This window comes from Wolbachia endosymbiont of Ctenocephalides felis wCfeJ (genome assembly GCF_012277315.1).
Lineage (GTDB): Bacteria > Pseudomonadota > Alphaproteobacteria > Rickettsiales > Anaplasmataceae > Wolbachia.
Genome location: NZ_CP051157.1, coordinates 1 through 230,686, shown reverse-complemented (window position 1 = coordinate 230,686; position 230,686 = coordinate 1). Strand labels below are relative to the sequence as shown.

Below are 230,686 nucleotides of genomic sequence, written 5' to 3'. Positions count from 1 at the left end.
CTAATGAAAAAAGGAGTAAACAAGGTATAATTAAGACAAATACTGCTTTTTTTAACACTCTATATTTGTGTTTTTAGGTAATTTTCAACACCTATAAGCTCAATAAGGTTAATCTGCTCTTCAATCCAATGTAAATGCTCTTCCTCATTTTTCAATAATTCTTCTAGTAACATTACACTAACAAAATCCTTTTCTTTTTCAGCAACAGAAATTGCCTCTTTGTAGTCTTTCAAACCTTCTTTTTCTAATTTTAAATTATCTTCTAAAATTTTTCGTATTGTACCTTTTGTAAACTGTCCGTCGTATTTTGAGATTTCATTTGTATCTTGAAAGTTTGGCACACCCTTAAGCAATAAAATCCTTTCTGCTAGCTCATTTGCGTGCCCAAGTTCTTCATTGAGCTCACTTTTCATCTTTTCTGCAAGTTTATTAATCCCATTATCCTTGAGAATTGCGAAATGCAAAAGATACTGGCGCACAGAAGTCAATTCATTGGTTAGTAATGTATTCAAATGCTTTACTATCTCTTTACTCATAACCGTCCTTTAGTTTAATCTATTGGTATAATCTATATGACAATGAGGGTTATAGCAATTCATTTGATAGCTCCTTTCACAACAATCGTACCAAATAGCATATCGTGATATGTTTGTTTCTTCTGAGAGAAGCAAGCCACTAAATACCAGCAAAGAGCGAGCAGCAATGTAATTACTACCAGCATGTTTAAAATGTTTACTAGTATATTTTGTTCTTGGAAAAGCCCGATGAGGATAATTATTACGTTTTTCAATAGGTGAAGAAAGAACTGAGAGATGCTTCTATCAAATGCTAAGCTCAAGTCTATTTTAGAACCGTCTAATCTTATAGTATGTATGTTCATTAACTGCTGACCGGGAGTTGCTTGAGCTGCTGAAGATATAAAATATGTGAAGTAACTGCAATTTACACACATGTACGATAGATGTAAAATTAACGGAAAATTCTTTAACAATAGTATGATTAATAAGTTTGGAATTAATAAAATTGCCACATCTATTAAATATGCACAAAAGCGCCTTTTGATACTAGCAATTTCCATAACAGTAGTTATTACCTATCTTTTAAATATTTTATTATAAAATCTGTAAGTTTATCAAAATGTTGAAAACATAACAAATCTTCATATCCACTTATTGATTGGCCATATACAATCGGTAAACAATTGGCGTTTTGTGCACACAAAATATCTGTGATACTGTCACCAACAAAAAATACATTTTCTTTATTTATAGGCAATATACTCTCCTCTAGTGCAAATAGCAGTGGAGTTGCAGATGGTTTATCTTCTGCAGTATCGGATGAACCAACTACTCTCTCAAAGTAAGAGTCTAGCTTAAAATAGGCAACTTCTTCACGTAAATTAGTATTTTTCTTATTACTTACTATTGCTAGATAGATATTATGGCTTTTCAACGTCTGCAACATTTTCTCTACTCCTTGATTGAGAGTAATGTTTTGCAACAATGCATTATCTAAGTATTGTTGATATATCTGATTTGCTTTTTTCCACCGATCGCCAAACAAACTGACCATGTAGCTCTTTCTCGATTCATGGGAATTCCTGTCAGCGGTTTTATTACTACATCCCATTGAATCTAGGGTATACTTAATGGCATTAGAGATATTGTCTTGGGTATCAACTAAGGTATTATCCCAGTCAAATACTACTGCTAATGAGCTATTTTTCATTTCTACATTGTTACGTATTTTGGGTTAATAAGTAAATAACATTTTGATGAAAAAAATATAAATAAGATGCTCTTTACGCGTACAAGAAACATTATTTATTGCGGGTTGTATTAACCATTTCTACATAATAAGCTAATACACTGGTTTTATGTGCTTTATTAGGAGTAGGTATGACTGAAGCTAAGAATACATCTCAAGAAAATGTTGAAAAAAAATTTAAAGATGTTTTTGGACGTTCTCCAGGCGCATTTCCAGAAGATACTTCGTTAGAAGAGAAGGTTAATTACATCGCAAAAGGAACAAAGGCCCTAAAGGCTGTGAAAAGTGAAGATCTTGAAAACAAAATTAAAAATATTGCAAAATTAGATAAGGAGCTTAAAAAACAACAGAGGCAGAATGAAGAAGAAGTAGATAAACTTAGACGATCAGCACAAGAGCTAAGAAAAGAGTTTGGTACAAGTAAAAAAAGTAGATCAGGTGATAATGATAAATCACCTCAAGAAGCTGGGCGAGTCACACAGACTACTGAAGCTTCTACACAAACAGAAACACAACCACCAAGGGTTGAGGAGTTGCGCAATAATCCAGAGTTTCAAGAGGCAGCTAGCAATCTTAAAGAAACTACTGCAGAAGGTGAAAAGTTTGGACAAAGTGAACAAAAAGAAGCTTTTGAAGCTTATATACAAACAGACACACAACCACCTATAAGTTCTGAGGCTCAAACTTCACCAGAGCTTGAGTCACAGGCTGTTAGTCCTATAGTCAGTAAGAACTCTGCGGAATTAGCTGAAACTCTTGGAAAAACTCCAGCGAAAGATAAGAGTTTTAAACGGAGCGGACACAAGACTTCTGAAGCTTCTGTGCAAATGGATGAAGCCCCATATGAGCACAAAGCTGGTTTCTCATTGGGTAGGGATCTTAAAAGAGAGAAATCGAATAATAAAAAGCTTGGACAAGATGAAAAGGATAATGTACCTCAAGAAAATCAAAAAGAAGAAGGGCTTTTTAGTCTTCTAAAACGCTTTGTTAAAAAGATATTAGAAAAACTTTTGGGTGAAGATAAAAAGGGTATAGAAAATACCAACAATATGAAAGGAGCAGCCCAAAAAAATACATTAAATAATGAAATGCAACAAAAAAGTGTCAACCAGAGCTCCTACATAAATATAAACGGAAAAGAATTCAATTTAGAACCAGGAAAGTCTTTTAATTATCAGGACAAGGCTCTTAACATTAGTATTATATACAATAGTTCTGAAACAGAGCAAAATCTGCAGCAAGATGCAACCTCTCCCAATGTTGCTCATACAATTAACTTAAACATTAATGGTAGGGAATATAATATTCAGCCTGGTGAGTCTTTCAAGCATACAAGTCCTGGCCTAGAAATTAGCGTGGTGAATGGTCATCAACAGGGCAAGCACTTTGATAAAGTTTTAAGTCAAGACCAAAGCATAAGCGAGGGTTTAAAACAGGTAACAGAGCTTAAAAATCCAGCAATAACGCCTGTCAACACTCCTAAAGTCAATGAAGTGAATACGGGTCGTGAAAGATAATCCGCTTGACTCCAGCGATTTGAAAAAGCATTTGACTATGATGTATAGCTACAATTAGACTTATCGCTTAACTTAAACTAAAGGCAATTATTTTTGACATTTTTTTTGTGCTCTTAAATTGCTTTAGCTATAAACATTAAGAAATTTACCAAATGAGAAAAAAAGCAAAAGAAGCCCTGGTCAGTATTTATTTTCAGTATTGGCGTTTTTGTGTCTTAAACGCTGCAATTTAGCTGCTTTTAAACGCAACTAGTCTAAGCTATAATATTTAAGAAATTTACCAGACAGGAAGAAAAGACAATAAAACCCCGAGGTAGCTAGTTATTCCACTCTCTATTTTAAAATCCGGCGTTGGGTGATGTCTTAAACGACTTATAAGCGCGTTTCAGCTTGTATGGGCAAAAACCCGAAGTTTTAAAAAGACATGCAGTGCACATAGTGCGAAAAATTAAACAATAGTACGCCAAATACAAGTTCTCTTGTCATTTTAACCTGTACAGATTGGGAAGTTAAACAAATAGCTTCAGTACTATGATAATTGGAGTCAGCGAAGACTGTCAAGTAGTTTTTTCGCATATGCCAAAGCTGATTTGATATGGTTATGCAAGAAGTTTTATTTTGGTGTGCGTGACCTTGAAAGATCGCGGTACAATACTTAGATTATTAAGTAGTAGGCTAATCATGGAGCTTGAAATGCACGACGTACAAGAAAGTGAAAATTTAAAATTTGATGCTGAAGTAGGCAAAGTACTGAACATAGTAATTCATTCGCTTTATACCAATAAGGATATTTTTCTGCGTGAATTAATATCAAATGCATCAGATGCATGTGACAAATTACGCTATGAATCACAACTAAATCCTAATTTGCTAGATTCAAGTGGCGAGTTAAAAATTACCATTGGTGCCAATAAAGATAAGAATGAGTTGTGTATAACTGACAATGGGATTGGAATGAACAGACAAGATTTAATAGATAATCTCGGTACAATTGCTAGCTCTGGTACACAAAAATTCCTAGAAGCAATTAAAAATAGTAAAGATTCGAGCCAAACTGTAGAGTTAATAGGAAAATTTGGCGTGGGTTTTTACTCAAGCTTCATGGTTGCTTCAGAAGTTATAGTTGAGTCTCGAAAGGCGGGAGAAGAGGAATCTTGGGTCTGGAAATCAAAAGGAGATGGAGAATATTCAATCAGTAAATTAGATGATCAAATCCCTCGTGGTACCAAGATTACCTTGATTATGCGTCCTGAAGAAAGCGAATTTTTAGACAAGTTTCGCATCGAAAACATTGTTACTACTTATTCAGATCACATAAATTTTCCCGTTGAATTTATAGACGAAGAAGGAAAAAGTGAAAAGTTAAACAGCAAGGCTGCAATTTGGACTAAACCGAAAAATGACGTTTCTCAAGAGGAGCACAATGATTTTTTCCGCAGCGTTGCGCATGTTGGCGGGGAACCTTGGATGATATTGCATAACAAAAATGAAGGGGCAATAGAATATACGAATTTGCTTTATGTTCCTTCTATTAAACCTTTTGATTTATTTCATCCAGATAGACGTTGCTCCGTGAAATTGTACGTAAATAAAGTGTTTATCACTGAAGATAATGTACAGGTCATACCGCAATACTTGCGTTTTCTGAAAGGTATTGTTGATTCACCGGATTTGCCTCTCAATATCAGCAGAGAAACGCTGCAGAACAATCGAGTTGTTGAGCAAATTAGGAAATCCCTCACTAAGCGCGTGATATCAGAGCTTGGTAAAAAGGCAAAAGAAAATCTAGAGGAGTACACAAAATTTTGGGCCAATTTTGGTGCGGTACTAAAAGAGGGTCTTTGTGAAGCTATGCCAACTGACGAAAGAGAAGCATTGCTCTCAATTTGTAGATTTCATAGCACTAGTGATGATAAGTTAGTCAGTATTGATGACTATATAAGCAGAATGAAATCCGAGCAGGAGTATATCTATTATCTCACAGGAAATAGCCTCGATTCAGTGAAAAACAGCCCACAACTTGAAGGATTTGTCAGCAAAGGATTGGAGGTTCTTCTGTTTGTTGATCCAGTGGACGATTTCTGGACTAGTGTAATTCATGAATATAAAGATCAAAAATTTAAGTCTGTAACTCGTGCTGATGTTGATTTGGAAAAATTCTCTTCAGAGAAAAAAGATGAAGAAAATAAATCAGATGAAGAACAGAGTGAAGAAAATACGGATTCTATATTAGAGTATTTCACCAAAGTTCTTGGTAATGCAGTAAAAAGTGTAAAAATTTCTAAAAAATTGACCGATAGTCCTGTATGTTTAGCAGTTGATGAAGGTGCTATGGATCTTCGTATGGAGCGTTTTTTACGCGAGCAAAAACAGCTGAATTACCGCACACCAAAGGTGCTCGAAATCAACACTAAACATCCTGTAATAAAAAGTATAATGAAATCTCATGCTGAAGATGGTGAAAACCCGACATTGGAAGACATGGTCCATCTATTGTTCTATCAAGCTTGTATTGTGGAAGGCGAAGAGATGGACGATGCGAGCCTGTTTGCTAAAAAATTAAACAATTTGCTTGGCAAAGTCGTTATTTAGTGCTATACTAAATTAAGCTAACTTGTAGTAAGCGATAAATATGACTTTGAAGGATAGAACTATTGGTGGTGGGGATCAACAGATTAATATTAATGCTTCTGTATACTGTGAAGAGTTAAAAGGTTCTTTTTCCGAGGAAATAGAACAAGGAAGGACACTGAAATTTGATAAAAAAGTTCAAGTCCAAGATATTCCACTTATAGGAAAAAAGGGACGGACAAAACTTTTTAAAGCTGAGAATGAGAAACGGCGTAATACATGCGCAGTAGCAAACATGAATGCTGAAAATAGGGTTAATATTCAGCACGATCCAGGAGTTGTTCAGTCTAACTGCCAAAACTTGAGCGGTGATGAAGATTGGGTTGTTGTAAACGGTGAAGATCAGCCTAATCAAAGTCCTAGCACAACAACTACATTAGAGTTTCAGCTAACGCAATCTTTGCTCAGTCAAGTAAGGGTAAATGAGGATAACAGGAATGCAAATTCTGGCAGGCAAGCACAACTTGACCTAAGCAGAATGAATTTTATAATTAATGGGAAAACAATAGATAAGAAGTGTATTCTCGAATTGTATGACAAGAATAATCACTTGATTCAAAACGGAAACGAAGATTATCGCCCGTTTGCTAAACAAGTTTTCACAGGAATGTTTGAATATGTTAAAGCAGAGATTCCGAATGATCATATACTGGAAGAATTAATTACTAATTGTAATCAAGCGGGGTATGAGTTTACAATGTACGGGCAAATTCAGCCTATACTTGTCCAGTATAATTTAGCACCGACAATTCCTGAAAAAACAATAAGTATTTGTTGTAATAGTGTGGATTCTGCAAGTGTTGAGTATAGTGATGTTATAGTTGTAAAAAATCCAGATCTAGACCAATTTGAACAGTATGAATCTAGCAGTAAGCTAGAATTCACACTTAAATTTCAAAATGGTGAAGTAGAGTATGAAAATGGCAAAGTAACGCTGAACATCCCTGAACAGTTAAAGAATTACAAAGCTGATGGTAAAAGTTTACTAGATAATGTTAAGGAACATTTTACAGATGCTGACAATGCAGTTGTTGAGTCTCTTATTGCAAATATTGGTGACGGTCCGAAGTCGTTTATTATAGACTTGCCAACAGAAGTAGCTTCAAGTGTTGACAATTCATTCGATATTATTCCTGAGAATGTAGTGTTTGATCTGGGTGATATGGCAAAACTAGTGGAAGAAGCAGTGGATAATAAAGATGTTAACGCCTTAAATACTTATATAGAAGTTGTTCAAGCTGGTATTACTCATGTATCACCTAGAGAAGGCTTGTTGATAGTAGAAAAAGTATTAGAAATAGTAAGTCAATTTGTTAAAGAACAAGGTGAAGCATGGAGTACATACTATGCCATGCCAGTTGTAAGGGAAGTATATGCTGCTAAAAAATATGCCGAAGGCTACATTTCTCAAGAAGACTATGGACGTGTTAAAGAGCTTGAGAAAGTTTTGCGCAGGACCAAATCTATTTTGTCTAATAATGAGAATGGAAAAAATAACGACCAATCAAGCAGTCAAAAAAATCCAAAGCCCAAAAGTATTGACAACCAACAGCAACAAAAAAATGTTGTCGACAAAAGAAAAAATATTATGTACAAGGGGGAGGCTTCAAAGCAGGAGCCTATAGGCAGTAATCGCGAGGGAGGGAAAAAGGTAAATGGAAGTTATGGTAGCAGATTGCCTAATACTCAAGAGCAACAAAAAGTTCCTGAGGCTCCAATTCTAAAACAAACGGGTATTACTCAAAGCGAAGGAGCTTCTTCAAGCATGCAGGGACCTCAAAATAAAAGTACTACCGTACCACCAGTTGGTAATGACAAAGAGAAACAAATTCCTATTCAATCGACGGAATCTAAAGGAAATGAAAATCAGGAACTTGCTCCTGATCAACCTACTGAACAAACAATGCTGCAAATGGGTGATGCAGAGCTTAAAAGTAAAGGTGATCAACAAGATTCACCATCATCAAAGAGTTCTGTGGGTGGTAGTAATGGCAGTGCTTCAAGTTTTGTCAAACTGCCTGAAAGTGATACTGAAAATAGCAATGGTGAATATGTTAAAGTTTCTCCACTGCCAGTTTCTGGTAGTGGCTCTTCACTTGAGAATATAGATAATGAAGATGATAACAAAAATCCACAGCCAGCACCAGTACCACTGACACCAGCACCGGGACCAACTCCAGTACCACTGGTGCCAAAAGAACTAGCTCCAGTACTACCAGAGCCAATACCGCTAGTCCCAGAATCAACTCCGGTACCACCGGAGCCAGGACCAGAACCGACATCAGTACCGCCAGCACCAATGCCAGCTCCACCAATGTCTTCATTATCTAACGAAGATGATGTTCAAAGCAATAGCAGACAACCTTGTACTACAGGCAAAAACGATCCTGCTCCACAAGGCACAAAAGCTAGTAAGAGGCCTGTTGTAGCTGCTTCTGCATTAGCAATAGCTGGGATTGCTTTAGGAGTAGCTATTGCAGTTTACTTACAGATGTTAGCGGCAGGAATAGTAGTCGGGGCTTGTTGTTTGGTTGCAGCTACAGTTATATACTACTGTGCGTCTAAAAGCTCAGTTGAAAACAGTAAGGTCGAAGAGCGGTGTAAAGACAAAACTAGTAAGGGAATTGTGATTGGATCCTAATAAGTAAAGCAAATGTCCATGTGAATATTATCCTTGGTGCGGCACTGAGGTCTAATGTTCCTTTATATAGTGTTCTGTGAGCATTGTTCCCCAGTCATTCAAGTCGTTCCCCTTTTCTCATTATATTGCAGTGCTTGATACTACTTGGATGATATCGCCTTTACTTCAACACTTGCACATTAGCCATATCACACCTTTGGATAAATTAATAGTAAAAAATTTTGGAGAGAAATTTTATGTACAACCACTGATGTTTTTCCTTAAGTTGACACCATTGCCTGAATACTTACAGTCCTAAGCATTAATTACCCGCCTCGTAGTGTTTCTCAACCAATTTATTGAGTAATCTTACACCAAAACCTACTGCCCCTCTTGGAGAAATATCAGTGCCTTTTTCATGCCAAGCAGTGCCTGCAATGTCTAAATGTGCCCAGCAAGTTTCATTTACAAAACGCTGTAAAAATTGCGCAGCCATTATGCTATCCCCACCAGAACCTGCAGGAGCGATGTTTTGAACATCGGCAATCGGCGAATCAATAATTTTATCGTAAGTCTCATTCATAGGAAAACGCCACAACTTCTCGTTTACTTCATTTCCTACATCGATAAGACGATTTGCTAATTCATCATTATTGGAAAAAAGACCAGCATACTCGTTATTCCCAAGCGCAACCACTATAGCACCAGTTAAAGTTGCAAGGTCAACCATAAACTTAGGTGAAAACCTGTCTTGCGTGTACCACAAAGCATCTGCAAGTATGAGCCTTCCTTCTGCATCGGTGTTTAATACCTCTATTGTCTGCCCAGACATCGAAGTTACTATGTCGCTTGGTCTTTGAGCATTACCATCTACTGCATTTTCTGCGAGTGCAACTACGCCAATTGCATTTACTTTTGCTTTTCGTCCAGCTAGAGTACGCATTACCCCAACCACAGTAGCAGAACCTGCCATGTCATATTTCATTGACTCCATACCGCGTGAAGGCTTGAGTGATATTCCACCAGTATCAAAGGTTATACCCTTACCCACAAAAGCTATTGGTTTTTGTTCCTTAGAAGTCCCATTCCATTTTATTACTACTAATTTGGGCTCTTTACTGCTTCCTTGTGCTACCCCAAGCAGAGCTCCCATTTTTCTATCTTCCATTTGCTTTTTATCAAGCACTTCGATTTCAAGGCCAAGTTTAGTCAGTTTGTCTTTTATACGATTAGCATAGGATTCGGGATATAAAACGTTAGGTGGCTCAGTGGTAAAAGAACGTGCAAGAAATATACCTTCACCTTCTTGCTTTAAACGCTCAAATGATTCTTCAGCGCTGCTGAATTGCTCATCTTTTGCTAGCACTGTGAGCTCCTCTACTTCTGTAGCTTTTTCATCCTTTTTGGTTTTATACTTATCAAACTTAAAACTACGTAAAAATGCACCATATGCAATATTTGCTGCATTGCCTTCAATTGAAACCGCTGCTTGCTTAATCTTTAATCTACTTAATTCGCAATATATCTTGCCACCAATATTTAATTCCTTGTTTTCATCCCACTCATCTCTCTTACCAAGCCCAGCAACTATGATGTTTTTTTCCTTCGATGAAGTAACAGAGAAAAATTCACCAAAGCCCCCATTGAAGCCACTAAATCTTTTGATGTTATCTATAATTTGCTTATCTTGTAAAACCTTGCCGTTACTTATAAATTCATCATTCTCAAATAAACCTACCACTAGCGTTTCAAAATCAGGTAAGGCCTTAGAAATTGTTATCTTCATTGTTGACATCTCCGTTGCAAATAATTGTAAGCCGCACATAAAACATAGCAAAAACACTAGTAAGATGTTTTTCATATACATTTTAAGTACAACAGCGCTTAAGGCTACTATGAATTCCCACGATATGCAAGGGTTTTCATCTTTTATCGGAAAACTTGTTATACCCACCTAAGGTGATATTAAACGTATATGTTTTGATGGCTCGATCGTTATAAGTGAATGGTGCTATTAAAAGGCTTGCAAGTCCACTATCAATAAAATTTCCAAGGACAGAATCAGCACAATTGTCACAATTATGGTCAGCAAAAAACATTTGTGTTGTGAACTCTGGAAAATCTGGATGTTGAACTAGAAAGTTGATGTGTGGAGCTCTATCACCAGTTTTACCAGGTGCTATTGTAATAAAACTATAATAGCCAAGGTTATTTACTATAAATCTTCCCGATCCAGCAAAATTCGGATCAAGTTTATCATCTTCTGTATTTTCATCATAATGGTTCACGCCGCGTGAATTCGCGTGCCATATAGAAACTACAGCATTTTGTATTGGCAAACAGTTTACATCAGTAACCCTACCCATTATATTTATTAATTTTCCTGCTGCACTAACTGGAGAACCAGGTTTTCTTCTCAAATTGTTTGAAAAGTTAAAATTTTTTGGCTTTGGATCAAGATTATAAATCTCTGGAGTTTCAATACAATTTAGTAAGACAGGATCGGCTGCAAATGATGAGAGCCCAAGCATGGCCTGTATTAAAAGTGCTAATAAGATACCTTTCACTTTCGTCTCGTTGATAATGCTTTTGCTTGAATTATAGCAGTTTTTTTCTTTCATTAAAGATAAGACTTTCTTGCTATTCTGTATCAAGCACAACCATTAGCTCTTTAGGGCTTACATAGCCTAAAGCATTTCTTGCTTGCTCATCAAGTAAATCCAAATCTAAGCTTTTTTCATATAAGCCGAACACTTTATTGCTCAACTTTTCCTTTTCAAAAGAAATATTCTTGAGCAAAAGTTTATTGTACTCTATCTCTTTTTTTAAGTCCATCAATACTAATAAGCCACGCTTACCCGTGATTGTACTGATGTTGAAATATAGTGTAAGAAAAAAAATGAGCAAAGCTGTACCTAAATACAACAACTTTTTCTTTTTTCTAGAGATAACCACCATATTTTCACATACAAGAAACTGAAAATGTATAGCATGAAAAGATGAATAAAAAACTAAGCACTCTATCCACAGCTCAGCCTTCTACGATAGAATAAGTACCAACATTATAATATACAAGATACTATATTGTGGCCGTTATAACTTCTCACCTTATCTTAAAGCAACATGCTTAAGAACCTTGGCGAGCTTTACATCTTGGCTTTACTTTATTTATAATGTAAATCTTACCACCCCTTCTCACAACTTTACAGTTTTTATCTCTGCTGCGATGTGATTTTAGTGAACCTTTAACTTTCATACCTATAGCGAGAACCAAATTATTTTATATTATGGTTACTTATAAAAAGTTAGTCAATTGATAAATTCCTCACGCTTTATTAAAGTATTGTATAATTGTTGCCGATACTTCTTCGATTGACTTTTGTGTTACATCAATAATTGGCCAATTGTTTTGTTTAAAAAGTTCCTCTGCTTTTTTAATTTCCCTTTCTACTTTCTTGGGATCAGCGTATATATTATTATTTTCGTTGTTGATTGAAGTAAGCCTGTTTTTGCGTATTTTCACTAGCCTACTTGCATCTATTGTTAGCCCTATTGTCAGCTTGTTTTCTAATTTTGTTAAATCAACATAAAAAGGTACCTTACTGACAAAAGGAATATTTGCAACCCTATAGCCCCGATAAGCTAAATACATACTGGTAGGAGATTTTGATGTACGTGAAACTCCAATCAAGATTATGTCTGCTTTATTGATATCTTGAATATTTTGTCCGTCATCATGATTAATAGTATAGTTTATTGCTTCAATGCGTTGAAAATATTCATTATTTATCTCAGTATGTAAATCAAGTTTTTCGTCTTTTTCAATTTCAAGGTAGGAAGAAATTTCTCTGATAATATGGGATAATATTGCTCTATAGGGAATTTCCAATTTTATACAGCTATCTTTTAAATATTTTCTTAGCTCATCATCAGTTATAGTACATATAACGAAATGGTGTTCATCATTTTTCTTATTAACTTCCTCCAAAATTTTATCAATTTGTTCTTCTTCTTTCACAAAAGACCAAACATATTCAATTGTTTCTACAGAACGAAAGTGCTTTAGAGCTGATCTTGCAACTGATATAACAGTTTCACCACTTGAATCTGATACTAGGTGTAGGTTAAGCTTTTTAAGGGTCATGTTTTATATAGCATTATAATAGTACGGATTTAGGCAACCTGCTACTTAAATTGTGCTAATTTGTTGATTTATGTAAATATAGAAAAACTACCCTGTTGATAAAGTTTGAGCTAACTGATAAATTCTTAACATATTTATTGTTGAAACAAATGTTTTTATTACAACCTACACATTTCTCTTATTTTTCTAAGAAAGCTTTGCCCTGGCTTGGAGTTATTTGTTTCGCATGTTTTCTAGTTGGAATGTTCTTAGCTTTATTCTTTTCTCCCGAGGATTATAAACAAGGAGAAATTGTACGCATTATGTACCTTCATGTACCTTCTGCATGGCTTTCCCTTGGAATATATGGGCTCATTGCATCTCTCAGTTTCATCTCTTTAGTGTGGAATAACAGCATTGCTAGTGTTTTAGCGCATGCTGCTGCTCCTGCAGGAACGATCTTTTCTGCAATATGCTTAATCACAGGTAGTATCTGGGGGAAAGGTACTTGGGGTACTTGGTGGGTATGGGATGCAAGACTTACTTCAATGCTGATTTTATTTTTTCTGTACGTTGGATACCTTTCATTATGGAGTGCTTTCGATAACGAAGCAAGAGCTAAAAAATCAGCAGCAGTATTCGCTATCTTTAGTGCCGTAAATATCCCTATAGTAAAATTTTCCGTAAACTTGTGGACTACCCTCCATCAGCCAGCAAGTGTTTTTAGAAAAGGTGGAATAGCAATAGAAGGCTCCCTTCTATTGCCATTGATTACGATGTTTATATTTTGTGCGACATTTTTTTTGGTCGTATGGATACTCTATTCACTTTACTTGATTAATTTGTATAAGATAAAGAGAGAAATCAGTGTGCGCTATTAACCCCACTACAAATGTATATATAACTACTTTTCCTATGCAATAAAGCCCGCTGTACCAAAGCTCAGGTAGTATTAAAGATACATTAAAGAGTTAACAAAAAACCGCTTGTAACTAATTATTAATATTGTATAATGTATTGTTTCTAATAAAGTTTAAATAAAAAGGTATGAATAATAATGATCCGGCTGCAAATCTACCAATTAGTATCAAAAAACTGTCATCAAACAGGTTCATAGAAGGGGTATGTCAAGGTCAGTTTGAAGATCAAGATAACATTTTATTTGAAGATTCTTTTATCAATAAAATTAAAGAAGGAGATGTAGTAGAAGGTGTAATTACACGAGTAAATCCCAATGACATCGTAGTTGATGTTGGCCTCAAGTCTGATGGGAGAATTCCAATCAAGGAACTCGGTTGTAATGATGAGATTATTGTTGGTTCCAAAATTAGGGTATATGTCGAAAGAATCGAAGATTATCATGGTAACGTAGTTCTCAGCCGTGAAAAGGCAATCAGAGATGAAAAATGGCATAAGTTGGAAGAAAATGCAGCTACACAAACTGAAGTAAGTGGAGTTATTAAACGTTCAATTAAATGCGGCTTTATTGTTGATCTTGGTGATGGAATAAGCGCTTTTTTACCTCTGAGTCATGTGGATTTGAAACAAGTAAAAGATGCTAAACACCTTATTGACACTGAACAAAAGTTCATTGTGCTTAAAATGGATAAGAAGCAGGGTAACATCGTAGTATCAAGAAAGCTGGTATTGGAAAAGTTGCATGCTGGTGAAAAAATTAAGTTTTTAGAGTCTCTAAGCGAGGGTGATGTAATAGAAGGAAAAATAAAAAGTATTACTCATTATGGCGTATTCGTTGGCATTCATGAATCAGATGCAGTAGGAGTCATAGATGGATTGTTACACATTACGGATATCTCTTGGAGCAGGGTAAGTCATCCATCTGCAGTTTTTGCCTGTGGTCAGATCATAAAAGTCAAAATTATAAAAATAGATAAAGAAAATGCGAAAGTTTCTCTAGGCATAAAACAGTTAGAAGACAACCCTTGGCAAGATGTAGAATCAAAATACCCAGTTGATAGTGTACATAAGGGGCATGTAACAAGCATAGAGGATTATGGAGTATTTGTTGAATTGAAGCCTGGAATTGAAGGTTTAGTACACTCATCGGAAATAGTTTGGGTTAAGAGTAATTTGCCAGTGAGTAGTCTCGTAACCAGGGGGCAAGAAGTATCCGTTAAAATTCTCGGTGTTGATACTGTAAAGAATAGAATGAGTTTGAGTATGAAAAGGTGTTTAGATAACCCTTGGCAAGTATTTATCGACAAATACCCTCCTGGATCTATTGTTTCCGGTAAAATTAAGAATAATACTGGTTCATATTTATCTGTTACCTTTGATGATTGTGAAATAGATGAAAATGTGGAAGGTACAATTTATGCGCAGGATCTAAGTTGGTCTAAAAATGGTTCAGAGGAAATAAAAAAGTACAATGTGGGCGATACAGTAGAAGCAAAAGTAGTAAGGGCTGATGTAAATCGAACAAGAATTTATCTTGGCATAAAGCAAATAGAGTACGACCCTCTCATAGAGCTAATAAAGAAAGTTAAAGTAGGTGACAAAATGCAGGTGATCGTAGGTAAGAGGGAAGATAATGGGTTAGTTGTTGAAGTTGAAAGTGATGTAACTCTCTTAATAGATCAAGAACATCTACCAGAAAATAAAAAATTCTCTATATCAGAGGAAATAGAAGTGGAAGTGTTGGGTGTTGAAGAATATAATATAATACTTTCCGCTAAATGATAATAGTTTTAGCTTTGCATAAATGGCAACAAAATCTGACATAATAGCAAAGGTAGCAAAAAGGCATCCTTCTTTAGATAAGGTAGTTGTTGAAGCTATAGTTAATAGATTTTTTGAAGTACTTTCAGGTGCATTGGGGCGTCATAATAGAATTGAAATTAGGGGATTCGGCGCCTTTTCGATTAGGTATTATAAATTAAAAACAGTAAGTCATTTAATGTTACAGAATTTTGAAAAAGATCAATACTTTAAAACATATTTCCGTGGCAGTAAAAAATTATCTGAGTTATTAAATGGATAAAAACTTACATTGTAAGTTAAAGTGAAAGTGGGGGTAAGTTAGCGCTGAAAATTTTAGCATTATATGCAAGTAGTAGAAATAGTTATACGCAATAGTACATACAAAATATCTTGTGAAAGTGAAAAGAAGGATCACTTACTGTACCTTGCCAGCAGCTTTGATAAGCTAGTTAGCTCCATATCTCAAAAAACTGGAGGTAAGGGCTCGGACGCATTAAATTTTCTACTGGCAGCACTGATTCTTGAGGACAAAGTTCTAGAATTAACGAAAAAGCTGGATGAAATAAATCAAAAATGTGAAAAGCAGAGAGACGAAGAAAAAATAGAATACATCAAAGTATTAGATAGGGTGAATAAGATCATTAAGCACATAAAGGATTAGCTTCAATAAAGCAAGTAATCAAGTTTATTATCTTACTATTTACATTAGCAGGGAGGTTAATTTTACGAGTTATGTAACAATATAATTCATAATCATCAAGATCAACTATTTTTTCATACTCAATTAGCTCATTCAGGGAAAATTTATCAAGGTACTTGAGTGCGAAATACCCTAAAAGTATATCGGTTTCTTTGCACCCTCTATGCCAGCTTCTATACAGCAATTTTCTTTTTAGTAAAGAGATATCTACCATTGTCATTAAACCTTCTTTAATTAAAAGGTTAAATTAAACACTTGTCAAGTGAGGCGCATTTTAATATACTTAATGTTTTATTAATATCTAAAATACAGGTGGAACTAGTTTCTGGTCTTATCCATCAACTTGGTGGTGGAACACATAATTTTTTGTCGTTTGCCTTAATCATCTCTGTCATAGTATTCGTACATGAATACGGGCACTATATTGTTGCTAAAGCATGCAAAGTTAAAGTTGAGTCTTTTTCTATAGGCTTTGGTCCTGAAATCTTTGGTTTCCATGACAAATCTGGAACTAGATGGAAATTAAGTGCCCTTCCACTGGGTGGTTATGTTAAAATGTTAGGAGACAGTAACGCAGCAAGTGTGCCAGCCAATCAACGAGAGCTGACCGAAGAAGAAAAATTGTATTCACTGCATGCAAAACCACGATATAAAAAAGCAGCAATAGTGTTTGCAGGGCCATTTGCAAACATGGTACTGACTGTTATAGCGTTTACGATACTCTTTAGCACAACAGGCTATTACCGTACTCCACCGGTGATCGGAAAGGTAATCGATGGCAGTGCGGCACAGCAAGCTGGTTTACTGCCAGGTGACATTATTACACAGATTGATAAACACAAAATAAAATATTTTGAAGATATTTCGCGCGTGACAATGTCAAGCCTTGAAAAAGAAATGGAAATTAGATATAGCCGCAATAATGAAGAGCATAGGATTTCTCTAACTCCATCAATAATTAAAGACACTTCCGATTCCACAATAGAAAGAAGAGTTATAGGAATTACTTCAGTTAACATGACAGGATTAAAACAGTCATCTTTTCTCGGAGCTGTGAGCCTATCAATAAGTGAAACTTACCACGCTATGTGTCTCACAATTAAAGCTCTCTTTCAAATTGTTGTTGGTAAGAGAAGTATAAGTGAAATAGGTGGACCAATAAAAATTGCAAAATACTCAGGAGAATCAACTAAAAAAGGATTTGCTACGGTTTTATATTTTACAGCGATCCTTTCTGCTACTTTAGCTGCAGTTAATTTACTACCAATTCCACTGCTGGATGGTGGACACTTGTTTAACTATATTATAGAGACAGTTATACGTAGAGATTTGGGTCTGAGATATCACAAATATGCAGCTACTTTTGGTGCTACCATATTGTTTGTGCTAATGGCAATTGCGATCTCAAATGATATAAGACATCTTTTTTAGGGCAAGCATGAAGAAGCTATTTTACATATTAATAGTAATTTCTATTTCTACTCTACTTTTTGCCTCAGAAAATGAGGGAAAAACTCAGATAAAGAGTATTAAATGCGTTGGTAATGAGCGAGTTGGCAGTCAAACAATAGAGTTTTATACAAAGCTAGAACCCGGTAGTTATGTAAATGATGACGATATAGATTCGATTATAAAAAGCCTATATAAAACAAAGTTATTCGCTAGTGTTAACGCTCACATTGACGATGAAAAAAATTTGGTGATAAAGGTTCAGGAAAATCCACTGATTAACAAGATAATATTAAAAGGCAACAAGCTGTTTAAAAGCAAGGAACTGTTAAATAACGTGATTCAGTCAAAACCCCTAACTATTTTTGCTGAAACAAAATTGCAAAGTGACTTATTGAATTTAGTTACAGCTTATAGAAACAATGGTAAGATCGGGGCTAAAGTTGAATATGAGCTAAGTAAGCTTAATGGTAACAGAGTAAACTTAGTCTTTAAAATAAAAGAGGGTAAAACATCCAGAATTGAGGATATAAGATTTATAGGTAATAAGAACTTTTTCGAAACTGAGCTAGAGCAAGCTATTAAGATGCAGAGTAATAACGTATTTAATAAGTTATTCAGAGCAGTTTTTAAGGGTGGTAATCATTATTTACCACAGTATTTGCTGATCAGTGAAGAATTGCTTGATCACTTCTATTCGTCCAAGGGCTATATTGAAAATAGAATCCAACCAATTGTTGAGGTTGATAATAATAATCAAGTGGTGTTAACTTTTTTGATCGATGAAGGGCTGCAGTATTTATTTGGAAGTAATAAAATTGATGTTGAAACTAAAATTCATGACCCAAACCTAAAAGAAAGGATAGCGGATTTGATAACTGAAGAAGATAATAAAGTATTCGATAAGGCTAAAGTTAGTAATGCAATAGAAAAAATAAATAAGTATCTAAACGAGAAGGGATACATATTTGCAAAAGTTAATCCAGAATATGTACAGCATGGTAATGTTGTAGATATAACTTACAGAGTACTGCCAGGCAAAAAGATTTATGTAAATCAAATTACAATTGATGGTAACGATCGTACTTTAGACAAAGTAATCAGAGGCAAACTTAGCATAGCAGAAGGTGATGCGTATAATACATCTGAAATTCAAAAGTCGCGTAGAAAACTAATTAGCAGTGATTTTTTTGAGACAGTAAAAATAAATAGCTATGCGATTAACGATAACACAGTAAATCTTAACTTAGATGTGAAAGAGAAAAACACTACCTCGTTATACTTAGGAGGAGGGATGTCTTTCCCTGGTGGAGCATTTTTTAAAACTGATTTAAAGGACCGTAATTTATTTGGTAGCGGAAAAGAACTGTCTTTTGCCCTCGAGAAAAGCCAGTACGTATTTTCAACTGATCTAGAAGTTATCGAAAATAGCTTCAACGACTCTGATACATCGCTAGGTGTGGGTATATTCTATGAAAAACAGGATAAGCCAAATACTACCTTTGACAGTTGTGACATGGGATTTTTTACAAAATTATCATATAAAGTCACACAAAACTTAACTAACTCTCTTCGCTATTATTATAAGTATAACCATATACACATGGATAATAAGGGTGGAAAAGACAGTGATATTTCTAAAATAATACTAGACCGAAAAGGTGAACACCACATTTCATCGGTGGGATACACATTAGCATATAACAACTTGGATAATCTCTATGCTCCAAAAGAGGGGTATTTATTTCGTCTAAGCCAGGATATCTCAGGACTTGGGGGAAACATTAATTTTCTCAAATCTGAACTTTTATCTTTCTATACACATCCTATATTAAGTAATATCGATGACGATACGATACTGCGCTTTAAAATAGCTGCAGGTCATATTTTTTCTTATACCGGTGAAAATTTAAACATTGGCCAACATTTTTTTAAAGGTGGTAATGAGATTAGAGGATTTGACCTTTCTGGCATTGGACCAAGAGCAATAGACAAGAGCTCGTTAGGAGGCAAAACTTACTTTAACTTAACACAACAAGTGGATTTTCCATTACCCAAATTATATGATCATATTGGTATCAAGGGTTCATTATTTGTTGACTATGCGACACTTTTTGGTTTAGATGATAAAGGTAAGGAATATGAGAAGGGCAAGGACTATAACGATAGTAAGCTTGTGAGAGTATCACCAGGCTTTGGTTTTTCAATGCCTTCTCCTTTTGGCGGTAGATTTAGATTGGATTTTGGCTTTCCTTTAGTTAAGGAACCTTATGATATAATACCATCATCGAATATTAAGTTTTCTATTGAAGCGGGGATTTAAATGAAACATACACAATTACTTATATCAGTTATTGCTTTAGTTATTTCGTTGTTTGCAGGCTACAAGGCTGTAAAGCATCAACCTCAGAGTGCATTTAACGTAAAAGTTGCAATCATCGATAGTGATAAAATTATTAATGAGTCTTTGGCTCTACAAAATATACAACGACAAATAAAAGAGCAAAGCTCTAAGTTGCAGCAAGAGTTCGAAAGTGATCTAGAAAAATTTAAGCCTTCACAAGAAGAATTTGAACTTTTGTCAGAAGAGGCAAAGAAAGAAAAAACGGAGCAATTTAACAAGCACGCTTCAGGTGCTAGAGATGACTATGCTAAAAAAATGTTACAGTTAGAAGAAAGTTATAGAAGTGCATTTGAAGGTATTTTTAATAAGATAAAAGAAGTTGCTAAAGAGACTGCAGAAAAAAACAACATAGATTTGGTGCTCCTTATTCCAAAGAAAAACCAAGTTTTATACTCTATCGATAAAGTTGATTTATCCGATATGTTACTGAAAAATGTGAACAAGAAAATGCCGGAGTTTACTTTGAAAGACGCTAGCTAAGTTTGCTTTCAAGATAGCATGCAATTTAACATTAATGATGTTATAAAAATCTTACCGCATTCTTACCCATTTCTCTTAGTGGATAGGGTAATAGAATGTGATCCTGGTAAGAGTATAAAAGCGATCAAAAATGTAACTTTCAATGAGCCATTTTTTATTGGTCACTTTCCTGGTCATCCAATAATGCCAGGGGTTTTAATAATTGAATCTCTAGCTCAGGCATCTGCAATATGTGTTCTTGGTAAAGAAAGTCAAAATACAATGGAAAGTAAAGTTGTGTACTTTATGTCTATTGAAAATGCAAAGTTCAGAAAGCCAGTTACTCCAGGGGACACATTGATTCTTCAAGCTAACATTAAAAATGCACGTTTGAGTGCATGTAAATTTGAGTGTGTTGCATATGTTGGTGAAGAAAAGGTTGCAGAAGCAACAATTTTAGCTATGTTGCAAAACGTATAAAATTTTCGTCTACAAAAATAGTGTGTGCGCTGTATAATGTAGCAATGCAGCTAAATTTCAACATCTCATTTTCAAGCCTATACACTCACACTGGATTGGTAAAACTAGATGAGATGTTTTTAAATCACGTCAAATCATGTGATAAAAATTTATTTCATTTATTGATTGAGGCAAGAAAAGAAACAGCCTCTTCTGCGACATCGTTCCAGTATCATTCCATGTCATCCCAGTGCTTGACACTGGGATCCGGAAAACAACCAATTTTGGCCACTCAAACGACAGATAGTCAGCTAATTATAGACCTTTCGTATTTACTTGATGAATTCATCGCAAGACTTTTCAACATTGAAAAAGAAATAGAAGAGCTGAAGAAAAAGCACAATGATTTTGCTGTAATATACAAATGCAAAAGGTTATTTGTTCAACGTTATGCATTGAAGAAATATACTGATATAGCAAATATCGATATTGAGTATGTTACCAGCAAATTAAATCTTTTCCTTCCTCTACCGACAACAGAGAAAAACTTTGCCGAGCAGGTAATGTGCTGGCTTCAAGATGGAGAAACCCATAAAGAAGAAATAGAGCTTGCAGCACAATATGCAGCGTGGAGAGTAAAAAATAAGAAGAGTATACTTTTCAGTACTCACAAAAAAACTGACCATGAAAATCTTATACCATTCTCTCAAAAAGAAATAGACAGGATTGAGGTTCTTTATTCAAAGGAAGTAAAAAGACGATATGGTTTTGACCTAACAAGTGAGAAGGTAAGTTTAGATAGAGCATTAGATAATGCTCACTACTGCATATTTTGTCATAAGCAGAATAAAGATAGCTGCTCGAAAGGGTTGGCTATTAATGACAAGACCTTCAAAATGTCCCCACTCAAAGTTGAACTGCACGGCTGCCCACTAGAGCAAAAAATATCAGAAATGAATCTGATAAAAAGTGAAGGATACAGCATAGCCAGCCTTGCAATTGTGATGATAGACAATCCGCTATGCGCGGCCACTGGGCATAGAATATGCAATGACTGCATGAATTCATGCATATATCAAAAACAAGAACCTGTGAACGTGCCCATGGTTGAGACAAAAGTTTTGGATGACGTACTCAGTTTGCCGTATGGATTTGAGATATACTCTCTGCTCAGTCGTTGGAATCCTTTAAATTTTCAGCGACCATTGCCAAAAGACAGCACTGGAAAAAACATCCTAGTTGTAGGTCTTGGTCCTGCAGGATTTAATTTAGCACATCATCTGTTAAACGATGGACATAACGTTATTGCTATCGATGGATTAAAGATCGAACCTTTAACCGATAGTTTTCAGCCAATTAAAGATTTCAAACGTGAAAAATTAAGCAAGCGCCCGGCCGATGGGTTTGGTGGAGTGACAGAATACGGTATTACTTCCCGGTGGGATAAAAATTACTTAAAGATTATAAGACTATTACTGGAAAGACGTAAAAATTTTGCACTTTATGGAGGTATCCGCTTTGGTGGCACAGTAACTGTTGATGATGCGTTCAATTTGGGTTTCGATCACATTGCCTTAGCGCTTGGTTCTGGCAAGCCACGGATGATCAAAGTAAAAAATATATTGGCTCGCGGAGTACGCATGGCATCCGATTTTCTGATGTCACTACAACTTACTGGTGCCCTCAAATTTAATTCCATAGCAAACTTACAAGTTCGTATGCCAATAGTTGTTATAGGTGCAGGACTTACTGCAATCGATACTGCTACTGAAGCTTTAGCGTATTATCCAACTCAAGTAGAAAAATTTCTTTTCCGCTATGAAACATTGGTTGATAAATATGGAAAAGACTATATTGAAAGGGATTGGACAGAAGAAGAGCACACCATTGCAGGTGAGTTTATATCACACGCACAACTGATTCAAAAAGAGCAAGAGTTAGCAAAAAAGGAGAATAGAGAAACAAAAATATTGGAATTAATGCAAAGCCTCGGAGGGGTAAAAGTTGTATATAGAAAACAGTTGAAAGATTCACCAAGTTATCGACTAAATAGTGAAGAGGTGCAAAACGCATTATTAGAGGGGATCTACTTTATTGAGAATCTAGAGCCAGTTGAAATTGTAACGGATAAATATAGTCATGCTGAGTCGGTAAAGCTGAGAGACATTCAATCTGGAGAAATTAAACATATAAAGGCACGTTCTATTCTGATAGCAGCAGGTACTGAGCCAAATACAGTCATTGCAACAGAAGATAAAAAGCATTTTAAATTAAGTAATGGGTATTTCACGCACTTAAACTCATTGGGGGAAGAAGTGGATCCGATATTGTCTCCTAAGATGCAAAATAAAGATAGAATATTAGCATATAAGCAAGGCAATAGAACAATTAGTTTTTTTGGTGATCTTCACCCTTCGTATAGTGGTAGTGTTGTGAAAGCTATGGCAAGTGCTAAGAATGGCTACCCTATTATTTCCAAAATTTTAACAACTAACCAGCCAACATCATGTACTGTAGCCAATGAAGAATTTTTCAACATGATCAAAGAGCAATTCACTGCAAAGGTCATGAAAGTACAATATTTAACTGACAAGGTGGTAGAGATAGTGATTAAAGCACCACTTGCTGCAAAAAACTTTCAGCCTGGACAATTTTTTAGATTGCAAAATTTTGAAACTAACAGCAGAAAAGCTATGGAAGGTGTAGCCGTGACCGGCACTGAAGTAGACAAAAAAAAAGGAATTATCTTCACTATTGTGCTTGAAACTGGTGGCTCCACTAATTTATGTAAGTGCTTTAAAGAAGGTGAACAAATAGTTCTTATGGGTCCAACGGGCTGTCCCACTGAAGTTTATTAAGTACACTCCATATTAATTATACTATAATGTATATTGTTTATTAACTTAAATATGCTATAATGACCATTTTTATTAAGGTAATATTATGACATATTATTTAACATTAAAGTTTCCAAAGGAACAATATTCCATAGATAAAAGCAGTAATGAGTTTTCGACAAAAGATAGCGAAGGCAATAGATTTATCATTATTGCAGATAGTGACCAAGAAGGAAAATTTTCTTTTTGTAAAGATGAAGGTGGTGAGTGTAAGTTTACACAACACTATAACGTTAAAGATCCAAAAATATATAACAATGACACTGATAATGCTGATTATGTAAATGTTATTATGGAAGACTATGGTGAAAAAGATTTCCAAAGCAGAATATTAGGCGAACTAAATAAGTATAACATTCATTATGAAGTAGTAAATGATGGTAAAACGCAAGATGATGTCAATGTGCTACATAGTTCCTCAGTGGATGACTACATGGCACAGGAAGATGCTGATATACTTTATAGTTCTTTAGCAGATCTTGCAATCTAATCTTCATTACAACTATCTTGAAAAACTTCCGTCATTCCAGCACATAGTGCTAGAATGACGACTATCAAACTGCACCTCCTCTGTTGTCTCAATACCTTGCCTGATATGCCAATACACATATATTATTAATAACCTTATGTTATAATAATTATTTTGATGTAGGTAACATGAAGCTAAGATAATTTTACGCTAGCTATAGCTAACGCAAGAAAGATTTACCAAAGGGCTCAAACACGCCTGTTGCCTTGATATTGTAATTGTGCCTCTATACTACTCCAGGTAAATCTTTCTTGTATTAGCTATGAACTTTATTTCAAAAAGTAAATAATTTACTAACGCCCGTGCACAAATTTAAAACATATTGTGCACGAGTGTAGTACTATAATTTGAGCGTGTTATATTGAGGCTTACCTCACTATTAAAGCTATCGGTCAGATTAGATTAAAAACCTAATCTGACCGGTTTTCCTAACCCTCTAACCCTGGTACAATTATAGGGTAATTAGTTTAATTAGTAGTTAAAAAGCAATTACATGTAAATTGATTTTATCTATTTATTCAAGTAAAATAAACCATATTGGCTTAAATCATTGTGCAGTTTTATAAATTTTTACTGTTACTTCTACTGACTATATTAATAGTTACAGCTCTAAAATTACCTGAGAATTTAAATACAATAGTAAATTGGTTTCATCCTGCTCTAAACTTCGGTTTATCCTCTCACATTATGTTAATATCCTTCCTATCGGCTGCATTTTTAATTGTTTTACCGGCAAGAAACTTGAGCTTTTCAGAAATGCTATCTTTTTTTGCTTACACTGTCAGTTCGTTATGTGCAATGTTATCTAAACAGATGATATCGGCCATAATATTTTGTGAATTAATGGCCATCAGCGCGTCTTTTATCATTGCAGCCGGCAGTAAAGATAGCGGACCTGCAATAAGATATGCTTGTGTACACTTTTTTGTCGGAACTATACTAACAGCAGGATCAGCAATTCAAAGCTCTAACTTAATAGCCATAGGTTTATTAATAAATTGCGCTTGTTTTCCTTTCTCGTTTTGGGTTGTGGATGCATATCCTGCTGCATCGTTGCACGGTGCATCATACCTTTCTCTATTTACTACTAAGGTTTCCTTTTTAGTAGCAATCCTGCATACCAATCTTTGGCAAGATCATGCTGAAATATTAGCACTCTTGGGCACTATTACTGCGATCTATGGAATTGTATTCACCTCTCTTGAACAAAACATTCGTAGATTTTTAGCCTACAATGTTGTAGGGCAAATGGGTATGTTAATTATAACGGGAAGTTTACTTAGCCGTTCAGAAAATGCTGCATCACTACTTGCATTCAATATAGTTTTTTCCATTGCTTACCAATTGTTGCTTACTGCTGTTGCTAACTCTACTATCTTACGGACAAAGGCAGTGAATTTCAATAGAGTGGGTAAATTCATGTCAGTGGAAGGAATGTATGCTTTAATCGCAGTACTTACAATGGCTGCATTTCCTGGGACTGCTGGCTTTATTAGCAAATCATACACCTCAGTTGAAATCGAGGCGAGTGGTACTAACTTAGCATTGTACAAAAACTTATACAAAATTCTAAATTTATCGCTTTATTTAAGCGTAGGGCTCAAATTCCTCTATTACATATTTATTGTAGAAAGTAAGTCAAAACTTTTAGCAGAGAAAGGGGGGGGAGTGGCTATGATTGTCTTAGCATTTGCATGCGTAATTGCTGGTAATCCTTACTTGCCCATTTACAATAAATCCTCGATTTTTAATCTTGCGTATACCACAAAAAATATTTGGTCACAATTTAATTTACTGCTATGTGCCACTTTGTTATTTATCCCTCTGCGCAAGTTATTTTTGCCGAGAATAAATTTTAAAATGGATATTGATTGGATTTTTAGAGCTTTCATACCCTATGTTGTGTCAATATCTAATAAGTTAATTCTCAAAACTAGGAAAATGTCTACTGGTATACTGCAAAACTTGACTGATTCACTGGCTGATTTATACTTTAGTAACGCCACTAGACTTAAAGAAGTGTTGAGTTATAATTCAGTGAGTTTTATTTCAGCTTCTTCTCTTTTTTTGATGAGTATTCTATTAGTACTATTATGTTTAAGCCATTAACTGAAAGTTTAAATTCTGTATTTAATAAGCTCAGAGGAAAGTCAATCATTTCCGAAGATGACTTTAGCTTTGCTATGCGTGAAATACGTATAGCCCTCATTGAAGCTGACGTTTCCCTCGAAGTTGCAAAAAAGTTTATTAACGACATTAAAGATAAGGTAATAGGGGAAAAAGTTATCAAAAGTATTTCTCCAGCACAGATGATAATCAAAATTGTGCAAGATAACTTGGTTGCGATTCTTGGGTCAGAAAAAAGTGAATTAAATCTAGCAGTCAAATCTCCTGCTGTAATTATGATGATGGGCTTGCAAGGTGCAGGTAAGACAACTACCTCAGGAAAGCTCGCTTTGAAACTAAAAAAACAAAAGAAAAAAGTAATGCTTGCTTCTTTGGATATTTACAGGCCCGCCGCCCAGAAACAGCTCGAGGTGCTCGGCAAACAAATAGATATACAAACTTTACCTATAGTAACGGATGAGGAACCTATTGCCATTACCAAAAGGGCACTGAAAGCGGCAAATCATTATGATGTATTGATACTAGATACCGCAGGTAGGCTTCATATTGACGACAATATGATGAATGAATTGAAAGTTGTAAAGGAAATCGCTTCGCCTGCAGAAGTTATTTTAGTAGCCGATGCGATGATTGGCCAGGATGCAGTGAATATCGCCAAATCATTCAACGAAGCAATAGGTGTGACAGGTATTATTCTTACCCGTGTTGATGGTGATGCGCGCGGCGGTGCTGCTCTCTCTATGAAAATGACAACTAATTGCCCGATTAAATTCATTGCTTGTGGTGAAAAGTTAAGTGACCTTGATGATTTTTATCCTGACAGAATCGCAAAAAGAATACTTGATATGGGTGACGTTGTCTCATTGGTTGAAAGAGCTGCTGAGATCGTTGGTCAAGAAGAAATTGATAAACTGCAGAAAAAAGTAAAAAAAGGCAAATTTGACCTAAACGACTTAGCAGGAATGTTAAAAACCTTAAAAAAAATGGATGGCATCAGCAATATAATGAAATTCATTCCAAGTTCATTTACAAAAAAGCTAAGCAGTGGCATGCCAGATGATAGTAAAGTGAAAAAATATATAGCGATCATAAATTCGATGACTGAAAAGGAAAGACAAGATCCAGATATTCTAAATGGCAAAAGAAGACTCAGAATTGCGAAAGGTTCTGGAACAGGTGTACCAGATGTTAATCTTTTAATTAAGCAGTATAATCAAATGACCTCAATGGTTAATAAGTTCAGTAAGGTTGATCATAGTAAACTCAAAGAATCTGATTTGATGGATATGCTAAGTAGGAAGTGACGCTGATTTGCTTTATGGATGGTGTCATCCGAGTAGCGGACACTGGGATCCGGTTACAGTGTTGAACAAAATATCTTAGAGTTTAAGAGAACAATTCCTAAGAGACTTTTACATCCAAAAAGAGGCAAATCGTGTTAGTGCTGTTTGAGTAAGCTAACCGTTTTAACCTGAACTATGGATTAGCTTGATGCAAACTTCTGAAATTCTGAGTTTTTTTCTGCATTAATTTTAATAGCATAAAATCATTTTTACTTCGGATATTTGTAAATTGCTGATATTCAATACTTTTCAACCAGCAATTGGTATTAGCAAACTTTCTGTTATGTATGGATTATTGATCGTATAACTTGCTGATTTTCTATTCCTTTTTTTGATATTATACTAAATTTCTAATCCATAGTTGGGGTTTGGAGGATTTGTGAGCAAAATTGACCAGGAAGTTACAGAAGAAACAGAGGAAAATGATTCTTCTTCTAGCACAACAGTAGGAACAGTAATATTAGGGGGAGTAGCAGCAGGAGCAGTCGCACTAGTGTCTGCAATAGGAATAGTTCCGCTGCGGTAGGAATAGGCATAGGAGCAGTGATAGCTTTGGCACATTCTATAATGAATAATGATCCAGAGTCAGTAGAAACTGAACATGAGAGAGAGCAAGAGAGAAAAATGCGAGTGGCAGCAGGATTAACACACCCTGGATCTTATGCATGCACACGTTCAATAGAAAGTGTGAGAAGAGAGTACGAACAAGATCCTGGCTGTTCGGTACAATTTTGTCGAGAACAACAGGAAGCATATTTGCACTTGTCACAATTCGTATCAATAATTTTCATGATGCATCAATTCAACCAGTAAAACAAAGCCTCTATTCGCCTTCTTTTGAGGAACTAGGAATTAAAATGGATGATAAGTGTACTGCTGTTACTCGTGGGTTTTCCCAGGGTTTGTTTTTTAATCAACACAAATTACCCTTGAATAACACCAGCTTTTAGTAAATTATTTGATGGTTTTGAACAACAGTTAGATTTTCGTATGAGCAGTCTACCTTCGAACTTGATTTGCACTAAGGGCTATAAAACGCTTGGCGATCTATCGAATTATATAACTGGAGTTAAGGGTGATTTTGCTATTCACTTAGTAACAAATAATCACGTTGTTGCAATTTATAGAACAGGTGATAATTATGCTTATTTCGATTGTAATACAGCGTTTGTTTCCGGATTAAAAAGCGTTGACCAGCTTATGCAAGTTGTAAAAAAGGGGTAAAGTCTGCTAAACATAAAGTAGGGAAAAATGGCTTTCTTGTTGAGCAATTTGATGTTGATAGAGTTAACAGTCAATTATCCAGTACAGGATATGAACTGACTGCCAGTGATGGTCAGCAAAAAAGTCAATCATTAGAAGCTACTGATAAAGCAAACAATAAGCCTGAGTTTTATTTGAATGGTATCACGATAAGTGATCAACTAGAAAGGTCAATAAACCATTAGTCTGTTTCTTTCTAAGTAACAAATGCTTCGTCTACAGAAAGACTGGTTGTTTTTGAGATAATATCAATAAAAACACCAGTCTTAAGTAGGTTTTATTAGCTTCAATTTTTTCCTTTTAGGATTTATGTTTTTGGGTAAGTATTGCTACCTGATGTGTTTTTTGTATCTGATCGGCCAGTGGCGTCAGCTTAAGAGCCTACGTCATCAAACTCTCCTAAAGACATGGTGGCGTTGGGCTGCTCTACCTTATCATAACTATAGAGAGAAATTTTATACACAATAACTGACATTTTTCCTTAAGTTGACACCATTGTCTGAACGGGTACGTTCGGGTTACCTATATACAAACCTGTATTTTACTAACGTTAGACATAGCGTATACTACAACACTTTTTTCAAAAATATACATATCGCTCCATTAATATACCCCGGACGTACAAAATCACACTTGTACTCAAGTTTTTCATAAAACCCTCTTGCCATCTGAAAGTTCATGGTTGCAACAGTTGCTATTTTACAGTGCACTTCTCGACCATAACCATGGACTTTTTCCATTAACTGCCTTCCCATACCTTTTCTTCTATAATCGGAATGCACCCAAAGCAGATCAGTGTAAATTGAACCATAGATAACAAAACCGCTACAGCCTGCAATAGTTTGTTTACTATCATCACGGATAAAAAAAGCGAATGGGCTAAACGTGCCCTTATCAGCGGTTTCTTCATTAATTTTTTTGTACAGGAATTCAATATCTCTACTGTTTGGAGACGTAGTATGCTCAATTCTTATTTCTAGCTCCTCCATTCAAAGCACTCAAATTGACCAAACGTACGAAACCCCAGGCGTTCATAGATTCGATATCCTGAATCGCTTGACGCAGAAAGAGTTGCATACTTTATACCAATTTTTCTCGCAACATCCATAAGGTGAATCATCATTTGAGTACCATACCCAAGTCCCCTTTTATTTTCTTCTGTTATTAAGCTAAAAATGCCGGCTGTGTCGCAAAAAATGAAAAGAGTAGCAATGACAACAGGTATATCATTTTCATACCCAATAAACAATTTTTCTTGTTGATTGAGCAGTGGTTCTGTAAGTTTTTCGTAAAAGTTACGTGCTGTTTCATCATATATCTCAATCACTCTGATAAAATGTTCAAGTTGATCTCGATTTAACACCTGCCCTATTCTGATAAGTTGGTTATTGCTGCTTTCAAAACTGGTTAGATCACACAACATGGCATGTTCTTCAGTCTCGGTAATAAAGCCGTACTCCAGCAATTTTCTGCTTAATGCTTTTGACTTAGTTGATGGACTAATCCACCATGCAAAAGGCTGACCTCTAAATTCGTCCATAACGCTTTGAACTTTTTCTTCAAGTCCCGTGCGGTAGTCACCACAAACGATGTTAAACATCGAGGATCCAAGCCCACAATTGATTATTGTAAGAGTATGGTCGACTTTTACCCTGAAGCCTGCAGCTTGAGGTAGATATTTGAAGTGACCAAAAGTATTTTGCTTAATTTTCTCTAGCATATTTTTCTATATGGTTGTGAGGCTATATTAGTGTTTAAATTTGCTATAAGCTTCAACGAAGTCTGCTAGGCAGTATGTAATGTCCTTCTGAATCTTTCAATAAAAAAATGAAGGATGACTGTATAGAAATATATTTGAACATTAAAAATTTTACCAAAGGCAAAAAAATCCCGTGTTAGTGCATAAGGTTTGCCGTCTAATGTCAAAAACCATAGGCGCCTTTTGGTTTTTTATGTGTATTAACGCTTAAGCCTATACAAAGCTTAAGCTAACTGTAAGCGTAGTTTAGAATGCTGAACATAATGGTCCTCCTGTAGAGAAGATTCAGGAAAAGTGAAGCGCAGGAATATATGTGCACCTACAAACCTTTTGCTAGAATAGATACACTTTTTACTGAATTTAATTGTTTAGCGTAAAGCCTGCAGACAAAGATAAATTTTTGAACTCTAAAAATATCTCTAACTTATCATTGTAATTAAGTTTAAAGAAAATGGAAGTAATTTTCTCTATAAAGTTAGGAAAAAATTTGTCTGTTTTTATATTAAGAGGGTGTCTACAAACTAGTAAAATTAAAGAAAATGCTTCATTACTATAACCATAGTAATGACAAGTGGACTGGCGAGGGTTATCAAGTGCCTTTTTTCAGCGCCTTGCTATGCAAGATTTTTCTAATATGTAGAATATTTTAAAATGAGGACGAAAATATTCTTTGCTAAATATTTTAAATACGCTACTTTTGTCTATTAGTTGAAAATTTTAAATGTTACTACCTTTTCTGTTGATCCTATCTTTGATCGCCACGTTTATTGAAATTGATATTTCTGTACCTAGCTTTCCAGACATAGTGCGCTATTTCAATGTGTCGGAAGGTACAATTCAGTTAACTATTGCCTATAACTTTCTGGGTTTTTGCATAGGAGGACTATTTTTTGGTCCATTGTCTGAATGCTATGGTAGGAGGAGAATCATGATCATAGGCAACACTTTGCTACTTGTCGGGGCTGTTGGGTGTGTTTTCGCACCGTCAGTTTTTTGGCTTTTCATCTCTCGCTTTGTTCAGGGCATTGGTGTCAGCACATCCGTGGTTGTATTTGCGATTGTTGCAGACAGCTACAAAGGTGACGAAGCGGTAAAATTCATTGGAATCATGAACTCTGTTCTAACAATCGTCATGGCGATCGCGCCAGTGTTAGGTAGTTTCATCAATGAGATCGTCGGTTGGCGTGGCAATTATGCAAGTGTTGCAGTAATTTGTTTGCTTTCTTGGGCTTTGTTGCTTTTAGCTTTGCCAGAAACGAAAAAGGACCGCGATATTTTTAGTGTGAAAAAAATGATAAAAGACTATGGGAAGCTATTATTGAGTTCAAGATTTATGGCGTCATCTTTGATAATGAGCTTTTTCTCTGCTGCTTATATGTCATTTATCACCTGTGGACCTTTTTTGTATATGGAAACTTTTGGTTTATCTAGCACGATTTACTCACTGCATCAAGGTGCAATAGTCGGGTCCTTCTCTTTTGTCAGTCTACTTACCGGTAAAATTTTGCAAAAACTTGGAGCAATAAAGTGTGTAGCTTATGGCACAGGTGTGATTATGATTGGATCTATATTGCTTTTTATATTTAGTATAACCACACCTTATTCTTTCTACTTAGTAACATTATCTATGGTCATTTTTGGTATCGGTTGCGCAGTGTGCCAGGCAGTGCTTTTTAACGCATCATTGAATGTTTTCCCTGAAATCAGAGGTACAGCTTCTTCTGCAGTTTCATTTCTTAGAGCTTTCATCATGGCAGCCTTTATTGGCTTAACAAGCTGTGTTTACAACGGTCAAGTAATCAGTACAGCTATTCTTGTTTTGTCCGCATCAGTGCTAGCATTTATTTTTACTGCCTATTTGCTGCTTTTAAGGCCTGGAAAAGATGTCGGTACACAGATTTTCTAATCTCCAGTTATTGTCACAATACGCGTTGACGTTTTACTGCTGGCTCTATAATTACTTCTTCTAGTTCGTTAAACTTTTCTAATGTTGAGAGTTGAAGGCTATTTGATAGCTGTTCTCCGGTTGTCCAATAAATCAACTCATCCAATGACTGGGACTCTGAAAGTATATCTTGATATTCTTCCGGTGTTACACTCAAATTAACTGTAGGGGGTTCTATCTCGTGTTGATCGGTTGTCTCTTCTGCAGAGTTTGGAAGGAAATTTGCAGAATTATTTAATGGTAAAAGTCTATTCTGAGTAGGCTTTTTTCTTTGCCTTAACAATCTATGATCTGTATTAAAATTCTTTGCATTAGAGTTTTCTGCTTTAGGCTTCCTTTTATCATTTGAATAAAAACGCTCCAAAATGTGCTTAGCACTAACTGTCGATTTTATCTCTAAATATATCTTGTAATCTTCTTTTTGTTGAGAATTCAACTGACTAAATAGAGTTCTAAATAAAAAAATAGATTGATGAGCAATGACATCGAGTGTGTTAAATGCAAATCCTTTCTTTTCCTGAAACAAATCGTAAAGCACACTAAGTGCTTCATCTCTTTTTATTGAACTCAATATGCAGTACATAACTTTAGCATGACATTTTACTATTGTTGTGTGAAGGTAGCACTGCTTATGATGGTAACTGAGGTCATAAAATGTTTCTCTAAATCTATTTATTTGTCCTTTATAGGCTAGTTTATTTAAGTTTTTCACTACCCTATCACTTATATTATTAGCACTGTTACGCATTTCTTTACCATCACTATTAGTTGATATTGTATTAATATCTGTAAAGAAATCAATGAAAGTATAAAAAATAATTATTATATTTCAGCTATAAAGAGGCTAGAATTGTGATGGCTCTGTAAAAAACTTGAAAAACACTACAATAGAATATGCATGTACCTGCACGCTAAGTGAAATATTGTAGTTCAAAAGATAACATTAACTCTCTCCCGCTAACCTTTCTGCTTCGTTACGTGAAATTAATGCTTCAATAAATTCATCTAGCTCACCTTCTTTTATAACTTGTTCTAGTCGATGTGAAGTTAGATTAATCCTATGATCTGTTATCCTTGATTGTGGGAAGTTATAAGTTCTTATGCGTTCAGAACGATCTCCAGAGCCAATCTGACTTCTCCTCATTGTCGATCTTTCCATTTCTTTTTTTTGTCTTTCAATTTCATATAGTCTTGCTCTTAACACTTTGAGTGCTTTAGCTTTATTTTTGTGCTGCGATTTTTCATCTTGCTGTATTACAACTATTCCTGTCGGCAGGTGAGTAACTCTTACTGCGCTGTCGGTTGTGTTAACTGATTGTCCCCCAGGGCCGCTAGATCTGTAAACATCTATTCGTAAGTCTTTTTCTTCTATCTTGAAATCTACTTCTTCAACTTCGGGTAATATGGCAACAGTAGCTGCCGAAGTGTGCAGCCTTCCCGAAGATTCGGTTTCTGGCACTCGCTGTACCCTATGTACTCCTGATTCAAATTTCAGTCTTGCAAAAACTTCTGTTCCATTAACAAGTGCAGAAGCTTCCTTATAACCGCCTATACCTGTGCTAGAAATACTTATTGGTTCAAATTTCCAGTTTCTTCTTTCCGCGTATTTTTGGTACATGCGAAATAGCATTGCTGCGAACAATGCTGCCTCTTCTCCTCCTGTACCTGCTCTAATCTCTAGTATTGCGTTCCTCGAATCATCTTCATCTTTTGGTAGTAGCGCTAATTTTAGCTTGGTTTTTACTTCTGGTAACAATAACTTTTGCTTTTCGAGAAGTTCTTCTTTTGCTAACTCTTTTATATCATATTCGCTATTTTCATCTTTTATTATTTCCTCTAGGTCTGAAATTTCCTTTTTTAGCGTATCGTACTCATTAATTATCTCAATAATTGGTCTAAGTTCGGAATATTCTTTTGAGAGGCTAATAAATTCTTTTTGACTTAAATCGACAGGATTTTCTAATTTTCCTTCTATATCATTAAACTTTTTCTTTAAATCTTGTAAATTGTTTTCTATGTCCATACGGCTCAAGTCTAATATTTTAACTATCTTAGTAAATAACATATACTTGAAATAAAAAATTTTTTACATCAAGCAATAACATTATAATATACATACTACCTTAGATATTTCTATAATAATGGCAAGAAAGATGACATCAAATAGCAATTTTATATTCGGAGCTTCAGACATAAAATCATTGCCAGATGAATCGGTTCCGGAAATTGCGTTTGCCGGTAGATCAAATGTAGGAAAATCCAGCCTAATTAACTTGCTTATAAACAGCAAAAAAGCTGCCAGAGTTTCTTCTAAACCTGGATGCACTAGACAAATAAATTTTTACTCTATGTATGATGATAAGTTTAGACTTGTTGATCTGCCAGGGTATGGTTATTCTTGTGCGAGCAAAGAAGAAACAATACGGTATTTAGATCTGATTGAATATTATTTAGCTCAAAGAAGAAGCCTAAGAAGAGTGTTTGTGCTTGTAGATAGCAAGGTGGGGCTAAAAGAAATAGACAAAGACTTTATTTATTGGTTAACATATAATAATGTTAACTTTGATGTTGTGCTAACAAAAATAGACAAAGTAGGTCAAAAAAATCTCGACACTACTTTAGAAAGTACTCAAAAATGGATTAGTAATGAAAATGTGTCAATTCATCAAATAAGTACCCGTATTAAGTGTAAAACAACCAAGGTAAGAGATGAATTTTTCAAGTTTACAAGATAAAGGAATGAAGAGCAGTGAATTTTCAAGTGGTGAGGTATCATTTAAGCAAAAAGCGGAAATATTACTTGAAGTGCTATCGAATATACCCAACTTTATAGGGGAAACTTTCGTTATCAAATGTGGCGGTGTAGTAATTTCAGATGAGGTTCTGTTCAATGCTTTTGTGCACAATGTTGTCTTGCTGAAACAGCTTGGTATAAATCCAGTCATAGTCCATGACGGCGAGTGTGAAATTAACTCTGTGCTGAAAACCTTAGGTATCAACAGTAAGTTTGTTAATGATATCAGGCTTACAGACAAAGATACTATGAAAATCATTGAGATGGCACTGTGTGGCTCAGTTAACAAAAAAATTGTCCAGCATATAAATTCTGCTGGTGGCTCAGCTATCGGATTATGCGGAAAAGACGGCAACCTAATAAAAGCCGAAAAAATGAGCACTACGCTTAAGGAAAATGGGTCAAACAATATCGAGAGAATATTAGACATGGGGTTCATTGGTACACCAACCGAAATTAATCCTGATGTGTTATTTTTTATTGAGGAATCAGATTTCATACCAGTTATTGCACCTATCGGCCACGGAGGAAATGGAGAAACGTACCACATTGATGCAGACAGTGTTGCAAGTGCAATAGCAGTTGCAGTTTCTGCATCTAAAATGATAATCTTTAGCGATACAGAAGAAATAGATAGAATTGGTAGTAGGAAAATATCTGTTAAAAATTTAAACACATCGATGAATTGTGGCAAAATTAAAGGAGAAAAACTTATTGAAAAGCTTATAGCGTGTATTAAAATGGTAGAAGAATGTGCTGGAATTGCTCATATAGTTGATGGTAAAACACCTAATATTATAGTTGATTTGTTTACTGAGAGTAACTTTAGTGTGTCAATTGTGAATGATTTGTAGCTGAATGTTGATTGCTGTGCTGTATCACTTTTATGAGTACAATTTGCATGTTATAATTTGAGCTTCGGTAGGTAGAGTGCAAAGAAGTAAAATTAAAGTAGAAGTAAAAAAATTATCGCATGGAGAAGATCTGCCTCTTCCATGTTATACAACCGCGCAGAGTGCTGGTATGGATCTTTATGCAGCACTGGATAGTCCTGTGGTTTTAAATCCACTCGAAAGGTTACTTATTCCAACTGGAATTATAATTGCGGTACCAAATGGTTTTGAAGGACAAGTTCGCCCGCGTTCTGGTCTTGCTGCAAAACATGGAATCACTGTCTTAAATTCTCCAGGTACTATAGATTCTGATTATCGAGGTGAGGTTAAAGTTTGCTTGATTAATTTAAGCAATCAACCTTATGAAATAAAAAGGGGAGATAGGATTGCACAAATCCTTATTGCTCCTGCATTTTGGGTAGTTTGGAATAGTACAGAGGAATTTTGTATAGAAGAAACTGACCGAAATGCAGGGGGGTTTGGCTCAAGTGGTAGGTAATGTAGACAGACGCTGCCTATCAGTTGGTTTTTGCGTAAAAAGTTTCTTGACTAAGGTGATTTTTACATATAACTTTAGTATATTAATGATTTATCAAAGAGGTTAATAATGTCAATTTTGAGAACTTTCAAAAGTCATCGTGGTCAACTCCACAAGACAAATACTGCTCTTGTAGTACTTACTTCAATGTATATTGTAGGTGCAGCAGTAGCACTTTCAGCACCGTATTGGGTGTCTGCAACTTCAGCTTTAGCTCCACTTGCAGCTTTTGCAGCTACACCACTTGGAATAGGTATATTAGCAACTGTTTCTGCTGCACTAATTGGTTTAGCAGTTTATAGCATTATCAGAAATAACGAAGTATCTGCTGTAAAAGCTCCGAAGATTATTAAAGGTATTGATGGTAAACCAGTATTACAGTTCAAAAGAGAAGTGTTCAAAGAAATGGAAAGCTATAAGTATAAAGATGGAAAAGGTAAAGAGATAGAGGGTAAATGTTGGGAACGCAGCTTAAGAGGCAAGCATTACCGTTTTATTTTTGGTGATAAGCCTGACGAAGAGCTAGGCGATACTTTACTCTTACCGGTAGTGTCATTAGAAGTGAAAAAAGACGGTAAGTTCGAAAAAATCGAGCCAGGCAAGCAGATGGCAGAATTAGGTTTTAAAGATAATAATGATTATCAAGAGATCAACACTCATTTAGATAAACTTTTTATTTACGAAGTTTCTGCTGCGGAGCAAACAAGAAAATAAGCAAAAAAAGAGGTAGATTAGTCTGCCTCTTTTGTCCTTCTGAAAAAAATTGCAAGCAATATGCACAGTCATGTGAGTGTTGTGATTTGAGTTTACCAGGAGGGCAGTATCTTTTTTATTATTTAAGCACTGCTTTCCTTGCTGTTTAAACAGCTTCTTTTTTCTGTAATACCAGTGCTTAATACTGGTCACCTAGTTGCATTTTGGCATAAAACGCAGCATGTATCAGCAATCTCCATATAAAAATTCCAAGGCTTTCTATGCCTAACATTTCTCTACAAATCAGAGTTTCCAAAATTGCCTTCATATATTAGGTTTATTGCACTAAAACCTAAGTTAGTGTTTATAGAAATGAGATTTACATTCTTTTGAGTTTGTAATTTTCCAAAAAGCCCTATATTCTTTGGTTTTGTCCAACCAAAATGAACATGAAGCAAAAGCATTATCCTGATACAACTAGCAGTCCTGATTTTCCATCGTTGGAAAAGGGAATCATAAAATTTTGGCAGGAAAACAAAATTTTTGAGCGGTCAGTTGAAGAACGTTCCAAGGATAATTGTTTTGTCTTTTACGATGGACCTCCATTTGCAAATGGACTGCCACATTATGGACATTTACTCACTGGTTTCATCAAAGATGCATTTGCAAGATATCAAACCACGCTACAAAAAAGAGTTGAGCGTAGGTTTGGTTGGGATTGCCATGGGTTGCCGGCTGAGATGGGTGCAGAAAAGGAACTTGGAATATCTGGTAGGACTGAGATAGAAAAATTCGGCATCGAAAAATTCAATAATCATTGTCGTACTTCTGTGATGAAATTTTCATCAGAATGGGAGAAATATGTAAATAGACAAGCAAGGTGGGTAGATTTTCATAATGACTATAAAACCATGGATAAGTCATTCATGGAGTCAGTTATGTGGGCATTTAAGCAGCTTTATAACAAGAATCTGGTATATGAATCAGTACGCGTTGTTCCCTATAGCTGGGCATGCGAAACTCCACTGTCTAATTTTGAAACAAGACTTGATAATGCATATAGAGAAAAAACTAGCAAGGCCGTAACTGTAGCATTTGAGCTTTTAGAAAACCCAAAGCAGTTTAAACAAAAATGTAAACTGCTTGCTTGGACTACAACTCCTTGGACGTTGCCGAGTAACCTAGCATTGGCAATAGGGAAAGACATTGAGTATTGTGCAGTGTTAGTTCCCTCCTTGGTGTCATGCCAGCGTGTGACGCTGTCTGGAGAGAAAGAAACCTGGATCCCAGTGTCAAGCACTGGGATGACAGAAAAGAGTGCCGGAATGACAGAAGAGGAGGCTACTTGGATGACAACAGAGGGCAATGAAGAAAATCTAGTGGATAGTGAAATATATATCTTTGCTGAAAGCTACCTAGAGAAATTTATCAGCCACTCTAAGCAAAACAATATTCCATATGAAAATTGCAATATAAAACTTAAAGCAAATGATCTGGCAGGTCTTTCTTATAAACCACTATTTGATTACTTTAAAGATACAAAAAATGCTTTTCGCGTTTTCATTGCTGATTATGTTACAGCAGAAGATGGTACCGGTGTTGTGCACACTGCTCCTGGATTTGGTGAGGAAGATTTTTACCTATGCCAAAGCCATGATATTCCAGCCATTTGTCCAATTGATAACGGTGGAAGATTTACTGCTGAAGTTTCAGATTTAGCTGGAGTTCATGTTTTTGATACTAACGATACAGTAATAAAGAAGCTGAAAGAACAAGGAAATTGGTTCAAAACTGAGCAATATATTCACAATTATCCACACTGCTGGAGAACTGATACTCCTTTGATCTATCGCACTATGCCTTCTTGGTATGTTGCTGTGACAAAATTCAAAAGCAGAATGGTAGAGCTCAATAAGAGAGTTAATTGGATACCAAACCATATAAGAGATGGTCAATTTGGAAAATGGCTTGAAGGAGCGCACGACTGGTCAATTTCACGTAATCGATTCTGGGGTACACCGATTCCTGTATGGGAATCAGATGATGCTCGGTACCCAAGAGTGGATGTGTACGGCTCGGTAGCAGAACTAGAGCGAGATTTTAACGTTAAAGTGAATGATTTGCACAGACCATTTATTGACACTTTAACAAGACCAAATCCTGATGATCCAACCGGAAAGTCAGTTATGCGCCGTGTACCTGACGTATTCGACTGTTGGTTTGAATCTGGTTCAATGCCATTTGCACAAGTCCACTATCCGTTTGAAAATAAAGAATGGTTTGAGAACAATTTTCCTGCAGATTTTATTACCGAGTATATAGCACAAACAAGAGGATGGTTCTATACGCTTTTTGTACTTTCGACTGCTTTATTTGACAGTGAACCATTTAAGAATTGCATATGCCACGGCGTAGTTCTCGATATAAAAGGACAAAAATTATCCAAACGTTTGAATAATTATGCAGATCCAATGGAGGTTTTTGATAAATATGGTTCTGATGCGCTGCGCTTTCTTATGCTTTCTGGATCGATTGTTTGTGGTGGAAATTTGTTGCTTAATAAAGAAGGAAACTCAATCCGAGACGTTCTGAGAAACGTAATAAAACCTGTTTGGAACAGTTATCACTTTTTTACCATGTATGCAAACGCGGATGGAATTAAAGCTGAAATTTGTAAGGATTATCAAAGCACTATTGATTGTTACATGATTGCCAAATGTTTTGAAGTTGTAGGAGGCATTCAAACTTCTATGAACAATTATAATTCCCAAGAGGCTTGCAACATTCTGGTGGATTTTTTCGAAGTGCTAAATAATTGGTATATTCGTCGCAATCGCGAACGCTTTTGGAAAAGTGATTTAGATCAGGATAAGATTGACGCTTATAACGTTCTATATACAGGTTTTTACTACATACTTCGGGCTGCAGCTCCTCTATTGCCACTTATAACGGAGACTATATGGCAAGGGCTTAAATATAAAGAAACGTCTGTTCATTTGGCTGATTTTCCACAACTAGAGGGGTATGATAATAAAATAATTACCAAGATGGATTTGGTAAGAGAGGTGTGCAATGCTGCGCTCTCTATTAGGAACACTTTTAACATACGTATCAGGCAACCGCTTGGTAGTATGATCATTTATCATCAGTCTTCCTGTAGTTTTCTTGAGGATGAGCCGTTTTCTTTCATCCCAGTGCGCGACACTGGGATCCAGTGTGCTGAAGACTCAAATGAGTACCAAGAGATGATAAAAGATGAGGTAAATGTAAAAAAACTAGAGTTAGTGAACAAACTTGAAGGTACTGCATCACTAGAGCTAAAACTGAATTTCCCTATGCTTGGAAAAAGGATTCCTGACAAGATCAAAAAATTAGTTCAATATGTCAAAGAGGGAAAGTGGAAACAAATTGATAATGAGCAAGTGTTCTTGGGAGATGAATCAGAGAACTATATTGTAGAAAAAGGTGAATATGAACTATTACTAAAAGCAAACAGTGAATATTCTGCTGTGTTTGATAACAACAAAGGGATTGTTATCCTAAACACTGAATTAAATGATGAACTAATTTTAGAAGGGCTCGCAAGAGATGTCGTGAGGCTTATTCAGGAGACTAGAAAACAAGCTGATTTTCATATATCAGATAGAATCGGAGTAATAATCAAGACAAAGGATGAAAAGATTAAAGAAGCGGTGAATATTTGGAGTGAGTACATAAAAGAGCAGACACTTGCCTTATCTCTAGGAGTGAATGTAGAAATTGGAACCAACTTCTACTCCAAGGAATATCAAGATTTAATTGTTAGTATTAAAAATCAAGATATTAATTAAGTTGCAAAATTTTTAATACTCGTGTATACTTTAAAGTGAGGTATAATATGAATAATGTTGTTGCAGGTTATGAAGAAATTGTTGGCTCAAGTAACAATGACTTAGGTGAAAAAAGGCTGTTGCTACTTTGGAGGATATGGCTGCTAGTTTTGACATTCCGCTGAATATATTTCATTATAAAGATTACAAATCTGACTTTTTTACCTCCTGGTATAATGTAGCGAGCGGAATACTTGATGTATGGTCCCAGAGAGTGATGGTATGATAAAATATGAGAAAAAAATACCATCGAAGGAGGAGTTATGGGACAAGTATTACATGGGTGCGCCCGAACAACAGAGGCAATTCGTAGAGCAATACAAAATAGTAAAGAGAGCATAGCAAAGCTCTCCAAATATTATAACCTAAATCCTAAAACTATTATAAAATGGAGAAAACGCTCATTTACCCAAGATGCTGATATGGGTCCAAAGCATCCAAGATCAACTATCTTAACTCTGGAAGAGGAAGCTGTAATTGTTGCATTTCGCAAGCATACACTTCTACCATTAGATGATTGCCTTTATACCTTGCAGTCTACAATTCCTCACTTAACTCGTTCTAGCTTGCATCGCTGTTTACAAAGGCATAACATTAGTAGACTACCAGATGTTGATGGTGAAGCTAAAACAAAAAAGAAGTTCAAACAATATCCTATAGGATATTTCCATATTGATATTGCAGAAGTTAGAACAGAGAAGGGAAAACTATATCTATTTGTTGCTATAGATAGAACATCCAAATTTACTTATGTTGAGTTACATAAAAGTGCTACAAAACCCATAGCTGCTCAGTTTTTACGTCATTTGATTAAAATTCTACCGTATAAAATTCACACCGTTTTGACCGACAACGGCATACAATTTACCAATCAGAAGCGTCATCTTTCCAACACATATTTGATAGAGTTTGTCAAGAATATGACATTGAACATCGTCTAACAAAAATCAGCCATCCTTGGACGAATGGGCAAGTTGAACGTATGAACAAAACTTTAAAAAATGCTACTGTAAAGAAATATTATTATCGGTTACATCAACAACTCAAAGATCATCTTTATGACTTTGTTATGGCCTACAATTACGCTAAAAGACTTAAAACTCTCAATGGTCTTACTCCTTTTGAATTTATATGTTCTCAGTGGACAAAATCTCCTGATTTATTTATACTAAACCCATACCATCACTCTCTGGGACCATACATCTCAGGACATTGAATTTACATTGATTAGCAAAGATGAATCAAAAGACGTTAGCAAGAAGTTAAATGAAGTAAACGTAGCACAGCTAGAGCAGGGGGCACTAGCTGCTTAGTTCCTTTACAGCTTTACTACAAATAGCTGTGATGATTTTGTCGTTATCGCAGCCCATTTGAGCAAGTTCAGCGTTTCCACTGCAACCCCTTCCAGTTACGGTAGATACCAGCTCTTTTGCGCTGATCTTATCAGTTAAGTCTTTACTTACTTTGACAATCAGCACTGTTTTGTTTTTTTCCGTTGCTGTGAAAGCTATTACAGTTTGTGGTTTTTGTTGCTGCAGAACAAATTCCCTTATTATGCTCGCTGGAATGTCAATGAAAGCATGGCTTATGAAATTTACCCCATTTATTTCGGTGCTTTTTACGTTCTCTGCACTTGCGAGCTTTTTATAAAGGTTTTTTATTTTAGCTTCAGATTCCTTACGATCTTGGCTTAAAATACTGAGTCGGCTTATTATTTCGTTTACTGGCGCTTTTACGGATTCTGCAACTTTTTTCAAGTTGATTTCATTATCACGCACATAATTAATTGCTTCTTGACCGGTCAAAGCTTCGATCCTTCTTACTCCAGATGCAATAGAACATTCTGTTACTATCTTAAACAAGCCAATTTCTCCAGCGCGCTCCACGTGCGTGCCGCCACATAACTCCTTTGAATCTCCAATGCTTACCACTCTTACTCGGTCGCCATACTTTTCGCCGAACAACGCCATAGCTCCTTCGTCTATCGCCTGATTCATGCTCTGAATTTTTGTAGATGTAGAAAAATTTTCTCTGATTAGGGAGTTTACCATATCTTCTATTGCAAACAGTTGATCCTGAGTAACTTGAGTGCTGTGGCTAAAGTCAAACCTCAGTCTATCCGGTGCAATTAAGGAACCTTTTTGAGTTACGTGATCACCCAAGACTTTTCTCAATGCAAGGTGCAGAAGATGTGTAGCTGAATGATTTCTTCTTAGGTCTTGCCTTCTTTTCTTGTCAATACTGGCTGTAACTGTGTCACCTTTACAAATTGAGCCAGATTTAACTATACACCTGTGCAAATATAGGTCATTAATCTTATTGGTGTTTTCCACTGTGATTACATCTGGGTTTAGAATCTGGATCCCAGTGTCGGAGCACTGGGATGACAATAAGAGAGGCACTGGGATGACAATAAAACATCCAGTGTCCCCCACCTGTCCACCTGATTCGCCATAAAAAGGTGTTTTATCAAGTATAATGGTTGCCTTCTCTCCTTCTTTTGCAGAATCAATTATTTCATTTTTAAGAGAAATTATAGCTATCACTTTTGCATCCTTTACCTCACTAAACTCATAACCGACAAATTCTGTTTTGCCAAATTTATCGATCAAATCGAACCATATTTGCTCAACGGACTTTTCGCCAGATCCAGCCCATTTAGTACGTGCTCTCTCTTTCTGCTCTTTCATTGCGTTATCAAAACCTTTTTGGTCGAAATTTATTTTCCTCTCTTTTAAAATATCAAGTGTAATATCCAGAGGAAATCCATAAGTGTCATATAGCTTAAACGCCGATTCTCCTGGCAGAGTATCACCTGGTTTTAAATCTGTAGTAAATTTTTCCAAGAGACTAATGCCTTTCATCAAAGTATCCTTAAAGTTCTCTTCCTCCAATTTTAACGTTGTCTCTATTGAGCTTTTAGCTCTGATTAGTTCAGGATAAACATCTCCCATATAAGCTGAGCTTGAGCTATCTATCAGCACTGGAAAAATGCGATGGAGTAGAGAGTCATTATGTCCAAGCAGGTGGACATAACGTGCCGCTCTTCTGATTAATCTGCGCAGTACGTAGTTCCTGCCTTCATTTCCAGGGAGTATCCCTTCTGCAATAAGAAATGCAGCTGCACGAAGATGATCCGCGATGATCTTATGAGCTACTTTATTTTCTGTATTTCGACAGAGCTCTTGCGACTTATTTATCAGAGCAGAAAATAGATCAATATCATAATTATCATGAACGTTTTGCATTACGGCAGCTATTCTCTCAAGGCCCATTCCAGTATCGATGCATTTTTTTGGTAATTTTTGTAAATTACCTTCTTCATCTTTATTAAATTCCATGAATACCAGATTCCAAATTTCAACAACTCTGTCGTCATCTTGTAAATTAGGATTTGCATGGTCATAAAAAATTTCAGAACATGGGCCACATGGACCAGTATTGCCCATGCTCCAAAAGTTGTCATCTGTTGCAATTTTGATAATTTTATCATCCGAAAAACCACTTACCTTGCGCCAAATCTCATATGCTTCATCATCAGTGTGATAGACAGTTATGGATAATCTATTTTTGTCAAGAGACAATTCTTCAGTAATGAATTCCCACGCAAGTTCTATCGCAGTTTTTTTAAAGTAATCACCGAAACTAAAATTTCCGAGCATTTCAAAAAATGTATGATGCCGAGTTGTATAACCAACATTTTCAAGATCGTTGTGCTTGCCACCTGCTCTTAAACACTTTTGACTTGAGACAGCACGTTTCATCTCAGTTTTTTGTAAACCGGTGAAGATGTTTTTAAACTGCACCATACCAGCATTTGTAAACATGAGTGTAGGGTCATGCTCTGGGATCAAAGGAGAAGAAGAAACCTGCTCATGGTTGTTACTTACAAAAAACTTTATAAATCTTTCTCTAATTTCATTTAGCTTCATCGTTTTTATTGAGATTATCTATGCATAATAAGTTGTAATGAGAGTAAAATCAATTCATCGCTCTGAGTATTAATATATACATTATTTAATATAATAAAAATAATACTTACATAAAAATTTTAACAAAAAGACATAGACTGAAACTTTCAATGTGCTAGTATAGTGAATATTAATAAATTTAGGAATAGATGTATGACAAAAAGATCAAAAAACGCCTCGCGAAGAGAAGAAATGACACCATTCGAGGGAAGGGCAACAGTTACTATTTTTTCTAGCTTGGAAGACATAGAAAAAGGAAGAAAAATATACTTTTCATTGAAAGGAAAGGGGTTGACGATTGATTATCTTAGTATATCTGACAATTCATTTAGCTTATACTTCACTAATGGAATAACAAAAGAGGTTCCAACTCCTGAAGGATATTGTAGATTGATGATTAACAATATTATTTCAGATCTGAGAAGTGGGAGAATAAAAAGCAAAACAGAGTATGATTTCAGAAAATTCGACGAAAGATATCTAAAAGGTCTAAAAAAGCTTTTGAGTCAAGAGACTACAACAACTAGTTTGCAGGAAGAATCCACTACTGAGGCGGTTGACTATGAGACTAAGGCCATTAGAGCAGCTAGCACCATCGGTAGTACAACAACAGAGCTATTCAATTCTAGCCAATTGAAAGAATCCGCTACTGAAGAGCTTGACTACGAGGTGCAAGAAGATAGCGAATATTTTGCTGTAGAACCAGCTCCGTTAAAACAACAAAAACTTGATCTTGCACCAGATGAGACAACTGAAGAAATCAAACACATAATGGAAGAAATAAAAAGTTCGAATACTAGTCATGGCATTACAACTGAAAATATAGAGTATATTCAAGATATGACAAGAGATGTTACTTTTTCCCCTGGTAAAGTCACATCAAGAAACGTACCAGCATTTTCTGAGTTGAGCAGCACAAATGCGACATTACCTCAATTGCCAAACGAGTCAGGGATTATCGGCACAACAGTAGAAGGATTATCAACACTGAGTGCTTATATTATAGCGCCAGTATTATTAGTAGCTGCTGTTACTGTGGGTGGATGCTGGTTTTTGCATAAAAAGAAGAGAGAAGATAGTTACGATGTTGAAAAAGCTGGTGTAGAAAATGAAGTAGAAGCTCCATTTTCTGAAGAGCAAAATTCTCTGCTTGATGAAATAAATATTAAATCAGGGGTGTATAAGTCTTTTCAACGTAATGTTGATTAGTACGTAGGAGCTACCGCACAAGTTTTGTTATTGTAGTCTAAGTCACCGCGATTCATTCGCGGTATCTTGGATGCTTATACGTAGCAGCTGTAAAGGTTGTATAATTATTAATAAATTAACAATTACCTAGAAATGCTGGCAGTGGAAATAGCAGTAGGAACTTGTTGTCTGATTGTTGCTGCTACGTTCGCATATCATTGCAGTAAGCCTTCAAAGTTACTTGAAAATAGCAATGTCTAAGATTTTGGTGACGGTCAACAATCTATTGTGTAAAATTCACAGGACCTATTAAAATATTTTTTTACATTTCATTATATATTCCTCAACATATTATCTTTAAATACTAATAATTATGGCTTTATTGATAGTTGAGTCGCCTGCGAAGGCAAAAACGATAGGCAAGTATCTAAGTAAAGAGTTCAAGGTAGCTGCATCTTTTGGACATGTAAGAGATCTGCCAGTGAAAAACGGTTCTGTTGATCCAGATAATGATTTTGCCATAAAGTATGAGATTGTTGAGAAAGCAGAGAAGTATGTAAAAGAGTTGGCAAAGGAAGCAAGTAAAACATCAGATATATATCTTGCAACAGATCCAGACAGGGAGGGAGAAGCAATAGCTTGGAATGTAATAGAGGCACTAAAGGAAAGGAAAGCAATTAATGATAAAAGCAACGTCTATAGAGTAGTTTTTAATGAGATAACAAAAAGAGCAGTGCAAGAAGCAATAAAGAATCCACGTGAAATAAATATGGACTTAGTGCGTGCACAACAAGCGCGTAGAGCTTTAGATTATCTGGTTGGGTTTAATTTGTCGCCACTGCTATGGACGAAATTGTCAGGAAGCAAATCTGCAGGGCGAGTGCAATCTGTTGCACTGAAGCTCATATGCGAGCGAGAAGATGAAATTAGTAAATTTATAACACAGGAGTATTGGAACATAAAGGCAGAGATGCAAAATAGCAAAAGCGAAACGTTCTTTGCTATGCTCAGCCACTATGATAATAAAAAGCTAGAAAAATTTGACATTAAGAATGAAGAGGAAGCAAAGAACTTAGTTGGGGAGATTGAGTCAAGGCAATATGCTGTAAGCACAGTAGAACGCAAGCAGGTTAAGAGAAACCCGCTTCCTCCATTTATTACTTCAAGTCTTCAACAAGATGCAGTGAATAAGCTTTACTTTAATGTGAAAAATGTTATGCGCATAGCGCAAAACTTATATGAAGGTATCGATATTGGTGGTGAAACTGTTGGGTTGATAACTTACATGCGTACAGACGGGTTTTATATTGCAGATGAGGCTATAAACTCAATCAGAGAGTCGATTAAGTCGTTATATGGCGATAAATATTTACCCAAGTCTCCTCGTCAATATATAAAAAAGGTCAAAAATGCTCAGGAAGCGCATGAAGCAATTCGTCCAACTGATATAAACAGAACGCCAGGTAGTATCAAAGACTATTTAACGCCAGAACAATTTAAATTGTATGATTTGATTTGGAAGAGAACCATTGCAAGTCAGATGGAATCGGCGATTCTAGATCAAGTAGTAGTTGAAATTAGCTCTACTGATCAGAAGGTAATTCTAAGAGCAAGTGGATCGAGCATATTTTTTGATGGTTTCTATAAAGTTTATAGAGATAACACAGACAGTGAAGACGAAGGCATGCTGCCTGCCTTGCAAGAAGGTGAAGCGTGCAAACTGATCTCTGTTGATCCAAAACAACATTTTACTCAGCCTCCACCGCGTTATAGTGAAGCCAGCATCGTAAAAAAAATGGAAGAAATTGGCATAGGACGTCCATCAACTTATGCAACTATTATTTCAGTTTTGCAGGATCGTGAGTATGTCACATTAGATAATAAAAGATTTATTCCCAGCAGCCGTGGTAAGATTGTTACTATATTTTTAGAAACTTTTTTTCAGCGTTGTGTAGAATATAGCTTTACAGCACAGATGGAAGAAAAGCTTGATTTAATCTCAAATGGACGTGCAGATTGGAAAAAAGAGCTAGGCTATTTTTGGGTACCGTTTTTTAATCTTGTAAACTCTGTCAAGCAAATGACGCATGATGAGATTTTTAGCGGTATTCACAGTTTAGTAGTCGATTGGTTTTGTTCAGAAGAAGGAAAAAAAGAGATAGGTAAAAAATGTCCTGAATGTTCTGATGGTATATTGAAATTGAACTTTGGAAAAGCAGGGGTATTTCTTGGGTGCTCTAACTATCCTGCATGCACCCATACAAAAGAAATTACTGGCAGTAACGACAACTCAGAATACCCAAAAAGTTTGGGTATAGACGATGTGACAGGGCAAGAGGTGATGATCAAAAAAGGCCCTTTTGGGCTTTATCTGGAGTTCAATAACGAGTCAAAAAAGAAAAAAACGGTTTCCATACCAAAAGATATAAATGTTAATGATATTGATCTGAATACCGCTACTCAGTTACTTTCCTTACCGAAAGTGATCGGAGAACACCCAGAAACCGGGAAGGAAGTAAAAATAGGCCTTGGAAGATTTGGGTACTATATTTTCTATGATGGTAGATACTTTTCCCTTAAGAAGAGTTCTAAGGAAGTATTGGAAACACAATTAGATGAAGCTGCGCAAATTATTGCAAGCAGTCCACGTAAAGAGCTAAAGTCCCTCGGTTTTAATGAAAAAGGAAAAGAAGTTTTCATCTGCAACGGTAAGTATGGATTCTATATAAAATGCGGTAAAACAAATGTTGCCTTAGGCAAAAATGCAGATATTGAAAGTATGGATTTGAAAAAAGCTTTAGAGTTAATTAAGAATAAAAAATAAATGCTTAAAACCCCAACTATGGATTAGAAATTTGGTATAATATCAAAAAAAGGAATAGAAAGTCAGCAAGTTATACGATCAATAATCCATACATAACAGAAAGTTTGCTAATATCAATTGCTGGTTGAAAAGTATTGAATATCAGCAACTTACAAATATCCGAAGTAAAAATGATTTTATGCTATTAAAATTAATGCAGAAAAAACTCAGAATTTCAGAAGTTTGCATCAAGTTAATCCATAGTTCAGGTCTTAAAAGATATCTTGCAACTCTTCTGTAAATGCAATATGTTGAGCTTTATAAAAATACTTGTTAATCATTAGTGTATATGGAGGTAAAATTATGTTAAATGGTACCAGAGGTTATGATTTATATAAAATTTTAAGGGAGTACTGTAATGATGAAGTTGAACCAGTAGGCCATGAGCGTCTAATGGGCAAGCATACAGACATTAATGCCAAAGATAATATGGAAAGAACTGCTTTACATTATGCTGCTTATTTCAATGATACTGATATGGTTGAACTTCTTCTCAGAGCAGGAGCAGACATTGATGCCCAAGACAATCTGGGGAGGACTGCATTGCACTATGCTTCTTATTTCAATAATACTGATATGGTTGAACTTCTTCTCGAAGCAGGAGCTCAAACTAATATAAAAGACAATAATGATAAAAAACCGCTTTATTTTGCTAAGAATAAGGAAGTAATTGATTTATTCAAAAGCTTGCCAGCTAGGTGCCTTTCTAGTATTGTGGTCAGTTGTCTTCTAGCTCCTTTCTCAGTTATTTGCGATTGAAATTTTACTATACCTCAGGTTGGTAGTACAAGTAGATGCTTTTTGGAATGTAACTTACCTAGCTTGGAACTTGTTAAGTAGAAGAGATTGTGAAAAATAAGAATATCCTAGCGCATAAACTTTTTTCCAATGCTTCAAGGCTTACAGCCAGAACAAACAACCTGGCCGCGCGGGACTGATTTGAGCTCATCGGTTGAGACTTGATTTGAGCAGAATATACATTCTATTTGATTACTTGGGGCAAGTGAGTTATTGACAGCAATTCTGTCATCGAAAACAAAACACTCACCTTCCCAGTTATTATTTTTATTATGAGTTCTTTCAAGGTAAGAAAGAATACCACCTTTAAGATGGTAGACATTGTTAAATCCAAGGCTTTTCATATATGCTGTAGATTTTTCACATCTAATGCCACCAGTACAATACATAGCTACCTTCAGATTTTTGCTCCCAGAGAAAGACTTTGCCCACTGAGGAAATTCACGAAAGCACTGAGTGTGTGGATTAATTGCATTCTTAAACTTGCCTAATTTCACTTCATACTCATTTCGTGTATCTATTACTAAAACATCAGGTTGAGAGATAAAGTTATCCCAATGCTCTGGATCTACATATTGACCTCTAAGGGAAAGATCAAGGTTGCTTACACCAAGATTTACAATTTCTCTTTTTAACCTAACTTTCATTTTGCTAAATGGTTGATATCCTGCTGCACTCTCTTTCCAGGTAAGATTTTTTAGCCTGCAATCAGAGCGTAGAAAGTCAAATATTTCATCAATTGCGTTTCTTCTGCCAGATATAGTTGCATTAATGCCCTCTTCTGCAAGCAGTATAGTACCCCTTAATTCGACGTTGTCGCATGCAGTTTTAATTGCGTCCTTCATGTCATAGTAATTAGCAAGTTCTACCAAGTGATAGAAAGTTGCGATGACGAAGCTCATAATTATTAACTTATCAACTTAAAATATAGTACATAAAATTATAAAGACATTCAACAGATCAGCTCTAGATATCTTCAGCTTTTGCATATAACATTTTAATATTAAGTGTGGATTTAATTTAATGTTTTTAAGAATATTTAAAAATATATTCTTATTTTTGGTAAGTATATTATTTATCTGTCCCATATTGTCATTAATATCGATCCTGTTTACAGAATCAACGAACTCTGGATGGGTTATCAGTACGCTTTTTCCTGAGTATATACTAAATACATTAATTTTGATGGTCGGAGTTGGGAGTATATCTTTTATATTTGGTGTGGTGCCAGCATGGCTCACCACGTTTTTTTCATTTCCTGGGAGTAGAATTTTTGAGGTTGCTTTATTTTTTCCAATATCAATACCTGGATATATAGTATCGTTTGTTTACGTTAATGCACTGGAGTTTTCAGGTCCAACACAAAGTTTATTGAGGGAAATCTTTCACTGGAGCAAAGGAGATTATTGGTTTCCCGAGATCAAATCTTTAGGTGGTGGAATGTTGGTGATGGGATTTAGTTTATATCCATACGTTTACATATTAGTCCGCTCGAACCTAAAAAATGTTAGCAACTCAGTTACTATTGCGTCTACACTTGGGTTCTCTTCATTGCAAAGTTTGTTTTCTGTCATAATACCTTCTATACGTCCATCAATTATAGCTGGATTATCCTTAGTGCTGATGGAAGTGATTACCGACTTTGGCACACCACAGTTTCTTGCAATTGACACTTTTACAACAGGGATATATCGTACCTGGTTTTTACTGCATGATAAACATTCAGCAACTATTTTGGCAGTCGCGGAATTGGTCTTTATTGTAATGCTAATAACTATTGAAAAAATCCTGCAAAAAAGAGGAATATCCTATTCTGCAATCAATACTAATGCAGATTACCACAACAAGCGAAATATAAGCGGCACTATTCCATTGATCCTTACTTACACCCTGTGTGTATTGCCAATACTAATAGGGTTCATTTTACCAATTATTCCACTGATATATTGGAGCATAGAGAAGGGATTTTTCATATATGAGGCTAGGTTCTATAGCATAATAGCAAATAGTTTTAGTCTGTCATTTATCACTGCACTAATCTCAGTTAGCATTGCGATAACGATTGGATATGCGGCACGTAAAAATAAAGTAATCAATAACATAGCACGTTTCATTTCTTTAGGCTATGCAATTCCAAACGCAATTATTGCAATTAGCATAATAATATTTCTGAGCAAAATATCTTCTTTTGTTACTCAATATATCGTGGAAATGAGCTTAGTAGGAACTGTTGGTGCTTTAATTTATTCATATTTATTTCGTTTTTTTGCTATATCTTTCAAGGCAATAGAGTCTGGGCTTAAGAAAACACCAAATGAAATTGAGTGGACTGCATATACTATGGGTCATGGGCCTATTTCCACGTGCCTGAATGTGCATATTCCTCTCATTAAAAAAAGCATAATATCGGGATTTTTACTTGTGTTTATGGATACGATTAAGGAGCTTACTGCAACACTTATTATAAGACCATTTAATTTTGAAACTATATCAACTAGAATATATGAGCTTGTAAGTGATGAGCGTTATAGAGAAGCTGCTCCATTTTCCTTGATGATAATTGTAATCGGTTTAGTCTCTACAATGGTTCTGTTTAAACTTGATGATGAGAACAAAAAATAAATTTTAACTGCTAAGCCTAATGCGGCCTAACGTTTACGTATGGGCTATCCAAAGAGAAGGGCGGTATCATAACCTCAAAAGTTTTTGTGCTTTCTTCATTTAGAAATTCGTACTTACCTCGCATTATTCCAGATGGTGAATTCAAGTATGTTCCGCTTGTATACTTAAATACTTCTCCGGGTTTAATCACAGGTTGCTCTCCGATAACACCAACACCAGCAATTTCATTCACCTCCCCTTTATAATCTATTATTTGCCAATGGCGGCTTAGCAATTGAATGGTAGATGAGCCTTTATTTTTTATCTTAACATTATATATCCATACGTAGCAATTTTCATAGGGGATAGATTGTTCCTCGATATAAATTGGCAGAACTGTAACTTCAACAGAGTTAGTAGTAAGTGCGTATTCTAAAGTCATATCATGATAGGAAAACAACACCTTAATTATACACTATTTCCTTGGATTTTTCAAGCGTATTATCGTATTCTAATTAGCAGCAATAATCATAAAACAATGCTTAGCAAAAAAGTAATAGGAATAATAGGTAGTGGACAATTAGGTAAAATGACTGCTATTGCTGCAACAAAGCTTGGGAAAAATACACACATTTTTGCTAGTGCTGAGGGTGATCCAGCTTGCTCTGTTGCTGACGATTTAACAATAGCAGATTTGTCTGATAAAAAAGCGCTTGAATCTTTTGCACGGAGCGTGGATTTAGTTACCATTGAATCTGAAAATATCCCTTGTGATGCAGTTGATATTGTATCACGGCATGTAGACTTTTATCCAGGTAAAAGAGCATTATACATCGCGCAAAATAGGCTTAGGGAAAAAGACTTTATTAGAAGTTTAGGTATAAAAACCGCTGATTATAAAAATATACAAAATTATGATGAGCTATTAGAAAGCAATAGAACTTTTGGCTATCCCACAAGACTAAAAACAACAGAGATGGGTTATGACGGAAAAGGGCAATATGTGATCAATAACGATTCTGAGGCGAAGCAATTTGTTTCTTTTGACTGGAATACACAATATATTCTCGAAGCAAGTATTGATTTAATGAAAGAGATTTCGATAGTCGTTGCAAGGGATAGAAATGGTAAGATGGCTTTTTTTCCTATAGCGGAGAATCATCATGTTGATGGGATACTCGACACTTCAACTGTACCAGTTAAAATAGACAGTAAGCTAACTCAAGAGGTACAACAAGTTGCGAGGAAAATAGCAGATGTGCTTGATGTAGTAGGAATTATGGCTATTGAATTTTTTATTACTGAAGATAATGAGTTACTAGTCAACGAACTTGCTCCAAGACCTCACAATTCTTGTCACTGGAGCTTGGACGCATGTAACATTAGTCAATTTGAACAGCTAGTCAGAGTAATATGTGGGTTACCTATGCAAGAAGTAATGCTACGCTTTCCTTGTATGACAAAAAACATAATAGGTAGTAATATATACGATTCTCATGGGTACTTGAGCGATAAAAAAGCTAGTTTAACCATATATGGCAAAAAAGAGATCAGGGATAAGCGTAAAATGGGACATGTCAATATAGATTTGAGTTGTTGATTTACAAGTGCTCTCTCACCAAAATCTCTAGAATCTGTACTATATTGAGTGCTGCACCTTTGCGCAAATTGTCAGCTACTATCCACATATTTAATCCGTGCTCAACAGTATTGTCTTGTCTAATGCGCGATACGTATACTGCATCTTCCTGCACAACATCAATTTGAGTTGTGTATTCACCGTCTTCACGTCTATCGTACATCAAAATTCCATTATCCTCAGCTTCTCTTAGCACTTCCCGAGCTTGCTCTTCGATTATAGGCTGATCAAATTCTACATTTGCTGCAATGGCATGGCCAATGAAAACGGGTACCCTGACGCAAGTTGCAGTTACTTTTATCTCTTCCCCTAAGATTTTTTTTGTTTCCTCTTGCATTTTCCATTCCTCTTTTGTAGATCCATCTTCCATGAATTCTCCTATATGAGGAATGCAATTGAATGCTATTTGCTTAGGGAATATTTCAGGTTTTTTAGTTTCATTCATGAAGATTTTTTTTGTCTGATTATAGAGCTCATCCATTGCTGCTTTGCCTGCGCCAGAAGTGGATTGATAAGTTGAAGCAACAATTCTCTTTATTTTTGCTCTTTGGTGTAATAGATGTAGTACTAACAGCATCTGTATTATAGTACAATTTGGATTAGATATTATGTTGTGGTTTTTGTACTCTGAAATTTTTTCTTTATTAACCTCTGGAATGATTAGTGGTACGTTTTCTTTCATCCTAAAATGGGAGCTGTTGTCTATCACGATGCATCCAACTTTTGTTGCAACCGGTACGTACTTTTCAGAGACACTATATCCAGCACAAAAAATTGCTATATCAATTCCAATAAAATTATAACCTTCAAGGCATGAGACGGTTAATTCTTCATCACCAAAACTTACTTTTTTCCCCTTTGATTTTTTAGATGCAAATGCAGTAACAAAATCTATCGAAATTTTTTTTTCATCTTGAAACTCAGCGAGTATACCTAGCACCTCACGTCCTACTCTCCCGGTTGCTCCAACAACAGCAATTCTATACCCCATATAGATACCTCTAATTTTAAAATTATATTATATTTTTACTGACAAAGTTTACAATTACTTTAATATTTTTACCTTGAAATTAATTGTAATTTAGTTATTATTATGCAATATTAATTATATTACATAATAAAGCGAGAGATGAGTAAGGAATATAATGAAACTAAGTTAAAACCTGCACCATCCATATCTCAGGAGTCTGAGAAAATTAATGGGTCAAGGGTTCAAAACATTCTCTCACAAAAAAAGTATAAAATAAATTTTGATGATAAAAAGTATGCTGTGAAAGTCATTAAGACACAGTTTGCAAAAGCAGAACAGCGACCTTCCAAACTAAGGGATTTCCTAAAATCAATACCGATGATAGGAGGGCTTCTAGCAAGAATTTTCGCACCTGAAGAAGAAACATATAAAAAACTAAGATTGCAAGCAGGTCACCCTAGTGAAGCAAAAAGTAAGACCTGCATAGACAATAAACATACAGAGGAAGTGGGAAGCAGGCTTAAGAAGAGTAATGTTGAGCAAGTAGACAAAGAAGAGAAGAACCTTGGCCCATAAGCATCGATCATTTAGATCTAGCTACTCAGTGCGTTGTACCGAGGCTCTGCGATACCAAAATAAATAAAGAGGTATGCCACTTGCGGTGAATAAGCTCGAAATTAGCAAGGTGTTTACAGGAGTTTCAAGTATCACCCAGCAGCAAAAGATTGTTGCTATACTACCAATTAAAAGCTTGTAATAATTTCTCTCCTTTACAACAACCTTTAGAAAAGCAAGGCTGCATGCAAGGTAGACAAATAAAAATGAAACTACAGAAAAGTCGATAATCGAAGTGATCTGCTGAGCAAAATTGTTACTTGAAGTAAGAATTAGCAAAACTGCAGTTCCAACTGAGCTGGTTATTATTCCCCAAAAAGGAGAACCATGTTTGTTCCTTTTGGCAAAAAATTGTGGCATAAGTCTATCTCCAGCAAGACCAAAAGCAACTTGTCCACTAGATAATACCCAAGCATTTAAACTACCAACACAAAAAATGGATGCAATTACAGAAATAATCAAATGCCAATTACCAGAAAGCATAATTTTTATTGCGTCAACATATGGTGCTCTTGAATTTGCTAAATCATTCCCATTTATTAACCCCATAATCGCGAAATTATTGATAAAATATATAACAGCAACACAGATTGTGCCAAGTACCACAGCCCTTGGTATAGTTTTGGTTGGGTTATCGACCGACCCTGCAGGTGCTGTTGCCAGTTCAACTCCAACGAAACACCATAAAGTCAAAAGTGTAGAACGGGCAAGAATCTGCGATGCTGTAAGACTTGAGATTTCTTCACTTATGATAAAGTTGTTTCTATCGAAGAAAAACAACGCTGCTACAGGTATTGCAAGCAATACAGAAATTTTTATAACCGTAAGTAGGAACTCAATGCGCCCAGCAGTAGCTATTCCTCTTAAATTTACTAACGTAATAACTGTAAATAGTAGCAACTCTAAAAGCAAACGCATGCTTTGGATATCTTCATGGAAAAATGGTGTAAGATAACCAACACCCACAACTATTAGAGCTGTTGTGCTCACCCAGGAGATTATCCAATATGTCCAACCAACAAAAAAAGCTGCTGTAGGACCAAAGGCATGTTTTGCATAAACGTGGGGACCTCCAGTCTCTGGAAACTTTGCACATAGCGTAGCAAACACTAATGCAAGAGACACAGCACCAGCTCCTGATATTACCCAACTTATGAGGCTATAAGCTCCGTATGGCGCAAGGCTGATTGGAAGCATAAAAACCCCAGAACCAATTTGACTACTGATTACTAAAGCAAAAACAGTTAAAAAGCCTATTTTATTTGACACAATACCTCTTGATTCTATCAACACAGGCAGTAGTATAACTTAACCCCAAGAGTTTTAACAAATGAAAAATTATGTCTTTAGGTTAAGCTTTTAGGAAGGTTGCTTTGTGGTACCAGAGTAAATAAATAAGTGTGCTGCTCAGGGGGAACAGACTTGACATGAGCAGTGTGCTTATAGGAGTCTCATATATTATCCAGCAACAAAAAAGCACAGCCACACTTCCGATCAAGAATTTGCAATAGGTTTTCTCTTGCACAGTAATCTTGAGAAAGGCAAAACTACACGCTAAATAGACAAATAAATATGAAACTACAGAAACATCAATTATTGAAGTTACTTGCTCAGCAAAATTTTTGTTTGATGTTAGAACAAGTAAAACTAATATCCCTAATGTATTGATTATCATTCCACAAAAAGGGGCATCATGCTTGTTTCTTTTAGCAAAAAGTTGTGGCATTAACTTATCTTTTGCAAGACCTAAAGCAACTTGTCCATCAGCCAAGAACCAAGCGTTTAGACTGCTTGTGGAAACGATAAAAGCAATAATGGAAACTATTAAATACCAACTACCAGGTAAAACTATTTTTATCGCATCAACATATGGTGCTTTTGAATTAGCTAGATGATTGCCATTTATCAATCCCATAATTGCAAGGTTATTAATAAAATATATGATAGCAACAGAGAACGTGCCAAGTACTATTGCTCTTGGTACTGTTTTGCTCGGATTCTCGACTGATCCTGCAGATGCTGTTACTGTTTCAAGCCCGATAAAGCACCATAAAGTGAGCAATGAAGAGCGAGCAAAAATTTGAGATATTGTGAGATTCGAAACTTCCTCGCTTACAATAAAGTTATTTCTATCGAAAAAAAATAGTGCTGCTATTGGTATTGCAAACAATATGGTGATTTTGATAATCATCAGTATAAGCTCAACGTGTCCTACGGTAGTTATCCCTCTTAAGTTTATTAGCATGATAGCTAAAATTAGTGTTATCTCTAAAAACAAACGTATATTTTGCATATCATTGTGAAAAAGTGGAGCTAAATAACCAATACTTGCAACTGTTACAGCTGTTGAACCAACCCATGAGCTTGCCCAATATGTCCAACCAACAAAAAAAGCTCCTGTAGAGCCAAAAGTATGCTTCACATAAACGTGAGGACCACCTGTTTCTGGAAATTTTGCACAGAGTAAGGCAAAAACCAAAGCGAGAGATATAGCACCGAATCCTGATATCACCCAGCTTATAAGGCTATAAGCGCCGTATGGTGCAAGGCTGATTGGAAGCATAAAAATTCCAGAACCAATCTGGCTACTAATCACTAAGGCAAGAACAGCCAAAAAACCTATTTTATTTGACACAATAACTTTTAATTCTATCTGAATAGGTTAACAATTTCTAACATCCATACAAGGGTTTCCGCTGTCTAGTAGTGGGCTTATGTCATGGGAGAAAATTTTTTCACTCTAACGAAAAAAATTACTTGCATATACTAAAAATCTCATTACACTAGTGCCAGAGATATTTATAGAGCTCGAAATCTATCTCCGTTTGCAGGCTTTTCTATTAAATAATTAAATTCGGTAAAAAATATATTCGCAAATAGTGTACAAATACAACTTAATTTCTGTCGTATGTGCGTTGCATTTTTTCTAAGTCTTTTTCATGCAGGAGGTTTTATGTCTAGAATTCCTGATACTTGACTTTTGCTCCTAAGCTAAAAATCATCTGGCGCCAATGGTTTTTTGCACCTTCCATTCATTTCAAGCTTGGTTGTATTTTAAACTAAATTAGGTACTTTAAACTGGACGTTTTCAGTAATGCCACCTAGCATAACTGAGACTTTTACGTTCATATCTGCTTTTAGGTAGTTTATTAATTCATCAACCAATATATCAGGAGCAGAAGCACCTGCAGTAATTCCTATTTTCTTTACGCCCTGCAACCAGCTTTTGCTTATACATCCATAATGATCAATCAAGTATGCTTTTTTTCCTCTTGCAGTACACAGATCTAATAAGCGGTTTGAATTCGAACTATTTTTGCTTCCCACAATTAATACTATGTCTACAATTTCAGTTAGTTTTTTGACAGCGTTCTGCCTGTTCTGCGTTGCATAACATATATCTTTTAAATCAGGACCTGTAATGCTTGGAAATCTGCGCTTCAGGGCAGCAATAATTTCGCGAGTATCATCAACGCTTAATGTGGTTTGCGTGACGTAAGATAAATTTTCTGGATCTTTAACTTTTAAATCGTGTACATCCTCTAAGGTTTGCACTAAAGTAATAGGATTGTCCACTCTTCCTCTAATTCCCTTAATTTCTGGATGATTTTCATGTCCAATCAGAATTAATTCTTTACCATTATTCTCATACCTTTTTGCTTCTTTGTGCACTTTGCTAACTAGAGGACATGTTGCATCAATTACTTGAATACCCTTTCTTTTTGCCTTTTCTTCTATGCTTTTTGACACTCCGTGCGCACTAAAAATCAGTATTCCCTCATCATCTTTAATATCTTCAATACTGTTTACAAAAACCACTCCTTGTTTCTTAAAGTCCTCTACTATATATTTATTGTGGACGATTTCATGCAACACATAGACTTTGCGCTTATTTTTGTATTTTTCTAAAGTAATGGCTAATATGTCTACAGCTCTTTTAACTCCTGCGCAAAAACCACGTGGTTCAGCTAAGATAATTTCCATTTTTTTTAAATCAGATAAATATGCAAGCATTGCTTAAAAATAAGCTCCGCTCACTATATTTTATAGTACCATTGTTTATATTTTATATAATAATTATTTTTCGCATATTCTCCCTGACATTTGATCAGTCTAGTGCGCTAGAAGATTTAAAAAAGAGTACTAAAGCGTGTAGGCAACCTGACATTTTGGATAGGAATGGAGTGGTAATAGCAACAAATGTACCAACAACGTCATTATACATAGATTCAACCAAAGTAAAGAATCCGGAGAGTATAGCAGTACAACTCAGTTCTACTTTGGATGATCTTGAGTACGAAGATTTATATAAAATACTCACTTCGAAAAGGAAATTTGCCTGGATAAAAAGACATCTGACCCCAAAGGAGCTGCTGACAATAAAAAACGCTGGTGTGCCTGGAGTAAATTTTCATAACGACGTAAAGCGTATATATCCCCACAGCAATTTGTTTTCACATGTGCTTGGCTACACTGACATAGATGGCAACGGCATTGCAGGCATTGAAACTTATGTAAGTAGAAACAGACAGCCTTCTATCACTCAAATAACTAACACGCATCTACATGAAAGTTGCAACTTGAAAACATTTCCTGCACAACAATCTCCTATACAACAGACAATGTCATCCCAGTGCTTGACACTGGGATCCAGGTATGGAAACACTAATGAATTATGTGGTAAACAACAGACTCCAGAAACATATGTTAAAAATAATACTCACAATGAAATCGCACATAAAGCTGGATTTCAGTGTCACAGCACTGGAATGATACCAGATGGATGCGTTCAACTATCTTTAGACCTACGGGTACAAAGTGTGGTACATGAAGAACTAGCTAACGCTGTAAGCAAATTCCAGGCACTCGGTGGAGTGGGAATTGTGTTGAATGTGAAAAATAGTGAAATTATTGCAATGGTCAGTCTACCTGACTTCAATCCCAATCTACAGAATAAGGCGAAAGATACACAAAAGTTTAATCGCGCCAGTCTTGGGGTATACGAGATGGGATCAATATTTAAATTCTTTACAATCGCTGCAGCACTTGATGCAAACGTAGTAAAAACCAGTGATTTATATGACGTGTCAAAGCCAATCACTATTGGGGAATATAAAATCCGGGACCTTCACAAGTTCAAAACTCCTAAAATTACTGTACGAGACATATTTGTGCAATCATCGAACATTGGTGCAGCAAAAGTTGCGGCAAAACTAGGTATTGAGAAACAAGTAGAATACTTTAAAACTATGAAATTGTTTTCTCCTTTAAAAATAGAAATACCGGAAAAATCTGCACCGATAATTCCAAATAGATGGAGTGAAAGCACTTTAATAACAGCATCTTACGGTTATGGCATAGCTGTAACTCCTATGCACATTGCACAAACTGCTGCCGCACTGATCAACAATGGGATATTTCACAACGCAACTTTAGTGTTAAATAAAAGAAGTATCGGAGAGCAGATTGTTACCAGAAGCACTTCTAGAGAGATAAAAAAATTATTGCGTGCAACAGTAACAGATGGAACAGGTAGAAAGGCAAATATAAAAGCGTATTCGATAGGAGGTAAAACTGGATCAGCAGAAAAAGTTGTGAATGGTAAGTATAGCAAAGATTTAAACATAGCATCATTCATAGGGGTGCTAACTATACTTGATCCAAGATATATAGTACTAATTATTATTGATGAACCTCAGGGCATGTATCATACCGGGGGGATGATCGCTACACCTGTAGCCAGAAATATCATGAATAAAATAGCACCTATACTGAGTGTTACACCCGAGATGTAGAAATTAGTATTTCTTTATTAAGAGTCTAAGTTTATGATCTTGATTATTTCCATCAACACACAGAAGTCCATCTTTTGTTACGTTACAATTTTCAGGAGAAATATCAAAATCAACTTTTTTATCACTGTCATCCACGCTAAGGCAGATTCTCGGCTCGAAAAGATCCGTCACCCTCGCCTCAAATTTTTTTGCTGGCTTACCGTCCGAGGAAATCAAGTCAAACTTCCAGATATCCTTTGGTTCAATATTTCCTGTGTAATGATTACACCCATCACCTGTGCAATATGAACTGTCAATTGTATAACCCCCACTAGGAATATCCATGAGAAAACCCCACAAATCATCTGACATATAGAGTACCTTTACATTTGCTATTTAAAAATATGTACATTTTAAAGTATACTTAACTAGTATATACTCAAAAATACAAAGTTCAACAGTTAGTTGCGTGAGAAGTCTAAGTGATTGTCTAATTCTTCTTGTTGATTTTTTTTACCATGCCGTCAATCATGTGTTTTATTCCTTGATATACAGAGTACGTATTCTCGTCACTGCGCATATAGGCAGAACAGGAAAATACACTATGTTCTTCGTCTTCTATTGATAACCCTGTATCGCACTTTATGTGCTCACCACCGAGTTTTTCTATCAATTTTTCTCTGTCATCCCCTATCGTTACCTTGATTCTATTCTTTTCCTTACCAATTTTGTTACTTAAAATAAAAACAATTATTGCTGGAGATATACATATTGCTCCTATTGGCTTTTTTGCAACAAAAAATTCTGAAACTAGTCTTTCAAATTCAGGTATTACTGTTACCACATCTTTACCTTCGGCAAGGTCGGATAAATTTCTTGCAACTCCATATCCACCAGGTACAACTAGCATATTAAAATCTTCAGCTTTAGCTTCTTTTAGGTCATATATTTCACCCCTTGCAATTCTTGCTGCTTCTACAAGTACATTCCTTTTTTCTTCTACTGCTTCTTTTTTTGTTTTATGATTAATAACTTGCGTAACATTGATATCAGGCGCAAAGCATGTGACTTCAACTTCCTGCTGGTCAAGCACAAGCAGACTTAATACAGCCTCTCTTACTTCTGCACCGTCAAGATGACCACATCCTGATAAAACCACAGCAGCTTTTAAATTTTTCCCACCCATAAAATACCTTGATTTCATATAATCTAGGTATTGTAATACAAATTCTATGTTTGGGAAGGGATAATTATATTAATTGTTTTATATTAGTTATAACATAATTAACAATTAGTATGTATAATTAGGAATATTTATAATTGATGAAGTTGAATATGGCATCTACAAACAGTACGTTTTTTGACACTGACTACCCAGAACTAAGAAAAGCTATTTCAGATATAATAGAAAGCATTGCACAGTTCCCACAGGAAGAAAAAGGGAAGTTGTTTGAAGCCCTATCAGAACAAGTTAGAGAGATGAACCTCAAAGATTTAGGTTTAGCAATTAATGACCAAGGCTTGCAAAAGGAGGTAAATAAAGAATTATTTATAAAACTCATTGAAGAAGCACTTAAAGGGTTAACTTCTGAAAACGTTGACTCAAAAATAATAGAAGAGGCATTAAAATCTGTTAATCAGCAAGCAATAAGTAATGTTATAAATAATAATAAAGGTCCGCTGGACAATCTAGTCAATTATTTTAAATCAGCATCTGCAAATAAAAAAATTGGAATAGCTTCTACCGGAATAGTATTGGGAGTAGCATTTTCTCCGCTTATTGTGCTTGCTACATTAATAGCGCTTGTAGCTATTGGAGCGCGTTATGTAGGAATAGGTATAGGAAAGGCAGGGGAAAAAATAAAAGAAGGAGCGATTGAAGCAGGAAAAGCAGTAAAAAGTTCATATAAGGATTTAATAGATAAATTACCTGAGGTTCAAAGAAGAGAAAATAATTTTGAAAAGTTAATAAGTAATTTAATGGAAAAGAATCTTGAAGCTGATGAAGGAGAAAGAACAATGCTTAGTAATGAAATAAAAATAATAAAAATGCTTCAGAATCAAAAGCAACTAGCAGCCATAGGACAGTTAATAAGGGAAGATAAGGCTGGTCTTTTGCACAATCTTATGAGCAAGGGTACTAGTACTCATGAGGAAGACATGGAGAAACTTGTAGATTTTATGAGCGAAGTTCAACCTGCAATTATGGCCATTGGCGAAAATGACATAAAAGAGGTAGAGCGGAAAATTAATGAAAAAGCTCAGGAAATGAAGCCTAAATTTAAGTTAGATGATCCAAATTCTGAAAAAGCAGCAGACCCAGAAGAACACCTCAGCCCCTAACGGCTTGTTTGCCTTATTACAGCTATAGGGAAAACACAATTACTGACATTTTCCCTTAAGTTGACGCTATTGGGTGAACATAAGAAACCTCTTATTTTCGATTTTGCGTAAAAATGAAAATAAAGCTTTATCTATTTGTATAGATGAATATAAGAGACCTCTTATTTTCGATTCTGTATCAAAATGAAAATAAGACTTATCTTAATGGTGATAGACTTCTTGCATTATGGTCAAAGCTGTACAAACATTCTACTGAATAATGTCATCCGAGTAGCGGACATAGGGATCCATTCTTTTTTTTTACTGGATTAGGCGTCACGCGCTGGAATGACACCACTTTTACTTCAATATGCCTCTGGATGGATACAAATTTACTAAATGAAAAAAAGCAAAAAAACTCCGTGTTAGTGCGTAAAATTTGCTACCTAATATTAAAAACCGTAGACGCCTTTTGGTTTTCTATGTGTATTAACGCTTAAGCCTATAAAAGCTTAAGCTAACTGTAAGCGTAGTTTAGAACGTTGGACATAATAACCCTAATGTAAAGAAAGATTCAGAAAAAGTGCAAGGGCGTATGTGCACCTACACACCTTTGCTGGAATAAATACACTTTTTACTGAATTTAGTTATTTAATGAAAAGCCTGCAGACAAAGATAAATTTTTGAGCTCTAAAAATATCTCTGGCTATAATTATAATCAAGTTTTAAAAAATTTGTCCGTTTTTATATAAGGTCTAGTTTGAACATTCTTTAATTTTATAGTACTGATGAAAACTAACTACTGTAGCTTCAGAGATGTGAGCTCACTATCAGAAAACAGACTATGTGAAGAGCTTAATATGTTTTCTTTTTACTAGGTGGAATAGATATGTTGATACAAGTAAGCAGAGGCTTAGTGTTGATGCGTAAGAAAACTTAAAAGCTAAGTCTCTGATATATATTGACAAGCATTTGCCTGCGGAGAACTTATGTAGTAGTCCAACGTATACAATGGAACTATCAACAACTGATGCTATGATTAAGGTAATAAAATTTGTTATATGAAAGTCAAATTTAAATTTTAGTTTTTCAAAAACAATTGTACTTAAGGGAAGGGATACTAAAATTGCAGTGTACGAAGTCAATATCATCAAGCTGAAATTTTGCCATTTAAGAATACAACATAACATTACGCATATTACTAAACTGCATATGGTTTCCCTCTTACCGTAAAATTTAGTCATTAAATTTACAATTAAAGCAGCTCCCATAAATAAGGCAGCACATATCACTGACTTATTTGAAGTGTTGAGTAAAGAAATGCTAACAAACAGAAGAATTGATAAAATAGACATACACTACCTACCTAAAAGCAATAACATACATCTATTCTAAATAGACATTGCATGTAATAAAAGAATTATTTTACGTAATAAAAACATTTTATATTAGTGTGCCGTGATAACTTGTCCCTAAATCTTTCAGGTCTACTTTTAAGATATCCTTTATGTTTAGAGCTTTTTCCTCTGTCACTTTACCGAGATATGAGAAAACTATACCTTCAAACAATTCTTCAAACCTCTGCTGATTTTGTGGTGCAATAGTCACTAAAATTCTACTTTGTGATTCGGAAAACATTATTATCTTGTTTATCATATTTCTATTTTGTATTTTTCCTATCGACACCAGCGAAAGATCAATTTCAGCGCCGAGATCTCCTGCAATTAGTGATTTTGCTAGAGCAACAGCCAATCCTCCCAGATTTGGTGCAATTGCAGAGGCAATTATGCCATCTTTTATTGCAAGGCCGTAGCGCTCATACAACTTCTTGGCACTCTTTGCATCAACTTTTGGTACGTTGTTATTATCTATTCCACTGTATAATTGATATTCAGATCTACCAAGCTCGTTGTAGGTTGTACCGAGTACGTATATTAAATCCCCCGGCATTTTTACATCGAGCGATACTGCATTTTCAATATTTCCTATAATCCCAATTGCTGAGATAAGTAATGATGGCGGTGCAGAGATCATTACTTTCTCGCCATTTTCATCATATCCTTTGAAGTCATTAAACATACTGTCTTTTCCCGATATGAAAGGGGTTTTAAATGCAGTTGCAAAGTCATAACAAGCCTCTGCAGCTCTTTTTAGTTGCCACAGTCTTTCTGGATTGTATGCATCACACCAGCAAAAGTTGTCGAGCAACGCTAAGTGGTTTATATCTCCTCCTACAGCTACATAATTGCGTATTGCAATGTCGATTGCACATGCTGCCATATGGTAAGTGTCAATTTCTCCATAGCTTGAGCCAAACCCATGCGATTTTACAACCCCTTTGTTTGAGGAAAGAACTGGTCTTGAAATAACAGCTTCGCCACACACTCTTCCTTTGCCTTGCAGTGGTTTTAATACTGACGAACCCTGAACTTCATGGTCGTATTGCACCACTATGAACTCTTTGCTGCATATGTTTGGTCTGCTCAGCATTTCTTTTAATGTGATGGTGTCATTCCAGTGCTTGACACTGGAATCCATTTCATATTCAATTTTACCTCTAGATGAGTTTTGGCATAAAACATTTGTAGACTCTGCCTGTTGGATCCCAGTGCCAGCTACTTGGGTGACAGGAGAGAGTTCCGGGATAACAGCAGAATGGTTGGATTTTTCAGTCCATGGCTTTGTTTGTAAGTGCATTTTAGGGTTGCCATCATGAAGAAACTCAGTTTCCATATCCATTATTACTGTTCCTTTAGGGCATTCAACAACTGCTTTACCACTGTTGTTGAATTTTCCAATTACGCTTACTTCTACATCATGTTTTTTCATGATTTGCTTAAACGTAGGGAGATTTTCTTCTGGCACTGCTAAAGTCATTCTCTCTTGTGATTCTGATATCCATATTTCCCATGGAGCCATATCGTCGTTTTTAAGGAGAACCTTGCTCAAATCAACTTCAAATCCATCCTTGCCCATTTCGCCGATAGAAGATGAAAGCCCTCCCGCACCATTATCTGTTATTGCATTATAAAGACCAAGATCTCTTGCTTCTATGATGGCATTGGATAATTTTTTTTGCGTAATAGGGTCACCAATCTGCACGACTGTTGATGGGCTATTTCCTGACAACGCCTTTGAAGAAAATGTTGCGCCGTGAATACCGTCTCTTCCAACTCTTCCACCGATGACTACAATTTTATCTCCATTTTTAGGCTTTTTAATGTGTGAGGGTATGTTATTTATGTTGCGTGGAATAATTCCAACGCTTCCAGCAAATACCAACGGCCTGCCACAGAACCTATCATCAAAATATATCGATCCAAGTTGTGTTGGAATGCCAGAACAGTTACCGGCAACATTAACGCCATGAATCACTTCTTTCATTACATATTTTGGCGGTAAAATCTCATCAGTGCACTCCTTGTTCCTATAAAATTTACCTTTTGCTTTTTTGGCAAAGCAAAAGTAATAGGTGTTCATTATAGGCGCTGCACCCTTACCAAAACCCAATATATCGCGGTTAACTCCAAGTACTCCAGTCATAGCTCCACCGAATGGATCGAGAGCTGAAGGGCTATTGTGAGTTTCAACTTTATCTATAATCAAGTAATCATCGTCAAAAATTATTCCTCCTGCATTGTCGACAAAAACTGATACACATATGTCAGAATTTATCTCACGCGTTGCACGCTTAATGTAATGTGCATATAAGCCATCTTTTATTTCATCAATGGGAGAACAGAAGATGTTGTGCTTACAGTGTTCGGACCAGGTTTGTGCGAGGGACTCAAGTTCAATATCATATGGGTTTCTACCAAGTTTTTCGAAGTAATCCTTTATGGCCTTCATTGCTACTAGCGAGAGCCCTAAAGTGCCATTACCATCGATTCCATCTCTACTGATTTTTTCAAGTTCTTGGTCACTTACATTTAGGTCAACGGATTTTGCCCCATTACTACTTGGTGTCATTCCAGTATCCTTTGTCATCCCAGTGCCCAAGCACTGGGATCCATAGATTCCAGCGTCAAGCGCTGGAATGACACCAGGTGAAGTATTCGGTTCACTGTAATATTTCCAGTGGCAATTGCCATTTTCCTTATAGATAAGCATACAATATTCAGTAATAGGGTTGTATTCTTGTTTTATATCGTCTTCGGCTGGCATATTCCCTTTTCCCAAGATCAGTTTTGAATTTTTTGCTTTGATATAAATGTTTTCGTCAATATAGCCCCTGCTTATTAAATACTCTCTAACGATTTGCTTTGCTGTATTGCCTGTGTTATCGGTCATGCCAGGCAGAAAGCTTATTTCTAAACCCCACTTAGCTTGTGGTTCTATGAAATCATATTGAGCTTCTTCAAGGCTTTTATCATAAGAATAACAACGGCAGTCTTGTATGATTTTACTGTAGAATAACCCACAAATTTCTTCATATAATTTTTGTGGTAATTCTTTGCTGATGTAAATTGAGTAAACGTCAATCACTCTTCTGTCGCTAACTTCCTCATATTTATTTGCAACTTCTATTCTGATATTTGTCATGTAATGTTATAAAAGATTCTAATATATAATAACATAAGAAACTGTGAGCATATTTATATTTTGAGTGATTTTCAACCCAGTAGAAACGAAAAACATTTGACACCCCCCAAAAGTCCACTTATAATAGGGCTGAAGCTATTATTTATCTTCAGTCTGTGCAGATTAAATGAGAAAAAAACTTAGCATATTTGGCGTCTCATGTTTAATTTTTTGCACTATGTGCACCTTACGTCTTTTTAAAACTTCTGGTTTTTTACCTATACAAGCTGAAACGCGCTTATAAGTCGTTTAAGACATCAAAAACGCCAATATCATAAGATAGATAGTGAATAACTAGCTACTCGGGGTTTCTTTTGCTTTTTTTCTGCTTAGTGAGTTTCTTAAACGTTTATGGCTAAGGTTAAGCTGCATTAAAAAGCAGCTAAGTCGCACTTATTAAACGTTTAGGATAAAAAAACGCCAACATTTCGACACAAAAGTAAATAACTAGCCGCCACGAGGCTTCTTTTGCTTTTTTCTCCATTTGGTAAATTTTTTAATATGATTGCAATTCAAGATGAGGCTTGGGCTCGTAGACCAACACATCCAAAACAAAAAGATTGAATACTTTTACAGAATTGTGTATAATTATTAATATTTTTAAGCACTATAGTTGTGGCTTTTTCAAAATTTCTCGACCCTAAAAATGATGTAGCGTTTCGTCGTATCTTTGGTACTGAAAAGAATAAGGACATCCTCATTCATTTTCTCAATGATATCTTGGGCTTTACTGGCAAGGATGAAATAAAAGAAATAGAGTTTCTCAGCACTATTCAAGATGCTGAAATTGCCTCTAAAAAGCAGAGCATTGTTGATGTTCTCTGCAGAGATGAAAATGGGGTGCAAGTGATAGTCGAAATGCAGGTTGCTAAAACTAAAGGTTTTGAAAAACGTGCTCAATACTATGCTGCAAAAGCGTACTCAAGGCAGGCTAATAAAGGTGATCAATATGAAAACCTCAAAGAAATTATCTTCATTGCTATAGCAGATTGTATTCTATTCCCTGATAAGTCTGAGTATAAATCAAAACACACTATTCGGGATGAGGATACCAATGAACATGATCTAAAGGATTTTTATTTCACATTTATTGAACTGCCAAAATTTCCCAAGACGAAGGAAGATCAATTGGAGAGTATAGTCGAAAAATGGGTCTACTTCTTCAAATATGCGGAAGAAACTAGTGAAAGAGAGTTGGAAAGAATAATAGGAAGTGATGTAATCATCAAAAAAGCATATGAGGAGCTAAATAGATTTAACTGGTCAGAAAAAGAATTCATTGCCTACGAACAAGAGATCAAGCGTATTCGTGATGAGAAAGCTGTCCTCGCTCAAAAACTTGATGATGCTAGAGATGAAGGTAGACAAGAAGGAAAAATTGAAGTGGCTAAAAACCTACTTAAAGCAGGAGTTTCTATTGATATCATAGCCAAAACTACTGGTCTTCCTAGGGCTGAAATTGCACAACTCAAAGAAGAAGTCGCAAGTTAATCGCTTAGCTACCAATATATTTTGAAGTAAGCTGCCCACGGGATTTCTTTTGCCTTGTTTTTTGTTTGGTGAATTCCTCGATGTTTATAGCTAACATGAGCTGGATGGAAAAATGAAATGAGATCCCAGCGTCACGCGCTGGGATGACACCCTTTGATGAAAATAAGAAACCTCTTATTTTCGATTCTGCACAAAAATGAAAATAAGGCTTTATCTTTGCGTGGATGAAAATAAGAAACCTTCTTATTTTCGATTCTACACAAAAATGAAAACAAGACTTGATCTATTTGCGTGGATGAAAATAAGAAACCTTATATATATTGCTACACTGTAAATAATAACAGCTATGACTTGGGTTAATAAACTAACTGGCCGTTCAGTGGTGCTATTTAAAACCTTCAATCCTCTGAGTGATTGGTATGGTCTGTTGCCAATTGAGGCAGCTGCATACAGCATAGACCAGCATAATCAAGCTGGCGCTTGGAATCAGGCAATACTACAAAATGGGGCAAGGCCAAGTGGTGCAATAGTTATAAAATCAACGAAAGATGGAAGTAGTGGAAATTTAAGTCAAGGGCAGTACCAGCGTCTGAAAGAACAGATAAATGATCATTGCTCAGGTTCTGTCAATGCTGGAAGACCAATATTACTTGAAGGAGGTTTGGAATGGAAAGAAATGAGCCTGACACCTAGGGATATGGATTTTCCAAGCATAGCTCAGCCTGCGATATTGCGCTGGCTTTTGGCGTTCCACCGTAGTTGTTTGGCATACCAGGTGATAACACTTACAACAATTTAGTTGAAGCACGTCTTTCCCTTTTGGAACAGACGGTTTTGCCGACGCTGGGAAACATCGTCTGTCACCTAAATTCTTGGCTGACATCAAAATTTGGCGAGGATCTGTGTTTGTCGTATGATAAGGGTGCAATAGAAATTCTCATGAAAAAAAGGCAAAAGCTCTGGAAATACGTAGAAAATGCAAGCTTCATGACCCTCAACGAAACAAGGGAAGCTTTCGGTCTGCCGCCGCTGCCGGGTGGTAATAGTTGGGTTGACATTATTCCTTTTACATATTAAAATAAATTAATGAAATTGTGAAGTAAACCATGAATGAAATACAACAAAGGGAATTAAATAAACAGCTTTTTTATGCTCTCATGCAGGATAATGCAGAACAAGCTAAAAAGTTGGCGGAAGAAGGAGCAAATATATTTGGGGCAGTAAATGAAGGTGGAATGACTATCTTACATATAGCTACTTTTTATGGCCGAGAAGGAATGGTAGAACTGTTAATTAGAAACGGAGCAAATATTGATAAGGAAGATAATGAAGGACGTACTTCTTTGTATTTTGCTGTTATACAAGGCCAAGAAGAAATGGTAAAGCTGTTAGTTAGAAACGGAGCAGACATTCATAAGGAAGACAATGAAGAACATACTTCTTTGTATTTTGCTGTTATACAAGGCCAAGAAGAAATGGTAAAGCTGTTAGTTAGAAACGGAGCAGACATTCATAAGGAAGACAATGAAGGACATACTCTCTTATACAGAGCTATTGTGGGTGGTCAAGAAGGAATAGCAGAGCTGTTAATTAGAAACGGAGCGGATATTGATAAGAAAGATAATAAAGGAAGGACTCCTTTGCATAGGGTTACTGTTCAAGGCCAAGAAGAAATGGTAAAGCTGTTAGTTAGAAACGGAGCAAATATTGATAAGGAAGATAATGAAGGACGTACTTCTTTGTATTTTGCTGTTATACAAGGCCAAGAAGAAATGGTAAAGCTGTTAGTTAGAAACGGAGCAGACATTCATAAGGAAGACAATGAAGGACATACTCTCTTGTACAGAGCTGCTATAAGTGGTCAAGAAGGAATGGTAAAGCTGTTAATTAGAAACGGAGCGGATATTGATAAGGAAGACAATGAAGGACATACTCTCTTATACAGAGCTATTGTGGGTGGTCAAGAAGGAATAGCAGAGCTGTTAATTAGAAACGGAGCGGATATTGATAAGAAAGATAATAAAGGAAGGACTCCTTTGCATAGGGTTACTGTTCAAGGCCAAGAAGGAATGGTAAAGCTGTTAATTAGGAACGGAGCGGATATTAACAAAGAAGACAATGAAGGAATAACTTCTTTACTTTATGCTATCATCAACGGCCAAGAAGGAATGGTAAAGCTGTTAATTAGGAACGGAGCGGATGTTAATAAAGAAAATAACAAAGGAATGACTCTTTTGCATTTTGCTGCTTTGTATGGTCGGAAAGAGATAGTAAGGGCTTTAATTAAAAACGGAGCAAATATTAATGCAGAAAATTCGCTTGGTACTTCTTTAAATATGGCTATTGAACAAGGCCATATAGGCGTCGTTGAGCTGATAGTAAATCACATAGCAAAGTTAGAAATTGTCGGTTTATATGTAAGTGAAGAGAACTTACAAAGAAAAGATGAATTTATAAACACTTCAAACGAGAGGCGTAATAATTATTTACAGCACTTTCAAAACTGTCAGAGAGAAGCCAAAAAGATTGAAAAAGAAAATAAGCCACTGTATGACTTTTTAAGAGAAAGCAACATTGATAATCTAGTTAGTATATGGGAAAGAAATGAAAATGTACGCAGTAAGTTTGGTAACCAAGAAAGCTTACAACCAGAATATGCCCATATTTTAATTAATAAAGCTAATGAAGTAAAAAAAGAAATTTTTCTGCATAACCATAAACCATTAATTGATGCTTTATCATCACATTATAAATGTGATTTCAAAACTATGACATTTGCTGGTATACAAACCTTCTTTGCAGTTCATAGAAGTGATTTTAGAAAAGAACTGGGAAGTGGTGGCATAACTCTGATTAACTTTGTAGATTTTCAAGATATTAAGGAGAGACATATTCCTACATTAAAAGTACAGGCATTTGAAGAAGTGGTAAGAAATAATGCACCAAGTAGGAACCTTGACAACCCAAACGCTGAACAACCTCAAGGATTGTGGTCCTATTGTTCGATCCTTTAACTACTTAATTTACATAGGCTCGGCGGGCCTATGCTTGTATGCAGTTAGGCACTGCTACACCATTAGGCCTCTTGCATAAGGAATTTTTAAGAGAAACGCAACTGCAGAATACTTAGAAGGAGTGTAAACAAGTTTTGACACTAATCGGAAAGCAGGTTATGCAAGAGCTTTACATCCATAAAAAACAGACCTTTTTTCTCGTCTTGAATGTCGATGGTAGTGTGGGTATTAAAGGGTAGGGGATCGTTTGTATACCCATGGCCTATTCCTTGAATTGTGAACACCGGAAAGTTGACACTTTTTGCAAATCTCTCTTTTACAATTTCGATAAGATTATCGTTACCGGAATCAGTAAAGCTACCAAAAATCACCGCTTGCACTTCATCGAAAATATGAGCTTGTTTTAGGTGATCTAAACTGCGTTCCATTGCGTATGGATAAACTCTTATGTCTTCTAGAAATAAAATTTTGCCTTTTGCATTTACTTGCCAAGCAGTTCCTACGCTATTTTCAACTAAAGTCATATTACCACCAACAATCTTAGATTCTAATCTGCCATTTTTTAGCTTAATACCATTGTCGATGATTTTTAAGTTATCAAATCTAATAGAATCACGTTTGTTTAGAACTAACTCTTTTAATTTTTCAACAGAGCTCTCAGAAACGGAGTTATTTACTATCATTTCCAACATGGCACCGTGAAGAGTTTGCCAATCATATTTTGCTTGTAGGTAGATGTGCAAGGCAGTGATATCGCTATAGCCTATGAGAATTTTTTTATTTTGGGCAATTCTTTCTTTTTTATCATTTGACAATCTCTCTAGATAAGAAATTAACCGAGAAGCTCCTGTTCCTCCTCTAATGCACCAAATTATTTTGCTATCATCGGTTAAGGCGCTAATTAAATCATTTGCTCTGAATTCATCGGAGTTAGAGTAGAATGGATTATCGTTACTGTATATTTTCTCCTCAATATGGGGATAAAAACCCAAGGCTTCCACATATTCTTTTATGGTAGTTAGATCTGACTCTTTTCCCTTCGAAGAAGGAGCAATAATATCAACTTGATCAACTGCATAGACACCCGTGTTAATACACAAAACAAGGATGAAGTATAAAATGTAAATAATAATGGAGTGCATTAAAATATCTTATAAAACTCTTTTTTTAGTATGTCGTCCAATTCAGAAAGTGAAACTTCAACTCCTAGTTCTTTCATTGATGTAACACTATAATCTTTCAGCCCGCAAGGAATAATGCCTCTGTAGTGAGAAAGATCTGGAGAGACGTTAAGTGCTATGCCATGATAAGTTATCCATTTTCTTACACGAATGCCAAAAGCTGCTATTTTTTCTTCTATTCCATTGTTATTCACCCAAATGCCTATTCTATCTTCTTTGAATTCTCCAAATATATTGAAGTACTTCAAAACATTTATTATCCAATTACTGAGGTCTCTAATATATAGCCTTATATCGCATTTATTTCTTTTTCTGAGGTCCAACATTAAATATATAATGCGCTGCCCCGGGCCATGGTATGTGTATTTACCACCTCTACCTGTTTTATATATAGGAAATAATTTTTCAACAATGTCATCATCTGTTGCACTGATCCCTGCTGTGTAAAGTGGAGGGTGCTGGAGCAGCCATACCAGCTCATCAGATAAACTATCGTAAATTCTTTGAATTTTTGCTTCCATGAATTTTACAGCATGGTTATAATCGATAAACTGATTAGATACTAGCCATTCTGTCATGTTCTGTTTCTTTTCTTTTTAGTGTAGCAGTAAGTTCTTTTCCTGTCATCTCAGCATGTGACGTACATCTGCATGAATACTTGTTTTGCTAGGGCAATTCGCGCAACAAATAGCGGTATAGAATTAGTTGACACTGATGGTGGTGTAGGAATAGCGCTGGAATCCACAATCCTGTCATTATAGGCGGCTACTTGGCGACAAGAAGGGACATGTAGATATAATACAGAAAGTTTCTTATGACCTATTTTTAATTAATCTGATCCATGCGTGCCAATCTCTCTCACCAAGATTGCTTTCAAAAGACAAAAGATCCTTTACAGTTTTTGAACAAATTTCTTCACTTGGAATTGATAATTCCCTGTTCATCGCTAATGTTAAACATTGAGTCTTGCATGCTTGTTCCAAGTGATATGTATAAAACATTGCTTCCTGTATAGTCCTGCCACATGTTATAGATCCATGATTGCGCATCAACATCACAAAATTTCCTTTCAAGTCAGCTATTAATCTTTTTCCTTCCTCATTATCAAGCGCTAGGGAATTATAATCATGGTAAGATACCTTATTATAAAAGTGCAGTGCCCATTGATTTATTGGGAGTAGTCCATCTTTAAGAGAGGAAACTGCCACAATAGAGGGTGTATGAAGGTGAAAAATCGCTTGAATGTCTTTCCTTGCTTGATAAATAAAACCGTGAATTATATAGCCAGTTTTATTATATTGATATTCTTTTCCCTCAATTACATCTCCATCAAATGACACTTTCATTAATGAATTTTCACTTACTTCATTAAAGCGTATACCAAATGGATAAATATAAAAAGATTTCTGGTCTTCAGAACGCACTGAAAGGTGAGTGTATGTATGATCGTCTAGCTTAAGGTAAGACAAAATCTGATAAGCATAGGCTAGGTCCCTTTTTACCTTGCTCTTTGTTAACAACACAATTTTCAACTAGGATCTTCTAAAGATTTATACAAGAAAAGAGACTGATAGTAAACTCATACTTCTAGCTTGAAGCTAGGTAAACCAGGTAAAGGAGCTATTAATTCTTAGTAAATAATTTATTGTTATATAGTCTATGAGACTTGTATAAAATTTGTGTCTTTAAATTACATAATATCTTAACCGTAAAAATAATTTTTCTATGTAATGTTTCAAATGTTTTAAAGCTTAAGTTTCATGTTATTATGAATATAGATTTTAACATTATAAATAATATGATAAACGTTAATACAAAGAAACAGATAACAGGAGTTTTCGTATATATTATTGGCTTTTTAGGGAGTGGTAAGCTTTCTACAGCAATAGAATTATCTAACATGATAGATGCACTGATTGTAAACAGCAACTTATTTAACAACGCTCAAGTTCGCTCTGTATATGATAATATCTTTGAATATGATCAAATCCCTAAAGAAGTCCAAGATAGAATGTATAACATTGCACAAATTATGCTTCAGGCAATAGAAGCTTATCCAGTTCATTCAAAAAATTATATATTTATTGACGAATTAATGCAAAATAGTGACTACAACGTGAGAATGTACAATTCAGTGGCAGAGCTTAGCAGAAGAATGAATACAAAAATCCTTCCTGTAATGCTCAGGTGCGATCTACATACACTACAAAAACGCATTAAATTAAAAAGACAGAGGGAAAATAGGAGGGCAACTAACATAAGTGGCATTATAGAAAAATTCAGGACGCGTAATCTATTTATACCACCTAATGCCATGGAAATAGAAAATTCAAACATGAGTGTAAAGGAGGTAGCTGAGGAAATAAAACGTCAGATATACAGACTTAGTCAAATTGATAGAGTGTACGTAAAAGGGTAACTCATAATAATTTCATATACTGAGGCTCATTTAAATACAGAGCTTCAACTTCACCGAACTTTTGTTTGTTTTCTAGCTTATACTGGGCTAATAGTCCTGCGTGGCTAGCATTTAATGCGGATAGATTGCAATCCATATATGTGATGCAGTTATTGTTTGTTGTCCCAGTATCTGGACACTGGGATCCAGAAATGTCAAGCGCTACGGTTGGGTGTGATAGCGGTAATAAACTGAAATCAAATAACTGCGTGTAAAACCCTTTAACATTTTTAATTATAGCTCTGATATTTTTTTTGCTATTTGCACAAAGCAACGATATTGCGTACGCCTGAACTTCCAGTGCACTAACTCCATATAATGGCTTATTTATAGCAAGATTTATGCCTTTTGCAGCTGATATACCAACTCTGATTCCAGTAAAACTTCCAGGTCCAACCACTACCACTAAATAGTCTATTTTATTGTAGTTATAGGTGTGCTTACTGAACAGAGTATCTAAAATTTGAAAAAAAGATTCTGCGTGGCTATTGCTGGTGGAATTGTGTTCTACTAAACACTTGCCATCATGATCAACTATTGCTATTGAACTACCAGAACCTACAGTATCAATTGCTAAAATGGACATTATTTAAGCTTATCATAGAGCTTTGTAAACATCATAGTAAAGGCGCCATTACCCATAACATTTGCTGAAGTTATTATTGGATCAAACACTACATATAATGCTGTAATTAATGAGAGCATCTCTGGAGAGAATTGAAGATATCTCTCAAGAATAGGTAGCATTACCATAATTCCTCCTGCTGGAACCGCAACGATAGCAAACTTAAACAATAAAAAATAGAGAAGGAAAGTTACGTAGTCTGTTGTGGATAATGCATAGCCGGAAGTTATTACCATCGATAATATGATAATAAAAAAGCAATCACCTACTAAATGAAAGCCGGCAGTTATTGGTACAATAGAGGATACTACTTCAGATTGCTTTACATTTTTTTTGCTTCCTTCGAGAGTAAGCGGCATAGCTGCATTACTAGACATTGTGCTCATTGCAGTAATAAATGCCGGCATCATATTACCTATACTAGTTATCCACCTTGTAATTTTGAACGAATTTGCTGCTCCATATAGGAGAAAAATGTAAAAGTAAACTGCGGATGTTATAATAACAAAGATTATTGAGCAATCTTTAAATATTATAGATAAGACCTGATCATGTTGCATCTTTAAAGCCAGCCCAAGTACAAATACTGGAATAACTGGTATCAAAAAGACTTTTAGAATAAACAGAGTTAAACCTGACATTTTGTGCGAAAGTTCTTTACTTTTCTTTGGTAGAAATACAGACGCAACTATGCCAGATAAAGCCCCATAAGCGAGAGCATGAAAGTTAGAAATCAGCGCGGGCAGTTTAAATAACCACAAAGGAGCTATTGTTTCTTCGTATGTTATATCCTGTATTGAATGAGTGCTCTGTAGAACGAAATGCCCAATCGAATAAGCGATTAAACTTGAAGTCAGATTCGATAAAAAAATCGCTATAATAAGCAGCAATATGAACTTTATAGCCGACTGCTTAAGATTATTGATACTGCTAAAGATTAATGCAAAAACAATAAGAGGCATTATGAATAGCAAAATTTCTTTGATGCTTAAGCTCAATGAGTACAAGAAGGTTTTTGCTTCTATTGGAACTAGATGACCAAAAAATACAACTGAAGTGATAATAACAAGTAAAGTTAGTAGCTGTAGCATACTCCAATACAACAATACACTAAGTACATAATGTAGTAAGCTGGCTGTTAAGTAAAGTAAAACTACCTAAGCTGTGATAGTGCATTTATTAAAAACTCAACTTCAGCCCAGCCAAAAGCACATAACCTGAGTTGTTGTTGGACTCTTCGATTGGCTCTGCAGCATTAAACTTTACAATATCTAAATAATATGAAGTGCCCATGAAAAAAGAATTTTCAAGGCTTAAAGCATACGATGTTAACTTGTTCGTGCCTTTGCTTGCAATATTTCGACCACTATTGAAATATGTTAAACTCAATTTGCAGGAATCAGAACGGTAAGCGACACCTGCATTCATGTAGTATGTATTATTTGTTTCAGGATTGCATTTCTGACCGGATTTACCACCATTGCCATATGAAGCAATGCAATCAAGATCAAACAATTTGAGTTTCAACCCGACATTCCAGTGTAGTAGTTGATTAAGGCATTTATAACCTTCACAAGTTCCGTCTGAGCAATCAGTTAAATTCTCCTTTGCAAATTCACCAGTTAAAGCAGCAGTAAGATTTATATCATCTGATAGGCTATTCTTATAGGAAAAGCCAGCAGCAACTAGATTGCTATAATGTAAGTTATTCTTCCCTGGAACATAACTGAATCCCAATTGAAAATTGTAAATTTCAGGAGAGATATAGCTTATTGCTAGTTGTTTTAACTTTAGTTCAAGTCCGTTATAATTGCTATAAATATTGGGTTTAACCCAAAAGACCCTGTCTTTGTCATACCCAGCGCCGGTACCCTTACTGCCACGCAAATTTGCATAATTTGTCCAGTGACCATTTATTCCGCCAGCAGCCACATGAATTTTTGAGGTATTGATCAACATGCTCTGGCTGACCAAACTTTTTTTGCCATATTCAATTGATCCAAGCCCCTGATTTTTAATGATAAAATACCATTCCTCCATGTCTAACTTTTCTATGTCCAATGCCCTCATGTTTGCAATACTAGAAACCCCCACTCTAGCATTCACTCCCATTTGAGTATTTGGATAAACTTGTTGTAAATAGAGGAAACGCAAGTATGAATAACTTGAAATTTTATCTCTGGGCTTAGTATTGAAAGAATCTTTGTTAAAAGCATAACCAAACCTCAAATCTACTTTTCCGTCCAGCTCTGCATAAGATATTCCCTTATCCAGAATTACCCTGGCACTAGCGTCATTTTGCGAAAGCAATAATAAAAGCAGTGTCACTAAGCAGTATCTCAATTTCACTAACAAACCCAAATCTTTACAGAAACCTGAGTTTAAACTCAATATAGGTAAAGGGCAACCCTTCAGAAAGCTTTTTTTTGGCTAGGAGCTGGACTTTGCTGCCAATTTTTGAGCCATATTTCCATAAATTATTGATATGCTGGGTAATTTTTGCTTTAGCAACTGCTTGTTGATGGCAGAATATATACGATTAATTACTTTGGGTGTACTTTTTGCATCGCAGTTAATCAAGATAAAGAGCATTTTATTTTTGTTGATGTACCCAAGAAAATCATCACTGCGGCAATTTTTATGAAAATGCTCTATAACAGTTTTCAGCGCATCATTTATCTTATCAAAGTGACTATCAAACCCAATAATTCCTACGGTGACATTAATTTGATGCTGCAGAGCGAAATTTAATACAACACGTAGCTCTAGAATAGAGGATTCATTGTCCGGAATGTTAAATAAGTCATGGTTTTTGTATTTTTTACCCATTAGATACTTATCTCTAAACATTTTTAATTTATGAAACAGGCTGATGTCACGTATTAACAGCTCATAATTAATCTTGTTATTAGTGAATTGCATGGTGCGAAAAACTTTCACTCTTGTCCTGATATCTTCTCCTTTGGCGTCAACCAAAGAAAAACCTATCACTTTAGGCAGTATGTCAAGTAAATCTTGCCCATCTTCGGTGTACTCCAAATAATCCCTTACATCGTCAGCTGCTCTTGCACTTAAAACACTGATTAGTGGCTTATTAAGTAGACTCTCATTTTCATATTTCAACAAATCTTTTGCAGCTTGATTAAGTCCTAAAATTGATAAAGTCTTTCTCCTATTATCCTGACAAACAGATATCACAGCATCATCTTTCCTTCTTGCAGTTATGAAATCTTCCATACTTTCATTCTATACGGCATATTTATAAGTATAATAAGATTGTATTAAAATTCATTTACTCATAATATGCCTGATTAGATATAACAAAAGTAGCCTAATGCCATATTTTGTCACGCAGCTAGCCTACTTTGGGTAATACTAAAGGTGGAGTGGCTTTTGCCGTTGTAGTGTCTAGCTACTTAGATGATGCTTTTCTGGTGGTTCAAACCACAATGTTTATATGGGTATGTGCATAACGCTGAAATGCCCATGGCTGAAGCTATGGGCATTTATTGTGCAGATTAGTTATTATGCAGTAACTTCTTTTTTCTCTTGTTGATCTTCAGGCGCTTTCATATCATTAAGCTTACTTGACACTTTATCAACAGTCCAAGTTATTGGTGTGACAACAAGTGCAGCAGTCCAAATGACAGCACTAACAGCATAACTCAAAACTGCTCCAACAAATTCAGCTACTTTTCCACTGTGCTCACCCGCCTTCTTTGATAGCGTGTTTGAATAGTCCACCAACGACTTCTCTTCAAAACTAAACTTATCTGTTACTTTCGCTAACCCTTTCGCTGGCCAGTATGAAAGATACGCAAATGCTAGATATAAAGGTTGTAAGACTATATTAGCTAGTGCAAAAGTAATCATTCCTATTGTTGTACAAGTAACGTCCTTCACTGGCCCCACAACACTATTGATATGGTCAACAGACTTATAGAAACAGTTTTGTGGAACTTGATTGTTATTTTCTGCAACCGGAACAGTCCCGTGCTTGGCATACTGCTTAAAATTTCCGTATGTTGTTTTAATTTTACATGGACTTGACATATTAGCCTCCTAAAAAAACTATGGATAAAATGTAATTATTATTAATATTACTGTATTATTATAACTTATTTTATAATAATTACAATAGATACATAAATATTTTAACTAAATTATATGTTGCGCGAGAGCACATATTGCTCTACCATCGCAATAAGTTAGAAGTTAAAGAGGTTGGCATGAGTTTCACTTTACCTGAATTACCATACGATAAGGCAGCTTTAGAGCCTTACATATCTGCAAAGACTTTAGATTTTCATTATGATAAACACCATAAAGGGTATTTGAACAAGCTCAACGAGCTGGTTGAAAGTACGGATTATCAACATGTGAAAATTGAGGAATTAATAACAAAAGTTCATGGCAATAGCGACAGAGTGCCTATATTTAACAACGCAGCTCAAGTTTGGAACCACACTTTTTATTGGAGCTCAATGAAAAAAAATGGCGGTGGTAAACCTAAAGATGATAGTTTTCTGGCAAAAAAAATTCAAGATGATATCGGTAGCTTCGATAAATTTTACGAGGAATTTTCGAGTTATGGAATAAGCCAATTTGGTAGTGGATGGGTGTGGTTAGTGCTTGAAAAAGGGAAGCTCAAAATTACCAAAACTCCAAATGCAGATCTGCCATTAATTTATGACCAAGTTCCACTGCTCACTATGGATGTTTGGGAGCACGCTTACTATTTAGATTGCCAAAATCGTAGAGTTGACTATATAAAAGTTTTCCTTGATCACTTGATCAATTGGGACTTTGCAGAAGAAAATTTGAAAAAGAATACATAATAAGATGAATATACCACAGGTAACAAAACTAGATAATGGTCTGCGCATAATAACTGAGCAAGTACGTGATGTTGATTCCGTAGCTTTAAATATGCGGATCGGTGTTGGCAGTAGAGCAGAAAGTGCAAACCAAAATGGTATATCCCATTTTCTAGAGCACATGGCTTTTAAAGGGACGAAGACGAGGACTGCATTTGAAATTGCAAAGGCTTTTGATGACATAGGTGGGATTTTCAACGCTAGTACTGGTAGGGAAAGCACCAGTTACTATGCGAAAGTCCTTAAAAAAGACATAAAAACTGGTATTGATATATTAATAGATATATTGATAAATTCGACGTTTCCAGAAGATGAATTGGAACGTGAAAAGGGTGTTGTAACACAAGAGATTTTTCAAACTAACGATTCGCCAAGTGACATTATTTTTGACAAATATTTTGAAGCCGCTTATAAGGATCAACCATTTGGCAGGTCAATTTTAGGCACACAAGAAACCGTAAAATCATTTACTCGAGAAGATCTAAACAACTATATAGATGAGCATTATTTTGGCGAGAATACGATATTTTCTGTTGCAGGGAACGTTGATCATGAAGAAGTTGTTCACTTAACTAAAGATTTTCTCTCAAAGATTCATTCGAAAGAGCTAAAGAGAAAACACAATGCAAATTACACAGGTGGTGAATATCTGGAGCATCGTAAATTAGATCAAGTACACTTGCTAATTGGGTTGCCTAGTGTCTCTCGCTATGACGATAAATATCACACATTTCAGGTGCTTGATTCTATACTGGGAAGTGGAATGTCATCGCGCTTATTCCAGGAAGTAAGGGAAAAGCAGGGGTTAGTTTACTCTGTTTATTCGTTTAATTCTAGCTACACCGACACAGGAATTCTCTCCATTTTTGCTGGTACAGATAGTAGCAACTTAGACAAACTCTTAAAGTCCATAACGATGGAGCTAAAGAAATTGTCTACAGATGATCTGAAGGAAGAAGAAGTCAATAGAGTAAAAGAGCGAGTAAAATCACAAATTTTGATGTCGCGCGAAAGTGTCAGCTCTCGTGCTGAAGCTTTAGGGCGCTACTATGGCAACCATAATAGGTATATCAGTAAAAATGAACTAATAGAAAAAACTAGTGCGGTTACCACTACTGACGTGAGAAAAGCAGCAGAAGAGTTATTATCTCAGCACGAGAAAACCACTTTAGCTGTGATTGGAGAAATTAAATCTTTGCCAAGCTACGATAAAGTGATTTCTATGCTTAGAGCTTAGATTTAGGGCAGGGTGATATGACTCTCTTCTGTAGAGTCGAACAACACAATGTTTATGCAGTTATGTGTCATCCATGATATTGCAAGTGTTGATCAAGGCGGCGAGCAAATAATTTTAATTGAAAAATAGTTTTTCTATTATATAAATGCTATTTTGAGATGATCAGGTCAGGTAATCAAAATGGAAAGCAATAAATACAGTTTAGGTTTAAGGATTATCCATTGGGTGATGGCTGTTTTTATTATTGGTATGCTTTGCTCTGGTTTTTATATGAAAAGCCTACCAATGAGTAGTGAAATTAAATTTAACATATACGCCATTCATAAAGCTTTCGGGGTCACTATTCTTGGACTAATCATAGTGCGCATATTTTTTCGTGTCTTTACTTATGTTCCATCACTTCCAGCAACTCTCTCCCGATTTGAAATCAATGCAAGCAAAACAGTGCACTTTGGTTTATATGCTTTAATGATATTAATGCCGTTATCTGGTTATATAATGTCTTCCGCTTCTGGTAGAGAGATCAAGTATCTTTTTCATATTCCTTTGTTAATCAGTAGAAACAAAGAGGTAGCTAATATAGCTAATGGGACACATTCAATGCTTGCATACTTTATGGTATTCTTTATAGTCTTACATATACTTGCTGCTTTAAAACACACATTTATAGATAAACAAAACATTTTTAAACGCATAATATAATTATATGTTGAGTAGCCTATGGAAAAAAGGAACGAATTTTCTTGGTAGTGAGTTTGCAATAATGGGTGGTGCTATGAGCTGGGTTTCAGAGAGAAACTTAGTTTCGGCAATCTCAAATGCTGGTGGTTTTGGTGTAATTGCATGTGGTGCAATGTTTCCAGACCTATTGAAAAAAGAAATCATAGAGACACAGAAATTAACTAGTAAGCCTTTCGGCGTAAACCTAATCACTATGCACCCAAGCTTGGGTGAGTTGATAGATGTGTGTATTGAAACGAAAGTAAGCCATATAGTACTTGCCGGTGGGCTACCAACAAAACCTAGTATAGAGAAAATCAAGAATGCTGGCGTTAAGGTAATGTGTTTTGCACCATCACTGAGTCTTGCAAAAAGACTAGTAAAAATGGGAGTGGATGCATTAATAATAGAAGGGATGGAAGCAGGTGGGCATATAGGTCCTGTTAGCACTTCTGTTCTTGCACAAGAGATATTGCCTCACCTCAAAAATGAACAAACACCGGTGTTTGTCGCAGGAGGAATAGGAAGAGGTGAAATGATGGTTAATTACCTTAAAATGGGGGCAAGTGGTTGCCAAATAGGTACATTATTCGTCTGTACAAACGAGTCTATTGCTCATAAAAATTTTAAGGAGGTGTTTATAAAATCAGCTGCACGTAATGCGGTATCTTCTGTACAGATAAGTGCTGATTTTCCTGTAATTCCAGTAAGAGCTATAGCCAACAAAGCGAGTGATGATTTTATGACGCATCAAAGAGAAGTTATTGGTAAATACCAAAAGGGGCAGATCTCAAAAGAAGATGGGCAGCTTGAAATAGAAAAGTTCTGGGCTGGAGCCTTAAGAAGAGCAGTAATTGAAGGAGATGTTGAAACTGGGTCTTTAATGGCCGGTCAGAGTGTTGGTATGGTTGATAAAGAAAAACCTGTAAAAGACGTAATAGATATGTTAATTCAACAGGCAAACAATTATATTGAAAACAAACCCACACAAACTTAAAGTACTTATTCACATATTCATTGGCTTAAGCAGGCAATAGCTGTTTGACATAAAATTCTATTCCTATGACGAATGGGTTTTTATTACCTACATGATTGGGTCAAGTTGCAAAATTACACAAATAAAAAATTTTTTAAAAAACATAGTTGATACAAGAGACGCTCCCTTTTCGTCACGGCTCTTTATTATAAGGAACTACAATTGGCCTATCCAATTCCTTTGTAACAGGCTCTTTACACGGGACTTCGCTATAAAAAACTGCAGGGTTTCAATTTTTTTAATAATTGTGTGCTATCAATGATATATAAGTTCCCATTTTAATAGAGCATAAAGATGATTTCTAAAAATTTAGAGGCAAGTTTGAATAGGGCGCTACTGATTGCCTCTAATTTTAATCTTAAATACGCAAAAGTAGAACATTTATTGCTGGCGTTAATTAAAGACGTGGATGTAAATTATGTTCTGTCAAGATGTAATATTAGAACTGATGAAATCATCAATATAGACAATATTCTATCAAGATGTAATGTTAAAATTAATGGTCATAACATCAAAGGTTTTTTACAAGATAATTCTGAATTAACCATCGATGGAATTAAGCCTGACTCGCTATTTCAATGTATAATACATAGAGCCATAATACGGGCTCATAGCTTGGGAAGAAAAGAAGTAAATGGAGCAAATGTTCTAGTTGAAATTTTGTCTGAGCAAGACTTATACATTGAAGACCTACTGCAGAAACAAAATGCAAAGGATTCTAATTTAATTTACCACATATCCAATATGAAACTCTCAAGCGATATGGATGAGTACACTACTAATCGTAGAGTAAAGCTTGATAAAAATAATGACGTCTCTACTGCAGTAAATAAAGGTGAGTTGCTAAAGGATGAGGAAATTCTACAAAGTTATTGTAAAAATTTAAATGATTATGCGAGAAGTAAAAAGATAGATTATGTTATTGGTCGCGACTATGAATTAGATCGTACTATAGAAATTTTATTAAGACGTAGAAAAAACAATCCTCTATATGTTGGAGATCCTGGTGTTGGCAAAACAACAATAGTTGAAGGTCTAGTGTTGAAAATCATTGAAGGCAGTGTTCCAAGTGCACTGAGGTCTAGCATAATTTATGCTCTGGACTTAGGATCACTCCTCGCAGGAACACGCTATAGAGGTGATTTTGAAGAGAGAATAAAATCTATAATAAAGGCAATTGAGACAAAACCTGGTGCTATCCTTTTTATCGATGAAATACATACTATCATTGGTGCAGGTTCAACGAGTGGTAGCTTCCTTGATGCTGGCAATCTACTCAAACCTGCACTTGCAAGGGGTACATTGCGTTGTATAGGTGCAACTACATACAGAGAATATAGCAATAGCTTTGAAAAGGACAAGGCATTAGCAAGAAGGTTTCAAAAAATTAATGTGAAAGAATCTTCTGTTAATGAGACAATAAAAATACTGAGCGGTATAAAGCACTACTACGAAGGGTACCATGGAGTATATTATACAAAACACGCTATTAAGTCTGCAGCCGAACTGTCACATAAATATATTACCGGGCGGATATTACCCGATAAAGCGGTTGATGTTATAGATGAAGCAGGGGCTTACTGTAAGCTACAAAAAAACAGACGAAAAGTTGTGAATAGTAGAGACATTAGGAACACTATTACTAGGATTACAAACGTACCTTGTGGATCTGAATTTGACGACATACAAAAAATCAAATCTTTAAAAGAAAATCTCGAGAAGGTAATTTTTGGTCAAGGGCAAGCGATAGAATCTCTTGTTAATTCTATTAAAATTGCTAAATCTGGTCTAAGAGATTATAATAAACCCTTAGCAAATTATCTTTTTGCAGGGCCAACTGGCGTAGGAAAAACTGAACTTGCAAAACAGCTAGCAAAAAGTATGGGTATGAATCTTGTACGCTTTGACATGTCTGAATATAAAGAATCTCATACAATATCTAGAATGATTGGTTCCCCTCCTGGATATGTAGGTTATGACCAAGGTGGATTGCTTACAGAAGTCGTATCTAATAATCAATATAGTATCGTGCTTCTTGATGAGATCGAGAAAGCCCATAGTGATATTTACAATATATTGCTACAAATCATGGATTATGGTTGTGTTACAGACACTTATGGACGTAAAGTTAATTTTTCCAATGTAATTTTAATTATGACAACCAATGCTGGAGCATTTGAACGTAGTAAAAGCTCGATTGGCTTTGGACACAAAGATTTTAACATTGGTGATAGCGAAAAAGCGATGGAGCAGGTTTTTAGTCCTGAATTTCGTAATCGTCTTGATGCAGTGATTTCTTTTGCTGACTTAAATGCAGATGTGACTCTGTACATTGTAGATAAATTCGTTCAGGAACTGAAAGAACAACTCATGCAAAAAGGCATACGTTGCTCAGTAGAAAATGAAGCAAAATCTTACCTTGCACAGACTGGTTACAATAAGGAAATGGGAGCACGCCCGATAGAGAGGCTGATTGAAAAAGAAATAAAAAGTTGCTTAGCTGAAGAAATACTGAATCGCCGATTAATTAAGGGAAAAAAATTAAGGATTTATATGAGCAAACAAGAAAATAAAATTGCTTTTGATATAACTTAAAATTCTTGTACTAAACTTCATCTTTGTTACAATTTATAACTTAAATTTAATTTGAGTTATAGTGATAATAAGTGACAAAGTAAAACAAATTCTAAGTTACTACGAAAGTGAAAACCCCGGGGTAAAAGCAAACCTCACTCGTATTCTCATGCATGGGAAACTTGGTGGAACTGGCAAACTAGTCATTCTTCCTGTAGACCAAGGATTTGAACACGGACCAATAAAAAGCTTTGAAGTTAACCCTGATGCTTATGATCCATATTATCATTTCCAGCTTGCACTTGATTCAGGAATCAGTGCATACGCTGCTCCGCTTGGTATGATCGAAGCCGGGGCTGCAACTTATGCTGGAATGCTGCCACTTATTTTGAAACTTAACAGTTCCAACTCTCTGCATTTAAAAAGTCTCACTTCTGATCAGGCAATTACTGCCTCTGTAAAAGATGCACTACGTTTGGGCTGCGTAGCTGTTGGTTTTACTATATATCCTGGTTCTGCTAAGTGCTTTGATATGATAGAAGAAGCCCGTGAAATCATAGCTGAGGCTAAGTCTTGCGGACTTGCAGTAGTGCTATGGTCTTATCCACGTGGTGAAGGAATTTCCAAAGAAGGTGAAACAGCAGTCGATGTTATCTCCTATGCTGCACATATAGCGGCTTTGCTCGGTGCTAACATAATAAAAGTAAAACTGCCAACCAACTACTTGGAAAAAGAGAAAATAGAAGTTGGAAATATTGAGTCCTTATCAAAAAGAATCAAATATGTCAAAAAGTCTTGCTTTGCAGGAAAAAGAATAGTAGTTTTTTCTGGTGGTGAGTCAAAGTCAGTGGATGATATATGCAATGAGGTAAAAGAAATTAAGCAAGGTGATGGTAATGGTTCAATTATTGGGCGTAACACTTTTCAAAGAAAAAGAGAAGAGGCTCTATCTATGCTAAAAGATATAATAGATATCTACGCATAAAAAACGGCTGGGTGGCAGAATGGTTTATGCGGAGGACTGCAAATCCTTTTATACCGGTTCAATTCCGGTCCCGGCCTCTTTAATATAGCTTGCAAAAGTTGCTTGGTTCAGCGTATCTGTTCAGCGGAGTGGCAAAATAAGGGAGACAAGGTAGTATAAAAAGATACCCATAGAGTAAAAGTAAATTTATAACAAAGAGTGTCATTCCAGCGCGTGACGCTGGAATCCAGTGAAAATAAAGTGGATCCGAGTGTTAGCTACTAAGCCTTATTTTCATTTTTACGCAAAATCGAAAATAAGAGATTTTTTATGTTCATCCACGCAAATAGATAAGCCTTATTTTCATTTTTATACAGAATCGAAAATAAGAGGTTTTTTTATTTTGATCAAAGGATGTCATTCCAGCGCGTGACGCTGGAATCCAGGAAAGTTTGCTTGCTCACAAGCAAACTGATTTGGTGAGCATAGAAAGTAGCTAATTTTAATTTAAAACACACCATTAATTATTATGGAAATCTGGATCCCAGTGTCGAGGCACTGGGATGACATCATTATGCTACTTGGATGCATCGTAGAGGTTAAATGGATGACACCCGCAAATTACCTGCTGATTGCAATGTTCGTGACCATAATGCAAGAAGTCTATCACCATTTAAGATAAGCCTTATTTTCATTTTTACGCAAAATCGAAAATAAGAGGTTTTTTATGTTCATCCATGCAAATAGATAAGCTTTATTTTCATTTTTATACAGAATCGAAAATAAGAGGTTTCTTATTTTCATCAAAGGGTGTCATTCCAGCGCGTGACGCTGAAATCCAGTAAAAAAAGAATGGATCCCAGTGCCAGCTACTCAGATGACATCATTATGCTACTTTGATGACACCACTTTTGCTTCAATATTCGCACATTAGCCACGCTCCTGAACAGACAATGGTGTCAACTTAAGAAAAAGTTTCAGTGATTGTGTTCTCTCCATAGCCGCGACAAGGTAGATAAGCTCAAACATTGTCATATCTTTTTGCTGATGGAAGCTCTTAAGTTGACGCCATTGCCTGAACAGATAAGGTTCAGCAGCAAATTTAAGCCTATTTTGATAAACCTGAGTTTGCTTGATCATGCATTGAGTTCAAAACTTCAATTCCTTTAGCAAGTTGCTGATCTTTTCCATCATTTTGGTTGATAACCACGATGTCTGGCGTCACGCCTGTTATAAGGTCACCAGATGGAAGATAATATAACTTGTTTGTTACACTGATCGCACCGCCATTTTTCAATGGAAAAATTGTTTGCCCAGAAGCCTTACCATATGATCTCACCCCAATAATTTTAGCACGTTTATTATTCTGCAAAGCAGCAGCAACAATTTCAGACGCAGACGCAGATTTTTCGTTAATCAATACTACTACAGGTAATTCAGAAAACATGTCTCCTTTGCTCGCGTTGTAATGCTTTTTCTCTCTACTCTCTACAGTAACTATTTTTCCACCATCAAGAAAACTATCACATATCAGCACTGCTTGAGAAAATAACCCACCGTGATTATTCCTCAAGTCAAGGATTACACCTTTTATGACATTGTTATTTTCTTTAACATCAAACCACTGCCTTTCGAAATGATAGCCAGTGCTTCCGCTGAATTCAGAGATTTTAATGTAAGCTATGTCTCCTATAATCTTAGTTGAAACAGCACTGGACTCAAGTGCTTGGGGTTGCATTTTTTTGAATCCTTCACTGTCGAGATAATAAGAATATGAATCTAGTTTAGAAAATATTCTTATTATTGCAGATTCAATCAAAGTTTTTTGGTCAATTAAATTTGAATACTCTCTTTCCATTTGCGTCAACAACTCTTCAAAATACTCAATTCCATCAGAATCAGAGGTAAAGTCAATTGCAAGTTCTTTATTGCTAAGCTCAGAGCTCAACTTGTCTAGCACACTTTCTATTGCATACTTGATAAGAGTTTTTTGATCAACAGACCAAACATATTCCTTTTCTATTTTCTTGATTATATACTCAAGCAATTCAATATGATCTGTTTGCTTAGCAGACGAACCATAAGCAAATAAGAATAAGATAGTAGCAATGATGATTTTCATAAAGAGAGTTTATCCGTGATTAATAAGTAGAATCAATAAAAACGTCTTCCTTTAAAGTTATGGTTATGTTCTTGTAGTATTTCATGGTAGAAAGTAAGCTGAAGAGTGTTTTACAAAATGATATTACGTAATTTACTATTTTTGCTGCCACCTGAAATTGCCCATTCCTTAGCGATCATGATGTTGAAAAGGATGCCTTGTAGAGAACCTATGGAGCTACCGGAATCCTTAAGTGTGAACTTCTTTGGTAATAAACTTAGGAGTCCTGTAGGTCTTGCTGCAGGTTTTGATAAGAATGCAGAAGTAATAAGACCCATGCTCTCATTTGGTTTTGGGTTTATTGAAGCCGGCACCGTAACTAAATATCCTCAATATGGAAACAAAAAACCGAGAATCTTCCGGTTAGTTGAAGATGAAGGAATAATTAATAAGTTGGGATTCAACAATCAGGGAATAGATTACTTTCTAAAGCAAATAAGTAGAGCCAAGCTTGATAATTACATTTTTGGTATCAACATAGGAAAAAATAGCACATCGCAGGATCAAATCAGTGATTATGTTGACTTGATAAGAGCGGTATACGGCAAAAGCAGCTATATAGTGCTGAACATCTCGTCTCCAAACACACCTAATTTACGCAATTTGCACAATAAACAAGAATTATTGGAATTGCTAAAATCTATCACTATAACCAGGAAATCGATTGATAGTTCTGAATCCACACCAATAATACTGAAAATCTCACCAGATATAGATCAACAAACAAAAGAAAACATTGCTGAGCTTGCATTGGAATATAGGATTGATGGCTTGATAGTGAGCAACACTACGGTCAGTCGAGATAATCTTCGCTCTCATTATAATGAGAGTGGTGGGCTGAGCGGCAGGCCATTGTTTAAACTTTCAACTAAATTATTGAGTGACATGTATAAACTTACTAAAGGTAAAATACTATTGGTAGGATGTGGCGGAATCTCAAGCGGTATTGATGCATATAAGAAAATAAAGGCAGGAGCATCTTTAGTACAATTATACACTGCTCTCATATACCATGGACCTCAAGTTGTAAATAAAATCAATCTAGAGCTTGCAGAGCTAATAAGAAAGGATGGACTAAATAGCATCAGTGAAGCAGTGGGTTGTGACTAGACCTCATCTATAAGTATCTATTCGGGGGCATATTGAAGCAAAAGTAGTGTCATTCCAGCGCTTGACGCTGGAACTCAGTGAAAAAAGAGAATGGATCCCAATTTCCATTTTTGTACAGAATCGAAAACAAGAGGTTTCTTATTTTCATCCATGCAAATAGACAAAGTCTTATTTTCATTTTTACACAAAATCGAAAATAAGAGGTTTCTTATGTTTATCCACGCAAATAGATAAGCCTTATTTTCATTTTTATACAGAATCGAAAATAAGAGGTTTCTTATGTTCATCCATGCAAATAGATAAAGCCTTATTTTCACTTTTACGCAAAATCGAAAATAAGAGGTCTCTTGTGTTTATCCACGCAAATAGATAAGCCTTATTTTCATTTTTACGCAAAATCGAAAATAAGAGGTTTCTTATTTTCATCGAAGGGTGTCATTCCAGCGCGTGACGCTGGAATCCAGTGAAAAAAAAGAATGGATCCCAGTGCCAGCTACTCGGATGACAGGGTTCTGGGATGACACCCTTAGGCTACTTGCTCCTGATAGGCAATGTCCGTATAGTTGCGCCTAAGGCACACCCTTCTTAAAGATATTTTAGTATACTAGCTGCATTATTGATATGTGATAATAAAACTGGAGGGTTCTATGGAAACACCTGAATTAACTTTACTCGACTTGCAGAATTTTCTTGATAGTTTGAAAAAGCATGTGCGCAGTGAAGTAGAAAAATATGTAGATAAAAGGGCAGAGGAAGTTAAAAACGAGGTTGTAACGTATATAATGTACAAGGTATTAAATAATATGGTGAATAATAAACCAATGGGTGAATTTCAAACAGATCAGCCTAAAAAAGTTAAAATAATTAAGAATAAATATAGCACAATACAAAATAGGGAAGTCGTAAAAGCTCTTTTTATAGGTAGAACACTTATTGGAAAATATAAAGGTAAAACGTATGAAGTTATAGTCAGCAACGAAGGCAAGTTTATCTATAATGGAAAAAAAGTGTAATGCCCCTTCTACGGTTGGCGAAGAAATTACTGGTAAGAACTGCGATGGTTGGGAATTTTTCAAAGTATGCCTTAACCCTGAGGAAGGACCGAGAAAGTTGAGCTACCACCGTGCAAAATTCTTGTCAGCTCAAAATAGTAACGTTTAAGCTACATATTAAAGCGTTTAAAGAGGTCTTGGTTTACTTGCCCCACTATTTTCTTTATTATCAAACATTGCTTTAAACAAATGGAGGAGTAGGTTGTCAGCAATTGCTATTATTGATTTTGGTTCACAGTTTACACAGCTTATCGCAAGACAGATCAGGGAAATGGGTGTTTATTGTGAGATATTTCCAAGCAACATCAGTTTTGAAACAATATCGAAGTTCAATGGGTTTATTTTCTCTGGAGGACCACAATCTGTAAATGACAGTTGTACTGAGGCAAGTGAAGTAGTGCATGAAATTATCAAACTTAATGAGGCAACAAACGTTCCTATACTTGGGATATGCTATGGACAGCAACTTATTTGTCATTATTTTGGGGCAAAGGTAAGAAAAGAATTTAAACAGGAATTTGGCAAAATTAAGATCAAGATACTAAAAAAATCCCCTATTATAAAGGATACTTGGGAAGTCAATTCCGAAGTGGATGTGCTGATGAATCATGCAGACAGTGTTGAAAGTATACCGCAGGGATTTACTGTTATCGCATCAGGTGTGATAAATCAAACAATTGCAATAATCGTCAACGAACAACGGAAGATTTTTTGCACTCAATTCCATCCTGAAGTTAAACCTACAACAAATGGTAGTAAGCTGCTCTCTAACTTCTTAGATATTGCCTGTTGTGAGAGAGACTGGACGATGAAATCACTTATTGAAAAACAGCAGGAAAAAATCAAGAATCTAGTAGGAGAGAAAAAAGTAATCGCTGCAGTAAGTGGTGGGGTTGACTCAAGCGTTGCAGCAGCTCTTACATATAAAGCTATAGGAAAACAACTAAACTGTATTTTTATTGATACTGGATTGTTACGCAAAAACCAGACCATTGCCATGCTAAAAGAAATTCCAATAAACTACGTTGATAAATCAAACTTATTTTTAAGCAGGCTAAAAGGCATAACTGATCCAGAAAAAAAGCGAAAAATTATCGGTAACACTTTCATTGAAGTGTTTGAAGAAGAAGCAGAAAAGATAGGTGATGTAGACTTTTTAATGCAAGGTACCATCTATTCCGACGTAGTTGAGTCAGGACATGCTTCAGGAAATACCAGTACAATTAAATCTCATCATAACGTTGGTGGATTGCCAGAAAAAATGAATCTAAAGCTGATAGAACCTTTGCGCTACCTCTTTAAAGATGAAGTGAGAGTACTTGGAAAAGAAATTGGTCTTTCAGACGAAATAATATTTCAGCATCCATTTCCTGGACCTGGACTTGCAGTGAGGATCATAGGTGAAGTAGATGGAGAAAAGGTGCGAATATTGCAAGAGGTAGATGAAATATATATCAATACAATGAAAAATTACGATTTGTATGGTAAGATATGGCAGGCTTTTGCTGTACTGTTGCCAATAAAAACTGTAGGGGTTATGGGGGATAATCGTACATATGGATATGTTTGCGCTTTGAGAGCTGTAACATCTTCTGATGGTATGACAGCCGATGCATTTCCATTTGAAGATAAAAATCAACATGCGTTAGTATTTTGGAGTTTCTTACAGGACGTCAGCAGCATAATCGTTAATAACGTTTCCGGAGTAAATAGAGTTGTCTACGACTTAACTTCCAAACCACCGGCAACTATTGAGTGGGAATAATCTAGGGCTGTTCTTTCTTCTTCCTACACCGCACTTTTTTCTTTATACTATTTATAGCTTCTACAAGTAATGCAAATATAAATGAAGAATACAAATATTCTTTTGGCAATTCTATGTGAAGTCCTTCAAACATCAGGTACACACCAACGAGTAAAATAAATAAAATGGCAATTGTTTTTAAACCTGGACTAGATCTAATTAACTGAGCAGTATAGCTCGATAAAAATACCATAGCTAGTATGGAGAACGTATACGCTATAGCAATTATTACCATGTTATGAGTTAATGCTATAGCAGTTAATAAAGAATCAACCGAAAAAACTAAATCTATTAATATAATTTGCAATACAACTGAAACCAGTTGTGACTTGACACCTATTCTTTTTTTGATTTCCTTGCGTAAAAAAATGTTATCCCATAACTCTGTAGCACCTTTAATAATGAGAAACAATCCTCCTGCTATCATAAGTAAATCTTTTATCGAAATGTTGAGCGATACAGCGTGAAATATAGGTTTTTGCATTGACAATATGTGTGATGTGAAAAATAGCGTTACAAAACGCATCAACAGCGCTAGTCCAAGGCCCATAAGACGTACCCTTTCTTTTAGCGCATTTGGTACTTTATCTATCGCCAGAGAAATGAAGATTAAATTATCTACGTTGAGTATAGTTTCAAGTAGTGTAAGTATCAGTAAAGTCCAAGCCTCAGCTAACATTCTCGTTCCGGGTTCAGCTATTTTACTATACAATATATATGTAAAAATTAAGTGACTTCGCCTAGACGAAGTAAACTACATCATAACATTTCAGCATGCAGCGTAATGTCACAAGTTGAGGGCACTATAAACTTATAAGCGATTATTATCTTCCCTTAAGAAATCATTCGAGCTATACTGCAAGCTATGAATCTTAGGCAAAAAATTAAATTTTTTTTTCTGTCTTTTATAATCCTGTTTTTCCTTTGGACTGTCTTGTCTGGTTACTTTGAGCCGTTTTTTGTTCTTTGTGGGATATTCTCCTCTATATTCACATTGTTTATTTTTAAACGGTTGATAGATGCTGAAAGCGCTCTCAGCCAGATCTTAAATGGTGCAGGCAAGCTGTCGTTTTGTAAGTTACTGGCAAAGTATATACCATGGTTAGTATGTCAAGTAATTTTATCAAGCATTTATGTAACAAAAAAGGTGTTACAAGCTAAACTTAAGCTTGAGCCAATCATCATCTTAAAGAAATGCAAAGGACATAACGATAAGAGCATTACATTGTTTGCAAATTCAGTCACAATCACTCCTGGTACTTTAACTATCGATGTTGTAAGAAAACAACAAACATACCTATCCACCATGTGCTTGATGGATAAAAGCCTTGAGAGCGGCGTTTCTGAAATAGAGAATAAAGTCTTAAAAATACTGAGATCAATTAAGTAATTGCTTTAAATAGATTAACAGCATCTTTGTATTCTCTCACTAGGCTTTCAAGCATTTCCCTCGGAAGACTATTGCCAACAACAGAACATAGATAATTGTACAAGTCTTCTAGTCTTGATATGTTATTTTTCTTCTTACTGTTGAATTTACGTGGAAAAATATCTTCCATAATTTCAATAGTAGTAGCCTTATTTAAAAATACGTTTTCGCTTGTTACGCTTATTCTTGCCAGAATAGTGTTAATTTCAGGTTCACTGCTCGCGTAAAGATCTGACAGATGAGCCATTTTAATGACGTATAAGGTTACTATCTTTGACAAGCAATTATCAGCATATTCACAATTTTTTATTACTTCCCACTGAGTAACTTGAGATTTACTTATTTTTGCATTGTGTGGTAACTTGCTCATTCAATTTTCTCCGTTTAATCTAGTGAATAGATTATACTAACACTTTGTTAAATAAATAATAACGCGATTATAAAAATATATACTTATATTAGTATATTTTGCATAAACAACATGATGGTAAGCATTAAAGCCAATTCTAGCTGTGTAAATGATGCTTTATGTTGCCTAGCAAGGAACAAAAAACATGAAGCGGGAGGCTCCATTTGATAAATATAAAAGGTTTGTTAATATGACGTGCACTATATCTATGTGAAATCAGTTTTCCTTTTGAGCTGTTTTGTTAATATTAAAAATTCTCACACTAAATTTTACAATGAAAAAAATAAAGCTCGGAATACTAATTTCAGGCAGGGGATCAAATATGCAAGCCTTGATAAAAGCATGTCAAGATCAAAGTTTTCCTGCAGAAATTGCATGCGTTATCACAAATAATGGTGAGGCTGCTGGCCTGAAAATAGCAAAGCAAGCAGGAATCTCAGCATTTGTTGTTGAAGGTAGACCACTTGGTACTGATAAAATTCACGAAATACTCGTTCAACATAAGGTTGATTTGGTTTGCCTTGCAGGGTTTATGAGAATTCTCAAAGCTGACTTTCTGAGTAAATGGCACGACAAGGTTATAAATATTCATCCCTCTTTACTTCCATCTTTTAAGGGTCTCAATGCTCAAGAGCAAGCTCTAAAAGCAGGTGTAAAAATTACAGGTTGTACCGTACATTACGTCACTCCTGAGGTTGATGCCGGAACCATAATCGTTCAAGCTGCTGTACCAGTTTTACCAAACGATAACATTCAAAGCCTCTCAGAACGCATTTTAGTTGAGGAGCATAAGTGTTACGTGGAAGCAGTGAGGTTAATAGCAGCTAAGATAGCAAACTAGAGAGACCGTGGAGTATTGCTTCCTTTTTCTCTTTCTTCAACCACATTTTTACCTAAAGAAAGGTCTGTTGGGACTTTAGAATTGGGACTTTTTTGTTTTGTGTGTTTTTCTTCTTTCGTTTTAATAGTTCTGTCATCTTTATTAGCTATATTATCGTCGATTGGTTTTCGGCTTCCTACTTTCAGCATTTCTTTTAGTTGTTTAATCTTCTTTCGTTCTTTTACGTCCTCCTTATTAGCATGCAGTTTTGCTAATACTACCACATCAGGTAGAACTTTTGCCTCAATTCTATAAAGAAGTGACGAGTTTATTTCTTTTGTCATCTCCGTGTATAGCGCTTTTTGCTCCTTTTTAGAAAGTTGTGAAAGATGATTTTTAAAGTTTTTAACTTGATGGCAAATGGAATTAGCTGTGTTACCGACCATCACTACACAACCCAGTGTGATGAGAGGTGCAGTAGCAAAAAAAGCGACAGGATTACTAAATAACGCAATAGAAACTATAGCACCAGTTAAAAATAACACATCGCACAGAATACCTAGACAGATGCCTTGAATTCTATGCTTATCCTCTCTTACCGCATCCAACGTTTTCTTGTGGTGACATCTTTTGTATAGGCTTTTTTCTCTAAAATAATTAACAAAAGAGTACATATCTAAAACCAGGGATACTGAACTAAAAAAATACCCGTACCAATATTCCCAAGCACTATACTTGCCGCACCTATCTGTTGACTTGTAATATATATCAACCTAACAGTAACTAGCATACCCGTGTTGATAGCAGAAAATATCACCATCAAAGGATTTAACAAAGCAATTGGAGATTTTTTGCTTCCTTGTGTAGTATCTTGCGTATCGTTCTTCACCTGAACGTTAAAATTAACCCTATATTTAAATTGTAAAGAAATATAGTTAAAAATTCGTTCATATTGCAGTGATTATTTGCTTTGAGCATTCCTACCAACCTCAACAAAAAACAAATTTTCAGGATCTAGCAAAAAACTTGCTAATGCGTTTACTTCTTCTAATTTAACGTTATTAATAATATTCGCATAATTATTTATACGATTAACATCACGATCATTTATCTGCATATCATCTAATCTTGCAGCTATATTATTATTGTTGAACATGGAGAAAACATGAGAATTTATCATACTAACTTTTGTATCCTTGAACAATTGTTCGTCAATTCCTTCCTTCTTTATCCTGCTAAATGTATCTTTCACTGCCGATATAGCTTTGCTAGCAGTAGAGCTATCAGTGCTCATAAATCCAGCAATAGCATTTCCATGTTTATTGGAAATAATACTCGCACTAACACCGTAAGTAATACCCAAGTTTTGCCTTAGCTCTTTCATCATTATTGAATTCAGCCCCATGCCACCAAGCGCGTTAATTAAGACACTAGCGTTATAATAATTACGGTCATCATAAGCTATACCTTTTTGAGCAAAAAGTATTACACTCTGCGGTATATCCATAAAAATGCTCTTACTTTCTGCAGGACCAAAATCATTTTTTACAGATATTTTTCCAACTCTCGACCTTTTTGGTGGTAATTTAGACAAGTATTTATCTAGCAGCGTACTGACTTCTTCTTTTGTTGTACAACCAACAACACTTATAACTATACTATCTTTGGTGAAATTATGTTTTATGTACGTTGAAACATCATCTCTAGTAATATTCATTATAGTGTCAAAAGTTCCATATTCACTTTTTGAGTAAGGGTGCTTTTTAAACAACAACCTGTCCAATTCTTTGATCGCAACAAAATAAGGATTTTTTTCAAGATTATTAAAATTAACTTTGGCTTTTTCGAAAACTCTATTCAACCCTTCAGAGTCAACTTTAGGACGCATTATAGCATCGCTTAGTAACGAAATTGCATCTTCTAGATTCTCAGACAAAGTGTTTAATGAAACCCTAAACGCTTCTAAGCCAGCGTTAAAGCTTAGGCTGATTCCTTTATCTTCAAGCTTTTTTGCGAAGTCTTTGGAATTATTTTTTCCTGCTCCTTCTTGAATCACAAGAGAGGTGAACCAAGTAAGCCCTTGTTTTTCTGCACTCTCATATACATAACCTGCATCTCTGAACGATATATTCAATGAAACTTTTGGTAGATCGCAGTTTTTAACAAATAGAAACTTAAATCCTTTACGAGTTGTGACCTCCTCTATATTTATGTTACCACTTGCTTGTGAGTTAAAGCCTAGACAGAAAAGAAGTAGAAATACAAGTTTACCTATCTTCATTATTACCTCCTTTTGGCAACAAACGACCAATTAGTTTGTTAGTAGAAAAGATAGTGCGAATTTTGTTATTTACATTCTCTAAACTAACATCATTAATTTTACTATATGAAATATCTATCTCATTAAGTGGCATACCAAGCGCTAGACGCGGTATATAAAACATTGCTATATTAGTTAAGTCAGATAGATTATTAAACTGTGCTGCTTTGTACTTAGACTTTGTACTTTGCAACTCCTCATTCGTTATTCCTTCAGAGATAAAATTATTAATAGCATTATCTAGCTCTCTTTCAATAACGTCCAATTTCATTCCGCTTTTTGGGGTTATCTCAATATCAATGTAGCCATCACTAAAAGCTAAATCATTATAGTACGCATTTACCGAAACTGCGATGCCCTTATCCAAAACTAGATCTTCATACAGCTTACTAGACTTACCCTTTCCTAAAATGTTAACTGCCAAATTAACAGCAGAGGCCTCACTTACATGCTTAAATAAAGGAACACGATAACGAAAATATAAAACTGGTTCTTTTACTTCAGTGCTTTCTAAAGTTACTGATAAATTTGCGTTATGTGCTGGATCTTGATTTGGGTAGTGCCTGATTGTAGGTTTAGTTTTAATTTCTCCATATTTTTCTTCTGCTAATTTCACTACTTCATCAAATTCCACATCACCAACAACTAGCAATATTGCATTGTTTGGGTGATAATAGTTATCATGAAATCTCGTTATATCATCTTGGTTGTAAGTTTTAATATCGCTTTCCCAGCCAGCAACAGATCTACCGTAACCAGTACGGTAAAATGCGTTATCCATTTCTTCCCATAATAAAACTTCAGGATGATTATCAAATCTCATCTTCCTTTCTTCTAATACAATGTTTTTTTCTCTATCTATTTTGTCTTGGGTCACATTAAAATTGCCCATCCTATCTGCCTCAATTTCCATTGCTAGTGGTAAGTCTTTTTTGAGAACTAATTCGTAGTAACAGGTATATTCTTTAGTGGTAAACGCATTAAATTGGGCTCCAATGCTACCCAGAGTAGATTCTATGTCTTTGAACTTTCCTGTAGTTTCAAACATTAAATGTTCAAAGTAGTGAGCCAATCCTGCTTTACCGATGGGGTCATCCATTCCTCCAACTTTATATATTACTGCATGAAAAACAGCCGAAATTCTATGATTAGGAACAACATAGATATCCAGTCCATTACTAAGTTTAGCATGATTTATATTGTGTTCTGTACTTGCAGCCTTAGAGGAAATCGAATAAGCGAAAAAAAACACGAATAATATAAAGAAACTAAAGAATTTGTGAAACATTACTCTAACCTAATACAATTGAGCCAAAACGATGATCTTATTCATCATTCTGTTTAGAAATAAACCTATCATATATGTACCATTTGTACAACAATATGAACATTCCACAAGCTATATACGTATCTGCTAAGTTAAAAGCTGGCCAGTACCAGTCACCAATATGAAAACGTATAAAATCATATACAGCTCCCCAGTAGACCCTATCAACTACATTTCCAATCGCTCCACCAATCATCAAAGAAAACCCAAGACAAGTTAATTTATCATTAGACTTATATACTAAATATGCGAGTACACCTATTATCAATGTTGAAAATGTTGAAAAAAAGAGGTCGCTATATGGTAAAGCGCTGAACATTCCAAAGCTAATACCTGAGTTCCATACTTCAACCAGTTTAATAAAACTAGAAATTTTGATTGGCTCTCCTTCATCTATCAATGAATTTATGTACAATTTGCTCATTTGGTCAGTCAATACTATAGCTAGTATAATAATTAAACATAGTTTTTTCATAGATCTATCCTCAACTGGTAAGCTTTAAATATATCATAATTTATCTGTTTTGTTAGTTCGTCAACGTTATGGAATCTTTTTTCTGGCCTGATAAATTTTGAAAGTTGTATATTAACCTTACGGTTGTATACATCTGCATTAAAATCGAATATGTACATTTCTACTATGGGCTTTTTTAAATCCTTAAATGTAGGTCTCATACCAATGTTAACCACTCCATATAGCCAATTTACATTGGCATCAGAAAACGAGCCTTTTGCAAAACTTTCTGTCGCTTCGATGCCTTGATACTGTGATCCATGGCTTCTAGCACCGCATACTGAGGCAACATCCAGAGAAGGAAATGATACCTTAGCATAGTATGTTCCAAACTTAGGTTTTATCATGCAATCTTCTATTGTAATATTTATAGTTGGAAATCCTATCTTCCTACCTCTACATACACCTTTTGTTACAATACCAGAAATTTGATAAGGCCTACCAAGCAACTTATTGGCAGTTTCTATTTCACCTTTCTGTATGCATTCTCTGATTGAAGAAGAGGAACAGATTTCTCCATCGATCATTAATGGTTCCAGCTCAACCAAAGAATATCCATACGTTTCAGAATATTTCTTTAAGGTTAATGTGTTACCCAATCGTTTATAACCAAAAGTACAACTTTCTCCAACAACTATGTGTTTTGCCCCATACATATTTATCAAAATCTTACTGATGAAGTCATCGCAGCTTACCTGAGCAAAACCTTCATTAAAATCAATAATATATAAGTAATCGACACCATAGCTGCTGATCAGTTCCTTTTTGTATTCTTGGCTTATCAATCTAAAATTTTTTCTGTTAAATAGGACAGTTGACGGGTGAGGCTCAAAAGTTAAAATTGCAGAAGATAATTTTCTTTCCTGAGCTATCTTCTTCAGAGTAAAGATTGCAAACTCATGTCCCAAATGAACGCCGTCAAAATTTCCGAAAGTTAATGCTACATTACTTTTTATTCCTTGGTCAAAATTATAAATAACTTTCATACAAGTTGGTGTTTTATAAATTTTCTTATATATAATAGCTGTATTTTATAAACTACGGAGATATAAATAATGAAAAATGCTAAAGGAAAGGTTGTGATATACGTAAAGCAATACTGCCCATTCTGCAAAAGAGCAAAGGAACTACTGGATAAGAAAGGTGTGGAATATGAAGAAATTGATGTACTCAAAAACTCGGATTTATTCAATGAAATCAAGTCAAAATATAATGTTAGAACAGTTCCACAAATTTTTATCACCGATGAAGATGGTAATTACATACAACACATTGCTGGATATGATAAATTGATTGATCTTGAAAGAGAGGGAAAGTTAAATGATATTTTGAACAATGATACCGATCGCATTGATGTCACAACCTACACAAAGAGCAATGATGAATATGAAGAATATGTTTTATCACATGACGACTTTATGTGATTTTCCTCACTTTTACTGTCATATAGTGCACGAATGAGGAGCTAGCATGCCCACTTTAAACAAATTTTAATGGATTAAAAATACAATTCATTTAGTGAGTTTTTTTAGTGAGCAAAAATGACACAGAATATTTCAGTTGTTAGTAAGGGCTTAATCAGTATTGAGCTAGCCAACAAACAAGATTTAGAGAATTTTATCAAGATTTTTACAGTGCTTGATAAGCACGTAGCAGCAAAAACTCTTTTTACAGAGGAAGTGAGAATAGAGTACAAACAACACGATAACATCGAGGTTGTCAATTTATTAAAAAGTTTAGGCTTTACTTATCATGATGTTGAAAATATATTACATCACTTGAGTAGACATGGAATGGAGATACCTAGTAGCGTTATAGCATACGCTCTCTTTTCTGCGTACAATAGTGGACTTGAATCTAAGGATATAGCATTTTCCCTTTTTAAGGGCTTTCCACAATTTAACATTAGAGTGAATAAAAATACCTTCACAATAACTCCTATGAGCGAAGAAAATTTAGAATTGAATTCACAAAGTAGCAGAATGTTCATAGAGTTATTAAAGAGCGAGAAAAGTATATATGACTGTGTAGTGAAAGGCAATACTATCAATATTGTAGTACATTCTGAAATGCACCAAGTCATAAATTCGATTGTAAAATTATTGATAAAATCTTGCCTTTTAGCGCAGGAGGAAGAAATGAAACTTAAAGAGAGATTAAGACAACTTGCTTTTAAGGATCAAGCTTTTGTTGAGTATTCTAGCATCAAAACTATAAATAGATATCCACACAATCATCCTTTAAGAAAGTATGAAAGCATTACCAAAGGTATAGAGAACATCTTATGTGACTTTATAACAAATGAAAACAGTGAGTCTACTATAGAAAAACTAAATAGGCTGAACTTAAAGATTTCTCCAGATACCCCAAGGGTCATTACTAAAACCATAGATAAGCTTGTTAAGTTTCACTGAGGTATTTTGCATGTTATTCCCGTGTTGCACATGGGAATAACACCAAAATTAAAAAATCTTAAATCGCCAAAATTTTTCTCTACCTTTGCTGATCCCAATTCTTGGGGTACAAACATAATCTGGTTTGAGAGAGGACTCATAAACACAAAATTCATGGCTTATAGTGAGGTCCTGTTTGTTGTGTTCTTTTGTAATATTCAGTCTTTTGCACAACATTCCTGGTCCACCTAGATTTGCCTCAAGTGGTTCGATGAGCTTTAATCCTCGTATCAACACTGCAGCTGGAAACCCTTCTGTTTCCGTCACAATATTCAAACAGTGATACATTCCATATATAAAGTACACATATGAAAACCCCGGTGTGCCAAACATTACTGAGGTTCGATTGGTATAACCTCGTGCTGCATGACAAGCTGGATCATCCATTCCTATATAGGCTTCAACTTCAGTTATTATTCCATTAAAGTTAGAAAACTTTAATGTTTTTCCTAACAATTCTCCAGCTACAACCAAAGTTGGTCGTTCATAAAAACTTCTTGGTAATATTATGTTGCTCATCACAGAGGTATAAATTACTTGCAAGCAACTTATACTAGAAACTTCACTACTTTACCTGCTTAGCTTGGGCAGTAGAAGCTTGTTGCTGTGGTGGCATGTTTATGTTTGTCAGATGTGGGAAAACCTGCGTTGTTTCAGCACTTTTTTGTTGCAATTGTGATGCTAATGCTTCATGTAAAGACTTTAACTCGTATTGCCTTCCTACCTTCACCTCTCTATGCGCAAGTAACTGTTCTTCGGTTATGCCATTGCCTTCGACAAGTTTTATAGAACCATCATCACTAATGAGAATTTTTACTTTACATTCTTTCCCTTCAACGTACCACTTTAGAGTCATTTCATACGACCCATTTGCTACTTCATAAATTCTTTTCCCATCATTATCAATTCGGCAACGTATTCCTCTTTTTTCAGATTGATCATCAGTAGGCAGCATCAATGTAACTGCTCTTACATGACATTTTTTGCACATATCACCACCTAGAATATCAACCATATTTATCTCTTTACTATTATCACCCAGCATAATTCTTACTGAAGGCTCAACAATACCATTTTCATTCATAGAAGCAAATTTGGCTTCTTTCAGTCTTATAAATTTTACAGTATTATTTTTTGCATTTTCAGATATCTCTTGCTTAATGCATTCAGCAACCCTGCCTCTAATATCCTTACCTTTATATTTATTCTCACCTCGAGTAGTATACTTATACGTACCATCACTATCTTTATGAACGTAAGGTTCTGGTTTTCTCTTATTAGTGGTATTAGCAGAAGGGTCATTCTGCAACACAAAGAATCTATTCCATGCTTCCTCATCATCAAGAATGATATATTTATGTTTGTCTTTATCCAATGTTGATTTAGGTACATTCTGAGTGCTCAAATCACTAGAAAGTCCTTCTGTTACAGTCGTATCAGAACCATCGTTTGCTCTTGCTTCACTATTTAGAAGGACAAGACACTCTTCCTGCTTTTTTCGACTCGGCTTTGAAGGTACAGTATCAAAAGAAGGTTCTTCCACCATAAGTGCATAAGGATTTTTAACTTTATCTTTAATTGGAAAATAAATAGCTTCCCAAAATTTTCTAATCTTGTCTAGCATGTACTCCTCTATTATTGCTAACACATAATCTTAGCATGCAAGTACTAGATAAGTTAGTCAATACCTAATTATGGCAGAAAAGTTATTTAATACCGAAGGCTCAAATACTCCTTTGCTTGATCGGTTAAAACACGTCCTCTTGGTGTGCGCTTTACAAAACTGATTTTGATTAAATAAGGTTCTACCGTTTCTTCAATATTACCAGCATCTTCAGATAACGCGATAGATATGGTATCGATTCCAACAGGTCCTGAGGTGTTGAATAAAAATCCTAGATAATCCATATCTAATTTATTTAATCCCATCTTATCTATGCCCAATTTTGATAGCGCAGAGTTAGCAATTTCATAGGTAATTTTTTTATCATCTTCCGCTTCAACAAAATCTCTTATTCTTCTGAGTAACCTCAAAGCAATTCTTGGAGTGCTGCGTGCACGGCAGGCAATTTCCCGTATGGCACTCTCTTCGATTTCAGCAGAAAGAACTCTTGCACCTCTTTTTATAATGTCAACCAATTCCTCAAAAGAATAAAACTCAAGGTGCAAAGGGATGCCAAAACGATCCCTCAGCGGTGCAGAAAGCAGTCCAAGCCGCGTTGTTGCTCCAACCAACGTAAATGGTGGCAAATCTATCCTTAAAGTGCGAGTAGATGGGCCTTCGCCTACCAGTATATCTAAGCAAAAGTCTTCCATGGCGGTATATAAGACTTCTTCAATGCTGCGATTTAACCTATGGATTTCGTCGATAAACAAAACATCTTTTGCATTTAAAGTGGTAAGCACTGCAGCTAAATCTCCAGCTTTATTAAGTAAAGGACCAGAAGTAGCGCGAAAGCTAACCCTTAACTCTTTAGAGACAATTTGTGCTAAAGTTGTTTTGCCAAGCCCTGGAGGACCGTGTAGTAAAACATGATCCAAAGCTTCAGTTCTCGTTTTTGCAGCGCTTATAAATACTTTTAAATTTTGTATTAAATCTTTTTGCCCAACAAAATCATCGAGTCGCTCAGGCCTGATGTTTATATTACGCGCATCTTCAGCATATTCTTTGCCACATGATATTGACTTCATAATGTTGAAAGCCCCCTAAGCGCAGCACGAATAATGTCCTTAGTGTCTAGGTCTGGTGATTCGTCTTGTATTTTTTTTACCGTATCATAAGCTTTCACTTTCTCATACCCAAGATTGATCAAAGCTGAAACAGCATCCTCTTTGATTGGATGAAAGTTATTGTTATTTACTTCTAATTTACTTACTTTGCCACTCAGTTCCGTAATAATTCGATTGATGAGTTTCAAACCAAGTCCGCTCATCTTGAGCGCCACTTTATCCTCATTCATAATTGCCAAAAACAACTGCTCTGGGGTTAATTTACTCAAAATGGACATCGCAGTTTTATAGCTAACGCCGCTCACTTTAACAAGCAAGCGCAGGCACTGCTGCTCTTCTTTGCTTATAAAACCATAGAGCTGAGTAATATTTTCTCTACTGCTTGCATAGGTTTCAATAAGTAATTTTATTTTACTTCCAGTAGAGCATGCACCTAAAGTTTTGGCTGAAAGGTACACTATATAGCCAACATCATTTACATTCAGGATTATATGATCGCTATGAACTTCGTCGACTATTCCGCTTAGGTTTCCTATCATTTCTAGCACTGTATAGAGTCCAGTTTAAAAATTCATGAATATCAGGTCAAGCCCCTTAGCGATTCCACTCACTTTTTTGAAAAGAACAATATGGCGATAAAACTAAGATACTGCTTGCATAACAGACTTTTGGCAGCATATTAAAAGAAATCACTTAACTACCCCCATAAGACCCCTCATCATGGAAATTGGTATAACTTATAAGATTCACATTTTCTACTTTTAGTCTTGCTATACGTATTTGTTTCTCTACAATATTATCTTCTTAAAATTGCTGCGGAAGCTAAAAATCCTGTAGTATACTAAAGCTTGAAGGGATATCTTTAAAATATGGAAGTCATTGCAGAAAATAGAAAAGCAAGGTTTGAATACTTCATCTTAGAAGAATTTGAAGCAGGTATGGTCCTCTTAAGTAGTGAAGTTAAATCGCTGAGGGAAAGAAAAGCAAACATTTCTGACGCTTACGTTATCGAAAAAAACGGTGAAATATGGCTGCACAATATGCATATTGCAGAATATAAAGCTGCAAACAAAAGAAACCATAAGCCGAAAAGGGAACGTAAATTACTCCTGCATAAAAAAGAGATAAATAAACTCATTGGCCAAATTAAAACTGCTGGAATAACTGTTGTGCCACTTTCAATTTATTTCAATGATAAAGGATTGGCAAAAACTAAAATTGCCATTGCAAAAGGAAAAAAACTCTACGACAAGAGAGCAACCATAAAACAAAGAGAGTGGGATCGTGAGAAAAGTAGACTGTCTAAAAATGATTTATAGCAAGATATGTCTTTAAATCCAGTAATTTTTAGCATCGGTCCAATCTCAATATATTGGTATTCTTTAGCATATGTTCTGGGTATAGTGTTTGCATATTGGTATTTACACAAATTGGACAACCAAAAAATATTTACCAAGAGTTTTTACGATTCATTGTTAACAGCCATTATTGTAGGTATTATCCTTGGAGGTAGACTTGGCTACGTGTTGATATACGATCCAGTTTTTTATATGAGCAATCCTGTAGAGATACTGAAAACCTGGGGGGGAGGAATGTCATTCCACGGTGGTGCCATAGGAGCTTTGTGTGCAGTAATAATTTCGTGTAAAAGACATAACATTCCTATATTTTATACGCTGGATTTAATTTCCTGCGGAGTTCCCGTAGGCTTATTTCTAGGTCGCATAGGCAACTTCATAAACGGAGAGTTATTTGGCAGAGTTACAACTGTGCCATGGGGCATGGTATTTCCCGAAAGTGGTGATAATTTGCTACGCCACCCAAGTCAGCTCTATGAGGCATTTTTGGAAGGATTGCTATTTTTTGCAGTTATAAATTTACTGTTTTTCTTGACTAGAATAAGGCTATACCGCGGTGCATTAACTGGTATTGCAATTATGTGGTATGGAATAGTGCGTTTTATAGTTGAGTTTTTCCGCGAACCAGACTACCAAGTTGGCTATTTATGGCTTGATTTGACTATGGGCCAGTTGCTTTCAGTACCCATGGTTTTGCTGGGAGTAATCTTATTTTCGATTTTATATAAAAATGAAAATAAGGCTTGATCTATTTGCATGGATGAACATAAGAGACCTCTTATTTTCGATTTTGCGTAAAAATGAAAATAAGGCTGGATTCCAGCGTCAAGCACTGGAATGACACCTTCAGAAAGTGGACCAGCGCTGGAATGACAGGGTTATGGATGTCATCCGAATGGCCCAACGATGTCATCTGAGTAGTCCAATGATGTCATCCGAGTAGCCACCTATAATGTCATCCCAGTGCTCCGACACTGGGATCTAGTCTTCTTTTTCACTGGATTCCAGCGTCACGCGCTGGAATGACACCCTTCGATGAAAATAAGAAACCTCTTATTTTCGATTCTGTATAAAAATGAAAATAAGGCTTTATCTATTTGTATGGATGAACATAAGAAACCTCTTATTTTCGATTTTGCGTAAAAATGAAAATAAGGCTGGATTCCAGCGTCAAGCACTGGAATGACACCTTCAGAAAGTGGACCAGCGCTGGAATGACAGGGTTATGGATGTCATCCGAATGGCCCAACGATGTCATCTGAGTAGTCCAATGATGTCATCCGAGTAGCCACCTATAATGTCATCCCAGTGCTCCGACACTGGGATCTAGTCTTCTTTTTCACTGGATTCCAGCGTCACGCGCTGGAATGACACCCTTCGATGAACATAAGAAATCTCTTATTTTCGATTCTATATAAAAATGAAAATAAGGCTTACCTTATTTGCGTGGATGAACATAAGAGACCTCTTATTTTCGATTTTGCGTAAAAGTGAAAATAAGGCTGGATTCCAGCGTCACGTGCTGGAATGACACCCTTTGTTGTAAATTCACTTTTACTCTATGGTTATCTTTTTATACTACCTTTAATGCTGTAATACTCTTCTAAGCTACTTGGCTTAGGTTTGCTTTACAACCACTCCCCTACTCTTTCCAGTTGTTTATAGCTGTTAAACCTCAGGAACTTAGCAAAATATGGAGAGGCAATAAAAGGTGTGGAATTACTTAGATAATTAGATAAAAAACCAGGCAGATCATTCTGAAATTCTTGCATTTTTTGTCTATAATCCTTCAAAGCAACAACCTTTATTTTATCATAGTCAAGCTTCCAATAAGCAAGCTCCGCAACTTCCTTTTTTGTTGTGTATTCTACTGCTAAAGCTTGTAAAATTAATTGCGGAAAAAATCCTGACATAACCTCCTCATTGGAAGGCGGTGAGCCGAGTTTATAGTCTATAATTGCTACTTGCCCATCTGGCAGATATTCAATTCTGTCGCATCTTGCTGTCAGTAAAATTTCTTGTGGGATCAGATCCCTATTTGTCATCCAGGCAGTTTCTTTTGTCATTCCAGTGCTTGACACTGGAATCCAGTTTCCATTATACAATTGTTTGAAGTTTTCTGGATCCCAGTGTCGGGGCACTGGGATGACACCCTTCTTAGTGGAGGTTGTACAGCATCCGTACAGTTGTGTGTCATGCGCTGAAACGGGAGATATAGGATAGGAAAAGCTCTTTTCTAACTCAATATCATCGTTTCGACTCCCATCAAGTTCGACAAAAGATTGAATTATCCTTTGCAGTCTTACCCACCACATATTTGAAAAACTAAACTGACTAGTCGAGAATGCTTCTCGTGCAATGCTCATCAGCGACTTTTTGTTGCGTAAATATCTTGCAAGAATGTTATGTACCATAGTGCCAAATTCCAATATCGATGGCTTAAGATTCAAGTCTCTTAATTGTTTAAGGCCCAGTATATATTCAACGTAAAATGAATAAGGATTACGAATTAGCTTTTCTATTGCACTGCAAGACATCACTTGCATTTTTTCTTTTCTAACTTCAGCTTGAGGCTTTGGCACGGGCTGAGTACATGGAACAACACGCTCAGGTGTATTCAGCATTCTTAGCCAATCGCGATAAGGATATTTTGGTTCTTGTAATAAGACTTCCAAACGACGCAATAGAATTGACTTCCTATCGCTCAGTAATCTTGTAATATAAACTTTGCTTGCACCAAACAAATTGCGCAGAGTATACAAAAAATACCCCTGTTCTTTTTGCACAGAAGGAAGGTTAAATTTTTCTCTAGTCAGCGCATTCAAAAATGGATTTTGGAAACTTGGTACGTCGTTGAATCCAGCAAGTATTACAACTTTATTGTGATATAAACTGAATTTATTGAAGTGGTTTTCTGCGGAAAAAAACTCTTTCTTTAAAAAGAATGCCAGAACTTCGCTATACAACTCTAAGGAACATTTAATTGCCACACCCTCGCATGCATTCAAAAAATTACAGATAAAATCACCTACTTCATTATTTAACCTTGAAAAATCCACATTAGAAAGCATATTGACACACTGCAAATGAGCTGCTGCTACATCAGAAATGGAGCGATTTATAACATCTGTTAAGTAGCTGAATATAGCCTCCAACTTACTGATAATAAGCAATATATCCTCTTTATATTTCAGCTTTTCACAGGCATTGACAGCATTTATAATATCGCTCAGGCTATTTGTATTAAAGCTGCGTAATATCTCTATTTCAAACTCAGATAAAATTCGAACGTATTCTTCTTCAGTGTAACCAAAAGTTACTAGTTTATGTCTAAGAAGTGAAAGTAATGACACACTGTTCCAATTTGAGGTTAAAACTTCGATACTGTAAAGTAGAAGTGTTACATAAGAGTAGCTTTCCGATATAGAACATACCACACGAGCTGCAAGTAATTTATCAAAAACGACCAAAGAAACGTTTTCATGACCTTCATTCTCTACAATTAATGATACCAGCTGGGCTTCTTCCTCTCTTGAATCGCAAGTGATGACTTCGATATTTTCAATATGATTATCACCAACTTTACTTAGATCAGCAGTTGTATCGAAGATATAATCCAGATATTCTCTAGAACTTCCTGTCATTTCAGCCCTCTGATTTTTAGTGTACGAACATTGTAATTTGCAGGTAATTTGAGTAGTAGATGGTGTCATCCCAGTGTCAAGCACTGGAATGACATCAGAACACGCTTCTGGCAGAAAACTTACATCCTTTCTATCTGTATCTAAATAATCTAGAAGATCTTTCAGGCAATATTGATAGTGTTTTTTATCAAGTGATTTCCAATCTTTCTCTTTAATTTTCAAATTCAGGTTAGGTAAAATTACTTGTCCAAATGGTAATTCATATATAGCCTTGATCAGCGATTTGCAAATTTCCTCCTTTCCAATTCCAACAAAGATTATATGCTGATCTTTCTGTAAAGAGACTATCATGTTGTTTATATAGTCACTTTTATGTTCTAATATATCCACTACTCCTAAACCTTTTAAGGTTTTATTCCAAGTTTTAATAAGTAAGTTGATAAAATCTTCTATTTTTTTTGAATGTTCATCGAATCGGTAATGATCTGTTATTTGGGCACACTGAAGCAGTGATGGCAAACTATAGGCTAAATCTATGGGAAAATTGTCGTTATTTCTTTTATTCCACTCCAATATGAACTCAATCAATAACAGTATCCTCTTTATTGGCTTGATAACCTCAACTCTATCAAGATTTAATATTAAGTCTTCCTCATCAATGTTCTCTAGTGAAACTATCTCTGGCAAAACTATGCATTTTTCAGCACTGTAATTCTTGAATGCATTCAGCAATGCTATCACATCACCTTTACAGGGAAGTATGATTTTTACCTCAGCAAATTCTTCTTTCTTATATTCAGAAAATATGTGCTGAACCAGTGCATCAAAAAAGGACTCATCTACGTTAGCAGTAAAAATTCTTCCCATGAAAAATGACAACTAGTACGATGTTTTATTGTATGGAACTTATTCTGGAAATAAATATTTTTTTGCTCCGAAAGCCTATTGCTAAACCTCAAGTCCTGCTCCTCTTGGATCTGTTTTAGTTTTATTCATTTCAGCATTAGGGTTAATAAATTTACCAAACAAGAAAAAAAGCAAAAGAAACCCCGTTGGTGGCTAATTATTTATATTAACTTTATAAACTGGCGTTTTTTTATTCTAAACGTCTAATCTCGCTGCTTTTAAACCGCAACTGATCTAAATTTAAACGTTAAGAAATTTACCAAGCAGAAAAAAGGCAAAAGAAACCCTGTTAGCTAGTTATTCACTATCTATCTTTTAATCGGCGTTTTTTACTGTTTTAAACGCTTTAACAAGCGCATTTTAGCTTATATAGGTAAAAACCTTGAAAGTTTATTAAAGACATAAGTGCACATAGTGCAAAAAATTAAACATGAGACGCCAAATACATTGAGTTTTTTGTCATTTTATCTGCACAGACTGAAGATAAATAAATAGCTTCAGCCATATGGTAAGCGTACTTTTTGAAACTGTCAAGTGGTTTCTTTCAATGAATTGCTATACAATTTTTATAAGTTTCTACTGTTTTCAACTGGATAAAAACCTTTATGTAAAACAACATTACTGAAATTCTAATAGTTTGATAATGGGCACAATTTACTTTTTGTTTACAGGACTATTTATGGAGTGACAATAGCAGCAATATGCTTAATATTGTACTTAATATTTCTGATCCTAGAATTTAACTTATGCTACTATTTCTAACAAAACTGATTAATAAATTTTATTGCTTAAACTTAAAGATGAGGAATAAAGTAATCATCATTTCTAGCGTTGCTCTTATTCTGTTATTCTTTGTCAACAGTGTACTTTTGAGGAAAAATCAAATAGTTAATAGCGGTAATGCAACTAGTAGTTTTTCAGTAAAAATTCAGGAATTCAAGCCGCGAAGTCGCACTATATATTTGAGCTTTTCTGGCACAGTAAATCCCTTATATAGGGCCAGCCTTGCCTCAGAAGTAAGTGGTAAAGTTACTGCCATTTATTTACTTGATGGGGAGAAGGTGAAAAAAAATGATATAGTGTTAAAGATAGAAGATTGTGGTCGTACTGAGCAAGCTGAAGGAGCCAAGGCACTTTTAAGGCAGCGCGAAATTGAATATGATTCCTCTGTCAAGCTAAGTAAAAAAGGGCATAGAGCGCAAATGCAAGTAGAGGAAGCCTTTACGGCATTGCAAAGTGCAAAAGCTAACCTAAAAAGGCTGGAGTTAGATTTGGAAAATACTGCTGTTAAATCGCCTATTGACGGTTATATAGACAAGATCAACGTAAATGAAGGAGACTTTATTCAGGTTGGGCAAAAAATAACTGATATAGTTAATTTTGATCAGGTTCTTGTGGTTCTGTACGTTTCAGAAAGTGAAGTAGATAAGATGGAGATAGGTAGTACAGCTCAAATTAATTTGCTAGGCGGAAGGAAACTAGAAGGTAAAGTAAGTTTCATCAGTAAGGTTGCTGAGCCTAAAACTGGATCTTATAGGATAGAGGTAAAAGTAGCTAATAACGAAATAATATCCCTGCAGGGATTAACTGCCAACGTCAGGCTGCCTTCAGGCAAAAAGTTTGCATATAAAATTCCTTCTTCAGCTCTAAACTTAAATGATGAGGGTATTCTTGGAATAAAAGTTGTTAATGACAACGGTTATGTAGTGTTCATACCGATCAAAATTGTTGACCACGAAAGCGATGGAGTTTGGGTCATAGTACATAACGAAGACAAGCCTATAAAATTAATAACATTGGGTCACTTGTTTGTTAAACCTGGCGATAGGGTTTAGTTTGTGTATGCACTAGACATGCTGTAATTGTTCAGGCAATGGCGCAACGGTTGCAAACTTTCAAACATTAAGCTGAAAGAATTTAAAAGCAGTTAGCGTTAAAATTAAGAAACGCTAACTTTAAAATACTAATTTGTCTTATTTTCTGCTTAGATTATGCAAAAAGCACATTTTTACAATGCTAAAATAGTTATTTTACCTTTTGTGTCGGAGTTATCGTTATAATGCCTAATAACAATAGTTTCTATCTCTGTACTTATTTCTTTGCATTTGCCTTTTACTTCTTCACAGTATCGATTGTTTCTTACTTCAATATTATCGTTAACAAGTATATCGAACTTTAATGGTTCTATATCTGTTTTCTTATTATGATAGTACGCAAGCATGCATACTAGAGATACTGTAAGTACAGTCAAAACTGCAGCAACTATGATTAGTTCTCTATTACGGGCACTGGAGAAGAATTTGGAGGCTATTAGTTCTTCTTTTCCACCACTAAAACTAAAAGACTTAATAAAGCCTTCTGGTCCTAGTTGTAAATACTTAGTAAGTGGATATATAGAGCCAGTAGTTATAAGTGTAGAGAGACAAACGTTGAATAATACTCTTTCATTTGCTAATTTTAATTTTTTATAGGTAAAATCTGGTATGTTTCTATGCCCTGCATAACTCTTATTTTTAAATTTTATTAGATCATTGTTCTTTTTATATACCTTAATATCATGAACTAAATTATCGTTACTCACCACATTGCTTAAATCATCAAGACTGTGCACAGTTGGCGATTCAGTATTTCTATAATTATGTATAAAAGTACACAAACTTATAGTAGCTAATACAGAAGATATGGCTATTAGTGGCCATGTTTGAAAACTTTTTACGTAATTTATAAAATCTACTGTCTCTTTTAAATAAAACAGACGATATAAATATGAACAAGACAGATACGCTGTAATGAGAAAAGAACTTGTTGCAGGAAGTATAAAGCTCCTCTGCTGCATAGCATATTTTGCTCTTGGCCAGATTCTGTTTGTTTTCTTTTTTGAATTGATTAAAGAAACCTCTGAATCTATGTTGCTATTAGTATCATCACTGTTTTGCGAAACGCTTGTTCTAGGTGCTGGTATAGGCGCTAATCCTTCTGGCATTTTACTCTCCGAAACTAATTACTATGCTGTGTTAATTACACTATAGTTGTTAAGATGTAGTAAATACTAATTTAAGAATAAATATGAAAATTTAGTATAAGAACTGCCGATCAAAGATTCTTTCGTCTAGTGAATAATCTATGTCAAAAAGTAAAGTGACTGTATTCTCATGGTCTTTTTGCATTTTTATTTGTGATATGTGATGAAACTCCTTGTAATCTGATACTACAAGTGCTGGACGATTTTCCACATTGTTAATGTCGATTTGCACGATTGTATCATTTGAAATTAACGCTCCATTCCAATGCCTTGGGTAGTAGCTATTGATGGAGGTCAGTGCAAGTAAGTTTGAGTTTAGTGGTAAAATTGGACCACCAGCAGAAAAGTTATACGCAGTGCTACCTGTTGGGGTAGACAATATTATTCCATCCCCTCTAAATTTTTCTATTTTTAGTTTTCCATTTATGGTAACATCCATTTCTACTATTTGATTCGCTTTTCTAAAGACATATACTTCGTTCACTGCTATATAATAATATTTCTTACCACCTATATCTGTGGCTTCCATTTTTAACAAAGTGAGCTGTGTTGGAGTTGCGTGCTCTATATGATCAACTAGATTTTTACTGCAGCTAAAGCACTTATTCATCAAAAACCCAACATTACCAGTGTTTACCCCGTACACATGTATGTTTTTATTTCCTATTACGTAATTATGCAGGGTGCGCAGCATAAAGCCATCACCACCAATAACTATGAGTAGATCAATTTCGGATTTATTTTCCTCTGTTATATTGATAAGATTAAATTTTTGTAACAGTTTGATTACTTCCTGCGATTTTAGCGATGGAGAAGCAACATAGCCTATATTTTTGTACTTATGCATGCTTCAGTCAGTTCTCTAAAACAAAAAAGGAAATTAAAAAATACTCCCATATCTATCGTTAAACTTAGCTACTCTGCTAGTTTTGCTTGCCGATCCGCTTGTCAAACTTCCAGTCCATGCAGGGTGGGTTAGAGGATCCCTATCGAGTTTTATTTTATCGCCTTCCTTCCCATAAGTGGAGCGAGTTTCAAACTCCTTACCATCTGTCATAATTATAGTAATTTTATGATAATCAATTTTTGTCATTGCTACCTACAAACTTTTAGTCAATTAATATTCTAGTGAATTCAACATGTTAAGTCAATTATTGTTGTAAAATCTTGCGTCACTATGTAAAAAAGCCTTCTATTTAGTGGTGCATGATTAGAAAAGTAGATCCCAGATACAAGTGTTTACTACTTGGATGACAGGTAAGAAGTACATTGACAAAAAATAAACAAAGTAGTATACTTAATGAAGAATAAATAATTATCATTATGATTTTTGCTTTTCCTGGTCAGGGCTCTCAGTTTGTAGGAATGGGAAAGAGCTTATATAGCGAGTTTTCCATTGCAAGACAGGTATTTCATGAAGTAGATGATATACTGAGTAGGAAGTTATCCTGTTTAATTTTTGATGGTTCTATTGAAGAATTAACAATTACAGAAAATGCTCAGCCGGCTATAATGGCAGTGTCAATTGCAATACTACGTGTTATGGAGTATGTATTTGGCAGATCTCTTTTCTCTGATTACAATGTTAAATATGTTTGCGGCCACTCAGTTGGCGAATACACAGCATTATGTGCTGCAGGAGCATTGACTCTTGAGTCTGCAGTCAAACTGCTGAAAGTTCGAGGTGAAGCGATGCATGAAGCCTCTCTGAAATGTAAAGGCGGAATGGTTGCATTGCTTGGAGCAGAGATAAGCGAAGTAGAAGATGTATTAGAATCAGCCCAAATTGACGGGGTTTGTGAAGTTGCAAACGATAATGGCGGTGGACAGGTAGTGGTAAGCGGCACTGCGGAAGCTCTTGAAATGTTACCTGATTTATTCAAAGACTCAAGCATTAGAAAACTAATTAAATTGCAAGTTAGTGGGCCTTTTCATTCATCTCTTATGAAACCTGCTGATGAAAAACTTTTGGAATTTTTAGAAAATGTCACAATAACTCAACCTTTAGTTCCCTTTGTATCAAATGTTACAGCTAAAAAAGAAAGTGACCAAGAAATTATAAGAGCTTTGCTTGCTAAGCAGGTTGTAAGCAGAGTGAGATGGAGAGAGATGGTTTTATATATGGCAAAACATGGCATCAACAAATTCGTCGAAATTGGACCTAATAAAGTTTTATCTAATTTAGTTAAAAGAATTGATCAATCCATCAGCACAAAAAATATAGATAGTGTTGGTGATATTGACGATTTTTTTAATGGATCATTAGTGTTAACGGTAGAAAATTTAGAAGTTAGCTTAAGTTGAAGTGTATCTATTTGGTATTACCCAAATAGATACATTTTACGAACATTATGATTGATAGACCAGAAAGGATGTCATCCAAGTAGCCAGAGCTGGTTTCCATGCAACCCCGTCAAAAATGTTGTACGCAAAAGCACCCCACAGAAAATGACTAAAAGGTTTATTTCTTATTTAGTGACAATCAAACTTCACATTTTTTATAATGTTATTTACAGTTATCATATCTTCATGGAATGAGCTCCATATATGTTTTATTAAAAAATGATCATCAATATATGCATCAGGGCTTGTTATGTTTGAGTAAATGTCAAAAAAAACACATTTACCATTAATTATACCCCTATATGTATCTGCACCATAGAGGTGGCTCATAGCATTATCACTACCTCTAAGATATGTAAAGTAATGTCCGTCTATCAATATCTCGTTTGGTACCTCTTTCCCTTCATTGTTACTAAAACTTTCATAATTTATATATGGGTAACTGTTATAGCATGCTTTTTCTGAAACATCATTTTTGCTGATTAGTACATCTGCTCTTATAAAATAATAGCGGTCGTCTTTGAATTTAAATGAAATAATTTTTCTTGCGTTTTTTATAAGAGAGTCATTTCCGTAATTATTATAAACAGTCCGTACGTTATTGTTGTTATCTACAATCATACTACCAGGCAGTGATAATTGCAAACCGCTTTCTTTGTCATAAAGTATATGTAGTTTTTCTTTTGCAAAAATTTGTGTAGTTGACAAAAGAGTAACAATTAAAATTTTAAATAAAAAAATAATCACACCCATTATATTTGCAATACTAAAATAGGAAAAATACTCACTATACGCTACATAGTTTTTTTCTTGTTACTTTATCTTCCAGATAAACCCATGCTGTGATAGTTGTAAATCCCAGCTAAGATGACAGAGGATGATAATCAAAATTAAACGATCAATGAACTACCCGTCATTTTATCAGGGCTTTTAATCCCAAGCAATTGTAAAACAGTAGGGGCGATGTCAGATAATCTTCCGTCTCTCAAATTTAGATTATCACAAAAATCAAAGCATATGATGAATGGAACTGTATTCAAAGTATGTGCTGTATGAGGTGTGTTGTTTTCTTCATCGAACATGCACTCAACATTGCCGTGATCTGCCGTAACAATGAGCGCAGTGTTACCCGCTTCTTTAACGGCATTGAACACTTTCATAAGGCAATTATCTATAGCTAGCACAGCCTTCTGAGCTGCTTTCATATTACCTGTATGACCTACCATATCAGGATTAGCGTAATTTACAACTATCAGTGCGAATTCTTGGGAATGAATTTTTTCTACAAGCTTTTCTGTAAGCTCAAAGGCTGACATTTCGGGCTGCAAATCATAAGTTTTGACTTTTGGTGAGGGAATGAGAATTCTTTCTTCACCAGGAAAAGGCTCTTCTTTCCCACAATTAAAAAAGAAAGTTACATGAGCGTATTTCTCAGTTTCAGCAATACGTAATTGCCGTAATTTATTGTCTTCTATTACTTGCCCTAAAGTGTCAACAAAGGATGGAGGAGGAAAAAGACAGGGAATTCCTAAGTCCGCTTTGTATTGCATCATGCTTAAAATTGAAGAGAATTTTGCTACTTCAATATAGTCTGTTTTACCAAGCAAGATACTTGCCAATTGTATCATCCGATCAGCACGAAAGTTAGCTAGCAACACCCCGTCTTCTGGTTTTATGCCTTGATAATCACCTATTACTGCAGGTCTGATAAACTCATCAGTTATGTTGTTTTGATAATTATTGTCAATCAACGACATCGCACTATCGTGACAAGGTGCCTTTGCAAATGCGATAGCTTCGTAAGCTTCAATTGTTCTTTCCCACCTGTTATCACGGTCCATAGCGTAATAACGTCCAGAGACAGTAGCAATTCTTATGTCATTGTTTATACTCTCTTCAAATTCTTGAATGCATTTTTTTCCCGAATTTGGTGATGTATCTCTGCCATCTAAAAATGCATGTATCACCACTTTAATTCCATGTTGCGATATTTTATTTGCTAGAGTTGAAATATGTTTTTGATGCGAATGAACACCACCGTCTGACACTAATCCCATTATATGGCATACACCATGCTTACTTTTTAAATTGCCAACAAAGCTTTGTAGATTTACATTGCTTTCTATTGTTCCTATTTCCTGATTAATGCGCTGTAGGCTTTGCATCACTACTCTGCCACTGCCAATATTCATGTGGCCAACTTCTGAATTGCCTATTTGACCATCTGGTAGCCCAACATCGGTTCCACAGGCAGACAAACTGCATTTTGGGTAACTAGAGCTAATATACTGCCAACAGGGTGGGTTTGCATTGCTGATAGCATTATATTTATTATTCTCTATTCCATTTCCCCAGCCATCTAATATACATAAAACAACCGATTTAAAGTTCATACGGTACTAGAATTCTATAGATATAACATGATATCAAAAACAAACTCTTTCCACAATTTTTGGATAAGGTCAAGATCAGGTTTAATGTGCAAGTATTGAAACATTAGGTTTACGCACCACTGTAAATCCTTCTGTGTTTGTCCTGTACACCTCAATATTTGACCATTTCTTTATTATTCCACATAGAATATGCAACTTTGCAGCAATATGATGAAAGTTGCATATTTCTGCCAATTTATTTTAATTATTCATAGAGTTAAAAAAGTCAGCATTACTCTTTGTTAAGAGTAATTTATCGCGTAAAAACTCCATTGCTTCAACAGACCCCATAGGATTTAATATCCTGCGCAACACCCATATCTTATTCAATATAGCCTTATCAATTAATAGCTCTTCTTTTCTAGTTCCTGATTTTGTGATATCAATAGCTGGGAATATCCGCTTATCGGCAAGTTTTCTATCGAGTATAATTTCAGCATTACCAGTACCTTTAAACTCTTCAAAAATAACTTCGTCCATTTTTGAACCAGTTTCTATAAGAGCAGTGGCAATAATTGTTAAAGAACCGCCATTTTCAATATTGCGAGCCGCCCCAAAAAAGCGTTTTGGTCTCTGCAGCGCATTTGAGTCTACACCACCAGTTAAAACTTTACCGGACGAAGGAATAACTGCATTATAGGCACGCGCAAGACGGGTGATAGAGTCGAGCAAAATTACAACATCCTTTTTATGCTCAACCATCCTTTTAGCCTTTTCTATTACTATTTCAGCAAGCTGTACGTGACGATAGGCAGGTTCATCAAATGTAGAGCTTACTACCTCACCCTTTACAGAGCGTATCATATCTGTCACTTCTTCAGGTCTTTCATCTATAAGTAATACTATTAATTCTATTTCAGGATGATTTGTAGCTATAGAATGAGCCATCTGCTGAAGTAATATTGTTTTTCCTGTACGCGGTGGAGCAACTATTAACGCCCTTTGTCCTTTTCCAAGGGGTGCAACTATATCTACAGCACGCATATTTATATCTTTCTTATTATCCCCAATGGTGTTGTTTTCAAGAATCAAACTCTCTTCAGGATAAAGAGGAAGCAAATTGTCAAAATGGACGTACTTTCTTAGCTCACTTACTTCAGTAGAGTTTATGCTTTGGACCTTAGTCAAAGTAAAATATCTTTCTTTATCACCAGGTGGCCTTATCTCTCCGCATACCATATCCCCTGTACGCAAGTTGAACTTTTTTATCTGTCCATTAGAGATATAAACATCATCGGTACTCGGAGCATAATTTGCGCTTGCTGAGCGTAAAAATCCGAAACCATCAGGTAATATTTCTACTATTCCGCTTCCTGTAGTAATGCCCCCTTCTTCACTCATTTTTTTCATCAAGCTGAATATCATCTCCTGTTTCAGCATTCTGCCATTACCCTTACCATTAGTTGAAATTTTCCTTTCTTCAGCTAGATCCAATAATTCTTCTGCTGTTTTTTTTCTCAGCTCACTCAGATCTAGTGTTTTTCTGTTCTCTTTCACACCTTCATTCGTTGTTTGTTTTACCATGTTATTGTCGGGAATCTGCTCACTTTTCTCTGCTGATTCTGGTTCAGCCGTGACCTTTTCTTTTGCTAAAACATCTTCATTGATTGTTGCCATAATCCTCCAAAAATTTTAATTGATGCTTACTAACCTAAAATGTGAATACAAGAAATAAATTAGGATTAGCTAATCTTAAGGAAGTATTAAACTCAACTGCTATTAAGCTACATACTTTACCTAACATTATATCAATAAACACGGGCAAGTCAAGTTAATTTAATATTAATAAGGTATGGAAATAAATAAGCAATTTGAGGAGCCTTAATAATTTTCTTTTATATTTTTTAACCTTTCTTGTTTCTCTTCTTTTATTTTAGCTTTTTCCACCTCCACTTCTAAATCTTCTTGGCTACATAAGCCAAGCAGTACAGGGTCTTGAGGTTTTATATTTTGCATATTATAATGAGATCCATTTCTCACCTGTTCTACCGTGTGATTTGTTGTACTAATCAACTTAGCTATGACATTATTATCCAAAATAGGAAATTTTTTTATTAAATAATAAATCGCATCAGGTTTATCTCTACGCCTCGCTACAGAGGCAAGACCAAGAACGTTACCAATCGTTTTGCTTCTTCTTTTTAAGTTTTTTGCAATCAAATTCGGAATACGATTCAGATTTTTTTTACAATTATCTATTTCTTTCTCAGTTGTTATCCCAGAAATAATAGGATTAAATCTTTCAACATCTATTTCTTCATCAGCTATATCTTGCACTTCTTCAAGAGTTAATTCACAAGATTGTGCTATTTGGTTAAAAGTTAAAGCAGTATTATCTACCAGCCAAGCAGCAATTTGCATGAGAAGCTGTTTGTTTCTATCATTATTGCCTTTAGAAAGTTCCGATGACATTAGGAAAACATCTCCCATTAAAATATTCTTTATTGTCACATAGAGCTAAAATATAAGCTATTATAAGCTATTAAAATTAAAAAAGCATTAATTTTATCACCTAATAACTTCCTCATTTTTAATCTTTCAATTTGACTAAGCAATCAGGCCTGTCTTAGTCACCTAAAAGAACATTACCTCTCTTTAGGTGCAATGGTTTGATTTAGGCGTGTATTTCTATTTAAGGGGAGTAAAATTTTAAACTAGATATATTATAATGCAATACACAATAGCTAATTAATCAATAAATTTACAAGTGTTAAATTTTTGCTATAATTAACCACTAATCAACTTTTACGCTTATGAATGTTAAAAATTTTTTCACTAAAGTAACTGTTGTTATTTTAGCTTGCTTATTAATTTTCATGGGAGTTGGTAGCCTTCTATCAGACAGCAATGAAAAAGAGGAGGTAGCTAGAGTTGGAAAAGAAGTTATAACATTAAATGAGTATAAGTCGTTGTATCAAAATTATGGGAAGCAAATTTCTGAACCTGACATTAGTGAAGAACAAACAAAAAGATTGAAATATGATTTACTTAATGCGCTTATAGAGCAAAAACTATTGTTTAACCTAATGAGTGATCTGGGGTTGGTGATTGGAGAGGAATCTATAAAAGACCATATTAAAAACACTAAGTACTTTCAAAACGATCAAGGAGAATTCGACAAAGAGAAATTTTATGAAACACTAAATAGTCTACATATGACAGAGGAAGACTATTTAGCAAAACTAGAGAAAATTCTGCCTGCAGTAATGTTCACAACCTCATTATTTAAAGATAATTATCCAGTGACCTTTGGTGAGAAAATCGATGAGCAGATATACAAAAATCGCTACCAAACTAGAGTAGTCAATGTTATTAAAATAACTAAGGATGCAGTTACAGACATTCCTGAACCAGATGATAAAACTTTACTTAACTTGTATGAAAAAAATAAGTCTCATTTTTATTATCCTGAATATCGAACTGCGCAATATATTTCTTTGGATCAAAAGTACTTTGAAGACCAGATCCAAATTTCAGATGAGGAGATTGATAATATAATAGAACAGCAGGAACTTAAAAATCAAAGAGATATATTCAATCTAGTATTTCCCACTAAAGAGGAGGCCGAAGCGGCAAAAAAAACACTCGAGGAAGACAAAATAAGCTTCGAGCAAATAGCAGCAAAGTTTGGTAAAACAAAGCTTGAGGAAATTAGAATAAACAATATAACCAAAGATTTTCTACCGGAGGATATGAGAGAAAAGGTTTTTGCTATCAAAGCAGGTGAAGTCAGTGAAATTTTAGCGAGCAATTTTGGTTGGCATATAATAAAAGTGGAAAGTGCGCATCAAATCTCTGATGAAAACTTAGCTAACTTAAAAAAAGATATAAAGTCAACTTTAACCACACAAAAGTCTTTCGAAAAAGTCAACAATTTCATAAATCAAGTAAACTATGATATATACAACGGTGCAACAATTGAGGAAATATCTAGTAAGTATAATTTACCTATACAAACCATTGGTCCAGTAGATGCTAGTGGAAAAGATCGAAGCGGTAATATTATAGGTAGCACTGATGATTTGATTTCCTTTCTCTTTTCACGAGAAAAAGACCAAAAGAGTTATCTTAAAGGGGTTGGAGATGCTGTTGTCAGTGTAAAGATTACTGATATCGTTCCGCCCAAATTGCAAAGTTTTGAAGAAAGCAAAACATCAGTGATAGAACTTTGGCGTAATGGGTTTATAAGAGAACAAATGTTTAAGATTGGACAAGAAATTGCAGCTCAGCTAAAAGAAAAAGCAGATTTCAATAAAACTCAAGGCGTAGAACTCATTAAAGGTCAGCAGATACATCGCAATGACACTGAACGGCAAAACTATCCTTCCTTTTTTATAGAAGAGGTTTTTAATATGAAAACGACTGATTCAGTGACAGACCCCATTCAACACGACAATGACATTATAATAGGTGTTCTAAAAGAAATGTATTCATCAAATGGTAAATTAGATACATTCGATACTGGAAAACACGTGATGATATCGCTAAAAGAGCAATTAGTTAGCTATCTGGAATCAAAATATAAGGTTGAAGTTAACCACAACATGCTTGATAATATATAGACAGAAAACCTGTTTTACCTTAAGTGCATGATGCCATTCCAGTTTTAACTACTTGGATGACAAGAAAAGGAACACATAGTAGAGAAAGTAATGATGTATTACTGGTAAAACTTGACGTTAACCACCAATAGCCGTAGTAGTTGTAAGTCGAAAACTTGCCCCTCTTCTGCTTTTTCTGGGACTGTCCCTAAAAATTATTTCACTGATTCAGTAGTTACAATGGCAGTGGGGAAGGTTTAAAACACCGATTCTGGATTAGTTTTTGGTAAAATGTTGAAAGTCTTAACTTTTTGACTATGCTTAATCAAACTTAAGAGCGATAGCTTACTGCATGTCTATACAGCCAAATTATTGAACTTTACTAAATTGATACAGCATTTAGGATACCCGCTGCTTAAATTTAGGTAGATTCTTTACTATGTTTAAATTTATAAATCATTGATACTCTTGCTCTTTTTTATCTTTAATCCAGAATTAGCGTTTTCAATAGAATGCTATATTTATTATAACCAAGTATAGAAAAATCTTTTATAACAAACAACGTAGACATTCTATTATTAACTATGGCACCCCTGTACAATTATACATCATTCTTACAATAAAAATGTTCTCCCTATTTTTTCTGAATAAGGTCAACTATTTGCTGGTTAGTTTTTTTCGCTCTAACACTTGTAACCAACACTATGACAGCACCTAAACAAGCACATATTGGGATAGCACTAAGAGCATATTGATAAGCATAAAGATCGTACAACATCACTCCTTCTTTACTGAAGGTTCCAGACCAAGATAAGTCTAGAACTTTTCCTATTAAAGTATGAAAAAATGAACCACCTAACATATTTATACTGTTTAAAAATGCTATAGTAATTCCTAAATCTTTTACTGCTACTAATTCGCTGCCCGCAACAAACACTATGGCTTGGTAACAACACATAATTCCCACAAGGAAAAAGAGACAGGACAGAGCAAGTGCATTATATGTTTTGCTCATCAATAATAATGTAAAAGCTAGTGCCATACCAAATCCACACATTACAATAACAGTATAGCTACCCTGTCTTTTGCTGAGCCAAGCTAACAATGGTCCACCAAAGAGCATACCACAAAATATAAATGATATAATACCCGCTGCATTGCCTTTGCTTAAGTTATAAGCAGTTGTTAAATAACTAATCCCCCAAACATCAGCAAATCCTTCTAATGAGCCTACCATCAAAAAGTTAGAAAGAGCTAAATACCAAATCAACCGAGAAGTAAGAACAGATTTTAAACTACCTATTTTAAATTGCTCATTTGAATTCACATCCCTTGTATTTTGTGGTGAACGTAAAGCAAGGTACGCTATAAAACCAATTGTTATTGATAATACTCCAAGCGTCAAAGCAACACTTTGCCACTCATGATTTTCTACCAACAAACCTATAGGTTTGCCTCCATAAATTGCACCCATCAGCCCCAGTGTAAATGATAAACCTATCATTTTTGCATACCGATCTCTAGAAAACCATTCTGAAACTACTTTAGAAACACCCAGAAACCCAGCTGCAGAGCATGCCCCTATTAAAAATCTACTCAACGCCGCTAAGTAAAAACTATTTGTGTACGTAAACATTAGAGTGGCAATACCACAAAACGTAGCAGACACAAAAACAATGTATCGTGCACCAAATCTATCTAGTAAAATTGCAACAGGTATTTGCATTCCGGAATAGCCATAATAATAAAATGCCGCAAGTATTCCAAAATGGCCAGTATCTATAGCAAACTGCTCCATGATTTGATGCATCATTAGTCCAGGCCAAAGACGTAAGATAAATTGATATGCAAAAAAGGACAATGGCAGAAACCACATAAAAAATGGCAAATACTTGTGTTTAGAAGTAAGCATAAAAACCTCACTTTATTTAATTATTTAAAAATTTTAACAATGAAAAATAGGTATGAAGATATGTATCGGCGTTAGCCGACAATAATAAGAGAAATAACAATAAGACTGAAGTACTTATGGTACATCGGAACCAATAAACTTAAAATATAAATATAACTTTTATTTTACGTTAACATATTTTGTTTTAAAGTCAACAGTTTTATCTTTGTAATATGCATAATTCCAAGTTCAAAGAAAGAACAGATGACACCAAATTAATATATTTCCTGAAGAATTTACCTTGGTACCTATGCGTTTCCCAACCAACCTATAGCTTGACTATCTTTCTTTCTTCTCATATTATCTTTGCATAAATATTTAATGAATTGCAAGATGAGTGAAAGAGTGAAAAAGTTTATATTTGAGGCTGCTGCTAATCGTCGCTGGAGTATAGTCAAGCTTGCCATAAAAAGAGATGGCTATGATGTAAATGTCAGAAATGAGAAGGGTCATACCTTGTTACATTATGCTGCAGTAGTAGGTCCAATTGAAGAAATCGACTATTTTATAGAGAAGGGAATTGATATCAACTCTACTAGTAACAATGGCTCCACACCATTACATACGGCTGCTCTGTATGGCTGCTTTCCCACAGCAAAATATCTTGTAGAAAAAGGAGCCGATGTCAATGCTCTTGATGATAGTGATAATAGCCCACTTGATTTAGCTTCTCAACATGAGCGCCATGAAATAGTAGAATATCTTAAAGGAGCAGGAGCAGAAACAGGAGTAAAAGCAGAAGAGGAAACAGAAAGTAATAAATGGGTTGATAAATTTAGACCACGGACTGATTTTAAAAGTCTTGTCAAGAAACAGTCTGACTGTTAAATCCGTATCTACTGCAACACCAACTTTTTCGTAGTTTAGAAGGAGAGGCTATCAAAATAAGTCTTGCCTTTTGCATTTTTCACATTTCGCTAATCGATACTCAGAACAGTAGTATTATCAAATTGTTGAGTACCCAAGTCAGTAACTGTTGAACTAGGTTTTGACACCGCATATGTAATACCACTAACGATAAGTCCAACTGCCAATGCAGTAGCCAAAGATATGCCAGCAATAGTTAACATTGACAATCCAACATTTGCAACACAGCATCCAATAGCCACTGTCAATGCAACTACACCACAACAAATTACACCAGTAGTCACTGCTTTCCTCATTGCTTGTTTATTAGTGCTATTTTTGTTTTCAACATCCACTCCCTTAGACTTTAGATATTTAATTGTATCTAGGTGACCATCTTTAGCAGCTAAATTTAAAGAAGTATAACCATTCTGATCTGCTTGATTAAAATCAACCCCCTTTTCATCTATAAAGTATTTTACTACATCTAACTGGTCATTCTTAGCAGCTAAATGCAAAGGGGTATAGCCATCCTGATCTGCTTGATTAAAATCAACTCCTTTTTCATCTACGAGGTATTTAACTGTATCTAAGTAGCCATTTTTAGCAGCACAATGTAAAGCAATGATGTTAAGCTTGTTTGCTTGATTAAAACTAACCTCTTTCTTCTTCATAGCTGAAGAGAGACTTTCAGGGACGCTCGGCCCTTGCTCTGTTGAAGTATTTTGAGCTTTTTTGCTGTTTTCACATATAGGTTGAGGCATTTCAAGATCTGCATTATTTATGTTAATATTTTCGTATAATTTGGTATCAGTTTTTGCACCCGTAACTATATTTTCAACCTTTTCCTGCTCTTTCGCATCAACTACAATTGCAGTATCTTTATGCTCTAAGTTTGACACACTTGTTTGAATATTTCTAGATTGAGTAAAAAATGCAGCTTGATACAGGTTTGTGGACACCTCCCCTTCCTGGTATTCCATGCCTGCTATCTCGCACAATACGCCTACTAGATTAATATCTCCTTTTTTTAAAATTTTTAATATTTCATCTTTTTCTATTGAGTAAATTACATCCCTTCCGTATTGATTTTTCATAATCATTTTTTCATTAAGAACTTCTTCTAAAAGTTCTCGCTTTTTAGCTTCTTTTAACAGATCTTTTATGGCTTGCGTGTTTCCATGACATATAGCATAATGTAGTAGTGTAAACTTCTCACCTCTGTAGGTTATCTTTGTTCTTAGGATGCTTTTATTATAGTTCATTGTAAACATTCTACACCTGAACTTTTCAGCAATACCTTCTCCTTTTTCTATTCTTTTTGCTAGTTTTAGAACCCTTTTTTTGTCTGCATCTCTTAAGTCACGTACTGGTTCATAGCTTATATCTTGTTCACCAGCATTTTCTAGTCCTTTCATAATATATTTTTTTCTCAAAATATTTACTTTTATAAATTAGTTATGTTAATAACACATTAATTGCCCAATTAAGACGCTAATTCGTGGAATTTTTCTATAGCTAACTCAAGCAAGGCTTCCCTCAAAACTGGAAAGCCTATTTTAGCCATCTGTGGATTTATTAGTTCTCAACTGTATGTTTCCAGTGTCTAGGTATTGGAATGACAAAAAAGGGCGTAGGAATAACATTGTTTCCACATTACAAATGTCTGGACACTTGACATTGGAGTCAAATAAGCTTACTTATGTATAAGAGTCGTTATGTTTAATGCCTGTAAACTACATGTAGCATTCAAAGGAGTTAGCTTAATTAACCAAAAGAGAAGAAGCATCATGTGGCAGAGTTATGTAGTGAAACTAATTCCAGTGTTATGTACTGGTATTGGTCTTGTTATTGGATGTGTAAAAGTTTCTACATAGCTGTTGAGTTAACACTTGTGTGACCAGTTCATCAAGTAACAAAATCTAATATGGAGGAAAAAATATGATTAGAATAGAATCAGACAGCTTAGGTGAAGTAAAAGTACTAAGTGAACACTACTGGGGAGCACAAACACAACGTTCCTTGGAAAATTTTAAAATTGGCACAGAAAAAATGCCAGAACCTCTAATTAAAGCGTTAGCAATAGTAAAACTTGCAGCAGCACGTGTAAACATGAAGCATGGTGCTATAGATGACAAAGTAGGAAATGCGATCTGCACAGCCGCACAAGAGGTCATAGATGGTAAATTCAACAACGAGTTCCCACTTGTTGTATGGCAAACCGGATCTGGAACTCAGACTAATATGAATATGAATGAAGTAATCAGCAATCGCGCAATAGAAATCTTGGGCGGCAACTTGGGCAGTAAATCTCCAGTACATCCAAACGACCATGTAAATTATGGTCAGTCATCAAATGACACTTTTCCAACAGCAATGCATATAGCAACAGCAAAACAGGTAAATTGCTCTCTCATTCCAAATCTTGAAGCACTATACAAGGTACTAAATGATAAAACCCTAGAATTTAAAAATGTAATAAAAGTAGGACGTACCCATTTGCAAGATGCAACGCCTCTAACATTGGGGCAGGAGTTTTCCGGCTATGCAGTTCAAATTAAAAAGGGAACAGAGAGAATAAAGTCAACCTTAAGTAATGTGTATGAGCTTGCACAAGGTGGCACTGCAGTTGGTACGGGACTCAATACTAAAAAAGGCTTTGCTGAGGATTTCGTAAAGCAAGTTGTAGAAATTACTAATCTTCCATTTACTTCAGCAGGCAATAAGTTTGAAGCGTTGGCAGCAAATGATGCTTTAGTTGAGCTGAGCGGAGCTCTCAATACAGTAGCAGTTAGTTTAATGAAAATTGCGAATGATATAAGGTTGCTTGGGTCTGGTCCAAGGTGCGGGATTGGTGAAATAGTATTACCAGAAAATGAACCTGGCTCTTCAATTATGCCAGGCAAGGTGAATCCAACTCAATGTGAAGCAGTAACCATGGTATGTGCTCAAGTTATGGGAAATCATGTTACTGTAACTATCAGTGGTTCAAACGGCCATTTTGAATTAAACGTGTTTAAGCCAGTAATAATTTACAATGTTTTACAGTCTGTAAGACTTTTAGCTGATGCAAGTTTAAATTTCACAGAAAAATGTGTGATTGGCATTAAGGCAAATGAAAAGAGAATAAAAGATCTGCTGAATCAGTCATTAATGTTGGTCACTATATTAAATACGCATATAGGATATGACAATGCAGCAAAAATAGCCAAACTTGCTTATAAAGAAAATATCACCTTAAAGGAAGCGGCAGTGAAGCTTGAGCTGCTTACTGAGAAAGAGTTTGAAGAAATAGTTAAACCAGAAGAAATGGTGAATTTATAAATCACCAGCTTTATTATTAGCACTTGAAACAATTTCTATTATTTCTTTTATCCTATTGTCCGCCAACATTTTCAGTTCTTTACCGTATCTGTAATAATTTCGCTTTATAGTGCATAACTCATCCGCAGAGTGATGATCTAGCTTAGGGTAATATTCATAGTCACAGCTTTCTTTGGCACCTCCTGCACCTATAGGCAACGCTAAAAGTGGAAATAGAACCAGTAGTAAAATTAGCAGGATCTTTGTACAACTACTGTTTGAGTGACAATACTCTTTTGGTGTCATTCCAGCGCACGACGCTGGAATCCAGAAAAAAAAAGATATGGATTTCAGTATCAAGCACTGAGATGACAAAAGATGGTATAATAAATTCCGTAAGAAGCCTTTCATACTGAATATTTAAGCTCAATTACATTATAAATCTATTAATCACGAAAGAAGAAAGACTATCAATTTTTCTGTCTTTTTATTTGCAATTCACTGTAAAAATTAAGTATGCCTAGTAGAACCCAATGGAAAATGGAGTTCAATACTGGGTATACTTTCGTATCATAAAATATCCTGTTGGTAGAATTATAAGTGGAATAAACCATAAAACGTAAGTACTAGATTTGACAGGTGGAACAATTATAATTGAGTCGCCGTAAGAATTTTTTAGCTCTGAGATTATTTGCTCGTCAGTATACCCATCACTAATTTTTTTACGAATCGTCTTGCGCATATCGCGTGCAATCTTAGACTCGGATTCAGATAATGACTCACCAGAACATATTGGACACTTTATTATTTCAAATAAATTAGTTGCTCGCTTTTCCATACTTTTATCTATGAGCTTATCATCCAAAGTAAAAGCGTTTATGCTTAAGTGGAATGTCAATGTAAAAAGCAAGCTAACTACTGCTTTCATTCTCGGTTAGCTCGGTGATTTGACTTAGTTGGTTCATAAAATCAGTAGCAGATAACTTTCCAATAAAACTTGACCCTACATCATCGTTGTATTTTATTGAAAATTGAATGCTGTCGTCAGTTGTTTTCTCTGACAAGGAAGATATTAATTTTTCAAGCGCATCCGAGGCTTTCGAGTGATTTTTTTCGCCAGTCACAAACGAGATCAATTTTTGATAATTTGATATGACCACGTCAATTTTGTCTTTAAATGAAGATGTAACCAGATTGTAATTGTTTATTCCACCGTCTGCAGTAAGGGAGAAATTATTACTCTGAACTAAAAATTTTTCTATGTTGAAATTAATTCTGGAAGCTGAGATGTGGTTTACAAATTCGCAGTCAAATTTAGTGTCAACACTAAGGTAACTTTCAGGATTTGCAGTATTTTTATACCGATAAGTATAAAAATCAAATTCTAGCTTAGCATTTCCACTAAGTTCTTTATCTAGGTAAAATTGAATGTAATTGCTTTTGCCATTCACTTCGGTTACAATACCCTGTTGACTTTCTGAATCAGGTGAAACATCACATTTTAATCCATAATCTTCGTAACGAAGTGTGTTTATATAATCTATCATGGTACTATTTCTGTCAAACCTTAGCGAAGATGGTAAATCGTTTAGTTTAACAACAAAGTGATTGTTATTGTTTGTGTAACATTTTATATTCTTTGTCCCGTTGCCATGAACAGTAATATTGATTTTATTGCTTGGTACATAGATATATATTGATTTATCTAATAATCTGTTTTTTATCACTAAAGCTTCGGATGAGATAGTTAATTGCTCATTGGAAAACTTTGGATTTGTCACGCGAAAATTTATGCTAGAAGGGAATCCGCTAAAGTCATATGAAATATCGAATTTCTCGTCGTTAACATATAGTATTGTCTCAGCTAAAAGATTTTTTGTTTTACATGCAGAAAAATACCAAAAACCACTATAAGCCGTAGGAATAAACAAAAGTAAAAAGATAGTAATATAGATGAAAACCTTACGCACAGCTAATCATTCCCTTGTTTATCGAGCGATATGTTTCTTGTTCCTCTTGGTATGGTTACACACAAACCATCAATATCTTTTGTAATTTTTATTTGGCATCCAAGCCTTGATGTCTCTGTCAAGCCAAAAGCTAGATCCAACATATCATTTTCCTCATCAGATATGGGATTATACATTTCTACAGCATCATAAAATTTTGGATCAACGATTACATGGCATGTAGAGCAGGCAAGAGAACCTTCACATGCACCTTCAAGCAAATCTGGATCACTCCTGTGAGCTAAGTTAAGCAGAGTTTCCCCCTCTGCAGCCTCATAGCTTTTCTTACTTCCATCAGGTAAAATAAAAGTAACAGATGGCATATTATTTTCCTATTAAAATCCTTACTAATTTCCCCATATCTTACAGGCAATAATTAACATTTGCAAATTCTTTACGTTAATACTATTAAGAATTTATATAACATCTTCCGAAAACAAGTAATGCAACTGAATAAATACAAAAATCAAAATGTTGCGATTTTTGGTCTTGGCAAAACTGGTTTGTCTGTCATTAATGCTCTAATGAAGAGCAGTGCAAGAATATATGCGTGGGATGATAACGAAGAGCAAATAGCAGATGCAAAAATGGTGTATCGGGAGTGTAATTTTATTCATCCTAAAGAATATAATTGGCATGAAATAAGAACGTTGATTTTAAGCCCTGGAGTGCCAATTTCATATCCAACGCCGCATTGGATAGTGAAACTTGCAAAAAGCATTGATTGCAAAATAAAATCGGATATCGAGCTATTTCTTGAAACTAAAACTGCAAATCAGAAGGTAATAGGCGTCGCAGGAACAAATGGCAAGTCAACTACTGTGTCACTAATAGGGCACGTATTAAAATTTGCAGGAAAAAAAGTAGCTATTGGTGGAAATTTAGGTGTTCCTGTTTTGGATCTAGAAAGAGACGCAGAAATTTATGTAATTGAGTTCTCCTCTTTTCAATTGGAGCTGATGAATGAAATTAACGTGGACATTGCAATATTACTAAACATCACACCAGACCACATAGACAGACATGGAAGTATGGAAAATTACATAGCAACTAAATCAAAACTGATAAACGGTAGTGAAATTGCTGTGATAGGATGTGATAACAAAATTACCGCTGATATATTCAATAAATTCACTGGAAATAAGATTCCAATCTCAGCTTCGATGTTACCTTTTTTGTCATCGCAGTGCTTTGACACACAACTATACGAAGATTGTGATTTAAGTCCATCAATAGGGTGTCATCCCAGTGCTCCGACACTGGGATCCAGTTTTTCATATCAAAAATGTTTATTTAACGTAAGACCAGCTCCAAGTTTACAATTAAAATCTCTGGATTCCAGCGTCACGCGCTGGAATGACAAAAGGGGTACTGGGACCCAGAAAACAAGAAGCATAGATCCCAGTGTCAGGCACTGGGATGACAACGGTGATCTAAGTAACGTGAAAATAAACTTAACATCCAACGCGGAAAACATAGCAGCCGCATATGCCGTATGTAAGCTGCTTAAAATAGATAACAACACCATTATCGATGGAGTCAAATCCTTTCCAGGATTAAAACATAGAAATGAACTACTCGGCAAAATAGCAAATGTCCTTTTTGTGAATGATAGCAAAGCAACTAATGCACAGTCGAGCGAAAAGGCAATTTTGTCTTATAGTAACATATACTGGATTGTTGGTGGAAGAAGTAAAGAAGGTGGCATAGAGTCACTAAGCAAGTACTTTACAAGAATTAGAAAAGCTTTTCTAATTGGAGAATCAACAGAAGCTTTTGCAAATGTTATAGGGAATAAAGTAGATTGTATGAAGTGTTACAATCTAGAAAACGCATTTAAACTGGCTTTCGAAGAGGCCATAAATAGCAAAGAAGAAATAACGATATTGCTTTCTCCTGCATGTTCTTCTTTTGATCAGTGGAAAAATTTTGAAGAACGAGGTGATACATTTTGCAGAATGTTTGAAAATCTCAGGTACAATTACATGTGCTGTTCAGTATAATGTTGTATGAAACAAGATAAAATAAAATCAGTAGTAGACGAGCTGATTAGAATCATTCCATTTGAGGGGATAAGCGATGAAACCTTATTGAAAGTGTGCACAGATCTTAACCTAGCCAATAGCTTTTGCAAATTTCAAAATGGAATATATAGTGCTTTGGAGTATATAGCAGAGGATTTAAATAGTTCAATGGCAACCAAACTCAGAAACTCCAATTTAGAAGATATGAAAGTGCGGGAGCGGGTAAAATTAGCTGTTCAAATACGCCTCTCAAACTACGCTAAACTACCAAATTATAGAGAATTTTTAAAAAATGTTTTACTATTTTCTATATTGCCAAAGAATACATACTTTTCTAGTAAACTCTTGTACAGAACTGTTAGTGCAATTTGGTATGGCATCTACGATCAATCGACAGATTTTAATTACTACACAAAACGGGCAATATTAGCTGGGGTATACCTAAGTACAATGCTCTTTTTCATTAATGACTATTCAGAAGGTTTTGCAGATACTCTATCGTTCCTTGATAGACGTATCAACAACGTCATGGCATTTCAAAGGTTTAAAACTCACTTAAAGGGAATTATAGGAAATTTCTTGTAAGCTTTTCATCATATTAGTTATTCGCGTTTATACTGGTTATCTAGACTCCTTTAAATTTTATGTTAAAATAAACTGGATATTTATCAGCCAATGAAAAGATGAAAGTTATTTATCATATCAAGAATAATACCAAACCAGAAGATAATAAAAAACACGTAATAAACTTTTTTGGAATGTTTGGATGTATTAAGCTTCATGCGCTCAATTAAAGATGTATCCGAGAAGCAAAAAAGTAAGTTCGTTAAATATTATTTTGACTATCCTTATTTTGCTAGAATCGTTAATTCAGAATTCTTCAAAGAGGAATTGAAGAGTGAAGCAAAAAAATTTGGTACAAAAATAGTGTTGCTGTGGTTATTTCCTGGTATCTTATCTGCTGCTTCTAACGTACTGCTATACTTGGCATATAAGAATCAAAAACCAAAAAAGGTGCTTATAGGGTTAGCTTGTACATCAATAGTATTATCAATTTTAGCTGCTGTATGTTTTGTTGTATTTTGCTTATGGATGTTTTTTGACTTCGTTAAAAAAAGGTTTGTTGTACATAGAATCAAAAACTTTTTAGAAAATGAAGTCAGCCCTGAGTGGATAAGGCTTTATAAAGAAAAACTTACAAAAAAGACTTGTAACCAAAGTTTAGAAAAAGATATAGAAGATATTATAGAATTCCTCTTAGAAGAAGAGAAAGTTGTAGCTCTGTACAACTTTTTAACAAATGGACAAGATTTAATTCAGGCCGGAGTAGCAATGGTAAATATGTTGCTTGTACATGGCGTAGATCCAAACAACATAGTTTTAGATGCTAACTCTCTTGGAGGAGGAATTGCAGCAGAAGTTTTAAAAAGATTTGAAGATCAGGGTATTTATTTGACGCTAATTCACAGTAACTCTTATAGCTCACTTAAGGATGCAACTAATAACTTCCCCCATGGAGTAGGAGATTTTTTTACAAGGTGGCTTCCTGCAAAATTCTTGAATTTTTGGTTCACACGCTGTGGATTAGATTTTAATGCACGGAAGATTATAGAGAATACGAAATGTCCTGTATTAATTACTGGCAGGAAAGGTGATACTGTAATTCCGGAAGAAGCACAACTTGTTAACAAACTTGATGATCTATCCGGAGAAAGGTTAAGGCGAAATATAGTGCTTGAACATAATCCTAATGTTCCTTGTAAGAATCAGAATATTCACAGCGATTATAAAGAACATTTAGTTCATTATGAGAATAACGGTAGTGTGACAAAGCACGAAGACATAGAAGATAAATTTATTCAAGATGCACATGAATATTTAGTAGATAAAGGGCTTAACAAAAAATTTAATCTAAATGACTACATTGGAAGTGCTTTTTCTAGAAACTTGACAGACATAAAATTAGAACCCCTAAAGGCATTGAAATCCCAAAATGAAGGATATATGCAAGTTTAAGTTGATAGGGAAAGAAAAATTATTCTTGCTATGCCGTAAGTGCGCTCCAAGACTATACTAAAATTTTTGTTGCACTGAAAATCTTCGTTTTTCCTAATCTCTAGAATTATCAGTGCATCATCACTTAGCCAGCCTGAGTGGGCTAATCCGTCTAAAGTTGAGCGAGCCAAATTACTATTATAAGGTGGATCTATAAAAACTACATCACACTTAGAAATAGGTTTTGGCAACTCGCTGGCATTGCAGCAAATTAGCGTAACATCACCTGTAACTCCAAAATTTTCTGCTGTTTTCTTAGGCAATTGCAAATTGTAATAGTCTGAATCTACCATAAATGCATGTTTAGCACCACGAGAAAGCGCTTCAAATGAAAAAGAACCACTGCCACAGAATAAATCAAGCACATTCAAACTGTAAACAGGCTTTTTTGAAGAAAGTATATTAAATACCGCCTCGCGAACAATACTCATGGTTGGTCGTGCGGCTAAATGCTTGCCTGTAGCTATTTTCTTCCCACGATACTTCCCTGCAATAACACGCAGCATATTAAAAGAGCTCTAAAGTAACTAATTATTTAACAATCTACAACTAATGTCAAATAGATCCCTAGCACAACAACGCATTGAAAAACCACTTGACGTTTCCAAAAAGTCTGCTTATCATGTGGCTGAAGCTATTTATTTATCTTCAGTCTGTGCAGATAAAATGACAAAAAACTCAATGTATTTGGCGTCTCATGTTTAATTTTTTGCACTATGTGCACTTATGTCTTTAATAAACTTTCAAGGTTTTTACCTATATAAGCTAAAATGCGCTTGTTAAAGCGTTTAAAACAGTAAAAAACGCCGATTAAAAGATAGATAGTGAATAACTAGCTAACAGGGTTTCTTTTGCCTTTTTTTTCTGCTTAGTAAATTTCTTAACGTTTAAATTTAGATCAGTTGCGGTTTAAAAGCAGCGAGATTAGACGTTTAGAATAAAAAAACGCCAGTTTATAAAGTTAATATAAATAATTAGCCACCAACGGGGTTTCTTTTGCCTTTTTTTCTCATTTAGTAAATTTCTTAAACTCTGTCATTTCAACGTGTAACGCTAGAATCTACAACCCTATCATTCTAGTGCTTGATGCTGGAATCCAGCCTTATTTTCATTTTTACGCAAAATCGAAAATAAGAGCTCTCTTATGTTCATCCACGCAAATAAGGTAAGCCTTATTTTCATTTTTATATAGAATCGAAAATAAGAAATTTCTTGTGTTCATCGAAGGGTGTCATTCCAGCGCTTGATGCTGGAATCCAGCCTTATTTTCATTTTTACGCAAAATCGAAAATAAGAGCTCTCTTATGTTCATCCACGCAAATAAGGTAAGCCTTATTTTCATTTTTATATAGAATCGAAAATAAGAAATTTCTTGTGTTCATCGAAGGGTGTCATTCCAGCGCGTGACGCTGGAATCCAGCCTTATTTTCATTTTTATACAAAATCGAAAATAAGAGGTTTCTTATGTTCATCCACGCAAATGGATAAGCCTTATTTTCATTTTTATATAGAATCGAAAATAAGAAATTTCTTGTGTTCATCGAAGGGTGTCATTCCAGCGCTTGATGCTGGAATCCAGCCTTATTTTCATTTTTACGCAAAATCGAAAATAAGAGCTCTCTTATGTTCATCCACGCAAATAAGGTAAGCCTTATTTTCATTTTTATATAGAATCGAAAATAAGAAATTTCTTGTGTTCATCGAAGGGTGTCATTCCAGCGCGTGACGCTGGAATCCAGCCTTATTTTCATTTTTATACAAAATCGAAAATAAGAGGTTTCTTATGTTCATCCACGCAAATGGATAAGCCTTATTTTCATTTTTATACAGAATCGAAAATAGGAGGTTTCTTATGTTTATCAAAGGATGCCATTCCAGCGCGTGACGTTAACTCACTTTATTAGGAAGAGCACAGGTAAGCTTTAACACAAAATTATACTATCAAAACAGCAGGCACTACGTTCCGAGTGCTCAGATAAACCCTTCTCGAGTTACCTGTATCAACTATGTTTTTTAAAAAATTTTTTATTTGTGTAATTTTGCAACTTGACCCAATCATGTAGGTAATAAAAACCCATTCGTCATAGGAATAGAATTTTATGTCAAACAGCTATTGCCTGCTTAAGCCAATGAATATATGAATAAGTACTTTAAGTTTGTGTGGACGTACTTATTCACAATATTCATTTTCAGTTGCTACTGTGTGAAGTAATTGCTGCTTTAAGTCTTGCATTAGCAATTACTATAATTTTACGCATAAGAGCTGCTATAGCCACCATCTTCTTCTTACCACTTTCAACAAGCTTAGAATAAAAGGCACCAAGTACAGATTTTGACTTTGTAGCAGCTATGGCTGATATGAAGAGCTTTGAACGAACATTACTTCTACCGCCCATAATCCTTCGGTAACCAACAGCTTTACCACTTTCCTTAGGATGAGGTGCTACTCCGGCAAGACTTGCTACTTCTTTTCTACTTAAGTAGCCAAGCTCTGGCATTAAACACAAAAAATCTTGTGATAACTTTTTGCCTATTCCAGGAACTGTTTTAAGGATTTTTTGACGTTGTTGTAGCTCATGGCTTTCATCAATAATTTTTTGTATAGTGTCATTGAGTTCGTTTATTTGACTATTGAAAAATTCAATGGTCTTCTGGCAACTTTCCCTTGTATGGTCATTTTCAGGAGCTTCCAGTCTACACTTTTCCTGAGTTCTCATTTGCGTAATGTCATCACGACGTTGACACAGTGCAGCTAGAGTTGATTGTTCTTTTGACGTAGGTACAAATAGAGAGAGAGTTCTATGGCGTTCACATCCGTATTGAGCAAGAGCCATCGCATCTGATTTATCAGACTTTGCTAAAGTTCCGTGCGACAAGATAAAACTTCTTACTTTTCGAGTATTAGCTCGATGTACTGCAATATTCTTGTCAACAAGAAAATGTGATAAATCAAGCTCATATTTGCCTGTATTTTCTAAAGTTACCAAAGAATTGGGTAAGATATCTGAAAACTTTTTGAACAACAGTTGCCAACCATCAGCATTATTGTCGAACTTGATAATGTAATTTTGGTTGTAAACTGCAGCAACATTTTTAAATTTTCCGATGTCAATGCCAATAAAATTTTGATAAGATGTAACCATAATAAACCTCGATAGTTTTAGCTAATTTTAGATTGTAAACGGGCGCATATATATGTCCCAAACAACTATTCAAACGTATCGAGAGATAGGGCTAGTGTACCTTGATACAAACGGTTGTAATACCAATAGGTTTTCGGTCGCACACGCCCGTGATAACTCTATTCCTATAGTGAGTAGAGTTATCTTCCCTCTTACTTCATTTATATCATGTTTTTAACTTACAATAGTTTAGATAAACGGTTTGACGGTAGAATTTTGATTCATTGCAGAATAATTATAGCATAGCTGTTTTTAGATAATAGACTTCTTGCATAACCTAAACAGAAAAAGGCAATTTACTCTCCATTTTTAATATCGGCATTTTTTCTACGCTGCGTGTTTTTAAGTTGCCCTAGTTATCAAGATTTAAAAAATTTACTAAATAGAAAAAAAGCAAAAGAAACCCTGGTCAGTATTTATTTTCAGTATTGGCGTTTTTGTGTCTTAAACGCTGCAATTTAGCTGCTTTTAAACGCAACTAGTCTAAGCTATAATATTTAAGAAATTTACCAGACAGGAAGAAAAGACAACAAAACCCCGAGGTAGCTAGTTATTCCACTCTCTATTTTAAAATCCGGCGTTGGGTGATGTCTTAAACGACTTATAAGCGCGTTTCAGCTTGTATGGGCAAAAACCCGAAGTTTTAAAAAGACATGCAGTGCACATAGTGCGAAAAATTAAACAATAGTACGCCAAATACAAGTTCTCTTGTCATTTTAACCTGTACAGATTGGGAAGTTAAACAAATAGCTTCAGTACTATGATAAGCGAACTTTTTGAAACTGTCAAGTGGTTTTTGTTTCTCCAATGCGCTGCCGAAAACTATGCAATAAGTCTACTATTTAAGGCAATAACGTTTTCTCATCTATCATCTCTAGGACCGTACATCTATAGGTAAAAGCTCCGTAATGGTCTGAAATAAAATTTTCAATGAATGGTTGTCGGACATATTATGCTCTGCCGATTTTATCAAGTGTACTTCGACGTTAGCTGATTTAATTTTTTCAGCTAAATTCAACGAAGTTTGGTAAGGAATATCTTCATCATTAATGCTGTGTAGTAAGCGTACAGGAGAGTTTATACCTATTGTCTCTTTTTTTAGAAGGAGGTTTTTTCTGCCATCTTCTATCAAATTCTTGGCTATTTTGTATGTACAATGCCCTGAAGTAAAATCTATTACACCTTTAGAATCTAGTTCTTCTTTTTGCTTGTCTGACAACTGCTTGAATATTAAATCTTCAGTGAAATCAGGAGCAGATGATATACCAATTAGTGCTGCAATTCTTTCTGGAAATTGAAGAGCGGTGAGCAACATCAGCCACCCTCCCATACTTGAGCCTATAATTATCTGTTTGCCACTGGTTAATTCACTAATGATTCTAGCGCAATTTTTTTGCCAATCACTTATTGTATAATCAATAAAATCACCACTTGAATGGCCGTGACCAAAGTAGTCAAACAGCACAAGTGCTATATTATTTTCCTGACAAAACCTGTAGATTGCAGTTGCTTTAGCGCCATTCATGTTGGATGCAAACCCACCGAAAAAAACTATAGAAGCTTTTTTTCCTTGTAGCTTGCGATATGCTATGTACTGGCCATTTTCATCAGGCAGCTTGCAGTAGTCCATATTACTTTGGTAAATCAACGGGATTATCGCTTAGTTGACGCAAGTAACTAACTAAGTCTGCAATTTCTTGGGGAGTCGAAATACCTGCAAACGCCATACGCGTACCTTTGATATAAGCTTTTGGATTCTTCAGGAAGGCAAATAGTTCTTCATATCCCCACTTTCCGCCCTTTTTAAGCACTGCTTTTGAGTAATTGTATGAATTGCCAAGATGTGCTTTTTTGCTTCCCACTATGTTCCATAGATTTGGCCCTACTTTATTTGCTCCGCCTTTTTCAAAACTATGGCAGGCTATGCATTTTTTTGCTGCCGATTTGCCTTTTTCAAAGCTTGCACTTTGCATAAGTGCTCCAATATCAAGCGCTACTTGTTCGATTTTTTGCTGAGGCTCATTAGCGCTAGTAGCTACTACCGTTTGATGTTCAATCTTATAATCCTCCGGACTGTAAAGCATATCAACTACGTTACTGACTATCATAATTATCAATCCAGAAAGTAAAATCGATGCTGCAATCTTATTAAGCTCCATAATTAACTTATCAATTGGTATTGCCTAGATTATGCAAGTATTTTCGAAAACAGCAACCGATTACCTTGTGTTCTATCGAAAGTGAAAATTTCTACCACTTAAAAGCGGTAAAAGTAAATCTCTTTTAATTCCGCTTAAGCAGTCCGTGGTCCAATTACATAATCATCTGAAGTAACAAATTCATGTATACTTCCTGCAAACACTGACGTAACAACCGCCCCTGTGATTATTCCTGTAGGTAGTGCAAAAGCGCCTATTCCTGCACCTACTGCTATTGCCCACCAAGTTGCAAAAACACCAGGAAGAACAGCATTTGCGGTTGCAGCAAGACATGCTCCAGTCGCTACACTTGCAATTGCCCCAAAAAGGAAGGATGGCATAAACGCTGCTATTGCGCGTTTCTCTACAATACCTTCTTCCTTTTTCCATCTGTTAATGTCATTATGATAGTAACAGCGTAACCCTATAGCTACAAGCACTAACGAAACTGGCAATACAGCACCAATAACTCCGCCTATAACTAAAGGTGATAAGGCTGTCAAACTGGGTACTAACCCTGCAAGCGCTCCTGTTACAGTGCCCACTCCTACAGATATTCCTACGACTATTCTTGCATAAAACTGACAGTCGTAAGTCTTATCTATTTCCTTGTTACGACCCCATTTATAATTGTTCTTTCTACCACTCATACAATCTCTACAATGCTTTGCCAGAAAGTGTATAATAGCACTTTTACTTAAGTTTGCAAATTGCAATATCTGATCGCTCAGAGGAATAACAAATACAATTGTGGAACAGGTTTAAGAGTTTTGGTAAAGTAGTTTTATTTACAAAACATGCTACTTGATATTGAAAAACGCAGCATAACAAATGCACTGTGGAAGTTGCAAGAAGCAGATCAAAGGGAGGTCTTAACTCTTACTCAAAGATTTGAATTACCAGAAATACTCGCGAGAGCGCTGGTTAATCGCGGTGTTAACGTAGAAAGTGCCGGTAGTTTCTTATATCCACTAATCAGGTCACTACTACCAGATCCATTTCATCTTCTTGACATGGATAAAGCCGTTTGCCGTATAATACGGGCAATAAGCAATAATGAAAACATAGCAATATTTGGTGACTATGATGTTGATGGTGCAACTTCATCAGCATTGATTAACAGATACCTAAGAATGATTGGTGTACACTCTATAATCTACATTCCAGATCGTGTTGATGAGGGTTATGGGTTAAATGTCGATGCTTTATTACAGCTTAAAAAGAAAGGTATTGATTTATGTATTTCAGTTGATTGTGGTACGCTTGCGTATCAGCCAATAGAAGAGGCAAAGGGCTTTGGTCTTGATATTATAGTTATTGATCATCACCTTGGTACAGAAAAACTACCGAGTGCTGTAGCAGTTGTTAACCCAAACCGTCTTGATGAGAGTTCTCCTTATATTAGCCTCGCAGCAGTTGGAGTGTCATTTCTGCTGGTTGTTGCTCTTAACAAAAGCCTACGTGAACAGGGATTTTTCACTAATAGAAAAGAACCAGATTTATTTAATCTACTTGATCTTGTTGCTCTCGGTACTGTTTGCGATGTTATGCAGATCACGGGCCTCAATAGAGCATTTGTCTCACAAGGATTGAAAGTCATGTCAGCAAGAAAAAATGTCGGCTTGCGTGTTCTATCTGATGCTTTAGGAATTCTTGAAAAGCCAAGTGTTTCTCGGCTGGGTTTTAATATCGGACCGTGCATAAATTCTGGAGGAAGAATCGGAGAAGCATCGCTCGGTGCAAGGCTGCTCTCTACAGATAACGAAGAAGAAGCATATTCTATCGCACTAAAACTAATAGATTTAAATAATGCAAGAAAGATGCTAGAAAATGAGGCTTTTTTGGAGGCTGCAACGCAGGTGAAAAAGTCCACGCAATCAGGCGCAAAATTTATCATGGTAAGTGGCAATTGGCATCAGGGAATAATTGGCATCATTGCATCAAGATTAAAGGAGCAGTTTCACTTACCAACGATAGTAATATCTTTAAGTAATGGAATAGGAAAAGCAAGTTGCAGGTCAATCCCTGGAGTCGACATTGGTGCTGCAGTTCTTTCCGCAAAACTTACAAATCTAATTACTGAAGGTGGCGGCCATAGTATGGCAGCAGGGTTTTCAGTTGAAGAAAATAAAATAAATCATTTATATGACTTTTTTACCGAGAGGTTTACAAATTCCACAAATGACAAAGCTCTGAAAGCAGATGGTATGGTAACTGTTAAAGCGATTAACTTATCCCTATGGAATCAACTGCAACGTTTGGAACCATTTGGTGTTGGTAATCCTGAACCGAGATTTATCATTCGGGGAGCAAAGATCAGGAAGCCTGAAATTGTAGGGGTTGACCACATAAAATGCATTATTGCTGACAATGATGCTATGGTCAGGGCTATTGCTTTTCGCTCTGCCAATACTCACCTTGGTTCCGCTATCATGCAGGGGAATATTGAAGCTATTTTAGGTAAAATTTCCATGAATTACTGGAACGGCAATGAATTTGTACAATTTTTAATAGAAGATGTGTTGACCATTGACTAAATCATCTAGCAAAAACTAAAAAAGCCTTCCAACTTTAAGGAGTCAAATGGCTATTTATGATGAATTTTGTCGGCAATTGTTGGCTTTTGTGAACGAGCTTAATTATTACGACACTAAGGGGTGTTTTTAACTTTAAACTTGATTTTAATTTGCGTGAATGTTTACAGTATGTCTAATATCTTCAACCAAAAAAGCTAACTATATTTTCCTTCACTTCCATGCTATCTGTCATGTTGTTTACTCTCACACGAAATTCAGATGAGTTTTTAAACCCGCTGCTATACCAGCCTATGTGTTTGCGTGCCATTTTTATTCCCATGTCATTTCCATAATACTCAAGAATACTATCGTAATGTTCAAGTATGATGTTTAATCTCTCTGAAGCTACTGGCTCAGAAATTTCACCTCCACTTAGAAAGTTCATTGCTTGATTAATGAGCCAAGGTTTGCCATAAGCACCACGACCTATCATCACTCCATCCGCTCCAGACTCTTTGAGCGCGTTTTGAATGTCATTCAAACTTTTAATATCGCCATTTACTATCACTGGAATTTTTACTTGCTCTTTGACATTCCTAATGAATTTCCAATCTGCTTGCCCGTTATAAAGCTGTGCCCTTGTTCTGCCGTGCACAGTGATCATTTTTGCACCTAAATCCTCTGCGATTTTTGCTAAACGTGGAGCGTTGCGATTTTCGTCGTTCCATCCAGTGCGCATTTTTACCGTAACTGGCACATTAACTGCTTTGACCACAGCTTCAATTATTGCAGCAGCCTTTTTTTCATCGCGCATTAGCGCCGATCCTGCATAACCATTTACAACTTTTTTAACTGGGCAACCAAAGTTTATATCTATGATTTTAGCCCCCATATCCTCATTTAATTTTGCAGCCTCCGCCATAACATCTGGCTCGCACCCAGCGAGTTGCACAGCAGTTAATTCATCAACTTTTGCTTTTTGTATGCTCTGGCGAGTTTGCATAATCATAGCTCTGCTGGCGATCATTTCTGAGACTAACAAACTTGCACCGAGCTTCTTCACAATGCTTCTAAACGGATAATCAGTTACTCCGGACATTGGTGCCAAAATTACCGGAGAGTCAATCGTCAAATTTCCTATTTGGAGGGGCATAGGATGCTATATAGTGTTACAAACTGGGAGCTTGCCCTCTTGAAGTGGAAGGCGGAGATGTTGCCGTTCTTGGCGAAAGATCACATAAAAGCCCGTTTTCTAGATCTTTCTTCCATTTTTCATCGTTCATGAGTGCTTCTGCAAACTCTTTTCTTTTTTCATTCAAATCAAATTTATATTCTGATAACTCTTTGTCAATATCGTCAAATGATTTGCATTCGCTGAGCATTTGTGTGATTTTACTAGCATTTTCTAATGCAAATATACCACAGTTGCAGCCATCGTTTTGCTGCTTAGTTTTAGAGCTTCTCCTGCTATCATCCCCTATTCCCAAAATTGCTTCCAGTGCACTCACCATATTATCAGTATCTATTGGAACGTTAACTAATTCATTTTTCTTATCCCGACACGTTTGCGCTGTTTTTTGGACATCTTCACCCATTTCTTTTTTTCCTTGTGCATTTAACTCACCAGCTTGCTTAGTGAGAGGGGGAATCAACTTGTCTTTAATTTCGTTTGCGAGTTCTATTTTCTTGCGTTGACTACCAGGGCTTGGTAAATCAGCACTAAAAGAATCACAATAATAAGCTCTAAATTGCTCTGAGTTATATGCAACAACTAGCGTTACCCAATGATTGCCACCTAAATTAATAACTGAAGTAAATATACTTTTCGTATTCTCTCGTTCTGCTTTATCTTTATATTCTTTCAACCTCTCATTCAAGGAGTCAAGGTTGCCGGGGATACAGAAGAATACACCGTTCGTGGAGTTTTCTGAATACCTATATTTAACTTTTGCAATATGCGCAATATCATGTTGTTGTAGCCAGTAAGCATAGTTTTCTCTATTTGTCTGATGCACAAGAGTATCCAGATTTTCATGAAACTCTTTACCACCTAAACCACTATCCGAAGAAGCAAAAGAAGCATTAGAGCTTCTACGACTAACGTCCTCTGGACCTTCGCTACCAACGCCACTATCTTTATCTTGATCTGCTTCTTTACCACTCACATAACCTTTGATCCAGTAAAATAGAGGTTCAATAGCTACTTTGTATGTTACTGCAAGAGCTACTCCGATTACAATCCACATTATAGGATGAGAAATTAGCATAGCAAGTGGCAAGGTTAGGAGAGAAGATCCGATTATTAACCCCAAGCAGCTAATAGTAAACGTAGCTGTTAGATATATTCCAAAAGCGTAAATAGCAAACCTTCCACCAGCTTTAAGCTTGGTAAAGTAAGTGCTCTTTTCTGCAGTGCCCAACATGTTATATATATGAATACCAAGTTAACTAGGTTTTAACAGATTTTAAGGGTAAAGTCAATCATGATGATCTTGGTATCTATATTATGTCGTATGCAAAAATATTGAGTATCACAAGCTTTTAAAGTACAGTAACAATGTTAGTAATAGCACAATGTATGCATGATATAGAGTATATACGCAAAAACCCTGAGGAATTCGGAAAAACGATGAAGAGCAGGGGAATTGAAAATTTTACTGTAGAAGAAATATTGGAAATCGATCATGAGAAAAGGTCATTGACTACTAAATTGCAAGATTTGAATAGACAGCGCAATGAAATCACAGAAGAGATAAAGAAGCTTAAGGTAAGCAAGAGCTCTTGTGAAAATGAGGTAAAGGCATCAAAAAATGTAACAAATGAGATAGAAGAAACCAGCTTAAAAGAGCAAACTGAAAGGGTTAAGTTAACAAATATTTTATCTAATCTGCCGAATATCCCTGCGCAAGATGTACCGATAGGTGCAGATGAAAACTCCAACTTAGAAGTGAGAAAATATGGAAAAAGAAGGCAATTTGACTTCACAGCAAAACCTCATTATGAGCTTGGAGAGAAATTAGGTTTAATGGATTTCGAACAAGCTGCAAAAATTTCCGGATCAAGATTTGCAGTATTGAAAGGACAACTGGCTAAGCTTGGACGAGCGCTAATAAATTTTATGCTTGAAATGCATGTTAAAGAATTTGGCTATACTGAGGTGTATCATCCGGCTTTGGTAAAGAATGAAGCGATGTATAATGTTGGTCAGCTACCGAAATTTTCTGATGATTCATATTTAACTACCGACGAATTAAGGCTGATTCCCACAGGTGAAGTGGTTTTGACAAATTTAGTTGCTGATAAAATAATAGAAGAAAAAGAACTGCCAGTTCGTTTCACTGCATATTCGGAATGTTTTCGTAAGGAAGCCGGTAGTGCAGGACGAGACACGAGAGGCATGATAAGACAACATCAATTTGGCAAAGTGGAGTTGGTGAGTATCACAACCGAAACCCAATCAAATAATGAACTTGAGCGCATGACAAGTGTTGCTGAGGAGATACTAAAAAAATTAGAACTGCCATATAGGGTGATGTTGCTATGCAGTGGCGATATGGGCTTCGCCGCACAAAAAACTTATGATATAGAGGTATGGCTACCTGGGCAAAACAAATACAGAGAAATATCAAGCTGCTCAAATTGTGGTGCATTTCAGGCAAGAAGAATGAACACTAAATACTTTTTAGAAGCTGAAAGAAAGGTGAAAAAATATGTTCACACTTTAAATGGCTCGGCCTTGGCTATAGGAAGAACGATTATTGCCATAATGGAGAATTATCAGAATCCTGACGGGTCGGTTACAATACCAAACGTGTTGCAAAAGTATATGAGTAATGATACTGTTATAGGCAGATAATAATTTTAACATACGGGAAAACGAGGGAATTAAAGATGAAGGTTCTGGTTGTGGGTTCTGGTGGACGTGAGCATGCTTTACTTTGGGCTCTGAAAAAATCTCCTATCTTAACTGGGTTATATGTTACTCCTGGCCGCCCAGCTATGGGAAATTTTGGGATTCTTGTGGATATAAATCTTAAAAACCCAATCGATGTGACACAATTTTGCAAAAGAGAAAATATCGAGTTGGTTATTATTGGTCCAGAACAACCAATAATTGATGGTCTTGCTGACAACTTAGTTGCAGAGGGAATAAACGTTTTTGCTCCAAGCCAGGCAGCTGCAAAACTTGAAGCATCAAAATCTTTTGCCAAAGGACTATGTAAACAATATGGTGTACCGACTGCCAAGTACGAATGTTTTGTTGATGAAGGGTTAGCTAAAAATTTTGTGCTTAGCAATAAAATAAAGTTTCCACTTGTAGTGAAAGCAAATGGAATTGCAGCAGGGAAAGGCGTAATAATATGCAACACAGAAAACGAGGCTTGTGCAGCAATAGACTCAATGTTGGTAGAGAAAAAATTTGGTGAATCAGGTGAAGAGGTAGTCATAGAAGAATTTTTAGTTGGAGAAGAAGTAAGCTTTTTTGCTCTTGTTGACGGATTGAAGGTGGTAACCCTTGGATGTGCAAAGGATTATAAAAGGGCTAATGAAAACAATGAAGGTCAAAATACCGGAGGTATGGGGTCATACTCATCGTCCTCAATTATAAGCAAAGATATGGAACAAAAAATTATCCAAAGAATAATATATCCAACAATTCAAGCGCTGAATAATATGGGGACACCTTATAAAGGAGTGCTTTTTGCTGGTTTAATGATTTGCAAAGATAGCCCTAAACTTCTTGAATATAATGTTAGATTTGGTGATCCGGAAATACAATCTATTTTGCCTAGATTGGGTGAAAATTGCGACTTATTAAACCTAATGTTGTCAGTTGCAGAAGGAAAGTTAAATACTAAAGCGGTGGAACTCAGCAGCAAAGCTACGGTTTGCGTAGTTGTGGCAAGCAAAGGCTATCCGGGCGATTATCAAACGGGAGAAGTAATTAAGGGGTTGAATAAAATTGAAAACATTCCTGGTATATTGGTATTCCATGCCGGTACTAAGTTAGACGAAAGTGGTAACTTAGTTTCTGATGGCGGGAGAGTGCTCAATATAGTAGGAGAAGGAAGCAGTGTAGAAGAAGCTAAAAGCAAAGTGTATTCAGCATTAAATTTTCTAGAATGGCCAGGAGGATTCTTCAGGTACGACATCGGGAGTTAACTATTTGTTGTGTCTTAGGATGTTACTCAAGTAATAATTTTTCAGTCATAAAAATGTAGCTAAAATTTACTTGATAACCTCCACAAGTCTGCTTATCATGTGGCTGAAGCTATTCATTTAACTTCGCAATCTGTGCAGGTTAATGACAAAAAACTTAGGGTATTTGGCGTCTCATGTTTAAATTTTTGCACTATGTGCACTTATGTCTTTAATAAACTTTCAAGGTTTTTACCTATATAAGCTAAAATGCGCTTGTTAAAGCGTTTAAAACAGTAAAAAACGCCGATTAAAAGATAGATAGTGAATAACTAGCTAACAGGGTTTCTTTTGCCTTTTTTTCTGCTTGGTAAATTTCTTAACGTTTAAATTTAGATCAGTTGCGGTTTAAAAGCAGCGAGATTAGACGTTTAGAATAAAAAAACGCCAGTTTATAAAGTTAATATAAATAATTAGCCACCAACGGGGCTTTTTTTGCCTTTTTTTCTCATTTGGTAAATTTTTTAATATTTATAGCTAAAGCAATTGAAAAGTCTATAAAGGGTGTCATTCCAGCGCTTGACACTGGAATCCAGCCTTATTTTCACTTTTACGCAAAATCGAAAATAAGAGATTTCTTATGTTCATCCACGCAAATAAGGTAAGCCTTATTTTCATTTTTATATAGAATCGAAAATAAGAGATTTCTTATGTTCATCGAAGGGTGTCATTCCAGCGCGTGACGCTGGAATCCAGTGAAAAAAATGGATCCCAGTGTCCGCTACTCGGATGACATCATTGGACTACTTAGATGCATCATAGAGGCTACAGGGATGACATCAACAATCCTGTCATTCCAGCGGAAGTTGTTAGAGTCTAATAAGTAATTTTTATGTCAGCTAACTGCTTTCACATATACAAGGTATTTTTCTTGTAGATATCATACCAACAATCCACTATCTTTTTTATGTCCAGTGGCTTAGTTTGTGGACCTATACTGATTCTAATCGAACACTGTGCTTGCTCTTTTGTTGCTCCCATTGCAAGTAACACATAAGAAGGTTCAACTTTTCCAGAAGAGCATGCAGAGCCATTGCTAACTGCAATGTTATGTAAGTCAAAATTCATGAGCTGTACATCACTCTTCACTCTTGGCATATAAACGAAGCTTGTGTTTGGCAACCTTTTAGAGTTTTTGCCAAAGATTTTGATTTCACTGGCAAGGTTCAGTAGTTCACACTCCAATTGATCACGTAGTTCCTTTATTTCATCCGCTTTTGACAGGAGGTTAGGAATATTTTTCAATGCTGCAGAAAGACCTGCGATTGCAACAATATTTTCTGTACCACCGCGTAATCCTTTCTCTTGTCCACCACCTATTATTATTGGCTTTATTATAAGATTTTTATCAAATATTAGAACCCCACTACCTGCTATACCGCCAAATTTGTGGGCAGACAAGGTGAGTAAATCTACTCCTAAATCTTCCATGTTAACTTCAATTTTTCCAACACTTTGAGCAGCATCAGTGTGACAGATTGCTCCAAATTTATGCACCATTTCAGCTATTTCCTTAACAGGCTGGACAACTCCAGTTTCGTTATTGGCCATCATAACTGAAACCATTACTTTACTTCCCTCAAGTTTGCTTAGAATCTTTTCTAGTTCTAGAAGATCAACAATGCCTTCCTGATTAACAGGTATTATGTGTGGATTACGCGCAGAATTAAGAATTGAAGGATGCTCTATAGCTGAAATCACGTGCTGAAAACCTGTTATTCCTCTCATAACAAGGTTGTTTGCTTCAGTTGCACCAGATGTAAAAACTATTTCTTTATTGCTTGGAATACCAATAATGCTGCGTATATTATCTCTTGCATCGTAAAGAATCTTTCTTGCTTCTTGTCCCTTTCTATGTAATGATGAAGCATTCAAGACTTGTTTCGATAAGACTTCAAGTATACTTTTTTTTACACAATTGCTAATTGGAGTAGTTGCGTTATAGTCAGCATATACATGATCACTATTTCCTAATGGACCTGAAGGTTTATCTGTCATTTTACTAGAAAAATTCCTTACTACTTACTGCAACAGCCATATGTATCAGCGTAGCACGACAAAAAGCCTATTGCAAAAACAGTGAAATTAATACATAATTAATATATACATAATTTACATATTTATTAAATCGGTTCTTACTAGGAGCAAACATGGTAGAAGTTTTTTTGAACAATGCAGCAAAAAAGATAGAGGGTGAATATCACCAAAGTAAAAATGTCAATGCACCCGTTGTGTTAATTCTACATCACCACCCTCAGTATGGCGGCAATATGGATAGTAAAATGGTACATAGTATGTACACATCTTTTATTGATAACAATTTTTCTGCATTGAAAATTAACTTCCGTGGTGTAGGAAAGTCCACCGGAACTTTTGATAAGGGCATGGGAGAATTAACTGATGCTGCAGTGGCGATCGATTGGCTTCAAGAACATAACCTGAGCAATGTTCCAATTTGGGTCGCTGGTTTTTCTTTTGGAGCGTGGGTAGCTATGCAGCTAACGATGCGCCGACCTGAGATAGTAGGCTTCATTGCGCTCTCTCCTCCAGCAACTAAGTATGATTTCTCTTTTCTTTCTCCCTGTCCAGTGCCTGGGCTCATAATACAGAGTAATAACGATACAATTTCCGAAGAAAGTGATGTAACAGAACTAGCAAAGAGGTTGATGAACTCAGTAAAAAGTGACTATATGGAGTATCACATAATAGACGATACTAATCACTTTTTAAGAGGTAAAGAAGAAGAAGTAACTCAAATCATAGATGACTATATAAAACTGCGCTTGAGTAGTGCTGCTATTTCTTCCAAAAATGTAAGAAAAGAGATAAGGATAAGAGAGTACGTCTAATCTTTACAAATAAGAAAAATAAGTGTAGTTATATAAGTGAAGGAGGTCTTGTTATGTTTAGACGACGATTATTATTTCTTGTTTTAGCTACATCTATGTTATCAGGGTGTCTCTTCAGCAAGCCGCGTAAGTTAAAAAGTCCGTGTATTAGAAGCAATGCAAGTACTTCGTGTGAGCTGTATCCTGTTAATGACCATTGGCTGGGTAAGAAGTAGATCTGTACTATACCTATTTACAATTTTACTAGTGACCCGTTTTTTAGTTGTAAAACAGAGTCTGCTTTTTCTGCAAGGGAGTGGTTATGCGTTACTATAAGCATAGAGCTGTTATTTTTCTTTACATATGAATATAACAGCAAAAACACATCCAAAGAATTTGTTGGGTCCAAATTCCCTGTCGGCTCATCTGCGAGTAAAAGCTTTGGAGAATTTACAATGCTTCTTGCAATTCCAACTCTTTGCCTCTCTCCACCGGAAATTCCAGATATCATACTACTTGCTTTGTTTTCTAGGCTAAATTTTTCTAATATTGTCTGTGTACTTTTCATTGCTTCAGCTTTGCTCTTCCCTGCGATAAGTTGAGGAAGCATAACATTTTCTAATACTGATAACTCTTGTAACAAATAGTGAAATTGATAAACAAAACTAAGAAAACTTCTTCTTATATAAGTTTTGTATTTATTGCTAGCTTGTGTGCAATTTACTCCATCTATTGCCACCACACCTGAAGTTGGCTTATCTAGTAAGCCTGCAATTTGCAATATAGTTGTTTTTCCCGATCCCGAGCTGCCAATTAGTGCAACCACCTGTCCTTTTGCAACCCTTAGGTTGATATTTTCTATGATAGCGGGACTTTTCTTGAAGCTTTTACCTACGCAAATCAGCTCTAGCGCTACATCACCGCTCATGTTTACAAATCTCAGTGGTCTGGCAATAATTAAATTGAGAAGCTGTTACCACATCCACACCGCGACTTAGCGAGAGCATTTTTTATTTGAAAACCAGAACCACTTAGGTTTTCAGTGTAATCTATAACCGAATTATTTAAAAATTTTGCTGAACAATTATCAACCATTAATACAGGGTTCCCATTTTTATCATTAATTACTATATCTTTACTTCTTCTACTAAAACTAGAGTGGCTTCTATAATCCTCGCTATCTTCATAATCATCATCATCTTCGTCATCAAATTCATCATCGTAATCATCATCTTCGTCATCATCCAAAGATAGATTTTTATTTATTTGATCTATAAGAAAATCATATTTGAAGCCAGAACATCCACCACCTGAAACCGCAACTCGCAAAACATAATCCTTATTTCCTTCCTGCTCTGCAAGAGAGTGAATCTTTTTCAATGCATTGTCAGTTAAGTTAATATTGTAATTTGTTGACATCGTTACCGCCGTTTATTATTGATAGCTTATTATAGTAGAAATTTTACATGTCAAACAATAATTTTCTATTAAGCTATGCGTGCTTCCCAAGCAAAACAAGAGGCAGATATTTCAAAGAATTAGAGGATGAAAACCGTAGCTGCTTTCAGCGTGATAGGGATCGCATTATTCACTCTAATGCATTTAGAAAATTGGAGTACAAAACACAAGTTTTTATCAATTATGAGCATGACTACTACCGCACTCGGCTTACCCATAGCCTCGAAGTTGCGCAAATTGCAAGATCTATTGCACGCAGACTCGGATTGGATGAGGATATTACTGAATGCATAGCGCTTGCACATGACCTTGGTCATCCACCATTTGGTCATACAGGTGAGAATGCTTTAAAGAAATCAGTTCAAGATTTGGGCCTTGATACCGAGAAGTATGAATTTGACCATAATGTTCAGACTATAAGAATTTTAACTTACCTTGAACAAAAACATGCTGACTTTGATGGTATGAACCTAAGTTGGGAAGTTATCGAGGGCGTTGCAAAGCATAACGGTCCCTTGCTCGGTCAGAATGCAGTGTCTCACACAAATAATCCATTATTGCTAGAATATAATGAGAAATATGATCTAAAACTTGAAGAATTTTCAAGCGTCGAAGCGCAAGTTGCTTCAATTGCCGATGATATTGCATACAGTGTCCACGACCTTGATGACGCATTGAGAGGAAATTTAGTCACCGTAGAAGACCTGCTCGATGTTCCTTTAATTGGAAAAACATTCAAGGACATAAAAACCCAATACTCAGAACTGTCTCAGAACAAACTTATACATGAATCGCTCAGTAGAGCTATAGGAATTATGGTAAGAGATGTTATTTCTCAGACTAAAAAAAATATTGAAGATTATAAAATAAAAAGTGTAGAAGACGTAAGAAGCTTAGATAAGATGCTAGTCACATTCTCACCAGAAGTTGTCAATGCTACAAAAGAAATAAAAAAATTTAATATGGAGAAAATATACAGAAGCTATAAACTAGGCAGAACGATGAACAAAGCAAAACGTATAGTACAGGAGCTTTTTCAATGCTTTTATGAAAACCCAAGGTTATTACCTGTAGAGTGGAATAGGCTTGCCTGTGAACATAAGCGCTCAGTGGTAATATGTGACTATATCTCCGGCATGACAGATAGATTTGCCATACACGAGCACAGAAGAATTTTTGACACCTCATATGAAATGACCTCTTTCTAATGACTGATGATTATTTCATGTCAATAGCGTTAAAGCTTGCAGAAAAAGCTCTTGGAAGTGTTGCACCAAATCCTGCTGTTGGGTGTGTCATTACAAAAGATGGTATGGTGGTTGGCAAGGGCTACACAGGAATTGGTGGACGCCCACATGCAGAAGTAATCGCCCTACAAAATGCTAAAGATTTAACTCATGGTGCAACTATGTACGTTACTCTTGAACCATGTTGCCACTTTGGAGTTACAGAACCTTGTACCGCAGAAGTTATAAGAGCTGGAATAAAAAGGGTAGTAATTGCCACAATTGACCCTGACACGAGAGTTTCAGGTAGAGGCATTAAAGTCCTAAAGGAAGCAGGAATTGAAGTAAAACAAGGAATTATGCAAGAGGAGGCAGAAAAACTGAACATTGGCTTTTTCACCACTCGGAAGTTACATAGACCATTTACAGCTTGCAAAGTCGCAACAACTCTTGATGGAAAAATCGCAACATTTACAAGTAACAGTAAATGGATTACAGGCAAACAGACGAGAAACTGGGTACATACGCTTAGAGCAAAATATGACGCAATTATGATTGGCAGCAACACTTTAATTAACGATGATCCACTACTTACCTGCAGATTGCCAGGGCTTGAGGATAGATCACCAACCAGGCTAATTATTGATAGTCAAGGAAGGTTGAGCGAAGAACATAATATCGCAAAGACTGCAAACAAAGTAGCAACTTGGGTAATCACAAATAAAGAAGTAGAGAAGAAGATAAAAAACATTAACTACTTGATAGTTAATTCAAATAACAAACCTCCTGCCATCTCAGCATCCCCTTCTGTCATCCCAGTGCCCAGACACTGGGATCCAGAAAATTTAATTGCAAACGAGCACACCAGGCAATTGTGTGATAAAAACTGGATTCCAGCGTCACGCGCTGGAATGACATCGGGTCGGAAGGCAGGCAAAGTCTGCCTAAAAGACACAGTATCAAAGCTTGTTTCAGAGGTTGGCATAACAAGGTTATTAGTTGAAGGTGGAGGAGTGTTAATCACAGAGCTACTGAAAAGCGATCTAATTGACAGATTAATAATCTGCCGTAGTGGTAAAATTTTAGGTAATGATGCCATTCCTTTTGTAGGAAATTTAGGAATCCAATCTATCAATAACTGCTACCAATTCAAGAAAGCGGAAGTAATAGACCTTGATGAGGATATAGTTGAGGTTTGGGATAGATTGTTGTAACTTCTACATGCTTAAATAAAAGAGGTAGATTATCTCTACCTCATGTACCATTTAGCCTAAATTTGTGCTATTTCAGATACCTTTTCTTTAAGCACTCTAACAACATCAGGGTTTTCCAGAACACTTGTAAGCTGTGTTTTTAAAGCTTCTTCAGAAACTTCGCCTTTTTCTCCTTTTGGTCCTGGATCTCCCTTATCACCTTTGTCACCTTTTTCTCCTTTTAGTCCTGGATCTCCCTTATCACCTTTGTCACCTCTTAGTCCTTGTTCACCTTTCTGACCTTGTTCACCTCTATCACCCTTTTCCCCTTTTGCAACAGACATTTGCTGATATGAAGAAATAGCCTTTGCCGCAAAATATACAGCAGCAACAAAGAGAACCGCAATTCCAATAGGATTAACAATTGTGCTAACAAATGCCAAAGATTCAGGTACGGCAATTACATTAGTAGTAACTAATATTGCTGTTATTGCTGCCGCTAAAGACGCAAGTGCAATTGTACCTTCAATGCTCATTTTTGTTATGTGCGCTGTGTTTCCCCACTTCCATATGCTTTGACTCATAATAACCCTCCTTTTCACGAGATTGATAATAAATTTAGCATATACACATATTAGCATACATAATCAAGTTATTTTTTTGTAAATTTAATTTTTTGCTGCAAATCTGTTTTTTTAACTGCTACCAACTATATGCAGCTAGCTAAATTTAGAACAAACCAACAGTTGTGCAGATGAGTTGAAAGAAAATTTTGAAATTGTGACTTTGCCCACAATTGTATGAATATTAAATCTCTTGCAGCTACACGTTAGCAGAATCTATGCTAAAATACTACGAATCTGTTGTAAGGTTCATCCATTTAGAATAAAGTCCAGTGTCACTTCGCGCCAAATATGGTAGTGTTCAACAGGTAAGCCGGTTATAGGGCTACATTTATATGCTGCACGCATTGCGTTATCTGCTATTGACCTGAAAAGAGGATTATTTTTATAGGAACTACTGTCTGCCACATCAGCCATAATTATTTCACCTTGATTGGATAGTAATAAGTTAATTTTTATGCTAAAATTTTCTTTGTAAGCTATGTTTTCAGGAATACTCCAGCATTTTGTAAGCTTGTCCCTTATAGAGTTAATGATTTCTGTTACGGCTAGCTCATTCTTTTTACTCTCAACACTCTTTTCACTTTTTATTTCATTTTTTACCTCTTTTGGCTTTACAATGTCTCCTAGTTTTTTATTTACGTTTCTTTTTGGAATTGGAATAAACTCTTCACTTTTGTCAGTTTCTTGCATTTCAATGATTCGTCTTGGTTGTGCTGTTTGCTTCGTAATAACAGTATTCTTTCTTTGCGGCGTAGGGATGACTGACATATCATTTGATTGAGCCTTGATTGAAGATAATAAAAAAAGTAAAAGGCAACATAGAGATAGAAAAAGAGCGTGGTTAGAATAAAAAGAACGCATATGTTAAAATCTATTTTACTGCTTTAAAGCTAATATTATACGTAAAGTCAATATATTTCAGCGAGTTGAGGTAATTTCTAAAACTAACTCTTAATTATACCAGCAATCCCTTATTCTTGCTTGCCATCCCGTATAATGTTATCACAGTAGCCTTTTCTTGTCATTCCAGTGTGTCTTTTGTAATTCCTGTAGCCTCTACAATGTCATCCCAGTGTCCCTTTTTTGTCATCCCAGTGCTCCGACACTGGGATCCACTCTTTTTTCACTGGATTCCAGCGTCACGTGCTGGAACGACACCTTCAGAAAGTGGACCAGCGCTGGAATGACAGGGTTGTGGATGTAATCCGAATGACCCAACGATGTCATCCCAGTGCTCCGACACTGGGATCTAGTCTTTTTTTTCACTGGATTCCAGCGTCACGCGCTGGAATGACACCCTGTGATGAAAATAAGAAACCTCTTATTTTCGATTTTGTATAAAAATGAAAATAAGGCTTAGTAGCTAACACTAGGATCTAGTCTTTTTTTTCACTGGATTCCAGCGTCACGCGCTAGAATGACACCCTTCGATGAACATAAGAAACCTCTTATTTTCGATTCTATATAAAAATGAAAATAAGGCTTATCTATTTGCGTGGATAAATATAAGAGACCTCTTATTTTCGATTTTGCGTAAAAATGAAAATAAGGCTGGATTCCAGCGTCAAACGCCGGAATGACAGGGTTTAAGAAATTTACCAAATGAGAGAAAAAGGCAAAAAAAGCCCCGTTGGTGGCTAGTTATTTATATTAACTTTATAAACTGGCGTTTTTTTATTCTAAACGTCTAAACTCGCTGCTTTTAAACCACAACTGATCTAAATTTAAACGTTAAGAAATTTACCAAGCAGAAAAAAAGCAAAAGAAACCCTGTTAGCTATTTATTCACTATCTATCTTTTAATCGGCGTTTTTTACTGTTTTAAACGCTTTAACAAGCGCATTTTAGCTTATATAGGTAAAAACCTTGAAAGTTTACTAAAGACATAAGTGCACATAGTGCAAAAAATTAAACATGAGACGCCAAATACATTGAGTTTTTTGTCATTTTATCTGCACAGACTGAAGATAAATAAATAGCTTCAATTGTATGGTAAGCGGACTTTTGGGGGTTGTCAAGCAAGTTTTGCGTTTAATCTGTCTATTTTTGAATAAACTCCATTTGCATTTCCTGCATACTATTTTCTATTTGCTTTATTTGTTCTATCAATCTTTCCTCTAAGTCAAAATTACCACTGAGCCTTGCTCTGACTTTTTCTTCTTCTAATACACTCAATTCCTTCCGTAACACTATATTATTCCATACAATTTCTGCTGATTTTCTCTCGTTTAATTGGCTATTTAATACGCTAGTTTTTTCAAATATAAACCTTACAGTTTCAATATTACTGGACTGCTCAAATTCTCGTAATAGGGCCTCTTTATTGAGCTTGCTTCCACTATTTGTCACACTAATTACATGCTGTTGTAATTTTTTCATCTTGGCATTAGTAAACTCAAAATGAGAAAATTGTTCGAAAAATATAGGATGGTGTAAGATTTCGGGAAATTCTATTACTATATGCAGAATTATGGCTTGATTTTGCTCTGCTTCAATTAGCTCTGGAGACTTATTGTGAAGGTATTCACCCTTTGTTGCCCTGATTTTACTGTTAAAAATCTGCTTTTTGGAGTTTCTCCTTAATTCGCTAACCTTATTGTAAAAATAATCTCTGTAATACCTCCTAATGCTGCTGTTACTGATAGTATTAACATATTTCATGAATTTGTGCTCAAGGACTGAATATTTTTCCGGAGCAAGTTTTTCGTAGCTTTGCAGGCTACTATTGACTATGTGACGCCATAAGTATTCGGAATGCAGTTCTGCTAAACGGTCAAGCGCAGAAAGTACATCTTCTTTCTTATATTCTAGCTCATTGCATACATCATATGGGTCTTTATCGCTCGGCAAAGTCACAAACTTTAATGTGTATCCAGGCTCTAATATTGGCAGAGCAAATTCCGCAACTCGTGCAGCAGCAAGATATCCAGCACTATCGCCATCCATACAGATAGAGATTTCTTTAGTATATCTCCATAGATTTTGTATCTGTTCTGCAGAAATTGCAGTGCCAAGCGGAGCAACTGTGTTGCTAATCCCCGCTTGATGTAGTGCTATCACATCCATATAACCTTCAACAACAAACACATGCTGTCTTTTGCGTATTTCGCTCAAAGCAAAATTTAATCCATATAGGTTTTCTCTTTTCTTAAATAGTTGGCTTTCTGGACTGTTTAAATATTTCGGCTGTTGCTCAGAGCTCAGCGCACGTCCGCCAAAACCAATGACTTTGCCCGCAATGTTGTGTATAGGAAATATCAGCCGATCATAGAAATAATCACGAGAATTCTTATTTATTAACCCAATATCGATCAAAATTTCGTCTTCAATACCGGAAGAGTTTAAATATTCCTTCAAGCCAGAGCTTGGCGCATAACCTATCTTAAATTTATCTATGATTTCAGGTGAGATTTTGCGCTGCCTTAAATAGTCTGTAACACCTTGTTTTTTTTGTACAAACCAGTTTGCAGCTAAACTCAGCGTTGAAAATAATTTGTCGCTTTCTTTGGTAATATTGAGGTTTTTAGGTAACTCAACACCTGTAGCTGACGCTAGCCTTTCCAATGCTTCTTTAAAGCTTAAGCCTTCAGTTTGTGAAATAAATTCAAACACATCGCCATGAGCAGAGCAGCCAAAACAGTAGTATAATCCTTTAGTGTCGCTCACAGAAAAAGATGGAGTTTTTTCATTATGAAATGGACAGAGTCCAACAAAACTATTCCCTCTTTTTATTAGTCTGACTTTTTTACCTACTATGTCAGATAATAATAATCTTGATTTTATAATGTCTATGTGATCCATTTCATCGAGTTAGTAGTAGGATAAAAATTATACAGAATTTATGTCATCTTACTCGAAATTTATTTCGAGCTTCAGAGCTTTCAAAAGATAGGGAGCATTGGTTAGCTTGACAAAAAATCCAAAATAAATTACCCATATTAAATGCCTTTAAGTTGTAGTTTCTTGTATGTTAGATGTAATATCGATTGCCTCAGATCACGCCGGTTATGAATTAAAATCAGAAATCAAATCTTATCTGGAAGCCAGGGGTTATGTAGTGATCGATCGTGGCTGCACCGCTAAGCAAAAGAGTGTGGATTATCCAGATTATGCTGTAAAGGTTGTGGAAGATATAACAAACAAAAAGGCAAATTATGGAATATTAATTTGCGGTACAGGCCTCGGTATGAGTACCGTAGCGAATCGTTTTGAAGGAATCTACGCTGCTTTATGTAATAGTGTCGAGATTGCAAAATTAGCTCGCGAGCATGGCAACGCAAATATACTGTGTCTTAGCGCGGAGTTTACTGCAAGTGAATTAGCGAAAGATATAGTTAAGCAATTCCTCGAGACAGAGTTTTCAAAAGAAAGCAGACATAAAAAACGTCTTGATAAACTTAGCAATATAACCTCTTCTAGTAGGAAAAAAGCAAAAACTTATAGCGAAGATGAGGTATCAAAATTTGCTAAAATGGCAGGTGAGTGGTGGAATGAGAATGGTAAATTCAAGCCATTGCACATGATGAATCCTGTGAGAGTGTCATACATTGTTGAGAAAATAAAAGAGTTAAAGAAATGCGATTTAAAGGAATTATCGCTGCTTGATGTTGGGTGTGGTGGCGGCATTTTGTCAGAATCAATGGCTCGGGTTGGCATTAGTGTTGCGGGAATAGATGTATGTGAAGAAAACATAAAAGTGGCGCAGTCACACGCAAAAAAAGTGGGATTAAACATAGAATACACACATACCAGCATTGAAGAACTAAAAAGTGACAAAAAATATGATGTAGTTCTACTCATGGAAGTAGTTGAGCATGTAGATAATTTAGGGCTTTTCATGAAAAAGGCAGCGGAATTGTTAAAGCCAGAAGGGTTAATTTTTATATCGACAATAAACAGAACTATTAAATCCTTCTGTCTTGCGATAATTGGTGCGGAGTATATATTAAACTGGCTACCAAAAGGTACGCATAACTGGAACAAATTTCTCAAACCGTCAGAAATTGCAAATTATTTGAGAGAAAATAATATAACGCCACAAGATATGACTGGCATAGAGTATAATGTAATAAAACGTGAGTGGAATTTAACCAAAAGCGTGGATGTTAATTATATACTTTGTGGCTCGATAGTTTCTTGATTTTCACTACTAGTACGGATACGATAAAGCTTTCAGTACTGGATAATGAAGCAATTTGGAAACTTTTACATCACTACTCCAATATATTACGTAAACGACAGACCACACATTGGTCACGCATATACTTCTCTTTTGTGTGACGTGGTAGCAAGATTTATGAGACTGGCTGGAAAAAGTGTCAAATTTACTACTGGCACAGATGAGCACGGGCAAAAAATCGAGAAAGCAGCCAAAGCACGGAGAATGCAGCCAAAAGAATTTACAGATGAAGTAAGTGTTTCATTTAGGGAATTAGCTAAGTTCATGAATTTTCAATATGATGATTTTATTCGTACTACGGAAGAACGTCACAAAGAAGCAGTGGTAGCTCTGTGGAATAGACTTGAGGAGAAGGGGCAAATATATCTAGGTTCTTATTCAGGTTGGTATTCAGTCCGCGATGAAGCATTTTATCAGGAATCAGAGTTGATAGATGGCAAGGCGCCAACGGGTGCTGAAGTTCAGTGGATAAAAGAAGAGAGCTACTTTTTTCGTTTGTCAAACTGGCAAGACAAATTACTGGAACTCTATAAAAACCAGCCAGACTTTATCTTTCCGGAGAGTAGAAGAAATGAAGTGGTATCATTCGTCAAATCAGGACTCACGGACCTTTCAATCTCTCGCACTAGCTTTAACTGGGGAATAAAAGTACCAGGAAATGACAAACACATAATTTATGTTTGGATAGATGCACTAACTAATTATCTCACGTCAGTAGGTTTTCCTAGTACTGAAGGTGAAGAATATAAGAGGTTTTGGGCAGAACCACAGTCTATCATCCCAGTGCTTGACACTGGGATCCAGAAGGAAACACAGATTCCAGCGTCACGCGCTGGAATGACATCAGCTAATAACTCCTTCAACGTTCATGTGATCGGTAAAGACATATTGCGCTTTCACGCTGTGTATTGGCCAGCAATTCTTCTTGCAGCAGACTTACCGCTGCCAAAACAAATTGCAGTTCATGGTTGGTGGCTAAACGAGGGAGAAAAAATATCCAAGTCTCTTGGTAACGTCATAGATCCAATTGGATTAGCTCAAGAATTTGGTGTCGACCAGCTACGCTATTTTCTCCTTCGGGAGGCAAGCTTTGCTCAAGATGGCAATTTCAGTAAGAAAAATATGATCAGCCGAATAAACTCAGAACTGGCAAACAATATAGGCAATTTAGTACAAAGAACAATTTCATTTTTACACAAGCAATGTGCTGGAATTGTACCAACAATTGATCGCAGTTTACTCAAAGGTGATGAAAGCTTGCCCAATTGCAAAGCTATACTTGATCAAGTGATAAATCATCTGTCAAAATATGAATTCAGCCAGATTATACTTCTAATTGTTAACATCTCTTCTGAAGCCAATGTTTACATAGACAGAAGTGCACCCTGGACATTGAGTAAAACCGATAGGGAGCGTATGAATTTAGTAATCTATAAATTACTCGAATATATCAGAATAATTGGCATTTTATTGCAACCAATTGTCCCAAGATCAGCTAAAATGATACTAGATCAAATACAAATTTCAAAAGAACAACGTGATTTAAAATCTCTGTGCAACGCGTGCGTAAGTTTAGGCATTACATTGCCTAAACCTACGCCGGTTTTTTTGAGGGTTGAGACTAAAGAGGAGGAATAGTTTTTAGCTATTTTTCCTGGATTAGATTATCGGTAAGGAAAACACTGGGTACCATTAGTGTAGCCAAACTCACTTTCACCTTTTTCTATTCCAAATGAAGAAGCCAAAAATATTGTGGCTGCTGTAAGCGCTGTGGGAACAACATGTGGTGCATATTCTCTCGCTACAGTGTTTACCTTGCTACCTAATGACTTAACCTTGTCTCTACCCCAACTAATCCAGCCTTGACCATCCTCTTCTTTAGTTGGCTGATTTGGCTGGATAGGAGCCTCAGTTTCTTTATATGGAAGTTCAATAATGTCAGGGACTGAAATCAATTTATACGGAAGTTCAATAACGTCAGGAAGTTTTAACTCTGCCCTTTCTTTTGCCTCTTCTGCTTTCCTTTGAGCTACACGATTTTCAAACTTCTCTTGGCGATTTGAAAAATTTTCTTGTCGAGGAGTCCCAGGCAATTCAATAGCGTCAGGAAGTAGACCCTTAGCCTTCAACTCTGCTCTTTCTTTTGCTTCTTCTTTTTTTCTTGCAGCTACAAGGTTTTCGAACTTCTCTTGTTGAGAAATAGTATTATTTTTACTAATTGCTACAGCTGAAAGTACACCAGCTACGACAGAAAGTACAGCACCACTAATGATAAACGGAAGACCAACACCCAAAGCTGCAACTGGAGCTAATATAGCAACATAAGGAGCTAATGCAAATACTCCTGATGCCAACAAACCTACAACGGCTATAGTAACGCCCAGATAAGGTGCGTTAGATTTACTAAATATATTTTTCATTTATATACCCCACTAAAATTAATTTATTATTAAAATTGTAGCACAAGTAAAAAGATATGTCAACTCTATTAACAGATTAGCATATTATAGCAAGAATCGATAAAGGTTGCTGAAGGTTATGAACTATGTCTCTCTGTGTAATCCTTAAATGCACCTCTGTTAGAGTCAAAATATAGCTTCACACTACCAATTGGTCCGTTTCTTTGTTTGGCAATAATAAGCTCGGCGATATTTCTAATTTTCTCCATTTTCTCTTGCCATTCGCGATGTTTATTGCTTCCTTCATTTGGTTGCTTCCTCAGTTCATAATATTCTTCTCGATAGAGGAACATGACTATATCTGCATCTTGCTCTATGCTTCCTGAATCACGCAAATCAGCAAGTTGTGGTTTTTTATCATCTCTTTGTTCAACAGAACGAGAGAGCTGCGACAGTGCAACAATAGGAATATTTAGTTCCTTGGCGATTGCTTTCAAACCCTGTGTCACTTCTGAGATTTCTTGCACCCTATTTTCGCTACTTCTCTTTGTTGTCCCTCTGATTAACTGTAGATAATCAATAAACACCACTTCTACATTATATAATTGATACAATAAACGTATTCTAGTGCGCAGGGCACTAATTGATAGTGCAGGAGTGTCATCTATAACAAAAGGCAATTCGGATAATTCTGTACTAGCATTGATAAATTCGTGCAATTCAAAATCACTAATTCTCCCAGTCAATGCTTTATAGTAGCTAATTCCTGAATCTATCGTGATCAATCTTGCAGTTAATTGTTCTGCTGACATTTCAAGTGAGAAAAATGCAACATAGTGTTGCTTGTCGGCTCTTTTTTGCAAAACCTTACAAGCATTAAGTGCGATATTTAGTGCCAGCGCTGTTTTACCCATGGAAGGCCTTGCAGCTAGAATTAATAGATCAGATTTCTGCAAACCACCAAGAAGCTGATTTAAGTCCTGAAGTCCAGTTGTGATACCCAGTGCTTCTGGGTTATTTTTCAACGTGCTGATCTTCTCAACCACATCTTTAACCGAATTGGCAAGCTTTATGTATGTCTTCTCACCTTGTTTTTTTACTGCTAAGTTGAACAATTTTGTCATTGCCTGCTCAATTTGTACTTGTGCAGGATTCTCGATGTCATAGTTGTAACTATCATCAACTATTTCTTGCCCGAGCTTGATTAAACACCTCCTCAGATGAGTGTCTCGAATTATTCTAGTTAAACTGTAGATATCAAGTGCGATGCTTGCTTTAGCTGCAAGCTTTGCTAAATACTCAACTCCACCACATTCGGTAAATCTTTCGTTGTTCTCGAAAAACATTTTAAGACTCAGCTCATTGGCAACTATGCCGTGTTTTCTGGTTTTAGATATCTGCGCAAAAATGCTTTGATGCAGAGGATCATAGAAATTATCAGCGGTTATTATATCCTCAACTGCGTCACAAATTCTATTATCGCGGATCATTGCACCGATCAGCATTTGCTCGGCTTCTAAATTGTGCGGTAATTTACATATTTCCTTGTCTACATTTCTTGAATCGATGAGATTGGCAAGTTCATTCATTTTAAGTTTTTAGAGTAACTATCGATTATTGTAGAATATCTAGTTCTAATTTGAAAGATGTATTAGAACTAAATGAGGTAAAAAAATTTGACTAATTTTGTGTTGCCTATAGCATTAAAATAAGCCTCTGTGGTGGAATGGTAGACACGGCAGACTCAAAATCTGTTGCTTGCAAAAGCATGCTGGTTCAAGTCCGGCCAGGGGCACTCAAATGTTGGAAAATGCATATGTTACACAAAATTTTTAACCGCTTGTTTTCTATTCTCTCTTCTATGAATGCTATTCAAAAGGTCAAAAAGGATGAAAGAGGAATATGTTATGTGACAGGATTTAGGCGCTATATATCAGTGTTGCTCGATTTAATTATTATCGTTTTGTTCTTACAGTTTTGTATCCAAGCCTGGAATCAGCTCCTTACAAACTCAGAAGATGGCAAAACACTGAGCCAAATTACTGCAAAACATCAAATGCAAGTGCCACTTTCTACGGAAGAGAAGACAGTGCAGGTTAGACTTAGTCAACTATGGATCCTAATATGGATTCTAAGTCAAATAGTTCAATTTATTATGCTCTTTAGCTACGTAACATATATGTGGGTAAGATTTGCCGCTACACCGGGAAAATTGCTACTTGGGCTCAGGGTTGTGGATGCGCAGACCTTCAAAAAAATGACCTTAAGACAAGCAATAAAGAGGTTTTTTTCATTTATATTGTCGGTTGCACCATTATTCTTGGGCTTTATATGGTCAAATTTCAACAAACGCTGTCAAACCTGGCATGATAAAATTGCAGGTACAGTGGTTGTCACGAGCAAGAGTCTTAAGGAATACAAAGGTTAAGAAATCTTCACATCTGCTCAGTGCAGCAGAAAATCGCTGTGCACGTAAAGCCACTATGCAGCACCACAACTTCCATAATGTCATTCAAGTGGCTCTCTGTTAATCTCAGCATTTTCTGTGGTGTTATCCTAGTAGTCTTTTTTTCTGCCATTACAGTGCTTTCTTCTCTTGTCATCCGAGTAGCCGACACTGGGACCCATTCTTTTTTTCACTGGATTCCAGCGTCAAGCACTGGAATGACATCTTTCGATGAACATAAGAAATCTCTTATTTTCGATTCTGTATAAAAATGAAAATAAGGCTTACCTTATTTGCGTGGATAAATACTAGGAGACCTCTTATTTTCGATTTTGCGTAAAAATGAAAATAAGGCTGGATTCCAGCGTTACGCGCTGGAATGACACCTTCAGAAAGTGGATCAGCGCTGGAATGACAGGGTTGTGGGTGTCATCCAAGTAGCCATTTTCCTGTTGTCCAAGTAGCTCCTCTTCTTGTCATCCCAGTACTTGATACTGGGATCTAGTCTTTTTTCTCACTGGACCTTTACTTCGTAATTCCTTTAGTATATTCTATTAATAACCTCATGAAATGTATTATGATTGCAAACATAAATACTGTTGCGCTTCAGGGAATTAATATAGTAAATGTTAATGCTCAAATTCATATGGCAAATGGCATTCCTGCCTTTAATATCGTTGGACTGCCAGATAAAACTGTTGCAGAGTCCAAAGAACGCATCAGAGCAGCACTAAACTCAATTAATCTACTGCTCCCTCCTAGAAGAATCACAATTAATCTTTCCCCTGCGGATCTGTTGAAAGAAGGCAGCCATTATGATTTAGCTATTGCTATTGGACTGCTTGTTGTAATGAATATTATACCCGTTGAAAGAGTGCAGTCTTATATTATTATGGGTGAACTTGCTCTTGATGGCAGGGTTATTTCAGTTTCAGGTGTTTTGCCAGCGGTAATTAATGCAAAACAAAAAAACAAGGGAATAATTTGCCCAAGAGGAAATGGAGTAGAGGCTTCATGGGCAAAGAATGTTCCAGTTTTGGCTATAGAGAAACTAACCGATATTATCAGCCATTTTAAAGGCGAGCAGTCAATTGAACCAGTGGTTTTTAATAAACCAAAAGAAAAAAGATCAGTACCAGATATGAAGGATATCAAAGGCCAAATTGTTGCGAAAAGAGCTGCTGAAATTGCAGCAGCAGGTGGACATAATATGCTTCTTGTTGGACCTCCTGGTACTGGAAAATCAATGCTTGCCAAGCGGTTTATGGGGCTACTGCCTGATTTGACTGAGCAGGAGATGATTGATGTGAATATTATTTCTAGCATAACGCAGGCTGGTAATGAAATATTCAAAGTAACACGTCCCTTTCGCGAACCTCATCACTCATGTTCCATGCCAGCGATGATAGGAGGAGGAAAAAATGCAAAGCCTGGCGAAATTACTATGGCTCATAATGGAGTATTGTTCCTTGATGAATTGCCAGAGTTTCCAAGACTCGTGCTTGATTCTCTACGCCAACCACTTGAAGATAGAAAAGTTACTATTGCGAGGGCTAACGCCCACATAACTTACCCAGCGCATTTTCAACTGATTGCTGCAATGAATCCTTGCAGATGTGGTTATTTAGGAGATGCGAACAGATCATGCAACAAAGCTCCACGGTGCGGCACAGATTATAGAAATAGAATATCAGGGCCACTGCTTGATAGAATAGATATATGCATCGAAATGCCAATCGTTAGCATACTTTCTCCGGAAACCTATTCACAAGGAGAGAGCACTTGCAGCATAAGAGAAAGAGTGATAGCGGCAAGGAAGATACAAGCTGAGCGCTACAGTAAATTAAGCATTACTTGCAACTCAGAAGTAAGTGGCGACGCATTAGATAAATTTGCTAAGCCAGATCAGGAAGGGTTAGAATTACTAAAATACGTGCTAAAAGAAAACTACATTTCCAATCGGGGTTACACGCGCATATTGAGAGTTGCAAGAACTATTGCAGATCTTACAAGAAGTGAAGAGGTAAAGAGAGCACACATCGCTGAAGCGCTAAACTACAGGATAAGAGCATATTAGAAATAAACTTACTTGACGGGCTAATCTTTTAATTATATATTACTTTTAGATAAAATTTTAATATTCTATACTAGGAGTAGAATTATGGCATTAACGAATTATCAATATAAAAAAGGGGATAGTGTTTTTCATTCTATTTCAAAAGGATACAACCAAGCTGAAGATTTCTGGGGCATTCCAGGTGCTATCGGTGGGCTTGGCGAGTATACTAGAAATAACAAATGGAAAACAGCTGCAGTTGTTGGGGTAGTTGTAGCAGTTCCGCTTATAGCTGCTTATATTTTAAGCCCAGTTTATGCAGGTTTTGTTAATACAACAACACAATCAGCTTATGCTGGTATGATAACAGGGGGTAAGGGATTATACGCGCTTGCAGTAACTAATCCGGTATTTACTGGTCTGCTTGCTGCTGCAATAGTAGGAACTATAGGTGCTCTTATATATATGAACTATAGTAAAGCAAACCAAATTAGGGAACAAGCAAATCAAATTGATGGAGTGAAGAAAGCTGTGTTAGAAGCTTGTGAAAAAGATGATCAAAGCAATCCTAATTTACAAGATAAAAAGATTAAGATAGCTGGTAAGAATGATCCATTGCAGGTCTTAACTAACGTTGCAGTAAAGCTTGGGTTAGTGCAAGTACAAACACAAGCAACGGCATAAAAGGTAAAGGGATAGGTTTTTATCCCTTTTTATAAATGCTTCATCTCTTGAGCCGGTCTAACAGCGCTATCTGAAAGTTTGTTATACCTATTGATTAATGGTGCTTATAATGTTAAGAATAAGTAAACCTTGTTTACTGTTTATGTCTACATAAGTGAAAAGTGTTTGCATATTGTTAAAAAAGCAGTAACTTATTATCAAGTGAATTCACTAAGTTTGAGTAATTTAAATGTCTATTGACCTTAGTCTACCAGAATTACCTGTGCTACACCCAAGAATTACTGTCATAGGTGTTGGGGGTGCTGGTGGAAATGCTGTGAACAACATGATTCATTCTAACTTGCAGGGAGTGAATTTTGTCGTAGCAAATACCGATGCTCAAGCACTAGAGAAGTCATTGTGTGATAAAAAAATTCAGCTAGGTATTAATTTAACTAAGGGGCTCGGTGCTGGTGCTTTGCCTGATGTTGGCAAAGGTGCAGCAGAAGAATCAATCGATGAAATTATGGAGCATATAAAAGATAGTCATATGCTCTTCATCACAGCAGGAATGGGTGGCGGAACCGGAACAGGTGCAGCACCAGTAATTGCAAAAGCAGCAAGAGAAGCAAGAGCTGCAGTTAAAGATAAAGCGTTAAAAGAAAAAAAGATACTGACTGTTGGAGTTGTAACCAAGCCATTTGGCTTTGAAGGTGTGCGCCGTATGCGCATTGCAGAGCTCGGGCTTGAAGAATTACAAAAATATGTAGATACACTAATTGTAATTCCCAACCAGAACTTGTTTAGAATTGCTAATGAAAAAACTACATTCGCTGATGCGTTTAAACTCGCTGATAATGTTCTGCACATTGGTATCAGAGGAGTAACTGACTTAATGGTCATGCCAGGACTTATTAATCTTGATTTTGCTGATATAGAAACAGTAATGAGTGAAATGGGCAAGGCAATGATCGGTACTGGAGAGGCAGAGGGAGAAGATAGGGCAATCAGTGCTGCAGAAGCTGCAATATCTAATCCATTACTCGATAATGTGTCAATGAAAGGTGCACAAGGAATATTGATTAACATTACAGGTGGCGGAGACATGACTTTATTTGAAGTTGATGCTGCAGCAAATAGAGTACGTGAAGAAGTAGATGAAAATGCGAATATAATATTTGGCGCTACCTTTGATCAAGCAATGGAAGGCAAAGTTAGGGTTTCTGTTCTTGCAACTGGTATCGATAATAGCGTTCCTCGTAGTGACAGGACAGAAACTACCCCTTCACCTGTCAGTCAAAATGAGACTTCAGAGGAAGAAAAATTCAAGTGGTCTTATAGCCAAACTCCAGTACCGGAAACAAAGTCTGCTGAGCAAGTAAGTGAAGAGGTTAAGTGGAGTGGCAATATCTATGATATACCAGCCTATCTAAGAAGAAAAAAATAATGCAATTTTGGCTGCTTAAGTCAGAACCAGATGAATATTCTTGGCAAAAAATAGCAGAGGAGGAAATAGTTGAGTGGGATGGTGTACGCAACTATCAAGCTCAAAATTATATGAGGGCTATGAAATTAGGTGATTTTGCGTTTTTTTATCATACAGGTAAAGAAAAGGCTATATTTGGAATAGTTGAGGTCTTTAAAGAATATTATCATGTTAACGATTCCAAATTTGGATTAATAGATGTGAAATTTTTCAAGTCTCTAAGTAATCAAGTAACGCTGAATGATATAAAAAAGAATCCACTTTTAAAAAATATGGCTATGTTAAAACAACCACGTTTGTCAGTTTCTCCAGTCTCAGAGGGTGAATGGAATGAAATAATAGGGATGGGTGAGTGTTAGAAGTAAATGTTCTCGATAAGAGATGGCATAGCGTCACAGAGGATCCAGAGGGCTTTGTATTAAGCATCCTAAATACTTCTCTGCAGAAATTAAAGATAGATCTCTATGAACCAAGTATATCAGTGGCTCTGGCTGATGATAATTTGCTACATCAACTTAATTTAAAGTTTAGAAAAATGGATAAACCAACTAACGTGCTATCATTTCAGTGTGAGCAACTATCTAATAAGTGCGATCTAGGTGATATAGCAATTTCAATAGACACAATACAAAAAGAGTCACATGAGTACCATATACCCATCATAGCTCACGTTGCACATATGTTAGTGCATGGGTTGCTTCACTTACTTGGTTATGACCATCAAAAAGAAGACGAGGAAATTGTAATGAAGAACTTAGAAAGCAAAATTTTAGCTTCGCTTGGCTATAATTACGTGCACAATTTAAAAGGAATTTAACAAAAATATAGTAGATGATATCAAAATATGTTATCTACAAAATAAAGGAGCTTTTAGCTATAAACGATAAAAGGTAAACATATGGTTCAGTTCTCTTTGCCAAAGAATTCTAAAATTAATGAAAGGGGTAAAGTTTATCCTGCTCCTGCCAAGGCAAAAAATATTAGAAGATTTCAAATCTACCGTTGGTCTGCCGATGACGAAAAAAATCCTAGAATAGACACATTTTTTATTGATATGGATAATTGTGGCCCTATGGTACTCGATGTGTTGATAAAGATAAAGGATGAAATAGATTCAACTCTAACTTTTAGGCGTTCTTGCAGAGAAGGGATATGTGGATCTTGTGCTATGAATATTGATGGAACCAATACTCTTGCATGTGTTAAATCCATACACGATATAAAAGGTGACGTAAAAGTATATCCATTACCTCATATGTATGTAATCAAAGACCTAGTTTCAGACCTAAGCCAATTTTATGAGCAGTATAAGTCAATTAATCCTTGGTTGCAAGCAGATAAGCCTGACTTGCCAAACAAAGAACATTTACAATCTCCTGAGGATAGAAAAAAACTCGATGGCCTTTCTGATTGTATATTATGTGCTTGCTGCTCGACTGGTTGCCCAAGCTATTGGTGGAACAGTGATAAATTTTTAGGGCCAGCAATATTGCTACAGTCCTACAGGTGGATTGCCGATAGTCGTGATGACAAAATGGATGAAAGACTTGATGCTTTAAACGATCCATTTAAGCTTTATCGCTGTCATACAATAATGAATTGTACAAAGACCTGTCCTAAAGGACTTAATCCAGCAAGAGCAATAGCAAAAATAAAGCAGTTTATGGTACAGAGGGGAGAAGTTTGAATATTATCTCTTACACTCCTCGTATGAAAAGAGTAGACCTTCTGAAGCATAGGGTATTATTAATATTCTAAAAGTTTTTCCGTTTGTAAGGTGGATCGTATCATTATGTGGTCCAAGTAATTTTTTGAACAACTCCTGCCTTTGATTACTAATGGTTTGAAAATCCTCTTGTTTTAAAAGCTTTTTAGATTCAAAGAGGTAAAACATGACCTCATGATAAGTGGGGTAAGATGCCAAGAGCTTTGTGTCAAACTGAAAAGCTTTCACAAAAGCATTATTAAAAAACTTTAACTTTTGATTCTTGCTGTATATCGTAACAGCAATTGGTAACTCCTCAAGTAAACTTTTCTGCGTAGTTAAATAACCATCCAATCTGACACGTAACTCCTCTGTATCACTAACATCCTTTCCATACACTATCACACCACCGGAGTTTTGTATTGGGATTTGAATGAAATCAAAAACCTTGCGTTCGTTTTTATAAGTTATCACATGTTTTCCTGATTTTGTGCTTTGAGTGTTGCTAGCAACAGCCAATCTTTGAGAGCTGTTTATGTATTTATCATAAAATAAGTTACAAAACTTTACTTTTTTATTTTCATCATATTTAAGTATTGGAAACGGCAAAGAGTTGAAAATGTTTCTATAGTTCTCTATTCTCTGTTTCAGTTTATTATTTTCTAACTCAAGCTCGTTAGCTTTTATCTTATAGTCTGAAATGTTTCTTATCCACAGCAGCACACCAATTACGTGATTAGAGTTATCTATTATGCTTCTACCATGACATATACAATAAACTTCACCGTCCTTTGACTTCAAATCCAGAGTAAAAGATTTATTTATTTTTTTTGCCTCAGTAAAATTTTTGATTAGGCTTTCTGATTGTTCGAAAAAATTTACAAACTCATTAAATGAGTAAAAAACTGTGTTGAGCAAAATCAGTAAGTTGGGAGAAAATTTTTCTATGCGCTTTTTTGCGTCCCAAATATAAAATCCATCATCTATAGTATCGATTAAATTATTTATTATGATATTTTGATGTTGTAGGTTCTTAATTTTATTGTCTACTTTCAACTTAGAGTAAGAGAGAAAGAACAATATTAAAATTAATAATAAAAGCACTTCATAGAAAAAAAACATAATACTTTTAAAACAGACGTAAAAACTTGTACCTGCTCAGCAGGGGTATGTATAAGTTACGCTGAAGAGGTATATAAGTAAAGATTACCTAATATCTGAAAACCCAATCTTTTGTAAAGGTTGACAGAAGGTTTCATACAATGCGCTACTACATACCTACATTCAAGCTGTTGGATTATTTTGATTCTTTCTAAAACCATTTGGGTACCTATTCCACGATTTCTATGCATCGGTAAAACTCCATCACTGTAGAAACCGGCTACGTTATCTTGAACATAGAAACCACATGTTCCAACAATTTCGTTGTTTAGTGTTACGAGAAAAAATCTTAATCCCGAATTTTTATCATCATAATTTGATAATCCGCGTAAAAATGTACTGACAATTCCAACGTCATGATGAAAAATTCCAGAGGTACATAAGTCTAATTGTTTTAAAAGATTGCTACTATTTACAGGACTCAACTTCAAGTTCGGAACAACATCGGCAGGTAAAAAGTAATTTTTCATGTTAAGCAAAACTTTTTTTGGTGTACTAACGTGTTTTACCTCACACTTTTCTAAAATACCCTTTGTTTTCGTATGCGAATCCATTACCCATGTTGCTTCTATGTTCCTTGCTCTAAGGTAATCTAGAGTTTTCTGCACGGAAGGTTCGGTACACTGATCTTCACAGAACACAAAATTGAATAATGACTCCCTGGTTCCATTTATTGTAAACGTAATATTATCAAACTCATTGTGCACTTCCCATAGAGATAAATTTGCTGTGTACAGTATGTAATCCTTTAGATTTTGAGTAACCAAGCTTGAATAACAGATTTCCTTATCCTGCATACAAAGACAACGAACAATAAAAGGCCCCTATAAGAACGTAGGCTAAAATTGCAGCTATAATATCATCTAGCATAACACCTAGAGGACCTTTAATATTTCTGTCGATCAAATTTATAGGCCATGTTTTTATTATATCAAAAAACCTAAAAGAAAAAAAGCATAACATTAATAAAGAGCTATTCATTTCTAGGTTTAGCAGCACCGAAACTAAAAATATTGTCAGTAATTGGCCAACTACTTCATCAATCACTACTTCTTTTGGATCGTGCGAAGTCCGGTAATGTTTTATGTAGTTGCCTATGGACCACAATCCCACTAGGAACAAGAAAAGAATAATTACTGCACCTAAAATTCTGTTATTTAGTACTATAGGAACAATTGGATAAGAAGCTAAGCTGCCCACAGTACCTGGCATTTTCCTTGCTGTGCCAGACAGCCACCACGTTGATATTAGTTTATGGAAAAATTTCATAATGTACCAAAGCAACAGGTTAACTTACAAGGACAGAAATAGTATCCTCTATAGATGCACTTTCATACAATAATCTATAGACCGCCTCACATATAGGCATTTTTATCTTTAGCTTCTCTGCTAAATTAAATGCAGATTGGGCGGTACTAAAACCTTCAGTTACTGAATTACCTTCTGACAGAATCTGTTGAACGTCAGAGTTATCGTTACTACTGCCTATTTTAAACCCAAAGGACAGATTTCTTGAATTCAAGGATGTGCATGTCACGATTAGATCGCCCAAACATGCTGGTCCAAGTAATGTATCTATATTACTGCTGTCGATTTTTGCTAGATACAAAGCTTTTATTTCATTCATACTCTTTGTTATCAGTGCTGCATGAGCATTGCATCCAAGTTTTTTACCCAAAATAATTCCACATGCTATAGCAAAAACGTTCTTTAATGCTGCGCAAATTTGTACCCCTATAACGTCGTTGCTAAAGTACAACTTAATATTTTCTTGCTGTAGCTTTGACACTAGTTTTGAACCTAGTGTGTCATTTTGACATGCAAGGACCATTGAATAGGGTAATTTTTTTGCAACTTCCACGGCAAAACTAGGACCTGAAAAAATAGCCACAGGGTTCTCAGGTAAAACTTCATTTACTATTTCACTGGGTAGTTTTAATGTAGATCTTTCTATTCCCTTACAGGCTAAGATTATTGTTACATCTTTTTTTAAACCGCAACCACGTAATTGCTGACATACCTGCCTAAGAGACTGGGCAGGAACAGCAAGAATTATCATTGAAGTGTTAACTGTGTCTTCAATATCCAACTTTACTGACACATCGTTAGAAATTCGGCAGCCTGGTAACTTATTGCTCTCTCTTGTTCTATTAATTGATTCAAACGTAGTTATATTGTGGGTCCACAGAGCTACATTGTGTCTATCACTCAGTGAAATTGCAATTGCTGTACCCCATGCACCAGCACCTAAAATTGATATTGTCACACAATGTTCCTGAAAATTATTATTTTACTTTAGAATGGTAGGGTAAGTAAATTAAAAATACGACACGTATATATAAAACGGTTAAATATTTATTAACTTAAGTACGTCTGCAATGATAATGACGTTAATTCAATATTTACTAAAAATAATGTTATTCTTATGATATACAGTATATCTATTATGTTTTAGATCTATTTATATAATTTTGGAACGGTGTGTCTATTATAGTAGTTTTGACCATTTGTTAATAAAAGTTTGATTTGTTACTTTCCTTAGTTATATATATTACTAAAATTATAAATTACTTACGGGGTGTAAAATATGCGTATATTATTAATTGAAGATGATCAAGTAAGTGCGAAAACTGTAGTTAACGCTTTAACTTCTGATGGGCACTTTTGTGATGTTGTAACTTCTGCGCAAGACTATAACAATAATATGGTTTCCTCAAATGGGGATCACTATGACCTAGTTATTCTAGATATACACTTACCCGGTGATATTGATGGGTATGACATATTATTAAGGCTAAGAAGTGCAAAAATTAAGGTTCCTGTTTTGATACTTTCATGTATATCTGCTGTTAATCAGAAAGCTAAAGGACTAGGGTACGGTGCTGATGATTACTTGACTAAACCATTCCATAAAAGTGAGCTACTCGCTCGAATAAAGGCAATAGTTCGTCGTACTAAGGGCCATCCTGAATCAGTGATAAAGATCGGTAACATAAATATCAATTTTGATCATAGGGTTGTTGAGGTAAAAGGTAAAACAGTTCACTTGACTAACAAAGAGTATTCTATGATAGAGTTACTAGCGTTACGTAAAGGAACTGTACTAACAAAAGAAATGTTTTTAAATCATCTCTATAATGGCCTGGATGAGCCTTCAGATAACAAGATAGTTGACGTCTTTATGTGCAAGTTACGTAAGAAACTTGAAAGTGCAAACGATGGAAAAAGCCACATAGAAACTGTTTGGGGTAGAGGGTATGTTCTGAAAGAATATCTTGATGACGAAGAATATTCTAACGTTAACATAGGCGAAAATAGCGGTGATTATCAAGCAGAACAAGTAAAGGACAACGCTTAAGATGCTTATGCATTTACATGCAACGTACTCTATATTTGTGTAAATGCCCAGGTGAAATATAAGCCGAGTTCTGTTTATGTAGCTATTTATCTGGAGTAAATGTTACCATTTACTGCATGCGATTTACCCGAGTAGATATGAGGAAAAACATAAGGTCTACTCTTATTTAATCTTGCTCCTAGTGTTGGTTACTCAACTACCAATGTTGCCATTGTTATGGTGTGCTCTTACCACACCTTTTCACCCTTACCTAAAAATACTTTAGGCGGTAATTTTCTGTAGCCCTATAACTGGAGTTACCCCCGGCGGGCGTTACCCGTCACTATTTTCCCTTGGAGCCCGGACTTTCCTCTGTTGTGTTTATCACACAACAGCAGCTACTTATTTCACCCAGTGACCATACTTTAACATGAAAATCATAAAAGTAAAATAATTTCCTTGTTAGTCAATGATCTACATATCAAACGTTAAACTACAACTAAAGGTGATATTCTGGCACGTCATTGCTATCCCAAGATAAGCCACTTTCACTTTTAGATTCTGAACTCTTACTACCTCCAGGTGATGGGCTGCTCAATCTGCTACCACTTTCTATTGATACACTGTCTAACACTATTTCAGGACTACTTGTTCTGCTATTACTGACAAAAAGTTCTCCACTGCTATTCGAATGTGACTCTAAATCAGATAGTTCTAACACAGGAGTAGCATTGTCATGGTGGTACTTCCTAACACATTTATATGCTATAAATCCTATAATTCCAAAAACACCTACTACTCCTAGTAAAGATCCTGTTATTATCCCTGCTTCGTTAGGTGCACTAGCTATAGTAAGTTGACCGGGTTGCGGAGAAGAGGTGATTTGAGGAAGTAAAGTCGTGGTAAACACAGAAGTTGTTGACCCTTTGATTTTAATACTTGGTATAGTAAATACTGTTTGTGTAGTCTTTTCCAGGTTTGCTGTTGGTACGTTAGTGAGCGCTGCGTTGACCGTAGTTGCTTGTGAGGTAGCGGTTGTTTCGGCTACTGTTGTAGATTTTGCAGTACTTGCTTGAGTTGTTGACTCCGTCGAAGGTTTGCTCATTGCAGTGCTGCTTGCTGTAGAAGTTAGCGGCACAGTAATTGATGTAGGTTTAGCACTTGTTTTATCAACGCCTGTAGTAACTGTGGTGGTTTGTGATGTGGTAGCTGCTGTTGTTGGCTTTGCTGTTGTAGATTTTGCAGTACTTATTTCATCAGCATCCGTAGTAACTGTGGTAGCTTTTGAAGTCACAGTTGTTTCAGATGTTGTTGGTTTCACCGTTGTAGACACTGTACTTGCTTGAGTTGTCGGCTCTGTTGAAGGTTGAGTAGTACTACTTACTGCAGGGGTTGATAAAATGGTAAGCGTTGTAAGCTTTTCAGTATTTGCGGTAGAGTCTAAAGTTACCGTTGGAACTTTAGTTGACTTCGTGGCAACCACAGTTGCTCTTGAAGTAACGGTTGTTTTAGATGTTGTTGGTCTCACCGTTGTAGGGTCTACAGTGCGTGTTTTAGTACTTGAAGTAACCTTGGTTGCTTTTGGAGTAGCAGTTGTAACGACAACTGTTGTTGGCTTTGCTGTTGCAGGTTTTGCAGTACTTGTTTTATCTTCTGTAGTGACCATGGTCGCTTTTGAAGCAGCAATTGCTGTTGTAGATACTGTACTTGTTTGAGTTGTTAACTCCGCTTTTGAAGGATGAGTAGTCTCCAAGGTATCAGTTTTTGTTATACTAGTAATTGCGGTGGTTGACGTTTTTGTAGAAGTCTCAACTTTCTCTGTGGTAGTTATGGGAACCATGGTACTGCTAGAAATAAGACTAGGTGTCAATCGACCGTTAATGATATTAACAAAATCACCGAGAGCTTTAATACTGTTTGCCGGTATCATTGTTACCTTACGAGGTTTTTCAGAGTTCTTATGGTTAAAAGTTATGATGTTTTCTCCTCTTATTGCAGTTGTAATAAAGCAACCTTGATCACCGTCTTTAACATACAATTGATCTACAGGATCTTTAAATTCGTGAATAACAAAGTCTGATTTTGATCCATTCTTAGTAAAACTTGCTAAATGTAATTCTTGCGTGTTAGAAGATTGGCCTTTTGCAAGAAAAGCAACTAGATCATTGCCCTTTGTTTGCTTTACATGCTGCAAAAAGCTTATCTCATGTTTACTAGAAAGAGATAGTGCTTTATTATCTATCTGACCCCCTTTTTTACTAAGCAGACATTCGTTGGTTTCCTTTTTGTCTTTCAAACTCTGAACCACTTTAGCTACATCAAATTTAAAAATTTGTGTTTTTCTTATCTTGGTAATTCCGCTCATTCTCGCATAAAGCATTGTCTCTTCAGTTAGCACTAATTGCCCTGGATCATCAAATTTGAATAATTTTCTTTCTATGATACTATTTTTTCCACGTAAAGCCTTAAACTTTCCATCTCCTTTTGACTCTAAGTACCAAGAAACCAAAATTTGGTCCTTTAAATTATGAGCAATTACAATTATGTCATTATTATCAACTTTCACTGCTTTTGGTTGAAAGTAACTGTTATCTTTATTTGCAGGATTGCAATCATTGGCATTTTTTTGTAATTTAGTTTTATCTGAAAGCTCAACTAAGGGCATTTTACCTGAATGCTTGATTTTATAAGTGCTAAACATCAGGCCTTTAATATACTTTTTTCCTTCTTTATTATCTTCTTCGGGAAAGATTACTCCGACTTCATCTACTTCAGCCAAATCTTCTATTAATATAATAGATAGTTGGTCTTTAAATTCATTTGCTACGTTGACACATGTATCATACTCGTATGTTTTTGATTGGTATAACGGACTGACAAGTAATTTTACTTTACTGCTCCCATTACCATTATCTTGATAGCTAAGTCCATAGGCAACTCCATTTCCCTCAACTAATCCTACGTTTCTTGGGTTAAAACCTATTGCTTCTTGAACTTTAAGTGTGGTTGAGTTAGTCTCGAATAGTTTGCTTAATATAAACATAATTTTATTTAAAATTTTAATAAAATGCTATTATAACTATTCTAACATATCAAAGTCAATAAAAATCTTAACTAAAAATTAAGAAATAAATGCTTTTCCCAGTGCTTTTAGGTAGAAGAAAGCGAAACCAATTATAACTTTGACAAGCAGTTGTATAATCTAAGTTGGCTGTACCTCTTGACGGCAATTACTTATTATTCTATAATAAGCATATCAGCAATACTAGGTTATATAGGTCTTTTCAACAGCATTCAGGGTTTCTTTTGCCTTTTTTATTTAGTAAAATTCTTAACTATCTATGGCCAAAGCAATCTAAGAGAATGCAGCCCTGCAAAAGATACCAATATTTAAAATATTTGCTTTTTTCCAGGTTGCGTGAGAAGTCTAATTGCAATTGTTAGCTCTTCAAGTATAATCTGTTAAGATTCACATGAACCTTACAGATGAAAGAAAAAGAAGAGCAGTTTGGTTTTACATCAGAAAACCTTAAGAAAGCAAAAAAGTTTATAGAGATGTACCCAAAAGGTAGAGAGGGTAGTGCTGTTATGCCTTTACTATATCTCGTTCAAGAGCAATGTGGGTGGGTTCCTGAGTCTGCCATGCGCTACGTTGCTGATATGTTGCGTATTCCACATATTCGCGTATATGAAGTGGCAAATTTTTACACCATGTACAATTTAAAGCCGGTAGGTAAATATCTGATACAAGTTTGTAGGACAACCCCTTGCTGGTTATGTAGTAGCGCGGAGGTTCTGAACGCTTTTAAAAAGAAACTTGGAATTAATATCGGTGAAACCACCAAGGATAATCTGTTTACTTTAAAAGAAGTTGAATGTCTTGGTGCATGCGTTAACGCTCCCGTTGTGCAAATCAATAATGACTTCTACGAAAATCTGACCCCTGAAAAAGTAGAAGACATCATAACAGAACTCTCAAGCAAATAGATGAAAGAAGAGTTCTCATTTAGGATAGCCAAGCAATCGGGTTCTGCAAGAGTTGGCACAATTAAAACTCCACATGGAGACATAGACACACCAGCATTTATATTCTGTGCAACAAAAGCTGCAATTAAAGCTGCGGATATTGAGAGAATTAGTGAAGTTGGTACTCAGATAATACTTTCCAACACCTATCACCTAATGCTCCAACCGGGAGAGGATACTGTAGCAAAACTTGGCGGTTTGCACAAGATGATGGGCTGGAATGGACCAATGCTAACTGATTCTGGTGGATACCAGATATTTAGCTTGGGGCACGGATCAGTTTCAGAAGAAATAAAGGGAATAAGAAAGAAACAAAAAACTCTGATCAAAATTAATGAGGATGGAGCAACCTTTCGTTCTTATATCAATGGTAAAACTTATTGTTTAACTCCTGAAAGATCTATACAAATTCAACAAAAATTAGGGGCAGATTTAATCCTAGTTTTAGATGAATGCACACCATTTCATGTCAGCAAAGAATACACACAAAGATCAATGCTCATGAGCCATAGATGGGCTGAACGTTCTTTAAATGAGTTTGAAAAAAGTAACGATGGCAAGCAAGCGCTGTATGGAATTAGCCAAGGCGGAGTATATCAAGATTTGCGTGGAGAAAGTTGTGATTTTATCAACGATTTACCATTTTTCGGTCAAGCAATAGGTGGATCACTTGGTCAGAGTAAGGAGCAAATGTATGATGTAGTTTCTTTTACTGTGGAGCACTTAAAAAAAGATAGGCCTACTCATTTGCTTGGCATTGGTGGAATTGTGGATATCTTTCATGCAGTAGAGCTTGGGGTTGATACGTTTGATTGCGTGCATCCAACTCGCCTAGCAAGACATGGTGGCGCACTTGTTAAAGTGCAAAATAGAGACTCTGCAAAATGTAAGGAACACATTAATTTGCGAAATCAACAATTTGAGCTGGACAGTGATCCAATTGAAAGTGACTGTTTATGTTTTACCTGCAGAAAACATTCGAGAGCTTATATACACCATTTATTGAAAGCTAAAGAACTGCTAGCTTACACCCTCATCACCGTTCATAATGTTTTCTTCATGAATAAGCTGATGGAATCAATAAGGCAGGCAATATTAGATGATAGGTTAGATCAAGAGAAGAATAACTGGGTTAGTGAAGCACTGTAAAAGTCACGTAATCTGTTGGCAGAAACGTTAGCCTAGGTTGAAACATTTAGAGAACTTAAGTAACCACTACCAACTCAGTATCCATTCAGCAGGGTGACAAAATAGGGTGGACAAGGTAACATAAACCATGAAGTAAAAGTGAATTTACAACAAAGCCATCCCAGTGTCGGAGCACTGGGATGACACCATTGGAGCTACAGGGATGGAACCCGTCTGTTACGCAAATTACCTGCTAATTGCAATGTTTATACAGTTGTGTGTTTGACACCACTTTTGCTTCAATATGTCTCTGAATGGATACCCAACTTAAAAAAGCAAAGGTAGAGACTTTAAACTGGAAGGCTTGAAACAGGTTACACTAACCCGTACAAGCCTAAGTAAAAAAAAGGAAGAGGTAGAAATGAAACCTATCCCTGTTGCTTAACTTCCTCTCCAGCAAGTGCACCGATTTTAATACTCGATAATTTAGTTGCCACCTTATTTATTAATTGTGTAGGTGATAGCTTACTTAATACAAGGTCTAATGAATTAGTTTCTTTATCCGCACCGAATATTTCCATTATTTTAGAGAAATCGCTTGCTGACTGATCTCCCACAGTTAATTGTACTGCAATACTACCGTTATCCTTAACTTCATAACTGAGGGCTGTGTTTTCATCTTTTTCACTAACTGAGTATAATATTCCTCCTTTACTCTCACCTAGCAACACTTTACGAGCGTCATCTGAAAGTTGCAGAGACGTTTTACCATTTTCTTCACGAAGTAATGTACCTTTCGCTATTACATCATCAAGCGTACACTTATCTAGAGTACCCTGAACTTTCTCCATTGCATATGTTTCCTGCCATGCAGAAATACATCTTGCAGCAAAATACACAGCAACATAAGAAGCTATCGCTGCGATTACCCAAGGGTTAACAAGAAATGCTGGAAGTAATGAAGAAAGTGCCACTCCTTTCGCAGCAGCGTAAATAGCAGTTCCCGCTATTACTACAGCTGCAACTGCAAACCCAACTTCCATAAAATTTGTTGTTAGACGTGCAGTATTTTTCCATCTCCATATAGTTTGATCAGCTGGTGCCCCTGCACCTTTTTTGTTTTCATTAGTCATAAGTACCTCTAATTCTCAATACATTAGTAAAAAACTAATTTTGTGCTGATAATATACATTGGTCAAGTCTTTATTTTATAATAAATAACTATAAACTGCTTTCTAAGCCGCTACTCATTACCTATAATTGACATATGATACATGGTTGGCTAAATCTTGACAAACCAATAGGGATTAGTTCTGCACAAGCTGTAACTCAAATTAAAAAAATTTTTGGGATTAAAAAAGCTGGTCATTTGGGAACACTTGACCCCTTAGCTTCAGGTGTACTGCCGATTGCCCTTGGTGAAGCGACAAAAACTATACCATACTTACCTTGTAATTTAAAAGCATACAATTTCACAATAAAGTGGGGAGAGCAAAGAACTACAGATGATTTAGATGGTGACACCATTAAAGCTAGCAACATAAAACCTAAGTGTAATCAAATAGATCGTGCAATCAAGAACTTTGTCGGTGAAATAACACAAACTCCGCCTCAATTTTCAGCAATAAAAATCAACGGAACAAGAGCATATAAATTAGCAAGAAGTGGGCAAAAAGCGAACATAAAGCCCCGCTTAGTGCGAATATATGAACTGAAATTGGTCTCTGCTAATACTGTAAACAACAGTGCTGATTTTTCTATGACGTGCGGTAGTGGTGTATATGTAAGATCAATCGCGAGAGATCTTGGAACTGTACTAAATTGTTTTGGATATATCTCAAAATTGAGAAGAACTATGGTGGGTAACTTTAGAGAAACCGAATCAGTAACAATTGAACAGCTTATTGAAAAAATTCGCTTTTCGGTGTCATTCCAGTACGCGACGCTGGAATCCGAAAAAAAAGAAGAATGGATCGCAGTGCCAGCTACTCGGATGACAGAAGGTGGTGGAGTAACAGGCAGTAATGCAAAAAGTTTTGTTATTCCTATTGCATCAGCCTTAGAGTCAATGGTCAAAGTTGAAATTTCCCCAGAGGACGCAAGGAAAATAAGAAAAGGTCAGGAAATTGTATTAAATAACTTGCGCAATTTAAAGAATTATGATATCTTTTGTACGATAATGGGTAATGTGCCTGTTGCGGTCTGCAGTTTTACTTATGGTTGTGTAAAGCCTATTCGTGTTTTTAATATTTGAAATGAGGTTTAGATGTCGATAACATCCGAAAAGAAAAAAAAGTTAATAAATACATATGCAATTAAAGAAGATGATACAGGTTCATCTTTTGTACAGTGTGCAATTTTAACCGAGAGGATCAATAATTTAACTGAACACTTTAAGGTGCATAAGCATGACCATCACTCCAAGCGCGGTTTACTTATATTGATAGGTAGAAGACGTAAGCACTTAAATTATATAAAGCGTAAATTTGGTAATGAAGCCTATCGGGAGTTAATAGAGAAGTTAGGCATTAGAAAATAATTGAGGAATTTTGTATGTTTAAAATTATAAAAAAATCTATAGATTGGGGTAGTCGTACCTTATCCCTAGAAACTGGGAAAATAGCACGTCAAGCTGATGGTTCAGTGGTTGTAAATTATGGTGATACTTCCGTTTTAGTAACTGTTGTACGCAAAAAGAAAGAAGAAAGTGTTGATTTTCTTCCTTTAAATGTGCAGTTTATTGCAAAAAGCTATGCTATGGGCAAGATCCCTGGTGGCTTTTTTAAAAGAGAAGGCAAACCATCTGATCGAGAAACTTTGATTTCAAGAGTAATAGATAGAAGTATCAGACCACTATTTCCAGAAAGTTTTCATGATGAAATCAGCGTGGTATGCAATTTATTAACTTATGATACGGTTAATCCTCCTGAAATACCAGCATTGATTGGTACTGTTGCAGCTCTCGCAATTTCTGGTGTTCCCTTTCACTCTACCATAGCTGGAGTTTTAGTTGGGTGTGATGAAAATAATAATTATATACTCAACCCTTCTGTCCAAGAAATGAAAACAAGTAGCTTAGATTTGTTTTTATCTGGTGATGAACATTCAATCTTGATGGTTGAATCAGAGGTAAAAGAGCTTTCTGAAGAAAACGTGCTAAACGCAATAAAATTTGGCCATGAACACCTGCAGCCTGTTATTAAGCTTATAAAAGAGTTTGCTGACACAGTTGGCAATAAACCTGAGAGCTTTACTTCTATTGACATATCAGAAATAATGCAAGATCTTGAAAAGCACAGTAGAGACTTCGAAAAAGCATATTCACAAACAGTAAAACAAGAGCGAGCTCAAGCTTTAGAAGTGCTCAGAGATAATATATTAAACACTCTTAAGGAAGCCGGGAAAGATGAGAAATTAATTACATATGCAATAAAAAGCTTTGAAAGATCTTTGGTGCGTGAAATAATCAGAAAGAAAGGCACGAGAATAGATGGTCGTAAGTACGATGAAATACGCCAAATAGAAATTGAAGTTGATATTTTATCTAAAACTCATGGTTCTGCTCTGTTTACAAGGGGTAGCACTCAGGCACTGGTTGTTACTGCTCTTGGTACCACACAAGACGAACAAATCGTAGATGATATTGAAGGCGACAGACGTGAGCATTTTATGTTGCATTACAACTTTCCTTCATTTGCTGTTGGAGAGGTTTCTGCTATACGTGCACCAGGAAGAAGAGAAATCGGTCATGGTAAGCTTGCTTGGAAAGCAATCCATCCTGTTTTACCTAATAAGTCTGAATTCCCTTACACGATAAGAGTAGTATCCGAAATTATGGAATCAGATGGCTCCTCTTCTATGGCAACAGTTTGCGGAACATCCCTTGCCTTAATGGATACAGGCGTACCAATAAAGGCTCCTGTTGCTGGAATTGCTATGGGTCTCATTAAAAATGAAAATGAGTATATAATACTTTCCGACATATTGGGTGATGAAGACTATCTTGGTGATATGGACTTCAAAGTAGCAGGAACTAGTGAAGGAGTGACAGCGCTACAAATGGATATGAAAATTTCTGGCATAAGCTTTGAAATTGTTGAAAAGTCTTTAGAGCAAGCAAAAGCTGGAAGATTGCATATCTTAGAAAAAATGAATGCAGTGATTTCAGAACATAGCGATGATGTGAAAAGTCATGCACCAAGAATGATATCATTTTATATAGATAAAGATAAAATTTCTGCAGCCATTGGTGCTAAAGGGAAAAATATACGCAATGTGTGCGAAAGAAGTAATGCAAAAATTGAAATAGGAGATGATGGCAAAGTCTCTGTATTTGCAATGAGTAGCACTGAAGCTGAAATTGCAAAAAATATGCTGATTGATTCAATAACGGAATTAGAGCAAGGTGCCATAGTTGATGCCAAGGTTACAAAAATAGATAAGTCTATTGTAGAGCTTGAGCTTCTCAATGGAAAAAGGGGGAAAATGCATATAAGTGAAGTAGCTAATCAGCATATAGAATCGATTGAGGACATACTTAAGCAGGGTGATATTTTCAAAGCATTGGTAATTGACTTTGAAAAAGGTGGATGCCCAAAACTGTCAAGACGTCGCGTTGATCAAGAAACCGGCGAATTCTTTGAAGGTGAGCTTTACAATGAAGATAAGAAAGATGGGCCAAATGAAAGGGATTATTATAATAGTTCGTTTAGTAGAAAACCTGGGCACCGTAAAAGACCCACGCGTCCTCGTTCTGGCTTCAGTAACAGGAACAATAGACCACAATTTGGTAATGATGATTCATCATCGGGTTTTTATTAAGAGCAAATTTCTTACATTACCTCCTTATCCTTAGGTGTGTCATTCCAGTGTCAGTTACTTGCATGACATCTATTTTGGGCTTTTGAATTGCTTCAGCTATATGCATTAAGAAATTTACTAAATGAAAAAAAGGCAAAAGAATCTCATGTTAATGCGTAAAGTTTGCTGTCTAATGTTAAAAACCATAGGCGCCCTTTGGTTTTTTTATGATTTATTGACGCTTAAGCCTATAAAAAGCTTAAGCTAGCGTAGTTTAGAATGCTGAACATAATGGTCCTCCTGTAAAGAAAGGTGCAGGAATGTATGTGCACCTACACGCCCTTTGCCAGAATAGATACACTTTTTACTGAATTTAGTTATTTAGTGAAAAGCCTGCAGACAAGGATAAATTTTTGAGCTCTAAAAATATCTCTGGCTTTAATTATAAGCAAGTTTAAAAAAAATGGAAGTAATTTTTTCTACAAATTCGAAAAAAAATTGTCCACTTTTATATAAGGTCTAGTTTGAAAATTTCAGTATTTTAGCCTTGAGTAGTTTATATATACCATATCTATCGTTCATTTTAGAAATTACTATATTAAAATCAGGAAGAGCGTTACTGTTTGTAACTTTTTTTGTCAAGCTGTGGATTCCTGCTTTTCTTTGATATTTTGATTACCATGAGAAAGACTGTCTATCTATGCATATTTTAAAAGTCAATCAGCGCTAGAAATTATAACGCACTCCTGCCTCTAAGACTGCATCCGGTATTTGGCTCATTTTTAAATCAAGCAGTTGTCCACCCATGGTAATACCAACTATCCGTTGAGTAATTTTATAGTCAATATCAACCTTTAGTTTATATGAAATACTGCTCAGTATTTTGTCTATTGGAGGTAATACCTCTTTCCCCTCTACCAAAGGTAGTTTTATTTCTCTTTTTTAAGCATCTCAACAATTCTGTTTGCGGCGATAAATTTTTTATCTCGAATATAATTTATTCATGGTCAAATATTTTTTAGATTACACTTAAATATGATATTCCATACAATATTCCGAAGATAAAAACTAAGCCTCGACATTAAAAATTATACCGAATTCCCAGCTCCAGAATCGCATCTGGTATCTGTTTCGCTTTTAAACCACCCAGTTGCCCTCCCATGGCAATACCAACTGCACCAACTATCTGTGGAGTAATTTCATAATCAACACCTATTTTCAGTTTATAAGAAATCGCATTCAGTATTTTGTCTATTACAGGTTGTTGTTGTTGGGTCTTTGATATCCTGCCTACTAACGAGTCAGCCTTTTTTACTACTCCGCCTATTACCTTTGTCTTATCTAGTAATCCACTTGCTATACTATCTATCTTTCCTACTCCTTTGCCTAACGCTGAATCCTTACCGCCTACCACACCTTGTAACATTTGAGCTGTTTTTGAAGTTGTCTGGTTATTTCCAATGATTTGGAGATATCCACCTAAACCTGCACTGACATACAGCTTAACAGGATCGATATCAAGGTCAGGATAAAAACGGTAATTCGCTAATAAGCTAGCTCCTACTAACCTCTTGTCATCGTCAGTGATGTTACTAATATTAGTAAGAACTTCAAGCTCAAATTTAGAGTTTTTATCATAATGATAACCAAGAACAATGCTGGGTTTCATCACAAAATTATCTATCTTCAATCCATTTCTAAGTCCAGCACCAAAGTTTAAACCCGCGTAGTACTGACTTTCTGAATTAGCTACTACATTATTAGCCGCACTCGCTAAAGACGATGTGAGCAACACAGCTAAAGCGCATAATCTTTTCATTTTCATATAACTCCTTATAGGAAAAATACATATAATGCACAAGTATATAACCTTTATATTAAAAAAGATATAATTATATATCAAAAAAAGTATAGCTATAAAATTAAAGACACGCTACTCAAATTTTTTATACAACTATGTTCACTATCTTATTTGGCACAGCATATATAGCGCGAACTTTGCTTTGATCAATCCTGTTGGACACGGAGTCTATTGCTATTTTCTTTAATTCTTCTTGAGATAAGTCAACTGCCACTTCGATTGTTGCACGCAATTTTCCATTGATCTGAACTGCTACGGTCACCATATCATCAATTAGCAATGACTTGACAGCTTGTGGCCAAGGCTTTAGATATAGCATACCTTCGCCTCCTATTTCTTGCCATAAGTTTTCAGCCAGGTGTGGCATAAATGGCTCAATTACTCTGATTAGTATGCATATACCTTCATCAATAAGAGATTTTCCATTTTTCACATCTATTTCAGCTATTAAATTTGTCATTTCACGGAATTTTGCCACTACACAGTTTAATCTGCAGCTTTCCAAGTCATCTGTAAGTCCGTGCAAGAGTTTATGTATTTTTTTTCTGTATTCTAGAAGTTGACCCGTAACATTTTCATTATCATAGTTCGTATTCACAGGTCTTAGCTGCATTACCATGCGCCACAACTTGTTTATATACCGAGAACAACCTTCTACGCCATCATCAGACCATTCCATATCTTTTTCTGGAGGAGTGTCAGATAATACGAACAAGCGAGCAGTATCAGCACCGTATTTTTCTATGATAAAATTTGGATCAACTGTGTTCTTTTTCGACTTGCTCATTTTTTCAACTTTGCCCACTTGAACCTTAGCTCCTTGAGCAATCAACTCTTTTGCTTCTGCGGGAAATAGCCATTTACCATTCTCATCTTTGTAAGTTACATGACAGACCATTCCTTGAGTGATCAAAGTAGAGAAAGGCTCCTTAATATCAAGGTAACCACATTTGGTCAAAGCGCGGCAGAAAAATCGTGAGTAAAGCAGGTGCAAGATCGCATGTTCTATTCCACCTATATAATAATCTACAGGCATAAAACGATTACATGCATTTTTATCTATTGATTTATCTTCACTACAGAATGCAGCAAAATACCAGGAAGACTCAAAAAAGGTGTCAAATGTATCAGTTTCACGCTCTGCTTGTTTTCCGCATTCTGGACAATCAACGAATTTCCAAGTTGGATGTTTATCAAGCGGATTGCCACCGCTGGTAAATTCCACATCCGTCGGCAGAACTACGGGAAGGTCTCTTTCTGGCACTTGCACAGTTCCACAATCTTTACAATATATTATAGGTATAGGGCATCCCCAATAACGTTGCCTTGAAATTCCCCAATCATGTAAACGATAGTTTATCGTTTTTTTGCCTATTCCTTTTTCTTCAAGCTTTTTAATGGCTACTTCCTTTGCTTTGCTAACTGTTAATCCATTTAAAAACTCAGAGTTGAACATCACTCCGCCATCAGCGTGCACCTCTTTTGTCATTGGATACTGGATCTCAGTGTCCAGGATTCCAGCCTTACACGCTGGAACGGCACTCAAGTCGGCTGAAGAAATAACCGGAATAATCGGCAAATCATATTTCTGTGCAAATTCAAAATCACGCTGATCATGTGCAGGGCACCCAAAAATTGCACCTTCTCCATACTCCATCAATACAAAATTCGCTATATAAAGTGGCAATTCCTTGTCAAGAAATGGATGTTTGACGTTCAATCTAGTGTAAATTCCAAATTTTTCATCATTTTCCCCCTTTGTTTTTATATCATCGATTGTCATTCCAGCGCGTGACGCTGGAATCCATTCATCTTTTTGCTGGATCCCAGTGTCGAAGCACTGGGATGACAAAACTTCAGGAGCATCTTTAAGCATGATATCCTGCACAATAGGATGCTCTGCTGCTACCGCAAGAAAAGAAGCTCCAAACAAAGTATGAGGAGAAGTTGTAAAAATCTTTAATTTCTTATTTAGGCCAACTATTTCAAACTCTATGGTGACCCCTTCGGATTTTCCTATCCAGCGCTCTTGCATTGTTTTGACTTTTTCTGGCCAATTTTTTAAATCTTGCAAGCACTTGAGTAAATCTTCAGCAAAATCAGTAATCTTTAAACACCATTGGGATAACTTACGTTTTTCAACAACCGCGCCTGACCGCCACCCTTTTCCATCGACTACTTGTTCATTTGCAAGCACTGTTTGGTCGACTGGATCCCAGTTAACCCACGACTCTTTTCGATAGGCAAGTCCGTGTTTTAAAAAATCCAGGAAAAATTTTTGTTCGTGTTTGTAATAGTCAGGCTCACATGTAGAAAGTTCACGTTTCCAGTTATAAGAAAGACCTATAGATTTTAGCTGCGCATGCATACTATCTATATTCTCTTTCGTCCATGCCGCAGGGCTAATATTATTGTCTCTTGCTGCATTTTCAGCTGGCAACCCAAATGCATCCCAGCCAATTGGGTGCAAAACCTCAAATCCACAAGCTCTCTTATAACGCGCTATCACATCTCCTATTGCATAGTTGCGCAGATGTCCCATGTGAATTTTTCCAGATGGATATGGAAACATCTCCAGCACGTAACATTTCTCTTGCTTGCTACTTTCGCTTACAGAAAAATTCCACTTGTCTTGGTAAAGTTTTTCAACGTTTTTAAAATCATATTTCATATAAATCCAAATTCAATTACAGTTCATATGCTTCAAAGGATCAACCACTTGGCCATTATGCCGTATTGTGAAGCACATCTGCGGATCTTTATCTTGTGTGCTTGATTTACCTGCAGAACCGATTACTTGGCCTTGTTTTACCTTGTCGCCAATTTTAATGTGTATGTTTTTTAAATAGGAGTACACAGTCATATAATTATCTTCGTGCTCTACTATAATTAAATTTCCATACCACCTCAGCCCTTTGCCTACATATATCACTTTACCAGGTGCAGAAGCAACCACACTTGTTCCGCCTTGAGCAGCAATTTTCACTCCATCTTTACATACTTCATCAGAAGAGGTAGCTGAAATAATAGTACCTTTTACTGGCATTACAAAGTTACAGCTTACCTTATCGATTTCTAAATTTTGTGTGCCATCATTATATACCTCATTTACAACAACTTTCCTACTTTTTTTTCGTATTGAAGAATGAACATCCTCTCTAATCAAATTGTATTCCCTTGTATACTCTAGGTCCCTCTTTCCGTAAAACTCCTCACCTTTAAGCAGCACAGGTGCAGGCTTTTGCAGGCCACAGCCTATCAATATTGCTAGTAATATAAAAAACGGGGCTATATGCCACATAAATTTGTTTAATATAACTCAAACCATATTAAATAGCATACTTTTTAGGGTAATAAGACTTGTTTGTGAATGCTGAATAAGTCCTGTATTTATAACAACTGCTATGCTAGATAAGGTCAACACTAGTATATTAGAAAAAATCTATATCAGAATACATGTCTACAAACTTACTACCATCGCATTTTAAGATCTCTTTCTTCTCCCGCAGTATATTTTACTTGATAAAAACAGAGCTGCTATAAGATAAATAAGATTCCATGTTGCTAAGGAGACACCCAGAACATAATGAGGTCTATCACAAGATGGAGAGTAATCAGGATTCAATAGATTATTTCTCAGCTCCTCTACACTAACGTTACCACTTGCCTGCTCTGTACAGCCCAAAATATCATGAAACAAGTGAAGTTCAAGGCCTACATGATAAAAAGATATTATCGCACCGATGAAATAACTGCAAAACATTGCATAGACTAAAATTTTGTTGTCTTTGATCATGTGTGCCACTGCAAGTAGCCCTGCAGTATAGTAAACCACCCGCTCATATACACATAGCTTGCATGGTAGCATATTGAAAAAATACTCTAGCACATATGCAAAAATTAGAGCAACAGCGCTTGAAAGCAGGAAGATTGTAGAAGCTTGGGAGTTACTATGCATGATTTTTAAGTTAACTATTACACAGACTTCTTAAAGTATAAAGCAAAGCACTCATTTTACATAGGGATTTTTATTCTTCCTCAAAAGCAATCTAACTGGCACGCCTTCAGCAAAGAAGTTTTTTCTTAGGTCATTAACTAAATAGCGTTTATAACTTTCATCAACACTTTCAGGCATATTGCATATTAAGGAAAAAGCCGGAGGTTTAGTGCCAATTTGAGCAATATACTTCATTTTAATTGCTCTGCCTTTGACAAGCGGGTGAGGATGTCTATCTAAAACATCAATTAGCCACTTATTTAATTTTGCAGTACTGATTTTCCTGCTTAAGGATTCGTTTACTTCAAGACACTTGTCTATCACATCACTACAGCGCATGCCTTTCAACGCAGAAATCGTTATAGTTGGCACTTCCAAAAATAACCGAGTTACTTCCTGTTGTTTTACAAATTTTATCAACTTGCTCCTGTCATCTTTATTTATTAAGTCCCACTTATTTAGGACAATGATAATTCCCTTTCCTCCTTTGATTGCAGCTTCACCGATTGATAAATCCTGTTGCTCAATACCCACAAGGGAGTCCAACATTAAAACTATCACGTGAGAGCGTTTTATTGATTCCATGCTCTTCTCAACAAATCTTGATTCTAAGTCATCTGTAACATTCGCCTTTCTACGGATTCCGGCAGTGTCAATCAGAGTAATTAGCTTTCCACCATGATCGTATGTAATATCCACAGAGTCACGTGTGGTACCTGGTTCTGAACTTGTTATTAGCCTATTTTCTTCGATTAAACTATTTAAAAAAGTTGACTTTCCAACGTTTGGGCGGCCGATGACTGCAATTCGAAGCTGACTGGATTCATTATCCAGTAGTTCAGTGCCCTCATCTAGATCCCCAATAATTTTAGCTAATGCATCATAAAGATCAACCATGCCAAGATTATGTTCAGCTGAGATGTATACTGGACCTATAAAGTCAAAAAACTGCAGGTAATCAACATTTTCTGATTTATGACTCTCACATTTATTTGCTATGAGTATCACAGGTTTGTTTGTCTTCCTCTTTAGCCACTTTGCAAATTCTTTGTTCTGCTCATTCTGGACTTTTGCATCAACAAGAAAGAAAATTATATCTACACTTAATAAAGAAGTCTCTATTTGCTCAACAACTTGTAATGAGAAATTAGTTTGGTCGTTCCATCCTCCTGTGTCTATAATTTTGAATTCCAAATCACTAATTCTTCCGATTCCCTCACGTCTATCTCTTGTTACTCCGGGAGTGTTACTAACTACTGCTGCTTTTCTTCCCACCAGCCTATTAAATAGGGTTGATTTACCAGCATTTGGCAGGCCTACTATAGCGATTTTTAGCATAATTTAAGAACATGTTCTGTATGAAGTAAATTGTAATCAAAATTTTTCAATTTAACTATTGACTTTGTAGATTATATCAATATCATAAAATTAGAATTTTTTATCTTGATTTTATTATGAAAAATACAGGGGGTGATTATGCCAATTTTAGAGCACATCAAAACAGCCGATTCGAAAAAATTAGAACAATTAGGATACCCATATAAAATAGAACATCCAAAAGAAACGGGGAATTTGCAATCAAACACGTTAATGCAGAAATGTATCGATGAACGTATGAAGCAAGATATCTCAGCTATATCGCGTGAAATATCTCAGGCTCATAATTCATATAATGATGCAGAAGAATTGCCTATAGGTGAGGCTGTAGCAAATGTAGCAAGTGAATGGCTAAAATCTGTAAGAAGGGCAAAAGAGAAGAAGGTCATACTTAGCGTGCCACTTAATCCCGGAAGAGGGTCAGCAATAATGGATAGTTTGATATATAGGCTTAACCATCTCACAAACAAAGACGATAACATCAAGGGAGATGACAAACGTAAACTAGAACCTGTTTGGTCAGAAATATATGACCTCGTTTCAAAAGGTAGTTATGTAAGCAAAGAAATGTTGAAATTATTGCCAGAAGATACAACGAAAAAACATGAAGATTACTTGTCACGTCTAAAACAAATTGTATGCAATAGTATTGAAAAAGGTAAGAAAGAAGATGTTGCAGTAGAAAGGGATAATGGATTTTTTTGTGTAGAGTGCCCAGAGGAGAGTGTTATAACTCCTGCGAAATTTTTGAGCAATCCAGAATTCGAAAATTTATATGGAGCATTAAAGATTGGGAAAGGAGATGATATAATCCGAACAAAAAATGGACAATATTGCGATATGAAAGGTGCACTTCAGATGGCTTTTGAAGTAGGTGATAGTGAAAAAATTGAAATGATTTTGTTGTCTGAAAATTCTTCAGGCTTTGGTAAAATAATGGTGCATATGGATGATAAAAGTTGTGAAATTTTTCTAAAACACTGTGAAGAACTAAAGAAAGAACCACGTATAAGTAAGGTTGTTGAAGCTGCCGAAAGTTTCGTGCAAAAGAACAAGACTGTTTCACCTCCTTTTTCTTCTATGGGCGATACTAACACATCCAATCATCTTGAGAATATTGGTCAGAGCGCTAGCCAGAACGTTGGGAATCATTAACTGCCCATACACATACACCGTTGCTGCACGCAATGGTGTATGTAATTGCGTTTCTCTATAAAAGCGTACTAAACTTTTTTTCCACTTTTTCTTGGAAAAGTCACTAGACTGTGACCTTTGATTTTACCCAGTGGTATAATTTACTTATCTTGCCATCATGACCGAGCATTCCAGAATTACTTTTATAGAAAGTGTCAATTATGAGCTTTATAGAGCCTATGGCAGCAGAGAATACAGGGTTTTTATCGTATTCGCCATCAAGACCACTACAAGACTCAGGATACCCAATACGAACTTGTTTATTGAATATATAGCTTGCAATCTCTTTCATGCCTGTAAGTCGGCTGGTGCCTCCTGTGATAACTACTTTATTAATTGGGTCTTTCTGATCCTGAAATTGCTCTTTTACCAGTTCAAGTATTTCCTCAACCCTTGGCCTTATAATATCAACAAGCTCAGACTTGAGCATTTGAGTGGATTCATCATTCTCATTATTTTGCACTGTAATGTACTCGTTTTCATCTATTGAAGTGACAATAGTGTTACCATACAGTATTTTTATACGTTCTGCATGTTCTATGCTCGTACATAGCCCGTACGCTATATCTCGGGTAAGATGAGCACCACCGATTGGAATGCTGCTTGCATATATAAGCTTTCCTCTTTTAAAAATTCCAATAGCAGTACACCCACCCCCTATATCAACGATGGCGGTTCCGAGCTCTTTTTCATCTTCACTTAAACAAGCAAGACCTGCGGAATACGCAGAAGCAATACAACCAGCCATACTTACCCCATCATTATTGGTTATACAATTTTCAATGTTAGTCAGTGCTGGACGCGAAGCAGTAACAACATTAACATCAGCAGATAACCTTTTTCCATATAATCCGCTGACCTCTTTTATATCGGTCATGTCGTCTAAGTGATATTTCAGGGGTATATTATGAATAATAACATTTTCTTCAATGTATTTTTCAAACGTTTGAAAAACTACACGCTTTATATCTCGATCAGAAATTTCATGGTTGGCTGCAATGATTTCATTGTGTACATTAAAAGATGAGACCCCACATCCAGCAATATTAACATATATCTGGTCTATAGTTTCCTCTGACACCTGCTCGGCTAAACCTAATGTTGATAAGATAGAGTAATTTGCATGTTTTACATCAGTTATTGACCCACCGTTTACACCCTCTGCAATTTTGTAACCTGTTCCTGTTATTTTATAACTGAAATTGCCATTGATCTTAACAATTAGACAAATAATCTTTGTTGTACCTATATCTATAACAGCAAAAACGTTTCTCTTTGGTTTTACTATTACTGCGGAGTACATTAGTTGACCTTATTACACAATTTCATTCGAATTGTAGCCTTTTTAATAATTTATATTTCTATTATAAAAATACAACAACACTTTATTATACCCCAAATACTGGACAAAGGAAAAAATAAAACATAAAATTATAATTTTATGTCTAAATTACCAATTGTAATTGCCCCTGATGAAAGGCTAACTACACGCGCTAGTGAAATAACAGATATAAACGATGAAATTAAAGAATTAGTAAACGACATGTTCGAAACTATGTACGATGCAGAAGGTCTTGGTCTTGCTGCAGTGCAAGTTGGAGTGCTAAAGAGAGTTTTTGTTATGGATGTTCGGCTAGAAGAAACTGAAGATGGGCCATCAGGGTATGAATCAACTGGCAAATTTTGCATGATTAACTCTGAAATTACAGAATTATCTGATGAAAAAGTAGTCCTTAAAGAAGGGTGCCTTTCAATTCCAGAGCAAAATCACGAAATTAGGCGCCCAAAGTATTTAACTGTAAAATACAGAGGTTTAAATAACGAGAGTCAAATGCTAAAAGCTAGCGGTTGGCTTGCAAGGTGTATTCAACACGAGCTAGACCATTTAAATGGTATATTATACATTAGACATTTGTCTAAATTAAAGTATGATATGGCCATGAAAAAGGCACAAAAGGTTAAGAGGTACTATGAGTGATGAAGATCTAGAATTATTGAAATTTTACCATGAAGAGGGTGTCGATTGTACGCTAACAGAGGGTGAAGAAAAAAAGGAGGTGGAAGAGGAAAGAGAGAGCAAACTTGTGCAGTTTCCTCCTATTCAGGCTGAAGTTCCCAAAAAGGAACAGCAATCTATGTTTCCAAGTGACTGGATAATTGAAGCAAGAAAACTCGCAAGTAAATGTAATAGCGTTGATGAACTGAGAAGCGCAGTTAAGTCATTTGAAGGTTGCGAAATAAAAAAAACTGCAACCAATACTGTTTTTTCTGATGGCAATCCAAATGCAAAAATTATGCTTGTTGGTGAAGCTCCAGGAGCAAATGAAGACCTGCAAGGTATACCGTTTTGTGGTGCAAGTGGGATATTACTCGATAAAATGCTCGGTGCAATAAATCTTGATCGAACTAAAGTATACATAAGCAACACCGTATTTTGGCGCCCACCAGGCAACAGAAAACCGGCAGACTTAGAGCTTGATATGTGTAGACCATTCGTCGAAAAACATATTGCGCTGGTTTCACCACAGATTTTAATTTTAGTTGGAGGAATCGCGTGTTACAGTCTACTTGATAGCACAAAAACTATATCAGCTCTGCGTGGCAGGTTTCATACATATACTAACCAGTATTTACCTCATTCAATTACTACAGCCGCTATATTTCATCCAGCTTACCTACTTCGCCAGCCAGCACAAAAACGTTTAGCTTGGGAAGATTTGAAAAAGATTAGAGAGTATCTTAATAATAACTGTACAAATATTTAGTCAAACAATCATTGATATGTTAGAAGTCACCAACTAGCATAAAATTTACTCTAATCTAGTAAATTTGTGGTCTTCTATGCAGTTAAATTCATGGATTCATTTCTCAGGCTTTTTAGGGGTGGTTGTAAAAGATGTGAGAACCAGCCTCCTTTCTTAGGTCATCTCAGGCGGTCATTTTTTCTTTAGTATACCATAAAATTTAGAAAAATAAGATTTATAACCCTTCTTGCAATAGCTAGACTATATACACTTAACTCCGCTTAATTTTATCCTATTTGGACTATTATGAGACAGACTATAAGGAACTACAAAACTAGCCTTCAATTTTCTCTAAACCCGCTTGCAATCTTAACTTGATGCGTGTGGTTTATTGAACACTACCTGAATACTTCCTAAAAAATCTAGTTTTACTACCCTTTACTGTTCAATATCAAGATTGCAGGCCTAAATTTTGAGACTCTGTAACTTCAATATCTCGCATTTTAGTATATTCATCACGCAGGTTATTTGCTTCGTTATATGCTTTAAGTGATAATTGAAAAATTCTTCCCATAAACATTGAAACTATTGCTCCTAGCACAAGAGCTTGAGAAGTTGGAAATAACAGTGCACAACCGCATATAATAGCAATACAAGCTACGGCTCCTGCTGCATATAAACACAAGTTAAGCTTTTTATGATATACTAGCCTATCTTTTATTCCTACAGCTTTTTTTATGTTTTCTTTTTCCTCCCTATTACTAATATAGCTAAGAGGAGTCTTTCCTTCTTGATTTAATGCATATTTGCTATATAGTGCATTTCTAACATAATCTTTGTTGCTCTCCAATTTTGCTTTTACTTCTCTTAATTTTTTCTGATTCTCTTGTATACCTTTTTTATCTTCTTTAATGGAATTTTCTAGTCTTCCAATTTCGTCATTTGTTGTTGACTGTAAATAGTCCAATATTCCTTCTACTATAACCGGTAATGTACCATTCCTTGCTGCTATGTGAAATGGATTTTCACGATTATGATTGTATTCAAGCAAACTAACATTGTTTTCTATACCTTTCTTAAAAATTAATAAGAAAATCCCAACATTCCTTGTTCTTGCAGCGATATGCAGAGAATTATTTGATAATATTCTTTGTTTTGCTATATCTGTTGGGCCAATGTAACGATCACTAATATCAGCTCCGTTATCTATAAGCAATTTTATAATCTTTTCCTTAGGGTTACTTTTCTCTAAAGCAATTTGTAAAGGAGTTCTTTCTGTTCCATCATCGGATCTTGAGTTAACTACTTTATATACTGAGCTTTTCCCAGCCAGCTCTTGCTTTTTTTTGTGATTTTTAGCCCATTTTATAATCTCATTTATGATCTTATAGCTAGGATTGTGTGGCTTTAAAGCAGTATGCAGGAAATTGATATAGTTACGTGTACTGAAAGCTTCTTGACCGCCGTCCAGCTGACTTCTTAACTTTTCAATATTACTTTCTTCAATTGCTTGTAAAGTTGATAAAACATAATCATGAGTCATGGTTATTCCCTAACGTTTAGTATATAATAAATTATACAACATAATTTATTAAAAGTAAATATGATAATCTTAACCAAATAAGGTGAAGGAAATTCACCGATTTAGTAAAGATTCACGAATTTCAATAACTTATCCTTTTTAAATAAAATTAAATTTATGTGATAGAATAATAAATTACCATTTTTTAGTTTTACCAAGATTGTTGAAAAATAGACAAGATTTTCAATAATTTATCTATAATCTAATCCGCCACTGGGGTTTGTGGTATTGAAAAGTGGCCACTGCTTTTGAGATATTAAGAATATATACTATTAAATTAAGCAATACATCAAAAGAGATGCAAATCATTCTAGCATTCACAATCAAAAACGGTCCTTAAATTTTAGTAAAAGAAGTTTAATCCGGCTAAAATTTCAATGTTTTGTTATTTTAAATGGAACTAAAATTTGTTTAATACAGTGGCTACCTCTGGGTTGTACTCTCTGTAAAAAGCGTTCCTGACTTTTTCTCTACTTTTCTGGGTTAGGTTAGTTTTTTGTAATAATTAGTTTTTTCGGTAAGATTACAATTTTTATGCGTTCCAATAAGCCTTGACATAAGCTTGATTGAACAGAATAGTTAATATGTAATTAATAGTTAAGGTAAGGTAGGGATTTATGAGCTCAGGTATTAAAGATAGCGCTCATATAAACTTAGACTTTGGAACAAAGCAAATAACTGGTTTTCCAGCTAAAGCATGGCGTGCAACAAAGAAATATTCTGTAAATAACACTTTACCTACGGTAGCCATAAATACTTGGCTCCAATTCTCCTCAGCTTATGTTGCTGCAGTTATAATAACTAGTAATGATGTGAGTTTCATCACAAATATTCTCAGTTCACAAATAATGCCAGCCTATATTCTTGCCTCTGTTATGCTTGGGATAGCCTTGGTAACCTTTCTTGTTATAAAGCGTATATATACACAAGAAATAAAAGATGAGAAATTAAAAGATGGTAATAGTACAATAGATGAAAAGATTAGAAGCGGAAAAACTAGTGGAAGAAGTGAAATTGTTCAGAATGCGCTGACAGTAGAAATTATTCCAGACATGAGCCTCATAGGCAACAAAAAAGAAAATTTTTCTATAATTTTGCCAATCTCTGAAAAACAGGAAGAAACATTAGAGAATAAAAGAAAAGAGAATAGAAATAAAATTATTTTGCTTACTGTGCCATATGTACTAAGTAGCCTAATTATAGGTTGTGCATTGGCAAAATTTGGCTTTGCTTACATCAAAGGTTGGAAAGAATGGGCTTCCATTGCAGCATTAGGCTTTATTGTTATCGTTGGTATATGCATAACACTCAGTAAATTCAGAAGCAATGAAGTAAATAATGCATATAATTTTGTTCAGAACTTCAGCAATTTAGATATTTTACTTCCATGGAGAAAAGGTAGTGTTATATCGGTAATGGAAAATAAATTTGAGAGTAAAGAGAAGGACGATTTTCAATCACAAATATTGAGGTTAGTTAAGGATAGCGTTCTAAAAAGTGTAGGTCCTGAGCTTAATGATGCGTTGAAAAATATAAAAAAAACTATAGAGGAAATGTTGAATACAATGAATGGCGTTAAAAACGCAGCAAAAGCTGTGGAAAACACTGCGAATAAGTTTAACCCGTGCACATGGGAATGGCCGCAGTCACTGTGGCAATCACTGCAGCAGTCACTGTTGCCACAGCAGGATAAACAACCTCAAGAATTAACAAATAGTGGGCAAAGGCAGGCAACTGCATCTGATAGTTCTACTTCCAAAAATGAAGATACCACCGCTAATTCATTAGAAAGCAGAGTTGAAAAACAACTTGAAGAAGTTAGGGAGCTGGCATTACAGATGGAAAGTAATAGATTAGTAGGAAGGAAAATTAAATTAAAGGAAAAACTCTCAGAGCTAAAAGAGACAGAACAGTGGAGAGAGAAAACCAACGGCAAGCCAAGTGAATTTTTATATTATTTGTTAGAATCTATTAGGCTAGCGGGAAAAGATAGTAAAGAGATTGAGGCAACGCTAAGGAATTTTGATAATCGAGTGATAATTCACTGGAAAGATGGTTCTCAGACAATTTGTCATATTAAAAAACAAGGTGATCTCCAAGTTCAACCTAGTACAAAATTTGTAGATTTAAATATGCGTGAAGCATTTAGAGTAGCTCGTAAAGACGGCTAACCATGGATTAGAAAGAAAATAGAGCAAAGAAGAGAAAGAGGATAAATTCCAGTATTTTAGAGATGGTAGGAGGTCACCCAATGCATATAGAATATAACAGAATTGTTTTATGTTATTGATGATTATTGTAAAATAATATGTGCAAATTTTGCAAGTAGAATACTAGCCAACGGTAAAAACCTACATTACACGTTGTAATGACAGGGTTGTGGGTGTCATCCCTGTAACCCCTTTGTCTGTTATTCCAGTGCTACTTAATAATGTCATCCCAGTGCTTGACACTGGGATCCAGATTTCCAAAATGGTCCATTATAAAATCTCTGGATTCCAGCGTCACGCGCTGGAATGACACCCTTCGATGAACATAAGAAATCTCTTATTTTCGATTCTATATAAAAATGAAAATAAGGCTTATCTATTTGCGTGGATAAATATAAGAGACCTCTTATTTTCGATTTTGCGTAAAAATGAAAATAAGGCTGGATTCCAGCGTCAAGCGCCGGAATGACAGAGTTTAAGAAATTTACTAAATGAGAAAAAAAGGCAAAAGAAGGCCCGTTGGTGGCTAATTATTTATATTAACTTTATAAACTGGCGTTTTTTTATTCTAAACGTCTAATCTCGCTGCTTTTAAACCGCAACTGATCTAAATTTAAACGTTAAGAAATTTACTAAGCAGAAAAAAGGCAAAAGAAACCCTGTTAGCTATTTATTCACTATCTATCTTTTAATCGGCGTTTTTTACTGTTTTAAACGCTTTAACAAGCGCATTTTAGCTTATATAGGTAAAAACCTTGAAAGTTTATTAAAGACATAAGTGCACATAGTGCAAAAAATTAAATATGAGACGCCAAATACATTGAGTTTTTTGTCATTTTATCTGCACAGACTGAAGATAAATAAATAGCTTCAACCATATGGTAAGCAGACTTTTTGGAACTGTCAAGTGGTTTTTTATATTCTTGGTATGCATTGCTCTTAAACCATCGGTTAAAAAATTAAGATAAAAATATAAAAACATGAGTTTTGTTTTGACTTTTTGTACTAATTTTGCAGAATATGAAGATTATTATTTAAATCAAATACATGGCAAAAGAGGATTGGGAAGCGGTAATTGGACTTGAGGTACACGCTCAAGTTTCTTCTAAGGCGAAGCTATTTTCTAGTTCACCAACTGAGTTTGGTGTTGAGCATAACACTCAAGTTTCTCTAGTTGACGCAGCAATGCCAGGTACACTACCAATACTAAACTATTACTGCATAGAGCAGGCGATACGCACTGGTCTTGCACTTTCCGCAGAAATTAATAAGTCTTCCTACTTTGATCGGAAAAATTATTTTTACCCTGATTTACCGCAAGGTTACCAGATAACTCAGTTTTTTGAGCCGATAGTTAAAAATGGCAGGGTGTTTATCAACAATAATACGAAAGAAATAAGAATCGCAAGAATTCATTTAGAGCAGGATGCAGGGAAAAGCATTCATGAAGATAGCAAAACTTACGTAGATTTAAATCGTGCAGGGGTTACTTTGATGGAAATCGTTACAGAACCGGATCTTCGGTCGTCTGCGGAAGCTGCAGAATTTATGAAAAAATTGAGACAGATTTTGCGGTACATTGGTTCATGTGATGGTGATATGGAGAAAGGATCACTTCGTTGTGACGCAAATGTTTCTGTTCGTCCAAAGGGCAGTAGCGGATTTGGCACTCGTTGTGAGATAAAAAACCTAAACTCAATACGTTATATTACGCAAGCTATAGACTATGAAATACCAAGACAGATTGAAATTTTGGAAAGTGGAGGGGAGATAAGTCAAGATACCTTGTTATTTGATGTAGCTTTGGGAAAAACAAAGGTGATGCGAAACAAAGAAGATGCAAGCGACTATAGGTATTTTCCAGAACCTGATTTATTGCCTGTTGAGATAAACCAGGACAAAATAGATTCTATTAAATCATCTTTGCCTGAGTTGCCAGATCAAAAAAAGCTGCGATACATCGAGGATTTGGGTATCAGTGAATACGATGCAGATGTTATTACTTCTGATAAAGCAATTGCTGATTACTTTGAGGAGTTGATAAAAAAGCACGATTCAAAGCTCGCTGTTACTTGGCTAACTGTAGAGCTTTTCGGTCGTTTGAATAAAGCAGGTATTGATATTGCGAGCTCTCCGATCAGAGCACATGCCTTGTCGGAACTCTTGGATTTTATCGTTGATGGAACGATTTCTGCTAAGCTTGGCAAGCAAGTTTTTGACATTATGTTTGAAACTGGCAAATCTGCGCCTCTCATTATAGAAGAGCAGGACCTGAGGCAGGTAACCGATAAAGATCAAATATCAGGGATTATCGATAAAATCGTCAATAACAACCAAGATAAAGTTCAAGAATACAAAAACGGTAAAACAAAGCTATACGGATTTTTCGTCGGCGAAGTCATGAGATCTACTAAGGGAAAAGCCAGCCCTGATGTTGTAAATTCGATTTTGAGTGAGAAGTTGAGTAGTTAGCTGTATTTTTTGTTTGCATTTGCAGCACATCTCGTAGATATTCTCAGATCTACGCTACGATATCTATATATCATGACATATAAGTTTATTACTCTTTTACCATTTATTGGTACTATTTTTAAAATTATGTGAGGCTCAGGGTGTCTAGAAGATCGTCCTGCTCAGTGGTTAAATGTACCTTTCCTGGTATTATGTACCAATTGAGATGGCTAGCGCTGTTTTCTAAACGTGCAGTAGATAGGGAATATTCTTTTCACCTATTCACAGAAAAGGAGTCAGCTAAGGATTTTGATGATATTGTTCTTTGTTATGAACAAGGCGGAAAAGTAGTACACAGATTTATACAAATCAAGCATAAGGAGGACAGGCACAGAAAAATCAGCATAGGTAACTTATTAACGCCAGGAAAGGGTGGTGCGTTTGGTTTAATAAAATACCTCATTGCTTATTTGAAGATCAAAAGTAACGGAGAGTTTGAGGGTAGAATAGAAGATTTTGTTATTGTTACAAATGCTGATTTTGATTTCGCAGATTCGACACAACACGGAGTGAGAAAACTGAGAATGATGTCGAGTGGAAAGAATGAAGGAAAGGAAATTTCAGTTATAAGGGTAGATACACAAGATGAGTTTCTAGATATAGGTAATGGTACAAGATATAAATTTGATAGTAGTATTATCTCATACTTGCAGGAAAATAAGGATTTTATAAAGCACGAGATAGGTAGAGAAGTCAGCGATGAAGAAATAGAAGACTTTTTAAATAAATTAGTATTTGCAGTCAATTTGCCAAGCGGAACTGAACTGCGTGAGATCATTAAAAGTGAGTTTTGCAAGGAATTCAGCAATACCGATGTGAAGCACTTCTGCAGCCGTTACCAGGAAGAAGTGCTGAAGTTGATGGAAGAAAAAGGAGAGAGATTTCTATCATACGAACAAGCGAAAGCGCTACTTGAAGAAATAAGAGAGGAAATTTTAGGAGAGATTTGGTTTGGCATGATGGAGCCAGTGGCATCTTTTACTGGAAGAAGTAGTGAATTAAAAGTCTTACATGATGCACTACGAAGGAGCACGGGCAGGCAAGCGGTTATATCGCAGGTTGCTACTATTAGTGGTCTTGGAGGGGTGGGAAAAAGTGAGTTAGCTAGGAAATATGCTTACAAATATGGAAAGTATTATGGTGGCAATGTTATATGGATAAATGCTGAAAACTTTGAGTATATGAGAAATTCTTTCTTGAGGCTAGCTGAAGACAAGAGAGTAGGTATTTCCCCCAAAGATAAGCACGAAAAGGACAAGGCGATAGAAGCTATTGTTGAAGAAATATATGCTTTCTTTGCAAGAAGGAGAAGGAAGAGCCTATTTATTTTTGATAATGCTGAGGGATATAAAGACATTAAAAAGTTTTTACCTTCATCTTTACATCCTAGACATAAAAAACCTTATGTTCTAGTTACTTCTCGTAATAAAAATTGGAGAATAGCAGAAAGCGAGGGAGGGATAAAAACAATACAGCTAGGTGTGTTCAAGGAAACGGAGGCTGTAAAGTTTGTTAAGAGGGCTTTAAATATAATAGATAATTTACAAGATGAAGAAATAAAAAAACTAACACAGGAACTACAATATTTCCCATTAGCTTTGGGACAAGCGGTTGCATATATTAACGAAAAAAATATTGCACTGAGTTATAGGGGTAAAGAAAAAATTGGTGTTAGTGATTATCTGAAGAAGTATGAAGAAGAAGCAGAGAAACTGCTCGACTTTGAGTCCAAATATAAAAGTGACCGTTATACTAAAACAACATTCATAACTTGGAAAATTACGATTGATGCTATAGCACAAAAAGAATGTGGGCCGGAAGCATTGAATGTTCTAGAAGTAATGGCTTATCTTGCTCCTGACAAGATTTGTATAGAAGAAATCTTTTCAAAGCTGGTAACCGATAATGAAGAAAAGTTGTGGAGTGCTGTTGAGTTACTTGATAGATATTCAATAATTGACTTAAAAGAGGGAGTGGCAAACATTCACAGACTAGTGCAGAAAGTAACGAGATTAGAATTGCAAGAGAAAGGCAGAGAAGAAGAAGTCTTAAGAAGAGCTCTGGAATTGATAAATAGTGAGGTAAAACAGGAAGAAGAAATCTTAAGAGAAGCTCTGGATTTAACAAATACTGGTAATATAACACAATACAGTGTGATTCATATTGCGTCCATTTGGAAATATGCAAGTAAGCATGGTAGGTTGATTGATGATTTTTATTTTAATCCTGTTTGGGTATATCAACGCTATCCTGAATTTGAAGTTATTTTGCCCATAAAGGATACTAATTTACATCTACTTGCTGAAAGTGATGATTATGAAGCAATTGAAGCCATACTAACACATATAGAGGAAAAGCATCCAGATAAGCTTTATGAAATCATTAATGCTAAAAATGGATATGGTGCTACTCCATTGCATTATGCTGCTGGAATGGGAGGTGTGGATATGGTGAAATGCCTGGCTAGCAAAGGTGCTGATGTTGATACTAAGGATGGAAGTAACAGAATTCCATTGTACTATGCTGTTGAGGGGGGAAAGTTGGATATAGTAAAATGCCTGATCGATAAAGGTGCTAATATTAATGCTAAAGACGAATATGGCTGGACTCTATTACATTGTGCTGCCAAAAGTGAAAAGTGGGATGTAGTGGAATACCTAATCAATGAAGGTGCTAATGTTAATGCTAAAGACGAATATGGTTGGACTCCATTGCATTATGCTGCTTGGAGTGGAGAATTAGACATAGTGAAATGTCTTATTAAAAATGGTACTGATGTCAACACTAAGGATAAGAACGGCAACACTCCACTTCACTTAACTGCTCAGAAAGGAAAAGCTAATATAGCACAAATACTACTAAAATACAAAGCAGATGTTAATGCTAAGGATAAAGATGGCGACACTTCGCTACACCTTGCTATTGAGATGGGTGTGCGATCCGAAGTCATGATTTTGTGATGGTTAAATTCCATCTTCTCTAGACATCGGAGATAAAGTATGTCTCACATTTCAGAGAGTGGCAACCTTTGAGGTGCAAGCATGAGACAAAAGCAGGTAATACCTAACCTTATGGTAAATCCCTGCAAAAAGAGTTAGATATGATTATGAGAAGAACCTATGTTTGAATTATCGTGACGATTAATATGCGAAATAAGGTTGATTACGCATTGACCAAAAGGTATGAAGCAAAGAGGAATTAAGGGTACCGATCCTTAATTATAGGTGTTCTCAGCTTCCGGTAAATAGTAGGGATCTAAGTCTAACGGGAAACAAAATCATGGAACGGGGTAACCATATAAATGCTCTTATATTCATCCGGATATAAGTAGGTAGCCAGCCGCAAGCATTTATGTGGAAGGATTGTTTAAGAAGCTAAAGCCCAAAGTAATATTTGGGATATGCAGACGTAAACACTGTAATTTGGAAGGTAAAGTTGTGAGTAGTAGTGTATATGTTATGGACCAACAAAAAGTTAGGTATGAATGGAATGAAATTCCTTGGCGTAAGCTGGAGAAATCTTCATTCAAGCTACAAAAACGAATTTATCGAGCTTCACAATGTAATGATATCAAAAAGATGCATAATCTTCAGAGGTTATTACTCAAATCAACAAGTGCAAAAATACTCGCTGTTAGAAAGGTAACTCAGGACAACAGAGGGAAAAAGACTGCAGGTGTCGATGGAAAGTCCAATCTTAGTAAAAAAGAAAGATTGTTATTAGCAAATTCTTTAGACATAAGAGAAAAAGCAAAACCATCAAGACGGGTCTTGATCCCAAAACCTGGCAGGCCATCGGAGCATCGCTCACTTGGTATTCCCACAATATCAGATCGAGCAAAACAAACACTTGTTAAAATGGTGATAGAACCGGAGTGGGAAGCAAAATTTGAGCAGAACACATATGGTTTTAGACCTGGTAGGTCATGCCATGATGCTATTGAAGCCATATTCAGTGCACTCAAACAGAAAACAGCATATTGTTTAGATGCTGATATTTCTGGATGTTTCGACAATATAAAACACTATGCGTTGCTTGAAAAACTCAATACCACACCAACTTTAAGAAGCATTATAAAAGGATGGTTGAAAGCAGGTGTAGTAGAAAACAGAACTCTCCAACCAACTAGAAGTGGTACGATTCAAGGAGGGACTATTTCTCCATTATTAGCTTGTATAGCACTACATGGTCTGGAACAATATATTAAAGAAGCATTAAAGAGTGAACTTTTTCTATATAGAAAGAAAAAATTTGGTACAACATCGCATCAACGGGCACAGCAAACTCTCAGTATAATTTTTACGCTGATGATTTTGTTGTCATGCATGAGAGTGAGGAAATCATCCTTAAGGCAAAAATACTAATCGAAGAATGGCTAAAAACCATCGGATTAGAATTAAAACCCTCAAAAACAAGGATTTCCCACACTCTAAGTGGAGAAAAGCCAGGATTTAATTTTCTTGGTTTTTCAATAAGACATTATCGAACAAGAAATAGTAAGAAAGGTTACAAATTATTTATCAAACCGAGTCGTGAATCTATAAAACAGCACAATATTACTATTAAACGCAAGCTTAGAGGATTAAGAGGAGCAATGCAAGAGGTAGTAATTAAAGAACTCAATCCTATCATCAGAGGATGGAGCCAATACTACTTATCGGTAGTTTCGAATAAGACCTTTAATTTGATGGGTAGTGTAATGTTTAGAAAGCTTTGGAAATGGGCAGTTGTTAGACACCAAAACAAAGGACGAAGCTGGATTAAAAGAAAATACTTTAAAAAGTATAAAAACGATAATTGGAGGTTTATGACAAGTAACAAAATATACCTTACTAAGCACGGAGATTATACTATTAAACGGCATGTCAAAGTGAAAGGAACTAAATCTCCGTATGATGGGGATTGGGTTTATTGGGGTAATCGTCTAAAGAAAATTCCAGGTAAGCGACCAAGAGTAATAAAATTACTGAAATTGCAACAAGGTAAATGTAGTCATTGCCAACTTTGGTTTAAGAATGAGGATATTCTAGAGATACATCATAAAGACCGTAATAGGCGCAATAATATGAACAGAAATTTATCCTTGTTGCATGGACATTGTCATGATGAATTACACAAAAGTATGCATGACAAGCACCAAATTATAGAGGAGCCGTATGAGGTGAAAGTCTCAAGTACGGTTCTGAAGTCGAGTGAGGAAGGGCGACCTTCTTCACTTAGATAACAGGGTTGCCGTAGCTCAGGTACTATTAGAACACAATGTAGATGTTAATGTTAAGAACGAACAAAATAGAATTTCGCTGCACTATGCTGCTAGAAGTGGGAGTACAGAAACGACAGAATGCCTCATTGAAAAAGGTGCTGATGTTAACGCTAAAGATAAAAATGGTAACACCCCACTACACTTTGCTACTGTGATGGGAAGATTTGGCACAGCTAGAGTGCTACTAAAACACAATGCAGATGTTAATACTAAGAATAATAAGGGAATGGCAGTATTGCACTATGCTATTATGTGTAAAAACTTAGCAATAGTAGAACATCTGATTGAAAAAGGTGCTGACGTTAATGCTAAGGGTAGATATGACAACACACCACTCCACTTTGCTGCTATGGTGGGAAAAGTTGACATAGCTAAGGTGTTACTAAAACACAACGCAAATGTTAATGCTAGAAATAATTGGGGAATGACAGTATTAGATTATGCTGCTGCTGACCACTATGAGCTTGAGGAATTACTTTTAACCTATGGTGCAGTTTCTGTGTCTACTGAAAGTGTTTAATGTAGCTTGAGAAGAGAAAATTATTTGTCTTGACAGCATATATGACATCCTTTACGATTAAAATTAACAGTGAAAGTGTATATTTGTTATGTTTGCGGTGATCGAAACAGGTGGGAAGCAGTACTTAGTAAAAAAAGGTAGTGTAATAAAAGTAGAAAAACTAGAAGCTGAGGAAGGAAAGGAAGTAGAGATCGATAAGGTAGTTTGCCTTTCAGATAACGGTTTGTCTTATTCGCCTAATGCTACTGTTAAAGCTGAGGTGCTTGAGCAATGCAGAGGGGAAAAAATTATAATTTTTAAAAAGAAGAGAAGAAAGAATTACCGTAGGAAAACTGGTCATAGGCAGTATATAACTGTTCTTCGTATCAATGAAATTAGTCTTCAAAAGTAAGGGGTAAAATATGGCAACTAAAAAATCTGGTGGTAGTTCCTGTAATGGTAGAGACTCCGCAGGTCGTAGGTTAGGGATAAAAAAGAATGGAAAAGTCATTCCTGGTAACATAATTGTCCGTCAAAGAGGGACAAAATTTCATCCTGGAAGGAATGTTGGTATAGGTAAGGATCATACAATTTTTGCCAAGATAGAAGGCTGGGTCAAATTTAGAAAATCAGCAAATAAAAAGACCTTTATTGATATTGTGCCTGTGGGTGATATGCAAGTTTCAGCTTGAATGAATCAGGGGTCTGTAGCTCAGGTGGTTAGAGCGCACGTCTGATAAGCGTGAGGTCGGAAGTTCAACTCTTCCCAGGCCCACCATTTAATAGTTACTAGCTATATTTTCTATACTAGCTTTTATTATATAAGTAAATCTAAAGCATGAATTTACATAAAAATTTAGTAACCAGTGAGTCAGTTGCAGCTGGTCACCCAGACAAAGTAGCAGATCAAATTTCAGATGCAATACTTGATGAGTACCTTTTTACTGATCCTTTGTCACGAACTGCGGTGGAGACTTTGGTTACCAAAGATAATGTTATTGTAGCAGGGGAAGTATTCGGACCTAATATTGCAAATAGCAGAATTGAGAATATTGTACGCAGCACAATAAAAGGTATTGGTTACGAGCATAATGGTTTTCATTGGGGAAAAGTGAAAGTAAATATATTGCTGCATGAACAATCAAATGACATCTCAATAGGGGTAGATCAAGGTGCAGGGGACCAAGGCATAATGTATGGCTATGCAACAACAGAAACGGAAAGCCTCATGCCGGCGCCCATTTTTTATGCGCACTTAATTTTGAAAAACATTATGAGTGTAGCTAAAGAAGCAAAACTTGGTCCAGATGCAAAATCGCAAATCACCTTGGCGTATGAGAATAATCTGCCAGTACGTGCTGAAAGTATTGTCGTTTCGATACAGCATCATGAAGATCTGGATCAATCAAAGGTAAAAGAAATAATTTACCCTTGCATAGTTTCATCTTTGCCTAAAGGGTGGATGTGTCCTGAGGAAAATTTCTTGGTCAATCCAACTGGTAGATTTGTTGTTGGTGGGCCAGTTGGTGATTGTGGCTTAACTGGACGAAAAATTATGGTTGATACTTATGGAGGCTATATTCCGCATGGTGGAGGAGCGTTTTCTGGAAAAGATGCAACAAAGGTTGATAGATCTGCAGCTTATATGGCAAGATATCTTGCTAAAAATATTGTCTTTACAGGTTTAGCTGAGCGCTGTCTTGTGCAGCTTTCTTATGCAATTGGCATATCAAAACCTACTTCATTCTACATTGACACATTTGGTACAAATACAGTAGATGCGAAGAGGATTAAAAGGCTTATCGAAGATAACATAGATTTATCAACTAAAGGTATCATCAAACATTTATCGCTTAACCGTCCTATATATAAACGCACAGCCTGTTACGGACACTTTGGTAAAAAATCAGAAGAAGATGGTGGGTTCTCTTGGGAAAGCATAGATTTATCTGATGTTTTTGGTAAGGAGTTTAATATAGGGAACAATAAAAAAATTTCTTTAGATTGCTAAAGTTTTTGATTTGTAGCTCAATACTGATATACTAACTTGTTGTTAAAGTATAATTAGCTTTTCATAATAATTATATTTTACTGGTAATAATTTTCATATTTAGAGGCTCATATAAAATGTGTAACATATCAAAAAAAGAATTTTACGATATAGCTGTAAAAGAATCGTCTGATCTTATTGAAAAAATAAAGGAACATCCTTTCAATGTTGAATTAATGAACAATACACTAGATTATGAAAAGTTCAAATTCTACCTTCAGCAGGATTTTTTATATGTAGCAGATTGTACTCGCGCTTTATTGATTATTGCCGCTAAAGCTAATGATATTGAAATAATGGACAAATTAACTAATGTAGCTGTTGGCACTTTTGCTACACGGGATTACTATAAAGAACATTTTGCAGATTGTGATTTATCTGACAGCCACAGAAAGTCAAAGTCTTGTTCTGCTTTTACTGACTTTTTCATGCGCGTTGCATATCATAATTCTGTTGCTGAAGGTTTAGCAGCATCTTACCCATGTTTTTGTATATATCAAATGGTTATTCGTTACATTGTGGAAAGTGGTATTGCTCCTAACAATAAGTATCAGAAGTGGATAGATTTTTTTAACACTGAGATGGCAAATAACATGATGGATGATGTAACTAAAATCATGAACAAGCTATACAAAAAATACAGCAATGATGAACGAAAAAACATGTTAGAATTCTTTCGTAATGGATTAGAACTTGAACTAGCGTTCTGGGATGAGATATATTACTTTGATATACCTCAGGGCGTAGTGATAGCAAATTGTTAGCATTCTGATTTTGATGGTGTTGCAGTGTTTAGTGGTATAATTAGGAGCTGTTATGGTTCAAGCCTTTTAAGGGATATTGCTCAGCATCCTTTTAATGTTGAGCTGATGAATAATACTTTGAATATAGAGAGTTTTAAGTTCTATATCCAACAAGATGCGTTATTTTTAGATGATTATGTTCGCACTATGTTGATTATTGCATCCAGAATGGAAGACTATAATAACGTAATCTTACTTGCTAAAGTGGCGCAAGGGACAATAACTGCTAATAAGTTCTTGTACAATCACTACTTTACTATATACGATGTAAGACGTGGAAAGAAATCTCCTACTTGTTTCAACTTTACCAACTTTCTTTTGTCCATTTCATATAGTGATATCTATGAAGCTATAACAGTTTTATATTCTTGCATGTTTATATACAAGATTGTTATTGATGATATGAAAGGTGGGTTCAAGAAAAATAACAGATATAAAGATTGGTTTGATTTTTGTAGTAGTGGCTTAATGGAATATGGGTGCACTGCTTTAGAGAATATTGTTGATGAATATTGCAAAAGGGTAGGAGTAAATGAAAGGAGCAGGATGCTTGAGTTGTTTAGAATGAGTGCACAATTTGAATTAGACTTTTGGGACAGTGCATACAATTTTCCAAAATTCAATCAAGTGCCTAAGGAACATTGACAATTTTAAGCTAATTTGTATGCTTAATACGTATTTTTGAAGATGGTATGAAAAGTAAAGAACATGATTTTCATTTAGTGGATCCAAGCCCTTGGCCAATTGCTATATCAGCAGCGATTCTTATTTTTGTACTTGGATTAGTTGGCACACTCCATAAGCAAATTTCTGGGGTATTTGGTTTAGCTTTGGGAGTTTCTACAGTATCAGGAGTATTGTTCTATTGGTGGAGAGATGTAATAAAAGAAGCGATTTATGATAAGTGCCATACTACAATTGTAAAACATGGCCTCAAACTTGCAATGTATCTATTTATTCTTTCAGAAGTTGTATTTTTTATAGCATTCTTTTGTTCGTTTTTTAAAGCCTGGATTGATCCAGTTTTTTTGTTTGAAGCTTTTTCCCCTACAGAAAGAGTTAAATGGCCTCCTAATGGAGTTTTAGCACCTGATCCATGGTCATTACCGTTCATGAATACGTTAATATTGCTACTTTCTGGTACAACAGTTGCATCAGCACATCATTTTTTACTTGAAAATGATCAAAAAGGCATGATTAAAATGCTGTCCATAACTATATTGCTCGGGGTGTTTTTTATAATAGTACAAGCAATAGAGTATAACGAGGCAAGTTTTTCTCTACAAGACACAGGAGAAAAGTTAATCTATGCATCCAATTTTTATATGATTACAGGGTTTCACTGCGCACATGTTATAATAGGAATAATATTCTTATCAGTATGTTTGTTTAGAGCGCAAAGGGGTCAATTTACATCTCAAGATCATTTGTGCTTTGAATTTGCTTCTTGGTATTGGCACTTTGTAGATATAGTCTGGATATTTTTGTTTGTGTTTATATATTGGGTAAGTGTTTATTAAATGGTTAAAATAATAGGTCTCGATCCGGGGATAAGTAAGACCGGATGGGCTGTTATCAATCTCAGCGGGAAAAGTAATGTCGAATTTCTGGGCAGTAACACGATATCAACTGACTGTAGGCTAAGCATAGGTGAACGTTTGCGTATCGTTTTTGAACAATTAAAAGAAGTGATTTCTCTATATTCTCCAAGTGAAGCTGCGGTAGAGAAAATTTTTGTTAATAAGAATCCGAAATCTTCGCTAACTTTAGGATATGCAAGAGGAGTCGTAATTTTAGCGTTAGAGATGACGGAGCTGACTGTAAATGAGTATGATGCAAACTATGTAAAAAAAAGCATTACTGGAAATGGTCATGCCGACAAAGATCAAGTTGTATTTATGGTGAAGCAGATAGTTAAAAATTTAAATATAAAATGTCACCATGCTGCTGATGCTCTTGCTGTAGCAATTTGTCATGCTTATATGAAAGGTTCTGATTTTATTAAGTAACGCTTGCGTAAGATTCAGTCGGAAATTTCTGAGTTCCAGCAAACTTTGTTGCATTTCATCCTATGTAATAGTGATCTAAGTTTTTTAATCCTCTTGTGAAGAGTTAATTGCTGCTTTATAATGGATTTTGCCGGTAACTGCTAGATTTTTCAGTTGTCATGCAATAAGTTAGCTGGGATTTACAAGTTTTCTATCGGGGCAAGCATAACGTTGTTTAGGTAAAAACCCCAACTATGGGTTAGAAATAAGTGAAAAAAGGCAGGAAAGAGGGTAAACTCCAAGTTATTTCCACTTTAATAAGGAGGTTACCCATGAAGAAAGATATTACAGAACTTTATTGTTGCGTCGAGGATTTTTGTTACATGGTTGATGAGAATTTTGCCAATATGCTCGTATCAAATGGAAGAAAACCAACTAGAATACCAGGAATTACCATTCCAGAAATTCTTACCATCGTCCTATTATACCATCAATCCCCATGCAAAAATTTCAAAGCTTTTTACCTACTTTGTCTGCCATTTTACAGATCAGAATTTCCCAAATTGCCAACATATGATCGGTTTATTGCCCTTAAGTCGCGAGTTTTATGGTATTTAGCATTGCTTTTGCAATGGTTCTGCGAACAAGCAAAAATGACAGGTATTTCCTACATCGACACTTCTTCAATCGCCGTTTGCCATCCAAAAAGAATCTCAAGAAACAAAGTGTTCAAGGGATTGGCGAAGCTTGGAAAAACTACATATGGCTGGTTTTTAGGCTTCAAATTGCACTTGGTGATTAACGAAATTGGGGAAATTCAAGCATTTACGCTAACCAGAGGTAACGTTGATGACAGAAAGCCTGTGCCAACTTTAACTAAAAAACTAGCCGGACTTTTATTTGGAGATAAGGGCTATATAAAGAAAGAGCTCTTTGAGAAACTCTTCAATAGAGGCTTAAAACTCGTTACTAAAGTGAAAAAAAGTATGAAAAACTCACTAATTTCACTGAAAGAGAAAATTTTACTGAGAAAAAGATCGATTGTTGAGACAGTTTTTGACTCCTTGAAAAACAAGTTTGAGATTGGGCATACAAGACATAGATCACCTATAAATTTCCTAGTTCATATTTTTTCTGCTCTGATTTCATATTCCATGCAGTCGAAAAAGCCCTCTATTTCTTCTTCTTTCTTTGCTGGCTAATCCATAGTTGAGGTTAAAAGGATGGGCATTATTGAAACGATAGAAGAAAAAATACGCAATTCGATAGATATAATTAATATTGATATTATCGATGAGTCTGTAAAACATGCAGATCATTATTTTGCTTCATCTTCAATATTACCTTCACATATTAAATTAGTATTAATATCTGATAGCTTTATCGGAATGAGTACCTTAAAGAGACATAGGTTGATTTATGAGCTGCTAAAGAGCGAGATAGGGCTAATACATGCAATTTCTCTTCACTTGTATACGCAAAGCGAATACAATTCAAAAGAATAAACAGTAAAAGCGTGAAAGAAGAATCTTTGTTGGTTAAAGCAGGAAGAAAGTTTGATGACTATAAAGGTTCTATGAACTCACCAGTTTATCATTCTTCTACCGTATTATTTCCTACTTACAAGGACTACTTAGATGCAGCAAATGGAGAAAGCATATACGATGTAATCAACGATGATGTTGCAAGAGATTATAGTTACAGTAGTGTTGGTACTCCAACTGTCCATTATCTTTCAAATGCGCTCGCTGAAATTGAGGGTAGGGGTCAGGCATTGATCTATCCCTCTGGATTATTTGCACTTACTTTTGCTATTTTAACCTTCAGTAAAGTAGGTTCACATGTTCTGATTCAAGATAATAGTTATTATAGGCTAAAAAGATTTGCCGAGAGTGAGTTACCAAAAAGAGGAGTAGAAGTAACTTTTTATGATCCAACACAGGACATAGCTGGTTTAATTCGGGGTAACACTTCACTCATCATGATCGAAACTCCTGGCTCTGTAACATTTGAAATTTCAAATATAGAACACATAGTAAAAGTTGCTAGGAAGCACGGGATTGTAACCGTTTGTGACAACTCCTGGGCCACTCCTTTGTTATTTAGGCCGCTCGATTATGGAATTGATGTTGCATTATATGCAGTTACAAAGTATCTAGCTGGCCACTCGGATTTATTAATGGGAGCTATTGTTGCTGAAGGTGAAGTTTTTAAATTGCTTTATGAGGGCTACAAAAATTACGGGATTACTGTTCAGTCGCACGATTGTTACCTTGCACACAGGGGACTTAGAACATTGCATACACGCATGAAGGGGCATCAAAATACAGCAGTGGCAGTGGCAAAATGGCTAGAGAAACATCCAAAAATCAGAAAAGTCTTGTACCCAGCGCTTCCTTCTCATCCTCAGCACGAATTATGGAAAAGTTACTTTAAGGGAGCAAGTAGCGTATTTAGTATAGTACTTGATAGGGAATATTTGTGTGAAGAACTGAGTTGCATGGTTAATCGCATGGAAATTTTTGGCATCGGTGCTTCTTGGGGAGGATGTGATAGTTTAATATTGCCAATAGATCGTAAATCTATGTCAAGATCTGTAATGAATGCGTATTGTGGTGGAAGTTTCGTGCGAATATTTTGTGGACTAGAGGATCCTGAAGATTTAATCTCTGATTTGAATACTGCATTAGCAAGATTACCATGTTTAGACGCCAAAAATGATGAAGTAAAATGTGAGACTAAAAGAATTACTACATAACATTATTGACGTCAACTTTGATGTTGAAATCAAAGGCGTTACATGTAATCCCAAAAGAATTAAAGAAGGTTATCTTTTTGTTTGTGTGTCAGAGGAACGTGAGAAATGCGTGAACGGCATAATAGGAGCTTCAGCAATAATAGCAAACTTTGCAGCGCATGATGCCTGCATCTTCCATCCAAACCCTCAAGAGTTATACAGCAAAATAATTAGCAGGTTTTATCAGTTCAAACAGCCAAAGTATGTTGCTGCTGTTACAGGTACAAATGGCAAAACTTCGGTGGTGGAGTTTTGCCGCCAAATCTGGCAAAATGCAGGTTATAATGCTGCATCTATCGGAACGCTCGGGACATGTATCAATAATGAAAGGGAAAATAATATCCTTACCACTCCAGATGCAGAGGACCTTTATGCAACGTTACGTGATATAAACAATAAAGGCATAGAGCACTTAGCGTTAGAGGCTTCAAGCCATGGGATTGACCAATGCAGAATTCATGGACTTAGGCTCACTGCTGCGGCTTTTACAAATTTTTCGCAGGATCATTTAGATTATCATCAGGATATCAGCGAGTATTTTGAGGCTAAAAAAAGGTTGTTTTATGAGGTACTGCCAAAAGAAAAAACAGCAGTTTTAAATGCGGATATAGATGAATACTACGCATTGCTCAAGACAGCTAAAAAACGCGGTAACAAAGTTATAACTTATGGAAAAACAGCTTCTAACATTGCTTTAATAAAGCAAATACCAACTCAAAGTGGTCAAAATCTTACAATTAAAATCGGTGGTAAAGTTTATAACGTATTTTTTCCAGTTCTGGGGCAATTTCAGGCCTATAATTTACTATGTGCAATCAGTGTAGTTATTGCCTCTGGAGTGGACTATCAGGGAATGTGCATAGATAAACTCGTTTCTCCACTGGGAAGAATGGAAAAAGTGAAACCTTTTGCATTTGTGGATTACGCGCACACTCCAAATGCACTTAAACAAGCTCTGTTGTCTTTAAAATGGCACTTTAACAAAAAAATAATCCTAGTTTTTGGTTGTGGTGGAAATCGTGACCGAACAAAACGTGCAGAAATGGGTAAGATAGCACGAATGTATGCAGAAAGAGTGATAGTTACAGATGATAATCCGCGTGATGAAGATCCAGCAAAAATTCGTCATGATATTTTACTACATTGTTCTGATGCACTAGAGATAGGGGACAGAAAAGAAGCTATAGAGAAAGGTATAGATATTGCCTATAACAAAGGTATGATCCTGCTGGTTGCAGGGAAAGGGCATGAAAAATCCCAAACAATAAGAAACCAAACTTTTGCATTCAGTGATGTTGAGGTTATTAAAAATCATGCCTTAATATACTGATTGTCACAATTGGCTTACCTCCTGTCATTCCAGCGCGTGACGCTGGAATCTAGGAGTTTTATTAAATTGGTGAGTTATGTTAAAATGCATCGTTTATAGAAAGCTAGATCCCAGTGTCGAAGCACTGGGATGACAGAAAAAGGTGCACTGGGATGACACCGAAGGGTGGCTACTGATTTTTTATGCAAAAGGTCAAATCATTCACCGTTCTTGCAAGTGACAACACTCTCACTTCCTTTGCGCCAGAATTTAAAATTTCTTGAGAGCAAGATCTTACGGTTGCTCCAGTTGTTACTACGTCATCAACCAATATCACGATTTTATTTTTGATAATTTCTTTGTTGCTTGTTTTAAAGGCCCTTTTTAAATTTTTCTCACGCTGTTTAAGTGAAAGACCAGCTTGAGGTGTGGTGTGGCGAGGGCGCTTTATTGCAAATGGTGCATAAAATAAGTTGGATAACTTGCTGAGTTCCCTCGCGAGCAATGCCGCTTGATTATATTTACGCTTAAGTAAGCGCATTTTATGAAGCGGTATAGGAATTATAATCTCTGCATCTAGGAATATATCCCTATTAGCTCGGTACATCCACTTCACATAACTTTTTACATAATTTAAATTATCAAAGAATTTTAAATTTATAATCATATTTTTACTATGCTGATCATAAGCAAAAGCTGATCTTAACACTTTAAACGGTGGGGGATTGGCAATGCATTTGCCACATGTATAAATATTGTCCGAAATTACTGTGCCACAAACGTTGCAGTAATGTTTGGTTAAAAATTCAATTTTTTTATTGCACTTACTACACAAATCATAATTTTTATCAATGATGCATTCACAACTCACACATACGTTTGGAAAGATGAGGCTTACGGCTTTCTCCAGTAGTAAAAGACTCACACTATTTAAGCCTAAAAAACGTGTATGATAATGTTATTTCACTTAAATCTTTTGTGCTATTGTCGCGCATTATCTCGGGGTCTATATAAAAGGATACAGGCATCGCTGCTTTTTGTTTTGGCAGTAGCATTTGTTCTTCAAAGCAAAAACATGCAACTTTGTTGAAATACTTGCCAGCTTTGAAAGGTGTAACATTATATACTGCCATTCCAAACGAAGACTGATCAGATAGGTTTTTTGCGTAATAAAATGCTAAACTTTGTTCTCCTATGTTTGTATCAATGTAATTAGTTTCTGAATTAAACTCCCAAGGCAGATCCGGCATTACATCAGCGTTAAAATGGACTCTGATTTTTTGATTAGTTATATTCGCTGTTGTGTTGGTTACTTTTCTCGTTGTACCACCATATCCAGTAGCTTTACAGAAAATGCTATATAGTGGCACCGATGCATATGCAAGGCACAGCATCAATATCACTAAAGATATCAAAAAGAAAACTATAGAATTTTTACTATCTCCCCTTGAAAAGGAGAACATCTAGTTTCTGTTATTAAATAAGTTAAGCAACCTAAGTAAATTGAGAAATATATTAATAAAGTCAAAATAGAGACTGGTTGCACCGTGTATTGCCCACTTAGTTGCTGCGATTTCTGAGCCATCGTTATATCGATAATAAATATCCTTGATTCTCTGAGCATCGTATGCAGTCAGCAAGGTAAATACTATTACTGATATGAATGATATTGCAAAGTAAAGAGGACTGCTTCCAAGAAATAAGTTTACTATTGATGCAATAATTAACCCCCAAACTCCCATAATTAAGAAGGAACCCATGCTTGTTAAATCTCTTTTTGTGGTATTACCATATAAAGCCATAGAGCCAAACATAATCGATGTGATAAAAAATGCTCTTGCTATGTTTTCCGCAGTATAAATTATGAAGATATGAGATAAGGAGAGCCCCATTAAAGCTGAAAATAAGAAAAATATAACCACTGTGGATTGGGCACTTAAGTTTTGAAGTCTGAAAGACATATAAAACACTAATGCAACTGGAGAGAACGTTACTAGGAGTGACAGAATAGGATTAGAATAGATCACTTGAAAAAGACCAGAAAACACTGTTAAAAATGCAACGAGCCCGGTAACACCCAAAGCTAAAGCCATGTAATTGTATACTTTAGTTAGGTAACTTCTAAGTCCAGCACTATAATAAACGCCTTGAGAGCGAATATCTTGTTCATTTCTTATGTAAGACATAAATATAACTCCTTTTATACCTTGACAATATTATAATACAAAATTGCACTTTTATCAAGCATAAAATCATTTTTTATTGTAGCTAATGTGCAGTTGTTTGCATTTTAATGTAAATGGAGTATAATCCTATTGCCGCTGCATTTGAAACATTTAAGCTGTCAATTACGTTTGACATTGGGATTTTTACAAGATAATCACAATTTTCTTTAACTAATCTTCGTATTCCTTTCTCTTCAGAACCAAAGATGATCACTACTTTTTTTCCAAAGCTCTTTATCTGATCTATATTCTCTTTGGCATTGCTATCGAATCCGTAACACCAATAGCCGACTTTTTTTAGATACTCCATGGTTTTTACTATGTTTGTAACATATATTAGTGGGACAATGTCTGATGCTCCACTTGCTGTTTTTGCGATAGATGCATTTTCACTTGGTGAATGGTTATATGGTAAAACTACCGCATCAACATTAAAACAAGCTGATGTTCTTAAAATTGATCCTATATTGTGTGTATCAGTGACTTGATCTAAAATGACTATAGTGGAGCTGTTGCTTAAGTTTTCGGCTATTTCTTCGATGCTAAGGCTGTGAAGAATAGAAGCAACTTTTAGAGCAACTCCTTGGTGATTAGCACCTTTAGGCAAAATATTGCTCAGTGTTTTGTTTGCTACCAGGTGAGCTTTAATGTTTTTACTATCTGCAAGGTGTCTGATTTCTTTTTCATGTTCCTTATAGAAGTTTTCTGTCATTAAGAATTCTATACACTGCCTATTTTTATTTTTCAGTGCTGACATGCAGGTGTGCTTTCCGTACAGCCAGAAACTCTCGTTAACTTTTAATGATTTCATTATACTATTGGGGATCGTATTTCTATAAAATAAGCGACATTTTACTATGTTTAGATATTGTTGTAAAATGATATAGTTTAATTAATGTGTTTATGTCGGATGATGAGTTAAACTGGCGAAAAAATGTTAAGCCAATAAAATGTGGGAAGGTTACTTTGAGAGTTGACCATAAAGTGAATATAAAATCTGTAGTCAATAAGGGCACACCTTACTTACAAGAAAATTTTCTTAATGTGAATAAAGGTAACTTGCCGTTTTGTCTTGACTACAACACAAAATCAAAAGTTGATAAGGGAAAATATTTTATAAACGGTAGACTTGACCTACATGGCTACAATATGGGGGATGCTTACTATAAGTTGATAGATTTTATCGTTAGAAATTATCAAGAGGGAAGTAGATGCCTATTGATAATTACAGGACAGGGTAATACAACAGATGGGGCGGATACTATAAAGAGTAGCCTAAACAAGTGGTTGAATGATACTAAGATTCAGCACATGGTGCTATATTGTCAACAAGCTACAAAAAAACATGGTGGCGAGGGGGCCTTTTATGTTTTGCTCAGAAGAAATAGAGGCTTTAGGCCCTAGATTGTTTCTGGGCCTGCCTACACAAAAGGGTTTTTGCCTTTTTTGTAACGCTGTGGTTTAACTGCTTTAGATTGCTTTGACTACAAGTATTAAGAAATTTACCGAGCAAAAAAAGGTAAAAGAAGATCTGTGTAACGAGTTTGACCGTCTAATATGTAATTGGTGCTGATAATAATGTACTGATGCTTAATTTAAGCACGATTTAGATGCATGTAGAAAGATTTTAAAAGAAATACAGCCCTAATAATTTGATACAATCCGCTAAAAAATACCTGAAGTTTGTCATTGAACCGGAAAGTCAGAAACAAGCTTTGAGTCGTAAATACCGCTAACACTATAGTAATAGGGATGATGAAGTTTGTCAGGAAATTTTGTCAACGTGCTGCCAAAAACTATGCAAAAGATCTAGTAGCTTTAGCTTTCATATATCCGGAGCAATTCTTGTGCATTAGCCTTTATGAGAGTAGGACATTTTCTGTCATTTATTAATGAGTGTAATATTTCAATTGCACCTTTAATGTCATTATTATGTATTTTTATTATAGCAATGGCTTCTTGGCTTGAATAAGGGTACACTGTGTTTGATTCTAAATTATTAATTTTATCTTCATTGATTTTTTTACCTTGGTCAAACAAACTCATTACTTCTAAATATTGTGCTAATTCGCGAAAAACATTTGGTACAGTTTCATTATCTGCCATATCACTATAAATAGATGTTGCTTCTTTTAACCTTGAATTTGAGATATGGTTAGAGGCACTTTCAAAGTTTGCTAAATATTTCCAGTTTGATCCTATTTCTTCCAATATCTTATTGTCTTTTTTGGAGAATAACACTTTATAGAACTTATTGCCTGCGATTGTGGATTGCTTTGTGTTATCAATACTATTTAATGAGTACAATGTGATGCCAACTAGTATTGACATCAATGCAAATAAAAAGATGTATTTTTTCATAGTAATATCCCTAAGTAGATGTATATTTATATATTAATGCTTTTGATTTGCAAAAACATATTGACACTGTGATTATATCACATAATAATATTTTTAAGTTGTTTGAATAGTTGAAGATTAAAATATTTCTAGAGTAGAAATAAAGGCAGCAGTATAAAGCTAAATTATTTTTTATCGGATTTATCCGATGTACCCTCAACCTTTGATAGGTTGAAGTCTAAATTTGAGAGTTTGATCCTGGCTCAGAATGAACGCTGGCGGCAGGCCTAACACATGCAAGTCGAACGAGGTTATATTGTAGCTTGCTATAGTATAACTTAGTGGCAGACGGGTGAGTAATGTATAGGAATCTACCTAGTAGTACGGGACAATTGCTGGAAACGGCAACTAATACCGTATACGCCCTACGGGGGAAAGATTTATTGCTATTAGATGAGCCTATATTAGATTAGTTAGTTGGTGGGGTAATGGCCTACCAAGGCAATGATCTATAGCTGATCTGAGAGGATGATCAGCCACACTGGAACTGAGATACGGTCCAGACTCCTACGGGAGGCAGCAGTGGGGAATATTGGACAATGGGCGAAAGCCTGATCCAGCCATGCCGCATGAGTGAAGAAGGCCTTTGGGTTGTAAAGCTCTTTCAGTGAGGAAGATAATGACGGTACTCACAGAAGAAGTCCTGGCTAACTCCGTGCCAGCAGCCGCGGTAATACGGAGAGGGCTAGCGTTATTCGGAATTATTGGGCGTAAAGGGCGCGTAGGCTGATTAGTAAGTTAAAAGTGAAATCCCAAAGCTTAACTTTGGAATTGCTTTTAAAACTGCTAATCTAGAGATTGAAAGAGGATAGAGGAATTCCTAGTGTAGAGGTGAAATTCGTAAATATTAGGAGGAACACCAGTGGCGAAGGCGTCTATCTGGTTCAAATCTGACGCTGAGGCGCGAAGGCGTGGGGAGCAAACAGGATTAGATACCCTGGTAGTCCACGCTGTAAACGATGAATGTTAAATATGGGGAGTTTACTTTCTGTATTACAGCTAACGCGTTAAACATTCCGCCTGGGGACTACGGTCGCAAGATTAAAACTCAAAGGAATTGACGGGGACCCGCACAAGCGGTGGAGCATGTGGTTTAATTCGATGCAACGCGAAAAACCTTACCACTCCTTGACATGGAAATTATACCTATCCGAAGGGATGGGGTCGGTTCGGCCGGATTTCACACAGGTGTTGCATGGCTGTCGTCAGCTCGTGTCGTGAGATGTTGGGTTAAGTCCCGCAACGAGCGCAACCCTCATCCTTAGTTACCATCAGGTAATGCTGGGAACTTTAAGGAAACTGCCAGTGATAAACTGGAGGAAGGTGGGGATGATGTCAAGTCATCATGGCCCTTATGGAGTGGGCTACACACGTGCTACAATGGTGGCTACAATGGGCTGCAAAGTCGCGAGGCTAAGCTAATCCCTTAAAAGCCATCTCAGTTCGGATTGTACTCTGCAACTCGAGTGCATGAAGTTGGAATCGCTAGTAATCGTGGATCAGCATGCCACGGTGAATACGTTCTCGGGTCTTGTACACACTGCCCGTCACGCCATGGGAATTGGTTTCACTCGAAGCTAATGACCTAACCGCAAGGAGGGAGTTATTTAAAGTGGGATCAGTGACTGGGGTGAAGTCGTAACAAGGTAGCAGTAGGGGAATCTGCAGCTGGATTACCTCCTTAGGCTTTGTGCATACTTACTGCTTTTGATAGTGGTGTTGTTATGCACTATACTGCTGTCTTTACTTCTACTTTATTTTGATCTCCCTATTCTAATTTCCTGGTAATGGAATTTTATGAGTGATAGGCCTCTTTCTCCACATTTACAAATCTATAAAGTACAAGTTACTAGTTTTTTCTCTATTATGCACAGGTTAACTGGTACCTTGCTGTTTCTTTTATTAATTGTATTTTCTTGGTATTTCATATTACATGTTTATTTTCCTAGACTATTTATAGTGAAATACTTAAGTGTATTGTTATTTACTCCTATCGCTAAGTTGGCTTATGTTTTATGTCTTGTAAATTTTCTGTACCATTTTTTAAATGGTATTCGTCACTTATTATGGGATGCTGGGCTTAATTTAGAAATTACTGGTGTTTCAAAGAGTGCTATATTACTAACAGTAGTGCTGTTTCTTTCTACTGTGGCTTTTTTATTTATGTGTATATGAGTCAGTCTGGAAGTTCAGCGCATCATTGGTGGGTTCAGCGTGTTTCAGCGGTAATTCTACTATTTTTATTTCCTTGGTTTATCTATTCGTTTTCTTGCACATTCTATAATAATGGCTCTTTATCTTTTAATGAGAAGTTATTTCAGGCTATTGATCATCCTCTGGAACTTTTATTTTTTGTTATATTACTATTTTGTGTTTTTTGGCACGCGGTTCTTGGTATTCAGGTAGTGTGTGAAGATTATATACACAATATACTCCTTAGGGTTTTTGCAATTACGTGCATAAAGTACTTGTCGAGCATTACTTATATAGTGCTTGCCTTTACAATTTTTTTCTTCTATAAGCATATTTTCTTGTAAAATTGCCAGTTGTATGTTAATATACTATTAGTGTACTAGCTTTATTATTGAAATACAGCATTATGGTTTTGGTATAGCAATATGTTAGAAACATTGAGAAAGTGGGGAACGGACCTTACACTAAAAGTGAAGGATCTATTTACTTCACCTGAGTCTCAAGTTTACGTTAAAGATCTTAGAAAGGTAATGACGTATGATGGAAGGAAATGCCAGTACCCAAAAAATTATGATGAAGTTGTAAAATCTGGTGAAATCAAAGTAAATAAGGATATGCATGGAAATCCTGTACTAGATAAAGATAACAATCCAACCTATAAACTTTTGTATGGTAAGGAAGACAAAGATGGAAAACAGGCAAGTTTTAAATTAACTAAAGTTACTGAGATTGACGACAAGTCTTACTTTACTATTGACTTTTTAGTTGGTAAAGATAGGCGTGAGGTTAATGATTATCGTAGATTTTATAAACCATTTGGCTTTTCAAAAATTGATCTTGAAAAGCATTTGCCGATCTTTGAAGTTGACCTTGCATCGCTCGAATTAACTAACTCTTCTCTTCTCGCTAAGAAAGGTTGCTCCATCAATAATAAAACAGGCAAGGTTGACGAGAAAGATAGAGATGAAGAGGGAAGAAATGGAGAATTGTTATACACTAGTGATTACGGGAGATCAGAAATTAGTTTTTCTGAAATTAGAGATCAAAATAATAAGCTAGAGCTAGATAAGAGTCTTATATCTGTTCCTATTGTTTTAGCCGCAAACCTGGCTAAGTTTGGTGCTAAATTGTTAACTTCTCTTCCTATAAAATTGGGAGAATATTTAATAGGCAAGCAAAACCCAATTGCAAAGTCTTTTGGTTATCTTTTATTTACCCCTGCAGTAGCAATAAAAATTTAGTAAATATGGGGGCTACCATACTTAAGGCTCCGATTTTATTGTTTGTAGCAGATGAGAAAAAGTATGGCAACACTTACATTACTCGGTGGAAATATCAATGGAGGAGATATTGGGAAGAAACAAAAAGCGATTATTCTGTTATTAAAGACGGAAATAGATCAAAGTTGAAGCAGGAGGACAAGCCGCTTAGTGTGGTAGGCACATGGAAGGAACTTGATGCTATGAGACCAGGTGTTGAGAAAGAATTGGAAGAGGGGCCGAGCAAAAGTAGTGAAAGCATAGATCAATCTAGGAAACTAGGGAGAAACTTAAAGGAGAAATCACAAAACGCAAGTAATGAACAAATTAATAAAAATCAAGAGCGTGGCACTTCTCACGCTAAGGGAGTGAAAGAAAAACGAAACTCACAGCCACCAGGCATGAATACTCCATCACGTCCATAATCAGCAGTTACTTTAATTTAACATCCACTTTCTATTTTAATTGCTCCATAACAAAAGCTTGCATGTATTTTACATTTAGTATAAGATATTAATTAATTAATTAATATCTTATACTAAATGCATCCTGTAATACTCTGTGGTGGTAGTGGCAGTAGGCTTTGGCCTTTATCCAAGCCAAAGCAATTTCAGAAAATATTCAGTCATAACACCATGTTTCAAAACACTTTATTGAGACTAAAAAGTGATTATATGCCGCCTATAATTGTCACAAATGTACAGTATGAGTCGCTAGTGATGGAGGAATTACGTGTACTGCAGGAGTATAAAGTTATCTTCGAATCAGTAAAAATTGGCACAGCAGCAGCAATATTGATTGCTGCGCTTCTTTGCAATGAAACCGAGACGATGTTAATTCTGCCTTCAGACCATTTTATAGGTGATTTAAATAGTTTCCACGCTTCTGTTGAGAGAGCATCTCAGCTAGCCTCTGAAACTGACTCTATAGTTACTTTTGGAGTTAAGCCTCATGAATTCAATCCTGAGTATGGCTATATCAACGCAGTTTATGATCAGCAGGAGAAATACCATATAGTGAGGAGTTTCACGGAAAAACCTAAGCTCGAGTTGAGTAACGATCATTACTGGAACTCTGGGATATTCGTGTTTAAAGCAAAGCGCTATGTAGATGAGATGAGAAGATCTGCTCCGCATCTTTATAATTTGTGTCGCGCAAGTATGCAACATTCCACACCACAAGAGAGATTTCTGTATTTGAAGCAGCAGGATTTTGTGGGAATTGAAGACATATCCATTGATTATTTAGTAATGGAGAGGGCGGAAAACGTTGCAATGATAGAGGCTAATTTCGATTGGATGGATATTGGAACTTGGAATTCAGTTTTAGAATTAAGTGAAAAGTTTAGTAAGGAACCTGGGTTATTCCAGTGTATAAACGAGAAAAAAGAGCCAGTTTTAACGACAGAAAATGATACAAGAAACTTACTAGGTAAGGTTTATAAACAGCCAAATAAGAGCCTAATGTCGTTCATTAATAAAGTTAAGAGAGAAAAACCAACAAGAAAAGAAGTTAAGCCGTGGGGATTTTATAGTGTGATTTTAATCGGCGAAAGTTTTCTTATAAAATATCTGTGTATAAGCCCATTGAGCTGCACTTCTAGGCAGTTTCACTGCTATAGAGATGAATATCATATAGTACTGTCAGGACTCGGATATGTAAATTTAGGCAACAAAACACATGCTCTAGCGGTGAATCATGTAGTAGAAATTCCAAGAAAAGTTAGCCACAGGATTGGAAATAGAAGCACAAGCTTTCCACTTGAGATAGTTGAATTTCAGATAGGAGAGCTTTTGTCTGATAATGATATAGTGAGGTTGGATGACATATATGGGAGGTTTTGAAATTTTAATGCACAATTGTGTGAACATAGGCTGATGAGAAATCCAAGTAACTAACTGACATAAAAATTATTTGATAATCTTCAGCGACTCTCTTATCACTTGATTGAAACTATTATATTTTGCTTGCTCTAACCTGCGGGTTAAAAAGTAAGGATTACTTAATGTAGCGGCGTATTATGTTTAATTTTTTGCAGTATGTAGGTACT

General features: G+C 35.8%; 216 protein-coding genes, 3 tRNA genes, 1 rRNA gene, 1 other RNA gene and 5 pseudogenes (1 of these 226 cut by a window edge). 126 read left to right on the top strand and 100 right to left on the bottom strand.

All coding sequences use genetic code 11. From position 1 onward, the window contains the following. The 4 genes in view from HF196_RS01105 to HF196_RS01090 are tightly spaced (at most 59 nt apart) and all read right to left on the bottom strand, a layout consistent with a single transcriptional unit that may run on beyond the window. Nucleotides 1-58: the start of an SURF1 family protein gene (locus tag HF196_RS01105; RefSeq protein ID WP_168455446.1), read on the bottom strand. Its footprint begins 566 nt before the window's first position; only the first 58 of its 624 coding nucleotides appear in the window; its start codon is at nt 56-58; its stop codon lies beyond the left edge, outside the window. Between the two features lies 1 nt (nt 59). After that, the gene (bfr, locus tag HF196_RS01100; protein ID WP_168455445.1) at nt 60-536 is read right to left on the bottom strand and encodes a bacterioferritin; all 477 of its coding nucleotides are present in this window, start codon (nt 534-536) and stop codon (nt 60-62) included. 59 nt (nt 537-595) lie between these two features. After that, on the bottom strand, nt 596-1,078 hold the full coding sequence (locus HF196_RS01095; RefSeq protein WP_168455444.1) for an RDD family protein: 483 nt from the start codon (nt 1,076-1,078) through the stop codon (nt 596-598). An 11-nt stretch (nt 1,079-1,089) separates the two neighbouring features. Then, nucleotides 1,090-1,728 carry an HAD family hydrolase gene (locus tag HF196_RS01090; RefSeq protein ID WP_168455443.1) on the bottom strand — a complete coding sequence of 213 codons (639 nt, stop codon included), beginning with the start codon at nt 1,726-1,728 and terminating at the stop codon, nt 1,090-1,092. A 170-nt stretch (nt 1,729-1,898) separates the two neighbouring features. Here HF196_RS01090 and HF196_RS01085 point away from each other — a divergent pair, with 170 nt between their 5' ends. The 3 genes from HF196_RS01085 to HF196_RS01075 all read left to right on the top strand — a co-directional run bounded on the left by HF196_RS01085 (nt 1,899) and on the right by HF196_RS01075 (nt 8,556). After that, nucleotides 1,899-3,284, top strand: a complete 1,386-nt coding sequence (locus HF196_RS01085) for a hypothetical protein (protein WP_168455442.1) — start codon at nt 1,899-1,901, stop codon at nt 3,282-3,284. A gap of 693 nt (nt 3,285-3,977) precedes the next feature. Further along, nucleotides 3,978-5,876: a molecular chaperone HtpG gene (htpG, locus tag HF196_RS01080; RefSeq protein ID WP_168456241.1), complete on the top strand. Its 1,899-nt coding sequence runs from the start codon at nt 3,978-3,980 to the stop codon at nt 5,874-5,876. A 40-nt stretch (nt 5,877-5,916) separates the two neighbouring features. Then, complete coding sequence (locus HF196_RS01075) at nt 5,917-8,556, top strand: TomO hydrophobic C-terminal domain-containing protein (protein WP_168455441.1); 2,640 nt, start codon at nt 5,917-5,919, stop codon at nt 8,554-8,556. Between the two features lie 301 nt (nt 8,557-8,857). Here the strand turns inward: HF196_RS01075 and HF196_RS01070 are convergent, their stop codons facing one another. The 5 genes from HF196_RS01070 to HF196_RS01050 all read right to left on the bottom strand — a co-directional run bounded on the left by HF196_RS01070 (nt 8,858) and on the right by HF196_RS01050 (nt 12,679). Continuing rightward, entirely contained in the window at nt 8,858-10,360 is a 1,503-nt protein-coding gene (locus tag HF196_RS01070) for a leucyl aminopeptidase (RefSeq protein ID WP_168456240.1), read from the bottom strand. 97 nt (nt 10,361-10,457) lie between these two features. After that, nucleotides 10,458-11,156 carry a protocatechuate 3,4-dioxygenase gene (locus HF196_RS01065; RefSeq protein WP_168455440.1) on the bottom strand — a complete coding sequence of 233 codons (699 nt, stop codon included), beginning with the start codon at nt 11,154-11,156 and terminating at the stop codon, nt 10,458-10,460. Nucleotides 11,157-11,175: 19 nt separating this feature from the next. Next, entirely contained in the window at nt 11,176-11,442 is a 267-nt protein-coding gene (locus HF196_RS01060; RefSeq protein ID WP_246198571.1) for an FtsB family cell division protein, read from the bottom strand. A gap of 220 nt (nt 11,443-11,662) precedes the next feature. Further along, nucleotides 11,663-11,791, bottom strand: coding sequence for a type B 50S ribosomal protein L36 (gene ykgO, locus HF196_RS01055; RefSeq protein ID WP_168455439.1), 129 nt, complete (start codon nt 11,789-11,791; stop codon nt 11,663-11,665). A gap of 69 nt (nt 11,792-11,860) precedes the next feature. After that, entirely contained in the window at nt 11,861-12,679 is an 819-nt protein-coding gene (locus HF196_RS01050) for a pyruvate, water dikinase regulatory protein (RefSeq protein ID WP_168455438.1), read from the bottom strand. 149 nt (nt 12,680-12,828) lie between these two features. Between HF196_RS01050 and ccmC the strand changes: the two genes are divergently transcribed. From ccmC to HF196_RS01030, 4 genes are all read left to right on the top strand, one after another. Then, nucleotides 12,829-13,539 carry a heme ABC transporter permease CcmC gene (ccmC, locus tag HF196_RS01045; protein WP_168455437.1) on the top strand — a complete coding sequence of 237 codons (711 nt, stop codon included), beginning with the start codon at nt 12,829-12,831 and terminating at the stop codon, nt 13,537-13,539. Nucleotides 13,540-13,705: 166 nt separating this feature from the next. Beyond that, the gene (locus tag HF196_RS01040; protein WP_168455436.1) at nt 13,706-15,358 is read left to right on the top strand and encodes a 30S ribosomal protein S1; all 1,653 of its coding nucleotides are present in this window, start codon (nt 13,706-13,708) and stop codon (nt 15,356-15,358) included. Between the two features lie 22 nt (nt 15,359-15,380). Then, nucleotides 15,381-15,659, top strand: coding sequence for an HU family DNA-binding protein (locus HF196_RS01035; protein ID WP_168455435.1), 279 nt, complete (start codon nt 15,381-15,383; stop codon nt 15,657-15,659). 63 nt (nt 15,660-15,722) lie between these two features. Continuing rightward, nucleotides 15,723-16,040, top strand: a complete 318-nt coding sequence (locus HF196_RS01030) for a cell division protein ZapA (RefSeq protein ID WP_168455434.1) — start codon at nt 15,723-15,725, stop codon at nt 16,038-16,040. On the opposite strand, the gene HF196_RS01025 is transcribed toward HF196_RS01030, so the two are convergent. Further along, the gene (locus tag HF196_RS01025) at nt 16,021-16,293 is read right to left on the bottom strand and encodes an FAD assembly factor SdhE (RefSeq protein ID WP_168456238.1); all 273 of its coding nucleotides are present in this window, start codon (nt 16,291-16,293) and stop codon (nt 16,021-16,023) included. The two genes, HF196_RS01030 and HF196_RS01025, sit on opposite strands and share 20 nt — an antisense overlap. Nucleotides 16,294-16,391: 98 nt before the next feature. On the opposite strand from HF196_RS01025, the gene rseP reads away from it, so the two are divergent. The 11 genes from rseP to HF196_RS00970 all read left to right on the top strand — a co-directional run bounded on the left by rseP (nt 16,392) and on the right by HF196_RS00970 (nt 28,970). Next, entirely contained in the window at nt 16,392-17,510 is a 1,119-nt protein-coding gene (rseP, locus tag HF196_RS01020; RefSeq protein ID WP_168455433.1) for an RIP metalloprotease RseP, read from the top strand. 7 nt (nt 17,511-17,517) lie between these two features. After that, entirely contained in the window at nt 17,518-19,851 is a 2,334-nt protein-coding gene (bamA, locus tag HF196_RS01015; RefSeq protein WP_168455432.1) for an outer membrane protein assembly factor BamA, read from the top strand. Next, nucleotides 19,852-20,412, top strand: a complete 561-nt coding sequence (locus HF196_RS01010; protein ID WP_168455431.1) for an OmpH/Skp family outer membrane protein — start codon at nt 19,852-19,854, stop codon at nt 20,410-20,412. It begins immediately after the preceding gene. Nucleotides 20,413-20,430: 18 nt separating this feature from the next. Next, nucleotides 20,431-20,871, top strand: a complete 441-nt coding sequence (gene fabZ / locus HF196_RS01005; protein ID WP_168455430.1) for a 3-hydroxyacyl-ACP dehydratase FabZ — start codon at nt 20,431-20,433, stop codon at nt 20,869-20,871. Nucleotides 20,872-20,915: 44 nt separating this feature from the next. Next, on the top strand, nt 20,916-23,708 hold the full coding sequence (locus HF196_RS01000) for an FAD-dependent oxidoreductase (protein WP_168455429.1): 2,793 nt from the start codon (nt 20,916-20,918) through the stop codon (nt 23,706-23,708). A gap of 85 nt (nt 23,709-23,793) precedes the next feature. Next, complete coding sequence (locus HF196_RS00995) at nt 23,794-24,237, top strand: hypothetical protein (RefSeq protein WP_168455428.1); 444 nt, start codon at nt 23,794-23,796, stop codon at nt 24,235-24,237. A gap of 591 nt (nt 24,238-24,828) precedes the next feature. Beyond that, nucleotides 24,829-26,385, top strand: a complete 1,557-nt coding sequence (locus HF196_RS00990) for a proton-conducting transporter transmembrane domain-containing protein (protein ID WP_168455427.1) — start codon at nt 24,829-24,831, stop codon at nt 26,383-26,385. Further along, nucleotides 26,370-27,707, top strand: a complete 1,338-nt coding sequence (ffh, locus tag HF196_RS00985; RefSeq protein ID WP_168455426.1) for a signal recognition particle protein — start codon at nt 26,370-26,372, stop codon at nt 27,705-27,707. The genes HF196_RS00990 and ffh overlap by 16 nt, the downstream gene beginning before the upstream one ends. A 418-nt stretch (nt 27,708-28,125) precedes the next feature. Continuing rightward, on the top strand, nt 28,126-28,272 hold the full coding sequence (locus tag HF196_RS00980; RefSeq protein ID WP_168455425.1) for a hypothetical protein: 147 nt from the start codon (nt 28,126-28,128) through the stop codon (nt 28,270-28,272). A 17-nt stretch (nt 28,273-28,289) separates the two neighbouring features. Then, nucleotides 28,290-28,559, top strand: a complete 270-nt coding sequence (locus HF196_RS00975) for a hypothetical protein (RefSeq protein ID WP_168455424.1) — start codon at nt 28,290-28,292, stop codon at nt 28,557-28,559. Nucleotides 28,560-28,736: 177 nt separating this feature from the next. Beyond that, nucleotides 28,737-28,970, top strand: coding sequence for a hypothetical protein (locus tag HF196_RS00970; protein ID WP_168455423.1), 234 nt, complete (start codon nt 28,737-28,739; stop codon nt 28,968-28,970). Between the two features lie 605 nt (nt 28,971-29,575). Here the strand turns inward: HF196_RS00970 and HF196_RS00965 are convergent. Further along, nucleotides 29,576-29,998, bottom strand: a complete 423-nt coding sequence (locus tag HF196_RS00965) for a GNAT family N-acetyltransferase (RefSeq protein WP_246198570.1) — start codon at nt 29,996-29,998, stop codon at nt 29,576-29,578. Further along, nucleotides 29,986-30,729 (bottom strand): GNAT family N-acetyltransferase, encoded by a 744-nt coding sequence (locus tag HF196_RS00960; protein ID WP_168455422.1) that lies wholly within the window; start codon nt 30,727-30,729, stop codon nt 29,986-29,988. Before HF196_RS00960 ends, HF196_RS00965 begins: the two co-directional genes overlap by 13 nt. 760 nt (nt 30,730-31,489) lie before the next feature. Here HF196_RS00960 and HF196_RS00955 point away from each other — a divergent pair. Further along, entirely contained in the window at nt 31,490-32,674 is a 1,185-nt protein-coding gene (locus HF196_RS00955; protein ID WP_168455421.1) for a multidrug effflux MFS transporter, read from the top strand. A 13-nt stretch (nt 32,675-32,687) separates the two neighbouring features. On the opposite strand, the gene HF196_RS00950 is transcribed toward HF196_RS00955, so the two are convergent. Beyond that, nucleotides 32,688-33,461 (bottom strand): hypothetical protein, encoded by a 774-nt coding sequence (locus tag HF196_RS00950; RefSeq protein WP_168455420.1) that lies wholly within the window; start codon nt 33,459-33,461, stop codon nt 32,688-32,690. A gap of 195 nt (nt 33,462-33,656) precedes the next feature. Continuing rightward, nucleotides 33,657-34,736, bottom strand: a complete 1,080-nt coding sequence (gene prfA / locus HF196_RS00945) for a peptide chain release factor 1 (protein ID WP_168455419.1) — start codon at nt 34,734-34,736, stop codon at nt 33,657-33,659. 115 nt (nt 34,737-34,851) lie between these two features. On the opposite strand from prfA, the gene yihA reads away from it, so the two are divergent. The 7 genes and pseudogenes from yihA to HF196_RS00915 all read left to right on the top strand — a co-directional run bounded on the left by yihA (nt 34,852) and on the right by HF196_RS00915 (nt 42,716). Next, complete coding sequence (gene yihA / locus HF196_RS00940) at nt 34,852-35,448, top strand: ribosome biogenesis GTP-binding protein YihA/YsxC (protein WP_369799943.1); 597 nt, start codon at nt 34,852-34,854, stop codon at nt 35,446-35,448. 4 nt (nt 35,449-35,452) lie between these two features. Beyond that, nucleotides 35,453-36,361 (top strand): acetylglutamate kinase, encoded by a 909-nt coding sequence (gene argB, locus HF196_RS00935; RefSeq protein ID WP_168456236.1) that lies wholly within the window; start codon nt 35,453-35,455, stop codon nt 36,359-36,361. Between the two features lie 76 nt (nt 36,362-36,437). Continuing rightward, a complete protein-coding gene (gene dut / locus HF196_RS00930; protein WP_168455417.1) occupies nt 36,438-36,899 on the top strand; it encodes a dUTP diphosphatase in 462 nt (153 codons plus the stop codon). A gap of 108 nt (nt 36,900-37,007) precedes the next feature. Further along, nucleotides 37,008-37,652 (top strand): hypothetical protein, encoded by a 645-nt coding sequence (locus HF196_RS00925; RefSeq protein WP_246198568.1) that lies wholly within the window; start codon nt 37,008-37,010, stop codon nt 37,650-37,652. A gap of 220 nt (nt 37,653-37,872) precedes the next feature. Next, a pseudogene (locus HF196_RS05860) lies at nt 37,873-37,997 on the top strand (IS982 family transposase); the annotation flags it as partial. An 83-nt stretch (nt 37,998-38,080) separates the two neighbouring features. After that, nucleotides 38,081-41,461: an isoleucine--tRNA ligase gene (locus tag HF196_RS00920; RefSeq protein WP_168456234.1), complete on the top strand. Its 3,381-nt coding sequence runs from the start codon at nt 38,081-38,083 to the stop codon at nt 41,459-41,461. Nucleotides 41,462-41,763: 302 nt separating this feature from the next. Then, nucleotides 41,764-42,716, top strand: a pseudogene (locus HF196_RS00915) (IS481 family transposase). Between the two features lie 85 nt (nt 42,717-42,801). Here HF196_RS00915 and alaS read toward each other — a convergent pair. Then, a complete protein-coding gene (alaS, locus tag HF196_RS00910) occupies nt 42,802-45,432 on the bottom strand; it encodes an alanine--tRNA ligase (protein WP_168455416.1) in 2,631 nt (876 codons plus the stop codon). 192 nt (nt 45,433-45,624) lie between these two features. Between alaS and HF196_RS00905 the strand changes: the two genes are divergently transcribed. From HF196_RS00905 to HF196_RS00895, 4 genes are all read left to right on the top strand, one after another. Beyond that, nucleotides 45,625-46,680 (top strand): hypothetical protein, encoded by a 1,056-nt coding sequence (locus tag HF196_RS00905; protein ID WP_168455415.1) that lies wholly within the window; start codon nt 45,625-45,627, stop codon nt 46,678-46,680. 132 nt (nt 46,681-46,812) lie between these two features. Next, nucleotides 46,813-46,920 carry a TomO hydrophobic C-terminal domain-containing protein gene (locus HF196_RS06155; RefSeq protein ID WP_458694641.1) on the top strand — a complete coding sequence of 36 codons (108 nt, stop codon included), beginning with the start codon at nt 46,813-46,815 and terminating at the stop codon, nt 46,918-46,920. A gap of 112 nt (nt 46,921-47,032) precedes the next feature. Continuing rightward, the gene (topA, locus tag HF196_RS00900) at nt 47,033-49,483 is read left to right on the top strand and encodes a type I DNA topoisomerase (protein ID WP_168455414.1); all 2,451 of its coding nucleotides are present in this window, start codon (nt 47,033-47,035) and stop codon (nt 49,481-49,483) included. Between the two features lie 342 nt (nt 49,484-49,825). Beyond that, on the top strand, nt 49,826-50,281 hold the full coding sequence (locus HF196_RS00895) for an ankyrin repeat domain-containing protein (protein ID WP_168455413.1): 456 nt from the start codon (nt 49,826-49,828) through the stop codon (nt 50,279-50,281). Between the two features lie 134 nt (nt 50,282-50,415). Here the strand turns inward: HF196_RS00895 and trhO are convergent, their stop codons facing one another. Next, nucleotides 50,416-51,222: an oxygen-dependent tRNA uridine(34) hydroxylase TrhO gene (trhO, locus tag HF196_RS00890; RefSeq protein ID WP_168455412.1), complete on the bottom strand. Its 807-nt coding sequence runs from the start codon at nt 51,220-51,222 to the stop codon at nt 50,416-50,418. A gap of 121 nt (nt 51,223-51,343) precedes the next feature. Here trhO and HF196_RS00885 point away from each other — a divergent pair, with 121 nt between their 5' ends. Then, nucleotides 51,344-52,942, top strand: a complete 1,599-nt coding sequence (locus HF196_RS00885; protein WP_168455411.1) for an ABC transporter permease — start codon at nt 51,344-51,346, stop codon at nt 52,940-52,942. A gap of 16 nt (nt 52,943-52,958) precedes the next feature. Here the strand turns inward: HF196_RS00885 and apaG are convergent, their stop codons facing one another. After that, on the bottom strand, nt 52,959-53,363 hold the full coding sequence (gene apaG, locus HF196_RS00880) for a Co2+/Mg2+ efflux protein ApaG (RefSeq protein WP_168456233.1): 405 nt from the start codon (nt 53,361-53,363) through the stop codon (nt 52,959-52,961). 96 nt (nt 53,364-53,459) lie between these two features. Between apaG and HF196_RS00875 the strand changes: the two genes are divergently transcribed. Next, the gene (locus tag HF196_RS00875; protein WP_168456232.1) at nt 53,460-54,521 is read left to right on the top strand and encodes a 5-(carboxyamino)imidazole ribonucleotide synthase; all 1,062 of its coding nucleotides are present in this window, start codon (nt 53,460-53,462) and stop codon (nt 54,519-54,521) included. A 1-nt stretch (nt 54,522) separates the two neighbouring features. On the opposite strand, the gene HF196_RS00870 is transcribed toward HF196_RS00875, so the two are convergent. Next, nucleotides 54,523-55,551, bottom strand: coding sequence for an aspartate-semialdehyde dehydrogenase (locus HF196_RS00870; protein WP_168455410.1), 1,029 nt, complete (start codon nt 55,549-55,551; stop codon nt 54,523-54,525). A 138-nt stretch (nt 55,552-55,689) separates the two neighbouring features. Between HF196_RS00870 and HF196_RS00865 the strand changes: the two genes are divergently transcribed. Continuing rightward, nucleotides 55,690-56,106, top strand: coding sequence for a hypothetical protein (locus HF196_RS00865; RefSeq protein WP_168455409.1), 417 nt, complete (start codon nt 55,690-55,692; stop codon nt 56,104-56,106). Nucleotides 56,107-56,127: 21 nt separating this feature from the next. Here the strand turns inward: HF196_RS00865 and HF196_RS00860 are convergent, their stop codons facing one another. The 3 genes from HF196_RS00860 to ispH all read right to left on the bottom strand — a co-directional run bounded on the left by HF196_RS00860 (nt 56,128) and on the right by ispH (nt 60,129). Then, entirely contained in the window at nt 56,128-57,414 is a 1,287-nt protein-coding gene (locus HF196_RS00860) for an APC family permease (protein ID WP_168455408.1), read from the bottom strand. A gap of 82 nt (nt 57,415-57,496) precedes the next feature. Continuing rightward, nucleotides 57,497-58,780 carry an APC family permease gene (locus tag HF196_RS00855; RefSeq protein WP_168455407.1) on the bottom strand — a complete coding sequence of 428 codons (1,284 nt, stop codon included), beginning with the start codon at nt 58,778-58,780 and terminating at the stop codon, nt 57,497-57,499. Between the two features lie 419 nt (nt 58,781-59,199). After that, a complete protein-coding gene (ispH, locus tag HF196_RS00850; RefSeq protein WP_168456231.1) occupies nt 59,200-60,129 on the bottom strand; it encodes a 4-hydroxy-3-methylbut-2-enyl diphosphate reductase in 930 nt (309 codons plus the stop codon). A 20-nt stretch (nt 60,130-60,149) separates the two neighbouring features. Here ispH and HF196_RS00845 point away from each other — a divergent pair, with 20 nt between their 5' ends. Beyond that, entirely contained in the window at nt 60,150-61,940 is a 1,791-nt protein-coding gene (locus tag HF196_RS00845) for a peptidoglycan D,D-transpeptidase FtsI family protein (protein ID WP_168455406.1), read from the top strand. Nucleotides 61,941-61,943: 3 nt separating this feature from the next. On the opposite strand, the gene HF196_RS00840 is transcribed toward HF196_RS00845, so the two are convergent. Together HF196_RS00840 and elbB are read right to left on the bottom strand one after the other, a co-directional pair. After that, a complete protein-coding gene (locus tag HF196_RS00840) occupies nt 61,944-62,291 on the bottom strand; it encodes a hypothetical protein (protein ID WP_168455405.1) in 348 nt (115 codons plus the stop codon). 118 nt (nt 62,292-62,409) lie between these two features. Next, nucleotides 62,410-63,123, bottom strand: coding sequence for an isoprenoid biosynthesis glyoxalase ElbB (gene elbB / locus HF196_RS00835; RefSeq protein WP_246198567.1), 714 nt, complete (start codon nt 63,121-63,123; stop codon nt 62,410-62,412). Nucleotides 63,124-63,254: 131 nt separating this feature from the next. Between elbB and HF196_RS00830 the strand changes: the two genes are divergently transcribed. Then, entirely contained in the window at nt 63,255-64,262 is a 1,008-nt protein-coding gene (locus HF196_RS00830; protein WP_168455404.1) for a hypothetical protein, read from the top strand. 1,422 nt (nt 64,263-65,684) lie between these two features. On the opposite strand, the gene HF196_RS00820 is transcribed toward HF196_RS00830, so the two are convergent. Continuing rightward, nucleotides 65,685-68,783, bottom strand: a complete 3,099-nt coding sequence (locus HF196_RS00820) for a phosphoribosylformylglycinamidine synthase subunit PurL (RefSeq protein ID WP_168455402.1) — start codon at nt 68,781-68,783, stop codon at nt 65,685-65,687. Between the two features lie 654 nt (nt 68,784-69,437). Between HF196_RS00820 and HF196_RS00815 the strand changes: the two genes are divergently transcribed. From HF196_RS00815 to HF196_RS00800, 4 genes and pseudogenes are all read left to right on the top strand, one after another. Beyond that, nucleotides 69,438-70,313 (top strand): Rpn family recombination-promoting nuclease/putative transposase, encoded by an 876-nt coding sequence (locus HF196_RS00815; protein WP_168455401.1) that lies wholly within the window; start codon nt 69,438-69,440, stop codon nt 70,311-70,313. Between the two features lie 196 nt (nt 70,314-70,509). After that, nucleotides 70,510-70,647, top strand: coding sequence for a hypothetical protein (locus HF196_RS00810; protein ID WP_168455258.1), 138 nt, complete (start codon nt 70,510-70,512; stop codon nt 70,645-70,647). Beyond that, a pseudogene (locus tag HF196_RS00805) lies at nt 70,614-71,390 on the top strand (phage portal protein); the annotation flags it as partial. The gene HF196_RS00810 and the pseudogene HF196_RS00805, both read left to right, overlap by 34 nt. A gap of 29 nt (nt 71,391-71,419) precedes the next feature. Beyond that, nucleotides 71,420-73,327, top strand: coding sequence for an ankyrin repeat domain-containing protein (locus HF196_RS00800; RefSeq protein WP_168455400.1), 1,908 nt, complete (start codon nt 71,420-71,422; stop codon nt 73,325-73,327). A 140-nt stretch (nt 73,328-73,467) separates the two neighbouring features. On the opposite strand, the gene HF196_RS00795 is transcribed toward HF196_RS00800, so the two are convergent. From HF196_RS00795 to HF196_RS00785, 3 genes and pseudogenes are all read right to left on the bottom strand, one after another. After that, a complete protein-coding gene (locus tag HF196_RS00795) occupies nt 73,468-74,460 on the bottom strand; it encodes an LD-carboxypeptidase (protein WP_168456229.1) in 993 nt (330 codons plus the stop codon). An 8-nt stretch (nt 74,461-74,468) separates the two neighbouring features. Further along, nucleotides 74,469-75,089, bottom strand: a pseudogene (gene lipB, locus HF196_RS00790) (lipoyl(octanoyl) transferase LipB); the annotation flags it as partial. A 231-nt stretch (nt 75,090-75,320) separates the two neighbouring features. Then, complete coding sequence (locus HF196_RS00785) at nt 75,321-76,031, bottom strand: class II aldolase/adducin family protein (RefSeq protein WP_168455398.1); 711 nt, start codon at nt 76,029-76,031, stop codon at nt 75,321-75,323. Between the two features lie 275 nt (nt 76,032-76,306). On the opposite strand from HF196_RS00785, the gene HF196_RS00780 reads away from it, so the two are divergent. Next, the gene (locus HF196_RS00780; RefSeq protein WP_168456228.1) at nt 76,307-76,927 is read left to right on the top strand and encodes a DEAD/DEAH box helicase family protein; all 621 of its coding nucleotides are present in this window, start codon (nt 76,307-76,309) and stop codon (nt 76,925-76,927) included. A gap of 1 nt (nt 76,928) precedes the next feature. On the opposite strand, the gene tsaB is transcribed toward HF196_RS00780, so the two are convergent. The 5 genes from tsaB to HF196_RS00755 all read right to left on the bottom strand — a co-directional run bounded on the left by tsaB (nt 76,929) and on the right by HF196_RS00755 (nt 81,626). Next, nucleotides 76,929-77,552: a tRNA (adenosine(37)-N6)-threonylcarbamoyltransferase complex dimerization subunit type 1 TsaB gene (gene tsaB, locus HF196_RS00775; RefSeq protein ID WP_168455397.1), complete on the bottom strand. Its 624-nt coding sequence runs from the start codon at nt 77,550-77,552 to the stop codon at nt 76,929-76,931. Next, nucleotides 77,552-78,682, bottom strand: a complete 1,131-nt coding sequence (locus HF196_RS00770) for a cation:dicarboxylate symporter family transporter (protein ID WP_168455396.1) — start codon at nt 78,680-78,682, stop codon at nt 77,552-77,554. Before HF196_RS00770 ends, tsaB begins: the two co-directional genes overlap by 1 nt. 88 nt (nt 78,683-78,770) lie before the next feature. Continuing rightward, the gene (locus HF196_RS00765; protein ID WP_168455395.1) at nt 78,771-79,940 is read right to left on the bottom strand and encodes a porin; all 1,170 of its coding nucleotides are present in this window, start codon (nt 79,938-79,940) and stop codon (nt 78,771-78,773) included. An 81-nt stretch (nt 79,941-80,021) separates the two neighbouring features. After that, nucleotides 80,022-80,828, bottom strand: a complete 807-nt coding sequence (locus HF196_RS00760; RefSeq protein WP_168455394.1) for a hypothetical protein — start codon at nt 80,826-80,828, stop codon at nt 80,022-80,024. Between the two features lie 288 nt (nt 80,829-81,116). Further along, nucleotides 81,117-81,626 (bottom strand): hypothetical protein, encoded by a 510-nt coding sequence (locus HF196_RS00755; RefSeq protein WP_168456227.1) that lies wholly within the window; start codon nt 81,624-81,626, stop codon nt 81,117-81,119. 194 nt (nt 81,627-81,820) lie between these two features. Between HF196_RS00755 and HF196_RS00750 the strand changes: the two genes are divergently transcribed. From HF196_RS00750 to HF196_RS00710, 9 genes are all read left to right on the top strand, one after another. Further along, nucleotides 81,821-82,429: a superoxide dismutase gene (locus tag HF196_RS00750; protein WP_168455393.1), complete on the top strand. Its 609-nt coding sequence runs from the start codon at nt 81,821-81,823 to the stop codon at nt 82,427-82,429. Between the two features lie 4 nt (nt 82,430-82,433). Next, entirely contained in the window at nt 82,434-83,705 is a 1,272-nt protein-coding gene (locus tag HF196_RS00745; RefSeq protein WP_168455392.1) for a M16 family metallopeptidase, read from the top strand. A 180-nt stretch (nt 83,706-83,885) separates the two neighbouring features. Continuing rightward, the gene (locus tag HF196_RS00740) at nt 83,886-84,407 is read left to right on the top strand and encodes a cytochrome b (protein ID WP_168455391.1); all 522 of its coding nucleotides are present in this window, start codon (nt 83,886-83,888) and stop codon (nt 84,405-84,407) included. 4 nt (nt 84,408-84,411) lie between these two features. Continuing rightward, a complete protein-coding gene (locus tag HF196_RS00735; RefSeq protein WP_168455390.1) occupies nt 84,412-85,422 on the top strand; it encodes an NAD(P)H-dependent flavin oxidoreductase in 1,011 nt (336 codons plus the stop codon). Between the two features lie 333 nt (nt 85,423-85,755). Then, entirely contained in the window at nt 85,756-88,056 is a 2,301-nt protein-coding gene (locus HF196_RS00730) for an AAA family ATPase (RefSeq protein WP_168455389.1), read from the top strand. Nucleotides 88,057-88,123: 67 nt separating this feature from the next. Further along, nucleotides 88,124-89,020, top strand: coding sequence for a class I fructose-bisphosphate aldolase (locus HF196_RS00725; RefSeq protein WP_168456226.1), 897 nt, complete (start codon nt 88,124-88,126; stop codon nt 89,018-89,020). Between the two features lie 5 nt (nt 89,021-89,025). Further along, a tRNA-Cys gene (locus tag HF196_RS00720) sits at nt 89,026-89,097 on the top strand. 152 nt (nt 89,098-89,249) lie between these two features. Then, nucleotides 89,250-89,432, top strand: coding sequence for a hypothetical protein (locus HF196_RS00715; protein WP_168455388.1), 183 nt, complete (start codon nt 89,250-89,252; stop codon nt 89,430-89,432). A gap of 96 nt (nt 89,433-89,528) precedes the next feature. Then, a complete protein-coding gene (locus HF196_RS00710) occupies nt 89,529-89,681 on the top strand; it encodes a WPE palindromic element domain-containing protein (protein ID WP_168455387.1) in 153 nt (50 codons plus the stop codon). A 426-nt stretch (nt 89,682-90,107) separates the two neighbouring features. On the opposite strand, the gene HF196_RS00705 is transcribed toward HF196_RS00710, so the two are convergent. Continuing rightward, nucleotides 90,108-91,121, bottom strand: coding sequence for a S41 family peptidase (locus tag HF196_RS00705; protein ID WP_168455386.1), 1,014 nt, complete (start codon nt 91,119-91,121; stop codon nt 90,108-90,110). A gap of 117 nt (nt 91,122-91,238) precedes the next feature. On the opposite strand from HF196_RS00705, the gene HF196_RS00700 reads away from it, so the two are divergent. After that, the gene (locus tag HF196_RS00700) at nt 91,239-92,270 is read left to right on the top strand and encodes a quinone-dependent dihydroorotate dehydrogenase (RefSeq protein ID WP_174855502.1); all 1,032 of its coding nucleotides are present in this window, start codon (nt 91,239-91,241) and stop codon (nt 92,268-92,270) included. Between the two features lie 74 nt (nt 92,271-92,344). On the opposite strand, the gene HF196_RS00695 is transcribed toward HF196_RS00700, so the two are convergent. Beyond that, complete coding sequence (locus tag HF196_RS00695; protein WP_168455385.1) at nt 92,345-92,587, bottom strand: hypothetical protein; 243 nt, start codon at nt 92,585-92,587, stop codon at nt 92,345-92,347. A gap of 115 nt (nt 92,588-92,702) precedes the next feature. Here HF196_RS00695 and HF196_RS00690 point away from each other — a divergent pair, with 115 nt between their 5' ends. The 4 genes from HF196_RS00690 to guaA all read left to right on the top strand — a co-directional run bounded on the left by HF196_RS00690 (nt 92,703) and on the right by guaA (nt 95,087). After that, nucleotides 92,703-92,843: a hypothetical protein gene (locus tag HF196_RS00690; protein ID WP_168455384.1), complete on the top strand. Its 141-nt coding sequence runs from the start codon at nt 92,703-92,705 to the stop codon at nt 92,841-92,843. A 74-nt stretch (nt 92,844-92,917) separates the two neighbouring features. Then, the gene (locus HF196_RS00685) at nt 92,918-93,283 is read left to right on the top strand and encodes a DUF2924 domain-containing protein (protein ID WP_168455383.1); all 366 of its coding nucleotides are present in this window, start codon (nt 92,918-92,920) and stop codon (nt 93,281-93,283) included. Continuing rightward, nucleotides 93,267-93,431: a hypothetical protein gene (locus HF196_RS00680; protein ID WP_168455382.1), complete on the top strand. Its 165-nt coding sequence runs from the start codon at nt 93,267-93,269 to the stop codon at nt 93,429-93,431. Before HF196_RS00685 ends, HF196_RS00680 begins: the two co-directional genes overlap by 17 nt. A 93-nt stretch (nt 93,432-93,524) precedes the next feature. After that, nucleotides 93,525-95,087, top strand: coding sequence for a glutamine-hydrolyzing GMP synthase (guaA, locus tag HF196_RS00675; RefSeq protein ID WP_168455381.1), 1,563 nt, complete (start codon nt 93,525-93,527; stop codon nt 95,085-95,087). A gap of 1 nt (nt 95,088) precedes the next feature. Here guaA and HF196_RS00670 read toward each other — a convergent pair whose 3' ends face one another. Beyond that, nucleotides 95,089-95,805 (bottom strand): TerC family protein, encoded by a 717-nt coding sequence (locus HF196_RS00670; protein WP_168455380.1) that lies wholly within the window; start codon nt 95,803-95,805, stop codon nt 95,089-95,091. Between the two features lie 186 nt (nt 95,806-95,991). On the opposite strand from HF196_RS00670, the gene HF196_RS00665 reads away from it, so the two are divergent. Beyond that, complete coding sequence (locus HF196_RS00665) at nt 95,992-96,516, top strand: Na+/H+ antiporter subunit E (protein ID WP_168455379.1); 525 nt, start codon at nt 95,992-95,994, stop codon at nt 96,514-96,516. Here HF196_RS00665 and HF196_RS00660 read toward each other — a convergent pair. Further along, nucleotides 96,509-96,925: a hypothetical protein gene (locus tag HF196_RS00660; protein WP_168455378.1), complete on the bottom strand. Its 417-nt coding sequence runs from the start codon at nt 96,923-96,925 to the stop codon at nt 96,509-96,511. The genes HF196_RS00665 and HF196_RS00660 overlap by 8 nt on opposite strands. A 313-nt stretch (nt 96,926-97,238) precedes the next feature. On the opposite strand from HF196_RS00660, the gene purN reads away from it, so the two are divergent. Then, on the top strand, nt 97,239-97,805 hold the full coding sequence (gene purN / locus HF196_RS00655) for a phosphoribosylglycinamide formyltransferase (protein ID WP_168455377.1): 567 nt from the start codon (nt 97,239-97,241) through the stop codon (nt 97,803-97,805). On the opposite strand, the gene HF196_RS00650 is transcribed toward purN, so the two are convergent. From HF196_RS00650 to ribF, 6 genes are all read right to left on the bottom strand, one after another. Next, on the bottom strand, nt 97,802-98,458 hold the full coding sequence (locus HF196_RS00650) for a hypothetical protein (RefSeq protein WP_246198565.1): 657 nt from the start codon (nt 98,456-98,458) through the stop codon (nt 97,802-97,804). The genes purN and HF196_RS00650 overlap by 4 nt on opposite strands. A gap of 2 nt (nt 98,459-98,460) precedes the next feature. Next, nucleotides 98,461-98,673: a hypothetical protein gene (locus HF196_RS05855; RefSeq protein ID WP_246198564.1), complete on the bottom strand. Its 213-nt coding sequence runs from the start codon at nt 98,671-98,673 to the stop codon at nt 98,461-98,463. Between the two features lie 72 nt (nt 98,674-98,745). Continuing rightward, nucleotides 98,746-100,065: a M16 family metallopeptidase gene (locus HF196_RS00645; RefSeq protein WP_168455376.1), complete on the bottom strand. Its 1,320-nt coding sequence runs from the start codon at nt 100,063-100,065 to the stop codon at nt 98,746-98,748. Then, complete coding sequence (locus HF196_RS00640) at nt 100,052-101,392, bottom strand: M16 family metallopeptidase (RefSeq protein ID WP_168455375.1); 1,341 nt, start codon at nt 101,390-101,392, stop codon at nt 100,052-100,054. Before HF196_RS00640 ends, HF196_RS00645 begins: the two co-directional genes overlap by 14 nt. Before the next feature lie 37 nt (nt 101,393-101,429). Then, nucleotides 101,430-101,906, bottom strand: a complete 477-nt coding sequence (gene lspA, locus HF196_RS00635; RefSeq protein WP_168455374.1) for a signal peptidase II — start codon at nt 101,904-101,906, stop codon at nt 101,430-101,432. Then, on the bottom strand, nt 101,903-102,931 hold the full coding sequence (ribF, locus tag HF196_RS00630) for a riboflavin biosynthesis protein RibF (protein ID WP_168455373.1): 1,029 nt from the start codon (nt 102,929-102,931) through the stop codon (nt 101,903-101,905). The genes lspA and ribF overlap by 4 nt, the downstream gene beginning before the upstream one ends. Nucleotides 102,932-103,000: 69 nt before the next feature. On the opposite strand from ribF, the gene HF196_RS00625 reads away from it, so the two are divergent. Beyond that, entirely contained in the window at nt 103,001-103,369 is a 369-nt protein-coding gene (locus HF196_RS00625) for a glutaredoxin (RefSeq protein ID WP_168455372.1), read from the top strand. Between the two features lie 117 nt (nt 103,370-103,486). Beyond that, nucleotides 103,487-104,359, top strand: a complete 873-nt coding sequence (locus tag HF196_RS00620) for a hypothetical protein (protein ID WP_168455371.1) — start codon at nt 103,487-103,489, stop codon at nt 104,357-104,359. A gap of 48 nt (nt 104,360-104,407) precedes the next feature. Here the strand turns inward: HF196_RS00620 and HF196_RS00615 are convergent, their stop codons facing one another. From HF196_RS00615 to ruvA, 4 genes are all read right to left on the bottom strand, one after another. Further along, a complete protein-coding gene (locus HF196_RS00615; protein WP_168455370.1) occupies nt 104,408-104,917 on the bottom strand; it encodes a DNA-3-methyladenine glycosylase in 510 nt (169 codons plus the stop codon). Between the two features lie 46 nt (nt 104,918-104,963). Further along, entirely contained in the window at nt 104,964-106,046 is a 1,083-nt protein-coding gene (locus HF196_RS00610) for a hypothetical protein (RefSeq protein WP_174855501.1), read from the bottom strand. Between the two features lie 62 nt (nt 106,047-106,108). Then, a complete protein-coding gene (ruvB, locus tag HF196_RS00605; RefSeq protein WP_168455369.1) occupies nt 106,109-107,089 on the bottom strand; it encodes a Holliday junction branch migration DNA helicase RuvB in 981 nt (326 codons plus the stop codon). Beyond that, nucleotides 107,086-107,667 (bottom strand): Holliday junction branch migration protein RuvA, encoded by a 582-nt coding sequence (gene ruvA / locus HF196_RS00600; protein ID WP_168456224.1) that lies wholly within the window; start codon nt 107,665-107,667, stop codon nt 107,086-107,088. Before ruvA ends, ruvB begins: the two co-directional genes overlap by 4 nt. A gap of 330 nt (nt 107,668-107,997) precedes the next feature. Between ruvA and smpB the strand changes: the two genes are divergently transcribed. Both smpB and lgt read left to right on the top strand, forming a co-directional pair. After that, on the top strand, nt 107,998-108,447 hold the full coding sequence (smpB, locus tag HF196_RS00595) for an SsrA-binding protein SmpB (RefSeq protein ID WP_168455368.1): 450 nt from the start codon (nt 107,998-108,000) through the stop codon (nt 108,445-108,447). Nucleotides 108,448-108,453: 6 nt separating this feature from the next. Beyond that, nucleotides 108,454-109,233 (top strand): prolipoprotein diacylglyceryl transferase, encoded by a 780-nt coding sequence (gene lgt / locus HF196_RS00590; RefSeq protein ID WP_168455367.1) that lies wholly within the window; start codon nt 108,454-108,456, stop codon nt 109,231-109,233. A 31-nt stretch (nt 109,234-109,264) separates the two neighbouring features. On the opposite strand, the gene HF196_RS05980 is transcribed toward lgt, so the two are convergent. The 4 genes from HF196_RS05980 to HF196_RS00580 all read right to left on the bottom strand — a co-directional run bounded on the left by HF196_RS05980 (nt 109,265) and on the right by HF196_RS00580 (nt 112,997). Then, nucleotides 109,265-109,399 (bottom strand): hypothetical protein, encoded by a 135-nt coding sequence (locus HF196_RS05980; protein WP_256359379.1) that lies wholly within the window; start codon nt 109,397-109,399, stop codon nt 109,265-109,267. 97 nt (nt 109,400-109,496) lie between these two features. Next, a complete protein-coding gene (locus HF196_RS00585; protein WP_168455366.1) occupies nt 109,497-109,664 on the bottom strand; it encodes a hypothetical protein in 168 nt (55 codons plus the stop codon). Further along, nucleotides 109,610-109,744 (bottom strand): hypothetical protein, encoded by a 135-nt coding sequence (locus HF196_RS05975; protein ID WP_256359379.1) that lies wholly within the window; start codon nt 109,742-109,744, stop codon nt 109,610-109,612. Before HF196_RS05975 ends, HF196_RS00585 begins: the two co-directional genes overlap by 55 nt. A 370-nt stretch (nt 109,745-110,114) precedes the next feature. Further along, nucleotides 110,115-112,997, bottom strand: coding sequence for a PD-(D/E)XK nuclease family protein (locus HF196_RS00580; protein ID WP_168455365.1), 2,883 nt, complete (start codon nt 112,995-112,997; stop codon nt 110,115-110,117). Between the two features lie 839 nt (nt 112,998-113,836). Here HF196_RS00580 and HF196_RS00575 point away from each other — a divergent pair. Then, a complete protein-coding gene (locus HF196_RS00575) occupies nt 113,837-114,871 on the top strand; it encodes an efflux RND transporter periplasmic adaptor subunit (RefSeq protein ID WP_246198563.1) in 1,035 nt (344 codons plus the stop codon). A 173-nt stretch (nt 114,872-115,044) separates the two neighbouring features. Here HF196_RS00575 and HF196_RS00570 read toward each other — a convergent pair whose 3' ends face one another. The 3 genes from HF196_RS00570 to rpmE form a co-directional block, all read right to left on the bottom strand. Next, nucleotides 115,045-116,019 carry a hypothetical protein gene (locus tag HF196_RS00570; RefSeq protein ID WP_168455363.1) on the bottom strand — a complete coding sequence of 325 codons (975 nt, stop codon included), beginning with the start codon at nt 116,017-116,019 and terminating at the stop codon, nt 115,045-115,047. A 91-nt stretch (nt 116,020-116,110) separates the two neighbouring features. Beyond that, entirely contained in the window at nt 116,111-116,905 is a 795-nt protein-coding gene (locus HF196_RS00565; protein ID WP_168455362.1) for an NAD kinase, read from the bottom strand. 33 nt (nt 116,906-116,938) lie between these two features. Further along, complete coding sequence (gene rpmE, locus HF196_RS00560; RefSeq protein WP_168455361.1) at nt 116,939-117,151, bottom strand: 50S ribosomal protein L31; 213 nt, start codon at nt 117,149-117,151, stop codon at nt 116,939-116,941. A 230-nt stretch (nt 117,152-117,381) separates the two neighbouring features. Between rpmE and fabD the strand changes: the two genes are divergently transcribed. Further along, entirely contained in the window at nt 117,382-118,362 is a 981-nt protein-coding gene (gene fabD / locus HF196_RS00555) for an ACP S-malonyltransferase (protein WP_168455360.1), read from the top strand. A 168-nt stretch (nt 118,363-118,530) separates the two neighbouring features. On the opposite strand, the gene HF196_RS00550 is transcribed toward fabD, so the two are convergent. The 4 genes from HF196_RS00550 to HF196_RS00535 all read right to left on the bottom strand — a co-directional run bounded on the left by HF196_RS00550 (nt 118,531) and on the right by HF196_RS00535 (nt 123,263). Further along, a complete protein-coding gene (locus HF196_RS00550) occupies nt 118,531-119,109 on the bottom strand; it encodes a hypothetical protein (protein WP_168455359.1) in 579 nt (192 codons plus the stop codon). A gap of 182 nt (nt 119,110-119,291) precedes the next feature. Beyond that, on the bottom strand, nt 119,292-120,794 hold the full coding sequence (gene gpmI / locus HF196_RS00545; protein ID WP_168455358.1) for a 2,3-bisphosphoglycerate-independent phosphoglycerate mutase: 1,503 nt from the start codon (nt 120,792-120,794) through the stop codon (nt 119,292-119,294). A 240-nt stretch (nt 120,795-121,034) separates the two neighbouring features. Next, complete coding sequence (gene rho / locus HF196_RS00540; protein ID WP_168455357.1) at nt 121,035-122,450, bottom strand: transcription termination factor Rho; 1,416 nt, start codon at nt 122,448-122,450, stop codon at nt 121,035-121,037. A 204-nt stretch (nt 122,451-122,654) separates the two neighbouring features. Next, on the bottom strand, nt 122,655-123,263 hold the full coding sequence (locus tag HF196_RS00535) for a cell cycle transcriptional regulator TrcR (RefSeq protein ID WP_168456223.1): 609 nt from the start codon (nt 123,261-123,263) through the stop codon (nt 122,655-122,657). 323 nt (nt 123,264-123,586) lie between these two features. Here HF196_RS00535 and HF196_RS00530 point away from each other — a divergent pair, with 323 nt between their 5' ends. After that, complete coding sequence (locus tag HF196_RS00530; protein WP_168455356.1) at nt 123,587-125,395, top strand: peptidylprolyl isomerase; 1,809 nt, start codon at nt 123,587-123,589, stop codon at nt 125,393-125,395. 613 nt (nt 125,396-126,008) lie between these two features. Here HF196_RS00530 and HF196_RS00525 read toward each other — a convergent pair. Next, entirely contained in the window at nt 126,009-127,286 is a 1,278-nt protein-coding gene (locus HF196_RS00525) for an MFS transporter (RefSeq protein WP_168455355.1), read from the bottom strand. A gap of 372 nt (nt 127,287-127,658) precedes the next feature. Between HF196_RS00525 and HF196_RS00520 the strand changes: the two genes are divergently transcribed. Next, on the top strand, nt 127,659-128,153 hold the full coding sequence (locus HF196_RS00520; RefSeq protein WP_168455354.1) for an ankyrin repeat domain-containing protein: 495 nt from the start codon (nt 127,659-127,661) through the stop codon (nt 128,151-128,153). An 89-nt stretch (nt 128,154-128,242) separates the two neighbouring features. On the opposite strand, the gene HF196_RS00515 is transcribed toward HF196_RS00520, so the two are convergent. Next, nucleotides 128,243-129,589, bottom strand: coding sequence for an ankyrin repeat domain-containing protein (locus HF196_RS00515; RefSeq protein WP_168455353.1), 1,347 nt, complete (start codon nt 129,587-129,589; stop codon nt 128,243-128,245). 300 nt (nt 129,590-129,889) lie between these two features. On the opposite strand from HF196_RS00515, the gene HF196_RS00510 reads away from it, so the two are divergent. Then, nucleotides 129,890-130,048, top strand: coding sequence for a hypothetical protein (locus HF196_RS00510; RefSeq protein ID WP_168455352.1), 159 nt, complete (start codon nt 129,890-129,892; stop codon nt 130,046-130,048). A 64-nt stretch (nt 130,049-130,112) separates the two neighbouring features. Further along, nucleotides 130,113-131,495, top strand: a complete 1,383-nt coding sequence (gene fumC / locus HF196_RS00505; protein ID WP_168455351.1) for a class II fumarate hydratase — start codon at nt 130,113-130,115, stop codon at nt 131,493-131,495. On the opposite strand, the gene HF196_RS00500 is transcribed toward fumC, so the two are convergent. The 4 genes from HF196_RS00500 to HF196_RS00485 form a co-directional block, all read right to left on the bottom strand. After that, nucleotides 131,490-131,885, bottom strand: a complete 396-nt coding sequence (locus HF196_RS00500; protein WP_168455350.1) for a hypothetical protein — start codon at nt 131,883-131,885, stop codon at nt 131,490-131,492. The two genes, fumC and HF196_RS00500, sit on opposite strands and share 6 nt — an antisense overlap. Nucleotides 131,886-132,021: 136 nt before the next feature. Continuing rightward, nucleotides 132,022-132,402, bottom strand: a complete 381-nt coding sequence (locus HF196_RS00495; protein ID WP_168455349.1) for a cytochrome c-type biogenesis protein — start codon at nt 132,400-132,402, stop codon at nt 132,022-132,024. After that, nucleotides 132,386-133,444, bottom strand: coding sequence for a hypothetical protein (locus HF196_RS00490; RefSeq protein ID WP_168455348.1), 1,059 nt, complete (start codon nt 133,442-133,444; stop codon nt 132,386-132,388). Before HF196_RS00490 ends, HF196_RS00495 begins: the two co-directional genes overlap by 17 nt. A 2-nt stretch (nt 133,445-133,446) precedes the next feature. Continuing rightward, a complete protein-coding gene (locus HF196_RS00485) occupies nt 133,447-133,806 on the bottom strand; it encodes a ferredoxin family 2Fe-2S iron-sulfur cluster binding protein (protein WP_168455347.1) in 360 nt (119 codons plus the stop codon). A gap of 120 nt (nt 133,807-133,926) precedes the next feature. Between HF196_RS00485 and HF196_RS00480 the strand changes: the two genes are divergently transcribed. The 3 genes and pseudogenes from HF196_RS00480 to HF196_RS05850 all read left to right on the top strand — a co-directional run bounded on the left by HF196_RS00480 (nt 133,927) and on the right by HF196_RS05850 (nt 137,523). After that, the gene (locus tag HF196_RS00480; RefSeq protein WP_168455346.1) at nt 133,927-135,486 is read left to right on the top strand and encodes a Mur ligase family protein; all 1,560 of its coding nucleotides are present in this window, start codon (nt 133,927-133,929) and stop codon (nt 135,484-135,486) included. Between the two features lie 6 nt (nt 135,487-135,492). Continuing rightward, a complete protein-coding gene (locus tag HF196_RS00475) occupies nt 135,493-136,092 on the top strand; it encodes a COQ9 family protein (protein ID WP_168455345.1) in 600 nt (199 codons plus the stop codon). A gap of 98 nt (nt 136,093-136,190) precedes the next feature. Further along, nucleotides 136,191-137,523: pseudogene (locus HF196_RS05850) on the top strand (alpha/beta hydrolase family protein). Here the strand turns inward: HF196_RS05850 and rsmD are convergent. Next, nucleotides 137,520-138,068 carry a 16S rRNA (guanine(966)-N(2))-methyltransferase RsmD gene (rsmD, locus tag HF196_RS00465; RefSeq protein WP_168455344.1) on the bottom strand — a complete coding sequence of 183 codons (549 nt, stop codon included), beginning with the start codon at nt 138,066-138,068 and terminating at the stop codon, nt 137,520-137,522. The pseudogene HF196_RS05850 and the gene rsmD overlap by 4 nt on opposite strands. Nucleotides 138,069-138,934: 866 nt before the next feature. Here rsmD and HF196_RS00460 point away from each other — a divergent pair. Both HF196_RS00460 and HF196_RS00455 read left to right on the top strand, forming a co-directional pair. Beyond that, nucleotides 138,935-139,210 (top strand): hypothetical protein, encoded by a 276-nt coding sequence (locus tag HF196_RS00460; protein WP_168455343.1) that lies wholly within the window; start codon nt 138,935-138,937, stop codon nt 139,208-139,210. Between the two features lie 43 nt (nt 139,211-139,253). After that, nucleotides 139,254-139,466 carry a hypothetical protein gene (locus HF196_RS00455; RefSeq protein WP_168455342.1) on the top strand — a complete coding sequence of 71 codons (213 nt, stop codon included), beginning with the start codon at nt 139,254-139,256 and terminating at the stop codon, nt 139,464-139,466. Nucleotides 139,467-139,751: 285 nt separating this feature from the next. Here the strand turns inward: HF196_RS00455 and HF196_RS00450 are convergent, their stop codons facing one another. The 4 genes from HF196_RS00450 to HF196_RS00435 all read right to left on the bottom strand — a co-directional run bounded on the left by HF196_RS00450 (nt 139,752) and on the right by HF196_RS00435 (nt 143,592). Next, the gene (locus HF196_RS00450; protein ID WP_168455341.1) at nt 139,752-140,705 is read right to left on the bottom strand and encodes an IS110 family RNA-guided transposase; all 954 of its coding nucleotides are present in this window, start codon (nt 140,703-140,705) and stop codon (nt 139,752-139,754) included. Nucleotides 140,706-141,618: 913 nt separating this feature from the next. Further along, a complete protein-coding gene (locus HF196_RS00445; protein ID WP_168455340.1) occupies nt 141,619-142,374 on the bottom strand; it encodes an alpha/beta hydrolase in 756 nt (251 codons plus the stop codon). A gap of 1 nt (nt 142,375) precedes the next feature. Then, complete coding sequence (locus HF196_RS00440; protein ID WP_168455339.1) at nt 142,376-142,903, bottom strand: c-type cytochrome; 528 nt, start codon at nt 142,901-142,903, stop codon at nt 142,376-142,378. Nucleotides 142,904-143,037: 134 nt separating this feature from the next. Next, a complete protein-coding gene (locus tag HF196_RS00435; protein ID WP_168455338.1) occupies nt 143,038-143,592 on the bottom strand; it encodes a DUF554 family protein in 555 nt (184 codons plus the stop codon). Between the two features lie 147 nt (nt 143,593-143,739). On the opposite strand from HF196_RS00435, the gene recJ reads away from it, so the two are divergent. Further along, entirely contained in the window at nt 143,740-145,479 is a 1,740-nt protein-coding gene (recJ, locus tag HF196_RS00430; protein ID WP_168455337.1) for a single-stranded-DNA-specific exonuclease RecJ, read from the top strand. A 181-nt stretch (nt 145,480-145,660) separates the two neighbouring features. Here the strand turns inward: recJ and dusB are convergent, their stop codons facing one another. Together dusB and HF196_RS00420 are read right to left on the bottom strand one after the other, a co-directional pair. After that, nucleotides 145,661-146,611: a tRNA dihydrouridine synthase DusB gene (gene dusB / locus HF196_RS00425; protein ID WP_168455336.1), complete on the bottom strand. Its 951-nt coding sequence runs from the start codon at nt 146,609-146,611 to the stop codon at nt 145,661-145,663. Between the two features lie 16 nt (nt 146,612-146,627). After that, nucleotides 146,628-147,881 (bottom strand): hypothetical protein, encoded by a 1,254-nt coding sequence (locus HF196_RS00420; RefSeq protein WP_168455335.1) that lies wholly within the window; start codon nt 147,879-147,881, stop codon nt 146,628-146,630. Between the two features lie 155 nt (nt 147,882-148,036). On the opposite strand from HF196_RS00420, the gene serS reads away from it, so the two are divergent. From serS to HF196_RS05970, 4 genes are all read left to right on the top strand, one after another. Continuing rightward, nucleotides 148,037-149,314: a serine--tRNA ligase gene (gene serS, locus HF196_RS00415; protein WP_168455334.1), complete on the top strand. Its 1,278-nt coding sequence runs from the start codon at nt 148,037-148,039 to the stop codon at nt 149,312-149,314. 35 nt (nt 149,315-149,349) lie between these two features. Continuing rightward, nucleotides 149,350-150,621 (top strand): phosphoribosylamine--glycine ligase, encoded by a 1,272-nt coding sequence (purD, locus tag HF196_RS00410; protein ID WP_168455333.1) that lies wholly within the window; start codon nt 149,350-149,352, stop codon nt 150,619-150,621. Nucleotides 150,622-151,109: 488 nt separating this feature from the next. After that, nucleotides 151,110-151,262 carry a hypothetical protein gene (locus HF196_RS00405; protein ID WP_168455332.1) on the top strand — a complete coding sequence of 51 codons (153 nt, stop codon included), beginning with the start codon at nt 151,110-151,112 and terminating at the stop codon, nt 151,260-151,262. Between the two features lie 90 nt (nt 151,263-151,352). Further along, on the top strand, nt 151,353-151,484 hold the full coding sequence (locus HF196_RS05970; protein ID WP_256359377.1) for a hypothetical protein: 132 nt from the start codon (nt 151,353-151,355) through the stop codon (nt 151,482-151,484). A 22-nt stretch (nt 151,485-151,506) separates the two neighbouring features. On the opposite strand, the gene HF196_RS00400 is transcribed toward HF196_RS05970, so the two are convergent. Further along, a complete protein-coding gene (locus tag HF196_RS00400; RefSeq protein WP_168455331.1) occupies nt 151,507-152,655 on the bottom strand; it encodes a cysteine desulfurase family protein in 1,149 nt (382 codons plus the stop codon). Between the two features lie 152 nt (nt 152,656-152,807). Here HF196_RS00400 and HF196_RS00395 point away from each other — a divergent pair, with 152 nt between their 5' ends. Continuing rightward, the gene (locus tag HF196_RS00395) at nt 152,808-153,506 is read left to right on the top strand and encodes an alpha/beta hydrolase (protein WP_168455330.1); all 699 of its coding nucleotides are present in this window, start codon (nt 152,808-152,810) and stop codon (nt 153,504-153,506) included. Nucleotides 153,507-153,738: 232 nt separating this feature from the next. On the opposite strand, the gene HF196_RS00385 is transcribed toward HF196_RS00395, so the two are convergent. Both HF196_RS00385 and HF196_RS00380 read right to left on the bottom strand, forming a co-directional pair. Continuing rightward, on the bottom strand, nt 153,739-154,413 hold the full coding sequence (locus HF196_RS00385) for an ABC transporter ATP-binding protein (protein WP_168455328.1): 675 nt from the start codon (nt 154,411-154,413) through the stop codon (nt 153,739-153,741). Between the two features lie 29 nt (nt 154,414-154,442). After that, nucleotides 154,443-154,904, bottom strand: a complete 462-nt coding sequence (locus tag HF196_RS00380) for a HesB/IscA family protein (protein ID WP_168455327.1) — start codon at nt 154,902-154,904, stop codon at nt 154,443-154,445. A gap of 47 nt (nt 154,905-154,951) precedes the next feature. Between HF196_RS00380 and HF196_RS00375 the strand changes: the two genes are divergently transcribed. Both HF196_RS00375 and ribD read left to right on the top strand, forming a co-directional pair. After that, nucleotides 154,952-156,151 carry a deoxyguanosinetriphosphate triphosphohydrolase gene (locus tag HF196_RS00375; RefSeq protein ID WP_168455326.1) on the top strand — a complete coding sequence of 400 codons (1,200 nt, stop codon included), beginning with the start codon at nt 154,952-154,954 and terminating at the stop codon, nt 156,149-156,151. After that, complete coding sequence (gene ribD / locus HF196_RS00370; RefSeq protein WP_168455325.1) at nt 156,151-157,383, top strand: bifunctional diaminohydroxyphosphoribosylaminopyrimidine deaminase/5-amino-6-(5-phosphoribosylamino)uracil reductase RibD; 1,233 nt, start codon at nt 156,151-156,153, stop codon at nt 157,381-157,383. Before HF196_RS00375 ends, ribD begins: the two co-directional genes overlap by 1 nt. A gap of 56 nt (nt 157,384-157,439) precedes the next feature. Here ribD and HF196_RS06050 read toward each other — a convergent pair whose 3' ends face one another. The 5 genes from HF196_RS06050 to dnaG form a co-directional block, all read right to left on the bottom strand. Next, nucleotides 157,440-157,946, bottom strand: a complete 507-nt coding sequence (locus HF196_RS06050; protein WP_168455324.1) for a collagen-like triple helix repeat-containing protein — start codon at nt 157,944-157,946, stop codon at nt 157,440-157,442. A gap of 288 nt (nt 157,947-158,234) precedes the next feature. Continuing rightward, nucleotides 158,235-158,849: a hypothetical protein gene (locus HF196_RS00360; protein ID WP_174855500.1), complete on the bottom strand. Its 615-nt coding sequence runs from the start codon at nt 158,847-158,849 to the stop codon at nt 158,235-158,237. Nucleotides 158,850-159,074: 225 nt separating this feature from the next. After that, nucleotides 159,075-159,254 (bottom strand): hypothetical protein, encoded by a 180-nt coding sequence (locus tag HF196_RS00355; RefSeq protein WP_168455323.1) that lies wholly within the window; start codon nt 159,252-159,254, stop codon nt 159,075-159,077. A 123-nt stretch (nt 159,255-159,377) separates the two neighbouring features. Further along, on the bottom strand, nt 159,378-159,590 hold the full coding sequence (locus HF196_RS00350; protein WP_168455322.1) for a hypothetical protein: 213 nt from the start codon (nt 159,588-159,590) through the stop codon (nt 159,378-159,380). A 438-nt stretch (nt 159,591-160,028) separates the two neighbouring features. Further along, on the bottom strand, nt 160,029-161,789 hold the full coding sequence (dnaG, locus tag HF196_RS00345; protein ID WP_168455321.1) for a DNA primase: 1,761 nt from the start codon (nt 161,787-161,789) through the stop codon (nt 160,029-160,031). A 166-nt stretch (nt 161,790-161,955) separates the two neighbouring features. On the opposite strand from dnaG, the gene ubiG reads away from it, so the two are divergent. Both ubiG and metG read left to right on the top strand, forming a co-directional pair. Continuing rightward, entirely contained in the window at nt 161,956-163,128 is a 1,173-nt protein-coding gene (ubiG, locus tag HF196_RS00340) for a bifunctional 2-polyprenyl-6-hydroxyphenol methylase/3-demethylubiquinol 3-O-methyltransferase UbiG (protein WP_168455320.1), read from the top strand. A gap of 45 nt (nt 163,129-163,173) precedes the next feature. After that, nucleotides 163,174-164,805 (top strand): methionine--tRNA ligase, encoded by a 1,632-nt coding sequence (metG, locus tag HF196_RS00335; protein ID WP_168455319.1) that lies wholly within the window; start codon nt 163,174-163,176, stop codon nt 164,803-164,805. Nucleotides 164,806-164,831: 26 nt separating this feature from the next. On the opposite strand, the gene HF196_RS00330 is transcribed toward metG, so the two are convergent. Further along, nucleotides 164,832-165,587: a hypothetical protein gene (locus HF196_RS00330; RefSeq protein ID WP_168455257.1), complete on the bottom strand. Its 756-nt coding sequence runs from the start codon at nt 165,585-165,587 to the stop codon at nt 164,832-164,834. Between the two features lie 116 nt (nt 165,588-165,703). Continuing rightward, on the bottom strand, nt 165,704-167,155 hold the full coding sequence (locus HF196_RS00325; RefSeq protein ID WP_168455318.1) for a replicative DNA helicase: 1,452 nt from the start codon (nt 167,153-167,155) through the stop codon (nt 165,704-165,706). Nucleotides 167,156-167,278: 123 nt separating this feature from the next. Here HF196_RS00325 and HF196_RS00320 point away from each other — a divergent pair. The 9 genes from HF196_RS00320 (at nt 167,279) to HF196_RS00280 (ending at nt 173,904) form a co-directional block, all read left to right on the top strand. Further along, nucleotides 167,279-167,361: transfer RNA gene (locus HF196_RS00320), tRNA-Leu, on the top strand. Nucleotides 167,362-167,382: 21 nt separating this feature from the next. Further along, the gene (locus HF196_RS00315; RefSeq protein WP_168455317.1) at nt 167,383-167,994 is read left to right on the top strand and encodes an RDD family protein; all 612 of its coding nucleotides are present in this window, start codon (nt 167,383-167,385) and stop codon (nt 167,992-167,994) included. A 77-nt stretch (nt 167,995-168,071) separates the two neighbouring features. Further along, nucleotides 168,072-168,281, top strand: a complete 210-nt coding sequence (locus HF196_RS00310) for a hypothetical protein (protein ID WP_168455316.1) — start codon at nt 168,072-168,074, stop codon at nt 168,279-168,281. Nucleotides 168,282-168,589: 308 nt separating this feature from the next. Then, a complete protein-coding gene (locus tag HF196_RS00305) occupies nt 168,590-170,089 on the top strand; it encodes a YifB family Mg chelatase-like AAA ATPase (RefSeq protein WP_168455315.1) in 1,500 nt (499 codons plus the stop codon). A gap of 84 nt (nt 170,090-170,173) precedes the next feature. Next, nucleotides 170,174-170,752 (top strand): hypothetical protein, encoded by a 579-nt coding sequence (locus HF196_RS00300; RefSeq protein ID WP_168455314.1) that lies wholly within the window; start codon nt 170,174-170,176, stop codon nt 170,750-170,752. Nucleotides 170,753-170,981: 229 nt separating this feature from the next. Further along, complete coding sequence (gene ftsZ, locus HF196_RS00295) at nt 170,982-172,178, top strand: cell division protein FtsZ (RefSeq protein ID WP_168455313.1); 1,197 nt, start codon at nt 170,982-170,984, stop codon at nt 172,176-172,178. Beyond that, on the top strand, nt 172,178-172,576 hold the full coding sequence (locus tag HF196_RS00290; protein ID WP_168455312.1) for an EVE domain-containing protein: 399 nt from the start codon (nt 172,178-172,180) through the stop codon (nt 172,574-172,576). The genes ftsZ and HF196_RS00290 overlap by 1 nt, the downstream gene beginning before the upstream one ends. Next, nucleotides 172,570-173,034 (top strand): rRNA maturation RNase YbeY, encoded by a 465-nt coding sequence (gene ybeY, locus HF196_RS00285; RefSeq protein WP_168455311.1) that lies wholly within the window; start codon nt 172,570-172,572, stop codon nt 173,032-173,034. Before HF196_RS00290 ends, ybeY begins: the two co-directional genes overlap by 7 nt. 81 nt (nt 173,035-173,115) lie before the next feature. Further along, nucleotides 173,116-173,904, top strand: a complete 789-nt coding sequence (locus HF196_RS00280; RefSeq protein ID WP_168455310.1) for a succinate dehydrogenase iron-sulfur subunit — start codon at nt 173,116-173,118, stop codon at nt 173,902-173,904. A 3-nt stretch (nt 173,905-173,907) separates the two neighbouring features. Here HF196_RS00280 and HF196_RS00275 read toward each other — a convergent pair whose 3' ends face one another. The 4 genes from HF196_RS00275 to HF196_RS00260 are packed head-to-tail and all read right to left on the bottom strand — an operon-like array spanning nt 173,908 to nt 177,349. After that, the gene (locus HF196_RS00275) at nt 173,908-175,044 is read right to left on the bottom strand and encodes a transcriptional regulator (RefSeq protein ID WP_168455309.1); all 1,137 of its coding nucleotides are present in this window, start codon (nt 175,042-175,044) and stop codon (nt 173,908-173,910) included. A 56-nt stretch (nt 175,045-175,100) separates the two neighbouring features. Next, nucleotides 175,101-175,880 (bottom strand): GNAT family N-acetyltransferase, encoded by a 780-nt coding sequence (locus tag HF196_RS00270; RefSeq protein ID WP_168455308.1) that lies wholly within the window; start codon nt 175,878-175,880, stop codon nt 175,101-175,103. Then, nucleotides 175,870-176,352: a phosphatidylglycerophosphatase A family protein gene (locus tag HF196_RS00265; protein WP_168455307.1), complete on the bottom strand. Its 483-nt coding sequence runs from the start codon at nt 176,350-176,352 to the stop codon at nt 175,870-175,872. Before HF196_RS00265 ends, HF196_RS00270 begins: the two co-directional genes overlap by 11 nt. Nucleotides 176,353-176,371: 19 nt before the next feature. Further along, nucleotides 176,372-177,349 carry an NAD(P)H-dependent glycerol-3-phosphate dehydrogenase gene (locus tag HF196_RS00260; protein ID WP_168455306.1) on the bottom strand — a complete coding sequence of 326 codons (978 nt, stop codon included), beginning with the start codon at nt 177,347-177,349 and terminating at the stop codon, nt 176,372-176,374. 321 nt (nt 177,350-177,670) lie between these two features. Between HF196_RS00260 and HF196_RS00255 the strand changes: the two genes are divergently transcribed. Then, complete coding sequence (locus tag HF196_RS00255; RefSeq protein ID WP_168455305.1) at nt 177,671-178,441, top strand: response regulator transcription factor; 771 nt, start codon at nt 177,671-177,673, stop codon at nt 178,439-178,441. A 43-nt stretch (nt 178,442-178,484) separates the two neighbouring features. Here HF196_RS00255 and rnpB read toward each other — a convergent pair. Further along, an RNA gene (gene rnpB, locus HF196_RS00250) (RNase P RNA component class A) lies at nt 178,485-178,835 on the bottom strand. A gap of 84 nt (nt 178,836-178,919) precedes the next feature. Then, on the bottom strand, nt 178,920-181,463 hold the full coding sequence (locus tag HF196_RS05840) for a hypothetical protein (protein WP_246198561.1): 2,544 nt from the start codon (nt 181,461-181,463) through the stop codon (nt 178,920-178,922). Nucleotides 181,464-181,906: 443 nt separating this feature from the next. Between HF196_RS05840 and nuoE the strand changes: the two genes are divergently transcribed. Together nuoE and tgt are read left to right on the top strand one after the other, a co-directional pair. Next, nucleotides 181,907-182,407 (top strand): NADH-quinone oxidoreductase subunit NuoE, encoded by a 501-nt coding sequence (gene nuoE, locus HF196_RS00240; RefSeq protein WP_168455304.1) that lies wholly within the window; start codon nt 181,907-181,909, stop codon nt 182,405-182,407. After that, the gene (tgt, locus tag HF196_RS00235; protein WP_168455303.1) at nt 182,408-183,595 is read left to right on the top strand and encodes a tRNA guanosine(34) transglycosylase Tgt; all 1,188 of its coding nucleotides are present in this window, start codon (nt 182,408-182,410) and stop codon (nt 183,593-183,595) included. Between the two features lie 407 nt (nt 183,596-184,002). On the opposite strand, the gene HF196_RS00225 is transcribed toward tgt, so the two are convergent. Beyond that, nucleotides 184,003-184,707 (bottom strand): hypothetical protein, encoded by a 705-nt coding sequence (locus tag HF196_RS00225; protein WP_168455301.1) that lies wholly within the window; start codon nt 184,705-184,707, stop codon nt 184,003-184,005. 137 nt (nt 184,708-184,844) lie between these two features. Here HF196_RS00225 and truB point away from each other — a divergent pair, with 137 nt between their 5' ends. Genes truB through pnp form a run of 3 tightly spaced genes read left to right on the top strand, consistent with a single transcriptional unit; the run spans nt 184,845 to nt 188,395 of the window. Continuing rightward, a complete protein-coding gene (gene truB, locus HF196_RS00220) occupies nt 184,845-185,828 on the top strand; it encodes a tRNA pseudouridine(55) synthase TruB (RefSeq protein ID WP_369799941.1) in 984 nt (327 codons plus the stop codon). A 12-nt stretch (nt 185,829-185,840) separates the two neighbouring features. Then, complete coding sequence (gene rpsO / locus HF196_RS00215; protein WP_168455299.1) at nt 185,841-186,113, top strand: 30S ribosomal protein S15; 273 nt, start codon at nt 185,841-185,843, stop codon at nt 186,111-186,113. Between the two features lie 14 nt (nt 186,114-186,127). Further along, nucleotides 186,128-188,395: a polyribonucleotide nucleotidyltransferase gene (pnp, locus tag HF196_RS00210; protein ID WP_174855499.1), complete on the top strand. Its 2,268-nt coding sequence runs from the start codon at nt 186,128-186,130 to the stop codon at nt 188,393-188,395. A 705-nt stretch (nt 188,396-189,100) separates the two neighbouring features. On the opposite strand, the gene HF196_RS00205 is transcribed toward pnp, so the two are convergent. The 6 genes from HF196_RS00205 to der form a co-directional block, all read right to left on the bottom strand. Further along, the gene (locus tag HF196_RS00205) at nt 189,101-189,295 is read right to left on the bottom strand and encodes a hypothetical protein (protein ID WP_168455256.1); all 195 of its coding nucleotides are present in this window, start codon (nt 189,293-189,295) and stop codon (nt 189,101-189,103) included. A 160-nt stretch (nt 189,296-189,455) separates the two neighbouring features. Next, on the bottom strand, nt 189,456-190,199 hold the full coding sequence (locus HF196_RS00200) for a hypothetical protein (protein ID WP_168455298.1): 744 nt from the start codon (nt 190,197-190,199) through the stop codon (nt 189,456-189,458). 121 nt (nt 190,200-190,320) lie between these two features. Continuing rightward, complete coding sequence (gene leuS, locus HF196_RS00195; RefSeq protein ID WP_168455297.1) at nt 190,321-192,906, bottom strand: leucine--tRNA ligase; 2,586 nt, start codon at nt 192,904-192,906, stop codon at nt 190,321-190,323. Between the two features lie 12 nt (nt 192,907-192,918). After that, complete coding sequence (locus tag HF196_RS00190; RefSeq protein ID WP_168455296.1) at nt 192,919-193,536, bottom strand: murein hydrolase activator EnvC family protein; 618 nt, start codon at nt 193,534-193,536, stop codon at nt 192,919-192,921. 183 nt (nt 193,537-193,719) lie between these two features. Further along, nucleotides 193,720-194,193, bottom strand: a complete 474-nt coding sequence (locus HF196_RS00185; protein WP_168455295.1) for a disulfide bond formation protein B — start codon at nt 194,191-194,193, stop codon at nt 193,720-193,722. 51 nt (nt 194,194-194,244) lie between these two features. Next, complete coding sequence (gene der / locus HF196_RS00180; protein WP_168455294.1) at nt 194,245-195,570, bottom strand: ribosome biogenesis GTPase Der; 1,326 nt, start codon at nt 195,568-195,570, stop codon at nt 194,245-194,247. Nucleotides 195,571-195,708: 138 nt separating this feature from the next. Between der and HF196_RS05835 the strand changes: the two genes are divergently transcribed. Continuing rightward, complete coding sequence (locus tag HF196_RS05835; protein ID WP_246198560.1) at nt 195,709-196,764, top strand: hypothetical protein; 1,056 nt, start codon at nt 195,709-195,711, stop codon at nt 196,762-196,764. A 103-nt stretch (nt 196,765-196,867) separates the two neighbouring features. Here the strand turns inward: HF196_RS05835 and ftsA are convergent, their stop codons facing one another. Next, complete coding sequence (ftsA, locus tag HF196_RS00170) at nt 196,868-198,106, bottom strand: cell division protein FtsA (RefSeq protein ID WP_168455293.1); 1,239 nt, start codon at nt 198,104-198,106, stop codon at nt 196,868-196,870. Between the two features lie 138 nt (nt 198,107-198,244). Between ftsA and def the strand changes: the two genes are divergently transcribed. Together def and HF196_RS00160 are read left to right on the top strand one after the other, a co-directional pair. Continuing rightward, nucleotides 198,245-198,781, top strand: a complete 537-nt coding sequence (gene def, locus HF196_RS00165) for a peptide deformylase (protein ID WP_168455292.1) — start codon at nt 198,245-198,247, stop codon at nt 198,779-198,781. Then, a complete protein-coding gene (locus HF196_RS00160; RefSeq protein WP_168455291.1) occupies nt 198,774-199,568 on the top strand; it encodes a uracil-DNA glycosylase in 795 nt (264 codons plus the stop codon). The genes def and HF196_RS00160 overlap by 8 nt, the downstream gene beginning before the upstream one ends. Nucleotides 199,569-199,998: 430 nt before the next feature. Here the strand turns inward: HF196_RS00160 and HF196_RS00155 are convergent, their stop codons facing one another. After that, the gene (locus HF196_RS00155; RefSeq protein WP_168455290.1) at nt 199,999-201,090 is read right to left on the bottom strand and encodes an ankyrin repeat domain-containing protein; all 1,092 of its coding nucleotides are present in this window, start codon (nt 201,088-201,090) and stop codon (nt 199,999-200,001) included. A gap of 656 nt (nt 201,091-201,746) precedes the next feature. Here HF196_RS00155 and HF196_RS00150 point away from each other — a divergent pair. The 20 genes from HF196_RS00150 to HF196_RS00060 all read left to right on the top strand — a co-directional run bounded on the left by HF196_RS00150 (nt 201,747) and on the right by HF196_RS00060 (nt 220,580). Further along, complete coding sequence (locus tag HF196_RS00150) at nt 201,747-203,300, top strand: hypothetical protein (protein WP_168455289.1); 1,554 nt, start codon at nt 201,747-201,749, stop codon at nt 203,298-203,300. A gap of 208 nt (nt 203,301-203,508) precedes the next feature. Then, complete coding sequence (locus tag HF196_RS00145; protein WP_168455255.1) at nt 203,509-203,649, top strand: hypothetical protein; 141 nt, start codon at nt 203,509-203,511, stop codon at nt 203,647-203,649. Between the two features lie 9 nt (nt 203,650-203,658). Next, nucleotides 203,659-203,808, top strand: a complete 150-nt coding sequence (locus HF196_RS00140; RefSeq protein WP_168455288.1) for a hypothetical protein — start codon at nt 203,659-203,661, stop codon at nt 203,806-203,808. Between the two features lie 578 nt (nt 203,809-204,386). Continuing rightward, the gene (gene gatB, locus HF196_RS00135; RefSeq protein ID WP_168455287.1) at nt 204,387-205,811 is read left to right on the top strand and encodes an Asp-tRNA(Asn)/Glu-tRNA(Gln) amidotransferase subunit GatB; all 1,425 of its coding nucleotides are present in this window, start codon (nt 204,387-204,389) and stop codon (nt 205,809-205,811) included. Between the two features lie 140 nt (nt 205,812-205,951). Continuing rightward, complete coding sequence (locus tag HF196_RS00130; RefSeq protein ID WP_168455286.1) at nt 205,952-208,810, top strand: ankyrin repeat domain-containing protein; 2,859 nt, start codon at nt 205,952-205,954, stop codon at nt 208,808-208,810. Between the two features lie 477 nt (nt 208,811-209,287). After that, nucleotides 209,288-210,214, top strand: a complete 927-nt coding sequence (locus HF196_RS05830) for a reverse transcriptase N-terminal domain-containing protein (RefSeq protein WP_218938840.1) — start codon at nt 209,288-209,290, stop codon at nt 210,212-210,214. Continuing rightward, nucleotides 210,172-211,074, top strand: a complete 903-nt coding sequence (locus HF196_RS05825) for a group II intron maturase-specific domain-containing protein (protein ID WP_218938839.1) — start codon at nt 210,172-210,174, stop codon at nt 211,072-211,074. Before HF196_RS05830 ends, HF196_RS05825 begins: the two co-directional genes overlap by 43 nt. Then, the gene (locus HF196_RS00120; RefSeq protein ID WP_168455285.1) at nt 211,043-211,633 is read left to right on the top strand and encodes an ankyrin repeat domain-containing protein; all 591 of its coding nucleotides are present in this window, start codon (nt 211,043-211,045) and stop codon (nt 211,631-211,633) included. The genes HF196_RS05825 and HF196_RS00120 overlap by 32 nt, the downstream gene beginning before the upstream one ends. 88 nt (nt 211,634-211,721) lie before the next feature. After that, nucleotides 211,722-212,024 (top strand): 50S ribosomal protein L21, encoded by a 303-nt coding sequence (gene rplU, locus HF196_RS00115; RefSeq protein ID WP_168455284.1) that lies wholly within the window; start codon nt 211,722-211,724, stop codon nt 212,022-212,024. A gap of 10 nt (nt 212,025-212,034) precedes the next feature. Further along, nucleotides 212,035-212,304, top strand: coding sequence for a 50S ribosomal protein L27 (gene rpmA, locus HF196_RS00110; protein ID WP_168455283.1), 270 nt, complete (start codon nt 212,035-212,037; stop codon nt 212,302-212,304). 9 nt (nt 212,305-212,313) lie between these two features. Beyond that, nucleotides 212,314-212,390: transfer RNA gene (locus tag HF196_RS00105), tRNA-Ile, on the top strand. A gap of 60 nt (nt 212,391-212,450) precedes the next feature. Then, nucleotides 212,451-213,623: a methionine adenosyltransferase gene (gene metK / locus HF196_RS00100; protein ID WP_168455282.1), complete on the top strand. Its 1,173-nt coding sequence runs from the start codon at nt 212,451-212,453 to the stop codon at nt 213,621-213,623. 116 nt (nt 213,624-213,739) lie between these two features. Then, complete coding sequence (locus tag HF196_RS00095) at nt 213,740-214,426, top strand: TenA family protein (protein WP_168455281.1); 687 nt, start codon at nt 213,740-213,742, stop codon at nt 214,424-214,426. 24 nt (nt 214,427-214,450) lie between these two features. Further along, on the top strand, nt 214,451-215,110 hold the full coding sequence (locus HF196_RS00090; RefSeq protein WP_168455280.1) for a TenA family protein: 660 nt from the start codon (nt 214,451-214,453) through the stop codon (nt 215,108-215,110). Between the two features lie 47 nt (nt 215,111-215,157). Next, on the top strand, nt 215,158-215,985 hold the full coding sequence (locus tag HF196_RS00085; protein ID WP_168455279.1) for a cytochrome c oxidase subunit 3: 828 nt from the start codon (nt 215,158-215,160) through the stop codon (nt 215,983-215,985). Next, complete coding sequence (gene ruvC / locus HF196_RS00080) at nt 215,986-216,474, top strand: crossover junction endodeoxyribonuclease RuvC (protein WP_168455278.1); 489 nt, start codon at nt 215,986-215,988, stop codon at nt 216,472-216,474. Nucleotides 216,475-216,785: 311 nt separating this feature from the next. Next, nucleotides 216,786-217,655 (top strand): IS982 family transposase, encoded by an 870-nt coding sequence (locus HF196_RS00075; protein WP_168455277.1) that lies wholly within the window; start codon nt 216,786-216,788, stop codon nt 217,653-217,655. Between the two features lie 21 nt (nt 217,656-217,676). Beyond that, nucleotides 217,677-217,958: a BolA family protein gene (locus tag HF196_RS00070; protein ID WP_168455276.1), complete on the top strand. Its 282-nt coding sequence runs from the start codon at nt 217,677-217,679 to the stop codon at nt 217,956-217,958. Between the two features lie 11 nt (nt 217,959-217,969). Next, nucleotides 217,970-219,211: a cystathionine beta-lyase gene (gene metC / locus HF196_RS00065; RefSeq protein WP_168455275.1), complete on the top strand. Its 1,242-nt coding sequence runs from the start codon at nt 217,970-217,972 to the stop codon at nt 219,209-219,211. Continuing rightward, entirely contained in the window at nt 219,186-220,580 is a 1,395-nt protein-coding gene (locus HF196_RS00060) for a UDP-N-acetylmuramoyl-L-alanyl-D-glutamate--2,6-diaminopimelate ligase (RefSeq protein WP_168455274.1), read from the top strand. The genes metC and HF196_RS00060 overlap by 26 nt, the downstream gene beginning before the upstream one ends. A 169-nt stretch (nt 220,581-220,749) precedes the next feature. Here HF196_RS00060 and HF196_RS00055 read toward each other — a convergent pair whose 3' ends face one another. The 4 genes from HF196_RS00055 to rlmB all read right to left on the bottom strand — a co-directional run bounded on the left by HF196_RS00055 (nt 220,750) and on the right by rlmB (nt 223,595). Then, nucleotides 220,750-221,484: a ComF family protein gene (locus HF196_RS00055; protein ID WP_168455273.1), complete on the bottom strand. Its 735-nt coding sequence runs from the start codon at nt 221,482-221,484 to the stop codon at nt 220,750-220,752. A gap of 1 nt (nt 221,485) precedes the next feature. Next, nucleotides 221,486-222,022 (bottom strand): cytochrome c oxidase assembly protein, encoded by a 537-nt coding sequence (locus HF196_RS00050; protein WP_168455272.1) that lies wholly within the window; start codon nt 222,020-222,022, stop codon nt 221,486-221,488. Beyond that, nucleotides 222,023-222,745 (bottom strand): Bax inhibitor-1/YccA family protein, encoded by a 723-nt coding sequence (locus tag HF196_RS00045; RefSeq protein WP_168455271.1) that lies wholly within the window; start codon nt 222,743-222,745, stop codon nt 222,023-222,025. Between the two features lie 82 nt (nt 222,746-222,827). Beyond that, on the bottom strand, nt 222,828-223,595 hold the full coding sequence (rlmB, locus tag HF196_RS00040; RefSeq protein WP_168455270.1) for a 23S rRNA (guanosine(2251)-2'-O)-methyltransferase RlmB: 768 nt from the start codon (nt 223,593-223,595) through the stop codon (nt 222,828-222,830). Nucleotides 223,596-223,687: 92 nt separating this feature from the next. Between rlmB and HF196_RS00035 the strand changes: the two genes are divergently transcribed. Continuing rightward, nucleotides 223,688-224,188 carry a Smr/MutS family protein gene (locus HF196_RS00035; protein ID WP_168455269.1) on the top strand — a complete coding sequence of 167 codons (501 nt, stop codon included), beginning with the start codon at nt 223,688-223,690 and terminating at the stop codon, nt 224,186-224,188. A 414-nt stretch (nt 224,189-224,602) separates the two neighbouring features. Here HF196_RS00035 and HF196_RS00030 read toward each other — a convergent pair whose 3' ends face one another. Then, entirely contained in the window at nt 224,603-225,145 is a 543-nt protein-coding gene (locus tag HF196_RS00030; RefSeq protein WP_168455268.1) for a hypothetical protein, read from the bottom strand. A gap of 219 nt (nt 225,146-225,364) precedes the next feature. On the opposite strand from HF196_RS00030, the gene HF196_RS00025 reads away from it, so the two are divergent. The 6 genes from HF196_RS00025 to HF196_RS00005 all read left to right on the top strand — a co-directional run bounded on the left by HF196_RS00025 (nt 225,365) and on the right by HF196_RS00005 (nt 230,480). After that, nucleotides 225,365-226,868, top strand: a 16S ribosomal RNA gene (locus HF196_RS00025). Nucleotides 226,869-226,981: 113 nt separating this feature from the next. Continuing rightward, nucleotides 226,982-227,359 carry a succinate dehydrogenase, cytochrome b556 subunit gene (gene sdhC, locus HF196_RS00020; protein ID WP_168455267.1) on the top strand — a complete coding sequence of 126 codons (378 nt, stop codon included), beginning with the start codon at nt 226,982-226,984 and terminating at the stop codon, nt 227,357-227,359. Further along, a complete protein-coding gene (gene sdhD / locus HF196_RS00015; protein ID WP_168455266.1) occupies nt 227,356-227,721 on the top strand; it encodes a succinate dehydrogenase, hydrophobic membrane anchor protein in 366 nt (121 codons plus the stop codon). Before sdhC ends, sdhD begins: the two co-directional genes overlap by 4 nt. 81 nt (nt 227,722-227,802) lie before the next feature. Next, nucleotides 227,803-228,618: a hypothetical protein gene (locus HF196_RS06060; RefSeq protein ID WP_369799937.1), complete on the top strand. Its 816-nt coding sequence runs from the start codon at nt 227,803-227,805 to the stop codon at nt 228,616-228,618. 5 nt (nt 228,619-228,623) lie between these two features. Next, nucleotides 228,624-229,061 (top strand): hypothetical protein, encoded by a 438-nt coding sequence (locus tag HF196_RS06055; protein ID WP_369799936.1) that lies wholly within the window; start codon nt 228,624-228,626, stop codon nt 229,059-229,061. 117 nt (nt 229,062-229,178) lie between these two features. After that, on the top strand, nt 229,179-230,480 hold the full coding sequence (locus tag HF196_RS00005; protein WP_168455265.1) for a sugar phosphate nucleotidyltransferase: 1,302 nt from the start codon (nt 229,179-229,181) through the stop codon (nt 230,478-230,480). Nucleotides 230,481-230,686 lie beyond the last annotated feature (206 nt).

Coding starts and splice junctions, on each gene's coding strand:
- bfr (WP_168455445.1), bottom strand. CDS start 536: ATGAGTAAAGAGATAGTAAAGCATTTGAATACATTACTAACCAATGAA.
- HF196_RS01095 (WP_168455444.1), bottom strand. CDS start 1,078: ATGGAAATTGCTAGTATCAAAAGGCGCTTTTGTGCATATTTAATAGAT.
- HF196_RS01090 (WP_168455443.1), bottom strand. CDS start 1,728: ATGAAAAATAGCTCATTAGCAGTAGTATTTGACTGGGATAATACCTTA.
- HF196_RS01085 (WP_168455442.1), top strand. CDS start 1,899: ATGACTGAAGCTAAGAATACATCTCAAGAAAATGTTGAAAAAAAATTT.
- htpG (WP_168456241.1), top strand. CDS start 3,978: ATGCACGACGTACAAGAAAGTGAAAATTTAAAATTTGATGCTGAAGTA.
- HF196_RS01075 (WP_168455441.1), top strand. CDS start 5,917: ATGACTTTGAAGGATAGAACTATTGGTGGTGGGGATCAACAGATTAAT.
- HF196_RS01070 (WP_168456240.1), bottom strand. CDS start 10,360: ATGTGCGGCTTACAATTATTTGCAACGGAGATGTCAACAATGAAGATA.
- HF196_RS01065 (WP_168455440.1), bottom strand. CDS start 11,156: ATGAAAGAAAAAAACTGCTATAATTCAAGCAAAAGCATTATCAACGAG.
- ykgO (WP_168455439.1), bottom strand. CDS start 11,791: ATGAAAGTTAAAGGTTCACTAAAATCACATCGCAGCAGAGATAAAAAC.
- HF196_RS01050 (WP_168455438.1), bottom strand. CDS start 12,679: ATGACCCTTAAAAAGCTTAACCTACACCTAGTATCAGATTCAAGTGGT.
- ccmC (WP_168455437.1), top strand. CDS start 12,829: ATGTTTTTATTACAACCTACACATTTCTCTTATTTTTCTAAGAAAGCT.
- HF196_RS01040 (WP_168455436.1), top strand. CDS start 13,706: ATGAATAATAATGATCCGGCTGCAAATCTACCAATTAGTATCAAAAAA.
- HF196_RS01035 (WP_168455435.1), top strand. CDS start 15,381: ATGGCAACAAAATCTGACATAATAGCAAAGGTAGCAAAAAGGCATCCT.
- HF196_RS01030 (WP_168455434.1), top strand. CDS start 15,723: ATGCAAGTAGTAGAAATAGTTATACGCAATAGTACATACAAAATATCT.
- HF196_RS01025 (WP_168456238.1), bottom strand. CDS start 16,293: ATGGTAGATATCTCTTTACTAAAAAGAAAATTGCTGTATAGAAGCTGG.
- bamA (WP_168455432.1), top strand. CDS start 17,518: ATGAAGAAGCTATTTTACATATTAATAGTAATTTCTATTTCTACTCTA.
- HF196_RS01010 (WP_168455431.1), top strand. CDS start 19,852: ATGAAACATACACAATTACTTATATCAGTTATTGCTTTAGTTATTTCG.
- fabZ (WP_168455430.1), top strand. CDS start 20,431: ATGCAATTTAACATTAATGATGTTATAAAAATCTTACCGCATTCTTAC.
- HF196_RS01000 (WP_168455429.1), top strand. CDS start 20,916: ATGCAGCTAAATTTCAACATCTCATTTTCAAGCCTATACACTCACACT.
- HF196_RS00995 (WP_168455428.1), top strand. CDS start 23,794: ATGACATATTATTTAACATTAAAGTTTCCAAAGGAACAATATTCCATA.
- ffh (WP_168455426.1), top strand. CDS start 26,370: ATGTTTAAGCCATTAACTGAAAGTTTAAATTCTGTATTTAATAAGCTC.
- HF196_RS00970 (WP_168455423.1), top strand. CDS start 28,737: ATGAGCAGTCTACCTTCGAACTTGATTTGCACTAAGGGCTATAAAACG.
- HF196_RS00965 (WP_246198570.1), bottom strand. CDS start 29,998: ATGGAGGAGCTAGAAATAAGAATTGAGCATACTACGTCTCCAAACAGT.
- HF196_RS00960 (WP_168455422.1), bottom strand. CDS start 30,729: ATGCTAGAGAAAATTAAGCAAAATACTTTTGGTCACTTCAAATATCTA.
- HF196_RS00955 (WP_168455421.1), top strand. CDS start 31,490: ATGTTACTACCTTTTCTGTTGATCCTATCTTTGATCGCCACGTTTATT.
- HF196_RS00950 (WP_168455420.1), bottom strand. CDS start 33,461: ATGCGTAACAGTGCTAATAATATAAGTGATAGGGTAGTGAAAAACTTA.
- prfA (WP_168455419.1), bottom strand. CDS start 34,736: ATGGACATAGAAAACAATTTACAAGATTTAAAGAAAAAGTTTAATGAT.
- argB (WP_168456236.1), top strand. CDS start 35,453: ATGAAGAGCAGTGAATTTTCAAGTGGTGAGGTATCATTTAAGCAAAAA.
- HF196_RS00925 (WP_246198568.1), top strand. CDS start 37,008: ATGTCAATTTTGAGAACTTTCAAAAGTCATCGTGGTCAACTCCACAAG.
- HF196_RS00920 (WP_168456234.1), top strand. CDS start 38,081: ATGAAGCAAAAGCATTATCCTGATACAACTAGCAGTCCTGATTTTCCA.
- alaS (WP_168455416.1), bottom strand. CDS start 45,432: ATGAAGCTAAATGAAATTAGAGAAAGATTTATAAAGTTTTTTGTAAGT.
- HF196_RS00905 (WP_168455415.1), top strand. CDS start 45,625: ATGACAAAAAGATCAAAAAACGCCTCGCGAAGAGAAGAAATGACACCA.
- HF196_RS06155 (WP_458694641.1), top strand. CDS start 46,813: ATGCTGGCAGTGGAAATAGCAGTAGGAACTTGTTGTCTGATTGTTGCT.
- topA (WP_168455414.1), top strand. CDS start 47,033: ATGGCTTTATTGATAGTTGAGTCGCCTGCGAAGGCAAAAACGATAGGC.
- HF196_RS00895 (WP_168455413.1), top strand. CDS start 49,826: ATGTTAAATGGTACCAGAGGTTATGATTTATATAAAATTTTAAGGGAG.
- trhO (WP_168455412.1), bottom strand. CDS start 51,222: ATGAGCTTCGTCATCGCAACTTTCTATCACTTGGTAGAACTTGCTAAT.
- HF196_RS00885 (WP_168455411.1), top strand. CDS start 51,344: ATGTTTTTAAGAATATTTAAAAATATATTCTTATTTTTGGTAAGTATA.
- apaG (WP_168456233.1), bottom strand. CDS start 53,363: ATGACTTTAGAATACGCACTTACTACTAACTCTGTTGAAGTTACAGTT.
- HF196_RS00875 (WP_168456232.1), top strand. CDS start 53,460: ATGCTTAGCAAAAAAGTAATAGGAATAATAGGTAGTGGACAATTAGGT.
- HF196_RS00870 (WP_168455410.1), bottom strand. CDS start 55,551: ATGGGGTATAGAATTGCTGTTGTTGGAGCAACCGGGAGAGTAGGACGT.
- HF196_RS00865 (WP_168455409.1), top strand. CDS start 55,690: ATGAGTAAGGAATATAATGAAACTAAGTTAAAACCTGCACCATCCATA.
- ispH (WP_168456231.1), bottom strand. CDS start 60,129: ATGGAAATTATCTTAGCTGAACCACGTGGTTTTTGCGCAGGAGTTAAA.
- HF196_RS00845 (WP_168455406.1), top strand. CDS start 60,150: ATGCAAGCATTGCTTAAAAATAAGCTCCGCTCACTATATTTTATAGTA.
- HF196_RS00840 (WP_168455405.1), bottom strand. CDS start 62,291: ATGTCAGATGATTTGTGGGGTTTTCTCATGGATATTCCTAGTGGGGGT.
- elbB (WP_246198567.1), bottom strand. CDS start 63,123: ATGAAATCAAGGTATTTTATGGGTGGGAAAAATTTAAAAGCTGCTGTG.
- HF196_RS00830 (WP_168455404.1), top strand. CDS start 63,255: ATGGCATCTACAAACAGTACGTTTTTTGACACTGACTACCCAGAACTA.
- HF196_RS00820 (WP_168455402.1), bottom strand. CDS start 68,783: ATGACAAATATCAGAATAGAAGTTGCAAATAAATATGAGGAAGTTAGC.
- HF196_RS00810 (WP_168455258.1), top strand. CDS start 70,510: ATGAAAATAAGGCTTTATCTTTGCGTGGATGAAAATAAGAAACCTTCT.
- HF196_RS00800 (WP_168455400.1), top strand. CDS start 71,420: ATGAATGAAATACAACAAAGGGAATTAAATAAACAGCTTTTTTATGCT.
- HF196_RS00780 (WP_168456228.1), top strand. CDS start 76,307: ATGATAAACGTTAATACAAAGAAACAGATAACAGGAGTTTTCGTATAT.
- tsaB (WP_168455397.1), bottom strand. CDS start 77,552: ATGTCCATTTTAGCAATTGATACTGTAGGTTCTGGTAGTTCAATAGCA.
- HF196_RS00770 (WP_168455396.1), bottom strand. CDS start 78,682: ATGCTACAGCTACTAACTTTACTTGTTATTATCACTTCAGTTGTATTT.
- HF196_RS00760 (WP_168455394.1), bottom strand. CDS start 80,828: ATGGAAGATTTCATAACTGCAAGAAGGAAAGATGATGCTGTGATATCT.
- HF196_RS00750 (WP_168455393.1), top strand. CDS start 81,821: ATGAGTTTCACTTTACCTGAATTACCATACGATAAGGCAGCTTTAGAG.
- HF196_RS00745 (WP_168455392.1), top strand. CDS start 82,434: ATGAATATACCACAGGTAACAAAACTAGATAATGGTCTGCGCATAATA.
- HF196_RS00740 (WP_168455391.1), top strand. CDS start 83,886: ATGGAAAGCAATAAATACAGTTTAGGTTTAAGGATTATCCATTGGGTG.
- HF196_RS00735 (WP_168455390.1), top strand. CDS start 84,412: ATGTTGAGTAGCCTATGGAAAAAAGGAACGAATTTTCTTGGTAGTGAG.
- HF196_RS00730 (WP_168455389.1), top strand. CDS start 85,756: ATGATTTCTAAAAATTTAGAGGCAAGTTTGAATAGGGCGCTACTGATT.
- HF196_RS00710 (WP_168455387.1), top strand. CDS start 89,529: ATGGAAATCTGGATCCCAGTGTCGAGGCACTGGGATGACATCATTATG.
- HF196_RS00705 (WP_168455386.1), bottom strand. CDS start 91,121: ATGAAAATCATCATTGCTACTATCTTATTCTTATTTGCTTATGGTTCG.
- HF196_RS00700 (WP_174855502.1), top strand. CDS start 91,239: ATGATATTACGTAATTTACTATTTTTGCTGCCACCTGAAATTGCCCAT.
- HF196_RS00685 (WP_168455383.1), top strand. CDS start 92,918: ATGGAAACACCTGAATTAACTTTACTCGACTTGCAGAATTTTCTTGAT.
- HF196_RS00680 (WP_168455382.1), top strand. CDS start 93,267: ATGGAAAAAAAGTGTAATGCCCCTTCTACGGTTGGCGAAGAAATTACT.
- HF196_RS00670 (WP_168455380.1), bottom strand. CDS start 95,805: ATGTTAGCTGAGGCTTGGACTTTACTGATACTTACACTACTTGAAACT.
- HF196_RS00665 (WP_168455379.1), top strand. CDS start 95,992: ATGAATCTTAGGCAAAAAATTAAATTTTTTTTTCTGTCTTTTATAATC.
- HF196_RS00660 (WP_168455378.1), bottom strand. CDS start 96,925: ATGAGCAAGTTACCACACAATGCAAAAATAAGTAAATCTCAAGTTACT.
- purN (WP_168455377.1), top strand. CDS start 97,239: ATGAAAAAAATAAAGCTCGGAATACTAATTTCAGGCAGGGGATCAAAT.
- HF196_RS00650 (WP_246198565.1), bottom strand. CDS start 98,458: ATGTACTCTTTTGTTAATTATTTTAGAGAAAAAAGCCTATACAAAAGA.
- HF196_RS00645 (WP_168455376.1), bottom strand. CDS start 100,065: ATGAAGATAGGTAAACTTGTATTTCTACTTCTTTTCTGTCTAGGCTTT.
- HF196_RS00640 (WP_168455375.1), bottom strand. CDS start 101,392: ATGTTTCACAAATTCTTTAGTTTCTTTATATTATTCGTGTTTTTTTTC.
- lspA (WP_168455374.1), bottom strand. CDS start 101,906: ATGAAAAAACTATGTTTAATTATTATACTAGCTATAGTATTGACTGAC.
- ribF (WP_168455373.1), bottom strand. CDS start 102,931: ATGAAAGTTATTTATAATTTTGACCAAGGAATAAAAAGTAATGTAGCA.
- HF196_RS00625 (WP_168455372.1), top strand. CDS start 103,001: ATGAAAAATGCTAAAGGAAAGGTTGTGATATACGTAAAGCAATACTGC.
- HF196_RS00620 (WP_168455371.1), top strand. CDS start 103,487: ATGACACAGAATATTTCAGTTGTTAGTAAGGGCTTAATCAGTATTGAG.
- HF196_RS00615 (WP_168455370.1), bottom strand. CDS start 104,917: ATGAGCAACATAATATTACCAAGAAGTTTTTATGAACGACCAACTTTG.
- ruvB (WP_168455369.1), bottom strand. CDS start 107,089: ATGAAGTCAATATCATGTGGCAAAGAATATGCTGAAGATGCGCGTAAT.
- ruvA (WP_168456224.1), bottom strand. CDS start 107,667: ATGATAGGAAACCTAAGCGGAATAGTCGACGAAGTTCATAGCGATCAT.
- smpB (WP_168455368.1), top strand. CDS start 107,998: ATGGAAGTCATTGCAGAAAATAGAAAAGCAAGGTTTGAATACTTCATC.
- lgt (WP_168455367.1), top strand. CDS start 108,454: ATGTCTTTAAATCCAGTAATTTTTAGCATCGGTCCAATCTCAATATAT.
- HF196_RS05980 (WP_256359379.1), bottom strand. CDS start 109,399: ATGACATCGTTGGGCCATTCGGATGACATCCATAACCCTGTCATTCCA.
- HF196_RS05975 (WP_256359379.1), bottom strand. CDS start 109,744: ATGACATCGTTGGGCCATTCGGATGACATCCATAACCCTGTCATTCCA.
- HF196_RS00580 (WP_168455365.1), bottom strand. CDS start 112,997: ATGGGAAGAATTTTTACTGCTAACGTAGATGAGTCCTTTTTTGATGCA.
- HF196_RS00575 (WP_246198563.1), top strand. CDS start 113,837: ATGAGGAATAAAGTAATCATCATTTCTAGCGTTGCTCTTATTCTGTTA.
- HF196_RS00570 (WP_168455363.1), bottom strand. CDS start 116,019: ATGCCAGAAGGATTAGCGCCTATACCAGCACCTAGAACAAGCGTTTCG.
- HF196_RS00565 (WP_168455362.1), bottom strand. CDS start 116,905: ATGCATAAGTACAAAAATATAGGCTATGTTGCTTCTCCATCGCTAAAA.
- rpmE (WP_168455361.1), bottom strand. CDS start 117,151: ATGACAAAAATTGATTATCATAAAATTACTATAATTATGACAGATGGT.
- fabD (WP_168455360.1), top strand. CDS start 117,382: ATGATTTTTGCTTTTCCTGGTCAGGGCTCTCAGTTTGTAGGAATGGGA.
- gpmI (WP_168455358.1), bottom strand. CDS start 120,794: ATGAACTTTAAATCGGTTGTTTTATGTATATTAGATGGCTGGGGAAAT.
- rho (WP_168455357.1), bottom strand. CDS start 122,450: ATGGCAACAATCAATGAAGATGTTTTAGCAAAAGAAAAGGTCACGGCT.
- HF196_RS00535 (WP_168456223.1), bottom strand. CDS start 123,263: ATGGGAGATGTTTTCCTAATGTCATCGGAACTTTCTAAAGGCAATAAT.
- HF196_RS00530 (WP_168455356.1), top strand. CDS start 123,587: ATGAATGTTAAAAATTTTTTCACTAAAGTAACTGTTGTTATTTTAGCT.
- HF196_RS00525 (WP_168455355.1), bottom strand. CDS start 127,286: ATGCTTACTTCTAAACACAAGTATTTGCCATTTTTTATGTGGTTTCTG.
- HF196_RS00520 (WP_168455354.1), top strand. CDS start 127,659: ATGAGTGAAAGAGTGAAAAAGTTTATATTTGAGGCTGCTGCTAATCGT.
- HF196_RS00515 (WP_168455353.1), bottom strand. CDS start 129,589: ATGAAAGGACTAGAAAATGCTGGTGAACAAGATATAAGCTATGAACCA.
- HF196_RS00510 (WP_168455352.1), top strand. CDS start 129,890: ATGTTTAATGCCTGTAAACTACATGTAGCATTCAAAGGAGTTAGCTTA.
- fumC (WP_168455351.1), top strand. CDS start 130,113: ATGATTAGAATAGAATCAGACAGCTTAGGTGAAGTAAAAGTACTAAGT.
- HF196_RS00500 (WP_168455350.1), bottom strand. CDS start 131,885: ATGAAAGGCTTCTTACGGAATTTATTATACCATCTTTTGTCATCTCAG.
- HF196_RS00495 (WP_168455349.1), bottom strand. CDS start 132,402: ATGAAAGCAGTAGTTAGCTTGCTTTTTACATTGACATTCCACTTAAGC.
- HF196_RS00485 (WP_168455347.1), bottom strand. CDS start 133,806: ATGCCATCTGTTACTTTTATTTTACCTGATGGAAGTAAGAAAAGCTAT.
- HF196_RS00480 (WP_168455346.1), top strand. CDS start 133,927: ATGCAACTGAATAAATACAAAAATCAAAATGTTGCGATTTTTGGTCTT.
- HF196_RS00475 (WP_168455345.1), top strand. CDS start 135,493: ATGAAACAAGATAAAATAAAATCAGTAGTAGACGAGCTGATTAGAATC.
- rsmD (WP_168455344.1), bottom strand. CDS start 138,068: ATGCTGCGTGTTATTGCAGGGAAGTATCGTGGGAAGAAAATAGCTACA.
- HF196_RS00450 (WP_168455341.1), bottom strand. CDS start 140,705: ATGGTTACATCTTATCAAAATTTTATTGGCATTGACATCGGAAAATTT.
- HF196_RS00445 (WP_168455340.1), bottom strand. CDS start 142,374: ATGGACTACTGCAAGCTGCCTGATGAAAATGGCCAGTACATAGCATAT.
- HF196_RS00440 (WP_168455339.1), bottom strand. CDS start 142,903: ATGGAGCTTAATAAGATTGCAGCATCGATTTTACTTTCTGGATTGATA.
- HF196_RS00435 (WP_168455338.1), bottom strand. CDS start 143,592: ATGAGTGGTAGAAAGAACAATTATAAATGGGGTCGTAACAAGGAAATA.
- recJ (WP_168455337.1), top strand. CDS start 143,740: ATGCTACTTGATATTGAAAAACGCAGCATAACAAATGCACTGTGGAAG.
- dusB (WP_168455336.1), bottom strand. CDS start 146,611: ATGCCCCTCCAAATAGGAAATTTGACGATTGACTCTCCGGTAATTTTG.
- HF196_RS00420 (WP_168455335.1), bottom strand. CDS start 147,881: ATGTTGGGCACTGCAGAAAAGAGCACTTACTTTACCAAGCTTAAAGCT.
- serS (WP_168455334.1), top strand. CDS start 148,037: ATGCATGATATAGAGTATATACGCAAAAACCCTGAGGAATTCGGAAAA.
- purD (WP_168455333.1), top strand. CDS start 149,350: ATGAAGGTTCTGGTTGTGGGTTCTGGTGGACGTGAGCATGCTTTACTT.
- HF196_RS00400 (WP_168455331.1), bottom strand. CDS start 152,655: ATGACAGATAAACCTTCAGGTCCATTAGGAAATAGTGATCATGTATAT.
- HF196_RS00395 (WP_168455330.1), top strand. CDS start 152,808: ATGGTAGAAGTTTTTTTGAACAATGCAGCAAAAAAGATAGAGGGTGAA.
- HF196_RS00385 (WP_168455328.1), bottom strand. CDS start 154,413: ATGAGCGGTGATGTAGCGCTAGAGCTGATTTGCGTAGGTAAAAGCTTC.
- HF196_RS00380 (WP_168455327.1), bottom strand. CDS start 154,904: ATGTCAACAAATTACAATATTAACTTAACTGACAATGCATTGAAAAAG.
- HF196_RS00375 (WP_168455326.1), top strand. CDS start 154,952: ATGTCAAACAATAATTTTCTATTAAGCTATGCGTGCTTCCCAAGCAAA.
- ribD (WP_168455325.1), top strand. CDS start 156,151: ATGACTGATGATTATTTCATGTCAATAGCGTTAAAGCTTGCAGAAAAA.
- HF196_RS06050 (WP_168455324.1), bottom strand. CDS start 157,946: ATGAGTCAAAGCATATGGAAGTGGGGAAACACAGCGCACATAACAAAA.
- HF196_RS00360 (WP_174855500.1), bottom strand. CDS start 158,849: ATGCGTTCTTTTTATTCTAACCACGCTCTTTTTCTATCTCTATGTTGC.
- dnaG (WP_168455321.1), bottom strand. CDS start 161,789: ATGGATCACATAGACATTATAAAATCAAGATTATTATTATCTGACATA.
- ubiG (WP_168455320.1), top strand. CDS start 161,956: ATGTTAGATGTAATATCGATTGCCTCAGATCACGCCGGTTATGAATTA.
- metG (WP_168455319.1), top strand. CDS start 163,174: ATGAAGCAATTTGGAAACTTTTACATCACTACTCCAATATATTACGTA.
- HF196_RS00330 (WP_168455257.1), bottom strand. CDS start 165,587: ATGAAAAATATATTTAGTAAATCTAACGCACCTTATCTGGGCGTTACT.
- HF196_RS00325 (WP_168455318.1), bottom strand. CDS start 167,155: ATGAATGAACTTGCCAATCTCATCGATTCAAGAAATGTAGACAAGGAA.
- HF196_RS00315 (WP_168455317.1), top strand. CDS start 167,383: ATGTTACACAAAATTTTTAACCGCTTGTTTTCTATTCTCTCTTCTATG.
- HF196_RS00310 (WP_168455316.1), top strand. CDS start 168,072: ATGTCATTCAAGTGGCTCTCTGTTAATCTCAGCATTTTCTGTGGTGTT.
- HF196_RS00305 (WP_168455315.1), top strand. CDS start 168,590: ATGATTGCAAACATAAATACTGTTGCGCTTCAGGGAATTAATATAGTA.
- HF196_RS00300 (WP_168455314.1), top strand. CDS start 170,174: ATGGCATTAACGAATTATCAATATAAAAAAGGGGATAGTGTTTTTCAT.
- ftsZ (WP_168455313.1), top strand. CDS start 170,982: ATGTCTATTGACCTTAGTCTACCAGAATTACCTGTGCTACACCCAAGA.
- HF196_RS00290 (WP_168455312.1), top strand. CDS start 172,178: ATGCAATTTTGGCTGCTTAAGTCAGAACCAGATGAATATTCTTGGCAA.
- HF196_RS00280 (WP_168455310.1), top strand. CDS start 173,116: ATGGTTCAGTTCTCTTTGCCAAAGAATTCTAAAATTAATGAAAGGGGT.
- HF196_RS00275 (WP_168455309.1), bottom strand. CDS start 175,044: ATGTTTTTTTTCTATGAAGTGCTTTTATTATTAATTTTAATATTGTTC.
- HF196_RS00270 (WP_168455308.1), bottom strand. CDS start 175,880: ATGCAGGATAAGGAAATCTGTTATTCAAGCTTGGTTACTCAAAATCTA.
- HF196_RS00265 (WP_168455307.1), bottom strand. CDS start 176,352: ATGAAATTTTTCCATAAACTAATATCAACGTGGTGGCTGTCTGGCACA.
- HF196_RS00255 (WP_168455305.1), top strand. CDS start 177,671: ATGCGTATATTATTAATTGAAGATGATCAAGTAAGTGCGAAAACTGTA.
- HF196_RS05840 (WP_246198561.1), bottom strand. CDS start 181,463: ATGTTTATATTAAGCAAACTATTCGAGACTAACTCAACCACACTTAAA.
- nuoE (WP_168455304.1), top strand. CDS start 181,907: ATGAAAGAAAAAGAAGAGCAGTTTGGTTTTACATCAGAAAACCTTAAG.
- tgt (WP_168455303.1), top strand. CDS start 182,408: ATGAAAGAAGAGTTCTCATTTAGGATAGCCAAGCAATCGGGTTCTGCA.
- HF196_RS00225 (WP_168455301.1), bottom strand. CDS start 184,707: ATGACTAATGAAAACAAAAAAGGTGCAGGGGCACCAGCTGATCAAACT.
- rpsO (WP_168455299.1), top strand. CDS start 185,841: ATGTCGATAACATCCGAAAAGAAAAAAAAGTTAATAAATACATATGCA.
- pnp (WP_174855499.1), top strand. CDS start 186,128: ATGTTTAAAATTATAAAAAAATCTATAGATTGGGGTAGTCGTACCTTA.
- HF196_RS00200 (WP_168455298.1), bottom strand. CDS start 190,199: ATGAAAATGAAAAGATTATGCGCTTTAGCTGTGTTGCTCACATCGTCT.
- leuS (WP_168455297.1), bottom strand. CDS start 192,906: ATGAAATATGATTTTAAAAACGTTGAAAAACTTTACCAAGACAAGTGG.
- HF196_RS00190 (WP_168455296.1), bottom strand. CDS start 193,536: ATGTGGCATATAGCCCCGTTTTTTATATTACTAGCAATATTGATAGGC.
- HF196_RS00185 (WP_168455295.1), bottom strand. CDS start 194,193: ATGCATAGTAACTCCCAAGCTTCTACAATCTTCCTGCTTTCAAGCGCT.
- der (WP_168455294.1), bottom strand. CDS start 195,570: ATGCTAAAAATCGCTATAGTAGGCCTGCCAAATGCTGGTAAATCAACC.
- HF196_RS05835 (WP_246198560.1), top strand. CDS start 195,709: ATGCCAATTTTAGAGCACATCAAAACAGCCGATTCGAAAAAATTAGAA.
- ftsA (WP_168455293.1), bottom strand. CDS start 198,106: ATGTACTCCGCAGTAATAGTAAAACCAAAGAGAAACGTTTTTGCTGTT.
- def (WP_168455292.1), top strand. CDS start 198,245: ATGTCTAAATTACCAATTGTAATTGCCCCTGATGAAAGGCTAACTACA.
- HF196_RS00160 (WP_168455291.1), top strand. CDS start 198,774: ATGAGTGATGAAGATCTAGAATTATTGAAATTTTACCATGAAGAGGGT.
- HF196_RS00155 (WP_168455290.1), bottom strand. CDS start 201,090: ATGACTCATGATTATGTTTTATCAACTTTACAAGCAATTGAAGAAAGT.
- HF196_RS00150 (WP_168455289.1), top strand. CDS start 201,747: ATGAGCTCAGGTATTAAAGATAGCGCTCATATAAACTTAGACTTTGGA.
- HF196_RS00140 (WP_168455288.1), top strand. CDS start 203,659: ATGAACATAAGAAATCTCTTATTTTCGATTCTATATAAAAATGAAAAT.
- gatB (WP_168455287.1), top strand. CDS start 204,387: ATGGCAAAAGAGGATTGGGAAGCGGTAATTGGACTTGAGGTACACGCT.
- HF196_RS05825 (WP_218938839.1), top strand. CDS start 210,172: ATGCATGAGAGTGAGGAAATCATCCTTAAGGCAAAAATACTAATCGAA.
- rplU (WP_168455284.1), top strand. CDS start 211,722: ATGTTTGCGGTGATCGAAACAGGTGGGAAGCAGTACTTAGTAAAAAAA.
- rpmA (WP_168455283.1), top strand. CDS start 212,035: ATGGCAACTAAAAAATCTGGTGGTAGTTCCTGTAATGGTAGAGACTCC.
- metK (WP_168455282.1), top strand. CDS start 212,451: ATGAATTTACATAAAAATTTAGTAACCAGTGAGTCAGTTGCAGCTGGT.
- HF196_RS00095 (WP_168455281.1), top strand. CDS start 213,740: ATGTGTAACATATCAAAAAAAGAATTTTACGATATAGCTGTAAAAGAA.
- HF196_RS00085 (WP_168455279.1), top strand. CDS start 215,158: ATGAAAAGTAAAGAACATGATTTTCATTTAGTGGATCCAAGCCCTTGG.
- ruvC (WP_168455278.1), top strand. CDS start 215,986: ATGGTTAAAATAATAGGTCTCGATCCGGGGATAAGTAAGACCGGATGG.
- HF196_RS00075 (WP_168455277.1), top strand. CDS start 216,786: ATGAAGAAAGATATTACAGAACTTTATTGTTGCGTCGAGGATTTTTGT.
- HF196_RS00070 (WP_168455276.1), top strand. CDS start 217,677: ATGGGCATTATTGAAACGATAGAAGAAAAAATACGCAATTCGATAGAT.
- HF196_RS00050 (WP_168455272.1), bottom strand. CDS start 222,022: ATGTTCTCCTTTTCAAGGGGAGATAGTAAAAATTCTATAGTTTTCTTT.
- HF196_RS00045 (WP_168455271.1), bottom strand. CDS start 222,745: ATGTCTTACATAAGAAATGAACAAGATATTCGCTCTCAAGGCGTTTAT.
- rlmB (WP_168455270.1), bottom strand. CDS start 223,595: ATGAAATCATTAAAAGTTAACGAGAGTTTCTGGCTGTACGGAAAGCAC.
- HF196_RS00035 (WP_168455269.1), top strand. CDS start 223,688: ATGTCGGATGATGAGTTAAACTGGCGAAAAAATGTTAAGCCAATAAAA.
- HF196_RS00030 (WP_168455268.1), bottom strand. CDS start 225,145: ATGAAAAAATACATCTTTTTATTTGCATTGATGTCAATACTAGTTGGC.
- sdhC (WP_168455267.1), top strand. CDS start 226,982: ATGAGTGATAGGCCTCTTTCTCCACATTTACAAATCTATAAAGTACAA.
- sdhD (WP_168455266.1), top strand. CDS start 227,356: ATGAGTCAGTCTGGAAGTTCAGCGCATCATTGGTGGGTTCAGCGTGTT.
- HF196_RS06060 (WP_369799937.1), top strand. CDS start 227,803: ATGTTAGAAACATTGAGAAAGTGGGGAACGGACCTTACACTAAAAGTG.
- HF196_RS06055 (WP_369799936.1), top strand. CDS start 228,624: ATGGGGGCTACCATACTTAAGGCTCCGATTTTATTGTTTGTAGCAGAT.
- HF196_RS00005 (WP_168455265.1), top strand. CDS start 229,179: ATGCATCCTGTAATACTCTGTGGTGGTAGTGGCAGTAGGCTTTGGCCT.